The sequence below is a fragment of the Pseudomonas sp. QC2 genome (assembly GCF_002859085.1).
Lineage (GTDB): Bacteria > Pseudomonadota > Gammaproteobacteria > Pseudomonadales > Pseudomonadaceae > Aquipseudomonas > Aquipseudomonas petroselini.
The window spans coordinates 1-230,686 of the sequence record NZ_PKKS01000002.1 but is presented as its reverse complement, the minus strand read 5'-3'; the positions used below and the strand labels follow the sequence as shown (position 1 = coordinate 230,686).

The following is a 230,686-nucleotide window of genomic DNA, read 5'->3' as shown; positions in this document are numbered from 1 at the left end:
TGTCGGCGGTGACTTCATTGATTTTCACCGGTGTATCGAAGTGCATACCCTGGTGATAGAAGGACAGCTTGAACGGGGTGTTCTGATCGGCCCACTCGGCTTTTTCGTTGCGGAAACGAATCTTCTGGTAGTCCGCGAATTTCATTTCGCGGAATTCGTTCGGCAGATTGCTACGCGGAGCTTCGTATTTCTGCCCGGCCAGCTCTTTTGCCTTGGCCGACACATCATCCAGACTGAATGCCCACAGTTGACCCGCGCCGAACAGGCAAAACAGGGCAGAGCCCGTCACCAGTGCGTTTCGTAACCGTTTGGCTGACAATTTTGGTGCATTACAGGGACTAACAATCACGAGCAACCCTCGCCGAAAACAGATCAAAAAACCAACGGCCAGCTATCTATATGCCAGGTTGGCGAGCATTGTTCCGACTCCCCTTGGGCAAAATGATTCCCCATCGGTTGTCGGACAAGTCTCTACCTAAGTCAAAAATGGACCAAACAACGCTGATCCCCGTAGCGCGCGATTATCTAGTAGCCCGCGAAACAACGCATCAGGGATAACGAAGTATTTGTAGCGAAACCCTACGTTTTTAGGCATTAAAAGTCGTTTTTAATACATTCACGTCTGTAAGAGGAAGGTGACAGGCCCGTCATTGACCAAATGCACCTGCATATCGGCGCCAAAACGCCCCGACGCCACCTTGCCATGCAATTGTTGCGCTTGTAACAGCAAATGATCGAAAAGCGCCGCTCCCAGGGCCGGCGGGGCCGCTGTGGAGAAGCTCGGCCGCAGCCCGCTCTTGGTATCCGCCGCCAGGGTGAACTGCGACACCAGCAACAAACCGCCGTCGATATCCTTGAGCGATAGGTTCATCTTGCCTTCGTCGTCACTGAATACCCGGTAGTTCAGCAGCTTGTGCAGCAGTTTATCGGCACTCTCCGGCGTATCCGAAGGCTCGACAGCCACCAGCACCAGCAACCCCTGATCGACGGCGCCGACGATTTCGCCCGCCACCTCGACCCGGGCGCCTCGCACCCGTTGCAACAGGCCCTTCATGCTTCTTCAGGCGGCAGATCAAGCAGGCGCCGTGCCATTTCAGCGGTCGCGCGGACCAGCGCATCGGTAATACCAGGCTCCGACGCCGCATGGCCAGCCTCGCGAATCACCTGCAGCTCGCTGTTGGGCCACGCCTGATGCAGCTCCCAAGCGTTATCCAACGGGCAGATCATATCGTAGCGACCGTGGATGATTACGCCAGGCAGATGCGCAATCTTGTGCATATCGCGGATCAGCTGGTTGGGCTCCAGGAAGGAGTTGTTGGTGAAGTAGTGACATTCGATACGCGCGATGGACAGCGCGCGCTGCGGCTCGGAAAACCGCTCCACGTGCTGCGGGCTCGGGCACAGCCCCAGCATGCGGCCTTCCCAGCCGGACCAGGCCTTTGCCGCGTGCATCTGGGCGATCTGGTCGTTGCCGGTGAGACGCTTGTGATAGGCCGCGATCATGTCGTGGCGCTCTTCCGCCGGGATAGGCGCGATGTAATCCTGCCAGTAATCCGGGAACAGACGGCTGGCACCGGCCTGGTAGAACCATTCGATATCCTGCGGGCGGGCCAGGAAAATGCCACGCACGATCAGGCCATGCACACGCTCTGGATGGGTTTGCGCGTAGGCCAGGGCCAGGGTCGAGCCCCAGGAACCGCCGAACAGCACCCATTTGTCGATGCCCAGGTGCTCGCGGATGCGCTCCAGGTCGGCGACCAGGTCCCAGGTGGTGTTGTTTTCCAGGCTGGCGCGAGGGGTGGAGCGCCCGCAACCACGCTGGTCGAAGGTGACGATGCGGTACAGGTTCGGGTCGAAATAGCAGCGGCTCTGTGCGTCGCAACCTGCGCCAGGGCCACCATGGATGAATACGACGGGCAAGCCTTCGGGGGAGCCACTTTCATCGACGTACAGCGTGTGGGTGTCATCGACTGCCAGATCGTGCCGGGCGTAGGGTTTGATCTGCGGGTACCAAGTCTGCATTGCGCGCTCCGTAAGGGGTCGGGTTCATCCCTGGGGGGACGTCTTTTATTTTGCCGTCTGGCACTATAAACCCGAATTGTGCAATGAGCATGTCCTTGCGCGCTTAGACCTGTGTCAGCCCTTCTCTCCCCCGGCCATCGGGGTCCAACAGAGTGGATACGCCCGCGGCGTGTAGAGCCTGCCGGCAAAGGAGCGACAGTGAGACCGTCATCGGGGGCAAGCCCCCTCCCACACTTGCCCGCGTTTTGTCTGGATGACCGCGGTTCAATGTGGGAGGGGGCTTGCCCCCGATAGCTATTTCAGCAACACCACCACTCACCGATAGCGCGCTTGCCCCCAAGCCAACACCCCTTCCAGCAATTGCTTGAGCACCACCCGCGTCGGCTCGGCCAGGTCCGGGCGATAACGGAACGGCTCAACCTCTTCCATGTAAGTGCTCTGGCACAACTCCAGCTGCACAGCATGGATATCCTGCGCCGGGTCACCGTAATGCCGGGTGATATGGCCGCCCTTGAAACGTCCGTTGAGTACATGGGTGTACTGCGGATGGGTGGCGCAGATGGCCTCCAACTGGCTGGCCAGCCCTGGATCACAGGCAGCGCCGTTAAAGGTGCCAAGGTTGAAGTCCGGCAACTTGCCGTCGAACAGGTGCGGGATCACCGAGCGGATCGAATGCGCGTCAAACAGCAAGGCATAACCGAACTCGGCCTTGAGCCGCGCCAGTTCTTCTTGCAGCGTGCGGTGATAGGGGCCCCAGATCTTTTGCAGGTAACTGGCGCGCTCGGTCTCGCTCGGTTCCAGCCCTTCACGGAACAACGGCACACCCTCGAACAACGTGGCCGGGTACAGGCCGGTGGTGGCACCGGCATACAGTGGCTTGTCGTCGGAGGGCCGATTCAAGTCGATCACAAACCGCGAATATTCGGCCGACAGGGTGCTGGCACCCAGGGCTTCGGCGAAGTCATACAGCGTGGGGATGTGCCAGTCGGTGTCCGGCAGGCTTTGCGCCTCGGGGATCAACCCTGCCTCGACGGCGGGTGTGAGGCGCAGGCCGGCGTGGGGCATGCTGATCAGCAGCGGCACGCGGCCTTGTGTGAAGTTCAGAACCTTATCCACAAGCAATACTCCTCAAACAGTGACGTCGACGCCGTGGCGCACGACGCGTTTATCCAGCTCGCCACCCAGCCAATAGGCCAGGTCGGCAGGACGATCGATCTGCCAGGCCACAAAGTCCGCAACCTTGCCCACCTCCAACGAACCATGAGTGTCGCCCATGCCCAGCGCAGTGGCGGCATGGTGCGTAGCACCGGCGAGGGCTTCTTCCGGGGTCATGCGGAACAGCGTGCAGGCCATGTTGAGCATCAGGCGCACCGACAGCGCTGGGGACGTGCCGGGGTTGAGATCGCTGGCGATGGCGATTTTCACACCGTGTTTGCGCAAGGCCTCCATCGGCGGCAACTGGGTTTCGCGCAGGAAGTAGAACGCGCCGGGCAGCAAGACCGCGACGGTGCCGGAGGCGGCCATGGCGATGGCGTCTTCTTCGGTCATGAATTCCAGGTGGTCCGCCGACAACGCGTGGTAACGCGCCGCGAGGCTGGAGCCGTGCAGCGACGAAAGCTGTTCGGCGTGCAGCTTCACCGGCAGGCCCAGTTGCTGGGCGACTTTGAACACGCGCTCCACCTGCTCGGTGGAGAACGCCAAGTATTCGCAGAACGCATCCACCGCGTCCACCAAGCCTTCGGCCGCCAAAGCCGGCAGCATTTCGGTGCAGATGTGGTCGATGTAATCGTCGGCGCGGTCCTTGTACTCCGGCGGCAACGCGTGGGCCGCCAGGCACGTGGCGCGCACGCTGACCGGCAACGCCTCGCCGAGGCGACGAGCGACGCGCAGCATTTTGCGTTCGTTGACCAGGTCCAGCCCATAGCCGGACTTGATCTCCACGGTGGTGACGCCGTCGCGCAGCAGACTGCGCAAGCGCTTTTCAGCGCTGGCAAACAGCTCATCTTCCGTCGCAGCGCGGGTGGCACGCACGGTGCTGGCAATACCGCCGCCCTTGGCGGCGATCTCGGCGTAGCTGACACCTTCGAGGCGCTGCTCGAATTCGCCGCTGCGGTTGCCACCGAACACCGTGTGGGTGTGACAGTCGATAAGCCCGGGGGTGACCCACGCGCCGTGCAGGTCATGCACCTGGGCGTAATCCGCCGTCGGTACCTGGCTGCGGGGGCCGACCCACTCGATGACCGAACCGGCGGTCACCAGGGCGGCGTCCTCGATGATCGAGTATTTGCCCTGGGCCATGGTTGCGACGTGGCAGTGTTGCCAAAGCGTTTTCATCAACGCCTCCCTAAATTAACGATGAGACAAAGCCGGGTCGTAGTGCACCTTGGCCGCTTGCCCGGCTGCAGGCTTGACCCACAACAGGTAGGCAACCACCAGCAGCACGATCCACACGGCACCGACCAGCAAAGCGGCCTGGGTGTCCGGGAAGTAACCCAGCACGCCAAACACGAACAGCATGAAGACGATGGCGGCCGCTGGCGCATAAGGCCAGAACGGCACGGGGAATTTCAGCTCGGCGACTTGTTCCTGGGTCATCGAGCGGCGCATCGCGACCTGGGTGAACAGGATCATCAGCCAGACCCACACAGTGGCGAAGGTCGCAATCGAGGCGATCAGCAGGAACACGTTTTCCGGGATCAGGTAGTTGAGCACCACACCGCCCAGCAGCGCCGCGCCCATCACCACCACGGTCATCCACGGCACGCCGTGCTTGGACAACTGCGCAAAGCCCTTGGGCGCCTGCCCTTGTTGGGCCAGACCGTACATCATGCGGCCGGCGCCGAAGATGTCGCTGTTGATGGCCGAGACGGCTGCCGAGATCACCACGATGTTGAGGATGGTCGCCGCCGAGCCGATGCCCAGGTTGCTGAAGATCTGCACGAACGGGCTGCCCTGGCTGCCGATCTGCGGCCATGGGTAGATCGCCATCAACACAAACAAGGTCAGCACGTAGAACAACAGGATACGCAGCGGCACCGCGTTGATCGCCTTGGGGATCACGCGTTGCGGGTCCTTGGCTTCGCCGGCGGTAATACCGATGATTTCAATGCCGCCAAAAGCGAACATCACCACCGCGAACGAGGCAATCAGGCCGCCGATGCCATTGGGCATGAAGCCGCCGTGGGCCCACAGGTTGCTGAGACCGCTGGCCTGGGTGTCACCGGCCGAATGGATGCCGAACAGCATGATGCCGAAACCGCCGAGGATCATCGCGACGATGGCGCCGACCTTGAGCAGCGACAGCCAGAACTCCATTTCGCCAAACACTTTGACGTTGCACAGGTTCAGGCCGCCGATCAGAAACACAATGCCGAGGACCCAGACCCAGCGCGCGACATCGGGAAACCAGAAGCCCATATAGATGCCGAAGGCGGTGACGTCGGCCAGGCAGACGATGATCATTTCAAAGGCGTAGGTCCAACCGAGGATAAACCCCGCCATTGGGCCCAGGTAGGTGCTGGCGTACTGGCCGAAGGAGCCGGCGACCGGGTTGTGCACGGCCATTTCGCCGAGAGCGCGCATCACCATGAACACGGCGGCGCCGCCGATCAGGTAGGCCAACAGCACAGCGGGGCCCGCCATCTGGATCGCAGAGGCCGAGCCATAGAACAGCCCGGTGCCGATCGCGGAACCGAGTGCCATGAAGCGAATATGTCGGGCGCTGAGCCCGCGTTTCAAACCCTTTTCTTGCTGGTGCATTTCTCGTCCTTAATTATTTTTATCCTGAGAAAAATCCAAACCTGGCGCCTGACAACTGTAGTGAGCGGGCTTGCCCCGCGCTGGGCTGCGAAGCAGCCCTGAAATGGCCACCGCATGTCTTCAGACAGAACGCGACGGCGGGTTTTGGGGCCGCTGCGCAGCCCAGCGCGGGGCAAGCCCGCTCACTACAGGTTGTTGCGGTTACAGGCTCGGCAGGAGACTGGCCGGCACCAGCTCATTCAGGCAGCGAGTGGCGAGCAATTCGCTGGCGGCGTTGATGTCCGGGGCGAAGAAGCGGTCCTTGTCGTAGAACGCCACTTTGTCGCGCAAAATCCCACGCGCTTTTTCCAGCTTCGGTGAGGTTTTCAGACCTTCGCGCAGGTCCAGGCCCTGGCACGCGGCCAGCCATTCCACGGCGAGAATGCCACGGGTGTTCTCGGCCATTTCCCACAGGCGTTTGCCGGCAGCCGGGGCCATCGACACATGGTCTTCCTGGTTGGCGGAAGTCGGCAGGCTGTCGACGCTATGGGGATGAGCCAGTGCCTTATTCTCGCTGGCGAGTGCGGCGGCGGTCACTTGGGCGATCATGAAACCGGAGTTCACCCCGCCATTGCCGACCAGGAACGGCGGCAGTTGCGACATGTGCTTGTCCATCATCAGCGAGATACGACGCTCGCTCAGGGAACCGATTTCGGCGATGGCCAGCGCCATGTTGTCGGCAGCCATCGCCACGGGTTCGGCGTGGAAGTTGCCGCCGGAAATCACGTCGCCTTCAGCGGCGAACACCAGCGGGTTATCCGACACGGCGTTGGCTTCGACCACCAGCACGTCAGCAGCCTGGCGGAACTGGGTCAGGCACGCGCCCATGACTTGTGGCTGGCAGCGCAGGGAGTAAGGGTCCTGGACCTTGTCGCAGTTCTGGTGCGACTGGGACACCTGGCTGCTTTCACCCAGCAGGTCACGATAGGCCGCAGCGGAATCGATCTGGCCGCGTTGGCCGCGAGCCGCGTGGATGCGCGCATCGAAAGGCGAACGCGAACCCAGCACCGCCTCCACGGTGAGGCCGCCGCAGGCCAGGGCGCCGGCGAACAAGTCTTCGCCTTCGAACAGGCCACGCAGGGCATAGGCGGTGGACACCTGGGTGCCGTTGAGCAGTGCCAGGCCTTCCTTGGCGGCGAGGGTCAGCGGCGTCAGGCCCGCGACTTTCAAAGCTTCGGTCGCTTCCAGCCATTCGCCTTTGTAACGCGCCTTGCCTTCGCCGAGCAGCACCAGGGACATGTGCGCCAGCGGCGCCAGGTCGCCGGACGCGCCGACCGAACCTTTCAACGGGATGTGCGGGTACACCTCGGCGTTGATCAGCGCGATCAGCGCGTCGATCACCTGGCGGCGGATCCCGGAGAACCCACGGCTCAGGCTGTTGACCTTGAGCACCATGACCAGTCGCACCAGCGCATCGCTGATCGGCTCACCGACGCCGGCGGCGTGGGACAGCACCAGCGAACGCTGGAGGTTTTCCAGGTCTTCGCTGGCGATGCGGGTCGAGGCCAGCAGGCCAAAACCGGTGTTGATGCCGTAGGCGGTGCGGTTCTCGGCGAGAATCTGCTCCACGCAGGCCACACTGGCTTCGATCTGCGCCGTGGCGCTGTCATCCAGGCGGAGGGTTACCGGCTGCTGGTAGATGGCGCGCAGTTGGGCAAGGCTCAGCTGGCCTGGAATCAGGTTTAGCGCAGTCACATTCATACTCCTTGTGAATTGTTCTTTTTGAATAAGTCTTCAGTGCAAATTGGGTAATGCGGTGTCTTTGAGCACCTGGGCAGCCGCCGCAATGTCCGGCGCCAGCCAGCGGTCCTGTTCATAGGCCGGCACCACTTCACGCAACAGGCGCCAGGCGCGGTCGGTGCCCACGCCGAAGTGCTGGTCTTTCAAAAATTCGAACGCCTGGGCCGCCAGCAAATACTCGATGGCGAGGATCTGAGTGACGTTGGCCAATACCTGATGCAGCTTGAGCGCGGCATTGGTGCCCATGCTCAGGTGGTCTTCCTGCAGGCCCGAGGTGACGAAGTTGTCGAGCACCGCCGGTTGCGCCAGTTGGCGGTTTTGCCCACACAGTGAAGCGGCGACGTACTGCACGATCATCATCCCGGAGTTGACCCCGGGGTTGCTCACCAGGAACGCCGGCAGGCCGCTGACGTGCGGGTTGATCAGGCGATCCAGGCGGCGTTCGGCCACTGAGCCGATTTCAGCCATGGCAATCGCCAGCATGTCCGCCGCCAACGCCACGGATTGCCCATGCGGGTTGGCTTGGGACACCACGCGATAGTTGTCCGGTGTGCCGAGCACCAACGGGTTATCGGTGGCGCTGTTGAGTTCGGTCTCGATTTGACGGGTGGCGTGCTCCACCTGGTCGCGCGCCGCACCGTGGATCTGCGGGATCGAGCGGATGCTCAGGGCGTCCTGGGTGCGAATGCCTTTGCTGCTGGCGATCACTTCGCTGCCATCGAGCAAGGCGCGCAGGTTCATCCCCACATGCTGCATGCCAGGGTGCGGCTTGAGTGCGATGATTTCTTCATCGAACGCATCGATCTGCCCGCGCTGGGCTTCGAAACTCATGGCGCCGATCACGTCGGCCCATTGCAGCAAGTGATGCGCATCAGCCAGGGCCAGGCAGCTCAGGCCGGTCATGCACGGCGTGCCGTTGACCAGGCACAGGCCGTCCTTGGCGCCGAGCACCACCGGCTGCAAGCCTTCCGCACTTAATGCCTCTTGAGCGGGAACGATCTGACCGCGGTAACTCACATTGCCCACACCCAGCAAGGCCACGCCGACGTGGGCCATATGGGTCAGGTACCCCACTGAGCCCTGGGACGGCACTTGCGGCGTGATGCCGTGGTTGAGCAGCGCCAGCAGCGAGTGCACCACTTGCGGATGCAGGCCGGATTTGCCATGGCTGTAGTTGATGATGGCCGCGCAGATGATCGCGCGGGTCTGCTCGTCGCTCAATGCCGGGCCGACGCCGCAGGCATGGCTGAGCAAGGTGTTGCGCGACAGCTGGCTGAGTTGCTCGCCCTTGAGCGACACATTGCACAGCGCGCCCAGGCCGGTGTTCACGCCATAGGCGCGCTCACCGCGGGTGACGATGCGCTGCACGATGGCCTGGGCGTTATCGATGCGCGCCCAGGCCTGGCCCGAGAGCTCGAGCACCGCGCCGTGGCGGGCGACGGCGACTACGTCCTGCCAGCGCATTGGGGTGTCGGCGAGGGTGATTGTTGTTGCCTGGGGCATCTTCATACTCTCTTCAATTCTTGTGCAGCCTTACCGGCCCTATCGGGGGCAAGCCCCCTCCCACCTTTGATCGGGTTAACACAGGGCCAATGTGGGAGGGGCTTGCACCCGATGAGGCCATCAGCCTCACCAACAAATCCAGGTCAGACCACCGCCGCCCGCCGCTGAACAAACCGATCCACATACTCATCCGCCGGCGAATGCAGGATCTCCCGAGGCGTGCCGACCTGGATCAGCTTGCCGTCCTTGAGGATCGCAATGCGGTTGCCGATGCGCACGGCCTCGTCGAGGTCGTGGGTGATAAATACGATGGTTTTGTGCAGGGTCTTTTGCAGCTCCAGCAACTGGTCCTGCATCTCGGCGCGGATCAGCGGGTCGAGGGCGCTGAAGGCTTCGTCCATCAGGATGATGTCGGTGTCGGCCGCCAGTGCGCGAGCCAGGCCCACACGCTGGCGCATGCCGCCGGAAAGCTGGTGCGGGTATTTGTTTTCGTAACCCTTGAGGCCCACGGTTTCGATCCAGTGCAGGGCGCGTTCGGCGCACACCTGCTTGGTTTCACCACGCACCTTGAGGCCGTAGGCGACGTTGTCGAGCACGCTCTTGTGGGGCAGCAGGCCGAAGCTCTGGAACACCATGCTGATCTTGTGCCGACGGAATTGGCGCAGGGCTTCCATGTCCAGTTGCAGGATGTCTTCGCCGTCCACCAGGATCGCGCCGCTGGTCGGGTCGATCAGGCGATTGAAGTGGCGCACCAAGGTGGATTTGCCCGAGCCCGACAGGCCCATGATCACGAAGATCTCACCGGTGCCGATGCTCAGGGACAGGTCGTTCACGCCGACCACACAACCGGTCTCGGCCAGTACCTGATCCTTGGTCTTGCCCTGGCCAACCAGCGCCAGCGCTTCTTTGGAGCGGTTGCCGAAGATCTTGAAGACGTTTTTAACTTCGATTTTGCTGACAGTAGTCATTTGCTCGCCTCGTGCCGTGGACGACCATAGGCCTGGGTAATGCGGTCGATGACCACGGCGAGAATCACGATCGCCAGTCCGGCTTCGAGGCCTCGGCCAACGTTGAGGGTCTGGATGCCGACGAGCACGTCTTCACCCAAGCCACGGGCGCCGATCATCGAGGCGATCACCACCATCGACAGCGCCATCATGGTGGTCTGGTTGATGCCGGCCATGATGCTCGGCAACGCCAGCGGCAGCTGCACGCCGAACAGTTGCTGCCAGCGGTTGGCACCAAAGGCGTTGATCGCTTCCATGACTTCGCCGTCAACTTGGCGAATGCCCAGGTCAGTGAGGCGGATCAGCGGCGGCGCGGCGTAGATCACCGTGGCAAAAATCGCCGGGACCTTGCCCAGGCCGAACAGCATCAGCACCGGGATCAGGTACACGAAGCTGGGCATGGTCTGCATGATGTCGAGCAACGGCATCAGCACCGAACGCAGGCGATTGCTGCGCGCCGACAGAATGCCCAACGGAATGCCGATCAGCACCGAGATCACCGTGGCGACCATCATCAGCGCCAGGGTTTGCATCAGCTTGTCCCACAGGCCAACCGCGCCCACCAGGAACAGCAAACCGACGATCACCGCCGTGGTCACCACCTTGCGGGTGGCGTGCCAGGCAACCGCGCCGACGATGGCCAGCATCAGCCACCAGGGGGCTGCGCGCAGCAACCCTTCCAGGTTGACGATGGCCCATAGCAGGGTGTCGGAGATGTGCCGGAACACATCACCGTAGTTGGTGACCAGTGAGTCCACCCAACCGTTGACCCAGTCGGCGATGGAAAACGTAAAACTCTCAGGAAACATAGCGTGCTCTCGATCCAGTGGGTTGTGGCCAGGCGCCCGGCTGCCCCTCAGGGTAGCCGGGCACGCTTGACCTACAAGGCCGCGTCGATTTTCTTGGCTGCGTCTTCACTCACCCAGGCGTGCCAGACTTCAGGATGTTCCTTGAGGAAAATTTTCGCCAGTTTCGGCGACTCAATTCGCTCCTTGGCCATGCGACCCAGGTTCTGGTTCAGCAGGTCGATGGGCAGGTTGACCTTTTCCAGCACGGCCACCAATTCCGGGGCTTGCTCGTGGAAAGCCTTGGACAGGCCAACCTTGATGCTCACGCTTTTATCCACGCCGGGTTTTTCTTCCAGCTTGACCAGGTCGACCTGGCCCATCAGCGGCGTGGGCGACCAGTAGTAAAACAGGATCGGCTCGCCGCGCTTGTAGCTCGACAGCACCGCCGCATCCAGTGCCGGGCCGGTGCCTGGGCGGAAGTTGGTGTAGGTGCTTTCCAGGCCGTAGCTCTTCAGCATTTCGCTGTTGTCCAGCTCGCAGGTCCAGCCGGCCGGGCAGTTGTAGAAGCGGCCCTTGGACGGCTCTTCCTGGTCCTTGAACACCGAGGCGTATTTGGCCAGGTCGGCGATGTTCTTCAGGTCCGGGGCCTTGGGTTCCAACTTGCGCTTGGCGTCGCCTTCGATCACGTAGCGCGGCACGTACCAGCCCTCGATGGCGCCGACAATCGGGGCACCGACGCCGACGACTTTGCCGGCCTTCTCGGCCTTGTTCCAGACTTCACTGCGGCCGACCCATTCTTCGGCAAACACTTGGATATCGTTGCTGCTCAGGGCGTTTTCCATGGTGATGGAGTTGCCCGGCAGGCTGTCGGTTTTGCAGTCGTAGCCTTTTTCCAGCACGGTTTGCAGGATGTCGGTGAGCAACATGCCGCTTTCCCAGTTCAGGCCGGCAAATTTCACCGGTTTGCCGGATTCGCACCAGCCGGCCGCCTGGGCGCCAGCGCTGGCCAGCAAACCTGCAGAGAGCAAGGTGGCCAGCAGGGTCTTATGCATTTTCATTGTTGTGACGCTCCCAATCTTGAAATGGATTACGGCAGTCAGTAGGCATCCTGCCCTGTCCACGTCCCATCAGGCTTGTGCGGCCAGCCCGTTTGTTGTTGGTGTAGCGCCCTGCTCTACCGGCAGGATCAGGTGATCGGGCACTGTGCCGTGCCATTTTTTCGCACACAGGTAATACAGGGCTGCTGGCAGTACCAGACCGATGATCCAGGAAATGTCCACGTCACCCAGCGCGGCCACCAAGGGGCCGGTGTAGAACTTGGTGGAGATGAACGGCAATTGCACCAGCACGCCGAACACATAGACGCTGATACCGAGCAGGTTCCAGCGACCGTAGCGACCGTTCGGGTCGGCCAGCGCCGGCACGTCATAACGCTCGCGAGTGATGCAGTAGTAGTCCACCAGGTTGATCGCACTCCAGGGCGTAAAGAACGCCAGCAGGAACAGGATGAAAGACTTGAACGCACCGAGGAACGAGTGCTGGCCCAGCAACGCGATCAGGGTCGCGGTACCGACGATGACCAACACGAACACCAGACGCTGCAGGCGCGTGACCTCCAGGCGGCCACGGAAGCCGCTGATGATGGTCGCAATGCACATGAAGCTGCCGTAGGAGTTCAGCGTAGAGATGGTGACCTTGCCGAACGCGATGCTGAAGTACAGCAGCGCAGCGGTGGCACCGGTGCCGCTCAAACCCACGATGTAGGCCACTTCGTGACCGGCGAACTGCCCGTTGGACATGGCCGCGGCAAACACGCCAAGGACCATCGCCACCTGCGCGCCAATGACCGAACCGGCGCCGGCGGCGAGGAAGGTTTTCACCGAAGACGTCGCGCTCGGCAGGTAACGTGAATAGTCCGCCACGTAAGGGCCGAAAGCGATCTGCCAGGAGGCCGCGAGCGACACCGCCAGCAAGAAGCTGCTCCAGCTGAAGTGGCGGATTTGCAGGAGGGCGCCAACGTCGGTCTGGCTCACCAGGCGACTGAACAGGTAGACAAAGGCAATCACGCCAATGACGCTGGCGACGCGGCCGATGAAATGGATTACCCGGTAACCCAGCACGGTGACCAGCACAATGACACTGGCGAAGATCAGGATGCCGACGCTGTCACTGACCCCAAACAACTGGCCCAGCGCCTGGCCGGAAAGCACGGTGCCGGTGGCGGTGAAACCGAGGTACATCAGGCACACCAGCACGATCGGGATGGCCGCGCCGTAAACGCCGAACTGAACCCGGCTGGAGATCATCTGCGGCAGGCCAAGCTTGGGACCTTGCGCCGCATGCAGCGCCATGACACCGCCGCCGATGAGTTGACCGATCAACAGACCGATCAACGACCAGAACACATCACCGCCCAGCACCACGGCCAGGGCCCCGGTGACAATCGCGGTGATTTGCAGGTTGGCGCCCATCCATAGGGTGAACTGGCTCAACAGACGACCGTGTCTTTCCACTTCCGGGATGTAGTCGATCGAACGCCTTTCGATCAACGGGGTGGTGTCATTTGCAGCCATGTTGTTCAACCTCTGATGGATTGTTTTCTGGTTCACTGCAGATCAAATGTGGGAGGGGGCTTGCCCCCTCCCCCCTGGGTTACTTGATCATCGGCAGGTTCAGGCCCTGTTCCTTGGCGCAGTCGATCGCGATCTGGTAGCCGGCATCGGCGTGACGCATCACCCCGGTGGCCGGGTCGTTGTGCAGTACGCGGGCGATCCGCTCGGCCGCTTCGTCGGTACCGTCGCAGACGATCACCATGCCGGAGTGCTGGGAGAAGCCCATGCCCACGCCGCCGCCGTGGTGCAGCGAGACCCAGGTCGCGCCGCTGGCGGTGTTGAGCAAGGCGTTGAGCAGCGGCCAGTCGGACACAGCGTCGGAGCCGTCCTGCATGGCTTCGGTCTCGCGGTTCGGGCTGGCGACCGAGCCGGAGTCCAAGTGGTCACGGCCGATCACGACCGGAGCCGACAGCTCGCCGCTGCGCACCATTTCGTTGAACGCCAGGCCGAGCTTGGCGCGCTGGCCCAGGCCAACCCAGCAGATACGCGCCGGCAGGCCCTGGAAGCTGATGCGTTCGCGGGCCATGTCCAGCCAGTTGTGCAGGTGGGCGTCGTCCGGGATCAGCTCTTTGACTTTGGCGTCGGTCTTGTAGATGTCTTGCGGGTCGCCGGACAGTGCCGCCCAACGGAACGGGCCGACGCCACGGCAGAACAGTGGACGGATGTAGGCCGGTACGAAGCCTGGGAAGTCGAATGCGTTTTCCACGCCTTCTTCCTGGGCCATCTGGCGGATGTTGTTGCCGTAGTCGAAGGTCGGGATGCCTTGTTTCTGGAACGCGAGCATGGCTTTGACGTGCACGGCCATCGATTGCTTGGCGGCCTTGATCACGGCGGCGGGCTCGGTCTTGGCGCGGGCGCGGTATTCGTCCCAGGTCCAGCCGGCCGGCAGGTAGCCGTTGAGTGGGTCGTGGGCGCTGGTCTGGTCGGTGACCATGTCCGGGCGTACGCCACGTTTGACCAGTTCCGGCAGGATTTCCGCCGCGTTACCCAGCAGGGCGATGGAAATGGCCTTGCCTTCCTGAGTGTATTTGGCGATGCGCGCCAGGGCGTCGTCGAGGTCGGTGGCTTGTTCGTCGACGTAACGGCTGTTCAGGCGGAAATCGATGCTGACCTGCTGGCACTCGATGTTCAGCGAGCACGCACCGGCCAGGGTTGCAGCCAACGGCTGGGCACCGCCCATGCCGCCGAGACCGGCGGTGAGCACCCAACGGCCTTTGAGGTTTGAATCGTAGTGCTGGCGACCGGCTTCGACGAAGGTTTCATAGGTGCCCTGGACGATGCCTTGGCTGCCGATGTAGATCCAGCTGCCGGCGGTCATCTGGCCGTACATGGCCAGGCCCTTGGCATCCAGTTCGTTGAAGTGTTCCCAGCTCGCCCAGTGCGGCACCAGGTTGGAGTTGGCGATCAGTACACGCGGGGCATTGGTGTGGGTCTTGAACACACCGACCGGTTTACCGGATTGCACCAGCAGGGTTTCGTCGTCGTTCAGGTGGGTGAGGCTCTCGACGATCTGGTCGTAGCACTCCCAGTTACGTGCCGCACGGCCGATACCGCCGTACACCACCAATTCTTTTGGGTTCTCGGCCACTTGCGGGTCGAGGTTGTTCATCAGCATGCGCAGCGGCGCTTCAGTCAGCCAGCTTTTGGCGGTGAGCTTGTTACCGTGGGCGGCACGGATTTCGACGTCACGGTATTTTGTAGGCTTGGTCACAGCTAGGACTCCTCGGCGATCGATGCGCATGCTTGGCGGGTGCGAAGACGACTCTTACGCACACATCTTTACTTGTACATACAAGCATATGCAATCGAGCGGCCAACTTTCTGGGCGAGGTGTTTGGATTTTTTTGGAAAGTGCGTGCAAGCCTTGGAAATTAAGGCTTCAAGGCATGATGAAATTTCTTAAGAGGCAGGTTTACGGCGAGGGAGGTTTGTCACCAGAGCGAGGTTTTGCGCCACGCTGGGGCATTCGGTAACAAATTGGTGCGAGGACTGGAAACAGATTATGTAAACAGCGCAAAAACAAATGTGGGAGGGGGCTTGCCCCCGATAGCAGTGTTTCAGTCATAGATGTACCGACTGATCCACCGCCATCGGGGGCAAGCCCCCTCCCACATTTTTTAACCGCGCTGGGTCAGTTCGATCAGGCAGCAACGGCCCGTGACCGAGATATCCAGCAAGCCAGCGTTACCGTCCACTTGCAGGCAATCGTGATGGCCGAGTTTCTCGCCCAACACCTTCACTTCATCCGCCACGCTGAACACCAACACCGTCTGCGCCGTGCTGAAAAACCGCTGCACGCCATCCACCCACTGCAACCGCACGTGGTAACGCTCTGGCGAATAGATCAGGTTGAAATCGCGGATCGGCCCCGTGATCAATCGGCAGGACACCTGGCTGTCACCCTTGAACGCAAAGGGTTGCAGCGGTAACAACCCGCGCTGCTCTTCACCATCAACGGTCAACACCATGCCGGCACCTTGGATCACGGTGATCACGCGCTGGTAGCCGGCGAAGCTGGAAAACCCGCCCGACTCACCAATATCGGCAATCGACAGGCGCCAGCCAAAACCCTCCAGGCCGGTGCCTGCATCACGGGTGATTTCTCCGGTACTGCCACCGCCGTTTTTCCACGGCATGCGCACGTAATCGACGGCGCGCCAGACGCTTATTGCACTCATTTACTGAAACGTCCTTCCAAGCTATGACGGGAACCGGGGTGGATCAAACGCGCAGCAGTCACCGGCTGACGGCCAGACCAGGTGCGCCTGCGAATCAACAGGCATGGCTCGGTAGGCTCGATCTGCAGCAACTTGCATTCGGCGGCGTCGGCGAGGATGGCTTCAACCACGTGCTCACCTTCGGTCAGCGGCGCCACTTGGTTCAAATAGGCATAGGGCGTCTGCTGGGTGAAATCCTGCTGCAGGTATTCCGGCGCGACCAGGGCGTTGACGAAGCGGTCTTCGATTTGCACAGGGATATCGTTTTCGAAATGCACGATCAGCGAGTGGAACACCCGACCGCCTTCGCGCATTTCCAGGGCGACAGCGCGCTCGGAACCGGCGGCCTCTTCACCCAGGGTAATGACCTGGCACGTATGGCGATGACCGCGAGAGGCGATCTCATCGGCAATGTTGTGAACTTCAAACAGCGCGGATTGGCTCTTGGGCTCGGCGACGAAAGTGCCCACGCCTTGCATGCGCACCAGCAGACCTTCGGCGGTGAGCTCGCGCAGGGCGCGGTTGATGGTCATGCGGCTGAAACCCAGCTGGCTGACCAGTTCGCTCTCCGACGGCACGCGGTAATGGGGCGGCCAGTTGCCGTTGAGGATCTGCTGGCTGATCATCTGTTTGACACGGGCATACAAGGGCGCCGGACTTTCGTCCATGTGGGCAGCCAGTGGAGACTTGGCGGGCGGAGTCGGCACAGGGAATCCTTGCAGGGGGAAAAGATGCATAGATTGCCGGAGTTTACCGAGCAGGCAAACGTCTGTATATGTATATACAAATAAACACACGACCGGGGTGCCTTGATCATGTCCGCTTTCTTTGCCGAACGCGCGCTGCTGCCTAATGGATGGGCCAATGATGTACGTCTTGAAGTCAGCGCCGATGGGCTGCTGACACAGGTTGAGGCCAATGCCAGCGCAGAGGGTGCCGAACGGCTGAGAGGCCCGGTATTGGCGGGCATGCCGAACCTGCACTCCCATGCATTCCAACGTGCCATGGCCGGTTTGGCCGAAGTCGCCGGCAACCCGAATGACAGTTTCTGGACCTGGCGCGACCTGATGTACCGCATGGTGGGCAAGATCAACCCGGATCAATTGCAGGTGATCGCGCGCCAGCTGTACATCGAGATGCTCAAGGCCGGCTACACGTCCGTGGCCGAGTTTCACTATGTGCACCATGACGTCAGCGGCCAGCCGTATGCCGACCGCACGGAACTGTCGCGCCAGATCAGCCAGGCAGCGGCCAGCAGCGGGATCGGCCTGACGCTGGTGCCGGTGCTCTATACCCATTCCGGTTTTGGCGGCCAGGCGCCCAATGAGGGCCAGCGCCGGTTTATCAACAGCACTGAACACTACCTGGACCTGCAAGCACGCCTGCAGCCGGTCCTCGCGGCGCAACCGGCGCAGCAGTTGGGCCTGTGCTTCCACTCGTTGCGCGCGGTCACGCCACAGCAAATCAGTGACGTGCTAGCCGCCAGCGACAAGGCGTGCCCGGTGCATATCCACATCGCCGAACAACAGAAAGAAGTCGACGACTGCCTGGCCTGGAGCGGCAAGCGCCCGCTGCAATGGCTCTATGACAATGTCGACATCGATGAACGCTGGTGCCTGGTGCACGCCACGCATGCCGACGCAGACGAAGTGACACGGATGGCCAAGAGCCGTGCAGTTGCCGGCTTGTGCCTGACCACCGAGGCCAACCTGGGTGACGGGATTTTCCCGGCGGTGGACTACCTCGCCCAGGGCGGACGCATGGGCATCGGTTCCGACAGCCACGTATCACTGAGCGTGGTGGAAGAACTGCGTTGGCTGGAATATGGGCAGCGCTTGCGTGATCAACGGCGCAATCGCTTGTATCGCAGCGATCAACCGATGGTCGGCCGCACGCTGTTTGATGCCGCGCTGGACGGTGGTGCCCAGGCATTGGGACAACCGATTGGTCAGTTGGCAGTGGGTAAGCGTGCGGATTGGATTGTGCTGGACGGTAACGACCCTTACCTGGCGACAGCGGCAGAGGACGGGATTCTCAATCGCTGGCTGTTCGCAGGCGGTGATCGGCAAGTGCGTGATGTGCTGGTCAACGGCAAGTGGGTGGTGCGGGACGGACATCATGCCGGCGAGGAAGAAAGCAGCCGGGCGTTCACGCAGGTCTTGAGGGATTTGCTGGGCTAACCGGCAACCCATAACCCATGTGGGAGGGGGCTTGCTCCCGATGGCGGTGTATCAGTTTCAGACGTGCTGACTGACACATTGCAATCGGGAGCAAGCCCCCTCCCACATTGGATTGGCGCTGGTCCAGAGTTACTGCGAAGTCTTCGCCATCTGCTTGTCCGACGTGCGCCAGATCAGCCGTGTGGTGTCATACCCCTGCTGCCGCGCCCTGCTCAGCAGGTCTTCGCGGGTGTCCGCATTGACCGTCGGCGTGCGCGACAAGATCCACATGTAACGCCGGCTCGGGCTGCCGACAATCGCGGTCTTGTAGTCATCGCTGACGTACAGCACCCAGTAATCGCCCTTGGCAACGCCGGGCAACAGGGCGGTAAACCAGTTATTGAATTCCACCCAGAGCTTGTCGGTCTTGCCCGGCACTTGCGGCGTGGCCGTGCCCTTGGCTTCTTCCCACTTCCATTCGGTCGTCAGGCAGCGGTTGAACACCGACATATCGCCATCCGGCAGCAGCGTGTAGCGCGCCTCGGACTGTGCGCAGTTGCGTTGGAAGTACATCGGCAATCGCGCCAACTCATACCAGGTGCCCTGGTAACGCTTGAGGTTGACGTTGTTCGCGGTCTTGGGTTGCAGATCATCGCCAGAATGGCTGGCGCAGCCCGCCAAAAACAGGCTGGCGCAAAGGAACAAAACAAAACGGATCATTCTTCTTCTCCCGCAGGCTTTCGCCCCGGTTTACTTCAGGCCTTGCCCGGAAAACATCAGAACCTTGTCACCGGCATATTGAACGCTGATAAAGCTGTTTTTATCGCCCCAAGTGCAACTGGACATGCCCAGTGCGCCGGAACAATCAGTCGGCTTGCCCAGCAACGACTCGACCTCTGTCTTGGCCATGCCAGCCGACAATTTTTGATAATTTTCTTGGTTGACCTTGCTGCAAGCGGCCAACAGCACGCAAAAAGCCAGCAGGGAGAGACGGCGTAACGACATGGAAAAACTCCTGGAGGGACTGAGCAGCATGGGGGTCTGCCAGAAGCTTAGAAGGGAAAAGAGGTTTCTGGTTCCCGATGAGCAAAAACAAAAAAGCCCCGAAAACGCTGAAACGTTTCGGGGCTTCTTCAAGGGTGAACCGGCTCACAACAACGCCGATCACTTATCGCGAAGACTTACTTCTTGTGGTAGGCCGTCACGCGCTCAACTTCTTCCTTGGAACCCAAGAACACCGCCACACGCTGGTGCAGGCCTTCGGGCTGAATGTCGAGAATGCGCTGGTGGCCGTCGGTGGACGCGCCGCCCGCTTGCTCGACCAGGAAGGACATTGGGTTGGCTTCGTACATCAGGCGCAGTTTGCCTGGCTTGGACGGCTCGCGGCTGTCACGTGGGTACATGAACAAGCCACCCCGCGTCAGGATACGGTGCACGTCAGCCACCATCGCGGCGACCCAACGCATGTTGAAGTTCTTCTTCAACGGGCCTTCTTCGCCCGCCATCAACTCGCCCACGTAACGCGTGACCGGCTCTTCCCAGTGGCGCTGGTTGGACATGTTGATCGCAAATTCCTGGGTGGATGCAGGAATGGTGATGTCTTCGTGGGTCAGTACGAAGCTGCCCATTTCGCGGTCCAGGGTGAAGCCTTTGACGCCGTCGCCCAGGGTCAGCACCAGCATGGTCTGTGGGCCGTAGATGGCGTAACCGGCAGCGACCTGCTCGGTGCCTGGCTGCAGGAAGGCCTTTTCGTTCAGGGCTTCGTTCTGGCTCAGGTATTCGTTCGGGCAACGCAGTACCGAGAAGATGGTGCCAACCGGTGCGTTGATGTCGATGTTGGACGAGCCGTCCAGTGGGTCGAACACCAGCAGGTACGCGCCTTTCGGGTATTTGCCCGGGATCTGGTAGGCATTGTCCATTTCTTCGGACGCCATGCCGGCCAGGTGACCGCCCCATTCGTTGGCTTCGAGCAGGATCTCGTTGGAGATGACGTCGAGCTTCTTCTGCACTTCGCCTTGCACGTTTTCAGTGCCCATGCTGCCCAGGACACCACCCAGTGCGCCTTTGGACACGGCGTGGCTGATTTCCTTGCAGGCACGCGCCACCACTTCGATAAGGAAGCGCAGATCGGCAGGCGTGTTGTTGCTGCGGGTCTGCTCAATCAAATAGCGACTCAAGGTAACGCGGGACATGGAAGGCTCCGGAGAATGGGGGGGCTAAAAACCCGCGCAGTTTAGCGCGAGTCGGGGCGTATTTCCTCCTATCAGAGGATTTAAACCCAATAGAGTTCATGGACTTTATTTAACGTGCCACCGGCGGCTTGCGCAGCAAACTGTAGGCCATGGCGCCCAGTGCCGCCACGCCGAGCAGCAGCACGGCCCAGAGGCCGAGCTTTTTCCAGTCCGTCCCGGCCTCGACAGCAGCGGCGGTGGCAGGTGACGTGACCACCACTTCACCGACAACCTTGGCCTGCCCCACTGTCTTGAGACGCTCGGCGTTGTAGTCCGGGATCAGGGTGGAAAGCGGAAGGTTCGCCGCCTTGGCCGACGCGCTCCCCAGCGCCAGCGTAAACGGCGGCTCACCCCGAGCCAGGAACACCAACTGCGTGGCGCGCACCGCAAAACGCAGCGCCGGGGCTTCAACGCCCAGGCCACCGCCGCGTTCATCCACCTGCAATTTCAGCTCGGCAACCGGTTGGCCCGGCAGCTGCAGTTCATCCTGCACCACGTCTTTGCCATTCTGGGTCAGGCGATACAGCAAACCGTTGCTCAGCGGCTGCCACGCCTGTTTGCTGTCCCTGCGCCCCGCCAACGTCACGGGCGCCAACGTGTTGGGTTGCTTCAACTCGATGCGCAGCCGCTCGATACTCAGCCCCATGGGCAACTGCCAACTGTATTCACCGGCCTTGAGCCGCATGCCTGTCAACGGCTGCGACCAGACCCATGGCAGCGGCAAGCTGCTACTGGTCGCGCTCACCAGCTTGGCCGAGGTCAGCAACGGTGCCGCCTGGCCTTGCCAGACCAGCCGCAAGTAACGCGCCGGTTGCCCAGGCAGGCTCACGTCATGCTGCTCGACCCGTTCGTCGGCGAACGACAAGCGCGCCACCTGTCCATCGCCCCAGGCGTCCCAGTGCTGCAAGTCATCACTGGCTTCAATGCTGAAACGCTGGAAGCCCTCCTGCTCGCGGCTCCAGTCCAGGCTCAGTTGCTGCAGCGGCGCCTTGATTGCACTGGCGTCCAGCACCCAGCCACGCAACACTTGCTTGCCGGGTTTCGTCGCGGTGGACGGCTTGATTTCAACCAGGGTGCCTGCGGTGGTGGCCTTCATCACCACGTCGGGCAAGGCTTGCTGGGTGTCGGCGGCGTACAGCGGAAACCACTTAACGTCGGTGACGTTGCGGCTTTCGGTGCGCTGCGAGGACTGACGCGATAACGCATAGGCTTGCGGCTCGCCGGCAGCGTTAAATACCCGCACATCGCTGAGATCAGCCTGGCGCGCATTCAATTGCACGGCCAGCGGCAGTTCCAGGCGATACCAGGGCCCACTGCCGCTGATGCTCAGTGGCACCTGGGTGGTGAAGTCGGCAGGCGTTTCCTGCGCCCACACTGACAAGGCCGTACACAAGCCGACCACGACCACGCTCAACTTACCGATCAAGAGGATGCTCCTTCAGTTTCCAACGCAGGTTCGGCACGCTTGGGCGGCAGTGGTGCAAAGTAACCTACCACCAGCAACAACCCGCCCACACCGATAAACGACACGATCCGCGCCAGGCCGCCGCGGTTGCTCAGTTCGACAAAGAACAGCTTGGCCACCACCACCGCAATCAGCGCCGCGCCGATCAGCCACACGTCACGACGATGGCGCAGGTGGCCGCCGATCATCAGGCCGAGGGCGATCAAGGTCCAGACGATCGACAGGCCTGCCTGTACCAGCATGGACTCAAGCAACGCGTCCAAGTGAAACGGCACGCCGCCCCAATGATGGGCGGTGCGCATCACCAGCGCGGTAAAGAAAGCAAACAGCGAGACGCCCGCGACACCCTGGGCGATCAGCTCGGCGCGCGGCCCGCGCTGTGGCGCCACACTGCGGGACCACAGGTACACACCCAGCAGCGCGAACAACAGGCCCAGGTCCAGCGGGTTGATCAGCGGCACAAAGGGCAGCGGCTTGGCCGTGCCGTCGCTGAAGCTGTTCGCCAGCCAGAACCAGCCGAGCATCAGCACCGCCAATGGCAAGGCCGCCAACACTCGATACTCCTTTGGATACGCCGCCACCGGCCATGGCCAATTGCGCGGCGCAGCAGCCAGCACGAGATACAGGCTTGGCAGAATCGCCCACCCCAGCCAGCGCCAGGCGTTGTATTCGGCCGACAGCCTCAGCAGACCGTAGCGCAACTCCAGCGCCAACAGGCCGATCAGCATCCAGCAGCCCAGCACGTGGGCCACGCTCAGCGCCTTGGCGGGAGCGATCGCCGCCAAACGCCGCAGCGAGATGAAATGCACCGCAAACACCGCCGGCCATGCCAGCCAGCCGTACTGCGCCGCCGGGTGGTAATAGGTATGCGCGCACACCAGCAACACCACGCCCACCGCCGGCATCAGCAACGTGCACAATGTGCCCAGCGACGCCCAGTTCAAACGCGATGCCAGCAGCATCCAGATCGCCACGCTGATCGCCGCGCCGCCCAGCAGGAACGCGCCCTGCAATTCCTGTGGAATAAAGCGCAACACTTCGCTGACCAGCGCCAACGTCCACCACGCCGCGCCCCACACCAACAGCAGGTCGGACAGGCGTTGCAGTTTCAACACGGCAAACACCGGCGCATGCGGTTCACGCTGCAAGCGCCAGGCGCCGACCAGTGCGGCCAGGCCCAGCACCATCGGCGTCCAGAAACCGCTGTGGGCCAGCGGGCGCAAACCCTCGTGGGTCAATGGCCCGAGCAATTCGGGTACCGCCAGCAGGAAAGACCCGCCGCCGATCAGTTGCAGCAGCAAGCCGAACACAAAGCTGACGCGTTGTTGCAGGTAAAGGCTCAGCCAGATAATCAACAAACCGCTGGCCGCCCACACGCCGCTGGCGCTTTCCCATGGCAGCACGAACAACACGGCAAGATTGATCAGTACAAGACCCGCCAGCAGCACCACCGACAACCCGCGCAGCAGTCGGACATCGCCGCGCACCCTGTCATCGCGTGCCGCCAGCAGCATGCCGCCGATCAAGGCCAGGCCGATCAGTGAAGCGGTCAACAAACCACTCCAGCCCGCATTGAACACAGCGACCCCGTCACCACCTTGCAATCGCAGCAGGAACAACGCGCCGCCCAACAATTGCGCGGCAAACGCGGTGAACAGGAAGGTACGCGAGCCGATGCGCAGACCGATGACCAGCGTCACCAGCCCAGCGATGGCCCAACTGATGGCGGTGCCTTGGGTCTGCAACAGCAAGGGCGCGATCAGGTACAAAAAGCTCAAGCCAAGGCTCGCCAGCACGGGCAGACCTTTGCGCTCCCAATCCGCCGCCTGCTCGGGCGAAGCCTTACGCAGCTGATCAAAGCTGTACAACAGCGCCGCGCCCAACAGCAACGCCCCCAGCGGAGCGCCGTCGAGCAACGCCTGTTCACCGACGCGCAGTTCACTGAGGAACGCCAGCGCCGAGCCCACTTGCAGCAACACGCCAAAGGCCCGCGCCAATGGCCGCTGCTGGCGCAAGCCGAGCCAGAAGATGCCGGCACCTTCCACCGCCCAGGCCGCCGCCGTCCAACGTGCGTCGAGGCCCAGGGGGATCGCCAGGCTGGCAAAGATTACGCCCAAGGCCAGGCAAGTTTCCGCCAGCAGCAAGGCACGCCCGCCGCTCAGCAGTCGGGCCAGGCCCATGTAGAGGATGCCCAGGCCCAAGGCGCTGAACGCTGCGGCAAATTCCAGGTGCTGCACCAGGGCGAACTGCAGGCCGAAGCCCACGAGCGGCGGGCCGAACAGCATGCTGCCGTCGACATAATCACCTTTGGCCGCCGACCAGCGCAGCAGCGCGCCACGGCTGTCATCCTCAGGCGCGTCGCGCAGCTCGAGCAATTTGCGCCGGGCGAACAACAGGCCGATGGCCAGGTACATCAGGAAAAACAGGATCAGGAACGGCTCGGTACTCCACAGCAGTTCCGGTGTGTAGGAACGCATGCCCCAGGCGAAGCCAATACCAAAGGTGCCGACAAAACCGATGAGGTTGAGCAGCCGCCAAGCCTTGAACCAGGCGATGGCAAGAATGCCGGCGTTGAGCAGGGCGAAGTAACTGAACAATGCGACATGGTTACCGGCGCCGGTCGACGTGAGGATCGGTGCGGCAAAACCGCCGAGCGCCGCTGCGCACGCGAGCCCGAGTGCATCCTGGGTAATCGCCAGGATCGCCGAAAACACCGTTACCGCCACCAGCAGCCCAAGCGCCGCGCTCGGATCAATCAGCGGGTGCAAACGCATCGCGGCAAACACCGTGAGGTACAGCACGGCGATACCGGTGCCTTGCAGCATCAAGCCGTAATGGCTGTTACGCAGGCGCAGCCACCAGCCCAGGCCGAGCAGGCCCAATGCAGCGGCGGCGACGCCGGCGTAGCGCACCTCGATCGGCACTACCATGCCCTCGGTGGCATAGCGCAGCAGGAAGGCCAGGCCGAGGAACAACAGCACCACGCCGACCCGCAACACGGTATTGCCGCCAAACAGCCAGTTGCGCGCGCCACTGATGGCACGCTCGATCAGGTTGGGGCCACGGGGAATGGCGGGCTCTTGCAGGCGCGGGGTCGGGGCGGGCGTCCAGACATCGTCCGGCAGCGGTTGGCTCGGCTCGGCGACCACCGCGACGGGCGTCAGCTCGGCAGGCAGTTCCCACACCAGCTCGGGCGTCTTAGCGACAGGTGTTGGTTGCGCAATAGAGGGTTCAACAAACGCAGTGCTCGCAGGCGTGGGCGTGGGCACTTCCAGTTGGCGCAGGCGCTCACCCAGGGCTATCAGGGATTTCTGCGTGGTTTCCAACTGACGAGCCTGCTGGTCCGCCTGGGCCGACAGCTTCGCCAGGCGAATCGCCTGGCCAATGCCCAACCCCAGCAGCGCACCGATGCCCGCATCACTGAACGACTCATCGAGCGTCCAGCCGAGCACCAGGCCAATCAGCATGAAAATCCATTGCATGGTCGATATTCCCTAGGCAAACCGGCGCTCAGTATATCGACGCGGGCCCAATGTGGGAGGGGGCTTGCCCCCGATAGCGGTGCACCAGTCGACATATCTGCAAACTGACACTCTGCTATCGGGGGCAAGCCCCCTCCCACACCTTGGGATCAGCCGTGTTTAGTCGAGCGCTTTCCAGATCTCAGTAGCGTACTCGCGGATCGTCCGGTCCGAAGAGAACCAGCCCATACGCGCGGTATTGAGTACCGCCGAACGCCACCACGCCTTGGAGTCATGCCAATGCGCTTCGACCCGCGCCTGGGCATCCCAATAGGAATCGAAGTCGGCACACACCAGGAAGCGATCGTAGTCGATCAACCCGTCGATCAAGCCCACATAGCGGCCCGGGTCATCCGGCGAGAACACCCCGCCGCGGATCGCTTGCAGCACATCGTTGAGACGATGGGACGCGGCGATGTCCGGCCCGGCGTTGAATTCACCGGCATGCTTGCGGGCTTCCACCTGCTGCGCGCTGAGACCGAAGATAAACATGTGATCGGCGCCCACGCGCTCGTGCATCTCCACGTTGGCGCCGTCCATGGTGCCGATGGTCAGCGCGCCGTTGAGGCCGAACTTCATGTTACTGGTGCCCGAGGCTTCAAAGCCGGCCGTGGAAATCTGCTCCGACAAATCCGCCGCTGGGATGATGCTTTCCGCCAGGCTGACGTTGTAGTTAGGCAGGAACACCACCTTCAGCAACCCGCGCACCGTCGGGTCGTTATTGACGGTGCGGGCGATGTCGTTGGTCAGCTTGATGATCAACTTGGCTTGGTGATAACTCGCCGCTGCCTTGCCCGCGAAGATCTTCACGCGCGGCACCCAATCGGTGCCAGGTTCGGCACGAATGGCCTGGTACAGCGCCACGGTGTGCAACAGGTTCAGCAGTTGGCGTTTGTATTCATGGATACGCTTGACCTGCACATCGAACATCGCCGCCGGGTTGATCGCAATCCCCAGGCGCTCGTGAATGATGTCGGCCAGCGCGCGCTTGCTGTGCAAGCGTTGGTCGGCGAAGGCTTTGCGGAAAGTCTGCTTCTCGGCGAAGGTTTCCAATTCGCCCAGGCGGGTTTCCATGTTGTCGAGAATGTCCGGGCCCAATGCCTCCACCAGCATCTGGGTGAGCTTCGGGTTGGCCTGGTACAGCCAGCGGCGGAAGGTGATGCCGTTGGTTTTGTTGTTGATACGGTCCGGGTACAGCTTGTGCAACTCGGAAAACACCGTGCTGCGCATCAGCTGGGTGTGCAGGCCGGACACGCCATTGACGCTGTGGGAACCGAGGAATGCCAGGTTGCCCATGCGCACGCGACGGCCATTGTCTTCTTCGATCAGCGACACGGCGCGCAGCACATCAAAGTCGTGGATGCCTTTGGCGCGCAGCGAGTCGATATGCTGGGCGTTGATCAGGTAGATGATCTGCATGTGCCGGGGCAGCATGCGTTCCATCAGGCCGACCGGCCAGGTTTCCAGCGCTTCAGGCAGGAGGGTGTGGTTGGTGTACGACAAGGTTTCGACCGTCACATCCCAGGCGGCTTCCCATGGAATGTCGTGCAGGTCGACCAATTGGCGCATCAACTCAGCCACGGCGATCGACGGGTGGGTGTCGTTGAGTTGGATCGCGGCGTGCTCGCCCAGGCTCAGCACTGAGCCGTGCATGTTTTTGTGGCGGCGCAGCAGGTCCTGCAGGGACGCGGAGACGAAGAAATATTCCTGGCGCAGGCGCAGCTCCTGCCCCGCTTCGGTGCTGTCGGCCGGGTACAGCACTCGGGAGATGCTTTCAGCGCGGGCCACTTCGGCGACAGCGCCCAAGTGGTCACCGGCGTTGAAGCGCTCCAGGTGCAAGTCTTCCACCGCCCGAGCACGCCACAGGCGCAGGGTGTTGACGCTGGCGCCACGCCAGCCGACGACGGGCGTGTCGTAGGCAACGGCGCGTACGGTTTCGCTCGGCGACCACACTTGGATTTGCTTGCCGGCGGCATCCGGCAGCGTTTCGACGCTGCCGCCAAAGCCGATCGGGTAAATCACTTCGGCCCGTTCAAATTCCCACGGGTTGCCGAAATCCAGCCAACGTTCGGTCTGCTCCTGTTGCCAGCCATCGACAATCGCCTGGCGGAACAGGCCGTGTTCATAACGGATGCCATAACCGTGGCCGGCAATGCCCAAGGTCGACATGCTCTCCATAAAGCACGCCGCCAAGCGGCCCAGGCCACCGTTGCCGAGCGCCGCGTCGGGCTCCAGCAGGCGGATGCGCTCCAGGTCGACGCCCAGCTCGGACAGTGCTTCGCGCGCGATTTCGAGCACGCCAAGGTTGCTCAGGCTGTCGTAGAGCAAACGACCGATAAGGAATTCCAGCGAGAGGTAATACACCCGCTTCTGGCCTTTGCGGTAAATCCGCCGGGTATGGTCCATCCAGTGGTCGACCATCTGGTCGCGTGCGGCCAGGGCAATGGCTTCGAACCAGTCATGGTCGAAGGCGTGATCCGGGTCCTTGCCCACCGCGTAGGTGAGTTTGGTCAAGACGGCATCGCGAAATGCGGCTACCTCTGCTTCTCGTGCAAGTGGTTCCTGAGACATCAATTGCGACCTCGGGCGAGATAGAAGGAGTTGCTAGAGCCTAGACGGTCTGACAGACGGTAGACGCTCTGGTTCGGCAGTTTTTTAACTCATTCACCTTTACGCGAATTAGATGCAGGGGTCGTGCCCGTTCAGCCCGCCGGCAAACCTTTGAGCTGAAAACAGCAAAATATTGTTCAAAAAATCACCAATCCCGGTATGATCGCGCGCCCGGATACAGCCCCACCTTTGGAACCCTGATGAAGCCTCAATTGATCGCCGCCGCGGAACTCGACCGTCTTGAAACGTGGCAGAAATATTCCGCGCATATGTGCGGTGGTTGCGTGTCCAGCTGCTGCACGCTGCCGGTCGAAGTGAAGATCAAGGACCTGATCCGCATCGGCATCGTCGATGAATTCGAGCGCGGCGACCCGCCGAAGAACATCGCCAAGCGGTTGCAGAAGGAAGGCATCGTCGAGCGTTTCAATTCCAAATCCGAGATCTTTACCCTGCAGCGCATGAGCAACAACGACTGCCTGTACCTGGATCGTAAGACGCGCTTCTGCACTATTTATGACAAGCGCCCGGATACCTGCCGCAACCACCCGAAAATCGGGCCGCGCCCGGGGTACTGTGCGTATAAGCCGAAGGAAGTGGTGCGCGAGACCAAGTTCAAGACCCTCGACAAATTCTGATCCCCTGTAGTGAGCGGGCTTGCCCCGCGCTGGGGGGCGAAGCCGCCCCGACCCAGGCACAGCGTTTCTCCAGTTAGAACGAGGTATCAAGTTTTGGGGCGGCTTCGCCACCCAGCGCGGGGCAAGCCCGCTCACTACAAGAGCCCGCTCTGCACATAAACTGCAGGCACAAAAAAACGCCCCCGGCCTTTCGACCGGGGGCGTTTTTCATTCAGCCTGAGTTAACTCAGTTCTTGGCTTTCTTGGCAGCGCGGGTACGCTCGCCTTCGTCCAGGATTTTCTTACGCAGGCGGATCGACTTAGGCGTGACTTCGCACAGCTCGTCGTCCTGGATGAATTCCAGGGCCTGTTCCAGGGTGAAGCGAACAGGTGGAACCAGAGCGATGGTTTCGTCTTTACCCGAAGCACGCATGTTGTCGAGCTTCTTGCCTTTGGTTGGGTTGACGCCCATGTCGTTATCACGGCTGTTCAGACCAACGATCTGGCCGTTGTAGATCTCTTGACCGTGTTCAACGAACAGCTTGCCACGCGCCTGGAGGGTTTCCAGGGAGTAGGTCAGCGCCTTACCGGTTTCTACCGATACCAGAACACCGTTCTGACGGCCGGACATGTCGCCGGACTTCATGGTGTCGTAGCGATCGAAGATCGAGGTCAGGATGCCAGCACCGTTGGTCAGGGTCAGGAACTGGTTACGGAAACCGATCAGACCGCGAGCAGGGATGTTGTATTCCAGACGTACACGGCCTTTGCCATCCGGCACCATGTTGGTCAGGTCGCCCTTACGCAGGCCCATCTCTTCCATGACCTTGCCCTGGGATTCTTCAGGGGTGTCGATGGTGACGTTTTCGAACGGTTCCTGCTTCACGCCGTCAACTTGACGGATGATCACTTCTGGACGACCAACGCCCATTTCGAAGCCTTCGCGACGCATGGTTTCGATCAGTACCGAGAGGTGCAGCTCACCACGGCCGGACACCTTGAACTTGTCGGCCGAGTCGCCTTCTTCAACGCGCAGAGCAACGTTGTACAGCAGCTCTTTGTCCAGACGTTCCTTGATGTTACGGGACGTCACGAACTTGCCTTCTTTACCGCAGAAAGGCGAGTCGTTTACCTGGAAGGTCATGGAAACGGTTGGCTCGTCAACGGTCAGAGGCTTCATCGCCTCGACGTTGTCCGGCTGGCACAGGGTGTCGGAGATGAACAGCGAGTCCATACCGCTCACGCACACGATGTCGCCGGCGAACGCTTCTTCAACGTCGATACGGTGCAGACCGTGGTGACCCATCAGCTTCAGGATACGACCGTTGCGTTTCTTGCCGTCGGCGCCGATAGCAACAACCGGGGTGTTCGGCTTGACGCTACCACGCGCGATACGGCCAACGCCGATAACACCCAGGAAGCTGTTGTAGTCCAGTGCCGAGATTTGCATCTGGAACGGGCCTTCACGGTCAACTTTTGGAGCCGGTACGTTGTCGACGATCGACTGGTACAGCGGGGTCATGTCTTCAGCCATGTCGGTGTGTTCCAGACCGGCAATGCCGTTCAGGGCCGAGGCGTAGACGACTTTGAAGTCCAGCTGTTCTTCGGTAGCACCCAGGTTGTCGAACAGGTCGAAGATCTGGTCCAGAACCCAGTCCGGACGCGCGCCTGGACGGTCAACCTTGTTGATGCACACGATCGGACGCAGGCCGGCTTCGAAAGCCTTCTTGGTCACGAAACGGGTTTGCGGCATAGGGCCGTCTTGAGCGTCAACCAGCAGCAGAACGGAGTCAACCATCGACATTACGCGTTCTACTTCGCCGCCGAAGTCGGCGTGGCCCGGGGTATCCACGATGTTGATGTGGTAGCCGTTCCAGTTGATCGCGGTGTTTTTAGCCAGGATGGTAATACCGCGCTCTTTTTCCTGGTCGTTGGAGTCCATCACGCGCTCGTCGTTGAGCTCGTTGCGCTCCAGGGTGCCGGATTGACGCAGGAGTTTGTCTACCAGGGTGGTTTTACCATGGTCAACGTGAGCAATGATGGCGATGTTACGTAGATTTTCGATCACTTGTGTATCTCGATCAGAGGATTCGGTGTGCTGACAGGTCGTGGCAGCGATTAACAGTAGAGTCAGGCCTTGCCGTTACAGCTTGACGGCAGAGTCGGGGGGCCGGTGACGCAGGCCACAGGCAAACAGCCCCGGGCTCTTAGCTCGGTCGATAAACGCGCACATTGGCATACCCCTCACTGAGCAAATGGTGGGCATGCAGGCGACTCATCACGCCTTTGTCGCAATACAGCAGGTACTGACGGCTGTTATCCAGTTCCTTGAAACGCGCGTTCAATGCATAAAACGGCAGCGTTTGTACGTCGATGCCGGCGATTTCCAGCGGCTCATCTTCGGCGGCATCCGGGTGACGGATGTCGACGACGATCTGGCCGGCCAGGGCTTCGCTGACTTCTTCGATCTGCACATCCTGGCCCAGTTCGTCGATAACGCGATCGATCGGGACCAGCTTGGCGTTCTCGAGCGCACGCTCCAGAATCGCCATATCAAACTGTTGTTCTTCGTACTCCACGCGGTTGCGCTTGGCGTGGGTCTTGGGGTTCACCGAGATGACCCCGCAATATTCAGGCATATGCTTGGCAAAGTCAGCGGTGCCGATTTCTTCTGCCAGGTCGATGATGTCCTGCTTGTGGCTGGCGATCAGCGGGCGCAACACCAGCTTTTCGGTGACGCAGTCGATCAGCGACAGGTTCGGCAGCGTCTGGCTGGAGACCTGGGAGATCGCTTCACCAGTCACCAGCGCATCAATCTGCAACTGGTCGGCAATCCGGGACGCAGCGCGCAACATCATACGCTTCAAAACTACGCCCATATGACTGTTATCGACTTTGCCGAGAATTTCGCCCAGCACTTCCTCGAAGGGCACGGTTACAAATAGCACGCGTTGGGAGCTGCCGTACTTCTTCCAGATAAAGTGCGCGACTTCCATCACGCCCAATTCATGTGCACGCCCGCCCAGGTTAAAGAAGCAGAAGTGGCTCATCAGGCCGCGGCGCATGATCTGGTAGGCCGCCACCGTGGAATCGAAACCGCCGGACATCAGGACCAGGGTCTGTTCCAGGGCGCCCAGCGGGTAGCCGCCGATGCTGTCGTGCTGGCTGTGGATCACAAACAACCGTTGGTCGCGAATTTCCATGCGCACTTCAATTTGCGGCGCTTTCAGGGAAATTCCGGCGGCGCCGCACTCGCGACGCAGCTTGCTGCCGACGTATTTCTCGACGTCCATGGAGCTGAAGGTGTGCTTGCCGGCACGCTTGCAGCGCACCGAAAAAATCTTACCTTCAAGCGATTGACCATAGTGCTGCTTGCACTTCTCGGTGATGTCGTCGAAGTCGCCCAGCGGGTACTCATCCACCTGCAGGAAATGCGCGATGCCCGGCATGCAGCTCAGGCGCTCGGTCATGTCCTTCAAGGCTTTGGGCTCGGTGATACGGGTTTCCAGCTCGAGATTGTCCCACACGCCGTTCACCACCACAGCCGGGTCCAGATCGCGGAGCACGGCACGGATGTTCTTGGCCAACTGACGGATGAAACGCGTCCGTACCGGTCGGCTTTTGATGGTGATCTCGGGGAAGACTTTAACGATTAATTTCATGGAAACAGCGCGCGCCGGGCCTGCTGAAAAAGGGGGGCGCGGATTATAGCGGAAATCGCTCAAGGTTTAACCAGTTAATATGCACAGTAAGCGCTACGCACTAAATAGGTGCATTTTCGCGCTTTTGCGCCACATTGAGGTGCGCGTTTTTTGCGCTTTTGTCGCAATGCACCGTTATAGGGGCGTTTTTGGAGCAAAAAACCCATGTTGGCGCACTGGCATGCAATTTGCTCTCTTGTGAGGCAGGTTGCCATGGCGGACTATCCGCGCCGGCATCACCCACATTCTAAGGGCTAACTCCACTACCCCAGCCCGAAGCCACCCGGAGGACACTATGTCGAAGTCGGTTCAACTCATCAAAGATCATGACGTTAAATGGATTGATCTGCGCTTCACGGACACCAAAGGCACTCAGCACCACGTGACCATGCCGGCTCGCGATGCGCTGGATGATGCTTTCTTCGAAGAAGGCAAAATGTTCGACGGTTCCTCCATCGCCGGCTGGAAAGGCATCGAAGCCTCCGACATGATCCTGATGCCGGACGACAGCACTGCCGTACTTGACCCGTTCACCGAAGAGCCAACCCTGATCCTCGTCTGCGACGTGATCGAGCCTTCGACCATGCAAGGCTACGACCGCGACCCACGTGCGATCGCCAAGCGTGCCGAGGAATACCTGAAGTCCACCGGTATCGGTGACACCGTATTCGTGGGCCCAGAGCCAGAATTCTTCATCTTCGACCAGGTTAAGTTCAAGTCCGACATCTCCGGCTCCATGTTCAAGATCTACTCCGAACAAGGCTCCTGGATGTCCGACCAAGACGTGGAAGGCGGCAACCATGGCCACCGTCCAGGTATCAAAGGGGGCTACTTCCCAGTTCCGCCGTTCGACCACGACCACGAAATCCGTACCTCCATGTGCAACGCCATGGAAGACATGGGCCTGGTCATCGAAGTGCACCACCACGAAGTGGCCACTGCCGGTCAGAACGAAATCGGTGTGAAGTTCAACACCCTGGTTGCCAAGGCTGACGAAGTACAGACCCTGAAGTACTGCGTACACAACACCGCCGTTGCTTACGGCCGTACCGCTACCTTCATGCCTAAGCCTCTGTACGGCGATAACGGTTCGGGTATGCACGTTCACCTGTCCATCGCCAAAGATGGCAAGAACACCTTCGCTGGCGAAGGTTATGCCGGCCTGTCCGACACTGCCCTGTACTTCATCGGCGGTATCATCAAGCACGGTAAGGCCCTGAACGGCTTCACCAACCCGTCGACCAACTCCTACAAGCGTCTGGTCCCAGGTTTCGAAGCACCGGTAATGCTGGCCTACTCGGCACGTAACCGTTCCGCGTCGATCCGTATTCCTTACGTGTCCAGCCCTCGTGCTCGCCGTATCGAAGCCCGCTTCCCGGATCCAGCAGCCAACCCATACCTGGCCTTCGCTGCCCTGGTCATGGCCGGCCTGGACGGTATCCAGAACAAGATCCACCCTGGCGACGCCGCCGACAAAAACTTGTATGACCTGCCGCCTGAAGAGGCCAAAGAGATCCCACAAGTGTGTGGCAGCCTGAAAGAAGCCCTGGAAGAGCTGGACAAGGGCCGTGCGTTCCTGACCAAAGGCGGCGTGTTCAGCGACGACTTCATCGATGCCTACATCGAGCTGAAAAGCGCTGAAGAAATCAAGGTGCGTACCTTCGTACACCCACTGGAATATGAGCTGTACTACAGCTGCTGATCCGGTAGCGCCGCGTCTTAGAGCGGCGTGACAAAAAAGACCTCCCCCGGGAGGTCTTTTTTTTTGCCAGGGGATTATCAGATGGCCGCTTGGCGGTCGAGCATCCGGCTGACCATCAACGTGCCCAATGCACTCAACTGGTGGATGGCCAGCGCTGCATCGCGGTGCTTGCCATCCAGATCCTCAGAGAGATCCAGCAACAAGGTGCTGACCGATGAGAAGGTCTCGAAGCTGTTGATCATCAGGGCTTCGTCGTCGATATCGTCGGCGATTGTGAAGACTGATGGGGGTGGATTTGGGGTTGGCTTGAACATTTTCTACATTCCTCAAATGAGGCCGCCTTCGCTTCGCTACTAAACGAAAGGGTGGCGGCTGTGCGCAGGTTAGTAGACCGGTGAATGTAGAAGCCCGGCGCATCCGAAAATGCCCTGCGCACAGCCACCATCAAGCACAGATTCGGGAAATCTGATTGATGGAGAATGCACGACCTACAATTCGAATCCAGGCTACTAAACCTGATCGCTGATGAGCAGCGACCGAGCAACCTTAGAGACGACAAGCCAGCCGTACAAGCCGGCGGATTCTGGCGCACCTGTAGGCAACCACGCAAGTTAAGGTAGCCTCTGGCTGACGCCGCTCAAAACCTGCAAACCCAATCTAAATGTGGGAGGGGGCTTGCTCCCGATGGCGGTGGTTCAGTCAAATAGAGGCCAACTGATACACCCCCACCGGGAGCAAGCCCCTCCCACAGGAGATCACCCTTGAAGTTTCGATTTGTGTTCGCTCTGCTGTTCGTCAGTGCCACTGCGAGTGCCGCACCACCCACGCTCGAACCGCTGCTCAACAGCATCGCCGAACGCTTGGAGATTGCCGATCAGGTCGCACTGAGCAAATGGGACAGCAAAAAGCCTGTAGAAGATAAAAAGCGCGAACAAGAGGTGATCGCCAGCGTCGCCGCCCAGGCACCGAGCTACAAGCTGCCACCTGGCGCTGCCGAGCAGTTCTTCTCGGCGCAGATCGAAGCCAACAAACTGGTGCAGTACACCCACCTCTCCGACTGGCAATTCCAGGGCAAGGCACCTGACGATCCACGCCCCGACCTGGTGAAACAGATCCGCCCGCAATTGGACGAGCTGCAGAAACGCCTGCTGCAGCAATTGGCTGACTTCACCCCGCAGCGTACCGACCCGCAGTGCCCACAATGGTTGGCCGAGGCCGTGCATGAGCCGCTGAACGATCCGTTGCGTCAGCTGGCGATGATCCGCGCCACGGCCGAACTGTGCACTGGACCTACTTGATTTGAGGACCCGTCCTGCATCTTCACCGAGGCCGGTAGCCATAGCCTGACTGTTCATTTATCGAACAGGATGGAACCATGATCACCCTCAAGTGCTTGATTGCAGCAGCGGTGGGTTTGTCGTTGCTTGGCTGCGGCACCCACCCAAAGAACGCCGTACACATCGAAAAAGAGGTGTTGCTTGAACGCAGCGCGTCATGGGATGGCACACCTTACAAAGCCTACCCCTCAGGTCCGCCGCAACTGACGCTCATACGCCTCAAGATCCCTGCGCACACGCAATTGCCCTGGCACACTCACCCAATGCCGAATGCCGCCTACATCGTTTCGGGAGAGCTGACCGTTGAAACCCGTAAGGGCGGACTGACGCGCACCTTGAGGCAAGGGCAAACCCTGGCCGAGATGGTAGGCATTGAACATCGTGGTATTACCGGCAACACCCCGGTCGAGCTGCTGGTCTTTTACGCGGGCCGTCCGGGCATGCCACTTTCCGAACAACACTGATCCATCCCCCACTCCGGATCGTTTTCACCGCGCCCCGAAAACGATCCACTCGCCACTTCCTGAACAACCTTCATAAAACCGCACTATATTGGTGCGATAGGCTGCACCCTTCCCACCTGGTCAGCCCATTTTGGTTCGAAACTTCCCGAGCAAGCTGGCAGAACGCCACAGTTTCGCGCCTAAATCCCCCATTTCAGGGCTTGCACGCTTCTTTTCGGAGCCTTGGTTTGGTTTTTGCATTTTCCTTGTATCAGCGTGTGCCTCAAGCCCGCGCCTTGCTCCAAAAGAGGTCCCAATGACCATCAGCGATGCACTGCACCGTTTGCTACTCGACAACCTGACCACCGCGACCATCCTGCTCAATGACGACTTGCGCCTTGAGTACATGAACCCGGCGGCAGAGATGCTCCTGGCCATCAGCGGCCAGCGCAGCCATGGGCAGTTCATCAGTGAATTGTTCACCGAGTCGGCCGAAGCCCTGAGTTCATTGCGCCAGGCAGTGGAGCAAGCACACCCGTTCACCAAGCGCGAAGCCATGCTCACTGCGCTTACCGGCCAGACGCTGACGGTCGACTACGCCGTGACCCCTATCCTGAGCAACGGTGCGACCTTGCTGCTGCTGGAAGTGCACCCCCGCGACCGCCTGCTGCGCATCACCAAGGAAGAAGCGCAACTGTCCAAGCAGGAAACCAGCAAGATGCTGGTGCGCGGCCTGGCGCACGAAATCAAGAACCCCCTGGGCGGCATTCGTGGTGCGGCACAACTGCTGGCCCGCGAGCTGCCAGAGGAACACCTCAAGGACTACACCAACGTCATCATCGAAGAGGCCGACCGCCTGCGTAACCTGGTGGACCGCATGCTCGGCTCCAACAAGCTGCCATCGCTGGCGATGACCAACGTGCACGAAGTGCTCGAACGCGTCTGTCACCTCGTGGAAGCCGAAAGCCAGGGCTGCATCACCTTGGTGCGCGACTACGACCCGAGCATTCCCGACGTATTGATCGACCGCGAACAGATGATCCAGGCGGTGCTCAATATCGTGCGCAACGCCATGCAGGCCATCAGCAGCCAGAACGAGCTGCGCCTGGGCCGTATCAGCCTGCGCACCCGCGCCCTGCGCCAGTTCACCATCGGCCATGTGCGCCATCGCCTGGTGACCAAAGTCGAGATCATCGACAACGGCCCAGGTATTCCTGCGGAACTCCAGGAAACCATCTTCTTTCCCATGGTCAGCGGCCGCCCGGACGGTACCGGGCTGGGCCTGGCCATTACCCAGAACATCATCAGCCAGCACCAGGGTCTGATCGAATGTGAGAGCCATCCTGGCCACACCACCTTCTCGATCTTTTTGCCTCTGGAACAAGGAGCCCCATCGACATGAGCCGTAGTGAAACCGTCTGGATCGTCGATGACGACCGTTCTATCCGCTGGGTCCTCGAGAAAGCCTTGCAACAGGAAGGCATGACCACCCAGAGCTTCGACAGCGCGGACGGGGTGATGAGCCGCCTGGCTCGCCAGCAGCCCGACGTGATCATCTCCGACATCCGCATGCCCGGCGCCAGCGGCCTGGACCTGCTCGCGCGGATTCGCGAGCAGCACCCACGCTTGCCGGTGATCATCATGACCGCGCACTCGGACCTGGACAGCGCTGTCGCGTCCTATCAGGGCGGCGCCTTTGAATACCTGCCCAAGCCGTTCGACGTGGACGAGGCGGTGGCGCTGGTCAAGCGCGCCAACCAGCACGCCCAGGAGCAGCAGAACCAAGAAGCTCCGCCCGCCCTGACCCGCACCCCGGAGATCATCGGCGAAGCGCCGGCGATGCAGGAAGTGTTTCGCGCCATCGGGCGCTTGAGCCACTCCAACATCACCGTGCTGATCAACGGCGAATCGGGTACGGGTAAAGAGCTGGTGGCCCATGCCCTGCACCGTCACAGCCCACGGGCGGCCTCGCCGTTTATCGCGCTGAACATGGCGGCGATCCCGAAGGACTTGATGGAGTCCGAGCTGTTCGGCCATGAGAAAGGGGCGTTTACCGGCGCGGCCAATCTGCGTCGCGGCCGCTTTGAACAGGCCGACGGCGGCACCCTGTTCCTCGATGAAATCGGCGACATGCCGGCCGATACCCAGACCCGCCTGTTGCGCGTGCTGGCGGATGGCGAGTTCTATCGGGTGGGCGGGCACACGCCGGTCAAAGTTGATGTGCGCATCATCGCGGCAACTCACCAGAACCTGGAAACCCTGGTGCACGCGGGCAAATTCCGTGAGGACTTGTTCCACCGCCTCAACGTGATCCGCATCCATATTCCGCGCATGTCGGACCGTCGCGAAGACATCCCGACCCTCGCCCGCCACTTCCTCAGCCGCGCCGCCCAGGAGCTGGCCGTCGAGCCGAAGCTGCTGAAAAGCGAGACCGAGGAATACCTCAAGAACCTGCCGTGGCCGGGCAACGTGCGCCAGCTGGAGAACACCTGTCGCTGGATCACCGTGATGGCGTCCGGGCGCGAAGTGCACATCAGCGACCTGCCGCCGGAGCTGTTGAGCCTGCCGCAGGACTCTGCCCCCGTCACCAACTGGGAACAGGCGCTGCGCCAATGGGCCGATCAGGCCCTGGCACGCGGCCAGTCGAACCTGCTGGACAGCGCCGTGCCTGCGTTTGAGCGGATCATGATCGAAACCGCCCTGAAGCACACCGCCGGGCGCCGTCGCGACGCTGCCGTGCTGCTGGGTTGGGGCCGTAATACCCTGACGCGCAAGATCAAGGAGTTGGGGATGAAGGTGGATGGTGGGGATGATGACGAGGGCGATGAAGTCTGAATCGCCGATCCACTGAAGATCCAATGTGGGAGGGGGCTTGCCCCCGATGACGGTATATCAGCCACAGATGTTGTGACTGACCTACTGCCATCGGGGGCAAGCCCCCTCCCACATTTGGATCTTCACAAGGTTCAAGACTGTGCACCGCTTCAATGCACCATGAACCGGCATCGGGCATGGATCCGACACCTGAAACCTATGCCTCATTGGAAAAAAACTGAACACCAAAAACACCAAAGCCCCGTATTCCGGGGCTTTGCGCTTTCTGAAAAATTTTTTTGGCACAATCTGGCAACTCTGGCACGCGCCCTGCAATAACCCTCGTACTACCCAGTTTCGGGGACCTTGGTACAGGCAGGCCGAGAATCCCCTCTTTAACACCGAAGCCTTCAAGGCTTCACCCCGTTTTGGGAGCCCTGGTACAGGCAGGCCGGGAACTCCCTTCTTTACACCCGGGGCTTATGTGGCGCAGCGCCCATAGCCCCAGCCCGTTTTGGGGACCTTGGTACAGGCAGGCCGGGGATTCCCTCTTTTATTGCTCTTGGAGATGGATCTCCAGCCGCCAGCGGCCATCGGCTTTCTCGCCTTTCCACTCCCCTCGCAACGGCCGGGCCGCCACCAGGTTCAGCAGCAGGCCCGCATCGGTCTTGCGCACGCGCCAGTTCACGTCCTTTTCATTGAACTTGAGTTGCCCACTGGCCGCCTTGCCCTGTGCGTCGAATAGCAGCGCCACCGTGCCGTCGATCAGCTCGCCGTGCAGCTTGGGTTCGCTGTTGAACCACACCACCACGCCGTCCGCCACAGTCTCGACCTGCTGCAGCTCGACCGGGTCCGGCGTGGTCAGCCGGCCAATCATCAGGCCCACCATCAGGCCGACAATCGCCAACGAACCCATGACCCTCGGCATTAGCTTCGGCCTTGGGTCCTCTTCGGGGGTAGAATGCAGCGCATCTTTGCCTTCGGAGCCGTGCATGTTTCACGTCATCCTTTTTCAACCAGAAATTCCGCCGAATACCGGCAACGTTATCAGGCTGTGCGCCAACAGTGGCTGCCACCTGCATTTGATCGAGCCCCTGGGCTTTGACATGGACGACAAACGCCTGCGCCGCGCCGGGCTGGACTACCACGAGTACGCCACCCTCAAGCGCCACGCCGACCTCGCCAGCTGCCTGGAGAGCCTGGGGCATCCACGACTGTTCGCGTTCACCACCAAGGGTTCACGGCCGTTCCATGATGCCAGCTTTGCCGAAGGCGATGCTTTCCTGTTCGGTCCGGAAAGCCGGGGCCTGCCGGCCGAGGTACTCGATGCCCTGCCCGACGGCCATCGCCTGCGCTTGCCAATGCGCGAGGGTTGCCGCAGCTTAAACCTGTCCAACACCGTGGCCGTCGCCGTCTATGAAGGCTGGCGCCAACTCGGCTTCAAATAACACCGTAAAACAAGTGTGGGAGGGGGCTTGCCCCCGATGACGGAGTCCAGTCGACATCTATGCGACTGACACTCCGCTATCGGGGGCAAGCCCCCTCCCACATTTTTACCGCGTCGACTTATTGAACCGTCGACGAACCTTCCTGTTGCATGCGCTGCAGCTCTTGCGCGTACAGGGCATCGAAGTTCACCGGAGCCAGCATCAGCGCAGGGAACGAACCACGGGTGACCAGGCTGTCCAGGGTCTCGCGGGCATACGGGAACAGGATGTTCGGGCAGAACGCGCCCAAGGTGTGGCTCATGGATGCTTCGTCCAGGCCCTGGATCAGGAAGATACCGGCCTGTTGCACTTCAGCGATGAAGGCCACTTCTTCCCCGTTCTTCACGGTAACGGACAGGGTCAGCACGACTTCGTGGAAGTCGCCTTCCAGTGCTTTCTGGCGGGTGTTCAGGTCCAGCGCAACGCTTGGGGTCCATTCCTGACGGAAGATGGCCGGGCTTTTCGGCGCTTCGAACGACAGATCACGCACGTAGATGCGCTGCAACGAGAATTGTGGGCCTTGGGCTTCTGCTGCTTCGGTGTTCTGTTGGTCAGTCATCTCAGATCCTTGATCTTGGGGTCTTTTAGGGGTTGGGAGTCAGACGAGCAGCAGCGCATCGAGTTTACCCGCGCGCTCCAGGGCGAACAGGTCGTCGCAGCCACCGATGTGTTTGGCGCCGATCCAGATCTGCGGCACGGACGTGCGCCCCGCCTTCTGGGCCATTTCGGCACGCACCTGGGGTTTGCCATCGACCTTGATTTCTTCGAAGGCAACGCCCTTTTTCTCCAGCAAGGCCTTGGCCCGCATGCAGTAAGGGCACCAATCGCTGGAATACACGACAACCTGGCTCATATCACTTCACCAGTGGCAGGTTATCGCCGCGCCAGCTGCTGATGCCACCGGACAGCTTGGCGGCGGTGAAACCGGCCTTGAGCATTTCGCGCGCATGAGTGCCGGCGTGCTGGCCTTGGGCGTCGACCAGGATGATGGTCTTGGCCTTGTATTTTTCCAGCTCGGCCAGGCGTGCGATCAGCTTGTCCTGTGGAATATTCAGGGCGCCGACGATATGGCCGGTGGCGAAATCCTTGGCCGGGCGGATATCAACGACAACGGCCTCATCCTTGTTGACCAGCGCGGTCAGCTCCGACGTGCTCAGGCTGCGGCCACCACGGCTCATTTCATGAGCAATCAGCAGCGCCAGCAGGATGACGAAGGCACCCACGAGCAGATAGTGGGCAGTGGCAAATGCAATCAGGTGATCAACCATCAAGGAGGTTCCAGGGCGTTAAAATGGCGGTAAGTATACACAGCCGCCAGGGGGGGCCAACCCCCGTAAAGCGGTGACGTGGTCGGAACTTCGCTTTAAACTGCCACTCCCTTTTCAATTGTCTTCCTTTATTACCGCCGCGAGAGGATCTATGACTACTACGCCTAAACCTTTGGTCCTGATAATTCTCGATGGCTTCGGACACAGTGAAAGCCACCACGACAACGCGGTATACGCGGCCAAGAAGCCCGTACTCGACCGCTTGACCGCCACCGTACCCAACGGCCTGATCTCCGGCTCGGGCATGGACGTGGGCCTGCCGGACGGCCAGATGGGCAACTCGGAAGTCGGTCACATGAATCTCGGCGCCGGACGAGTGGTCTATCAAGACTTCACCCGCGTCACCAAAGCGATCCGCGACGGCGAGTTCTTCGAGAACCCAACCATCTGCGCCGCGGTCGATAAAGCCGTCGCCGCCGGCAAAGCGGTGCACTTCATGGGCCTGCTGTCCGATGGCGGCGTCCACAGCCACCAGGACCACCTGGTCGCCATGGCCGAACTGGCCTTCAAGCGCGGCGCCGACAAGATCTACCTGCACGCCTTCCTCGATGGCCGCGACACACCGCCGAAAAGCGCGCAATCCTCCATTGAGCTGCTGGACGCCACGTTCGCCGCCTTGGGCAAAGGCCGTATCGCCAGCCTGGTGGGCCGCTACTTCGCCATGGATCGCGACAACCGCTGGGACCGCGTCTCCCAGGCCTACAACCTGATCGTCGACGGCCAGGCCGACTTCCACGCCGCCACCGCCCAGGAAGGCCTTGAAGCCGCCTATGCCCGTGGCGAAAGCGACGAGTTCGTCAAAGCCACCACCATCGGTGAGCCGGTGAAGGTCGAAGACGGCGACGCCGTGGTGTTCATGAACTTCCGCGCAGACCGCGCACGCGAGCTGAGCCGCGTATTTGTCGAAGATGGTTTCAAGGAATTCGAGCGCGCCCGTCAGCCAAAAGTCCAATACGTGGGCCTGACCCAATACGCCGCCAGCATCCCGGCCCCCGCCGCCTTTGCCGCCGGCACTTTGGATAACGTGCTGGGCGACTACCTGGCGAAAAACGGCAAGACCCAACTGCGCATCGCCGAAACCGAGAAGTACGCCCACGTGACGTTCTTCTTCTCCGGTGGCCGCGAAGAACCGTTCCCAGGCGAAGAACGCATCCTGATCCCATCGCCAAAGGTCGCCACCTACGACCTGCAACCGGAAATGAGTGCGCCGGAAGTCACCGACAAGATCGTCGACGCCATCGACAACCAGCGTTACGACGTGATCGTGGTCAACTACGCCAATGGCGACATGGTCGGCCACAGCGGCAACCTGGAAGCCGCGACCAAGGCCGTGGAATGCCTGGACCTGTGCGTTGGCCGCATCGTCGATGCCCTGGAGAAAGTTGGCGGTGAAGCACTGATCACTGCCGACCACGGCAACTGCGAGCAGATGTCCGACGAATCCACTGGGCAAGCCCACACCGCCCATACCACCGAGCCGGTACCGTTCATCTACGTCGGTAAGCGCGACTTCAAAGTACGTGATGGCGGCGTGCTGGCGGATGTGGCACCGACAATGTTGATGCTGATGGGGTTGGAGAAGCCGGTGGAAATGACAGGCACTTCGATCCTGGTCTGATTCCCAGCATCACCGAAAAATAATGTGGGAGGGGGCTTGCTCCCTCCCACATTGGATCTTCTGTGTTTGGTAGATATCTTTTCGCCATTCCAGCGCCGCTCGGCACCTATCTTGCCTTCCAGCCCGAATTGGGCGTTTTTTTTGCCGCGCTTGGCGGGCATACTAGGCCGTCCCTTTCCCTGGTGTCGCCCGCCTCTATGCTTCGCGCCTTGATTACCCTCGCTCTTGTCTGCCTGCTCCAACCGGCGTTTGCCGATGAGCGCGCACAAACCCAACAACAGTTGGACGCTACGCGTCAGGACATTACCGAGCTGAAAAAACTGCTCGGCAAGCTCCAGGAAGAAAAGTCCGGGGTGCAGAAAGACCTGCGCGGTACGGAAACCGAGATGGGCAAGCTCGAGAAGCAGGTCCAGGAGCTACAAAAAGAATTAAAGAAGAGCGAGTCGGAACTGGAGCGACTCGACGCTGAGAAAAAAAAACTCCAGAGCGCCCGCGTTGAACAGCAACGCCTGATCGCTATCCAGGCCCGTGCCGCCTACCAGAACGGCCGCCAGGAATACCTCAAGCTGCTGCTCAACCAGCAGAACCCGGAAAAATTCGCGCGCACCCTGACCTACTACGACTACCTGAGCAAGGCCCGTATGGAGCAGTTGAAAAGCTTCAACGAGACCTTGCGCCAGTTGGTCAACGTCGAACAGGAAATCGCCAACCAGCAATCGCAGCTGGAAGACCAGAAAAACAGCCTCACTGCCCAGCGCGACGAGCTGGACAAGGTGCGCAAGGAGCGCCAGGTCGCCCTGGCCAAGCTCAATGACGACGTAAAAGCCCGTGACGCCAAGCTGCAGGCCCGCGAGCAGGACCAGGCCGACCTGGCCAAAGTGCTCAAGACCATCGAAGAAACCCTGGCTCGCCAGGCACGCGAGGCCGAAGAAGCGCGGCAAAAAGCGCTGATCGCCCAGCAGGAAGCCGAAAAAAAGCGCCAGCGTGAGGCCGAGATGGCTGCCACCTCGGACGCCCCGGCACCGCGTAAACCGACGCATGCAGCCCCTGGCCCGCTGGTTTCCAGCGCCGGCGAATCGTTCGGTGGCCCTTTTGCTTCAGCGCGCGGCAAACTTCCATGGCCGGTTGATGGTCGATTACTGGCACGCTTTGGGGAAACCCGTGGCGATGACACCCGCGCCAAGTGGGATGGTGTGATGATCAGCGCCTCCGCCGGCAGCCAGGTCCACGCTGTTCACGGTGGCCGTGTCGTGTTTGCCGATTGGCTGCGGGGCGCCGGTTTGTTGGTGATTCTTGACCACGGCAATGGCTATTTGAGCCTTTACGGCCACAATCAGACTTTACTCAAGTCGGCAGGTGATGTTGTAAAAGCCGGTGAATCCATCTCCACTGTCGGTAACAGTGGTGGCCAGGACACCCCGGCGCTGTACTTCGCTATTCGTCAGCAGGGTCGCCCGAGCGATCCTGCACAATGGTGCAGATCCCAAGGATAGGGTCGCATCTACATTAGGAGTTCGTTCGACATGCTGCATTTGTCCCGCCTCACTTCGCTGGCCTTGACGATCGCCCTGGTGATCGGCGCGCCTCTGGCATTCGCCGACCAGGCCGCTCCGGCTGCACCCGCCGCCACGGCCGCAACCACCAAGGCGCCGTTGCCGCTGGACGAGCTGCGCACCTTTGCCGAGGTCATGGACCGGATCAAGGCCGCTTATGTCGAACCCGTAGATGACAAGACCCTGTTGGAGAATGCCATCAAGGGCATGCTCAGCAACCTCGATCCGCACTCCGCTTACCTGGGCCCGGAAGATTTTGCCGAGTTGCAGGAGAGCACCAGCGGTGAATTCGGCGGCCTGGGCATTGAAGTCGGCGCCGAAGACGGTAACATCAAGGTCGTCTCGCCGATCGATGACACCCCGGCGTCCAAGGCTGGCATCCAGGCCGGCGACTTCATCGTGAAGATCAATGGCCAGCCGACCCGTGGCCAGACCATGACCGAAGCCGTCGACAAGATGCGCGGCAAGATCGGCCAGAAAATCACCCTGACCCTGGTACGCGACGGCGGCAACCCGTTCGACGTGACGCTGACCCGCGCGACCATTGTGGTCAAGAGCGTGAAGAGCCAGCTGCTGGAGTCGGGCTACGGCTACATCCGCATCACCCAATTCCAGGTCAAGACCGGCGACGAAGTGGCCAAGGCGCTGGCCAAGCTGCGCAAGGACAACGGCAAGAAACTCAGCGGCATCGTGCTCGACCTGCGTAACAACCCTGGCGGCGTGCTGCAGTCGGCGGTGGAAGTGGTCGACCACTTCATCACCAAGGGCCTGATCGTGTACACCAAAGGCCGTATCGCCAACTCCGAGCTGCGCTTCTCGGCGACCGGCAATGACCTCAGCGAAAACGTACCGCTGGCCGTGCTGATCAACGGCGGCAGCGCTTCGGCGTCGGAGATCGTCGCGGGCGCTCTGCAAGACCAGAAGCGCGGCGTGCTGATGGGCACCACCAGCTTCGGCAAAGGCTCGGTGCAAACCGTGTTGCCGCTGAACAACGAGCGTGCGCTGAAGATCACCACCGCGCTGTATTACACGCCGAACGGCCGCTCGATCCAGGCTCAGGGCATCGTGCCGGACATCGAGGTGCGCAAGGCCAAGATCACCAACGAGATCGACAGCGAGTACTACAAGGAAGCTGACCTGCAAGGTCACCTGGGCAATGGCAACGGCGGCGCCGACCAGCCGACCGGCAGCGGCAAGAAAGCCAAGCCGATGCCGCAGGACGATGACTACCAGCTGGCCCAGGCGCTTAGTCTGCTCAAGGGCTTGAGCATCACCCGCAGCCGTTGATATGCGTTTTGCCCTGATCATCGCTGTGCTGTGCAGCCTGGCAGGCGTCGCTCACGCGACGCCTGCCGGCGAGCCTCAAAAAGCCTACCTGACCCTCATCATCGACGACCTCGGGCAAAACCTGCCCCGGGATCGTCGCGTGCTGGCCCTGCCCGGGCCGGTGACCACGGCGATCATGCCCGACACGCCCCACGCCGCCGAATTCGCCCGCGAAGCCCACAAGGCCGGCAAGATCGTGATCCTCCACATGCCCATGGACCCGGCCACGGGGCCGTTCGCCTGGCACCCCGAATTGCCTATCGAAGAACTTGGCAAGCGACTGGACGCCGCGTTCCAGGCGGTGCCCTATACCGCCGGCATCAACAACCACATGGGCAGCCGCATGACGGCGCAACCGGCCGCCATGGCCTGGTTGATGGCCGAGTTGCAACGGCGCAACAAGTTCTTTGTCGACAGCCGCACCAGCGCCCAAACCGTCGCCGCCGCCGAAGCGCAGAAGATCGGCCTGGCGCATGTCTCGCGGGATGTGTTCCTCGATGACGAGCGCACCGAGGCGGCGATTACCACGCAGTTGCAAACCGCAATCAAGCTGGCACACAAACAAGGTTCCGCCGTGATGATCGGCCACCCTTATCCACAAACCCTGGCAGTGCTGGAGCGCGAGTTGCCCAAGCTCAAGGCCCAGGGCGTCGACTGGATTGATATCAAGTTGATGATCAGCGTACGCGGCAACCAGGCCATGGCCGGGCACGGCAAAAATGGCACCTACCGCCCATCGCCGACTAAATAACTACCCCCGCTCTGCCAGTTGCCCCCTCGATAGTTGACGCCTGCCCCGCATCAATTCGAGGATGACCATGAAAACCCTTTATCCCGCGCTGATCTGCGCGCTGCTGACTGCGTGCCCTGTGTATCTATGGGGCGCGTCCAAAGACTTTGGTGAAGGCCTGGCCAACGCCAGCGCTCCACGCCTGCTGACCAACGCCAACCAACAACATAATCACTGGAGCGGCATCGGCCGCATCCGCAACGATAAAGCACTCTGCACCGCGACCCTACTGGATACCCGCGATGAACAAGGCACTTCCGGCCCGGCTTACATCATCACCAGCAGCCATTGCATTCACCGTGTCAGTGGTGCCGTCATCAAGGACCAGGTACTCAAGGGCCATATCAGCTTCAACTACTTCGATGACACGTTGGAGCAGCTCAAGACCTACCCGCTCAAGACCCTGAAGTGGGGTAGCAGCCACGGCGTCGACCTGGCACTCATTGAGCTCGATATTCCGCTGTCCGCCTTGATCAGCAACGGCATCGAGCCGATGAAACTGGCCGAGGACCTACCTGACGAAGCACGCCCGATTCTTGCCCTGATCGTCCCTGAATGGAACACGCTGCACCTGTCAGCGTGCCTTCAACAGGCCTCACAAGAGGTGGTAGCGCAACCTTTTGTATGGCGCGTAACCATGAAAAACCAATGCAAGGGCGTGCAATCAGGCGCATTCGGTGCACCACTGGTGGATCGCGCCACCAATACGCTGTTCGGCATTCTCAGCAGTACAACCATCGGCCAGGCCGCAGCTAAAAAGTGTCAGCGCGACGCACCATGCGAGGTGAGGGATGGCAAGGCGAGTTGGCATGCCGACAGTAACTACGGCAGTCCTGTCGTGTTCCTCAAGCACTGTTTTGTGGAGGGCGTGCTGACTGACAACGAGCAGACCTGCAACCTCTACCCCGCGACGTCCATCACCTTCAGCAGCCCTGAGCCGCTGCAACAATATTTCGTCAAAAGGCCCGGAGACAAGGGCCGGAATATCACGCCAAGCTGGAACCTGGAATTTACTACTACCAGCCGGCTCTATCGCTACAAGGCCGTACGCCGTGCCAGCGAATGTGAAAACCCCGTGCATTACAGCCCGCCGATCAACAGCCACAACGCATCGATCAAGGACCCCATCGGCCCGCAAACCGGCATGCATCTGTTGTGCATCCTGGGGGTCGAATCAGACCAGGCGGTGAGCAACAGCGCGATGCGCAATGCCTTGACGCTGGCGGTCGAACTCGCTGAACCGGCGGCGACCCGCGCCCCAGACGTCAGCATCGTGCTCGACAGGCAGTTCTTGCAGCGCTACACCGTTATCTGGAACCTGGCGCCACCCTTTATAAGCCGCTACACCTACAAATTTGGCCCAGCTCAACGCACAGATTGCCTGGCACCCGAAGGCTATCGGACACTGCCGCCCAAGCACAGCGATACGGAAGAATCCGATGACGCAGAGGACCTCTTCGGCATGCCTCCCCTGGACCAGGCCCCCGATGCACCGCATCAGAAGTTCGCGCAGATTATTTCCACGCACAACCAGCCGATAAAAATCTGCACCTACGCATTCGACCAGGCAGGCCGGCCTTCAGATTTGCGCGTGGACCGGCTCAAACCACGTTGACCACTAGAGATAACGCGCCATGATCTCGTCAACACGCCCTTCTTTGCGCAGTTGGTTCAACGCTGCTTGAAGCTTCTCCACAAGCTCATCAGGCACGTCCTTGTTCAGGGCGAGGTAAAGCTGAGCACTATTAAAACGCAGCACCGTCTTGAGCCCGGTCACACCGACCTGGCGAGCCAGGTACCGGCCGGCCGGATCGCCGGTAGCCCACAGGTCGATCTGACCCTCCAGCAGCTTTTGCGCGTTGTCCTGGTCGCGCAACACCACCATCGGCTTAAGGCCCTGCTTCTCCAGGGTCTCGGCGATGGCGTCGCCTTTGTAAGCGCCGATCTTGTAGCGACGGGCGTGCTCGAGGTCGCTCAACTGGATCTTGCTATCTGCCTTGGCCAGCAGTACCCAATCGTCTGGGCCGATGGGACCGACCCATTTGAACAGCGCTTCACGGTCCGGCAGGCGGGCCATCACGAACACGCCGTAACCGGGTTTCTCCAGGGCGAGTTTGTAGATTCGCTCCCAAGGGAAACGCAGGGTGAGGCTGTAGGAAATGCCGGCGCGCTTGAAGGTCTCGCGCATGATGTCCACGGCGATGCCTTCGATGTTCTCGTCCTTGGCGAAATTCTTGCCGTTTTTCGCCATGTTATAGGGCGGGAAGTTTTCCGTCAGCAACACCAGGGAGGCGTCAGACGATTCATCGGCGTGGCCAGGGCCAGCCAACAGGAGCGACGTACTGGCGAGGGCGAGCAGCAGGTGTTTGAACATGAAGGTTACCGGAATCCATGGCAAGCGCAGAGATTGCCGCGCGCTTGCCATGGTGTCCAGCAGCGTTTAGCGAACGACGATACCGCGCGCCGCCATGTAGGCCTTGGCCTCGGGGACGGTGTATTCGCCAAAGTGGAAAATACTCGCCGCCAGCACTGCGCTGGCGTGGCCTTCGATCACGCCGTCAGCCAGGTGCTGCAGGTTGCCGACGCCGCCGGAAGCGATCACCGGGATACCCAACGCATCGCTGATGGCACGGGTCACGCCCAGGTCGAAGCCGTTTTTCATGCCGTCCTGGTCCATGCTGGTCAGCAGGATTTCACCGGCACCCAGGCCTTCCATCTTCATCGCCCATTCCACCGCATCCAGACCGGTAGGCTTGCGGCCGCCGTGGGTGAAGATCTCCCAGCGCGGGGTTTCGCCCGGGCCGGAGACTTTCTTGGCGTCGATGGCCACCACAATGCATTGCGAACCAAAGTGCTGCGCGGCCTCGCCGACAAACTCCGGGTTGAACACCGCAGCGGTGTTGATCGAGACCTTGTCCGCGCCGGCATTGAGCAGGTTGCGGATGTCTTGCACGGTGCGCACGCCACCGCCCACGGTCAGCGGGATAAACACCTGGCTGGCCATGCGCTCGACGGTATGCAGCGTGGTGTCGCGGCCATCGACGCTGGCGGTGATGTCGAGAAAGGTAATCTCGTCGGCACCCTGCTCATCGTAGCGACGGGCGATTTCCACCGGGTCTCCGGCGTCACGGATGTTCTCGAACTTGACGCCCTTGACCACGCGACCGTTGTCGACGTCCAGGCAAGGGATGATGCGTTTGGCCAGCGCCATGGTCAGTCCTCAGCCGTTGTAGGCGTCGCAGTAAGCCTGGGCTTCGGCGACGTCCAGGGTACCTTCGTAGATCGCGCGGCCGGTGATGGCGCCGATGATGCCGGGGGCCTTGGCGTCCAGCAGCGACTTGATGTCGCCCAAGTTGTGGATACCGCCGGAAGCGATCACCGGGATCTTGGTCGCAGCGGCCAGCGCAGCGGTGAACGGCACGTTGCAGCCCTGCATCATGCCGTCTTTGGCGATGTCGGTATAAACGATGGCGGACACGCCGTCAGCTTCGAACTGCTTGGCCAGGTCGATCACCTGCACGGTGCTGATCTCGGCCCAACCGTCGGTGGCGACGAAACCATCTTTAGCGTCCAGGCCCACGATGACCTTGCCAGGAAACGCGCGGCAGGCTTCGGCGACGAACGCCGGGTCTTTCACAGCCTTGGTGCCAATGATTACGTAGCTCACGCCGGCTTTTACGTAGTGCTCGATGGTTTCCAGCGAGCGGATACCGCCGCCGATCTGGATCGGCAGGTTCGGGTAGCGCTTGGCGATCGCGGTGACCACCTCGCCGTTGACCGGCTGGCCTTCGAAGGCGCCGTTCAAGTCCACCAGATGCAGACGACGGCAGCCCCCTTCCACCCATTTGGCAGCCATGCTCACCGGGTCGTCGGAGAACACGGTGGAGTCTTCCATGCGGCCTTGGCGCAGACGTACGCAGGCGCCGTCCTTGAGATCGATAGCGGGAATAATCAGCATCTGGCAAACCTTATTCGATATTCAGCAATGCTTGGGAAATCAGGGTTTCTCAAGCGACCACAGGTCGCTTTCGATGCTTTCGAACCTTTCTTTAAGGAGCGTCTGCGTGTCGAAAATCGCCCTGTTGTAATAGTGCGGAGCCACTTCGGTGGTGAACAGCTCAAGAATTTCGGCGACCTCGAACGAGCCCAGCTTGAGCTCGAAGCGGTCCTCCATGAAGCGCTTGATCTTGAGGGTAGCCTCACTCTCCTGTTCGGGCGTGAGGTTCAAGACCGGCTGCTTCGGCTTCCTGGCCATTTACCAGCGCCCGTCCCAGGCGGCGAAGTTCTGCAGCAATTGCAGGCCATGGGTATGGCTCTTCTCCGGGTGGAACTGCACGGCAAACCGCGAACCTTCGGCCAGCGCGGCGGCGAAGTCCACCCCGTAGTGCCCGCCACCCACCACCTGGCCCGGCTTGCCGGCGGCGATGTAGTAGCTGTGCACGAAGTAGAAGCGCGCCATGTCCGGCACTTCGTGCCAGAGCGGGTGATCGACGCTCTGGCGCACTTCGTTCCAGCCCATGTGCGGGACTTTCAAGTGTTCGCCGTCTTCATGCAGGTCTTTGCCGAAGAACTTCACCTGGCCTGGGAACAGGCCGATGCAGTCGACGCCATCGTTCTCTTCACTGCTGTCGAGCAAGGCTTGCATGCCTACGCAGATGCCGAGGAACGGACGATCCTGGCTGACCTCGCGCACCAGGCTGTCAAAGCCCAGGCGGCGGATCTCGGCCATGCAGTCGCGAATCGCGCCAACGCCGGGAAACACCACCCGGTCAGCTTCGCGAATCACGTTGGCATCGCTGGTGATCAGCACTTTGCCGGCGCCTACATGTTCGAGGGCCTTGGCCACCGAGTGCAGGTTACCCATGCCGTAATCGATAACCGCGACCGTCTGCATTACAGGACGCCCTTGGTCGAAGGCATTTGCCCGGCCATGCGGTCGTCCAGCTCTACGGCCATGCGCAGCGCGCGGCCGAAGGCCTTGAACACGGTTTCGATCTGGTGGTGAGTGTTGGTGCCGCGCAGGTTGTCGATGTGCAGGCTGACCAGTGCGTGGTTGACGAAACCCTGGAAAAATTCCTGGAACAGGTCGACATCGAAGCCGCCGACGGTGGCGCGGGTGTAGGGCACGTGCATCTGCAGGCCTGGGCGGCCAGAGAAGTCGATGACCACACGCGACAGCGCTTCGTCCAGCGGGACATAGGCGTGGCCGTAGCGACGGATGCCTTTTTTGTCGCCGATGGCCTTGGCAAATGCCTGGCCGAGGGTGATGCCGACGTCTTCCACCGTGTGGTGGTCGTCGATATGCAGGTCGCCCTTGCTGACGATATCCAGGTCGATCAGCCCGTGACGGGCGATCTGGTCCAGCATGTGCTCAAGAAAAGGTACACCGATATCAAATCGGGCCTTTCCGGTGCCATCCAGGTTAATCGAGGCTTTGATCTGGGTTTCCAGAGTGTCGCGCTCGACGGACGCCTTACGTTCGGCCATCACCAGCTCCGCAAAATCATTGGGCGAAAAAGGCAGCCATTATAGGGGCGCGGGCGCTAAACAGAAACATCGGAGGGGATAAGACTGATGGAGTGTCGGAGATAGACATGTGCATACAACTGTTGGGTTGGGCTGATGTGGCGAGGGAGCTTGCTCCCGCTGGGCTGCGCAGCAGCCCCAAAACCTGTCACCGCGAGCTTCCAGAACCAACGCGGTGAATTGATTGGGGTCGCTTCGCGACCCAGCGGGAGCAAGCTCCCTCGCCACAACAAGCCCGGCTCCCGCAGGAACCAGGCCCACCCGGTCATCGCAGTGTTAGTGGAACAGAACCGCGGTCTTCTGCAAGGTCACCCACACACCCCACGCCAACGGAATACCCACCACCAGCCAGGCCGCGATGGCCAATGGCACGGTGCCGGAAGCGGCTTTCCACTCCAGGGAAGTGGTGGCATCCGCCCCTTTGTCATGACCCAGCGCCTGTTCGGCGGCCAATTCGGCATCGGTCATGAAGTACTTGTCCGCCACCGGGCGAACCAGCAGATTGCAGATGAAACCCAGCACCAGCAGGCCGGCGAGGATGTACAAGGTGATGTCATAGGCAGCCGCGCGTTCAACGCCGATGCTCAACTGATATTCACGCAGGTAGTTCACCAGCACCGGACCCAAGACGCCCGCAGCGGCCCAGGCGGTCAGCAGGCGACCGTGGATCGCGCCGACCATTTGCGTACCGAACAGGTCGGCCAGGTAGGCAGGAACGGTCGCAAAACCACCCCCGTACATCGACAGGATGATACAGAACGCCGCCACGAACAGCGCCACGTTGCCCAGGTGCCCCAGGTTCGGGATCAGCGCGTACAGGGCAAAGCCCAGGGCGAAGAACACGAAATAGGTGTTTTTACGGCCCAGGTAGTCGGAGAACGATGCCCAGAAGAAGCGGCCGCCGATGTTGAACAGGCTCAACAGACCGGTGAAACCTGCCGCGATGGCCGCGATGGAGGCCAGCTGACCGGCATCCAGTTGACCGAACGGCACATCAACACCCAGCAACTTGCCGCCGAACACTTCCTGCAGCAGCGGCGAAGCCATGCCGAGGATGCCGATACCGGCGGATACGTTCAGGCACAACACCAACCAAACCAGGCGGAATTGCGGGGTTTTCCACGCCACGTTCACGTGCACGTGACGGTGGGTGATCATCGCGTTGCTGGCCTTTTTCGCCGGGGCGGTCCAGCCCTCAGGTTTCCAGCCGGTCGGCGGAACGCGATAAGACAGTGCGCCGCCGATCATGAACACAAAGTAGATCGCCGCCATCACCAGGAAGCTCTGCCACACGCCCACGCTGGTCGGCGTGGCAAAGTGGCCCATCAACGCTGCGGCCAGGGGTGCACCTACCATCGCGCCGCCGCCAAAGCCCATGATCGCCATACCGGTGGCCATGCCACGCTTGTCCGGGAACCACTTGATCAGGGTCGACACGGGAGAGATGTAGCCCAGGCCCAGGCCGATACCGCCGATGACCCCGGAGCCGATCCACATCAGCCAGATCTGGTGGGTATAGATACCCAAGGCCGAAATCAGCAGCCCGCCGCACCAGCACAACGCCGATACAACACCGGCCTTACGTGGCCCGGCATGTTCCAGCCAGCCGCCCCAGATCGCTGCCGAGCAGCCCAGGAAGATGAAGAACAGGGTGTAGATCCAGCCCAGCATGGAGATGGGCCAGTCGCATTGGGACGAGAAGACTTGGGCGATGAAGCTCATGTCCGGCGCGCAGGCGACCGGTTTGGTAACACCCAGTGCCTTGGACAGAGGCAGCCAGAACACCGAGAACCCGTAGGCCATGCCGATGCACAGGTGGATGGCCAGGGCGGCCGGTGGAACCAGCCAGCGGTTGAAGCCGGGCTTGGCGATGATGCGTTCCTTGGACAGGAACGCTGGCTTTGCAGCAGATGAACCTGCCGCAGTGCTAGTGCTCATTGGTGTTTCCCCCAGTTGTTAGTATGTGTCCGTCAGGCGCTCTCTCCCTCGGCCTTGCACGCAAAGCGTGGCCGTTTTGTTGAGTGAAGCTCCATTTTAGGCGCGACCTTAGGTCGCAGAAGGCGGACGAACGTGCAGAGATTAGCACCTGTCGATGACAGAAAAACCAAAGTGACATCACCTTTTTCAGGAAATCTGTTTTTTGACGCCAAAAACCCGCTTTCCCCGCCCCTGGATACAATGTAACGATCGGGGCACTGACGCAGGCCGTCGGGCGTTATACTCTGCGGCTAAATTTTGAAATCGACATACAAGGACTCGCCCATGAAAGCGTTCGGCAAAATCCTGGGTCTGGTACTTCTCGGGCTGTTGCTGATCATTGTGGCTCTGGGTTTTGCCCTGACCCATCTCTTCGATCCCAACGACTATAAAGACGAGATTCGCCAGATTGCCCGCGACAAGGCCCACATCGAGCTGACGCTCAATGGCGATATCGGCTGGAGCCTGTTCCCGTGGCTCGGCCTTGAACTGCACGAAGCCAGCGTGGCAACCCTGACCGCGCCGACCCAACCGTTCGCCGACCTGCAAATGCTCGGCCTCTCGGTGCGCGTACTGCCGTTGCTGCGCCGCGAAGTGCAGATGAGCGACGTGCGTGTCGAAGGCCTGAACCTGCGCCTCAACCGTGACAAGCAAGGTCATGGCAACTGGGAAGACATCGGCAAGAACGTGACTGAGGCGAGCGTCGGCAGCCCTGGCTCGGTTGAGCAGCCTGTCGAATCCGAACCGGAAAAGCCGGCAAAACCCATCCGCCTGGACATCGACAGCCTGACCATCAACAACGCCCGCGTTGAATACAACGATGAGCAGACCGGCAAACAGTTCAGCGCCGAAAGCATTCAACTGAGCGCCGGTGCGGTGCACGAAGGCGCCAGCATCCCGGTGAAACTCACCGCCTTCTTCGGCAGCAACCAGCCGGTGATGCGCGTCAAGACCGAGCTCAACGGCAACCTGCGGATCCAGCGGGCACTCAAGCGCTATCAGCTCGAAGACATGAAGATCACCGGCGAAGCCACGGGCGAGCCGCTGCAGGGCAAGACCGTGACGTTCTCCACCCAGGGCCAGCTGCTGGTGGACCAGGCGGCCAATATCGCCGAATGGACCAACATGAAGCTGTCGGCCAACCAACTGCGCGCGTTGGGCGAACTGAAGGTCAACGACCTGGACAAGACTCCGCAGCTCAGCGGCGCCCTGTCGATCGCCCAGTTTGACCTGGCCAAGTTCCTCGACAGCGTCGGCCACCCATTGCCGCCGATGGCCGACGGCAGCCTGAGCAAGGTCGAGCTGGTCAGCCGCCTCAAGGGCACGCCGACCAGCGTGGCCCTGGAAGACCTGAACCTGAAACTCGACGGCAGCACCTTCACCGGTCGCGTCGCCGTGGAGGATTTCGCCAAGCAATCCCTGCGCGTTCAGCTCAAGGGCGACACCTTCAACGCCGACAACTACCTGCCGGCCAAGTCTGAATCGGCCAAGGGTGCGGCGGCCGCACGCCAGGCCGAAGTACAGAACAGCGAAGCCGGGGCCATGGCCGCCGGCGGCACCACGCCGCTGCCCGACGCTCCGACCAAAGGCGCCTGGAGCACCGACAAACTATTGCCATTGACCCGCCTGCGCACGCTGGACGTGGACGCCGACCTTGCGTTCGGCCAACTGACCCTGAGCAAGTTGCCGATCCAGAATGCGGTGCTCAAAGCCTCCGGCCTTGATGGCCAGCTCAAGCTCGACACCTTGAGTGGCGGTCTCTACAACGGTAGCTTCCAGGCCAACGGCAACCTTGATGTGCGCCAGGACATTCCCGTGCTGGCGCTGCAGAGCCGGATCAAGCAAGTACCGGTCGAACGCATCCTGCAAGCCCAGGGGCAAACCCCGCCGGTAAAGGGTCAGATCACCCTCGACAGCAACCTCACGGGCCGTGGCAACAGCCAGAAAGCCTTGATCGACAGCCTCAACGGCACCGCCAGTTTTGTGATCAACAACGGTGTGCTGCTCAATGCCAACCTTGAGCAGCAACTGTGCACCGGCATCGCCTTGCTCAACCGCAAGACCTTGAGCAGCACGCCGCAAGGCAAGGACACGCCGTTCCAAGAGCTGAAGGGCAACCTGACCTTCCGCAACGGGGTCGCCAGCAACCCCGACCTGAAAGTGCGCATCCCAGGCCTGACCGTCAACGGTAATGGCGACGTCGACCTGCGTGTTTTGGGCATGGATTACCGCGTCGGCATCATCGTCGAAGGCGACCAGCGTGAAACGCCGGACCCCGCCTGCCAGGTCGGCGCCAACTTCCAGGGCATCGAAGTGCCGCTGCGCTGCCGTGGCCCGCTGGAACTGGGCGCCAAGGCGTGCCGCCTGGACAAGGACGGCTTGACCCAGGTCGCCATCAAGGCGGCCGGCAACAAGCTCAGCGACAAGCTGGAAGAGAAGCTCGACAAGGTGAACCCGCAACTTAAAGACGCTTTGAAGGGCCTGTTCAAGCGATGAGAAACGAGCAGTTTTCAGAGGCCGTACTCGATTGGTACGACCGCCACGGCCGCCATGACCTGCCCTGGCAACAGGGCATCACGCCTTATCGGGTGTGGGTCTCGGAGATCATGCTGCAGCAGACCCAGGTGAGCACCGTGCTCAATTACTTCGACCGATTCATGGCCTCGCTGCCGACGGTCGAAGCCCTGGCCGCCGCGCCGGAAGACGAAGTGCTGCACCTGTGGACCGGCCTGGGTTACTACACCCGGGCGCGCAACCTGCAAAAGACCGCGAAGATTGTCGTGGCCGAGTACGGTGGTGAGTTTCCCAGGGACGTCGAAAAGCTGACCGAACTGCCGGGCATCGGCCTGTCCACCGCCGGCGCGATCGCCAGCCTGAGCATGGGACTGCGTGCGCCGATCCTCGACGGCAACGTCAAACGCGTACTGGCACGTTTTACCGCACAAGAGGGCTACCCCGGCGAACCCAAGGTGGCCAAGCAGCTGTGGGCCACCGCAGAACGCTTCACGCCGCATGATCGCGTCAATGCCTACACCCAAGCAATGATGGACATGGGCGCCACCCTCTGCACCCGCAGCAAACCCAGCTGCCTGCTGTGCCCGCTGGAAAAAGGCTGCGAAGCCCACATGCTCGGCCTGGAGACGCGCTACCCAATCCCCAAGCCGCGCAAGACCATCCCGCAGAAGCGCACGCTGATGCCGCTGCTGGCCAATGCCGAGGGCGCGATCCTGCTTTACCGTCGCCCTTCCACGGGCCTGTGGGGCGGCCTGTGGAGTTTGCCCGAGCTGGACGACCTGCAAGACCTCGAACACCTGGCCAACCAGCATGCGCTGGAACTGGGCAAGCCACAGGAACTGCCGGGGCTGATCCACACCTTCAGCCACTTCCAGCTCGCCATCGAACCCTGGCTGGTCCAGGTCGAGGAATCCGCCCATCACGTGGCCGAGGCCGACTGGCTCTGGTATAACCTCGCCACCCCGCCGCGCCTGGGCCTTGCCGCCCCGGTGAAAAAACTGCTGAAGCGCGCGGCCGACGTATTGAACGCAGGAGTTTCGTCATGACCCGCACCATTATCTGCCGCAAGTACAAAGAAGAATTGCCAGGCCTGGAACGCCCTCCGTATCCGGGCGCCAAGGGCCAGGACATTTTCGATCACGTCTCCGCCAAAGCCTGGGGCGACTGGCTGAAACACCAGACCCTGCTCATCAACGAAAAACGCCTGAACATGATGAACGCCGAAGATCGTAAATACCTGGCGGGCGAGATGGACAAGTTCTTTTCCGGCGAGGAATACGCCAAGGCCGACGGCTACGTGCCGCCTGCTCAATAATTGATCAAAAACCAGGGTCGGCACGTAAGCGACGGTAATAATTAAATATTTTTTGAAAACTTGCTTGACGACCCCCTGAAAAACCCGTTTAATGCGCCCCGTTGCCCAGATAGCTCAGTCGGTAGAGCAGGGGATTGAAAATCCCCGTGTCGGCGGTTCGATTCCGTCTCTGGGCACCAAATACCGAAACCCCTGATTCCGCAAGGTCTCAGGGGTTTTTTCGTTTCTGGACCTTCAAGCTGCGCTCTGTGTCCGCTCAACGACATTACGGCCGATACAGCGGGAATGCCTCTATCAGCGGCACTATTTCCCGGCCCGTCTCTATTGCACTTTCCGAGGGATCGCTCGGTCTTGGGATATTCCTGGCAAAGTGAAAGATAATGGTCTGCCCGGTGGTACCGTCCTTGTAATACTTGAAATAACTGATTTCCGAGAATTGCCCGTCTTTACGCAATGACGTGGGATAAAACATCATCGAATAATCGATTCCGGTTTTATTGTCGGTCAGCAGGATCGCCGGCATGTTCGGATTTTCTTGCTGGTGAAGCTGGATGGCGCGCTTGGCGAGGTCAAGGGGTTTGAAGCGGTTCATCTCGCGAGGTACGACGGTAAAGTCCACCATTTCATTCCAGGCATCGATGCTTTCCTCTGCGGGGAAATACTCCCACAAGCCCGGTTTTTGGAATTTCAGGACGAACGTCTTGCCGCCGAACACCACCGTTTTGGTGTCGGCAATCGACGGACTAGACATGTCGGAGGTAAGCGGCGTAGCGCAGCCGTAGAGCAACACGAAGGCGGATAACACAAGCAATGTGGCTTTCATTTCAATCCTTGAAAATGTGCGTCAGTGTATTTTGCGCAGGTCACAGTAGCCCGTGATTTCAAGCGGTTCGGACATGAAGGGGTGTATCGGCGGTTCGATTCGGTCTCTGGCACTCGCCTGAGTGCGATTCAACCTCGCCCTAGCGGATCGCTCACCCCCGATCCCACATCAACGTAAACACCGCCACCCGCTCCTGATCGGAAATCTGAAACCCCCGCGCCTCGACCCGATCAATCCAACCCTGCGCCGACAGCCTCTCCCCAAAGCGCACCAATCGCCCGTAGCGCTTGAAGACAGCCCTCAACACGTTGATCATCGCCGGGTAGCTGCAGCCACCGTCGAAGCAAATGCTCAACCGGCCAAATCGGGAGCGGCCGATCACGTGGCCACCGTCAGGCCGCTTAACGTCCTTTTTCGTCATATCCATGATGCTTCCAGTACGACAACGCGAAAAAACAGCACAACTGAATGACCAGTCGGTCACTCAGCTGGCCGAACATACAGCAAGTGGCTGATTCATTTCAGCAAAAACACCATCAGCGGGTTGTCGTTCAACCGCCCTTCAAAGCTTGGAGCCAGATGCTCCAGAGGCGTTCCGTACAGCAGCTCAGTTTCCTTACGCGCCACTATCACCCAGGCCGGTCGGGGCAAGTCCCCCAGTTGCTCAAGCGCTTTACTGCCGATAAATACCGGTTGCTCGTCGTGATCCAGGTTCATCATGTAGCGCACCGCCCAAGTGTCCCGACCCAGGTTGATAAACACCAGCGGACCCGGCTGCTCGGCACGCAGCGCCTCTACCTGGCCAACAAACTGCCGGGTATCGAATTGCAGATCCTTGGCCGGCTCCACCACCGCCACCAACAGCAGCCATTGCGCCGCCAATGCAATCAGGCTGAGCCAAACCAAACGGCCAATCCGACGCCAGGCGACCAGCGCCGCCACTTGCAGCACCACCAGCACGCCGATCAGCAACGGCAACGAAACGTTTGGCCAATAGCCATGCTTCTGCCAGGCATGCCGACAGACAAAGACCACCACCACGCACAACGCCGGCAGCGCCGCGACAAGCCCTTCGTAGCATCGGCGCACGCCCGCGAGCCACCCTTGCGCCTGCAGCAGCCCATAGGCTGCGACAGCCGCAAACATCGGCACCATGGGCAGGATGTAATAGGCGCGCTTGAAGTGCGGCACCGACAGCCCGAGCAGGATCATCAAGCCGCAGGCGCCGAGCCGCGCCACCAAGTGCAGAGTGCCCTCGAACCGCTCGGGCCAGCGGTGACGCAGGGCAATCATTGTGGCCAGCGCCAACGGCACCACCGGGAAGTAGCGGTACAAGCTCAGCTGGAAATAGAAATAGAACGGCTCGCCGATTTCATCGAGACGCCCGCCCACCTGCATCTTGAACACCTCATCGGCAAATGCGTCACCCCCGCTGATGCGCGCCAACTTCATCAACAACCACCAACAGGCTGCCAACAGCACCAGGCCGACGCTGCCGTGGATCAGCACCTGCTTCACACGCTCTCCAGGCTTGCCCAGCGCCCAATACACGCACACCACACCGCAGACCTCGATCAAGCCCAACGGCCCACGTATCGCGAAGCCCAGAATGAACAGAGGGAATACCGCAAGCCGCCTCCAGCGACCACCGCTGTGCAGCAGGTAGAAACTGCCGACACAGAGCAACGCCACCATCTGGTCCAGGCACACCGAGCGGGATTTTTCGAGCAGTTGGGTGGTGAGCAAGGTCAACAACACCGTGAGCAGCGCCCACTGGCGATTAGCCGGAACCAGCAAGCGATAGATCACGGCCACCACCCCAGCGGACGCCAGGGCGGTGGGCAGCACATTCGCCAGATGGTTAGGCGCCCGAAACAGCCGGGCAAACACCCAGCTGAAGAAGGTCGCGGTGCCGGGGTAATCCGCGTAAGGCTGCCCGTAGGTGGTCGGAAAAAGACTCGCACCATGGCGAAACATTTCTTGCAGGAACAGCGCCCAGCGGCCGTCAAATCCTTGGGGCTGCTGATCCCAGATTCCCAAGGTGAACAGCAATAGGGCGAACACAAAAATGCCCAGTGATTCCAGGCGAAAACGGCTGCGGTGATCCATCGGTTGACCTGTCAGGTAAGGGACGCCGACTTATGGTGCAGACCGTCCTGCTGAATAGCGCCTGAACAGACCTGAACATTCCCGCGTTTACCGACCTGCGGGCCATATCCACTGCGGGATCAACCGAACGTAAATCAACTCCCCAATGAGCTCGACCAGGGTTTGCAGGACCACCGCCGTCGCCGCCAACCCGCGCACATCCTCGGGCAAAGCCAATGCCAAGGGTAGTACCACCAGCGAGTTACGTGTCGACGCGCTGAACGTCACCGCCCGCGCCGTTACCGCAGGAAGCGCAAACAGCCGCGACGCCAGCGCCCCCATCAGCGGCGCCAGCAACACGAAGCCGATGTACACCGGAATCACCGGCAGCAACAGGTTGATATCCCGCACCACGGAGGTGATTTGCGAGCCGACCACCACAAACAACACCAGCGCCATCGCCGGCACCGGCAGCCACGCCCAGGCGCTGTTCCAGACACTGGCAATCGATGATCGCCGCGCCAGCACAGTCGTGACCACGGCCAGCAGCATCGGCACCACGATCAACAAGAGGAACGCCTCGATAAACGGCCGCGCCTCGACCACCCCCTCGGATTGCGCGCCGAGCATCAGGCCCAGATAGATCGGCAACAGCGCCAACTGCAGCAGCAACAGCACCGGCGTAGCCGCCAGCATCAACCGCGAATCCCCCTTACCGATGTGGGTAAACACCACCACATAGTCGATGCAGGGCGTCAGCAACACCAGCAAAGCGCCCACGAGCAACGCCGGACGGCCCACGAGGCTTTGGGTCAATGCCCACACCAGTAACGGAACGAGAATAAAGTTGGCCAGCAGCAATGCCGACAGGAAGCGCTTGTTGCCCCAGCTTTGACGCAGGTCCAGAAACGGGATTTGCAGGAACATCGCATACATCAGCACCGCGATCGCGGGCGTGACCAGTGCGCTGAGACGGTGGGCAAATGAGGGGGCGAGCAGGCCGAGAACGGCCGCCAGCAGCACGGCTGCGAAGTAGACCGGGATCTGGTTGTGTTCGAGGCTGTCGCGGGACATGAAGGCTGGCTCAGATGGATCGAAAGGTGGTCAGCCTAAGCATACGAGGTGGCAAGGTCGAGCACCCTGACAATCTCCGCGATCACGATGCACGGAATTTGTTAAGTTCGACGTCTTATAAAAACGCGTGAGCCTGCATGCCCTCACCCGAGGCGTAAGGACCCAGTAGCGCCATGAACCTTCCAACCCGCCCCACCCCGCTAGCGTTCCACGAACCCGCCACCGACGGCTACTCCCTGGGCGGCTTCACCTGGCGCCACCTGCGCACCGACGTCGAACGCCCGGTCGTCATCATCAACGCCGCCACCTCCGTGCGCTGCCGCCACTACGCCCGCTTCGCCGACTACCTGTTCGCCAACGGCTTCGACGTCATCACCTACGACTACCGTGGCATCGGCGAATCTCGCAGCGGGTCGTTGCGGGGGTTCAACGCCTCGTGGTCGGATTGGGGCGTGCTGGATTTCGAGGCGATGCTGCAGCGAGCGCAGCGGGAGTTTCCAGGGCAGCCGATTGACGTCGTCGGCCACAGTTTTGGCGGCTGCGCGGCAGGGCTCGGCGCGTCGGGCGCGGTCATTCGGCGGATGGTGACAGTCGGTGCGCAGTTTGCGTACTGGCGCGACTACGCGGCGAGCGTGCGTTGGCGGATGTTTGCCAAGTGGCATGTGGTGATGCCGCTGGTGACGGCGCTGTGCGGGCACTTCCCCGGCAAGCGCCTGGGCTGGCTGGAAGACACGCCGGCGGGCGTGGTGCGGGACTGGAGCACGCTGACGCCCAGGTATGAAACGCGCCCCAGTGGACGAGCGTTGGGTGAGCTGCCTTTCAGTCGTGTAAACGCGCAGATACTGGCCATCAGCATGACCGATGATCCGTTCGGGACAGTCGCGGCCATCGAGCGGCTACTGGGTTACTTCGACAGCAGTGAGCGCACACATCTGCGCATCGCCCCTGAAGACATCGGCGAAAAGGAAGTCGGACATTTCGCCTTTTTTCGCAGCGAGTATCAGGATCGGTTGTGGCCGATTGCACTGGAATGGCTTCAAAACGGGCAATTAACGGCGGATACCCTTGGGATTTCTGCCAACCTGCGCTTCAATACCCCACCCAGATCCAGCATTCCAGGACGTTGAGCCATGGCCTCGCCGAACAAGCAGCAAAAACGCGCCCACCGGGCAAAGGCCAAGGCCAAGCAAAACCGTACCCAACGCGCTGTCGCGACCAAGCCGGACGCGTTTGCCGGCGATGACAGCCGCATCGACCTTGAGTCAGTGGATTTGACCGAGCTGTTCGTGGAGATGCGCACCGCAGGCGAGATCAGCCAGCAGGCATTGTGTGCCGTGTTCCTGGCTCATCCGTTGCTGGCGCTGGTGCTGGAACAGGAAGGCGAGGAGGAAGCCACCGACTTCATTCTTGCGGCACTGATCGAGTATCGGCAGTGGGCCACGGACACCGACGATGAAGCCGCCGCGCTGGCGTGGATCGAGTCGCCGCAGTTCCAGGCGGATTACGTGGCGGCATCACAGGCGCTGACCAGCTCCCAGGACTGATACAAAACCAAATGTGGGAGGGGGCTTGCCCCCGATTGGGGTAGATCAGCCAGCACATCTGACGCTGACACACCGCAATCGGGGGCAAGCCCCCTCCCACATTTTTTACAGCATTTCGTCAGTTCAATACCGCAGCGCCAACCCTCTGCGCCTTGCGACGGCTTGATACAAACAGTCCCGCCGCCACCACCAGCAAACTCAGCACGCCGGTCGCGATGATCTCGACCCGGTGCGCTTCCTGGAACAGCATGATGGTCAGCGTACCCACGATGAACACCATCACCGCGTAAGTCAGGCCTGGGAACAGCCACATCTTGAAGACGATCTTCTCGCCCGCCGCCGTGCGCTTCTGGCGCATGCGCAGTTGCGACACCGCAATCACCAAGTACACCAGCAACGCGATGGCGCCGGAACTGGCCAGCAGGAACTCGAACACGGCCGCCGGAGCCACGTAGTTGGCGAATACCGCCAGGAACGCGGCGCCGGTGGACAACAACACTGCCCAATAAGGCGTGCCGCTCTTGTTGGTGCGCTTGGCCACGGCCGGTGCATCACCGCGACGGCCCAGGGAGAACAGCATGCGCGAAGCGGTGTACAGCGCCGAGTTCAAGCAGCTGGTTACGGCAACCAGCACCACCAGGTCGACGATCAGCTTGGCGTTCGGAATACCCATGCGCTCCAGCACGGTCTGGTAGGAACCTACGGCCGCCAAGGTCGGATCGTTCCAAGGGACCAGGGACACCACGATGAAGATCGACAGCAGGTAGAACAAACCAATCCGCCAGATCACCGAGTTGGTGGCCTTGGTGATCTGCTGGCCTGGGTTCTTCGATTCAGCGGCGGCGATGGTGACGATCTCGGTGCCCATGAACGAGAACATGGTGGTGAGGATCGCAGCCAGAACGGCGCCCATGCCATTTGGCATAAAACCTTGGGTGTCGAACAGGTGCGAAACACCGCTGACCTGGCTGGTCGGCAGGAAGCCGAAAATCGCGGCCAGGCCAAGGATCACAAAGCCCACGATCGCCACGACCTTGATCAACGCAAACCAGAACTCGAACTCGCCGTAGTTCTTCACGCTGAATAGATTGGTGGCCGTCAGCAGTAAGGTGATGATCAGGGTAAAGGCCCAAATGGCCACATCCGGGAACCAGGCGTGCAGGATGGTCGCGGCAGCGTTGGCTTCCAACGGAATCACCAGCACCCAGAACCACCAGTACAACCAACCGATCGTAAACCCGGCCCAATGACCGATTGCGCGGTCGGCGTAAGTGGAGAACGAACCGGTGTCAGGCGACGCGACGGCCATTTCTGCCAGCATGCGCATCACCAATACCACCAGTGTGCCCGCAGCGGCATACGCCAGCAGTACCGCCGGGCCGGCGGCGGCAATCGCGTGGCCGGAGCCGACAAACAGACCGGCACCGATGACGCCGGCAATCGAGAGCATGGTGACGTGACGCGGTTTGAGCCCCTGTTCGAGGTCATTGGAGCTTTGCGTACTACTCATTGACACACCTTTACGAGGAATTGCGAAAACGGTCGGCCCGGCCCGGGATCTTTCTCGTGAAAAGAAACCAACGGGGCGTTCTTTATTTTTTACGCAATATTTGCGCCAAAATGTTACAGGGCCACGATTGACGCGGGCTGCAGGACGATTCAACAACCATCGCAAGTCATTGAGAACAATGGCATTCCGCTATAGCGTTACCGTGCGACTCACATTCAAGACGAATAAACGCACCATAAACACACACAAAAAGTACGTGACGCCCCACAAAAGGGCTGATACGCACCGTTTGCCCGGTTAACCCTTCCAACACCCGGCCAAAGCTGGCACCATCGCGCCCTTTTTACGCGAAGCCCGCGATTTTTCGGGTTCAAACGGTTGTTCGGTTGTTGATGGCGCGACACGCTGCTGTGCCGATGCGACACCCTGCCGCACACCACCTGTTTACCCCAAGCCACGCTGTTGGCTGCTATCAAGACGCTATGCTAGCTTGGCGCCTCGCCAGGAAGGCGGCCCAACAGCGAAGATCGCAATGAACACAATGAGGACCCCACATGGCCGAGGCCACGCCCGCGCTTGAAATCCGCAACTTGCATAAACGCTATGGTGAGCTGGAGGTACTCAAAGGTATCTCGCTCACCGCTCGCGACGGCGATGTGATCTCGATCCTGGGTTCCTCCGGTTCCGGCAAGTCCACCTTCCTGCGCTGCATCAACCTGCTGGAAAACCCGCACCAGGGCCAGATCCTGGTGGCCGGCGAAGAACTCAAGCTCAAGGCCGCGAAAAACGGCGAGCTGATGGCCGCCGACGGCAAGCAGATCAACCGCCTGCGCAGCGAAATCGGTTTTGTGTTTCAAAACTTTAACCTGTGGCCGCACATGAGCATCCTCGACAACATCATCGAGGCCCCTCGCCGCGTGCTCGGCCAAAGCAAGGCCGAGGCCATCGAAGTGGCCGAAGCCCTGCTGGACAAGGTCGGCATCGCCGACAAGCGCCATGCTTACCCGGCGCAATTGTCCGGCGGCCAGCAACAACGGGCGGCCATCGCGCGCACCCTGGCGATGCAGCCTAAAGTCATCCTGTTTGACGAGCCCACTTCGGCCCTTGACCCGGAAATGGTTCAGGAAGTACTTAATGTGATCCGCGCGCTGGCCGAAGAAGGCCGCACCATGCTGCTGGTCACCCATGAAATGGGCTTTGCCCGCCAGGTGTCCAGTGAAGTGGTGTTCCTGCACCAAGGCCTGGTCGAAGAGCAAGGATCGCCACAGCAGGTGTTTGAAAACCCGCTTTCGGCGCGCTGCAAACAATTCATGTCCAGCAACCGCTAACGGAGCAACATGCATGCAGAACTATAAAAAATTCCTTCTGGCCGCGGCCGTCTCGATGGCGTTCAGCGCCACGGCCATGGCAGAAACCTTGAAAATGGGGATCGAAGCGGCCTACCCGCCGTTCAACAACAAAGACGCCAGCGGCAACGTCGTGGGCTTCGACAAAGACATCGGCGACGCCCTGTGCGCCAAGATGAAAATCGAAAAGTGCGAAGTGTATGTGTCCGACTGGGACGGCATCATCCCGGCCCTGAACGCCAAGAAATTCGACTTCCTGGTGTCCTCGCTGTCGATCACCGATGAGCGCAAGCAAGCCGTCGACTTCACCGACCCGTACTACTCCAACAAGCTGCAGTTCATCGCGCCGAAAGCCACCGCCGATTTCAAGACTGACGCGGCTTACTTGAAAGGAAAGGTCATCGGTGCACAGCGTGCGACCTTGGCCGGCACCTATCTGGAAGACAAGCTGCCTGACACCGAAGCCAAGCTCTACGACACCCAGGAAAACGCCTACCTCGACCTGACCTCCGGTCGCCTCGACGGCATCCTCGCCGACAAGTACGTGCAGTACGAATGGCTCAAGAGCAAAGACGGTTCCGCCTACGAGTTCAAAGGCGATCCAGTGGTCGAAAGCGACAAGATCGGTATCGCCGTACGCAAGGGCGACCCACTGCGCGAGCGCCTGAACAAAGCCCTGGCAGAGATCAAGGCGGACGGCACCTACAAGAAGATCAACGACAAGTACTTCCCTTTCAGCATCGAATGATCTGAACGGTATGCCCGACGCGCTCAGTTGAGCGCGTCGGCTTTTTGCACTGCCTGCCGCGATATGAAAACACCATGAATTTCGATCTCTACGGATTCGGCCCGGCGCTTGCCGCTGGCGCGCTGATGACCGTCAAACTGGCGCTCACGGCCCTGTGCCTGGGGCTGATGCTCGGCCTGGCCGGTGCCTTGGCCAAGACTTCTGCGCACAAACCGCTGCAATGGGTGGGCGGAGCCTATTCGACCATCGTGCGTGGCGTGCCGGAACTGTTGTGGGTGCTGCTCATTTATTTCGGCACGATCAATGTAGTGCGCGAACTGGGTGAAGTTTTCGGCATCCCCGACCTTTCGCTCAGTGCCTTCGCCGCAGGGGTCATCGCCTTGGGGTTGTGCTACGGCGCCTATGCCACCGAGGTTCTGCGTGGCGCGATCATCGCCATCCCCAAGGGCCATCGGGAAGCCGGTTTGGCGCTGGGGCTGTCGAAAACCCGGATTTTCACCCGCCTGATCATGCCGCAGATGTGGCGCATCGCGCTGCCAGGCCTGGGTAACCTGTTCATGATCCTGATGAAGGACACTGCGCTGGTCACGGTCATCGGCCTCGAAGAAATCATGCGTCACGCGCAGATCGCGGTCACCGTTACCCGGCAACCCTTCACCTTCTATCTGGTCGCGGCCTTCATCTACCTGGGCCTGACCTCGCTGTCGATGGTCGGCATGCACTTCCTGGAACAACGCGCCGCCCGCGGCTTCGTGAGGACGACGTAATGGAATGGGAAGTCATCATCAAGTGGCTGCCAAAGTTTATCCAAGGCGCCATCCTGACCCTGGAACTGGTGGGCATCGCTGTCATTCTTGGCCTGATACTCGCGATTCCGCTGGGCGTCGCTCGTGCGTCCAAGCGTTGGTATGTGCGTTCGCTGCCCTACGCCTACATCTTTTTCTTCCGTGGCACACCGCTGCTGGTGCAACTGTTCCTGGTCTACTACGGCCTGGCCCAGTTCGATGCCGTGCGCACCAGCGCCATGTGGCCGTACCTGCGTGATCCGTTCTGGTGTGCCACGGCCACCATGACCCTCCACACCGCCGCGTACATCGCCGAGATCCTGCGCGGTGCGATCCAGGCTATTCCCCCGGGCGAAATCGAAGCCGCTCGCGCCCTGGGCATGTCCAAGCCGAAGACGTTGTTCTACATCATCCTGCCGCGCGCCGCGCGTATCGGCTTGCCTGCCTACAGCAACGAAGTGATCCTGATGCTCAAGGCCAGCTCGCTGGCGAGTACGGTAACGCTGCTTGAGCTGACCGGCATGGCCAGGACGATCATTGCGCGCAACTACCTGACAGTGGATATGTTCTTCACCGCTGGTGTGTTCTACCTGCTGATGTCGTACCTGCTGGTACGCGGCTTCAAACTGCTGGAACGCTGGCTGCGCGTTGATGCCTGTCAAGGACGTTGAGGCACGCTTCCAGGCGCTGGATGCATTCCTGACCGAACACCAAGGGCTGTGGAAACCACGGCCCTTTACGCACCTGTATTTACCTTGGGAAACCCAGCACCCCGAACTCGCCCAGTGGCTACGCCGACGCTCGTTAGCCGCTGCCGAAGCCAGTCACAATCAGCCCCACGACCTGGCGGCACCCGCGCCGTTTCCGCAGCTTGCCGCGCAAGCCCGGCAGCTCAGTGCTGTGGATAAGTTACCGATGCAGCCCTTGGCACCCGCTCGCCATCGCCTTAGCGTCGATGTACCTGGCCGTAAATGGGCACAAATCGAAGCGTTCGGCGCCGCGCTGCAGTTTGCGCAAAAGCCCGGGCACTGGCTGGACTGGTGTGCGGGAAAAGGCCATCTGGGTCGTCGCCTGTTGCAGGCAGATCAAGCATTGACCTGCCTGGAATACGACCCGGCGCTGATCGCCGCAGGCCAGGCCTTGAGCGAGCATCACGGCCTGCCCGTCACGCATTGCCTGCAAGACGTGATGGCCGCTGTGGCTATCGGCCCCGAACACACGCCCGTCGCCCTGCATGCCTGTGGCGACCTGCATGTACGCCTGCTGCACCTGGCCAGCGCCGCCGGCTGCAAACAGTTGGCGCTGGCGCCCTGCTGCTACAACCGCATCAACGCCCAGGCCTACCAGCCACTGTCCAGCGCCGGTCGTGCTTCACCCCTGCAACTGTCGATCGATGACCTCGGCCTGCCGCTGAGCGAAACCGTCACCGCGGGCAAACGGGTGCGTTTGCAGCGGGACACGTCCATGGCGCGACGCCTGGGTTTCGATCAACTGCAACGCCAGTTGCGTGGCTGTGACGAGTACCTGCCCACACCGTCGCTGCCCGCGAGCTGGCTGGACAGGCCCTTCGCGGACTACTGCCACGCGCTGGCAAAACTCAAAGGGTTATCCACAGACGAACAGGATTGGGCGGGTTTAGAGGCGTATGGCTGGCGACGCCTGGCAGAGGTCAGAAACCTGGAATTGGTGCGTGGTCTGTTTCGGCGGCCGCTGGAGTTATGGCTGGTGCTGGATCGTGCACTGTTTCTCAGCGAAAACGGCTACAGGGTGGAAGTCGGCACCTTCTGCGAACCGGCCTTGACGCCGCGCAACTTGATGGTGCTTGCCGAGCGCGATTAAGGGGCGAAATTGTCGCGGCACAGCCTGTGGATAACTCTGTTGATGAATTCTTTACAGAGCCCGTAGCTATCTGCGTTACAGGCCAAAAGCCAGGCTGGTCATTTTTTGTTCACAAAATAAAACGCACTCAAAACAGGCAGTTGCGGCGTGATGAGAACGCCTCCACACAACGGCTGTTTCGTGACATTGCCCTCCAACCGATTGTGCATAAGCATCTGGCGTTAAGCGAATAAAGCGCAATTTAAAGCCGTTTTTTACGTGCAATCAGCAGCCGGCAAAGCTCGGTGATATCGTCCCCCGCCAAGCTCAATGCCTGGCTATCCAATGGGTCGATACCAAACGCCAGGGCCTCGCTGATCGCCATATCGCGGTGCACCTCCAGAGGCTCTCTGGTGCCCAGGCGCTGCTTGAACGCCTCCACCATATCCAGGCTGAAGGCATTGTCCTCATCCAGTTGGTTGATCACAAAGTGCACGTGCGGTGGGCGTTCACGCTGAAGGTGCGGTGCCAACAGCCCGTCGAGTTGGTCCAGTGTGCCCAGGGAGGCGGCGTCGGCTTGGGCAATCACCAGCACCACGTCGGCCACGCTCAAGGCTTGATGGAAGTAGACGTTATTGCCGGCGGGGGTATCGATGATCACGGTATGACGGGCGCTCAGGCCCAATGCAGACAAGCGCTGCGCCAACCAGTCCGGTTCATGTTTGAGCCAACGTTGCAGGTCGTCCTGCTGGCGCATATCGGTGTCGCCAAAGGTGATCACACGACTGCCGACAAAGCCTGGCTGCTGGATATTGTCCCACTGCGCATTGCGCAGGCTTGTCGGGCCGATACCCGGCGAGGCAGGGCTGACACCGAAGTGCATCCGCAGGGCGTTCTGTGGGTCCAGGTCCACGGCGACCACCGACTCACCCAGGCGCTGCAAACCGCTGCTCAAGGCCGTCGCCAAGGTACTGCGCCCCACGCCGCCATTGACCGACACCAACGCCACCACGCACGGACGTCGTACCCCCTTATCCACGGACTGGGATTGCGCCTGCGCACTGGGGGCTTGAGGGGGAAACGGGGTGCCGTCATCCACGGGAATGCTGCCAAAAAAATGCAGCCGCGCATCCAGCCCTTGGGCGTCACGGCTGACGTCTTTCCCCAGCAGAACGAGAAGACCATCTGTAAAGCTCATAGCGGATTCCTCATCACGGCGAAGCTTAACGACGTGAAAAGGCCAGCTCATCCGGCTGCTTACCGCAGGTCTTTTTGTCGTCGCCCTTGTGCAGGCAGTCTGCTTCAAGCTCACAAAAGTGTCATTATTTTGATGCTTGCGCTGTTTATTTTTTAGACAAACGGACAATCGTCAAATTACTGGCCAATCGTGATGACATCGTATGGCGTTTGCAAATCGCGCTCTGGAATCTCCCAAATCAACAACTTAGGCGGGGTTTGCTTGAACGCCGGGCTGTCAAAGTACGCCTTGGCCGCACCGGAGAATTCACCGCCGTCCTTGCTGAAATTGCCCACAGGCGCATTCAGGGCCTTTTGCAGGAAGCCGACAAAGTTGGAGTTACGCGAGAACGACGTGCCGATCAGCGCCACATTGGGCAGGCCGGCATCGCCAAACAGGTCGTCGGCATTACTGGTCGCACCACCGGTTTCATGGGCCGTGCTGGCCGCGACCGATTCCCCTGGCGGCTGCAACGTGGGCGGCAACCAGTCGAGACCGGCCAGGCGCACCAAGTCGCCCGGACGCACGGCGAGCGGCGCCTGGGTGATGTCGAAGGTTTGCTCCGGCGTGGCCTTGATGCCGCGCTGCTGGGTACGCTGCGCCACGGCCTTGGCCCCCGCGTTGGAGCCGATTTCGCTCCAGTGGGTGTCGGTGCGCAGGTAGGCTTCGGCGCCCAGCGGTTTCAATGTTTCGGTGAGGTCCAACGCGGAAACGCCGGCGGCCTGCAACATGGCGGTCCAATCCCGCACCCGGTTATCGAGCACCGCCGGGCGGTACAGGCCACAGCGTTGGGCGGCGGCGATGCGGCTCTTGTCCGGCACCACCACCACTTGCAGGTCGATACCTTTTTGACCCAGTTGTTTTTGCAGGTCGATCACCGCCTGGGCCTTGGTCTGGGCATTGGCCTCGGCATGCCGGTTGATGCGCAGCTCATCGCTGATAAACAGCCAGCCGGGGCAACCCGGACGTACGCGCGGCCCGGTGTCGCCAAACGCCAGCCAGCTGCCGCCGCGCTCCAGGTTGGCGGCCTGGATCGCCATCGGCGCCTTGGCCAGTTCCTTGGCAAACCGGTGGGTCAGGTCACCGTGCAGCAACATGTCGCTGTCGACCTTGGCCGGCACATAACTGATCGGCCCCTTCACCATCAGCCAAACGCAGGACAGCAGCCCCGCCGCCAAAAAGGGCACCAGCACCCAGGCCGCCAGGGGGCTGGTGCGAACGGCCAAATCGCTCGGTGGAGTCGGCGCGGTAGGAGCAGGCATGGTCGGGCGTCCTTAGAACTGAAAGTACAGAAACGGTACGGCGTCGCGGCTGGCAATCAGCGCGAACGACAACACAAACCCGGCCACCGGCCACAGCGAGGCCGCCACCACAAACCACGGCTGGGTGCCGAAGCGCTGTTCGCAACGCACCTGCCAGATCGGCGCGATGATGCACACCAGCCCCAGCAACGCCGCCATGCCATGGGCCGGGCGCATGGCCACGGCCATCGCGTCACCCAAGGCCATGCCGTGCAGACCGAACTGGCCGGCGTACATGGTCAGTGCCGAATGGAAGTCCGGCGCGCGGAACAACGTCCAGGCCAGGCACACAAACAGCAGCGTGAGAACGTGCGACAGCACCGGCGGAATGCTCGGCAAGCTCGACCGCGACCATGCGCGGTCAACACACAGCGCCACGCCGTGGGCCGAACCCCACAGCAGGTAGTTCCAGCTGTCGCCGCCGTGCCACAACCCAGCAATCGCCATGGTCAGGAACAGGTTGCGGTAGGTGCGCCAGACGCCGTCACGGTTACCGCCCAGCGCGATGTACAGGTAGTCGCGCAGCCAGCTGGACAACGACAAGTGCCAACGCCGCCAGAAGTCCTGGATGCTGCTGGCCAGGTACGGCCGGTTGAAGTTTTCCGGGAAGTGGAAGCCCAGCATCAAGCCCAAGCCGATGGCCATGGCGCTGTAGCCGGCGAAGTCGAAAAACAGTTGCAGCGAATACGCCAAGCAACCGATCCAGGCGTCCACCAGGCTGGGGTTTTCCAGGTGGAAGGCAATGTCCACCAGCGGCGACAAGGTGTCGGCCACCAGCACTTTCATGCCCATGCCGATCATGAAGCGCCGTGCGCCCAGGGAGAAATTCGCCCAGTTGAAATACCGCTGGTTCAGCTCACGGCGGACCCAGTCGTAACGGATGATCGGGCCCGCAATCGAGTGCCCGAACATCGAAATATAGGTGGCGTAGTTGATGAAGCTGCGCTCCACCGGCACCGTATGACGGTGCACATCCACCAGGTAGGAAATCGCCTGCAACACGATGAACGACAAGCCCGCCGGCAAGGCCACGCGCTGCCAGTCCAGCGGCATCGCACCGTACCAGGTGATCACCTCGCTCACCGTGCCGGCGACGATGTTGGCGTACTTGTACCAACACAGCACGGCCGTGTTGAACACGATCAACGCGATCAACAGGCGCACCCGGCCTTTGCCGTACTCACGGGAGCGGTCCACCAGCAAGCCGCCGACCCATGCCACCACGGTCAACACCATGTGCAGGAACAGGAACAACGGGCTCAACCAGCCGTAGAACAACCAGCTGCCGATCAACAGGATCACGTTGCGCCAGCTCGGACGAGCCAGGGCATAGATCAACAGGAAGGCCGGCAGGAACAGCGTGAGGAATTCGAGTGAGGCAAAGACCATGGTGGTGTCGGGCCCGATCAGTTAGCGAGTGCGTCAGAGGCGAACAGCAACTTCGAGCCTGTGTCTGAAGGAACGGCCAATACGCTGTAGCGCTCGCCCGCCTTGAGAGTGAACGTCAACGGCTGGCCCACCGGCGAGCCGGCGCATTTGAGCTGCACCGACAATTCCACCGGGTTGATCATGCGCCGCTGCACGGCACCTTCAGCGACCTGCTTGAACAGCTCGGCCTTTTGCGCCACGGCTTCCAGGCTGGCGTCGGCGCAGGTGGCGTCGGCGTTGATGAACGCCAGTGAGGCTTTGAGCGCATTGAAGTCGTCCGGCACTTCACGCACCACCAATTGGCGCGTGGCGCCCTTGGCATCGACCAGTGCAACCACCGTGGCGAATTCGCCCGGCGCCACTTTCACCGAGAAATCAGCGTTTTTGCCGCCGCTGCTCAATACGCCTTTGATCGGCTTGTCGCCGCCGACAACCGGCAGGAACGCCGACACGGGTTTGTCGCCGCTCAACACCAGGCTGGCCTTGGAACCGTCCGCCACCAGCTTCAATTCGCCAGGGGTGCCGTTGGCAAACCGCAGGAACGCTGCGTCTTGCTCCGGGCCGGTCGGGTACAGCGGGATGTCGGCACTGTAGGCGCTGACACTGGCGAGCAAGGTCGCCAGGCCCAGGGTCATCCGTTTCATTATTTGCTTCCTTTACCGTAGGCCGATGGCGGCAGGTCACCCAAGGCTGTACCGATGGCCTTGGCCCACTTCTGGTAGCCGTCGATGGTGAAGTGCTGGCCGTCGGTGGTGATCCACTCGCCTGGCTTCGAGAACGTCAGCGAGTCGATGTAGGTGCACGGCGCCACGTTACTGGCGAGGAACGACGACATCAGCTTGGTGCGGGTGTCGTCTTTCTTGTACTGCGAACCGACCTTGCCCCATGGCGGGCCGACCCACACGCACTTGGTGCCGGTGTCGGTGATGGCTTTGGTCAGCGAGGTCACGCTTTTCCAGGCCCAGGCTTTAGGGAACACCGGGTTGGTGTAGGAGCCCATGGTGTCGCCGATGATCAACACGACCACGTCGGGTTTGTCTTTGGCGATCAGCTCCTGGATCGGCGTGGTGCTCATGGCGTTTTTGCCATAGATCACGGCCTTGCCGGTGGGCGTGCGTTCGCCGCCGCATTCGACTTTTTTCGGCACAACCCAATCCGCCGCACCGGCACCGCACGCACCGATGGAGTGAACCACCGCGCCTTGCTTGGTGAGGTTGTCTTGCAGCGGGTTGAGCAACGAATCGGGAAAGCTCATATGACTTTCGCCCAATACCAGCATGGTTAGGCCGGCAATCGCAGAAACAGGCATGAATGACTCCGATTAATCAGTTGGAATAAGGGGAACGGTACGGACTGACCGGCAAGGGCATAGGCCCGCTCAGGTCTTCGAACAAGTAGCGCAGATAAGCATTACCGGCGTACTGGCGGTAGTCCTGGGCGTTGTCGAGACCGATTTCGCCGCCCAGGTAGAAGCGCGAGCTCAAGCGGTATTCGGCGGCGGCGTTGAAGCTGTAGCCGACGCCAGTCTTGCTGGTGCTGTCGTACTTTGGATTATTTTTGGTGGCTTGAAGCGTGCTGTCGCCAGGGAAATAATCCGCGCCATCTTGCGCGATATGCTGCAGGCCCACCGAACTTTTTACCTGGTAACTGAAGCGATCAAAGCTTTGCGCCCAACGAATCGGTACGCCGAGGGAGAAAAAGCGCTGCGGGCTGAAGTAACCGCCGTTGCCGTAGGTGTAGAAGTCCTGGTTTTCCTTGAAGGTCATCGCCGAACCACTGATACCCAGCGTCAACGTGTCGCGCGGGTTGTTACGCAGGTACCAGTAGATACCGCTGCCCAACTCCAGGCGGGTGTTGTCTTCAACATTGTTGCCCAGCAACTCATGCAACGACGCGTAGCCGTAGACGCCCAGTTTCTGGTTGTCATAGCTCAGCTCGCCACGGCCGCCGTTGGCGGTGACGCCCCCCCACTTGTTGCCCGCGCCGTCTTCGGAGCCGGCAAAGGAAGTGACGCTGTCGGTGACCGGGCGCCGCGAGATGTTGGCGCCGTAGCGGAAGTTCGAATTGGCCTCGAACGGACGCGACACGCTCACGCCGCCCACGAGGGTGTTGTAGAGGAAGCCCAGAGGGCTCACGCCGACGTCAGCCTTGAGGCCTTGATCCGGGTTTTCAAACGCCACGGCCAAACCGACACCGCTATCGCTCTGAGAGCCCGCCGGCTCTGTGCCGCCTTTACCAAAGCGCGACAACGACTCAGCCTTGACGCTACCAGCACTCAAATGCACCGGCGTCACCCGCAGCGCCACAGTGTTATCCCCCACCGGCATCCGCGCTTCAAACGGCGCTTCCACATCGGTGATTTTGCTCAAGCCTTTCTCACCGTTGTTGCTGCGTACGCTCAAGCCCTGCACCACATAACCGGTACGGTCACGCAGGATAGTGTCCAGCGCACGACGCGCCGGGCTCAGCTCGGGGCTGTCGATCGACGCAATGCTCGATGGCGGCACAAACGGGTCGCTCAAGTCGTTGGACGTGGCACTCGCAAACGCGTTGGACGTCACGGACTTGGTCGGTGCATCGATCGGTGGCGGTACCGCGCCGGCAACGGTCAGGTCGGTGACCTGGCGACGCTGGCCCGGCAAGCCCACGAACGGGTTATACGACGTACCTGGAGCGCTGGCCTGGGCTACCTGAGTCTTGGCCTTCATGGCGTTTTCAATCGCCAGGGCCTTGCGCAGCAGTTCCGCGGCTTCGCTGTTCTTGCCCAGGCCCTGATAGATGCGCGCGGCCGAGGTGAGGATCTCCGGGTTACCCGGCTCCAGGGCCAACGCCTTGTCACTGGCGCTTTGCGCCAAGCCACGGTCATTACCTTTCAGGGCGATGTCCGCCAGGCCCAGTTGCAGGCGCGCATTATTGGGGTTCTGCTGGATCAACGGCGCGTACAGCTCCATCGCCTTCTTGCCATTGCCGCTGGCGGCGTACATCCGCGCCAGGGCGCCGACGCCCAAGGCGTCGTTCGGGCGCTGGGCCAGGGCCGGGGACAGCATGTCGTAAGCCGCCACCAGGTCGTTCTTCTCACGCAGGGCGTCGGCCTGCTTGACCCGATACAGGTAGATCAAATCGTCGTAGCGCTGGCGGCCGGTCTCGGTCAAAGGCTGGCCTTGCACTTCGCGCAGGATCTCGCCCGCCTCACTGTATTTGTTGGCCTTGAGCAGCACGTTGGCGTACAGCAGCTTCTGGTCGACCGTCGGGTTGGGGTTGTTCTCCACCACCTTCTGCATTATGTCCAGACCGTACTGCGCAGCCCCCACTTCCACATAGGCGGCGGCCAACACGGCCACACGCTCAGGTTTATTGCGGGTCAGCGGTTCGGAACGTCCGAGCAACGCCAAGGCTTCCGGGCGCTGGCCACGGCGAGCGGTTTCGATAGCGATGTCGGTCTGCTGGTGCAGCGCGATGTCGGTCGCCAGTTCGTTCATGTCCGCCGTGCGCTGTGCCGTGGGGATGCGCCCCAAGGTGGCCTCGGCTTGCTTCCACTCGCTCAATTGCGCCGACAACAAGGTGCTGGTGTACAGCGCATCGGGTTGGTTGGGCTGGGACTTGAGCAAGCCGTCGATCAAGGCTCGCGCGTTGCGGATCTGCCCGTCGCGCAGGTACATGCGCGCCAAGGCGAAGCGGGTCCAGGGGTTTTCCGGGTCGGCATCGAGGGCCTGGCGATAGGCGGCTTGCGCGGCCTTCAGATCCCCCCGCTGCTCGGCCAGCTTGCCCACCTGGGTCGCGCGCAACGCGTTGATTTTCACACTCGGTGCGAACTTGGCTCGCTGGGCCGGCGACACCGAGTCGATCAGCTTCAAGGCTTCATCCGGCTGGCCCGACTGGGACAGCACGTTGATCAAGCCGCTCAAGGCATCCGGGTCGCCAGGGTGGCGAGCCAGCACTTTGCGGTAGCCCGCTTCGGCGTCGTCGAACTGGTTGTCCTGGGCCTGGAAGCCCGCCAGCGCAATAGCCGCGCCAGGCTGGCCTGGGTTCAGGCGTTCGGCCTGGGCCACCAGGTCGCGGGCCTGGGCGCTACGACCGGCACGCTGGGCGTCACGGCTTTGGCTGATCAGGTTCCAGTAGCGCACATCATTCAAGGCCGACTGCCAAGCAGCGCCACCCGGCAAGCGCGTGGCTTGGACCAGGTAGTTTTCCGCCTCGCTGTAGCGCTCTTGCTGTTGACGCAACACGCCCATGCCGCCGAGGGCATCAACGTCATTGGACTTTTGCGCAAGGCGCGCCGCCAGCAGAGGCTCGGCGGTTTTCAGGTCGCCGTCATCCAACGCCTTGAAAGCCTTGGTCATCTGCGGATCACGCTGCCAGGTGCCACCGCCTTTACCTTGGGCGATGCCTTTGTTCATCAGCGCGCGGATCTCGCTGTCATCCGGGTGCACGGTGAGGAACTGCTGGAACAGCGAAACCTGGTCCGGTTTCGGCGGGCCGAGCCAGACCAGCGCGAAGCGCCAGGTTTCGTCAGCGTTGCCGCCCACGTCGTTGTTCGATGCCAGTTTAGCCAGGGCCCGTATACCGTCAGGCCGGGTGGCCGGGTTACGCGCCAGGTGCTTGGCCAGGAACAGCGCAACGATCGGGTCGTTCGGGCGTTCACGGGTCAGGCGCTGCAGGCCGGCGATGGCCTCGCTGCTGCCTTTGGCGGTAAAGCCCAGGGTGTTGTAGTACTCGCGGGCGATCAGGCCTTGAGGCTGACGGCCCTGGAAAATCTGGCGATACAACGCCACAGCCTGTTCACGCTCGGCCTCCGGCTCGCCCAGTTCACGCGCCTGTTCCAGCAACTTGGCGTTGTCCGGAACCGCAACGGTGATGTCCTGTTCCAGTTGCAAGGCCTGGCGCGGCACCGGGCTCAACGCTTGCAAACGGGCCAGGTACTTTTGCGCTTCGGCCGGGTGGTTCTGTTGCACCTGGATCAGGCCGATCCCGTACAGCGCATCCGGTTGATCCGGGCTCAGGCGCAGCAACTTCTGCCAGGTTTCCAGGGCGCGTTCGGGGTTCTTTTTCGACTGCCAGTAATAGCCCTGCTCAATCAGCAGGGACTGCGGGTCGCTGGTTTCAGCGACGCTGGCGGTGGAGGCCAGGGCGGCGAGAATCGCAATGGCTAGCGTGTGACGGCGCATGCGGCCTCCCAGGAAAGTTTGACCGTACCGTCTTGTTCAAAACGGTACTTCTGATCGGCAAAGCCCTGGCTGAACAGGCTGAGCATGTAGTCGTAGTAGATCGGCTGCGCGGTGTCCGGCGCCGAAGGGGCCAGGGCTTTGGCGAGCGCGTCGTCGACCTTGGCCTTCTGCAACTGCGCCAGTGCGGTTTCGCCGCGAGCCTGGAAGAAGGCAACGGTGGAGGCCGAGAAGCCCATCGGCGTATAGCCGTTGTTTTTCTCGACTTCGCCGGTCAGTACATGGATTTTTTCCGGTGGGTAGCCGGTGGCCGATGCTGCGGTGGCCCGCGTCATGCCGCCCAGGGATTTCAACATGGGCGCCGCCAGCGGATCGCCCTTGGCGGTCATGCCGGCCCACATGTAAGTGCGGATCGCGTCATAGCTGCCCAGGTCATCGGAAAACGGGTCGACCACGAACAGCCCGGTGTTGGCGCTGGTGGCGCGGTAACCGACCCAGTTGGCCGCGAGGCCGTGAGGGTTGCTGGCCGTATCAGCAAGCATCTTGGCGTTGCTGTCGGCCACCTCATTCCAGCCGGCATTCGGGCGTTCTTTGTGGAAGCGACGCAGTTGCGCCAGCACCTGATAGCTCGGGTTGAAGCGCCACAGGCCACCGGCGTGCACGTAGCCCACCGGGCCTGGCAACAGCATCTTGCCGAGGCCAGGCACACGCACGATCAGGTTGCGTTCAACGTTTGCCAGCAACAATTGCGCGTCGGCACGGTACTGCGGTGCATTCCACACGCGTGCCGCTTCGAGCAAGGCGTAGGCCATCCACAAGTCGGCGTCGCTGGCGGAGTTCGGGTCGATCACACCCCATGTGTTATCGGCTTTTTTGCCCCACAACCAGCCGGGCAGGTTCTGGCCGATGTCGGCGCCCGACATGTTGGCCTTGGTCCAGGTCCACAGCTTGTCGAAGCTCGCACGGTCGTTGCCGACCAGGGCAAAGAACATCGCATAGGATTGGCCTTCCGAGCTGCTCTCGGTGGGTTTCATGGACGAGTTCAGCACGCGCCCATCATCCTGCACGAAGCGCTTGGCGTAGTTCTGCCACAACGGCCAGTCGCAGGTTTGCGCTTGCGCGCTACCGACGAACATCACCGCGCCCAGCGCCGCCAGGGCCATGCTCTTAAGCGGGCTCATGCCAACCGCCGTTTTGCACGGGCACGCAGCGACAAGTAGATCAGGCTGGTGACCACGGCCAGGCCGAGGAAGGTGATCAACAGCATCCAACCCAGGTTCTGCGACAGTTGCCACTGCATGAATTTGAAGTAGTTGAGCTTGCCGACGTAGTACTGCTCATCGCCTACCAGCGAGCTGATTTGCGTGCCTTGCACCACCGCCAGGCTGCCTTGGATCGAGTCTTTATAGTCGTCACCGCCGATCAGCGCGTTGGTCGCTTCCAGCAGGCCCTGAGGCTGGTTGCTGGCGATCAGCACCACGCTGCGACCGCTCTTGAGCGGCGATTGGAAACCCGCCAGCCACGTGCTGTTGCTCAGGCCCTTGAAGGTAATGCCGGTGTTGGCCGGGTGTTGGTTGGCCGCCGGGTCCGGGCTGATCCAGCTGCGCACATAACGTGGCAGGTCAGACAGCAGGAACTGGTGTTGCTCGCCATCGCTGGTCGCCGGCAGGTATTGCTGCCACTGCTTGAGCAGCGGTTGGTTGGCAGCGGTAGCGAGCACCAACAGGTCTTTGTCGGCAACGCTTTGCACGTCTTTGGCCTGCACTACTTTTACCGCAGTGGCCGGGTAGCCGGTGGCTTCGCCAAAACGGCCAAGCACCGTCAGGTAGGCGGTCAGCTCGTCGGTACCGTAATTGTCGGGCATGACCACGGCCGACTCCGACAGGTCAGCCAAACGGGTGAACGGGAAACCCGAGTCGTTGAACACGCCCAGGTTCGGCATGGCGATATAGTGCTGGTAGCCCGTGACGTCGAGGGTCGAGTCCGGGTCGACCGAACCGCGCATGTTGTCGACGATGATGTCGCGGCATTCGCCTTCTTTGATGTAGTCGTACATGAAGCGCACTTGCAGCTTGGACTTGGGCGATGCCGAGCTGATCGGCAACAGGGTCGTCACTTCACGCGGCAGGCTTTCGTCTTTCTTCAACTGGTCGAGCAGGGATTGGCCGCCGCCCAGGTTGCTCACCGACGGCAATGCCACGGACTTCATGAACTGATCATTCAGACCGATCAGCAGCGACGAGTTGGTCGACACCTGCTGCGGCGTGTAGCGGTATTTGAGCTTGAGCGGCACACCCTCTTCACGCCAGTTGAACAGGTCTGGCGGCAGGCGCATATCGACGCTGATCGCGCCTGGGTTGTAGCCCGACACGCTGAGTTTTTGCTGTTCGATCAACTCGCCCAGGCGGACCGGGCGGTTGCTTGGCAGCCAGTTCGGGGCATCGTATGGACGACGCGGTGCGAGGGTATCCAGCTTGGTGATCACCACGCTGTTACCGGCCAATACCGGGTTGCCCAGCACCACCGCGTTGGCGGCGCGCTTGAGCTCTGCACCGTCACGGCCGGTGACGATCAGCAGCTTGCCGTTGGCGTCGTTCGGGTTGGCGATGAGGGTGAGGGTCGGGCCGGCCGGCTTGGCGACGGCAACACCGTGTATGTCCATCGCATCGGCAGTTTGCACAAGCACGATGGCGTTGCCTTTGGCCGGCAGCTCACCGAGGGTGGTCGGGAACGTCGCGCCGCGGTAGCTGGCGAGGCCGCCGATCCACGACGACAGAGCGCCGGCGGCTTCCAGCGCGGCGCTGTCGGGAGCGGTGGCGAACACGAACGGCAGGCTCACCTGGCGTGCGTCACGCTTGTCGAAGAACGGCAGCGGCAGCACGGCCAAGTCGTCTTTGAGCACGATCGGCTCGACCTGCACTTTCAGCTCACTGCTGTTGCTGATCTTGGCCCACAGGCTGCTGTGCAGTGGGTCTTCGCAAGACATGGTGTAGTGGCCGATGAACTGCAGGCTCAGGCGGTTGAACTCGGTGATCAAGTGCGCCGGGATCTGCACCAACTGCTCTTGCGGCGTGCCCGCGCCTTCTTTAGGCAGCGGCAGGCTGGCGGCGACTTCGCCGTTGACCAGCACGTTGATCTGCGACAGATCGGCCAGCAGCGCCGGCGAGTAGCTGTACTTGAGCAACAGTTGCGCGCCCTTCACCACTTCATCGGCACGGATATCAAAGTTGACGCTGTCGGACGACTCCACACCTTGCAGGTTCATGGTGTCGCGACGCCCCAATTGCTTGAGGGTCAGGCTGTAGCCGGTGTCGGTACTTTGTACCGGCACGGTGGCAACCGCTTGCTCGGCAGCTTGCGCGAGGGTGTTGAAGCCCATCAGCGAGGCGATCATCAGCGCCAGTGCACGGCGCGGATGAGGGCGAGCGAATATGTTCGAGGTCATGGCTTGTCCATCAGCGTATCTAGCGGTTTTGTGGGGGTGCGGCTCAAGGCCAGACGCAGTTCGTGTAGGGTGGCGCGGCCGAGGGTGAACAAGCCGCCGATGCCGATGGAGCCGACTTCGCGCAGGGCCGCCAGCGGCGTATCCGGCTGACCGGCGCCCCAACTCGCGGCCCAGGTATCGGCGCGTGAGAAGGTCAGGCGAACCAGTTCGCTTTGCTGGCGCAGGCTGAGGGCTTCGAACTGGGCGCCGATCTGCGCGCCCTTGCTGAACACCACGCGGGCGTCAAACAGGCTGTCCTGGCCGTTGCGCGACAGTACCAATTGCACGCGTTCACCCTGGGTGATCGAGTGACCATCGGAAAGCATCAAACCGAAGCCGTTTTGCGAGAAGTCCTGGGTGGTGCCATCAAGCACGCGGCCGTCGGCGCAAATGATGCTCACTGGCAGCTTGGCGCTGACACGCGGCTCGGAACGCACTTGGCGTGCTTCCGAGGCCACGGCCACGGCGGCACTGGTGATGATCAGGTTATAGAGGGTCCAGGTCAGGTTGATCGCCACCGTCACGGCAGTGGACGCATCGCCCCAGATCAACTGGTGGATACCGAAGCCGAGGCCGATCAGGTTGACCGCCAACAACACCAGGTAGGGCCGGGCGAGTTTCCAGTCGAAGAACTGCTTGTCGATGATGCCGCCCTTGTCGGTGACGTTGAAGCCACCCGCCTTGGGATTGACCAGCGCGACCAGCACCGGCGGCAGGATGTACCAGGCCAGTACGGTCTCGTACACCTCGTTCCAGAACGAGTGACGGAAGCGCCCCTGGATCCGCGAGTTGGTCAGGCTGGAGTGCACCAAGTGCGGCAACACATAGGCGACGATCATCAGCGCCGATGCGTGGAAGATTTCTGCGCCGAAAATCAGGTAGGCCAACGGCGCGGTCAAAAACACCAGGCGCGGCAAACCATAGAAAAAGTGCAGCATGGCGTTGGCATAACAGATGCGCTGGCCCCACTTCAGGCCTTTGCCCAGCAGCGGGTTGTCGGTGCGGAAAATCTGCGCCATGCCCCGTGCCCAGCGAATGCGCTGGTTGATGTGGCGCGACAGGCTTTCAGTGGCCAGGCCCGCGGCTTGTGGGATGGCCAGGTAAGCGGTGTTGTAGCCCAGGCGGTTGAGCTTGAGCGCGGTGTGGGCGTCTTCGGTCACGGTCTCAACGGCTACGCCGCCGATTTCCAGCAGCGGCTCACGGCGGATCACGGCACAGGAGCCACAGAAGAAGGTGGCGTTCCACAGGTCGTTGCCGTCCTGCACCAGGCCGTAGAACAGCTCACCTTCGTTGGGCACGGCGCGGAACGTGTCGAGGTTCTTTTCAAACGGGTCCGGCGAGAAGAAGAAGTGCGGCGTTTGCAGCATCGCCAGCTTCGGATCTTTCAGGAACCAGCCCAGGCTCACTTGCAGGAAGGAACGCGTCGGCACATGGTCGGCGTCGAACAGGGCGATGTATTCGCCGTCGGTGACCTTCAACGCTTCGTTGAGGTTACCGGCCTTGGCGTGGAAGTTATTGTCGCGCCGGATGTAGTTCACGCCGACCTTGCGGCAGAATTCGCGGAAGTCGTCGCGACGACCGTCGTCGAGCACGTGAACGCGCAGCTTGTCCTTGGGCCAGTCCATTGCCTGGGCGGCGAAAATGGTCAGCTTTACGATGCTCAGCGCTTCGTTATACGTCGGGATGAACACGTCGACCGTCGGCCACTCTTCCGGCTCGGTCTTGAGCCACACCGGCGTGCGGCGCAGCGGCCAGGCGGTTTGCACGTAGCCGAAGATCAGCACGATCAGGGCGTAGAACTCGGCCGCGACCAGGCCGTAGCCGAAGAACATGTCGACCCAGGTTTCAAAGCCGAGGGTGGAGGTGAGGCGCCAGAACATGTAGCGCAACGACGCCACCAGCGACAACACCACCAAGGCGAGGATCGCCAGGCGCCCCGGGATCTTGCGCAGTACCAGCACCGCCAGGAAGCACACGGCGGCAAACAGGCATTGGCTGTAGAGGTCGAGCGGCGCGCTGATAATGCCCAGCAGCAGCATGGCGCCGAGCACGCAACTGGCAACAACCAGTACCGTACGCAGCGCCGAAGGCCACCGATTGAAGCGCGCGATGGCGCCATTTAGGCGCTGTTCAGCGCGCCCTTCGACGAAGGGCGTGGAGGACGTAGTGTCGGTCATGGGAGGTCCGAGTCGATTCGTTCGAGCAATGCGCGGCACAGGGCATGGATGTCCTGGCTGCCGATACTGTTGACGGTGGGGTCAAGGGGATCACGCCCGTAGGCCTGGGCTTCGCTGAACGCGGGGTCGCGGTGGACCGTCCCCAACAGGGCAGCACCCAGGCGGGTCTTGAACACCTCGGCCATGTCCAGGCTGAAGCGGTGGGCACCGTCCAGTTGGTTGATCACATAGAAGCGTCGTGGCGTTTTTTTGCGATTGAGAGAGGGCTTGAGCACGCTGTCCATCTGATCGAGCGTGCTGAACGACGCCACGTCCGGCTGCACCACTACCAGCACTGCGTCGGCGACCGACATGGCTTGGCTGAAGTACACGGTATTGCCGGCCGGGACGTCGATGATCACGGTGTCCTGGCCGTTCAATTTGAGGCCGGCCAAGCGTTTACTCAGCCACTCGTCATCCTGGCCCAGCCAGCGATTCAGGCTCTGTTGCTGCTCGTGGTCGGTAGCACCGAATGCCACCAGGCGGCACCCGGCAAAACCGCGCTCGGGCAGCGCTTCCCAGCTTTCATTGAGCAAGCTGGTCGCGCCCACGCCGGGCATGTCGAGACCGAGGCACAAGTGGTGGCGCAGGGCGTTTTGCGGGTCCAGGTCCAGGGCCAGTGCCGGGCGCCCCTGACGCTGCAAACCACTGGCAATCGCGGCAGTCAGGGTGCTGCGGCCAACGCCGCCTTTTACCGAGACAACCACCACGACGTTAGGGCTGGAATGCTCCGAGTACACCTCACCGTTTCGCCCCTCCACCACTTCGGGCGGCTGCAGGTGGTCGGCTTCGCCTTGGCTCAGCTCTTCCAACAGACGCAGCAAAGGCGCTGACGGCGCTTCAATCACAGGCAGGGCTCGAACGACCGCAGGGGTTTCCAGGACCTCTACATCGTCCTCGATGAACTCGTGGACGAAGTCGATCTCGCGGTAGCCACTCGGGTTGGCACCCAGCTTGTTGAATAGTTTTGAAATGTCATCTGCTCGACTCACTCACTGCCCCTCCCCACCTGGTTTGCGCTTTAAAGGCGATAAAAAGGTCAGCAATAGGCTGACCTTGTATTTTTTTAGTTATGTGGTGTCGGGCTCATTCTGTGATATCACAATGATGGTGTCAGTATTTTGATGCTTTTCGCTCAATCTTATCCGACGAACGGCGTGGCGCCATTTTTATGACGGATTCTTTAGAGAGAATGCATTCGCTGTAAGAACATGAACTTGCACTGATTTATCGTATTTTTTGTTGGCTGAGTGGTCAGAAACGGCACTAATCTGACATACCCATAAACAAATATTCGATTGCCCTACACTGTCTCAAAAATTTGCCTACACACAACCGCGATTAAACGGACGGTTTATATCGCGCGACAGAATACGGAAACCTCGCCTGTATTCAAGGGCGAAACTGCCGAGCGGTCGATCCGCAACCGCCCGCAAAGCCACGGCCCGTATATCGCTGCGCAGGCAGCCAAGACGACGAAGCAAAACCCACGCCGAATGACACAGGGCAGACACCTCCAGAGCGCTAAACCTGCTGAGCCTGGAAGATACGCCCCATTAACTAGACCAAATTGATCGCAGTCAGGCTGTAGGCTTTTGCTGCTGATGCTCACGCCCGGCAAAAAAAGGTATTGGACTACGAAAAAGGTGCGGGCACGTGCGCGCAAGGGAGTTGAAACTTGTGACGGCCGGGCACCCGAGTGCCCGGTTTTGAAGCAAACCTGCCTTGTCAGCGAACACGGCGCTCGGTGAACTGGTAGTCGTCCTGGCAATCGCTGGTGGGGTCCGATGCCACACTCACATAATGAACGGTGTCTGCGTCCAGCAGCTTATAGGTGTACACATCCGGCGAACGCACGCCATCTGTGCGCAGCTCATTCTTACCATTGGCCGCCGCCCACGAACCTTGCTCGGTCTGGATCACCTGCGTCTGCTGCGCATCGCGGTAGAAGGTAATAACGAAACGACCGTCAGGCTTGAGGGTATTGGTCCACGACAGGAACTGGCATTTACCGGTCTCGGTGCGCAAGCCTTTCCAAGTGCCAACCAGCGCGGGGTCGTTGGCCGACTGATGGGTGGAGCACGCGCCGAGAGCGGCGGTGAGGAGGACGAGGGACAGGGAGAGAGTCCGTTTCATATGGGGCTTCCTTTGGTTTGGACAAGATTGCCGAGATAGACCCTTCGGCATTAAGAGAAGAATCCTACCCTTGCTGGTCGAAAAAAGGGGCGACTGTGAGAAAAGCTTGGGTTTTGCAAAAATAGTCAGAATTCAGGGGTTTACAGAACCTTTCCAATCGCTATAATCGTCGCCCTAACACGCCGGTATAGCTCAGTTGGTAGAGCAACTGACTTGTAATCAGTAGGTCCCGGGTTCGACTCCTGGTGCCGGCACCACATTAGGCTCCATTGCATTCTACTGAATGCTCTGGAAGCCCCGAAAACCCGCCCATTGGCGGGTTTTTTCGTTCCAGGACCCTCTGTCGGGATCCAACAAAATCCCCCTTCCCCGAGGGTATGTTAGGGGTACTGCGATTTTCCGGTCAGGAGCGCGTACCCCCATGCCACGTCTAGCGATCCCTCTCAGCGACCTGCAATGCCGCACGGCCAAAACCCGCGAGCGCGCCTACAAACTGTTCGACGGTGGCGGCATGTACCTTTTCGTCAAACCCAATGGCGTGAAGACCTGGCGCTTGAAGTACACCAAGCCCAGCGGCAAGGAAGGTACGCTCATCATCGGCAATTACCCCATAGTTACCCTTTCCGTCGCACGACGTAAGCGAGACGAAGCCAAGGCATTACTGCTCGACAACCTCGACCCAATGGAAGAAAAGAAGAAGGCCAAGATCGTAGCCCAGCGGGCGGCACTGCTTTTCGAAACCGTTGCCCTAGAGTGGCACGCTGATATGTCCCGCCGCTGGACCGAAGGCCACGCAAAAACCGTAATGAGCCGACTGCGCACCCACGTCTTCCCGCTGATCGGCCAACGGCCCATCGCCGAGCTCGATACCCACGACCTTCTAGAGATCACCCAGCGCATCAAGGAACGCGGCACCATGGATGTGGCGTTAAGGGTACAGAACTACTTATCCACCATCATGCGCGGGGCCAAAAGAGCCCGGCAGATCACCATGAATCCTGCACTGGATCTGGCAGGCTCGATTCACGCGCCGCGCACAATCCATCGCCCGGCCCTCTCCCTCAACCGCCTACCCGAACTGCTACACCGTATCGACAACTACAACGGCCGCGAGCTGACGCGCCTTGCCGTGCTGCTGACTCTGCATGTGTTCGTCCGCTCCAGCGAGTTGCGCTTCGCTCGATGGAGTGAGTTCGACTTCCAACGCGCCATGTGGGAAATCCCCGATACGCGCGCACCGATTGAAGGGGTACGCAACTCCACACGCGGGACCAAGATGAACGGCGACATTCAAATGGTTCCGCTATCGCCGCAGGTCATCGAAATACTGGAGCGCCTGCGCAGCCTCAGTCGCTTTTCAGAGTTGGTGCTACCGGGCGACCACAAGTACTGGAAGCCCATGTCCGAGAACACGGTGAACACCATGCTCCGCAACGTCGGCTATGACACCAGCAAGGATGTGTGCGGCCACGGCTTCAGGACCATGGCCTGTAGCGCCCTGCTTGAGTCCGGGTTATGGACCGACGCAGCCATCGAAAGACAAATGAGCCACAAGGAACGCAACCGTGTGCGCGCCGCGTATATCCACAAGGCTGAATTCCTCGAACAGCGCAGGCTGATCATGGCATGGTGGAGCAACTACATCGACGCCAACCGCCATGGGCATGTGACACCCCACGAATTCGCTCACCCAGTCGGCGACAACATCACGGCCCTACAAAATAGCCGTGGCGCATCCAAACGTGGGTAAGCCTGTGAGATCACCGTTGTCCGCCCTTCCACGCGGGTCCATCCAAGCGGGGCTGCAAAGCCGCCCTGCTTGGATGGACCTCATTTAAAAAATCTAAAGCCCACGCAAATTGTCTGTGGAAAACCATAGATTTCCACCGGTGGATAATTTCATCCACAGCCGCAGAATTCCCGAAAATTCGAGCCTTGACCCAAATTATCCACAGGCGTAGAAAAGATCGGGCAAAGCGCTGTCGTTGACAGCAACCCAGGTAGCCAGAACCTTTGAGGCTACGCCACACCGTGGTGGTTCTCCCAAAGTGCGATTAGCGTCCGGTGGCTCGCACGGTCACAGCGATGTGATGGATGCCTACTTTTACCAGTGTGCCCACTGCGGCAACTCATCCTTTTTCATAGCTGCCCTGCAGCAACCTATCCGCTTGGCCATTTCACTGCGCCAACCTGCGCCCGTCTCTTTCTTCCGGAAAGAGACGGGCGCTCCTACCGCTGCTGCAGCCCAACTCGTACAAGGCTTTGCGGCATTCCCCCTCGTGACAATCGGCGTGACAAACACCGAAGTCACCAGCAACAGCGATGCAGATGATGGTGCCGCAGCCCACGGAATGGACTGCACCTGACTGACAGTCAGGCATGCCCCGGTCATCGCTTCACTGCCGTCACCCGACTCAGGATCTCACGTCACCGGTCTCGTCAGCTGGTGCAGCCTCCACCCGCCCACTTCTTTGGAAGTGCTCAGGAGGCCAGATCATGAGATGCCCAAGCTCCCGGTTGTAAAGAGCCGCCAGTCCCGCGTTAGTGGACAACCCTCACAGGTCGCAGGGGCCTTGATCCCTGATAACACTCAACATCCGTGGCGGGATGTCGTGGGGAAGGTTTTAAGGGTTTGGCTTCGAGAGGAGTTTGATCATGGCATTGGTCGGTAGACGGGACGGGCGCAATTTCGGCTATGGCCGGCAGCTGAGCTATGCCGGGCCGCAAGCGCTGAAAGATCTGTTTGGCGGCGGACATTACGGCACGGTCAAAGCGCACAGTGATCGGTGGCAGGCGTTTGTTCGGTGGTGTCGGTCAGAGGATGGGCCAGGGTTTAACGATGCGCGGCAGATTGATCGGCAGACTTTGCTGGATTACTCCGGGCATTTGCGGCAACAAGTTGAACATGGTGAGATTGCAATCGCGACTGCGCAAAATCGGTTATCCAGCATCAACCGCACCTTGGCGGCACTTCGCGGTGATCAGTATGTGAAAGTGCCGAGTCCGAGCAAAGCGCTGGGCATTCAGCGCACGGCTGTTCGCACCTCCGCGCCGCAAGGCCAGGATCGTGAGCAGCTTGAAGGCATCATCAATGCCCTCGGCGAGCACCATCTGCCACGTGCCACCGCTATTGTGCAGCTGGCAAGAGCGACCGGCATGCGCTTGCGTGAAGCTATCCTGGCGGACCTCGTGCGATTGAAACGAGAAGCGGAACAACTCGGCAAGATCAACATCCAGGATGGCACCAAAGGCGGTCGCTCGGGAGCGTTCGCACCTCGCTGGATAGTTGCAGATGAATATGTTCGGGAGGCATTGAACTACGCCGAGCATGTATCGCCCGAAGGTAGTCGTAACCTGCTGGCACCTAATGAAAGCTACCGAGACCTCCAACTGGCAGTCCTCCGTCCCGCACGGGACATCCTGCATACCCATAACCTCAAAGGCTTTCACGAATTGCGGGCGGCCTATGCGTGTGAACGCTATGAGCAAATCACTCAGCATTCTGCGCCCGTTAATTGCGGTCATTGCTTTCAGCTAGACCCACGTTTGGATCGTGAGGCTCGGGTGCAAATCAGCTATGAACTGGGTCATCGACGTATTGATATAGCGTCGGCATACATCGGAGGCCGAGTATGAACAAAGTATTTGATATGGAGTTGTTTCTGGCGGGAGCTCTGAGTGGGTCGCATGCCACCTGCTTGCGCCACATTCGGCAGGCCACGGCCATTCAGACTGCAATTGCCGACCGCTGGCATCGAGACAATCCCTGGACGTGGCAGCAAAAGCATCTCGTGTGGTTTTTAAATCACTGCCTGAATAGGCATGCGGAATCGACACGCTATTACTTTGTGCTGACGATGCGGTTACTTACGAAACGGTTAGGGAAGTCTTGGCAATTCGGCCACTAGGCATCGGACTGCAGGAAGAGGCATTTCATTCTATCCAGAGCGTTTTTACGCGCCTTCACCACTTGGTGCGAGGGCGTTGCCGTGTGTGAAACACACCGAGGATTTGGAGGCGATCACCACGTACTCGATAGGGAATGAGATAGGACCAGTTCGGCACTGCCCATTCGCGCGTATTTTTGACTCGACCTTCACGGCCCATGGCTGGAAATTGGGCCAGCTTGTCCACGCTGGCAAAGATCGCATCGGAGAAGTCGTCAGCAGCCTTGGGGTTTTCAAGGGCTATGTAACTAGCTTCGTCTTCCAGGTTTTTGAGGGCTTTTTCCAGCCACTCAACGCGCATTCCTGCTCCAGCGCCGGGCTCGCATAGCTGCTACCTGCTCATCGGTGGCGAATTTACCTTGATCGGCTTCCTCTACCGCAAGTTCGATCTGTGCAGTCAGTGTCCTCTCGTGCTCGATGTAGTCGCGAAGAACGTCCATCGCCAAGTAGCTCACACTTTGGCCATTCGTCTTGGCCAGATCGGCGAGAGAGTTCGAAAGGTCTTCCGGCAGGTTCAGGGATATCCCGGTCATGGCAGCCTCGCTAGTGAACGTTTGTTGGGAATTTTACACCGTCAAGCGCCCACATAAATTAGCAGGTCGTCGCGAGGAACTTCACGATGTTTTTCGTTTTCAGGCTGATCTGCTTTGCTGCGTTTGCCTGAGAATTGCGGCATAAACAGGCATTGGCGTCACGAAAGCGAGGAAAGCCAAGGAAAAAATTGCCACCTATCCGATCTCATCGGGCTTCCTATTTTTCAACATCAAATGATGTTATAAAAGCGGAAATAATCTGATGGAGGCATCCCTGTGACGCCGAAGCAAATTTTTAATCTGCAAACCTCCTCCAATCAAGAGTTGCTCGAAGCCATTGGGGTGTCAGAGGCCGAGCTCAACTCTGTCGTTCTGCAGTGTTATCGAGCTTTTGCTTCGGTGAGTCCACTTCATCCAAAAGGCTACTCTGGGACGAGCGGCTGGGCTGATGGCACTCAGGCAATCAGAGCAATTCTTCTCCCGAAAAGCTGGAAGCCGACTAACCCCAAGGGCCAGCCAAGAGTTGTTTCTCCTGGCGGACGTTACGCAATCACGGTTAGTAGTGGTGATGTGAATACTGGGAACCCTAACCAGACACCACAGACGAAGAATGCTAAAGGTGCGCAAACCTCAAAAAGTGTAGCGTTCAATTCAAGGCAGGGAGATCTGTTTCGCTCTGAGGCGTCTTCGACAGTGGAGCTCCCGTCTCGTGATGATGAGCAGATGCTATGGATTCTTCTGTATTACGTAGACCTTGCTGGTGAAGAGATTCGGTATGAGCTTTCCTGCCCTATTGCAATCGGGGATAACGGAAAGGTTGACGGTTGGTCTGCTCGGATTATCATGCCGGCGATCCGTCTGGGGACACCTGATCCTTTTGGTGCGCCAGATCCTGAACAGAACCTCGATATTCCGGTTATTCCAAAATTATGAGAGATATAAGCGATTTCAACCCTAGCCGCTTGGTACTTGCACGCCAGCGGCGAGGATGGACAAAAAAATCGCTTGCTGATTTGGTGGAGCTAAGCACAAAGAGTATTTCAAACTTTGAAAATGGAGATTCTCCACCGACAGAGCAGAGTATTCTTGCTTTAGCTTCGAAGCTCGACTTCCCGGTCGAGTTTTTTTTCGGGCCTGACATTCAAGCTCCATCAGAGGAGAATGCCAGCTTTAGATCTTTCTCTCGCATGACGGCTGCGCAGAAGAATGCTGCCTTGGCGGCAGGTGGGATCGCCTACCTTTTAAGTGATTGGATCGATCAACGATTTGATTTACCTAAAGTGTCGGTGCCGGATCTGTCTGGCATGGATCCTGAAATGGCAGCTGAGTCTGTTCGCGCTGCATGGGGGTTGGGACATTCGCCCATAAAAAATATGGTTCATCTCTTGGAGTCCAGGGGAGTCCGAGTTTTTTGTCTTGCGGAAGAAACTAGCCAAGTAAACGCTTTTTCTTGTTGGCGCAGGGGTTCTACTCCTTTTGTTTTTTTAAATACCATGAAATCAGCAGAGGCCAGCCGCTTTGATGCTGCGCATGAGCTTGGCCATCTGGTTCTTCATCAGCATGGGGAAAACAAAGGAAAAGAAGTTGAGCATGAGGCTAATGCGTTTGCCTCCGCATTGCTAATGCCTAAAGATAGTGCTCTGGCGTATGGTTGGCAGTGTAGAACAACTGCTGATGTAATTCGCTTAAAGAAATTTTGGAACGTTTCAGCAATGGCTCTGGCTTTCAGGTTGCACCGAGTTGGAATATTGACTGAGTGGCTTTATCGGAGCATTTGTATAGAGCTTTCCAGTATGGGAGCAAGAACTAAAGAGATTAATCCTGGGCCTCATGAAACTTCACAAGTATTACAAAAAGTTCTAAGTTATGCGCGCGACAAAGGATTATCAGTTAAATCTATTGCGCACGAACTAAATGTCACGGCTAATGATTTGAACCAAATTCTCTTTGGATTGGCGCCAGTGGTTATAGAGGGGAACCTCAATACAACGGAGCATAGTGTCGTTGGAAAAAAACCAGTGCTCCGTCTAGTCACGTGATACTTTCGTGCCATAATCCTTATAGTGTTAAGCGTATGTACTGCTTTTGAGCATGGCCATACATGCCATATAGCCCAGTTGACTGTAATACCTGGTGTAGTGGCAAATCAGTTTCTGATATTTACCATTACTGCCCCAAGACCAAAACAGCTCCGCTGCCGCAGCATGTCGAGGTTCGACCTCGATCTTGAGAGGAGCCCGTCAAGCGGCGGTTAGGACGTGCTGAGGCGCAGGCACTATTTGCCGATACTCATATCAGTACATCCCCATACATTGTAACGCTAGGGGATATACGCTGATAATTTATGCCCAAGGCTATGTCAATCGGATAGCAGATTCGGCCTAAATTTTAATTGGAGTCAGCTTTTTTCGCGTTCTCGAGGAGGAGATGGCGAGCGTGGGCTTCCCTGCGCAGCCTTCAAAGACTCTTGCTTCCAGGTGGGCCACTGCTCTACGACCCGGCGAGACTCATTGAGGTAATTGATAAAATCTTGCTTGTTGCTGCTCATATTAGTTTTCCTCTATGTACCTTGATAGCAGAGCTGCAGCTATGGTTTCACGTTCCATGTACGAACAAGGCAACATCTGGGTGCGCAATTTAGCATCAGTCTCTTTCCAGTCAATCGTTTGGCCATGCTCAGTTTTGCGGGCGACTGGATACCCGCTACCGAGATTTGTGGAGAATAGGTTAAAAAAGCTTCTAGGTCCAACGCCAATAAATGGTTCGAAAACGACATTTTTACTGCGTTTGTCTAGCGAAATTGAGTCTGAATGAAACTCTAAGGCTTTGCTTTTTGGGTAAGGCTCGACATATACAACTCGTTTAATTCCAGCCGCAACTATATGTTTAGCGCAGTTGTGGCAGGGAAATGTTGTGCAGTACAAATCGCTTTCTGCAGTGCTGACACCAGATCTCGCACTGGAAAGTAGCGCCTCCATTTCAGCATGAACAACACGCCCATATTCAGTAATGTCTTTAATTTTACTGTTTTTGATAAGCGGTGCCAGCTCCTCTCGATATTTTTCAGGCACTGCTTCTATTATGCCTTCAATTATTAACCGCTTTTGGATCGCGTTCGAATCTTCTCCTTTCATGTAGTCTCGGCCATCGGCGACATCAGTGATTTCTTGAGTCGTTTCATCTTTGTCTGGCCAATACAGCCCGCCATGGGCTTTGGGGACGTCATTTGCCCCCGTCGAGATTATGCAGCGGTTTTTTGTAAGTACGGCACCAACTTGCCGGGAAAGATCTGCGGACCTTAAAGAAGCTGAGAAGGCCATAAACATAGCATACTCATCAAATGTTGGTGTTATATATGGCTTTCCAAAAAGCAGATCTAGAATTCTCCATATTTGTTTTTTTAGAGAGTCAGAATTGCCATTATAATCAATGAAAAAATCTGAAAGATGGTAGGTATCGCGAGTGTGTTGACCGTACTCTTCTCTTTCGTCTGCGTCTCTTTCTATTAGTCTAGAGGCTTGCTCTTTTGTCATTGATTTGTCTTTTGTTAAAAACTCATACCTTCGTGTGTGATCCGCATGTACGCCAATGAGAAAAAAGCCATCTGAATATATTTTTCTGAGCTTTTGGACTTCGGCTGGGCTTTTTAATGAATTTATAATAAAAGCGTTGCGCCGAAGTGGTTCTTGTTTCCCCCTGGACTTATTTATTTGTGCCGCTGCCCCTAAAGCCAATATCGAATTATCTCGACTTTCTTTGCGCAGCCTATTACCTTCTTCCATGTAAGAGCTTATTCGGTCGAACTCATGTGTACTTTGCGAAGGGTTCCCGATGTTTGCAATTATATCAGCAGATATTTTTATATTTCTAGTTTCGTATTTGAATATTTTCAGCCGATCAGTTATTAATTTTGATACTTCGGGAAGATCTGTTCCGATTGTCCCAACGAGCCCTATGATAAGTTCGGAATCAGAATATGTATCGTCTATAAAGTATGTATTTTCTGAGGTATCCTCTACAGATAGCTCCGCAACTATTTCTTCAGCACTTCCCGACACTTCTCTGGCATCAGCTTCATTATGAGCTTCAGTATTCAAGAGCGGCTCTACCGATGCTCTAAGTTTTTGAGCAAAATGAGCTTTACCTTGAAACAGAATCCCACCAGTTGATGGGTACCAATTTAATATTCCTTTGCTTTTTGTTTTAAATTGGTGTTGGTTATTATTTATTTCTCGCCACTCGCCGGCTGAGGCGATTGGTTCAAGTTTTTTCTTGAGCTCCTCTAAACTTCCATCGAATCGCATGCTCATTCCCTTCAACCGATTTTTTTGTAATTAAACATGTGAAACTGGCGCAGCGTTTGGCGCAATTCCATCAAGATAGCCCCGAAATCTTTCGTTGGCTAGGTATCGGGCTACGGGTGTGAGTGATTGAGCAAACTGTCTCTATCTTTGTCGGTTGAAGACCTAGGATTTCTGGCTTGCCTATTTTAAATTGACAGCAATAACTGACTGTTTACTCGATGACCCATCGCAGCTGAAATCTCATAGGAGCTCTCGCTCTCTAGTCAAAGGATAACCGGCCGCGCAGCTTCGCCGAGGGCTTAGACGGAAAACGTAAGGTGAGCACCAAGCTTTTAAGGATAGAAATAGAGGTAAATGAGAGCTGAATATGAGTGCAACATATTAATATTAATATTATTATTATTATTTTTAGTACGGCTCGACTCCTGGTGTCACCATACAAATAAATGATTGCAGCGATGCAGGCCTTTTTTGTTGCTTCCTCGGGCTAGCACCGGGCTAGCAGTAAACAGCCCCCCTCTTTTCCCCAAAAATCACACCACCTCAATGAGCAGGCTCGCACCACCAATACGGCCCTATTTTGGCTATTCAGAGAAAAGGGTGAACAGGAATGGGTAAATGCGGAGACTTGGCGGCTGAGTAACGACCGCCAAGTCTTAAAATGTGTCTGACTGGTGAGTAACACTACTCCGCTTGGATACGTTCCCATTCCCGCGCATATTGCTCAGTTTCATTGACGCAGTCTTCGCACAGAACTGCCTCGTAGTAAGCCTCGCTCTCCAAAGCTGCAACCAAAGCTGCGCCTTCTAATACGGCCTGGCAGTCATTGTGGTGGTCGCCCGGATTGGTCACCCCATCGCAGGCTCTAGTCAGCAAAGGAGCAAGCACATTCTTTTGAAGGGGACTCAGATTGTCGTAACCGTTATCAACGGCCCGTTGAGCAATCCCCCTAACCTTATCCTCTTCATTGTCCAGGCTCCCATTTTTGTGGAGTGCCTCTAAGACCTTCTGTTCATCGCTCATTCATTCCTCCTTGTAGGTTGTGCCATTGCGTCAGCAGTAACGGCGACACGATATCACCGCGTTGAAGCGGTGCGGACCCGACGTTACCAGACGCGCCGCAAACACTCCCACCACAAACATCACTGCAGGGCCGCGTATCTACCTATCCAACTTGTCGTGCCTCCCGCCAAACCTTCATGCCACTATCGCCAATGTCAGCCATCGCAGAAGGATTGAAAGCATGGAACGGTACGGAAACAGAGGTGGTGATTCAGGCGTCGCAGGGTACGAGATTGGACCAGGATCAATAGTCGTCGCATTCAGCGATGGATGGAAATATCTCTACGATGGCACGCAACCTGGCGCAGCCGTGGTTTCCGAGCTGCAGCGGCTCGCCCGATCTGGCCACGGGCTCAATAGCTACCTAACCAGGGTGGTAAAAGGAAGGTTTGCCAGGAAGTTCAGGTAGCGTTTACGGGGGGTAGTGAAACGCTACCCCCTCCACCAAAGGTAGGCGGAGACTTCCTCAATTTGAGGGGGTATAAATCTCCTCCACGAACAAAAAATGGGTATTCCCCTTTCTTAGAACTTAGCGAGCCACACAGCCAAAAAACGGTGTGGAAAAGTAGGGATTCAGGGATCATGAGGCCCATGGCCATCATTTTTGGCAGCCTATAAGGACATTACACGTGGAACCTTCAACAACCATCCAAAAAATGATGGCCAACAACCGCATCGTGGTTCCCGCATACCAGCGTGCCTATTCCTGGGAGACACCCACCGATACTAGTAGCCGCAGCACCCAGACTGACGTCTTCCTTTCGGACTTGGAAGAGTACCGAGCCAGCAATACCCGAAGCCCGTACTACTTCGGGCATTTTCTGTTTGAGGAAGCCGGACAAGTCTTTCGGGTGATCGACGGCCAGCAGCGTCTGACTACCCTGACCTTGTTTCTAGCAGCGCTGTTCACCCGACTCAAATCCCTTCGCGAATTGACCGACCCCGAGCATATTTGTTTCGAAGACATGATAAGGCGGCGCAGCGAAATCCGCTTCAACACAGTCGACTATGACAATCAATTGTTCGTCGACTACGTAATTGACCAATCCAAAACCGATCACCATGGCCTTGAAACCGCATCCGCCCAGCGAATCGTTCGGGCATTCGACTACTTCAAGGTGCAACTTCGAGATAAATCGGAAGATTATTTGACCGAAATGTTAGCAATCGTCTGCCAGGCGGTTTGCACCACACACCCGGTGCGAGATGAATCAGAAGCGATTCAGATGTTCATCTTTCAGAACAACCGCGGTAAACGCCCCTCAAACCTTGAAGTCGTCAAGGCGCAGTTTATGTATACCGTGCACTTGCATGGTCATGACGACGATCATAAGGCGCAGTTAATCGCCGAAATCAAAGGGCGGTTCGAGAACATCTACAAATCCATCTCCTCCATTGAATACCGAATCAACGAGGATGATGTATTGCTATACACCCTTCGTGTTGACTTCAATTCTCTATGGGAAAGCAATACTCTAGAAAAAATAGGGAAAATGCTCGCTGGCAAGGAACCCATCGAGTTCATTCAGTCTTTCACCCGATCGTTGTCTGCTAGTTTCCTCCACCTGTCCGATTTTTTTGGCAAGCACGAGAAGGAACATTTCCAGATCCATTCGTTGGTGACGCTCAGTGGGATTGCGATCACTCTGCCGTTTATCATCAAGGCCTATCGCTACGCTTTGCCGATCACTGACATTGGTGCACTGTGCAGCGCTTTTGAAGGTTTGATCGTGCGCCATCGACTGATTGGTACGCGTGCCGACATTACCGCTCGAATCAACGGAGTTTATGAAGCCTTCACCACTAAAGACAGTAGTATCACCCCGATACTTGAGCACATCGATTGGTTGAAAAACACGGATCAATCCTGGTGGGCCTATTGGAATACCGAGAAATTGGAAGAGGCGCTGCAGGGGGAAATCAACCATGCAACAGCCAAGCACCTGCTCTGGAAATATGAGATTCACCTAGAGTGTCGCGGCCAGCGGGGCTACATGCCAAAGCGTTTTGACACAATCCAGAGCCCAGAACTCGAGCACATTGCACCTAGGAGTGAACCCACAGGCATGCCCCACGGATACGATGAATACGATGAAACGTTCACCTCTGAATATCTGAACTGCCTCGGCAATTACCTACTGCTTTCCAAATCCCATAACTGTGCCGTGGGCAATATCGTATTTTCCAGAAAGCTGGCTACCTACACACACAACGCACAGCAGCGAGAAATAGCCACGTTCGTCACCAACATGCAGATTTGGGGGAAGGACGCGATTCAGTTAAGACACGACAAGATAATTGAAGCGTTGATGACTGAGCTATGAGGCGGTGCTCACCCTAGGATGCGCTAGCAGGCCCTAGGTCAGGCTGAATGTGAATACTTGGTACTCGCCAGTGAAGCCCCAGTTCGATTCCACTAAGCGCCATAACTAGCTGATTTATTTATAGTTACTAGTTGGGGTACGCCGAATTTTCCAGCGAACTCCAGACGCCCAAAAAACCTAGCCCCGCAGAAACATACCGTTCGTCTGGTGCCGCACCATATCTCGAAGCCCCGCAATGCGGGGCTTTGTGGTTTCTGGGGTTTGGAAAACACGAAAACCTTTGGGCGTCGTTTTGGCCAAAATGCCCAAAAAGTGTCCACACTTCATTTTTGCTCAACCGACGCCCTCACCTGGTTGATAGCTTCTCCGTCCTTGTCGCCTTCTGCCTATTTCCCGAAAGAGCTCAATTTCTTAAAGTGCCAAATGGCAGGTGAACCCCCTTCCCAGCCTGCGCACAACCTCACCAAAACAAGATAACGCCCGGCCCAATCAAGCCGGGACGTGTAGATCAATGCCCGGCACTCTGCCCGCCGTCGACATGAAGAATCTCCCCCGTCACGACCCCCGCATTCTCCAGATAAATAATCGCCTGGGCGATGTCACTCACCTCCCCTATGTGCCCAACCGGGTGCAATTGCCCCAGCGCAGCATGGCTTCCCTCGCCATGCATCGGCGTCTTGATGATCCCCGGGCTTACCGCATTCACTCGGATACCGCGCTTGGCGTATTCAATCGCCAATGATTTGGGCGCTGAGTTCAGGCCGCCTTTGGTGATGTTGACGATGTGGCCAGCGTTGTTCTTTTCCATCTCGGCAATGGCAAGTTGAGTGATATAGAAGAAGCCGTAGGCGTGCGTCGGGAGGGGATAAAGGTGGGGCCGGGTACATCATCAGTGCCGTGGTGTAACAAACATGTCTCGCACTGGCGGGCATAAAAAACCCCCGAACCAGTCGGGGGTTTTTAGCGCCTGGCATCAGGCGCGACGCCAGATCAATTAGAAAACGTTGATCGGGTAGTCGGCGAACAGACGGATTTCGTTACCGCCTACGTTGTACTGGTCAGCGTTATTGGAAACGCGCAGCCACGAGGCACGAGCACGCAGGCTCAGGTCTTTGGCCGGACCGCTCTGGACCACGTACTTGAACTGGTTCCAGATTTCACGCTCGGAGCCATCGCCGCGGTTGGTGCCGTCGTCGATGTTGGTACCGCGCACGTAGGCGACGTTGTAGGTCAGGCCCGGTACGCCGAAGGTGGCGAAATCGATGCCGTAGCCGACTTGCCACGAACGCTCGTCCTTACCGTTGAAGTCAGACCAGTAGGAGTTGGCCAGCAGGATGGTGTTACCACCGTCGCCGATGCCGCCAGCGTTGCGGTAGCCGCCATACAGGTAGCCGGTGTCGCCGGTGCTGCGCTGGTGAGCGACGGTGAAGCTGTGCGGACCAACGGCCCACGTGGCGCCCAGGCTCCAGATTTTGTTGTCGCGGGCGTCAGCATCTTTCTGGTTTTCCAGGGCGAAGCTGCGGTCCAGCTTGGTTTTGTAGCCGTTGAAGTCAAACGTCAGCGACTGCTTCTCTGGCAGGGCCAGGACGTAGTTGACGTTGACGTATTGCTTCTTCAGCACGTCCTGCATGTCAGAGGCATACAGCGCAGCCGACAGGCTCTCGGTGAATTTGTAGCTACCACCGATGTAGTCGATGCTTTTCAGGCGGCCGCTGTCGGTGCCTTCCGCGCTCTTGCGCGCTTCTTTGGTGAAGTGACCCGCGTCCAGTTGCAGACCGGCGATCTCTTTGGAAACGATGGACGTACCGGTGTAGGTTTCCGACAACAGACGGGAGTTGTCGTACTGCAGCACAGGTACGGCCGGGAACTGGTCACCGTACTTGAGCACGGTGTTGGAAACGCGGAACTTCACGGCAGCGCCGCCCTTGGCCAGGTCGTGTGGTGCCGAGCCAGGGTTGTCGGTGGTGCCATTGCCCGGTTTGAAGAAGTCGATACCGCCCGCGCCGGCGCGACCTTTACCACCGTCCAGACGGATAGCGTATTGGCCGATCACGTCCACACCCACACCGACGGTGCCTTGGGTGAAACCAGACTCGAGCTTGCCGATGAAGCCTTGGCCCCATTCGGCTTTGTCTTGCTTGCCGTTTTTGTAGTCACGGCTGATGTAGGCGTTACGTGCGGCGATGTTCAGGTGGCTGTCTTCGATAAAACCCTTGGACTGGTCCTGGTCGTTTGCCATTGCTGTCGATGCGCTCAAAATCCCCAGAGCGATCAGACTCATCCGTTGCTTCAACATTTTCTTGTATTCCTTATTCCTGGTTGAGTACGCGCTGTGACACCAGGCTCCGTGTCGCTTTTCTGGTGTCGACTGATTCCGGAAAAAAGAAGGCCCGCGGACGACTGAACATGCCGCGGGCCTTTTTTATTGGATGAGTCATGGCGGTTAGCCACAGGCGTTGGGCGCAATCCTAGTCGCGCCCGGAACTATGTGTCAATTTCGCGAATCGTCTGTATTTAGGCGAAATAATTCTAAGCGATGCGCTTTAGCAGTTCTGAAAGCGACAAAAAACCGCACCTGAAACGTCAAAAAACACATTTAGTAATACATTTCTAAGCCGGTACGTTTGGGAATGCATAACTTGCGCAAATGCAAAGCATTACCATTAGCGCGCAGTTTTCCTCCCTAACAATTCGGATACATTCCTTCATGCCAGCCCCTCGCCTGACGCCCCTTACCCTTGGGCTTTCTGTTCTGCTGTCTGCCGGTTTTGCCTGTGCGGCCACCACCTTGCCCGAAACCTCGATCAGCGCCGAAGCTGACGAAGACGACCCGCGCGTCAAGGAAACCAGCACCGCCACCCGCACCGCCACACCGGTGCGTTATGTGCCCCAGGCTATCGATTCAGTGAAGACCGAAAGCCTGCGTTCCTACGGCACCAATGACCTGGGCCAGGCGTTGAGCGGGATTCCCAACGTGAGCAGCGGCGCCGACACGCGTTTTGACAGTTTGCGCATCCGCGGTTTCGACGCGAGCAATGACTTCTATCTGGATGGCATCCGCGACGACAGCCAGTACGTTCGCGACCTGCATAACATCGAGCGCATCGAAGTGCTCAAAGGCCCAGCCGCGGTACTCTACGGGCGAGGCGGTCAGGGAGGGATCGTCAACCGCGTGAGCAAACTGCCCACCGCCGGGCACACGTCGAGCATCGAGGCCCAAGGCGGCAGCAACGATCTGCGCAGTGTGTATGCCGACCTCAGCACCGACCCCACCGACAACATCAGCCTGCGCCTGAACATGGGCAACCAGGACAACAACAGCTTTCGTGATGGCGTCAGCGGCAATCGCCAACTGTTTGCGCCGTCCATGAGCTGGCAGCTCACGCCGGACCTGAACTGGCTGGTGCAGTACGAATACAGCCGCTACAACCGCACGCCGGACCGTGGCATTCCCGGGGTCAACGGCCGGCCGGCAGATGTGAGCCGCAGCACGACCTACGGCGACAGCCGCGATTACATCGACGACAAGACCCAGTCGCTGCGCTCCAAGTTGGCCTATGAGCTCAACGACAACTGGCAACTGCGCCAGACCTTAGGCGTGTTCAAGCTCGACAGTGATTTCGACAACACCTACCTCACCGGCTACACCCCGGCGACCAACAGCGTCACGCGCCAGCGCTGGCAGCAGGACCTGACCACCCTCAACATCTTCAATAACGTCGAGCTCGAAGGTGGCTTCAGCACCTTCGGCCTGGAACACCGCCTGCTCACCGGCCTTGAACTGGGCAGCCAGCGCCGTGATCCGAAGCTGTACACCGCCACTACCGTCGCACAAGGCGGCCGCGCCGTACCGCCCCTGGACCTCAACCAGCCCAATCGTAACCTCAGCCATACCGGGCGGATGAGTGTGTCGAGTGACAACCACACCGAAGTCGAAAGCCGCGCCCTTTATGTACAGGACCAACTGCGCCTGAATGACCAGTGGCAGATACTCGCAGGCCTGCGCTACGACCGCTTCGAGGTCGACACCAAGAACAAGCTGCTCAACACCCAGCAGGACGTCAAAAGCCACAGCACCAGCCCGCGCTTCGGCCTGGTCTGGACGCCGCTGGAGCATCATTCGTTCTACGCCTCATGGAGCAAGACCTTCTCGCCTGCGGGTGGCGGCCTGATCGGCATCACGCCAAACGCCGCCGGCAGCGTCAACGACCTGAGTCCCGAGCTGACCAAACAGAAGGAAATCGGGGTCAAGAGCGACTGGCTCGACGACCGCCTGAGCACCACCCTGGCGGTGTACGAACTGGAACTCTACAACCGCCGCACCAGCGACCCACTGGACCGCACCATCACCCTGCTCAGCGGTTTGCAGCGCTCACGCGGCGTTGAGCTGACCGCCACCGGCAAGCTCGTCGGCAACTGGTACGTGCGCGGTGGTGTCGGCCTGCAAGATGCCAAGGTCGAGAAGGACAACAACGGCTTCGAAGGCAAGCGCGTCAGCGATGTGGCCAAGCGCAATGCCAGCCTGTTCATCACCTGGAAACCGGAGATGGGCTGGTATGCGGAAACCGGTTTGACGTTGGTGGGCGATCGCTATGCCGACAGCCTCAACACCGTGGTGCTGCCGGGCTATGGCCGTTGGGACGCATTGGCCGGCTTCCGCCAGAAGGAGTGGGATGTGCGGGCGGCGCTGAACAATATCGCGGATAAAACCTACTACGCGTCTGCGACCAGTGTGGCGCAGATTCAGCCAGGGGATCCGCGCAGTCTGGTGGTGACAGGCACGTACAGTTTCTAAAGCTACACACCCTTCAAATGTGAGAGCGGGCGTGCTCGCTCCCACATTTTGATCTCAGTGTTCTCTAGTTGTTTATCAACTCGCACAACGCGTGCACTTCTTCCTCACTGAACAAGCCCACCGGGTACCGTTCACTCATCACGCTGCGCCAATCAGGCTGCTGCCGGATCTGCCGCGAGCCGTTTTCCTTCAACCAGAGCGCCAGCGCATGAATCGCGTCGCCGTCGACCCGCAAAGGGTGGAACGTACGCGTGTACATCAGGTTGATATCGGCATTCATTTCAGCGCTCTCTCCTACTGCGTGAGCGGCTAACTTACTCAAGGTTTATGACAGAACTGCGCAGTCATCACCCTGGGCCACTGTGACAACAGCGATACAAGAGCTATGCCAATGTCTCGTGTTCATAGGCAGGTGGACACAAAAAAGCCCGCGACCTTGCTGGGGCGCGGGCTTGCTGGGGGCGTTGAAACCGGGTGGCCCCGGCTATCGCCAGGATGCTGTTACAACTGCACTCAATTTTTGTGCGGCGCGGGCTGCTGTTGGGTCAGACAGTGGATATTGCCGCCACCCAGTAACAGTTCGCGGCCGGGCACCATCACCACTTCGTGCTGCGGGAACAGGTCCTGCAGGATCGCCTTGGCCTGGCTGTCCAGCGGGTCATCGAAGCTCGGCGCGATGATGCCACCGTTGACGATCAGGAAGTTGACGTAGGAACCGGCCAACCGCACGGTCGGATTACGCTCCTGGGTGCCGTCAACCGGGTCTACACCGGCGCACTCTGCCTCGGTGGCATACAGCGGCCCGGGGATCGGCATTTTATGCACTGTGAACGAGCGACCCTGGGCGTCAGTGCTGCTTTGCAGCACGTTCATCGCGGCGTGGCAGCGTGCGTAGTTCGGGTCTTGCGGGTCATCGGTCCAGGCCAGCAGCACTTCACCTGGACGCACGTAGCAGCAGAAGTTATCCACGTGGCCGTCGGTTTCGTCATTGAACAGACCGTCCGGCAGCCAGATGATTTTATCCACCGCCAGATTGGCGCTCAGCACCGCTTCGATCTGGGCACGGTCGAGGTGCGGGTTGCGATTGGGGTTGAGCAGGCATTCTTCGGTGGTGATCAGGGTGCCTTCGCCGTCGACATGGATCGAACCGCCCTCCAGCACAAAGCCTTCGGTGCGATAGCGCGGGGCGCGTTCGATCTCGAGGATCTTGCCGCCGACCTGCGAGTCGCGGTTCCACGGCGAATACAGGCCGCCGTCAAAACCGCCCCAGGCGTTGAAGTCCCAGTTCACGCCGCGCACTTCGCCACTGTTATTGATCACAAAGGTAGGGCCGGTGTCGCGCACCCAGGCGTCGTCACTGGACATTTCCACCACACGGATATTTGGCACATCCAGGCGCGCACGGGCATTTTCGTACTGGCCGGCGGAAACCGCCACGGTGACCGGCTCAAAACGCGCAATGGCCTTGGCCACCGCCACGTGAGCGGCCTGCGCCGGCTTGCCGCCCAGGCGCCAGTTGTCCGGGCGCTCAGGCCAGATCATCCAGGTCTGGGTCTGTGGCGCCCACTCGGCAGGCATGTGGAAGCCATCGGCGCGAGGGGTGCTGTGCAGGGTGGTCATGGCGTTCAGGACTCCGAATGGGGTGAAGGTCGACTTTATAGCGGATAAAAATCGGCTTTAGAAGCTAAAAAAGATGATAGGCGATGAATATGACAGTAATTAACCGATAACAATCGATTATTTACAGCTGCTCATCCAGCACCTTCGACAGCATGTCGACGAAGAAGTCCACACTGCGTCGAGACGTGACCATCGGCGGCTTGATCTTGAGGATGTTTAAATAATCACCGGTGGGCTGCATGAAAATCCCCAACTCCCGCAGGCGGTCACACAACAACGTGGTTTCTTCGGTGGCGGGCTCCAGCGTTTGCCGGTCGCGCACCAACTCGAGGCCCAGATAAAAGCCGGAGCCGTGGACGGCGCCCACCAGAGGATGGCGATCGATCAGTTCTTCCAGTCGCGCCTTGAAATGCCCACCGACCACCTGGGCGTTTTCCCACAGCTTTTCTTCTTGCATCACATCCAACACGGCCATGCCGATCCGGCAACTCACCGGGCTACCTCCCGACGACGAGAAGAAATACCCCTCGGCCTCGAGCGCCTCAGCAATTTCACGCCGGGTAATCACCGCGCCGAGGGGCTGGCCGTTGCCCATGCCCTTGGCCATGGTGATGATATCGGGCACCACACCCTGCTCTTCAAAGCCCCAGAAAAAATGCCCCATGCGGCCGTAACCCACCTGCACCTCATCGGCGATGCACACGCCACCCTGGGCGCGTACCCGCGCATACACCTGCTGCAGATAGCCCGGTGGCAACGAAATACCACCGGCATTGCCGTACACCGGCTCACAGATAAAGCCCGCCAATGGGCGCTTGCTCGCGGCGATTTTCGCCAGGTTGTGCTCCACGCTTCTGACGTAATCGGGCGCGCTGTCCTGCCCACGGAACTCACCGCGATAGGTGTTGGGCGCCGTCACCGGGTGCACCCAATCCGGGCGGCTGCTCAAGGCCTTGGGGTTGTCGGCAATCGACGTGGACACTGCATCCGCCGCCACCGACCAACCGTGGTAAGCCTCCAGCACGCTGAGCATGTCGCGCCCGCCGCTGTAGGCCCAGGCCAGGCGGATCGCCAGGTCATTGGCTTCGGTACCACTGTTGACCAGGAACACCCGGTCCATGCCTTCCGGTGCCAGCGCCAGCAAACGTTCGGAAAACTCGGCAATCGCCGCGTAGTGAAAGCGCGAGTTGGTGTTGAGCAATGACCATTGCCGCGCCGCCACCGCCGCCATGCGCGGGTGACCGTGGCCCAGCACGGCCACGTTGTTGAGCATGTCCAGGTAGGAACGGCCCTGCATATCGATCAAGTGATTGCGCCAGCCGCGCTCGATGCGCGGCGGGTCGACGTAATAGTGCTTTTGCGAACGGGCGAAACTGGCGTCGCGGCGGGCCAGCAGGGCCTCGGGGTCCAACTCGGGTTCGGCGTCGCAGGCCAATCCCAGCACCGCTGCGGGTGAAGGGCACAGCGTTTGCCAGGCCTGCGCGCGGGAAGGCGTGCAAAACAGCGGTGCGGGCCCGTCAGTGCGACAGAGTTGCACGGTCAGCGGGCCTTCAACCGCACCGATCACCTGGCCCTTGAGCACCGCCCCACCCGGCTGAACCAGCGCTTTTACGCCCCACAGTCGTACGTTTACCGCGTTGCTGTGAACCTGGAGTTCGCCATTGACACCCGATCGCACAATGCCGGCGAACGGCGCTTCAACGGCAGTCCCCTGAGGCACCTGTAATTCGACGTGCAACGGGAAGGTCTCGGGCTCGTGGGCGCTGTCCGGCTGGGTACGCGACAAACGGTATTGCCCATAGCGACTCGCGGCCAGGCCGTGCACCACCGCCGCATCCTGCAACAAACGCTGATCGATACCGGGTTGCTCCCAATTCCCGGCGTCGAAATGCGGGCTGAGTACACCCAGGTCGATCAGCGCGAACTCGCGCCCGACCAGCCCCGGCAGCAAAGGCGCGAAGCCTTGCCCGTCGATCGGTGCCGGTGCCTGCCCGACGCTGCTTAGAATCGCCGCCTCCATCAGCTCAAACGGCACTGACGTCGCCACATGGAAAATTTCCCACTCATGCTCGGCGTTTTTCAACAGGTAAGTGTTATCCGGGTCCAGGCGCTGCTGTTGCTCGCTGCTCAAGACCAGCACCGCCGCACGGGCGACGATCAGCGCCCACAGCGCCTGCAATTCTGCCGGCTCTAACGGTGTCACCGCGTGACAGGCCTGGATCGCCGGCAAGATCGCAAAGGGATCGCCCTCAGCGTGATGCAACAGGGCGGCGCAGGTGACCGACAGGTCGGCAATACGCCAGGTGTGCACCAGGTCGCCGAAATCGATCACGCCCCGGACCTGCCAATGCCGCTGCGCATCACGCTGCCACACGACGTTGTCGTCGGTGATGTCCATGTGCACCGCTTGCCACGGCAGGCGGCCGGCCACGGCGTGCAGGCGCGTCGCTACCTGCTCGGCCGCTTGCTCCAGTGCGGCGCGCTGGGGCAGGTTTTCAAGCGTTGCCAGCAGGTGGGCAATCAATGCCTGGGCGTGACGCGGGTCCCACTGCAAGGTGCGATCCAGACCAGGGTGCTTGAAATCGGCCAGCGCCAGGTTCATGCGTCCGCACAGCTCACCAAAGCCTGCGATCACGTCACGGCCCAGGTGGGGCTGATGGGTCAACGGCTGGCCGTCGATGTACCCCAACAGCCGCAGATGCAGGGTCTGGCCGTCCACCACGACCGAGAGCAACTCTTCACCGGTGAGCGCCTGGATGACCTCGGGCACCTGCACGTGTGCATCGGCCTTCAGACTGTTCAGCGCCGCGTGCTGCGCCTGCAGCTCAACGGCCGCGTAGTCACCCCGGCAGATCTTCAGAACAAAGCGGCCACGGTCGCTGTCGACTCTATAATTGAGGTCTTGCTGGCTACCCAGTGACTGCAAGGTGCCGGTGAGGCCGTAATGCTGCTCGAGCAACTGTGCGGCCCGGTCGGAGCTGACGTGTGGGCAAGGCAGGCTGGCGCGATGAATCAACGTGGCGAGCAACATTGTGACGACCTCTGTTTTTTCAGGCGTCTATATCGCCACCTTAAAGGGGGTTAAGGCAACCCCCAATGCACACCGCGCTTGCGCAGCCCTGCGTCACAACTCAAGCTATGCTTCATTCGCTTAATGTCCGTCTAAGGAAAAGGCCCCCGACATGCGCATTCTCATCACCGGCGGCGCTGGTTTTATCGGCTCTGCCCTGATCCGCCATTTGATTGAAAACACCGAGCACCAAGTGCTCAACCTGGACAAACTCACCTACGCTGGCAACTTGGAGTCGCTGACCAGCATCGCGTCCGACAGCCGCTATGAGTTCGTCCAGGCCGATATCGTCGACCAGGCCACCGTCAGCGCCGTACTGACGCGCTTCGAGCCGCAGGCGATCATGCACCTGGCAGCCGAGTCCCATGTCGACCGCTCCATCGACGGCCCGTCGGATTTTATCCAGACCAACATCGTCGGCACCTACAGCTTGCTCGAAGCCACCCGCGCCTATTGGCAGAAGCTCGATGAGCCGGCCAAGCGTGCGTTCCGCTTCCATCACATTTCCACCGACGAGGTGTACGGCGACTTGCATGGTGTGGACGATCTGTTCACTGAAACAACACCCTATGCGCCCAGCTCACCGTACTCGGCCAGCAAGGCAGCGTCCGACCACCTGGTCCGCGCCTGGCAGCGCACCTACGGCCTTCCGGTTTTGCTGACCAACTGCTCGAACAACTACGGGCCGTTCCACTTCCCCGAGAAGCTGATCCCGCTGGTGATCCTCAACGCCCTCGCGGGCAAGCCACTGCCGGTCTACGGTGATGGCTTGCAGGTGCGTGACTGGCTGTTCGTCGAAGACCACGCCCGCGCACTGCTCACAGTAGTCACCGAAGGTGTGGTCGGCGAGACCTACAACATTGGCGGGCACAACGAGCAGAAGAATATCGACGTAGTGCGCGGCATCTGCGCCCTGCTCGAAGAACTCGCGCCACAGCGCCCGGCCGGGGTCGCGCAATTTGCCGACCTGATCACCTTCGTCAAGGACCGCCCAGGCCACGATCAGCGCTATGCGATCGATGCCAGCAAGATTGAACGCGAGCTGGGCTGGGCTCCTGAAGAAACCTTCGAATCCGGTTTGCGCAAGACCGTGCAGTGGTACCTCGATAACCTGGAATGGTGCCGCAGGGTCCAGGACGGCAGTTATCAGGGCGAACGTTTGGGCAACACCGACTTTAAGGATCTGATTGCATGATGAAGGGAATCGTATTGGCCGGCGGTTCCGGCACGCGTTTGCACCCCATTACCCTGGGCGTCTCCAAGCAATTGCTGCCGGTGTACGACAAGCCGATGATCTACTACCCGATCTCGGTGCTGATGCTGGCGGGGATCAAAGACATCCTGGTGATTTCCACACCGGTGGACCTGCCGCAATACCGCAACCTGCTGGGTGATGGCAGCCAGTTTGGCGTGCGTTTCAGTTATGCCGAACAGCCGTCGCCCGATGGCTTGGCCCAGGCGTTCCTGATTGGCGAGGCGTTTATCGGCGAAGACCCGGTGTGCCTGATCCTGGGCGACAACATCTTCCACGGCCAGCACTTCGGCGATCAATTGCGCACCGCGGCCGAACGCGCTAGCGGGGCCACGGTATTCGGCTACTGGGTCAAGGACCCGGAGCGTTTTGGCGTGATCGACTTCGACAAGGAAGGCCGTGCCCTGTCCATCGAAGAAAAACCCGCCAAGCCCAAGTCGCCCTATGCGGTCACCGGCCTGTATTTCTACGACAACGACGTGATCAAGATCGCCAAGGACGTTAAGCCTTCGCCCCGTGGGGAGCTTGAGATCACCGACGTCAACAACGCCTACCTCAAGCGTGGCGACCTGCACGTAGAGCGCTTCGGCCGCGGCTTTGCCTGGCTGGACACCGGTACCCATGACAGCCTGCTCGAAGCCTCCACCTATGTGCAGACCATCGAGCATCGCCAGGGCTTGAAAGTCGCCTGCCTGGAAGAAATCGCCTACGAAAATGGCTGGATCGACCGTGACTATCTGCTGGAGCGTGCCAAGTACTTTGGCAAGACCGGCTATGGTCAATATCTTTTCACGCTCGCAGGGGAAACTGCATGAATGTGACCGCCACTGAGTTGCCCGGTGTACTGATCATCGAGCCGAAGGTTTTTGGCGATGAACGCGGTTTTTTCTATGAGAGCTACAACGCCCGGAATTTCGCACAAGCCACTGGTCAGCACGTGGATTTTGTCCAGGACAACCACTCGCGTTCGCAAAAAGGCGTCTTGCGCGGTTTGCACTACCAGATCGAACACGCTCAGGGAAAACTGGTGCGTGTCACAGCGGGTGAAGTCCTGGACGTAGCGGTGGACATCCGCCGCAGCTCACCGCATTTTGGCAAATGGGCCAGCGTGCGCTTGTCTGCCGAAAACAGCCGTCAACTGTGGATTCCGCCGGGGTTTGCCCATGGTTTTGTCGTGCTCAGTGACTCTGCTGAATTCCTCTACAAAACCACCGATTACTACACGCCCTCTGCGGAACGCTGCATTCGCTGGGACGATGCTGATCTGGATATCGATTGGCAGTTTGCCGGTACCCCGACGCTGTCCGGCAAGGATCAAAACGGCAAAAGCCTGAAAGAGGCAGACCTTTTCCCATGAAGGTCTTGATCACCGGCCAACACGGCCAAGTCTCCCAAGAACTGCAACTGCAGCTCCAAGGCCTGGGCGAGCTCATCGTCCTGGGCCGCGACCAGCTTGACCTGGCCAACGCCGACCAGATCCGCCAGCAAATCCGGGTCCATCGCCCCGATCTGATCATCAACGCCGCAGCCCACACTGCCGTCGATCAAGCCGAAAGCGAGCCGGACGCGGCCTTCGCGATCAACGCCATTGCTCCTGGTGTTCTCGCAGAAGAAGCCAAGGCACTGGGCATCCCGTTGATCCACTACTCCACCGACTACGTGTTCGACGGCAGCAAGCCGGCCCCCTATACCGAAGCCGACACGCCGAACCCGCTGGGTGTCTACGGCCAGAGCAAACTGGCGGGCGAGGAGGCGATTGCGGCGGTGGGCGGCGAATACCTGGTCCTGCGCACCAGCTGGGTCTATTCCGGCCATGGCAAGAATTTCCTGCTGACCATGCAGCGCCTGCTGCAGGAGAAACCGCAGATGCGCATCGTCGCCGACCAGATCGGCGCGCCGACGTGGGCCGGCAGCATCGCGCGCAGCACGCGTGCGCTGATCGAGCGCTGGCAAGCGGGCGAACCGGGAGAATGGGGTGTCTACCACCTGACCAACCAAGGTGAGACCTCGTGGTTCGGTTTTGCCGAGGCCATCGGCGAGCATCTGCGCACGCAGGGCAAAGCGTGCGCCGAACTGGAAGCGATCCCTTCCAGTGCCTACCCGACGCCAGCCAAGCGCCCCTTGAACTCGCGCCTTGACTGCAGCCGCCTGCAGCAGCAATGGCACGTCAGCCAGCCGAGCTGGCAAGACGCATTGCGCGAGTGTCTTGCACAGCCGCACTAGGCATAATGCGCCTGTCCCCACAGGCGCATGACTCCCATGACCCCATCCCTCCCGCGTAGACCCCGCTGGCGCAGCCTCGCCCTGCTGGCGTTGTGCTTGGCACCGCTGCTGTGGCCGCTGGAGCACCTGGCTGAGCGTTATTACCGCAGCGAACTGGCGGGGCAGAACCGTCAGACCCTTGACCTGTACGTGGCCAACCTGCTCGGCACCCTGCACCGCTATGAAGTGTTGCCGCAGATCCTCGGCGACCTGCCGGCCCTGCGCACAGCGCTGGATGCGCCCCAAGTCAGCACCAACCTGGTCAACGCCAACCTGCTGCTCAAGGATGTCGCCGCCCAGGCCGGGGTGGAAGTGATGTACCTGATGGACACCCGCGGCAAGACCCTCGCCGCGTCCAATTGGGATAAACAGGACAGCTTTGTCGGGCGCAATTTCTCGTTCCGCCCCTACTTCAGCGAAGCCATGGACGGACGCTTGGGGCGCTTTTTCGGCCTGGGCACCACCTCGGCCAAACGCGGTTACTTCTTTGCTGCCGCCGTGCGTGATGGCGAGAAAATCATCGGTGTGCTGGTGGTCAAGGTGGACCTGGACCACACCGAAAGCCTGTGGGGCAACACCCCGGAACAGCTGTTGGTGACCGACCATAACGGCGTGGTCATCCTGACGTCGCGCCCGCAATGGCGATTTCGCGCCACCCGGCCGCTGACCGCCGCAGAGCGCCAGGCCATCATCGCCATCCAGCCCTACCCGACCCGCGATCCGCAGCCGCTGAGCCTGAGCAGCACCGCTTGGCTGCGTCAATCCACGGCCATCGCCGAGACGGGCTGGAACGTGGAGATCCTCGCGCCGCGCTCGCTGATCAACCGGCCGGTGCGTACAGTCGTTGCGGTGGGCGGCGCCACGCTCTTGGTCTTGATGTTGCTGCTGGGGTTGATGATGCAACGCCGCCGCCATTACCTGGAACGCATTGCCTTTGAAGCCAAGGCCCGTCGCGAGCTGGAAGCGCGCGTGGTCGAGCGGACCAGCGACCTGGAAGGCCTCAACCGTCGCCTGAAACAGGAAGTGCTGGAACGCGAACACGCCCAGCAGGAGTTGGTGCGCGCCCAGGATGACCTGGTGCAGGCGGGCAAACTGTCGGCATTGGGCACCATGTCGGCGAGCATCAGCCATGAACTCAACCAGCCCCTGGCGGCGATTCGCAGCTACGCGGAAAACGCCGAGATCCTGCTCGACCATGAGCGCACCACTGATGCGCGCGGCAATCTCAAGCTGATCAGCGAACTGACCGGGCGCATGGCCTCGATCATCGCCCACCTGCGCGCCTTTGCCCGCCGCGACCGCCATGCGCCAGAGAGCGTGGCCCTGCAACCGGCGCTGGACGATGCGCTGGCGTTGCTGGCCAAGCGGCGGCGGTCGATGGAGGTGGAGCTGATCCGTGACTTGCCGGAAGCGACCCTGTGGGTGCAAGCCGGCGAAACTCGCCTGCGCCAGGTGCTCGGCAACCTGCTGGCCAATGCCCTCGACGCCCTCACCGAAAAAGGCCCGCCGCGCAAACTGTGGCTGAGTGCCGAAACCACCGAACAGGGCGTCAACCTGTACATTCGCGACAACGGCCCGGGCTTTTGCATGGAGGCCCTGGGCCGCGCCAGCGAGCCGTTCTATACCACCAAGACACGCACCCAGGGCCTGGGCTTGGGCCTGGCGATCTGTGACACCCTGATGCGTGCCTTTGGCGGCGAACTGCTGTTCGCCAACCACAAGGAAGGCGGCGCGCTGTTAACCTTGAAATTGCGTGCCGGCTCGCCGGGCGTCAGTCTGCAACCGTCCGAGGACCGCAGTGTATGAGTATCGATAACCAGATTCAGGTGGTGTTGATCGACGACGATCCACACCTGCGTCAGGCCTTGTGCCAGACCCTGGACCTGGCCGGGCTGAAAGTCCTGACCCTGGGCGAAGCCACCGGCCTCACCGCGCGCTTGTCGCGGGACTGGCCAGGCGTAGTGGTCAGCGACATCCGCATGCCCGGCATGGACGGTCTGGAGTTGCTGGCAGAACTGCACGGCCAGGACCCGGACCTGCCGGTGCTGCTGATCACCGGCCACGGCGACGTGCCACTGGCGGTGCAGGCCATGCGCGCCGGCGCCTATGATTTCCTGGAAAAACCGTTCGCCAGCGACGCCTTGCTCGACAGCGTGCGTCGCGCCCTGGCCCTGCGCCGCCTGGTGCTGGACAACCGCAGCCTGCGCCTGGCCCTCAGCGACCGCCAGCAACTGAGCACGCGCCTGGTGGGGCACTCCCCGCAAATGCTGCGCCTGCGCGAACAGATCGGCGCGTTGGCCGCGACCAAGGCCGATGTGCTGATTCTCGGCGAAACCGGCGCCGGCAAAGAGGTGGTCGCCCGCGCACTGCACGACCTGTCCAGTCGTCGTAGCGGCCCCTTTGTGGCGATCAACGCCGGGGCGTTGGCCGAATCGGTCGTCGAAAGCGAGCTGTTCGGCCATGAGCCCGGCGCCTTTACCGGCGCGCAGAAGCGCCGTATCGGCAAGTTCGAATTCGCCAACGGCGGCACCTTGTTCCTCGATGAAATTGAAAGCATGAGCCTGGATGTACAGGTCAAACTCTTGCGCCTGTTGCAGGAGCGCGTGGTGGAGCGCCTGGGCGGCAATCAGTTGATCCCGCTGGATATCCGCATCATCGCCGCGACCAAGGAAGACCTGCGCCAGTCCGCCGACCAGGGCCGCTTCCGTGCCGACTTGTATTACCGCCTCAACGTCGCGCCGCTGCGCATTCCGCCACTGCGTGAGCGCGGTGAAGATGCACTGATGTTGTTCCAGCACTTCGCCGATGAAGCCAGCAGCCGCCACGGCCTGCCACTGCATGAGCTGCAACCGGGGCAGCGCGCGCTGCTGTTGCGCCATAGCTGGCCGGGCAACGTACGTGAATTGCAGAACGCCGCCGAACGCTTCGCCCTGGGCCTGGAACTGGCGCTGGACAGCTCGCCGGATAACCCAGCGGCTGGCGTCCTGACCTCCACACCCGGCGGCCTGAGCGAGCAAGTCGAGCAGTTCGAAAAGAGCCTGATCGCTGCCGAACTGACTCGCCCCCACGGTTCCATGCGCAGCCTCGCCGAAGCCCTGGGCGTACCGCGCAAGACACTGCACGACAAACTGCGCAAGCACGGCCTGAATTTCGCCAACCAAAGCGGCGACGACGAATGACCACTCCCACCCGCCAAGAGGCCGCCATGAGCCGCGACAGCCGTTACCTGGAATCCATCCTTCACCATGACATCCCCCTTACCCGGGAAATGGGCCTCAAGGTGCTCGACTGGCACGACCAACGGTTGGAACTGCATCTGCCCTTGCACGCCAACATCAACCACAAGAGCACTATGTTCGGCGGCAGCCTGTATTGCGGCGCGGTGCTGGCGGGCTGGGGCTGGCTGCACTTGCAGTTGCGCGAAGAAGGCATTGAAGACGGGCATATCGTGATTCAGGAGGGGCAGATCAGTTATCCGCTGCCGGTTACGCGGGATGCGACGGTGGTGTGCCAGGCGCCGGAGGAGAAGGTGTGGAAACGTTTCGTGGCGACGTACAAGCGCTATGGCCGCGCGCGATTGACGTTGGAGACGTGGATTGTGAATGAGGGCAGTGAGGAACGAGCGGTGACGTTTACTGGCCAGTACGTCCTGCACCGCTAACCGCCACGACACAAAACACCTGTGGGAGGGGGCTTGCTCCCTCCCACAGGTTGATCGGCTGTGGCCTTAAGACCTGGCCAGGGTGAGCAACCGCTCACGCCATGCTGCCTTCGCCGGCAACGCCAGGAAGAACGGGTTCAACAACGATGCCCGCGCCGGGTAACTGAACGGTTCACCGCTCAACTCCAACACCTCACCGCCCGCGCCTTCCAGCACGCCTTGGGCGGCTGCGGTGTCCCACTGCGACGTCGGCGCCAGGCGCGGGTAGCAATCCGCGCTGCCCTCGGCCAACAAGCAAAACTTCAACGAACTGCCGATATTCGCCAGCTTCAGTGCGCCCAGGCCTTCGCTCAAACCGTCCAACAAGCGTTCCTGCTCGGGGCTGGTGTGCCGACGACTGGCCACCACCGTAAACGACTCGCCCACCGCCGGCGCCTCGCGAACTTGAATCTGCTTGGGCGCTTCATTCACATCCGAGCGCCAGGCGCCCAGGCCCGCGCCACCAAAGTAGCAACGGCCACTGGTGGGCATCGACACCACGCCAAATATCACCCGGCCTTGTTCGATCAAGGCGATGTTGACGGTGAATTCTTCACTGCCGGCGATGAACTCCTTGGTGCCATCCAACGGGTCCACCAACCACCAGCGCTGCCAGCCGGCACGCACGCTTTGGTCGATATCGGCATCCTCCTCGGACAGCACGGGAATGCTTGGGTCCAACGCGGTGAGGCCGGCGAGAATCAGATGGTGAGCGGCCAAGTCCGCTGCCGTCACGGGCGAATCGTCAGCCTTGGAGGTGACGGCCACGTCGGCGCGCCAGTACGGCAATATCACTTCACCGGCCTGGCGGGCCAGTTCGATCACAGGGGCAATAAACGGGTGACCTAAAAACAGTTCGCTCATGCGCTAAACGCTCCTCGCTGGGTCAGCAGGTCTCGTACCAGGTACAGCGCGGCCAGGGCGCGGCCCTCACTGAATTGCTCGTTTTGCGCAAGCTGCGACAGCTCACGCAGGTTGACCCGCTCCACACGCATGGGCTCAGGCTCATCGCCTTCCAGGCGCTCTTCATACAGATCGGTGGCCAGCACCACTTGGATTTTTTGGCTCATATAACCAGGCGACAACGACAGCTCGGTGATGTGCTCCAACTGTCGCGCGCCGTAGCCCGCTTCTTCTTTCAACTCGCGGTCCGCCGCCGCCAGCACATCCTCGCCGGGCTCGATCAAGCCCTTTGGCAGGGACAATTCATATTCATCCGTGCCGCCGCAATACTCTTCCACCAGCAACGCATGATCTTCGTCGATCATCGCCACAATCATCACCGCCCCGTAGCCGGCACCGCGGCCCACCAGGCGCTCGTAGGTCCGTTCAACGCCATTGGAAAAGCGCAATTGCACTTCCTCCACGCGGAACAAACGACTACTGGCGACTATTTCGCGGGCGAGGACGGTGGGTTTCTGGCGCATAAGCGGCTCCTTGGCGTGATCGGGTTACTATACCGTGGCTTTTCCGATTGTCTGTGTCGGATATCTTTACTTACATGAGAACGTCCCATGCCCTCTTTGCCTTGGCACGCCATCGACACTGTCCTGCTGGACATGGACGGCACGCTGCTCGACCTGCATTTCGACAACCACTTCTGGATGGAGCACCTGCCGCAGCGTTACGCCGAGTTGCATGGGGTGAGCCGCGCCATGGCCGAGATGGAGTTGCAGCCACTGTTCGAGCGTAACGCGGGACAGTTGCAATGGTATTGCCTGGATTTCTGGAGTGCCGAGCTGAATATCCCGGTACGTGAACTCAAGCTGGAAACCGCCCACCTGATCGCGCTGCGCCCAGACGCCGATACCTTTCTGGCGGCGATCAAACAGGCCGGCAAGCGTGTGATCCTGATCACCAACGCTCATCGTGATTCGCTGTCATTGAAGTTGGAACGCATTGAACTGGCGCCGTATTTCGAGCGATTGATCAGTTCCCACGACTACGGTTTCGCCAAGGAAAACCCGCAGTTCTGGGATGCCCTGCAAGCCGACATTAACTTCGACCCGGCCCGCAGCTTGTTTATCGACGACACCCTGCCGATCCTGCGCAGTGCCCAGGCGTTTGGTGTGGAGCATTTGCTCGCGGTGAAGGAGCCGGACAGCAAAAAAGGGCCCAAGGACACGGCAGAATTTGCCGCCGTCGGCGACTACCGTGATCTCATTGTCGGACTTTGAACCAATGTGGGAGGGGCAAGCCCCCTCCCACCTTTCGTATTGGGCTTACTCAGGAATACGCAGCGTCTGCCCTGGATAAATCTTGTCTGGATGAGACAACAGCGGCTTGTTGGCCTCAAAGATCTTGTTGTACTGGTTGGCGTTGCCATACACCGCCAGGGAAATCGCGCTCAGGGTGTCACCCTTTTTCACCACGACGAAACGGGCGGCAGCTACGGCCGGGCCGGATACGGTGATCTGGTCATCCACACTGGCCACACCGGCAATATTGCCCAGCGCCAGCAAAATCTTTTCTTTCTCTTCCTGGGTGGCGACTTCACCGGTGACGGTTACCTTGTCGCCATCCACCGTGGTCTGCACATTCGGATTACCCAGACCCACTTTCGCCACGTGCTCCTTCAACTGCTCACTCGCGTTCGCATTACCCGGCGTCAACAGGTCGATCAACTTCTCGCCCGCTTCCTTAATAAAGCTAATAAGACTCATGGTGCGCTCTCCTTGATGTTTGGTTTCCAGATGCCAAAGACTAGACCAGTCCCACAGACTTGGGTTCCAGCCCGACCAAAGACCCAAACGCGCTAGAATCCCCCCGCCATTGGAATAAGCCCTGGAGCGAAGATGGACATCAAACAGCTGAAATTCCTCATCGCCCTCGACGAGACGCGTCACTTCGGCCAGGCGGCGGCACGATGCCATATCACCCAACCGACCCTGTCGATGCGCCTGCGCAGCCTTGAGGAAGAACTTGATCTTCCCCTGGTCAATCGCGGCCAGCGCTTTGAGGGGTTCACCGCGCCTGGCGAACGGGTACTGGCCTGGGCACGCACCGTGCTGGCGGCGTATGACGGCTTGCAGGCTGAAGCGGCCGCCTGTCGCGGCAACCTGGTGGGTACGTTGCGCCTGGGCGTGGTGCCACTGTCGAGCTTTGATCCACTGGCACTAATGCAGCAACTGCACAAAGAGCACCCAAGCCTGCGTTTCGAGCTGTCGGCACTCAGCTCCGAACAAATCCTTGAACAACTGGCGAGCAATCGCCTGGATTTAGGCGTGTCCTACCTGGAGCGGCTGGACAATGAACGCTTCGACTCGCTGGCCTTGGGCGAAACGCGTATGGGCCTGCTTTACGACCAGCGCTTTTTCAGCTTCGGCGACACGCCGCTGAGCTGGGAAGCACTGATCGAACTGCCCTTGGGCATGCTCACCAGCGGCATGCACTTTCGCCAGTCCATCGACCACAACTTTCACAGCCGGGGCTTGCACCCGCAGCCGCTGTTACAAACCGATGCCGTCCATCAGTTGTTACAAGCCGTTCACGGCGGACTCTGTTGCGCGGTGATGCCATTGGACGGGGGCCTGGACGCGCTCACCGAGCATTTGCGCCTGCAACCCATCGACGACGCCCACACCCTGGCGCGCCTGGGGCTGATCATGCGCCGCAGCGCACCCCGCTCTGCCTTGGCGGAAGCGTGTTTCGCGCTGTTTCAGAAATCGCAAAAAGAGTCTTGATCGACGTCATCTATCGGTAGATCAGTACTGGCAATTAGACGCGACGCTTTGTCGCGCCTAGTCTAAACACTGACCAATCCGCCGGTGGTACTGCCCCATGAACGCCAAGCGCCCAGTCTGCGCGGCGCCCGCTCTTGAAACGCCCGCGCCCGCCGCCAGCCAGAGCTATCAGTATTGCAACCTCGAACACACGGAATCCGCCAGCACAGCCTTGGCGGAGGAAGTGGCGTTGGCGATTGCTTTCAACGATATCAGCCAGGCGGTGATGCTGGTGACGCCGACGGACCTGGAAGACTTTATCGTCGGCTTCAGCATCGGCAGCGGCATTATTGCCGACGTTAGCGATATTTATGACCTGAAACTCAGCGGAACCGGCTCTACCCAGTATGCACAGGTGCAGATTTCCAGCCGCGCCTTCTGGAACCTCAAGCAGCAACGCCGCCAATTGGCCGGTACCAGCGGCTGTGGCCTGTGCGGTGTGGAAGCCGTGGAACAAGCGCTGCCAGACCTTCAGGTACTGCCCGGTGCGCCGCTGCCGCCCGCCGAATGGCTCGATGGCCTGCGTCAGCGCATCAGTGCGTTCCAGCCCCTGGGCCAGTACAGCGGCGCCGTGCACGCCGCGGTATTTATGAACAGCCAAGGCGAATTGCTCCTGGGTCGCGAAGACATCGGCCGGCATAACGCCCTCGATAAGCTGATCGGCGCGCTGATCCGCCAAAAGATTCCGACCGAAGGCGGCCTGGCGATTGTCACCAGCCGTTGCAGCCTTGAATTGATCCAGAAAGTCCTGCGCGCGGGCATCCAGACCCTGGTCAGCCTGTCGTCGCCCACCGGCCTGGCCCTTCAATGGGCACGCCGGCATAACCTCAATCTCATCCACCTGCCGCAGAAAAGTGCGCCGCGGGTCTACAGCCCTGCGATGGAGAACCAGCCGTGAGCAATCATCATCAAGCCGACCAAACCCCAACCCCGCGCTACAAGCCTTATAAAGGCCCGGCGGGCGGCTGGGGGGCACTGATCAGCGTGGCGCAAGCCTGGTTGACCAGCGACAACGCGCTGAAAAACCTGCGCATGATGCTCAAGACCAACCAGAACGGCGGCTTCGACTGCCCCGGCTGTGCCTGGGGCGACTCGCCCGAAAGCGGCATGGTCAAGTTCTGCGAAAACGGCGCCAAGGCGGTGAACTGGGAAGCCACCAAGCGCCGTGTGGATGCTGCGTTCTTTGCCAAACACAGCGTCAATGCCTTGCTGGAGCAGAGTGACTATTGGCTGGAATACCAAGGCCGCCTGACCGAGCCGATGCGCTACGACGCCGAAACCGACCGCTACACGCCCATCAGTTGGGAGGCGGCGTTCGACCTGGTCGGCAAGCATCTCAACGCCCTGCCCAGCCCGGACATGGCCGAGTTCTACACCTCGGGCCGCGCCAGCAATGAGGCGGCGTACCTGTATCAGCTGTTCGTGCGCGCCTACGGCACCAACAACTTTCCGGACTGTTCGAACATGTGCCACGAAGCCAGCGGCGTTGCCCTGGCACAAAGCGTGGGCGTGGGCAAAGGCACCGTGACCTTTGATGACTTCGAACATGCCGACGCGATTTTCGTCTGGGGCCAGAACCCCGGCACCAACCACCCACGCATGCTCGAACCGCTGCGTGAAGCGGTTAAGCGCGGTGCTCAGGTGGTGTGTATCAACCCATTGAAAGAGCGCGGCCTGGAACGCTTCCAGCATCCGCAACACCCGCTGGAAATGCTTACCAACGGCGACAAACCGACCAACACCGCGTATTTCCGCCCGGCGCTGGGTGGCGACATGGCCATCCTGCGCGGCATGGCCAAGTTCCTGTTGTTGTGGGAACGCGAGGCCCAGGCCGAAGGCAAAGAGGCCGTGTTCGACCACGACTTCCTCAACGAACACACCACCAACGTGCTGGATTACCTGGGCAAGATCGACGACACCTCGTGGGATGAAATCGTCGCGCAGTCCGGCCTGCCCTTGGTCGAGATCGAACAAGCCGCGCGCATGTACGCCAAAGGCAAGAACGTGATCATGTGCTGGGCGATGGGCATCACCCAGCACCGCCATTCGGTGCCGACCATCCAGGAAATCGCCAACCTGATGCTGCTGCGCGGCAATATCGGTCGCCCGGGCGCCGGCCTGTGCCCGGTGCGTGGCCACAGCAACGTGCAGGGCGACCGCACCATGGGTATCAACGAACGCCCACCGGTGGCGTTCCTCGACTCACTGGAACGTCGCTTCCAATTCAAGGTGCCGCGCGACAACGGCCACAATGTGGTGGAAGCGATTCACGCCATGCTTGAAGGCCGCTCCAAAGTGTTTATCGGCCTGGGCGGCAACTTCGCCCAAGCCACGCCGGACAGCCCGCGCACCTTCGAAGCGCTGCGCAATTGCGACCTGACCGTGCAGATCAGCACCAAGCTCAACCGCAGCCACTTGATGCACGGCAAAGACGCGCTGATCCTGCCGTGCCTGGGCCGTACCGACATCGACATCCAGGCCGAAGGCCCGCAAGCGGTGACGGTGGAAGACTCGTTCAGCATGGTCCACGGCTCCAACGGCCAATTGCAGCCGCTGTCGAAATTGATGAAATCGGAGCCGGCGATCCTGGCCGGTATCGCCGCCGCGACCCTGGGCAGCAAACCGGTGGATTGGAACTGGCTGGTGGCCGACTACAGCCGCATCCGCGACCTGATCGCCGACACCATCCCTGGCTTCAAGGACTTCAATGAGAAGATCAAAAACCCAGGCGGCTTCTACTTGGGCAACTCCGCCGGTGCGCGCCGCTGGAACACGCCATCGGGCCGTGCCAACTTCCGCCCCAACATCCTGCCCAAGGACTTGATCCACGAACGCACCCACGCCACCGGCCGCGTGCCGGACCTGATCATGCAGTCGATGCGCTCGCACGATCAGTACAACACCACGATCTATGGCCTGGACGACCGCTACCGTGGGGTCAAGGGCCAGCGTGATGTGTTGTTCGTCAACGAAGCCGACATTATTCGCCTGGGCTTCAAGCCGGGGCAGAAGGCCGACATCGTGTCATTGTGGGAAGACGGCCGTGAACGCCGCGTGAAGGGCTTTACCTTGCTGGCGTTTGATATCCCGGCAGGGCAGGCAGCGGCTTACTATCCGGAGGTTAACCCGCTGGTGCCGCTGGAAAGTACCGGGGATGGCAGCCATACGCCGACGTCGAAGTTCGTGGCGATCCGTTTGGAAGCGGCGAGTAACAATGGCTTGATCATGGCACGCTCGGCCTGACCACCGGACCTGTAGTGAGCGGGCTTGCCCCGCGCTGGGCTGCGAAGCGGCCCTAAAACCAGGCGCCGCAGAGTGTCTGAGACAACGCGGCGTTCTTATTCGGGCTGCTGCGCAGCCCAGCGCGGGGCAAGCCCGCTCACTACAACGATGGCGTGTTGATCATCCTGAATTGCGGGCACAAAAAAGGCCGCTTTTGCATAAAAGCGGCCGTTCCCAAGTAGCTAAAGACTGACGAATTCAACTTAAGTTCCCGTGTTAAAACAGTAACTTATAGAATTGTGTACAACTCGTGTTACTGGTCGGATTTCTATTGTCACAATCTCGACACAGCCTCAGGATCGCGCCGTCATCCTCTTGAGGTCTCTCTATGAAGTTCTCCTCGATTCTCTTGTTGTCCCTTGGCCTGGTCAGTGGCGCAGCCATGGCCGGTGGCACCACCGAAGCCGGTGTGGGCGGCGCATTGGGCGGGGTACTCGGTTCGGTTGTCGGCCAGCAGATCGGCGGTAACACCGGCTCGGCCATCGGCGCAGCCCTCGGCGGCGCAGGCGGCAGTGCGGTCGGTGCAGACAAGCGCAGCCGCGGCGAAGCAGCCATTGGCGGTGCCCTCGGCGCAGCCGGCGGCAACGTGGTAGGCCGTAGCATGGGCGGCAACACCGGCAGCCTGATCGGCGCAGCCGCGGGTGGTGGTGCAGGTGGCGCGCTGGGTAACTACATGGGCAACAAGAGCGATGACGATGATCGTCGTTATCGTGGGCGTGATAACCGTCGTTATGACCGGGATGATCATCGTGGACGCGGGCATGCCTATGGGCATCGCAAAAACAAGCATCACTACCGTCACCGGTAACACCTGAAATACACCCCACATCCAAGGTGTTTGTGTGGGTTTGTCGTAGTGAGCGGGCTTGCCCCGCGCTGGGGCGCGAAGCGCCCCTGACTCAGGCGCCGCGTTCTTTCAGGCAGAACTGATTGTCAGGTTTTGGGGCCGCTTCGCGGCCCGGCGCAGGGCAAGCCTGCTCACCACAACATCCCCCCTCCCACATTTAGCGCCATGATGTTCGGGGTATTAGGTCAGCTCACCAACCGCTGCAACGCCTCACGCAACGACCCCGGAATACTCACCGGCAGGTTCGACCCCCGATCCACAAACACATGCACAAAGCGCCCTGCCGCACAGGCCTCTTCCTCGCCTGCCTTGAATACCGCCAACTCGTACTGCACTGAGCTATTGCCCAACTTGCCCACCCGCAGGCCGATTTCAATGCGCTCGGGAAAGGCAATCGACGCAAAGTAATCGCACGCTGAGCTCACCACAAACCCCACCACTTCGCCGTCATGAATATCCAACCCACCGTGTTCGATCAGGTAGGTATTCACCGCCGTGTCGAAAAAGCTGTAGTAGGTCACGTTGTTCACATGGCCATACACATCGTTGTCGTGCCAGCGCGTGATGATCGGCTGGAAGTGAGGGTAATCGGCACGTTGCGGTACTGAATCAGGCATCGGGTCATCTCGTGAAAGTGAGTTACAGATCATCCAAATGGGTCTGGGCCCATTCGCGCACCTCGGCGTACGGGTAATCCTCCAGCGCAGCAAACCCCGGAATGCCCCGCGCCTTCAATTTGGTAAACAACGGCACACTGATGCCCCCAAGGAAACGCGTCAGGCGTTCCGCACCTGGCAGTTGGCCGGTGTGTTCATGATGCCTGTGGATAAAATCACCGCACAGTCCCATGAAGTTTTTATCCACAAGCGGCGGCAAGCTTGGCGGTGGCGGCAGGTGCGCAACGTGCCCGTGACACACCGAGCAATGACCGCAACGTTGCGGTGCGTTTTCATCACCAAAATACTTCGCCAGGCGCTGCCCCAGGCAGTGCTCGGTGGCGAACAGATCGAGCATGGCGTGAATCCGCGCCACTTCGCCCACCTCGTGCTGCTTGAAGCCTGTGTATAACGCTTCGCTCAGTGCCTGTGGGTCAAAATCTGTATTCAGAAAACTGTAGACCTCGGTCATCTGCTTGCTTTCCAGCTCGATCAAGCCCTGCTCCTGGAAATAGTCCAGCGCCTTCACCACCCGCCCACGTTCGGCATTGTGCTGTTGATAAAGCGCGTCAAAATCCACCGTCGCCCAGGTCTTTGCCCGTTTGCAGACCTGGATGATCGCCGCGACAAACTGTTGTCGCTCGCCGGAGAAACGCGCCAGCAAAGCCTCAGGTTCGATCAGGTATTTGAAACGGTATTCGGCGTAGAACGCGTAGCGCGGCGCTATCACGCCCTTGAGCTCCAGCTGCACCAGCAACGTCTTGAGCGGCAGCTCGCGGATATTACTGTGGTCCGACAGCGACCTCAGCAAGAACTCCCACTGCCCCTCACTGCGTGCTGCCTGCAACTCATCGAGTACCCGGCGAATACCATCCTGCTCGGGCGTATCGCCGTACACAAAGTTTTCCAGCACATTAAGGCTGTCGCGGTTGGCCAACACCAGGCAGTCGGACGGCTGCCCATCACGCCCCGCACGGCCGATTTCCTGGCTGTAGTTCTCGATGGATTTGGGCAGGTCGAAGTGCACCACGTTGCGGATATCACTCTTGTCGATGCCCATGCCAAACGCGATGGTAGCGACAATGCAATGGGAGCGCCCGCCCATAAAACGCTGCTGGATGCCCTCGCGCTTATCGTGAGGTAAACCCGCGTGATAAGCCTCGGCCTGGATGCCATTACGGTTCAGGTGCTCGGCAATCTGCTCGGCGGTTTTCTGCAAGGTGACGTAGACGATGCTGGGTTGATTGGCGCGCTCGTTCATCCACTCCACCAAGCGTCGGCGCTTGTCAGAGCCGCTGACCGGCTCCACCAACAGGTTGAGATTGGGCCGGTAGAAGCCCGTAGTCACCACATCGTCCGGCGCAATGGCGAACTTCGCCTGCATGTCGGCAATCACCTTAGGCGTCGCTGTAGCCGTCAGCAGCAGCGCTTGTGGGATATTGAACTGACGCTGGTAGTCCGGCAGCTTCAGATAGTCCGGGCGGAAGTTGTGGCCCCATTCGGAAATACAGTGCGCCTCGTCCACGACCAGCAGCGAAATCTGCACACTTTGCAGGAAGTTGCGAAATCGCTCGTTCTTCAAGCGTTCCACCGAAATCATCAAGATTTTCAGCTCACCGGAGCGCGCACGGGCCATCACTTCATTGGCCTCGTCACGGCTCTGGGCCGAATCGATACTGCCTGCCGAAATGCCATGCCGCTGCAGGAAACCCAACTGGTCCTGCATCAACGCCAACAACGGCGACACCACCACTGTCAGGTGCGGCAGCAACACCGCCGACAGCTGGTAACACAGGGACTTGCCCGACCCGGTGGGGAAAATTGCCGCCGCCGAACGACCGGCCAGTACTGCGCTGATCGTTTGCTCCTGGCCCAAACGAAACTGTGGATAACCGAAGACCTGCTGGAGGGTGTCGTGCATAGGCTGTCACTCCATTGACCGCTGAGTTGGCTCCAAAACATAGCCTGGGAATCTCAGCGAATCGAGAAAGGTCGCGAGGAAAAAAGAGACAGGATGATACACAGGCTACTGCGGTGGCCTTGGGCCAAATGCGACAAGGTCGAATGCAGTTGTAGGAATAACACCAACCAAATGTGAGAGGGGGCTTGCTCCCGATAGCAGAGTGTCAGCAGTACCTCTGTACTGATAACACCACCATCGGGAGCAAGCCCCCTCCTGCACCTTAGCGCTGCACGGCAGCTGAATCAGCGATTCTGCACCCGCTCAATCGCCGTGTCATACACCGGATTGGCCTTCTGTTCCTTGGCCAACTGGTAGTGACGCAACGCATCGGCAAACTGCCCTGCCGCTTCGTAGATTCGCGCAATGTTGTAATAAGCGCCAGCCCGCACCGTCGCAGCGTTCGCGCCATTCGCCAGGGCGATGGCCTTGCGGTTGGCCCAGATAGACTCGGCAGTATTGCCGGCTTTCTGATACGCCAGGCCCAGGTTGCCGTAGGCCTTGCCGAAACCATTGTCCAGTTCGATCGCCTGACGGAACAGGTCGATGGCTTGGTCCAGGTTACCCGCCTGGTAGGCCGCCTCACCTTGGAGGTTCAGACGTTTCGCATCGGTTTGTGCGGAAGAACTGACCGCGACAGCGGTAATCGCCACGCTGTCGTCCAGCAACGGTTTGACTTCGTTCAGTACACTCGCGGCATTCACGGTCACGCCGCTGAAGGTGTTGATGTCCTGGAAGTCACCGCTGCCGGTCATGCGGAACACCGTCCACAGGTTACCGCTGCGGTTTTTCGGCACGTAATAGGTGCGCACCAGCGATTGCCCCATGTACACGAACACCTTGGCTTCGCTGTTGGACAGCTGACGCGAGCCCGGATTGCCGCCATTGCTGAAGTCGTGCACGGCGTACACGTAGCTTTCGCCGTAGTGCTTCTTCTGCAAGGTGATGGTTTCCGGGCCGTAGCTGTCGGTGTCATCCACATCCAGCTCGGCATCGGTGCCGTTCTTGTTCTCGAAATAGATGTTATTGCCGGGGAAAATCATGTGGGAGTCGAGGTCACGCGGGGTCTTGCCCCACGTCAGCACCACGCGCAGGCCGTCGAGGTTTTCCATTACCGGGCTGATGGCATACGTCATGCCTGCGCACGGGCACTTCACCACCAGATTGGAGTAACCGGGCTTCTTGATGATCAGCAGGTTGGTGCCATCGTCTGCACCTTCGCTGGTGAGCGTCACCTGACCCTGGGCGTTGGTGCGGCCCACTATGTTCTGCGCGCCATTGCGTTGCAGCAACACTTCGGCGTCAGCGATCTTCTGATCCTTGACCACTGCACTGAGCACTTCAATCGGCAATTGCTCGGCCTGAACCGAAAAAGCCACCGCACACAAAGACACCGCCGAGGCGATACGCAGCAAACCCATGCTTAACTTCCCTTTAAGTAGTGGGCGGAATCGCCCTACAAGATTTTGCGGTGAAACATACCCTGAAATCAGGCTACTGGCGGATTTTTTGCACAAAATGTGACGTGGTTTTTATCCCGCCTGCCCATTGAAGCATTGCGCTACAATCAAGCCTTGCCACCCAGGAGTACGCTGCGATGAGCGAACTGACGTTTGAGCAAAAACAGGATCACTACCACAAGATCCGCCGTTCCAATTACCTGGCCAGCCTGCGCCTGGAAGGGTTCGACACCCAACCGGCGGACGTCGACAAACCCTTGCCGACCCGCGAAGCCGTCCTCGCCAAGTACCGCAACACCCCACGCTGATGCTCGACAAATACGGGGTGGGCCAGGATCCGTACTGCTATCCCGGTAGCAGCGTCCTGCGCAACCGCCTCGATTTGCTCGACGAAACGCGCCTGCACCAGGCCGAGCGGGAGCTTTCCGAAATTGCCGTAGGCAGCCTTCCCCTCTTCGCACCGCCCTACGATCTTGAGCGCCTGCAACATATCCACCGCACCCTGTTCGGCGATATCTACGACTGGGCCGGAGAACTGCGCAGCGTCAACATCCAGAAAGGCGACACCCTGTTCTGCACCCCGGAACGCATCCCGCCGGAAGCGGCGAAAATCATCCGGCGCATGGCAGAGGCGAACTGGTATGTCGACGCGAGTCAGGCCGAGTTGATCACACAGATTGCTGAAGCCTACGGCGACCTCAACGTCATCCACCCCTTCCGAGAAGGCAACGGTCGGGCGCAGCGGATCCTATTCGAACAGATCATCGTGAACGCGGGTTTTTCGGTGAACTGGTGGCTGGTCAAACACGCGGCGTGGGTACCGGCGAATATTGATGCGGTGGCGTGTGATTACCGGGGGTTGGAGGCGATTTTTGAGCGGTGTGTGAGTCGGCCTGCCAGCGCCTGATCATTGTCATCACGGGCAAGCTCGGCGCCCACATTTGGCCGTTTTTACCTGTTGCCTCGCTGCCAAGCCATAAATGCCGGAAACTGCTGTAAGAAATCTCCAAACGCTGCGACATCCTCTTCCCAAACTGCTTCAAACACCCACTCTCCCCTCTACAGAAATTACCCGCTGCTGAATGAAAATAGCGCGGTCTCCACTTTCTCGGCAGAAACCCGTGAACATCGAAAGGACTCAACACATCGGCCACTATGGCGCCACCTTCACAGTGATGCGCTTCACAGGGGTACCCGGTAAGCACCCTATTGGGGTCAGCCCTCAGCAATCACCCCCATCCTTCGTCCGACCTTACCAAGGTGGATGAAACGATGACCGAATATGCTTCTTGGATCATTCTCATCACCCTCGTCACACTCGCCGTATTGCTCGACAGAAAGATCAAGCGTCCTGCCCTCAGAACATGGGTTGGGTTCACCCTGATAGTTGCAGGTCCACTACTTCTGTTTGGCGCCACACGCTGGATAACCGAGCTACAATTCGACAGCATTCCGGTGCTTGCTTTTAGCTACGGCATTCGCTTGCTGATCACCCGAAACAAATATCGCCCCCAACGCAACCATCCCCCTCACCCACTCCTGCGTGCCCCCACCATGAACCTCGCCCCCAACTTCCCCGAAGACCCCGTCATGCAGCAACTCCTGCAACTGCTGCACGAGGAAATCGGCCTGCCGAAACACAAGACGATCCGCCTGCAAACCTCACTCAATTTCGACCTCGGTTGCGATGGCGGCGAGGCCAAGCAACTGATGGAAGCGCTGGAGCAGGAATTTGCCCTCGACCTGGGTGACTACGACACTTATCGTTACTTCAACCCGCCGGTGTTTGATGTGTTCCTCAAACGCAGGGCCAAGGGGCGCGGCGAAAAAGTGCCGCTGACCATCGGCATGCTCTACCTGGCCATCAAGACCCATAGCTGGGATACGCAGACGCTGGAGAACCTGAGCTGAGGAAACACGAATTCCAGGCACACCGGAACTCAAATGTGGGAGGGGGCTTGCCCCCGATAGCAGAGTGTCAGTCAGCAGATGTGCGGCTGATACACCGCCATCGGGAGCAAGCCCCCTCCCACATTGGATCTACGCTAAGTTGGCGAGCTGTGTTGCAAACATATGGACGTAACAATGGGCCTGCTGGGGGCCTGCTGGTCGGCGCTGTGGTTTTGCACATCGCCGGCTAACATCGCACCCACAAAAAAGCCGCCCACAAGAGGCGGCTTTTTCACAACGATCGACTCTTACAACTTAGGACCCGCAGCCTTGATCGCATCGCTCACTTCAAACTTCTTGAAGTTCTCGATGAACAGACCGGCCAGCGCCTTCGCCGCTTCGTCGTAGGCGGCCTTGTCAGCCCAGGTGTTACGTGGGTTCAACAGGCCAGTCTCAACGCCCGGCACCGCCAGTGGCACGTCGAGGTTGATGGTGTCGAGGTGCTCGGTTTCAGCACCGATCAACGCGCCGCTCTGGATCGCTGCGATCACGCCGCGAGTGGTCGGAATGTTGAAGCGTTTACCGACGCCGTAGCCACCGCCGGTCCAGCCGGTGTTGACCAGGTAGACCTTGGAGCCGAAACCGCGGATGCGCTTGATCAGCAGCTCAGCGTATTCGCCAGCCGGACGCGGGAAGAACGGTGCACCGAAGCAGGTGGAGAAGGTCGACTTGATGCCGCCGCCGGAACCCATTTCGGTCGAGCCCACCAGTGCGGTGTAGCCGGACAAGAAGTGGTAGGCCGCTTGTTCTTCGCTGAGGATCGACACGGGCGGCAGTACGCCGGTCAGGTCGCAGGTCAGGAAGATCACCGCGTTTGGCTCGCCGCCCAGGTTCTTCTCGGAACGCTTGGCGACGTGCTCCAGCGGGTACGCCGCGCGGCTGTTCTGGGTGAGGCTGACGTTGGTGTAGTCGGCGTGCTTGGCGTCGTCGATGACAACGTTTTCCAACACAGCGCCGTGTTTGATGGCTTTCCAGATGACCGGCTCGTTCTTCTCGGACAAGTCGATGCACTTGGCATAGCAACCGCCTTCGATGTTGAACACTACGCCCTCGCCCCAGCCGTGTTCGTCGTCACCGATCAGGTAACGGCTTTCGTCGGCGGACAGGGTGGTTTTGCCGGTGCCGGACAGACCGAAGAACAGGGTCACGTCGCCTGCTTCGCCGATGTTGGCGGCGCAGTGCATCGGCAGTACGTCGGAAGCCGGCAGCAGGAAGTTCTGCACCGAGAACATGGCTTTTTTCATTTCACCGGCGTAACGCATGCCGGCGATCAGGACTTTTTTCTGCGCGAAGTTGAGGATCACGCAACCATCGGAGTTGGTGCCGTCACGCTCTGGCACGCATTCGAAGTTGGCGACGTTGAGCACTTGCCACTCATCACGACCGGCCGGGTTGTATTTCGCCGGGTTGATGAACAGGCAACGACCGAACAGGTTCTGCCAGGCAGTCTGGGTGGTCATCTTCACAGCCAGGTAGTGGTCTTCGGCGGACCCTACATGCACGTGGGAAACGAAGTGCTCTTGCGCGTTGTTGAACGCTTCGACACGAGCCCACAGGGCATCGAACTTGTCGGCCGGGAACTTGCGGTTGATCGGGCCCCAGGCGATAGCGTCCTGGGTGGAAGGCTCTTCAACGATGAAACGATCGACTGGCGAACGGCCGGTACGGTGACCGGTTTCGACAACCAGCGCGCCAGTATCGGCAAGCACGCCTTCACCGCGCTGCAGGGCTTCTTTGACCAGATCGTCAACACTCAGATCGGTGTATACGGCGTTATTGGCTTGCGTCATGAGGTTCCCCGTCGGCCTATGGCCGAGTGCTCCAAACGTTTTGTAGTAGAAAGTTGCGCACTACTACCGCGAAAAAAGTGGGCCGGATTATGCCAGAAAAGCCCAAAAAGAGTAGGGCCCTCCCGTCAGAACAGCGCTAATCCGGCATTTGTCAGGTGATTTACCTGTGCTTAAACGTTTTAGTGGCGGGTATCGGAAGGGCTGTCGATGCCTGCGCCCGCGAATAATTGGGCAACATCGGCGGCATCGAACAGGTAACGCTCGTTGCAGAACTGGCAGTCAATCTCGATATTTCCACCGTGCTCAACCACCAGATTTTGCGCATCTTCAAGGCCCAGGCTGACCAACGCATTGGCCGAACGCTCGCGCGAGCAACTGCAGTTGAAGCGCAGGGACTGCTCTTCGAACAGGCGCACGGCCTCTTCGTGGTACAGGCGGTGCAGGATGGTTTCGTTGTCCAGGCCCAACAGCTCTTCAGCCGTCAGGGTGCCGGCCAGGGCGGTCAGCTTGCGCCAGCTGTCGGTGCGCTCATCGTCGTCCTTGATGCGGTCAGCCGGCAATTGCTGCAACAACAGGCCACGGGCCCGCTTGCCATCGGCATTGAGCCAGAACTTGGTGCCGACTTGCTGGGACATCACGAAATAGTTGGTGAAGCAGTCCGACAGGGTTTCGCCGTCCAGATCGACAATGCCCTGGTAGCGCTGGCCTTCGGTCGGGTCCACGGTGATCGCCAGCACGCCGTTGGCCATCAAGTCGGACAAGGTCGCATCCGGGGAAATCTGGTCCGCTTCGTAACGGGCCAGGCCGCGGATCTCCCGCTCGCTGGAACATTCGATCATCAGCATCGGAACCGGGCCTTCGGAGCGTGCCTGCAGAATCAGCAGACCGTCGAATTTCATGGTGCCTACCAGCAGCGAAGCGGCCGCCATCAGCTCGCCGAGCAGTTGCGCGACCGGCTCCGGATAGGGGTGCTTGGCGAGGACTTCGGCATAGCTGCGCTCCAGCGAGACCAGTTCGCCGCGGGCGTCGTTCTCGTCGAAGATGAAGCGTTGGGTGAAGTCGGTATCCGGTAGATCAGTCATAGGTCTGGGTATCTGAATTGATGACAAAATGATTACAAGGTTTATAAAATTAAACGCTTTAGCACCATATTGGTGCGGCTTTCTCCTGGAAACAGAGAGCTTCATAGAGCGAAGAGGGACAGTTTATGAACAATCCGGGTTTGTTCCAAGCCAAGTGGAACCTCCGGCGATGGGCTCTTTGCAATCTACTCGCTATCGGACTGCTGTGTTTTTGGCTGTGGCCCACGGGGCAGATGCTGTGTGTGATTTTCGACGAGTGGCTGTTTCATCTGCTTAATGACCCGCTGGCAACCCACTCCACGTGGCTGCACATATGGGCTGTGGCCAGTTTGCGGCCGTTTGATGCGGTGGTTGGGGTGATTCTGCTGGCACTGCTGATTCGCGGTGACTGGGTGTTCAAGGCCGTGCAGGTGCGCCAGGCAGTGTTAGGTTTTGTCGGTGTTCTGCTGCTGTTGTTGTTTATCCGCATGCTGTTTTCCAAACTCGCCGCGCAAATGGGCTGGCAACACAGCAGCCCGTCGATGGTGATCAGCGGGGCGGTGCAGATGAGTGACTATTTCCCTGGGCTGGAGAAGACCTGGGAATTGAAGGACCGTTCGAGCCAGAGCTTCCCGGGAGATCATGCTTCGGTGCTGTTGATCTGGGCGATGTTCATGACGGTATTCGCCAGGCGCTTCGGGCAACTTCTGGTGATCTGGGGGCTGGCACTGCTATTCATGATGCCTCGGCTGGTAGCAGGGGCGCATTGGGGGCAGGACGATTACATCGGCGGGGTGTTGCTGGCGCTGTTGGCGTTAGGCTGGGGGTATTACACGCCGTTTGCGGCAAAGGTATCGAGTGGGTTGTCGCGGGTATCGGCGCCGCTGTTTGGGCTGGCTGCTCGTCTACCAGTAGTGAGGCGAATGAGCGTCGTTAGAACTGCGCAATAATTTGTGGTGAGCGAGCTTGCTCGCGCTGGGCTGCGGAGCGGCCCCAAAAAAGGGAGCGCTGCGCACTCCAGCGCGGGGCAAGCCCGCTCATTACAAAAGCCCGTTCGATTGAGGCTAGTCATCGTTGCCACTGCCGCGAAACTTGAAGAGATCGCGACGTTGTTTCTTGCTCGGCTTGCCATCGGTGGTCATGCCTGTGGCGCCCGCCTTGCGCATGGCCGCCGCGTTTTCGCGCTTGGCGATACTGGCTTCGGTCTCGGTGTAGAGCGCCTGCGCTTCGGGCGCACCACGGCGCACGATGGAAAGCGCCTGGACGACGACCGTCTTTTCATCAAATCCAGTACGAATCTGGAACTCATCTCCGACGCGCGGCTCCTTGCCCGGCTTGCAGCGCTCACCCCGATGATGCACCTTGCCACTCTCGATAGCGGCCTTCGCCAAGGCACGGGTTTTATAGAACCGCGCTGCCCACAGCCACTTGTCCAGACGGACCTTTTCTTCCTCTTCCTGCTTTTGAGCCACTTGAATTCCTCGCTCTGAAAAATGTCGCAACCTTACCGTTGAAACCCTTCGACGCATAAACCCCAAGGCTCACCTAAGATACGCCAGGTAGCACCCTGTTTTCGCGAGGATACGCTGTGACCGACTTCCCCCTTTCACTCACCTCGCCCAACCAGCGCTGTGTGGGTTGCCAGCAAAGCGAGCCCTTGGGTTTCGATTTTGCGTTCGCCTACCAGCCTATCGTAGACCTTCGGGACCATTCGATCTTCGCCCACGAAGCCTTGGTGCGCGGCACCCACGGCGAAGGGGCGCTGTCGGTGCTGGACCAGGTCAACGAAAGCAACCGCTACCGCTTCGACCAACGTTGCCGAACCCAGGCGATAGCCGGGGCGGCGGGCCTGGGGATGCAAACCCACCTTTCGATCAACTTCATGCCCAATGCCGTGTACCGTCCGGAATTGTGTATCCGTAGCACCCTGGAAGCGGCTCGCGCACACAATTTTCCACTGAACCAACTGATTTTCGAGACACTGGAAAGCGAGCATGTAGATAACTATCGCCATTTGACCAATATTCTGCGTGAATACCGCGAATTCGGCTTCAAGACCGCCATCGACGATTTCGGCGCGGGCTATTCGGGGCTGAACCTGCTGGCCGATTTCCAACCTGACCTGATCAAACTCGACATGGCGCTTATCCGCGATGTTGACCAGGATCGTGTCCGTCAGGTCATCGTCCAGGGGATTGTCACAATCTGTGAGCAGTTGGGGGTTACTGTCATCGCCGAAGGCATCGAAAGTGCCGGCGAGCGCGACTTCCTGTCCGACTGCGGAATTTTTCTGATGCAGGGTTATTGGTTCGCCAAGCCTGCATTCAACGCCCTGGCCGAGGTTTCACCCCAGGCCTGGGCGAATTGACCGGTTACCCATATTGAAGACATTTGACCATTTGACCGTTGTGGGTCTGCGTGAGTGGGTGGCACTTCCCGACCTGGGAGTGGCAGGCCTGCGTGCGAAGATCGACACCGGTGCCAGCACCTCCAGCCTGCACGCCACCGATATCGAGCCGTTTGAGCGCGACGGTGAAAACTGGGTGCGCTTTACCGCACACCTGGGCAGCGTGGTGCAACTGCGTCACCGTCGCTGCGAAGCGCCCCTGGTGACGATGAAAACCATCAAGAGCTCCAACGGTCATGCGCAGGTGCGCTATGTCATCAGCACTACGCTGGCGCTGGGTGATCGGGTCTGGCGGGTGGAGTTCACCCTGGCCTGCCGCAAAGCCATGCGCTACCGCCTGTTGCTGGGCTCCAAGGCCTTGATTGACGGCCAGTTGGTGGTCAATCCCGGCATCAAGTACGTTCAAGACAAGCCGGTGTTCCCGGTCTCCACTATTTCTGCCCCAGGTGCTGCATGAAGATTGCTGTGCTGTCGCGAAACCCGCGTCTGTATTCCACCCGCCGCCTGGTTGAGGCCGGCATCGAACGTGGCCACGAAATGGTGGTGATCGACACGTTGCGTGCCTACATGAACATTGCCAGCCACAAGCCGCAGATCCACTACCGGGGCAAGCCGCTGGAAGGGTTTGATGCCGTCATCCCCCGGATCGGTGCATCGGTGACGTTTTATGGCTGCGCGGTGTTGCGCCAGTTTGAAATGATGGGGGTGTTTCCCCTCAATGAATCCGTAGCCATTGCCCGATCACGGGACAAGTTGCGTTCGCTGCAGTTGCTGTCGCGCCGGGGAATCGGCCTGCCGGTGACCGGCTTTGCCCACTCTCCCGACGACATCCCCGACCTGATCGACATGGTCAATGGCGCGCCACTGGTGATCAAGGTGCTGGAAGGCACCCAGGGCATCGGTGTGGTGCTGTGTGAAACCGCGACAGCGGCGGAGTCCGTGATCGAGGCATTCATGGGCCTCAAGCAGAACATCATGGTGCAGGAATACATCAAGGAAGCCGGCGGGGCCGATATCCGCTGCTTCGTGGTGGGCGACAAGGTGATTGCGGCAATGAAGCGCCAGGCCAAGCCGGGGGAGTTCCGCTCCAACCTGCACCGTGGCGGCAGCGCCAGCCTGATCAAGATAACCCCTGAAGAGCGCATGACCGCACTGCGAGCGGCCAAGGTGATGGGGTTGAGCGTGGCGGGTGTGGATATCCTGCGCTCCAACCACGGCCCCCTGGTGATGGAGGTGAATTCATCGCCGGGGCTGGAAGGGATCGAGACCACCACTGGGAAAAATGTGGCAGGGATCATCATTGAGCATCTGGAGAAGAATGGCGGGCCGAATATGACTCGGACCAAGGGCAAGGGCTGATTAAACCCTGCTTTTGAAACGCCACAAACCTATGTGGGAGCCAGCTCCCACATAGGGCCTGCGTTGTTGCTTAGACTGCGTCTCTAGGCAGCATCAAACCAAGCGGCAAGCGCACACGCGCTTCCAGGCCACCTTCTTCGCGGTTGCGTAACTCAACATTGCCGCCATGCATCGAGGCAATCCGCCGCACAATCGCCAACCCCAGGCCAGTCCCTTTGCCCCCACGAGCACGGTCGCCACGGGTGAACGGGTTGAAAATGCCCTCCAATTCGTCCGGGTCGATACCTGCCCCCCGGTCCATCACGCTCAACACCACATAGGGCGCGGCACTGTCGCCAGACACATAGGCCGCCACTTCCACATCGGAGCCTGCGTGGTGCAAGGCGTTGCCAATCAAGTTGTTCAACAGGCGCTTCATCGATACCCGACGCAACGCAAACGGTTGGATCGGCTCCAGGCGCATGCGCACCTGCTCACCGTTCTGGTTGTAGGGCGCGACGACCTCACGCACCAAGTCCGTCAGGTCGACCTCTTCTACCACCTCATCACGGCCATCGCGGATAAACGCCAGGAACTGGTCGAGAATAGCGTCCATGTCCTCAATGTCGCGGACCATGTCGTCGGTAAGGTCGGTATGGTTGCCCATCAACTCCAGCGACAAGCGCAGTCGCGTCAACGGTGTGCGCAAGTCATGGGAAACCCCCGCCAGCATCAGCTCGCGTTCGCGACCCGCCTGCTCGACGTCCTCCGCCATCTGGTTGAACGCGCCGTACACCTCGGTCATCTCACTGGGGGTATCGCTGACCGGCAGGCGCACACTGCGCCCCTGCCCCAGCTGACGGGCGGCAAACACCAGGCGTTTAAGCGGCTGGTTGAGCTGGCGGACGAAAATCCACGCGGACGCCGTTGAAAGCAATCCGATGGCGAGGAACCATCCCAATACATTCCAGATTTTTTGTCCGCGCAACGGGTGCGGGTAAAGCGGCACCTTGATCCAGGCATCGCCAAGGCTCGGCGCTCTTACCCACAGTGCGGGAGAAACATGCATGCGAAGGCGTACTTCAGTGTCCTCTCCCAGTTCGTCGCGCATCTGGCGCTGGTAGATCTCGCTGTACGGCCAGTGCTGCTCGCCTTCGGGCACACCGGCCCCTTCGACCCGAATCAGCGTCGACGCCTTTGCCACCTTTTCGCGGTTCTCAGGATCTACGGCCCAGTAGGCACGCAAGGTCAAGGCAACACCGTGGGCGTACTGCCGGTCCACCAGCACGTCTTCGTTCATCAACAGATAAACCAGCGTGAGTGCCTTGGAAAACAGAACGACGATCAGCACCAGCCAAAGGGTGCGAGAGAAGAAACTTTGCGGGAACCACAGCGGGGTTTTCATAGAAGACAGCTAGATACCTTGCAGGAACGAGCGGCGCTCGCAGAATTACAGACGCCGGGCATCCCGTCGACTCTGGTGGAGTCAAACACCGAGAGGCCCGCCCCGCAAATCATCGGTCAACTGGTTTTATTGCCATCCGGCACAAACACATAACCCACGCCCCACACCGTCTGGATGTACCGTGGCTTGGACGGGTCCGGCTCGATCATCCTGCGTAGACGGGAGATCTGCACGTCGATAGAGCGCTCCAGGGCGTCCCATTCCCGGCCACGGGCCAGGTTCATCAGCTTATCGCGTGTCAGGGGCTGGCGAGCGTTCATCACCAGGGCCTTGAGCACGGCGAATTCGCCGGTGGTCAGCATATGCACTTCATCGCCACGCTTGAGCTCACGCGTGGCCAGCGACAGTTCGTAGTCGCCAAAGGTCACGCTTTCGTCTTCGCTGCCCGGTGCGCCCGGCACAGGCAGGGCTTGGCGACGCAGTACGGCTTTGACCCGGGCCATCAGCTCATCAGGGTTGAACGGCTTGGCCAGGTAATCATCGGCGCCCAGTTCGAGGCCCTTGATGCGGCTCAGCTCATCACCCTTGGCGGTGAGCATGATGATTGGAATCTGGTTGTTCGCACCGCGCAGGCGTTTGCAGGCGGTCAGGCCGTCTTCGCCGGGCAGCATGAGGTCGAGTACGACCAGGTTGAATACCTCGCGCCCCAGCAGACGGTCCATCTGCTCGGTGTTCGGCACCGCGCGGGCGCGGTAGCCCTTGGAGTTGAAGAAACGCTCCAGCAGGCTGCTCAGCCCTGGATCGTCGTCAACGATGAGAATTTTTTCGCCTTCAGCAGTTTGTGCAGTGCTGCTCATTGGATGCTCCTCTTATCTCGGCGCGCATTATGGCCTAGCTGCCGTTATACGCACCGTGTGCATTGTTAGCAGATTTTTCCTCTACTGCCAGCGAACCCGCGCCCTACAACCGTTGGCGCAATCCCCCCCAAGGGCAGAACGCTGGTTATAATGCGGCGCCGTCGTGCAGGGCAACGTCAGATCGTTACCGTTTGATGCCGAGGCTTTTTTCACCCGCTTGTCGTGATTTTTTCGATTTCGAGGGTCAATAGGCTGCCTCTTGACCCAGGCAGCGGCGCCAGTCGGGCCGCTCAACCAGCCTCCCAAGGCCTTGTTCTCCGGGCCTGCGAGCTGCTTTTAAGAATTTCAGGTGGTTTTATGGACAGCATCAACAGCCGCATCGCCGAGGAACTCGGTGTACGCCCACAACAGGTCGAAGCGGCCGTCGCTCTACTGGATGAAGGCTCCACGGTGCCTTTCATCGCCCGTTACCGTAAAGAAGTGACCGGCAGCCTCGACGACATCCAATTGCGGCACCTGGAAGAGCGCCTGCGCTACCTGCGAGAACTCGACGAACGGCGTATCAGCATTCTCGCCAGCATCGAGGAACAGGGCAAGTTGACCCCGCAGCTTGAGCGCGACATCAAGCTCGCCGACACCAAGACCCGTCTCGAAGACCTCTACCTGCCGTACAAACAGAAGCGTCGCACCAAGGGCCAGATCGCCCTGGAAGCCGGCCTGGGCGAGCTGGCTGACGGCCTGTTCAACGACCCGTCGCTGACCCCGGACACCGAAGCGGCCCGTTTCATCGACGCCGAAAAAGGCGTCGCCGACGTCAAGGCCGCCCTGGAAGGCGCCAAGTACATCCTCATGGAGCGCTTCGCCGAAGACGCCAGCCTGCTGGAGAAACTGCGTACTTACCTCAAGCAGGAAGCCATTCTCAGCGCCCGCGTCATCGCCGGCAAAGAGGAAGAAGGCGCCAAGTTCCGCGATTACTTCGAGCACGACGAACCGCTCAAGAGCATGCCGTCCCACCGTGCGCTCGCCATTTTCCGTGGCCGCAACGAAGGCATTCTCAGCTCCGCGCTGAAGGTCGGCGACGAGCTGCCGGGCACCATGCACCCGTGCGAAGGCATGATCGGTCAACAATTCGGCATCCAGAATCAGAACCGTCCTGCGGACAAGTGGCTCGGTGAAGTGGTGCGCTGGACCTGGAAGGTCAAGCTCTACACCCACCTGGAAACCGACCTGCTCGGCGAGCTGCGCGACGGTGCCGAAACCGAGGCGATCAACGTCTTCGCCCACAACCTGCATGACCTGCTGCTGTCGGCCCCAGCCGGCCCGCGCGCCACCCTGGGCCTCGACCCAGGCCTGCGTACCGGCTGCAAGGTCGCCGTGGTCGACGCCACCGGCAAGCTGCTGGACCACGCCACTGTGTATCCGCATGTGCCGCACAATAAATGGGACCAGACCCTGGCGATACTTGCCGCCCTGTGCGCCAAGCACGCGGTGGACCTGATCGCCATCGGCAACGGCACCGCCAGCCGTGAAACCGACAAGCTGGCCGCCGAACTGATCAAAAAATACCCAGCCATGAAGATGACCAAGGTCATGGTCTCCGAAGCCGGTGCTTCGGTTTACTCGGCGTCGGAACTGGCGTCCAAGGAGTTCCCGGACCTTGACGTGTCGATCCGTGGCGCGGTGTCCATCGCCCGTCGCCTGCAGGATCCCCTGGCCGAACTGGTGAAGATCGACCCTAAATCCATCGGCGTCGGCCAGTACCAGCACGACGTGTCGCAGCTGAAACTGGCGCGCGGCCTGGATGCGGTCGTGGAAGACTGCGTAAACGCCGTGGGCGTGGATGTGAACACGGCCTCCGTGGCACTGCTGGCGCGTATTTCCGGCCTTAACGCCACGCTGGCGCAGAACATCGTCACTCACCGTGACGAAAACGGCGCCTTCAAAACCCGTGCGGCACTGAAAAAAGTCGCACGTCTGGGTGAAAAAACCTTCGAACAATCCGCCGGTTTCCTACGCGTAATGAACGGTGACAACCCGCTGGACGCTTCGGCGGTTCACCCGGAAGCCTACCCGCTGGTGCAACGCATCGCCGCCGAGACTGACCGTGACATCCGTTCGCTGATCGGTGACGCCGCGTTCCTCAAGCGCCTGGACCCAAAGAAGTACACCGACGAAACCTTCGGCGTACCGACCATCACCGACATCCTGCAAGAGCTGGAAAAACCTGGCCGCGACCCACGTCCCGAGTTCAAGACTGCCGAGTTCCAGGACGGCGTCGAAGACCTCAAGGACCTGCAGCTGGGCATGATCCTGGAAGGTGTCGTCACCAACGTGACCAACTTCGGCGCCTTTGTGGACATCGGCGTGCATCAGGACGGATTGGTGCACATCTCCGCGCTTTCGGAGAAATTCATCAAGGATCCACGCGAAGCGGTAAAAGCCGGTGATGTGGTCAAGGTCAAGGTCATGGAAGTCGACATCCCACGCAAACGCGTCGGCCTGTCGATGCGCATGAGTGACACCCCCGGCGAGAAAATTGACGGTGCCCGTGGCGCACGCCCAGGCTCGGCGCCGCGCCAGTCGCAAAACAATGCACCGCGCAAGGAAGCCGCCACGGCGGCCCCAAGCAACAACGCCATGGCCTCGCTGTTCGCCAACGCCAAACAGTTGAAGAAACGCTGATGGAGATCCCGGCCGGGTTGACCCAGAGCGCATTCAGCGAGCTGATCGGCTGCCGCCTGCAGCGCCTTGAAGAAGGCGTTGCCGAGGTGGCCCTGACCCTGGAGCCGCACTTGCGCAACCGCGCGGGCAAGCTCCATGGTGGGGCGATTTTCAGCCTGGTGGACATTACGATGGGGCTGGCCTGTTCCAGCTCACATGGTTTCGACCAGCAGAGCGCGACCATCGAGTGCAAGATCAATTACATCCGCGCCGTGGAAGACGGCGACGTGCTGTGCACCAGCCGGGTGATTCATGCCGGCCGCCGCACGCTGGTGGTCGAGGCGGATGTGTACCAGGACGAAAGACTTGTCGCAAAAGCGCAGGGCACCTTCGCTGTCCTATAGCTCCTCACCCTCGATTTGAGTTAATTTCGGCGCTGCGACAACAGCGTCGGAATTTTCTTGCCGCGCTGTAGCCAAATTCATGGAGTGAAGTAGGCATTTTCACAGCGGGTCAAATCGACTCTAAACCAGGCGATAACGCCAGTTTTAACTTCACCCTTGTAGACCGTCCTGCCCACCCCCATATTGGGGCGACTGACGCGTGAAGGAATCCAACTTGAGCGAACTTCTCAACCGCCGCCTGGCTTTGCTCGGCAAGCGCGAACACCTCTCCCTGCTAGAGCAGTGCTTGCACGGCATCGAGCGCGAATGCCTGCGCGTCACGGGTGAGGGCCGCCTGGCACAAACGCCGCACCCTGAAGCCCTGGGCGCCGCGTTGACCAACGAACTGATCACCACCGACTACTCGGAATCGCTGCTGGAGTTCATCACTCCCGCGCTGCCCAACCCGGCCGATACCCTCAGCAGCCTGGACAAGATCCACCGCTTTGCCTACACCAAGCTCGGCAGCGAATACCTGTGGAGCCCCTCGATGCCGTGCCCGTTGCCGGCCGAGGAAGATATTCCGATTGCCTACTACGGCACCTCCAATATCGGCCAGCTCAAGTACGTGTACCGCAAGGGCCTGGCCCTGCGTTACGGCAAGACCATGCAATGCATCGCCGGCATCCACTACAACTTTTCCCTGCCGGAAGCGTTGTGGCCGTTGCTCAAAGAGACAGAAGGGTTCGTCGGCACCGACCGCGACTACCAGTCCACCGCCTACATCGCGCTGATCCGTAATTTCCGTCGCTACAGCTGGCTGCTGATGTACCTGTTCGGTGCCTCGCCAGCCCTGGACGCTGGTTTCCTGCGCGGTCGTTCGCACCAGTTGGAAGTCTTGGACGCCGACACCCTGTACCTGCCGTACGCCACCAGCCTGCGCATGAGCGACCTGGGTTACCAGAGCAACGCCCAGGCCGGCCTCACGCCGTGCTACAACGACCTGGCCAGCTATACCGACAGCCTGCGCGAAGCGGTGGCAACGCCCTATGCGCCGTACGTCGAGGTCGGCACCCACAAGGATGGTGAGTGGGTGCAGCTCAACACCAACATCCTGCAGATCGAAAACGAGTACTACTCCAACATCCGTCCCAAGCGCGTGACCTACACCGGCGAGCGGCCGATCCAGGCGCTGGTGGCGCGTGGCATCCAGTACATCGAAGTGCGCTGCCTGGACATCAACCCGTTCCTGCCAATGGGCATCGACCTGCCGGAATCGCGTTTCCTCGACGCCTTCCTGCTGTACTGCGCGCTGAACGACAGCCCACTGTTCGCCGACAACGAGTGCGGCAACGCCACCTCCAACTTCCTCAGCGTGGTCAAGGAAGGTCGCCGTCCGGGCCTGCAACTGCAGCGACAGGGCCAGGCGGTGGACATGAAGGAATGGGCCGCCGAGCTGTTGGAACAGATCGCACCGCTGGCCGCCTTGCTGGATGAGAGCCACGGCATTACCGAGCACAGCCAGGCGCTGGACGCTCAGTTGGCCAAGGTCAAGGACCCGTCCCTGACGCCATCGGCCCAGGTGCTGGCGGCGATGGCCGAGCGTAAGGAAAGTTTTGCGCAGTTTTCCCTGCACCAGAGCCAGCTGCACGCCGAGCACTTCCGCAAGGAGCCGCTGCCGGCCGAAGAGCAGGCACGCTTTGAACAGCTGGCACGCACGTCGCTGGCACAGCAGGCGGAGCTGGAGCAGAACGAAGTGGGCGATTTCGATGTGTTTGTCGGCTCCTACCAAGCCAGCATCCTCGCCATCAGCAACTAAAAAATGTTGGGGTAATTTAGTGTAGTGAGCGGGCTTGCCCCGCGCTGGGTGGCGAAGCCGCCCCAATAAGGCAACCGCATTGCTTCAGTTAACACGCGGCGCCAGATTTTAGGGCGGCTTCGCCACCCAGCGCGGGGCAAGCCCGCTCACTACAGGGCAACATTTTTCTCCTCATAAGCTAATTCGAAAATGTTATTTATTTTCGAATTCTTAGATCATTTAGTCTCCTCACACGCCGACCCTCGGCCGCCTGATTGAGGAGCTTCCCCTTGAAACTGCTAACCCCTCTGCGCCTCTTGGCCGCGTTGTCCCTGGCCGGTGCCAGCCTGTTTGCCCAGGCGGCGGATGTGACCATCGCTTACCAGACCACCGTGGACCCGGCCAAAGTCGCCCAGGCCGACGGTGCCTATGAAAAAGCCACCCACGCCAAGATCGACTGGCGCAAATTCGACAATGGCGCCGACATCATCGCCGCCATCGCTTCCGGCGACGTACAAATCGGCTACCTCGGTTCCAGCCCGCTGACGGCTGCGATCACCCGCAAAGTGCCGGTGGAAACCTTCCTCGTCGCCACCCAGATCGGCGGCGCCGAAGCCCTGGTGGCGCGCAACGGCTCAGGGATCAACAGCCCGCAGGACCTGATCGGCAAGAAAGTCGCCGTGCCCTTCGTGTCCACCGGGCACTACAGCCTGCTCGCCGCGCTGAAGCACTGGAACATCGACCCGTCCAAAGTGACCATCCTCAACCTCGCGCCACCGGCAATCATCGCGGCCTGGAAGCGTGGTGATATCGACGCGACCTACGTGTGGGACCCCGCCCTGGGCGTCGCCAAAGAGAACGGCAAGGTGCTGATCACCTCCGGCGAACTGGCCAAGTTCGGCGCGCCGACCTTCGATGCGTGGATCGTGCGCAAGGACTTCGCCGAGAAGCACCCGGAAATCGTCACCGCGTTCGCCAAAGTTACCTTGGACGCCTACGCCGCTTACCGCAAAGACCCACAAGCCTGGCTCGCCGACAAAGGCAACGTCGACAAACTGGTCAAGCTCTCCGGCGCCAAGGCCAGTGACATCCCCTTGCTGCTGCAAGGCAACGTCTACCCGCTGGCCGCTGACCAAGTGACCCTGCTGGGCGCACCGACCACCAAAGCCGTCACCGATACCGCTGCGTTCCTGAAGGAACAAGGCAAGGTCGACGCGGTACTGCCGGACTACGCCCCATACGTCAGTGCCAAATTCATCACTCACTGATTGAGGAGTTCATTGCGATGGCCTTGCTACAACTGGAGCGCATCAGCGCACAGTACCCAGGCGCCACAGAACCGGTACTGTCAGACATTTCACTCGACCTGGGGCCCCAGCAATTGCTGGTGGCCCTCGGCCCGTCCGGCAGTGGCAAGACTTCGCTGTTGAACCTGATTGCCGGCTTTGTCGAACCGTCTGCCGGGCGCATCACCCTCGATGGTGTGCCGGTCAACGGCCCCAGCGCCGAGCGCGGCGTGGTGTTCCAGGACGACGCCCTGCTGCCCTGGCAGGACGTACTGGCCAATGTCGGCTTCGGCCTGGAGCTGGCCGGTGTGCCCAAGGCGCAACGCGAAGTCCGCGCCCGGGAAATGCTTGCGCTGGTTGACCTCGCTGGTTTCGACAGCCGCCGTATCTGGCAGCTTTCCGGCGGCCAGAAGCAACGTGTCGGCCTGGCCCGCGCGTTGGCTGCCGACCCGCGCGTACTGCTGATGGACGAACCCTTCGGCGCCCTCGATGCCTTCACCCGCGAGCAGATGCAGGAGCTGTTGCTGCAAGTCTGGCGGCGCACGGCCAAGCCGGTGTTCCTGATCACCCACGACATCGAAGAGGCGGTATTTCTCGCCACCGACCTGATCCTGCTGGCACCCAACCCCGGCCAGATCGTCGAACGCCTGAGCCTGGACTTCGGCCAGCGCTACGCCGCCGGTGAATCGGCGCGGGCGATCAAGTCCGACCCGCGCTTTATCGAAACCCGCGAACACGTGCTGGGCAAAGTGTTCTCCCAACGGCAGGTGTCCGCATGAGCAGCTACGAACTCCCCGCCACCACCACCCAGCCAGTGGCGCACGCGGTTATCCCGGTGCGTCGCAGCTTGAGTACGCGCTGGATCAGCCTGCTGACCCTGTTCACCTTGTTGGCCCTCTGGTGGGCCGTGACCGCCACCGGTTTGATCGAACCCTTATTCCTGCCACCGCCGTCCGCCGTGCTGCAAAAAGGCTGGCTGTTGGCGACCAGCGGCTACATGGATTCCACCTTGTGGCAGCACTTGGGCGCGAGCCTCAGCCGTATCGGCCTGGGCCTGGGTTTTGCCGTACTGACCGCCGTGCCCGTGGGCATTGCCATCGGTTCCAATCGTATCGCCCGGGGTGTGCTCGACCCACTGATCGAGTTCTACCGGCCGATCCCACCTCTGGCCTATCTGCCGTTGATCGTGATCTGGTGCGGCATCGGCGAGCTGTCCAAGGTGCTGCTGATTTACTTGGCGATCTTTGCGCCCATTGCCATCGCCACGGCCACCGGCGTGCGCACGGTCGACCCGGCCAAGCTGCGCGCCGCGCAGTCGCTGGGCGCCAGCCGTGCGCAGTTGATTCGTCATGTGATCCTGCCGAGCGCCCTGCCCGATATCCTCACCGGCGTACGCATCGGGCTGGGTGTGGGTTGGTCGACATTGGTCGCCGCAGAATTGATCGCCGCCACCAGCGGCCTGGGCTTCATGGTGCAGTCAGCGGCGCAGTTCTTGGTCACCGACGTGGTGGTGCTGGGGATCCTGGTCATCGCCTTGATCGCCTTCGCCATGGAAATGGGCTTGCGTGCACTGCAACGCAAACTGGTGCCTTGGCATGGCCAGGCACATTGAGTGAGAACCGCATGAGCAGCCTGACCGTTACCCCCTTAAGTACCGCACTGGGCGCCCAGATCAGTGGCGTCGACATCACCCAGCCGCTGGACTTCGAGCAGCGCCACGCCATTGAACAGGCGTTGCTCACGCACTCGGTGCTGTTCTTCCGAGGCCAAGCCATCAACCCGCAGCAGCAAGCGCGGTTTGCGGCGAATTTCGGCGACCTGCATATCCACCCGATCTACCCCAACGTACCGGAACAGCCCGAAGTGCTGATCCTCGACACCGCCGTCACCGACGTGCGCGACAACGCCGTGTGGCACACCGACGTGACCTTCCTGCCCACCCCGGCGCTCGGTGCGGTGCTCAGCGCCCAGCTGCTGCCGGCGCTTGGTGGCGACACGTTGTGGGCCAGCGGGATCGCGGCGTATGAGGCATTGTCCGAACCGTTCAAACGGTTGCTCGACGGGCTGACCGCGACGCATGACTTCACCAAATCCTTCCCGCTGGAGCGCTTTGGCAACACCGCCGAAGACCTGGTGCGCTGGGAAGAAACCCGCAAGAAGAACCCGCCGCTGTCACACCCGGTGGTGCGTACGCATCCCGTCAGTGGCCGCAAATCACTGTTTGTCAGCGACGGCTTCACCACCAAAATCAACGAACTGGAACCGGCCGAAAGTGAAGCGATTCTGAAACTTCTGTTCGCCCACGCGACACGCCCGGAGTTCACCATCCGCTGGCGTTGGCAGGAAAACGATGTGGCGTTCTGGGATAACCGCGTGACGCAGCATTACGCGGTGGATGACTACCGGCCGCAACGGCGGGTGATGCATCGGGCCACGATTTTGGGGGACATCCCCTTCTAAAGCCTGGCATAAATCAAATGTGGGAGGGGGCTTGCCCCCGATGGCAGTTTGTCAGTCAACCAATCACTGACTGATCTACCGCTATCGGGAGCAAGCCCCCTCCCACATTGACCGGTTATTCAGCAGTGGAGGGTTTTTCCCACAGGTTGATCCCGCCTTCCTGCGCGAACCGATCAATCTCCGCCAGTTCTTCGGCGCTGAAGCTCAAATTCTTCAACGCCCCGACGTTTTCAATAATCTGCTCCGGCCGGCTCGCACCAATCAACGCACTGGTCACCCGTGGATCACGCAACGTCCAGGCCAATGCCAATTGCGCCAGGCTCTGGCCACGCCGCTGGGCAATTTCATTCAGCGCCCGCACGTGGGCGATGTTGGCTTCGGACAGGTGCTTGGCCTGCAACGAACCGCCACCCGGCCGATTCACTCGCGCATCCGCCGGCACGCCGTTGAGGTATTTGTCGGTCAGCAGCCCTTGGGCCAGCGGCGTGAAGGCAATCACCCCGGCACCGAGTTCTTCGGTGGTGTCCAGCAGGTCTTTTTCCACCCAGCGGTTGAGCAGGTTGTACGCCGGTTGGTGGATCAGCAGCGGCACTTTCCACTCGTTGAGCAGGGCGGCGATTTCTCGGGTTTTTACCCCCGAATAGGACGAGATACCGATGTACAACGCCTTGCCTTGCTGCACGGCGGTGGCGAGGGCGCTGGCGGTTTCTTCCAGCGGGGTGTCGGCGTCAAAACGGTGGGAGTAAAAAATATCCACGTAGTCGACGCCCAGGCGCTGCAGGCTCTGGTCCAAGCTCGCCAGCACGTATTTGCGCGAACCGCCGCCCTGGCCGTAAGGACCGGGCCACATGTCCCAACCGGCCTTGCTGGAGATGATCAGTTCATCGCGGTAGTGCTTGAAGTCTTCGCGCAGCAAACGGCCGAAGTTGATCTCGGCGCTGCCATAGGGCGGGCCGTAGTTGTTGGCCAGGTCGAAGTGGTTGATCCCCAGGTCGAACGCGGTGCGCAGCAGGGCGCGCTGGGTGTCGATCGGGGTGCTGTCGCCAAAGTTGTGCCACAGGCCCAGGGACAGTGCCGGCAGCACCAATCCACTGCGGCCTACGCGGCGATACGGGATAGATTCATAGCGGTTTTCGGCAGCAATGTAAGTCATCGAATCCTCTCTTGGACGTAGGCAAATAAGGCCTGGGAATAACGATATTCCCAGGCCTTTTAACCAGCTGAATCGCTTAAGTCTGCCTGTCCGTTTTACAGCAATTTCCTACCAGAGTGGAACGACATAGCTGACATAGAGGCGGTTTTCATCCTGCACGGTGGCGCCGGTGATATCCGGGCTGGCATGGGCGTTTTTCCAGGTCACACCGAGGCCTTTGAGGGTGCCGGTGGGTACTTGATAAGCCACGGCAACGTCACGCTCCCATTCGCTGGTAGTGCCCTGCGCCGTGCGGATGTCATCGCCGTGGGCGTAGCCGGCGGAGAACGTCAGGCCGGTGAGGCCGAGTGTGCCGAAATCATATTTGTACTGCGCCAGCCAGGTGCGCTCACCGGCATGCTGGAATTTATTCAACTGCAGGTTGGTCAGCGCCGGGGTGTCAGCACCTGAACCCGGGCCCTGGCGGTTGTCGCCGCTGTTCAGGCCGGAATCCAGGTACGGGAAGTCGCTGTCGCCGCTGTTCTTCTGGATTCCCAGGCCGACGGTGTGACCGTCCAGGCTGTAGCTCTCGAGCAAGCTGGCGGTGGTCTGGTTGATGCGGCCTTTGCCGGTGCCGTCACCGTAGAGGCCGGCCGCCGCAAAGTCTTTGTCGCCATCGGCGTTGCCGCCCACGCCCAGGCTGCGGAACACGCGCACGTCGGTGTCGATGGCGCCCACGGACAAAGCGTCATGGCGCTTGGCGCCGAGGAAGAACTGCTGGTAGTAATCCTCAAGGTTGGAGTACCACAGGCTGACCGTGGTGTTCTGTATACCGGTGTAATCCGCGCCTCCGAACAGGAAGCGATCACTCTCTTTGGTCCCCCCGGCAGTGATCATGCCCTGGTCGCCGGTTTCGTTGCGGATCTTGGTCTTGAAGATATCGCCGCCGGTGAAGGTGAAGTCGCTGAGGTCTTTGGACACCAGCTGCACACCCGTGTTGGTCTGCTGGTAAAGGCGCCCGTCGGTGTTGGCCAGTACTGGGTTGTTGCCGTAGAGCGTACCGACGCGCAGTTCATCCTTGGCAAAACGCATCTTGAACGTCGGGCTCAGCACGCCGAACTGGTCGGCGGACTTGCCGTTGTCCAGCGGGAACATGCTGCCGGGGTAACGGCCCTGGTGATCCTTGTCGTTGAGGTCGCCACCCGAGTCCAGTTTCAACCCGTAGAACGCCTGCAGATCCAGGCCAAACCCCACCGGCCCCTCGGTGTAGCCGGACTTGAAGTTGAACTCGAAGCCCTGGCCCCAATCGCGAATGCTGTGGGCCTTGGCGTTGCTGTTCACCACATCACGCCCCTGCTGGTTGAGATAGCGATTGAGCAGGGTCACATCAGCGTGGCTGTCATCGATAAAATCGGCATGGGCGGACAGCATAAAGCTCGCCATGGCGGCACCCACCATGGGGCTTAATAACGTCTTCATCGGTACCGGTCTCCGTCACTGTTTTGAAATGAAAGCGTCAAACGCTTCACACAATTACGCAGTGGCCAGATGACAGTTGCGCGTCAAACCGAGGGTTTGACGGATGAAATTAAATTTAAGAAAGCCCTCTAGAACGGGGCTTTGCGGGGTTTTAAGGAGCGGGCAAGCCCGCTCCCACAGGCGACTAACGTACCAAGTGCAGGAACTGCAGATGCCGTTCGTACTGGTCGAGGATGTCGTTGATGATCTGCTCCTTCGTGTAGCCCACCAAGTCGTAGTCCTGGCTGCCCTCACTCAAGTGCACTTCCGCCCGGTAGTAGCGACGGTTGTTGAGCTCTTTGGAGCCCATACCACCACGGGCGAAGGACGGTGTGAAGTAACCGCGCATCTGCACCTGGTAGACGAAGGGATGCTCCTCGCCATGGCCGATTTCCAGGCTCACGCTGTCGTTGGCCGGGTCGGGCTGAGTCACCACATTCAGGCCCTTCTCGACAAACACCGCCGTCACTTCTTCGATGGCCGGACGCACCGTTGCCTCAAGGAAGCGGTACACCTCGTCACGCGACGGGAAGTGCACAGCCTGGCTCAGGCGCTGGCGCCAGCCGCCACGCCCCTTGCGCGCCGCCGAGATCGGCGCCAGCGAATGCAGCTGGGCGATCTGCTTCTGCGATTCCAGATGGAAGGCTTTGTGCAGTCCCCACATCATCAGCAGCAGGATCATCGAGAACGGCAACGAGGTCAGCACCACCGCTGACTTGAGCGAATCGATACTGCCGGCGAACAACAAGGCACTGGTGACCAGCGCGGTCATCGCCCCCCAGAACACCCGCAGCCACTTCGGCCCGTCTTCATCGGCGTTGCCGCCCTTGGACGACAGCGTCGACAGCACGACGGTGCCCGAGTCCGCCGAGGTGACGAAGAACACGAAGCTGATAAACACCGTGACCGCGATGACGGTCTTGCTCCACGGGTAGGTTTCCAGCAGCAGGTAGAGGCTCATCGACGGGTCATCGATGGCCGACTGGCCGAGTGCGGCCATGCCGTGGTTGAGCACTTGGTCGATGGCGCTGTTGCCGAAAATCGACATCCACGCCAGGGTAAAGCCCAGCGGGATCAGCAGTACGCCGAAGACGAATTCACGGATGGTACGACCACGGGAAATACGCGCGATAAACAGGCCCACGAACGGCGACCATGCGATCCACCAGGCCCAGTAGAACACGGTCCAACCGCCCAGCCAGTCGCTCGGTTTATCGTAGGCGTACACGTCGAAGCTCTTGGTCGGCAAGGCGCCCAAGTAGTCACCGATGTTCTGGATCAAGGTGTTGAGCAAGTGCTGGGTGGGCCCGGCGAACAACACGAACAGCAGCAGCGCACAGGCCAGCAGCATGTTGATGTCGGACATCACCCGCACGCCTTTATCGACGCCGGCCACGGCGACCAGGATCGCGGCGCCCATCATCAGGGTGATCAAGCCGACCTGGATCCACTGGGTGTGGGCGATGCCAAACAGGTAATCGAGCCCGGAGTTGAGGTGCAGCACACCAAAGCCCATATCGGCGCCGAGGCCGAACACCGTGGCGATGATGCCGAAGCCATCCACCGCATAACCGATAGGGCCGTTGATGCGCTTGCCGATCAGTGGGTACAGCGCCGATCGCAATGCCAGCGGCAGGTTATGCCGGTAAGCGAAGTACGCCAAAGCCATGCCGACAAAGGCGAACACGCCCCAGCCATGCAAGCCCCAATGCAGAAACAGCACCTGCATGGCCTGACGCGCGGCGTCGGCGTTGAGCGGCGCGCCCTGTGGCGGTTGCACCAGGTGCGTCAGCGGCTCGGACACGCAGAAAAAGAACAGCGTGATGCTGATGCCGGCGGCGAACAGCATGCCGGCCCAGGACAGGTAACTGAATTCGGGCTCGTCGTGGTCGGCACCGAGTTTTATCTTGCCGTAGCCCGATAGCGCGGTGACCACCACGAAGACCAGATACAGGGTCATCGCCAACATGTAGTACCAGCCGACCGTATTGGCCGCCCAGTTTTGCGCCGCCAGCAACCAGGCACCGGCCTGTTGCGGGATAGCGATGACCGTGATGCCGAACAGCAGGATGAAGGTCGCGGCAAAGTAGAAGACGGGCGCATTCATGCGCACCATGCCGCTGGCTGGGGTGGACGATGCACTCATGAACGATGCACCCCTGGTGTGTGAGATGTGGCTGTCAATAACGGACTCAGCAAAGGTAAGCCTCCTGTTGTGAGCGGGCAGCGAACCACCGGGTTTAACTTGAACGAGCATTCAAGTTAAACATGGATAGGCGGTCTGGGACTAATCGCAAGGCTGAGTGGTAGATCATTCCTACACTAGCTCAAGGATTGGTATGACGGGCGAGAAGGGGAAATCGTTCAGCGGTCTGGAGGTGAAATGCACACAAAATGTGGGAGGGGGCTTGCCCCCGATGGCGGTGGTTCAGCCAATTCATTATTGACTGACACTCCGCTATCGGGAGCAAGCCCCCTCCCACAGCGTATTTGTGCAGGTGCTTTACTTCTGCGCGCCGTCCTCATGCTGCAAATTCGCCTGGGTAATATTCGCTCCCGCCGGCACGCTGCGCGTCAGCCACACATTACCGCCGATGGTCGAGCCCTTGCCGATGGTGATGCGCCCCAGGATCGTCGCGCCGGCGTAGATCACCACGTCATCCTCAACGATCGGATGGCGCGGGTGCCCTTTCTGCAACTGCCCATCTTCATCCGCCGGGAAGCGCTTGGCGCCCAGCGTCACCGCTTGGTAGATGCGCACTCGCTCGCCGATGATCGCGGTTTCGCCAATCACCACGCCCGTCCCGTGGTCGATGAAGAAGCTCGGGCCAATCTGGGCGCCGGGGTGGATGTCGATACCGGTGGCCGAGTGGGCAATCTCCGAACTGATGCGCGCCAACAGCGGCAAACCGGCGCGATACAGGTGGTGCGCCAAGCGATGGTGAATCACTGCCAGGATCCCCGGATAGCACAGCAGCACTTCATCCACACTGCGCGCGGCCGGGTCGCCGTGATAGGCGGCCAACACGTCTGTGTCCAACAGGCTGCGCAGGGACGGCAAGGCCAGGGCGAAATCCTGGATCAGGCGGATGGCAAGGGCGTCGACCGCGCTGTCATCCTGGCCTCCTTGGCGCGCGGCGTAACGCAGTTCCAGGCGCGCCTGGGCCAGCAATGCGTTGAGGGCAACATCGAGGGTATGGCCGACGTAAAAGTCTTCACTTTCTTCACGCAGGTCCACCGGCCCCAGGCGCATTGGGAACAACGCACCGCACAAGGCTTCAAGGATCTGCGCCACGGCTTCGCGCGATGGCAGCTCACGGCCGCCATGTTCACCACTCAAGCGACCGTTGCGCGTTCGCCACTGGTCCCGGGCGCCGCGCAGTTGGCTGACGATGGTCTGTAATTGCCAATGACTGGAACGCTCACTCACGGTATTCACTCCTGACGAAATGGCCCTCACTTTACGGTATGCACCCTGGCCGCCCTTAAGAACCAATGGTGCGATGCTAAGAACCATCCGACATAAGCGATTGTCGGTTGCCCGATGAAAAGTGCCTGCCTATAGTCGCCCCACCACTCAGCAACCGTGCGTAACCATGATCAAACAACAGCTCGACCGTTTTAATCGCCTGGACCTGCTGGGCGGCGCCACTGCCCTGGAAAAACTCGAGCGGCTGTCGACTTGGCTGGGCCGGGACATCTACGTCAAACGCGACGACACCACGCCGCTGGCCATGGGCGGTAACAAGCTGCGCAAACTCGAATACCTCGCCGCCGATGCCATCGCCCAGGGCGCCGACACCCTGGTGACCGCCGGCGCCATCCAGTCCAACCATGTGCGCCAGACGGCTGCGCTGGCTGCCAAGCTTGGCCTGGGCTGTGTCGCCCTGCTGGAAAACCCCACCGGCACCGAAGACCCTAGCTACCTGGGCAACGGCAACCGCCTGCTGCTGGACCTGTTCGACGCCAAGGTAGAATTGGTGGAGAACCTCGACAACGTCGACGACCAGCTCAACGCCCTCGCCGACCGTCTGCGCAGCAACGGCAAGAAGCCGTACCTGGTGCCCATCGGCGGCTCCAATGCCCTCGGCGCCCTGGGTTATGTGCGCGCCGGCCTGGAGCTGGCCGGACAGATCCAAGACAGCGGCATCGACTTTGCCGCCGTGGTGCTGGCGTCCGGCAGTGCCGGGACTCACAGTGGCCTGGCCCTGGCCTTGAGCGAAGTGCTGCCGAACCTGCCGGTGATGGGCGTCACCGTGTCGCGTACCGACGAAGCCCAGCGCCCGAAAGTGCAGGGCCTGGCCGAACGCACCGCCGAGTTGCTGGGCGTGGCGATCCCCGACGCCTTCAAGGTGATCCTGTGGGACGAATATTTCGGCCCGCGTTATGGCGAACCGAACGCCGGCACCCTTTCGGCGGTCAAGCTATTGGCAAGCCAGGAAGGCCTGCTGCTGGACCCGGTCTACACTGGCAAGGCCATGGCCGGCTTGCTGGACGGTATCGGGCGTCAGCGGTTCGAGGATGGCCCGATTATTTTCCTGCACACCGGTGGGGCCCCGGCATTGTTTGCCTATGACTCGGTTTTCAACTGAATAAACGCAGGCTAAATGTGGGAGGGGGCTTGCCCCCGATAGGGCAGTGTCAGTTTATGCATGTATCACTGACCCACCGCTATCGGGGGCAAGCCCCCTCCCACATTAGACTCAACATATATTCAAAAATAGAATATGAATTTGGATTTATATTATTTTCAAGTCTTAAAAACCGGCTTTATCATCGCGCCGTAGGCGAAGACGCGCTACGCGCTTTAAGGCAGGATACGACTACTGCGTCACCTGCTTCGCTCAACATAAAAAACACAGGGGCTCTTCATGACTATTTCTGTATTCCGTCGCACGTTGTTGGTTGGCACTTTGGGCCTGGCTCTCGGGGCGGGCCTGCTGGGGCAGGCGGTTGCCGGTGAACAACTGGGCAACATCAAGAAAGCCGGCGAGATCAAGATCGGCCTGGAAGGCACCTATCCACCGTTCAGCTTTGTCGATGAAAGCGGCAAGCTCAGCGGGTTCGAGGTTGAGCTTTCCGAAGCCTTGGCCAAAGAGCTGGGCGTCAAGGTCAAGCTGCAAGCCACCCCGTGGGACGGCATCCTCGCAGCCCTTGAATCCAAGCGCCTGGACGCCGTGGTCAACCAAGTGACCATCTCCGAAGAGCGCAAGAAGAAGTACGACTTCTCCAAGCCTTACACTGTCTCGGGTATCCAGGCGCTGGTCCTGAAGAAAAACGTCGACACCATCAAGACCGCCGACGACCTGGCCGGCAAGAAAGTTGGCGTGGGCCTGGGCACCAACTACGAACAATGGCTCAAGGACAACCAACCCAAAGCCATCATCAAGACCTATAACGACGACCCGACCAAGTTCCAGGACCTGCGCATCGGCCGCATCGACGCCATCCTGATCGACCGCCTCGCGGCTTTGGAATACGCCAAGAAAGCCCCGGACACCGCTGCCGCCGGCGATGCCTTCTCCCGTCAGGAAGCCGGTATTGCCCTGCGCAAAGGCGAGCCTGAGCTGCTGGCCGCTGTGAACCAGGCTCTGGACAAGCTGCGCGCCGACGGCACCTTGAAAAAGCTGTCCGAGAAATACTTCAACGCTGACGTCACTCAATAATGGAAGCAGGTTTCCAACTCGCGCTGGACTCCGCGCCCTTTCTGCTCAAGGGCGCGTATTACACGGTGATTCTTAGCCTGGGCGGGATGTTTTTCGGTTTGGTGCTGGGCTTCGGCCTGGCCTTGATGCGTTTGTCGCGCTTCAAGTTGGTCAGTTGGATCGCCCGTGTCTACGTGTCGTTCTTTCGCGGCACGCCCTTGCTGGTACAGCTGTTTTTGATCTACTACGGCTTGCCGCAAGTGGGCATCGAGCTGGATCCGATCCCGGCCGCCATGATCGGCTTTTCGCTGAACATGGCCGCCTACGCCTGTGAAATCCTGCGCGCCGCCATCGCCTCCATCGAGCGTGGCCAGTGGGAAGCTGCCGCCAGTATCGGCATGACCCGTGCGCAGACCCTGCGCCGGGCCATCCTGCCGCAGGCGATGCGCACGGCGTTGCCGCCGCTGGGCAACAGTTTTATTTCGCTGGTCAAGGACACGGCGCTGGCCGCCACCATCCAGGTGCCCGAGCTGTTCCGCCAGGCGCAACTGGTGTCTGCGCGAACCTTCGAAATTTTTACCATGTACCTCTCCGCAGCCCTGATCTACTGGATCCTGGCGAGCATCCTGGCGCATTTGCAAAATCGTCTGGAAGACCGGGTCAACCGGCATGACCTGGAGTCCTGAAGCATGATCGTGGTTGAAAAACTGACCAAACAATTCAACGGTCAGGTGGTACTCAACGGCATCGACCTTGAGGTCAAGGAAGGCGAAGTCATCGCCATCATCGGCCCCAGCGGTTCCGGCAAGACCACCTTCCTGCGCTGCCTGAACTTCCTCGAGCAACCCACCAGCGGCCGCATCAAGGTGGGTGACATCGAGATCGACACCAGCAAGCCGATCAACCAGCAACAGAGCCTGGTGCGGCGCTTGCGCCAGCACGTGGGCTTTGTGTTCCAGAGCTTCAACCTGTTCCCCCACCGCACCGCGCTGGAAAACGTCATCGAAGGCCCCACCGTGGTCAAGAAGATGCCGCACGACGCCGCTGTCGCGTTGGGCCGCCAGTTGTTGGCCAGGGTCGGCCTGGCGGGCAAGGAAGACGCCTACCCACGGCGCCTGTCCGGTGGCCAGCAGCAGCGCGTGGCGATTGCCCGTGCGCTGGCCATGGAGCCGGAGGTGATCCTGTTCGACGAGCCCACCTCGGCCCTCGACCCGGAACTGGTGGGTGAAGTGCTGGCGACCATCCGCAGCCTCGCCGAAGAAAACCGCACCATGGTCATCGTCACCCACGAAATGAGCTTCGCCCGTGATGTGGCCAACCGGGTGATCTTCTTCGACAAGGGTGTGATCGTGGAGCAAGGTGAAGCCAAGGCGCTGTTTGCCAACCCCAAGGAAGAGCGCACCAAACAGTTCCTGAGTAAATTCCTCGCCCACTGATACACCCTTGAATGTGGCGAGGCCGCTTGCTCCCGCTGGAGTGCCAAAAAGCTTGGCGCCGCTGCGCAACCCAGCGGGAGCAAGCGTCCTCGCCACAACAAGCGGCTCCTACAGGAATTCCGCGTACCCCCCCGGTAAAAGCCCTCTTCGCAGCCGCCATAAAAGCCCCCTCCCAGTCAGACCCTTCTGAATATCTCCAAACCCGCCGTTTAGCCTTTTGCCGCCATTGACGCTCCTTGGCCAACCCTCTTATCTAGCGCCCAGAGGATTGGATCCTATCCCGGCTACTCACTGAATCGTTCTTTTCGGCCCCCCCGCGCACCCGCGCCAAAAGGTCCGGAACGATTGCTGCTGGCTGCATCAAGGAGATTACTTATGACGCACACCCTGCTCACCGCCCCGACGCTGCCCCAGGCCATCGCTCATGGCATCAATGCCCTGGCCGCCACCCACCTGCAAGTCGACATTGCGCCGTATCCCGGCATGGATGAAGGCGACCTGATCGAGCTGTTCTGGAACAACTGTTTTGCCGCTTCACGCCGGGTAACGGCCTGCAGGATCGGCGCGATCACCCATCTTCGGGTGCCGGAAAGTTTCGTGCTGGATGGCCCGGCCCGGGTGCATTACCAGGTCATGCAAGTCGGCCGTTGCGCTGCACGTTCGGCGGTGGCGCAAGTGCGCGTAAAGACCCTCTACCCAGGCGGCCAGCCCTCGCCCCTGTACCGCGACGAAAACCATAACCTTGCCCCCGTAGGCCTGCCCGACACCATCCGCCGCTATGGCGTCAACGCCAGGCAGGTGCGACGCGGCATTCCCCTGACCATCGAGCCCTACCTGAACATGACCCGCGGCGATGCCATCACGCTGCGCTGGGGCGATGCGCGCCTGGATCTGCCCCAGGTCCAGGCCAAGGACATCGGCCTGGCGTTACAGGTATGGGTGCCGTCAACGGTGATTATCGAAGCCGGCGACGACTGCCGACTGGAAGTGACCTACTGCATTCTGGATCGCGTCGGCAACAATTCACGCTGGGCGCCCGCCCGTACTGTGCGCATTGCCGCCGAGGCCCCCACCCCCACGGCCGGGGCTGAGCTGATCTACCAGCCGCGACCAATGGGGTCACCTTGCGAACCGGGGTGAGAGACCTTCTATGCATATTCCCAAAAGTTAGTTTATTTAAATATTTAACACGCTTAGGGTATATGCACCGGACCACCGGACATTCCTGATTTTTCTGTTTTTATTTCATTGAATGCGAGGTCGGTATGGTCAGAATTACCCCGGTGCATAACGCCAGGGCATTACGTGCAGCCAAGGAGCGGCGCTGATGTCTAACTTGGCTCTAACACCCCCCCAGAGCGATCTGGACGTAGCCCCCTTGCTGTTGCCGGCCGCCGTGCTGCGTAACGACGCAGAGGCGCTGACGGCCGCTCATGAGCTGGCCCAGGCTGCGCGCCTGCAAGCCGCCAAGCGCGACCAGCAGCGCAAGCTGCCATGGGCGCAGATCGAGCAGTTCACCCGCAGTGGGCTGGGCAGTATTTCCATTCCCCGTGAATACGGCGGCCCGCAGGTGTCGTTCGTAACCCTGGCCGACGTGTTCGCGATCATCAGCGCGGCAGACCCAGCCCTCGGGCAGATCCCGCAGAACCATTTCGGCATCCTGCACCTGTTGCAGGGCGCCGCTACCGAACGCCAGAAAAAGCAGCTGTTCCAGAGTGTGCTCGACGGCTGGCGCATCGGCAACGGCGGCCCGGAGCGCGGCACCAAAAACACCCTGGAACTCAAGGCGCGCATCACCACCGTAGGTGACGGTTACGTGATCAGCGGCCAGAAGTTCTACTCCACCGGCGCATTGTTTGCCCATTGGGTCGCGGTAAAAGCCCTGAACGATGACGGTAAGCAGGTCATGGCGTTCGTGCGCCGTGGCACTGAAGGGCTGCGCATCGTTGACGATTGGTCCGGCTTCGGCCAACGCACCACCGCCAGCGGCACGGTGCTGTTGGACCACGTGCCGGTGGACGCCGAGTTGGTCGTTGAAAACTGGCGTATCGGCGAAACCCCGAATATCCAAGGCGCCGTCTCGCAACTGATCCAGGCCGCCATCGACGCCGGCATCGCCCGTGGTGCACTGGATGACACCGTGGCGTTCGTGCGTGAGCGCTCGCGCCCGTGGATCGACGCCAAGGTCGAACGCGCAAGCGATGACCTGTATGTGATCGCCGACATCGGCAAGCTGAAGATCGAACTGCACGCCGCCGAAGCCCTGCTGCGCAAGGCCGGCCAAGTGCTGGACCAGGTCAGCGCCGCGCCGATCACCGCGCAATCCGCGGCACGTGCATCCATCGCGGTGGCCGAGGCCAAGGTGCTGACCACCGAAGTGTCGCTGCTGGTCAGCGAAAAGCTCTTCGAACTGGCCGGCAGCCGCGCCACCCTTGCCGAATTCAACCTCGACCGCCACTGGCGCAACGCCCGCGTGCACACCCTGCACGACCCGGTGCGCTGGAAGTATCACGCCATCGGCGCCTATCGATTGAACGGTACCTTGCCGGCTCGCCATTCCTGGATCTGACCGACCAGACATCTGGAGAACATCATGACTTTCTCTCACCCCGTCGCGGTCATTACCAGCGACGAACAAGCCCTTATAGTCGCCAGCGACCTGGCCGAAGACTTCCGTCGCGACAGCGCCCAGCGTGACCGCGAGCGCCGCCTGCCCTTGCCCGAACTGGACGTGTTTTCGCGCTCCGGCCTGTGGGGCATCAGCGTGCCCAAGGAGTACGGCGGCGCGGGCGTGTCCAACGTCACCCTGGCCAAGGTCATCGCCTTGATCGCCCAGGCGGATGCGTCCCTGGGCCAGATCCCGCAAAATCATTTCTATGCCTTGGAAGTGCTGCGTGTGAACGGCAGCCCCGCACAACAACAGCGCTTGTACGCCGAAGTGTTGGCCGGTCAACGCTTCGGTAACGCCCTGGCGGAACTGGGCACCAAGACCGCCCATGACCGCGTCACTTCAATCACCCGCGACGGCGACGGTTGGCGCATCAGCGGCCGCAAGTTCTACTCCACCGGTGCGATCTACGCTCAACGCATTCCCACCTCGGTGGTGGATGAACAGGGCGTGCAGCAACTCGCCTTTGTGCCGCGCGACAGCGACGGCTTGACCGTAATCGACGACTGGAGCGGCTTCGGCCAGCGCACCACCGGCAGCGGTTCGGTGGTGTTCGACAACGTGTGGGTCGCCGCCCAGGACGTGATTCCGTTCCAGAGCGCCTTCGAGCGCCCGACCACGGTCGGCCCCCTGGCGCAGATCCTCCACGCCGCCATCGACACTGGCATCGCCCGTGCGGCCTTTGAAGACGCGCTGCACTTCGTACGCACCAAGACCCGCCCATGGATCGACTCCGGCAGCGACAAAGCCACCGAAGACCCATTGACCCTGAAAAGCTTCGGCCACCTGAGTATCCGCCTGCACGCCGCCGAAGCGCTGCTGGAGCGCTCGGGCGAATTCCTCGACCGTGCCCAGGCCGACAGCAATGCCGAGACGGTTGCGGCCGCCTCGATTGCCGTCGCTGAAGTGCGCGCCTTGAGCACCGAAATCTCCCTGGCCGCCGGCAGCACCTTGTTCGAACTCGCCGGCAGCCAGGCGACCCTGGCCGAGCACGGCCTCGACCGCCACTGGCGCAACGCCCGCGTGCACACCCTGCACGACCCGGTGCGCTGGAAGTACCACGCGGTGGGCAATTACTACCTCAACGATGAAAACCCGCCGCTGCGGGGGACCCTCTGATGAGCAAAAAGAAGATCCTGCTCAATGCCTTCAACATGAACTGCATCGGGCACATCAACCACGGCCTGTGGACCCATCCACGGGACACGTCCACCCAGTACAAGACGATTGAATACTGGACCGACCTGGCGCAAACCCTGGAGCGCGGGCTGTTCGATGGCCTGTTCATCGCCGATATCGTCGGCGTCTACGACGTGTACCAGAACTCGATCGATGTGCCGCTCAAGGAGTCCATCCAGCTGCCGGTGAATGACCCGTTGCTGCTGGTCTCGGCGATGGCGGCGGTCACGAAGAACCTCGGCTTCGGCCTTACCGCCAACCTCACCTACGAGCCGCCGTATCTGTTCGCCCGGCGCATGTCCACGCTCGACCACCTGAGCCGTGGCCGCGTGGGCTGGAACATCGTCACCGGCTACCTGGACAGCGCCGCCAAGGCCATGGGCCTTACCGAGCAGGTCGAGCATGACCGCCGTTACGACCAGGCCGATGAATACCTGGAAGTGCTCTACAAACTCTGGGAAGGCAGCTGGGAAGACGGCGCGGTGCTCAATGATCCGCAGGCGCGGGTGTATGCGCAGCCGGGCAAGGTGCACAAGGTCGAGCACCACGGCGAGTTTTATCAAGTGGAGGGTTATCACCTGTGCGAGCCGTCGCCACAACGCACGCCGGTGCTGTTCCAGGCCGGCAGCTCGGATCGCGGCTTGCTGTTCGCCGGGCGGCATGCCGAATGTGTATTCATCAGCGGGCAGAACAAGGCGGCGACCAAGGTCCAAGTCGATAAGGTGCGCGCCAGTGCGGTCGAGGCCGGACGTAATCCCGATGACATCAAGGTGTTCATGGGCCTCAACGTGATCGTGGGCGCCACCGAGGAGCTGGCCTGGGCCAAGCACGCTGAATATTTGAGCTACGCCAGCCCGGAAGCCGGCGTGGCACATTTCTCGGCGTCCACCGCCATCGATTTTGCCCAATACGCACTGGACGAACCGATCCAGTACGTGAAGAGCAACGCGATCCAGTCGGCCACCAAGAACCTGCAGAACAACGACTGGACCCGGCGCAAGTTGCTGGAGCAACACGCCCTGGGCGGCCGCTACATCACCCTGGTCGGCTCACCCGAGCAGGTTGCCGACGAGTTGGAATCCTGGATCAGCGAAACCGGCCTGGATGGCTTCAACCTCACGCGCATCGTCACGCCGGAAAGCTACGTGGACTTTATCGACCTGGTGGTGCCGGAGTTGCAACGCCGTGGGTCGTACAAGACCGCTTATGAGACCGGCACCCTTCGGGAAAAAGTCTTCCACGGCACGGCTCGCCTGCCCGAACAACACACCGGATCCACCTACCGCCACTGATCAAAAATGTGGGAGGGAGCTTGCCCCTCCCACATTGGATCTCCATTGCTTTCACCAACACCTTATGACTGGAAATCGACCATGAAAAAAACACTGCTCTCCCACCCAGTCAAAGCACTGGCCTTGGCTTTCGGACTGTTCAGCTCGGCGGTGTTCGCCGCCGATGCACCGTTGAAAATCGGCACCACCGCTGCCTTCGCCATTCCATTGGAAGCCGCCGTGGCCGAAGCCGGTAAACAAGGCCTGAAGGTCGAGCTGGTGGAGTTCACCGACTGGATCGCGCCCAACGTCAGCCTGGCCGCCGGCGATATCGACGTGAACTACTTCCAGCACATCCCGTTCCTGGAAAACGCCAAGGCCGCCGCCGGTTTTGACCTGGTGCCGTACGCGCCGGGCATCATCAACAACGTCGGCCTGTATTCGAAGAAGTACAAGCGCATCAGCGACCTGCCCGAGGGCGCCAGCGTGGCGATTGCCAACGACCCGATCAACAGCGGGCGTGGCCTGCAATTGCTGGCCAAGGCGGGCTTGATCACGCTCAAACCGGGCGTAGGCTACAAGGCCACCGAAGAAGACATCGTCACCAACCCGAAGAAGATCAAGATCCTGCAAGTCGAGGCCGTGCAATTGGTGCGCGCCTATGACGATGCCGACCTGGTGCAGGGTTACCCGGCGTATATCCGCCTGTCCAAGACCTTCGATGCCGAGTCGGCGCTGTTGTTCGACGGCCTCGACCATCCGGAGTACGTGATCCAGTTCGTGATCCAGCCCAAGAGCAAGACCGACCCGCGGGTGATCAAGTTCGTCGACATCTACCAGCATTCGCCCGTGGTGCGTGCTGCGTTGGACAAGTCCCTCGGTAAGCTCTATCAGGTCGGCTGGGAAGATAAAAAATGACCGCCGCCCACTCTCAACTGCGCGACCTGGGCTTGCCGCCCAGGGACGCCGAGCAGACCGAACTGCATCCGGACCTGAACCGCGCCCACGTGCGTTTTATCAACCTGGGCAAGACCTACGACGGCACCGTGCATGCTTTGCAAGGCATCGACCTGGCGATCCAGCGCGGTGAAGTGTTCGGCATCATTGGCCGCAGCGGTGCCGGCAAGTCGTCGCTGATTCGCACCATCAACCGCCTCGAACAACCTAGCAGCGGACGGGTGCTGATCGATCAGGTGGACATCGGTGACTTCGACGAAGACCGCCTGGTGGCGCTGCGTCGGCGCATCGGCATGATCTTCCAGCACTTCAACCTGATGTCGGCCAAGACGGTGTGGCAGAACGTCGAGCTACCGCTGAAAGTGGCGGGCGTGCCGAAGCCGCAGCGTGAGAAAAAGGTGCGCGAGCTGCTGGAGCTGGTGGGTCTGCAGGACAAGCACACGTCCTACCCGGCGCAGCTGTCCGGCGGGCAGAAACAGCGCGTGGGCATCGCCCGCTCGCTGGTGCACGACCCGCAGATCCTACTGTGCGACGAGGCCACGTCGGCGCTCGACCCGGAGACCACCCAGTCGATCCTCGGCCTGCTGCGCGAGATCAACCAGCGCCTGGGCCTGACCATCGTGTTGATCACCCACGAGATGGCGGTGATCCGCGAGATCTGCGACCGCGTGGTGGTGCTCGAACACGGGCGCATCGTCGAGCAAGGCCCGGTGTGGGAAGTGTTCGGCAACCCGCAACATGAGGTCAGCAAGACCCTGCTGGCACCGCTGCAACATGGGCTGCCGGACGAGTTGCAAAGCCGTTTACAGGCCAAACCAGCGACCGCCGATGCCTCGGTGGTGCTACGCCTGCGATTCACCGGCAGTGATACCGACGAGCCGGACCTGGCCGCGCTGTTCAGCGCCCTCGGCGGGCGCGTGCGCTTGCTGCAAGGTGGCGTGGAACGCATCCAGGGGCATGCCCTGGGGCAACTGCTGCTGGCGGTGAAGGGCTCGCCCCACAGCGCAGAAGAACTGCGTAACCGCGCCGGCAATTGGGCACAACAGGTGGAGGTGCTGGGCTATGTGGTTTGATCGTTTAGTGCAGGGCGCCATCGACACGTTGTTGATGGTCGGCGTGTCGTCATTGATTGCGCTGCTGGTGGGGATTCCACTGGCGGTGTTCCTGGTGACCAGCGACAAGGGCGGCATCTACCAGGCACCGGCGTTGAACCGCGTGCTGGGGGCGTTCGTCAATCTGTTCCGCTCGATTCCGTTCCTCATCCTGATGGTGGCGTTGATCCCGTTCACGCGGCTGATCGTCGGCACTACCTACGGCGTATGGGCCGCCGTGGTGCCGCTGACCATCGCCGCCACGCCGTTTTTTGCGCGCATTGCCGAAGTGAGCCTGCGCGAAGTCGATCACGGCCTGATCGAAGCCGCGCAAGCCATGGGCTGCCGCCGCTGGCACATCATCTGGCACGTGCTGCTGCCGGAAGCGCTGCCGGGGATTGTCGGCGGGTTCACCATCACCCTGGTGACCATGATCAACTCGTCAGCCATGGCCGGCGCGATTGGCGCGGGCGGCCTGGGCGATATCGCCTACCGCTACGGCTACCAGCGTTTTGATACGCAGATCATGCTCACCGTGATTGTGCTGCTGGTGATCCTCGTGGCGGTGATTCAGTTGGGCGGTGATCGGTTGGCGCGAGTGCTCAACAAGAGGTGAGGTATAGTCGGGCCATCGAAGACGCCCGGTATTACCCGTCATGACTCTTAAGCCCGACGACCTCAACACCATCACCGCCACCACCCTCGGCCACTACAACACAGTGGCCGAAGACTTCCGCGAAGGCACCCGCGACCACGACGTGAGCCAGAACATCGACGCGCTGCTGCGGCATATCCAGGGCACGGCGCCCTTTACCGTGCTGGATTTCGGCTGCGGGCCGGGGCGCGATTTGCAGACGTTCACGCGCATGGGGCATATCGCCGTAGGACTGGACGGCTCCGAGCGGTTTGCGCAGATGGCGCGGGAAGACAGTGGTTGTGAGGTGATGCAGCAGGACTTCCTGAAGCTGGACCTGCCCGCCGAACGCTTCGACGGGATTTTCGCCAATGCCGTGCTATTTCATATTCCCAAGCAGGAACTGCCGCGTGTGCTCAAGCAGTTGCAAGGGGCGTTGAAGCCGGGTGGCGTGCTGTTCAGTTCCAACCCTCGGGGTGAAAACCAGGAAGGCTGGAATGGACCGCGGTACGGGTCGTATCACGACCTGGCGGCGTGGCAAGCGTTGCTGACGCAGGCAGGGTTTGTGGAGCTGGAGCATTACTATCGACCAGCGGGATTGCCGAGGGAGCAGCAGCCGTGGTTGGCCAGTGTGTGGCGCAAGCTGTAGATTTTCGTTGCCTCGTCTGACGCCATCGGGGGCAAGCCCCCTCCCACAGTTTGATTTGTGAATACAGTCAATATGTGGGAGGGGGCTTGCCCCCGATGACGCCTGCTGAGGCAACCTTACTCCACCTGATACACCAGCGTTTTTTCACCCATCCCATGTGCAGTCACGCTGCGCCCGGCATAGCCCTCTCTTTCCTCGCCAGAAAAATTAGCCACCAACCGCGTCCCATCGGCAAAGGTGGTTTCCTGCACCTGCCTATCCGCCGTCAACCAACGAAAACCCGTCATCGCCTGGGTCGCCAACCGCTGGTGCAACGGCCGGAAAAACCGGTCCTGGCGCTGTATCACCGGCAGCCGCCGCTTAACCGTCGAAGCACTCAAGTGATACAGCGGCGGCACGTTATAGAGCAGCTGCGTCAGCTCGTTTTCAGCCCGCACATTGCTCAGCTTCAAGCTGTCGAACAGCCAGTGATGGGTAGTGATCACCGAGCCGTGGAACACCGCCTGGTACAGCGGCAGGCGCATGGTCGGCTCGAAATACACCGTGCGATAAGGCTCTTTCAACGGCGCCGACTTGAAGAACACGGCCGGCTGCTCCGGCGGATACCAATTACCCACGTAATAGGCCGATTGCTTGTCTTGGGTCATCTCCCGATCCCCCCAGCCAATCACCGGCGTCTGCATACCATGGGCGAACAGGATGCCTTGGGCGGTGATAGCGTTGCCGTCTTCGGAGCCGGCGGGCAACTTGAGTACGGTATTGAGCCAGTGCGAAGCGTCGATGTTGCCTTCGGCGTTCTGCGCCTGGGTCATTGTGGCCCCGTCACGGTAGCTGTCGAAGACCATGCTGGTGGCGTAAGCATCGAGAAACCAGGCGTTGAAACCGGCCGTTGCCTGGACAGCCTGTACACGTGCCTCCAGCAGAGGCCGCACGCAGCGCGGATCGGTGTAGTGGCCGGACTGCTGGAAACCGGTTTTCAGCTTGCCGTCCTTCAGCACAATCGCGCACTCGCGGTACGCCCTGCCGCCCAGGTGCGCGGTGGTCCAATCCGGATTTTCCGTGGCCGACAACGCGGTTTCATAGGAGTCATAGGGAGCCATCAGGAAGCCTGCGTCGACACCGGCCCGGATCGCCTCGGGGTGCCAGAGACCGCCTTCCCAGCCTTCGCCCAAGGTCAGCAGCAAACGCGGCAGGCCTGAGCTGCGCAATGCCTGGATCACCTGGCTGCCCCAATGTGCGGGCGTATCACTCAGCGCCCCGGCAAAATCCACGGCCAGCTCGCTACGCAGCTCGCCATAGCGCGCGGCGAGCGGGGTCATGTCGGGCTCCTCTACCTGCCAACGCTGCCGAGCCTTTTTGTTGATCGCCGCGTTCAGGCCCCGGAGCACTACCGTCTGCTCATAGCGATTCAAAGGGGAATCCTGCGCGAGGACCTTGGCGGATTCCTTGTCCAATAAGCCTTTGAGCGCATGCCCGCGCAAGCGCTGGAGCAACAGCGGCCAATCGCGCACATCCTCGGGGGCCAGCAAGTCATTGCCCCACAGGTAGACATGACTGGCGCCCAGCAGCTTCTCGGCCTCGGGCGTCTGCCGCAGTTTGTCAGCCAGTGGCTCATACCGGCCCTGCTCCACCAACCATTGGCGGTAGCGCTTGGCGCCAGCCAACGGATCGGCCTCACCCAGGTGCAACAGCAGGGTCATGGGGGTGCTGGGGTTGAGCGTGGTGAATTCATGGGCCACTGACAGGGCCTGGTTTTCCTGCCAGCGCAGGCGGTTGTTGTAGGGATTGGTCAGTAACCAGCTGAGGGTGAACCCGCCGTGATCGACGCCCCACAGCGGCAGGCTGAGATCCTGGGTCGTGTTGAAGTCACCTTGCTCCAGCAGGAAAGCCTTCCACACGGCATTCCCGGTGGGCACGTAATGCCCCTCGGCCAACGGCCACATCAGCCCCCTGCCCAGGGCATTCGCCGGTTGCACGAGGATCGGCAGCTCACCCGCTTCCCGCGCCGTGATGGATAGCGCCAGGTCACGCTGCTGGAGGCTGGCGCTCACCCGAAAGGCGCCGTCATCCCATTGCCAGCTCGCTTGCTGATCGCGCTGCTCAAGTTGGCTGACGGCACGTGCCGCGACCCCGCTGGAGGCCTGTATCGTCGGCTGGCCGTTAGGCGTAACGCGGATAGCAAGGGTGGCCGGGTCGAGTTCGACCCGCCACAAGGTGTTTTCCAGAACGGTGGCGAACGTCAGCGGCGAGAGGAAGAGACCGCAGAGCAACAAAACAGAACGCAGGTAGCGCATGGGATTGGACCCGAACGGAATGAAAGTCGGGAGGGTAGACCACTCAATGACTGGCGGGGGCAACGCGTATCACCTCCAGACGTTTCCCACGGAGCAAAAGGTCAATGAGGATCAAAATGTGGGAACGGCCTTGATGTGGCGAGGGAGCTTGCTCCCGTTGACTGCGTAGCAGTCTCCGGCTTTTTAGGGGCGCTTCGCACCCCAGCGCAAGCAAGCTTGCTCACCACAGCAAGCCTCCACATTTTTAAACGCGTTTTTCCTGAGGGTCCTGCTTGGGTTCGCGGATTTTGTACCAGGCCACATACAGCGCGGGCAGGAACAACAGCGTCAACAAGGTCGCAATGATAATCCCGCCGATCATCGCGTACGCCATCGGCCCCCAGAACACTTCGCGGGCGATAGGGATCATGCCCAGGCTTGCCGCAGCCGCCGTCAGCAGGATCGGCCGGCGCCGGTGCTCGGTGGCTTCCACCACCGCGTCCCACGGCGTATAGCCGGCCACTTCGTATTCATGAATCTGCGTCACCAGGATCACCGAGTTACGGATGATGATGCCGATCAGCGCCAAAATCCCGAGGATCGCCACGAAGCCCATGGGCGTACCGGTGGGTATCAACGCCAGCACCACGCCGATCAGCCCCAGCGGCGCGACACTCGCCACCAGGAACATCTTCTGCACGCTGTGCAGCTGGATCATCAGGAAGGTCGCCATCAGGAACAGCATCAGCGGCACCACGCTGGCAATCGGGCCCTGGGCCTTGCCGCTTTCTTCCACGGTGCCGCCGGTGGCAACCTTGTAGCCCACCGGCAGGCCGGCGCTGAATTTGTCGATCTCAGGCTTAAGTTGCTTGACCAGGTCCGTCGGCTGCATCTCGTCGCGCACCGAGGCCTTGATGGTAATGGTCGGCTTGCGGTCGCGACGCCACACCAGCGGCTGCTCCAGTTCATAGCGCACGGTGGCGAAGGCCAGCAGCGGGATCGAGGTGCCGTTGGGCGTGACGATCTGCAGGTTCTGCAAGGTTTCCGGCGTGCCGCGTTCGGCGTCTTCGGCGCGGCCGACGACGTTGATCAGGTAGATATCATCGTGTACCTGGGTCACCGAGGCACCGCTGACCACGCTGTTCATCAACTGCGCCACGTCTTCCGACGACAGCCCCAGTTGCCGCGCCTTGTCCTGGGCGATGTCGATGCGCAGCACTTTGCCGGGCTCGTTCCAGTCGTAGATGATCTCGCCCAGGTGGGTGTTCTGGTCCAGTAAGGTCGCCAGTTCGATGGCGTGTTTGCGCACCTGGTCGGTGTCTTTGCCCGACACGCGATACTGAATCGGCCTACCCACCGGCGGCCCCATTTCCAGCGGCTGCACGTAGCTACCAATCCCCACGAAGTCATCGCGCAGGCGCTTTTGCAGGCGCGCGATCAACTCACCACGCTCTTCCAGGCCCTTGCTCACGATCACCAACTGCGCGTAGTAGGGGTTTTCCAGTTGCTGGTCGAGGGGCAGGTAGAAACGGATCGCCCCCTGACCGATGTAGGTGCTCCAGCGCGCAATGTCCGGGTCGTCCTTGATGATTGCTTCAAGGCGGTCGACGGCCTTGCGCGTCTCGTTGATCGAGGCGTTTTGCGGCAGGTTCAGGTCGACGAGGATTTCCGGACGGTCCGACGACGGAAAAAACTGGTTCTGCACGAACTGCATGGAGAACACCGAGGCCACAAACAGCGCCACGGTGATGCCGATCGCCCACCAACGGTTACGCATGGCCCAGAGCATGCCGCCATTGAAGGCACGGCCAATACGCCCGGGCTCAGCGCTGTGGGGTTTGACGTTGGCGCTGAGGATATGCACCCCGATCACCGGCGCAAACAGCACCGCCACCACCCACGACACCAGCATGGCCACGGCAATCACTGCGAACAGGGTGAAGGTGTACTCGCCCGCCGAGCTGGCGTTGAGGCCAATCGGCACAAAGCCTGCCACGGTCACCAGCGTACCGGTGAGCATCGGGAACGCCGTGGACGTGTAGGCGTAGGTCGCCGCCTGCTCCTTGGTTTCGCCTTTTTCCAGGCGCGTGATCATCATCTCGACGGTGATCATCGCGTCGTCCACCAACAGGCCGAGGGCGATAATCAACGCGCCCAACGACACGCGCTGCATGGTGATGCCGCTGTATTCCATGAACACAAACACCAGCGCCAGCACCAATGGAATCGAGCACGCCACCACCAGCCCGGCGCGCATGCCGAGGCTGATAAAACTCACCACCAGCACGATGATCACCGCTTCAAACAGCGCGCTGGTAAAGCCGCCGACGGCCTCTTCCACCACCTCCGCCTGGTCGGACACTTTGTGCACGCCGACGCCCACGGGCAGGTCGGCGGTCAATTCGTCCATGCGTTCATGCAGGGCCTTGCCGAACGACTGGATATTGCCGCCCTTCTGCATGGCTATCGCCAAGCCAATCGCCGGCTTGCCGTTGAAACGGAACATCGGCCGCGCCGGGTCCACATAGCCACGGCTGATCTCGGCAATGTCCGCCAGCCGATAGAAACGGTCATTGAGCCGCAGGTTGACGTTGGCCAGGTCTTTCTCCGAGGCGAACTGCCCCGACGTGCGCACCGAAATCCGTTCCGGCCCGGCCTCGATCACCCCGGCCGGGGTCACCGCATTCTGCGATTGCAGGCTCTGCACCACTTGGCGTTGATCAATGCCCAGGGCGGCCAGTTTGCGCGTGGAGAAATTCAGGTAAATCACTTCGTCCTGCTGGCCGATCATCTCGACCTTGCCCAGGCCCGGCACCGAACGGATCTCGGCGCGCACCTGCTCCACGTAGTCGCGCAGCTGGCGCATCGACAGGCCGTCGCCGGTAAAGGCGTACACCGAGCCAAACACATCACCGAACTCGTCGTTGAACGACGGCCCTTGCAGACCTTGGGGGAAGGTGCCGCGAATATCGTCGATCTTCTTGCGCACCTGGTACCAGACCTCAGGGATGGCCTTGGCGCTGGTGGTGTCCTTGAGGAACACGAAGACCGTGGACTCACCCGGCCGCGTGTAGCTTTTCACGTAGTCGAGGGAGTCCAGCTCTTCGAGTTTTTTCTCGATGCGGTCGGTGACCTGCTTGAGGGTCTCCTCCTGGGTCGCGCCCGGCCAACGGGTCTGGATCACCATGGTCTTGATGGTGAACGAAGGGTCTTCCTCGCGGCCCAGGTTCATGTAGGAGAACACGCCCATCAGCAGCGCGACGAACATCAGGTACCAGACGAAGGACTGATGCTTGAGGGCCCAGTCGGATAAGTTGAAGCTCCCTTTCATCGCGGGCTGTCCTCGTCGATTTTGACTTTTTGCCCGGGTTTCAGGCTGTTCACGCCCGCGGTGACGATACGCTCGCCGGGTTTGACGCCACCACTGAGCACCGCGCTGTCGGCGTCACGGCTGATCACGGTGATGTCGCGCGGTTGCACGGTCTGGTTCTGGGTATCGAGCAGCCAGATACGAGTCTTGCCATCGACTTCCTGCAAGGCGCTCAGGGGCAGTTCGATGCGCGGGGCGATGGCGGTACTCAAGGTCACGCTGATCGCTGTGCCCAGGCGGAATGCAGGCGGTGTTTCGGCCAGGGTCAGGCGTGCTCGGCGGGTGCGTGTGGCGCTTTGGGCCTGGGGTTCGATCTCGCGCACGATGGCAGTGGTCTGCACGCTGGGGTCGAGTTGCCCGGCGACCAGGAACACCACGTCTGGCGGCAGACGCTCGGCGAGGCCGGCCGGCAGGTCGATCACCGCTTCCTTGATGTCCGGTCGGGCCAGGGTCACCACTTGCTGGCCGGCGCTGACCACCTGGCCGGCCTCGGCATTCCAAGCGGTGACGATGCCGGCGTGGTCGGTGCGCAGTTCGGCGTAGTTGAGTTGGTCCTTGGCTTGATTGACCGCAGCCTGGGCCTGGTCGAGGGAAGCCTGGGTGGTCTTCAGGTCGGTCTGGGCGATATCCAATTGAGCCTGGGCGCCGACGCCACGGTTGAACAGTTCCTGCTGACGGCGGGCGTTAGCCTGGGCGTTGATGTATTGCGCCTGCACGCGGGCCAGGTCGCCCTGGGCCGAACGCAATTGGTTCTGTTGGTCGGTGGGGTCGAGGACGGCAAGCAAGGCGCCCTTCTCCACCTCGGCACCCACGTCCACGGCACGCCGGGCAATCCGGCCGGGCACGCGAAAGCCCAGGTTACTTTCGTAGCGGGCCTGGATGGTGCCGGCGAAGCGGCCAAGGTTTTCCTGGTCCTCAGACGTCACTTCCATGGATAACACCGGACGCACCGGCTCGGGCGGCGGTTCTTCTTTGGAGCAGGCCACCAGTAACAGGCTGGCAGCGAGTATGAGCGTCAGGCGCTTCATGGTTGGGCTCCTTGCTGGGCGATCTCGACCAGCATGCCGGGGTGCAGCAATTGCCCGCCGGCCACCACGACTTTTTCGCCGCCCTTGAGGCCGTCGCCAATGATCACCTTGCCGGTGAGATAACGCGCCACGGTGACCTTGTGCAGTTGCGCCTTGCCGTCGCCGTCGATCAGCCAAACGGCGGGCTCGCTGAGGTCTTTCGTCAGCGCGGCCCACGGCAATTCGATACTCGCCTTGGCCGGGCCATTGGCGGTCGCGCTCACCACCGAGCCCAATTCCATGCCTTTGGGTAATGCTTGCAGGGCGATTTTCACCTGCACAGTGCCGGTGTTGGCGGCCACGGCAGGCGTGACTTCGCGTACTTTGCCCTGGACCTTGATGCTTGGGTTATCCAGCAGGCTCACGGTGATCGGTGCATCCGGCGGTGGCTCCACCAGCAGGGATTCATACACGTTGAATACAGCATCGCGCTCGCCATCGCGCGCCAGGCTGAAAATCGGCACGGTGGCCTGCACCACTTGGCCGACTTCGGCCTGGCGCGCGGTAATCACGCCCGGCGCTTCGGCCACCAGCGAGGTATAACCGAGTTGCTCCCGTGCGTTAGCCAATTGGGCCTGGGCGGCGGCCAGTGCGCTTTGGCTGCTGCGCAACGCGGCCTGGGCGGAATCGTATTCGCTGCGGCTGGTGTAGCCCTTGGGCAAGAGTTTTTCCTGGCGCACGAAGGCGGCGGCGGTCTGCTTGACCCGTGCCTGCTCGGCCACGACCTGGGCCTGGGCAGAATCGACGTTGGTCTGCAGGTCCTTGGGGTCGAGCTTGGCCAGCACCTGCTTGGCGGTCACACGGTCGCCCACATCCACCGTGCGCTGGATGATCTTGCCGCCCACGCGAAAGGACAGATCGGTTTGCACCCGGGCCTGGATATCCCCCGTCAAGGTGACGGCCGCGGCAAAATCCGCCGGCTGCACAGTCTGCACAAACACCCGTGAGTGCGCCTTGGGTTCAGCCTTTTCCTCGCCACAGCCGCTCAACAGCGTCAGTAGGCCAAGACCAACAATACAGGTGGAAATACGACCGCCCATGCAGGCTCCTTTTGCGTGATGCCGACTTGCCAGTGTTTATGCGACTGTGAGCTTAGTTCAGGGTTCCACCGATGCATGCTTTCTGCTTGTCGTGAGCGGGCTTGCCCCACTGCCATCCGGTTAAGGGCAAGACGCACCCTGTGGCGAGGGAGCTTGCTCCCGTTGGACTGCGAAGCAGTCCCAAAAGGTTATGATCCTTGTGTAGGCCGTTAGGGCCTCGCGCGGGGCAAGCCCGCTCACTACAGGTAGGTGACCGATGCTAAAGACCCTCGCGGTGGCCAATTACCGCTCGATCAACAAATTGGTGGTGCCCCTGGACCGGCTGAACCTGGTCACCGGCCCCAACGGCAGCGGCAAGTCCAACTTGTACCGCGCCCTGCGCCTGCTGGCGGAAACCGCCCAAGGCGGGGTGATCAATGCACTGGCCCGTGAGGGCGGGCTGGACTCCACCTTCTGGGCCGGCCCGGAAACCATCAGCCGGCGTATGCGCAACGGTGAGGTGCCGGTCGAGGCCGTGGTGCACCAGGGCGTGAAGCGCTTGCGCCTGGGGTTTGCCGGGGAGGATTTCAGCTACGCCATCTCACTGGGGCTGCCCGAACCGAGCCGGTCGTTTTTCTCCCTGGACCCTGAGGTGAAGAAGGAATGCATCTGGGCGGGCCAGATCTACCGCCCGGCCAGCCTGCTGGTGCAGCGCTCAGGGCCGATGGTGCGTGCCCGTGACGGTCGCAACTGGGATGTACTGGCCCAGCACACGCCCAACTACCACAGCCTGTTCGACCAGGTCGGCAGCCTGCGCGGTTCGCCGGAAGTGCTGCTGCTGCGCGAAAGCATTCGTGGCTGGCGCTTTTACGATCACTTTCGCAGCGATGTCGATGCGCCGGTACGCCAGCCACAACTGGGCACCCGCACGCCGGTGCTGCACCACGACGGCCGCGACCTGGCGGCAGCGTTGCAGACCATTCGCGAGATCGGCGACCCCGAGGCGCTGCAACGGGCAGTCAGCGACGCATTCCCCGGCGCACGCCTGAACATCGAACCGTTACAGGGCGGGCGCTTCGCGATTGAGTTCTATCAGGAGGGCTTGCTGCGGCCACTGTCAGCGGCGGAATTGTCCGACGGCACCTTGCGTTACCTGCTGCTGATCGCAGCGCTGCTCACGCCTCGGCCACCCACCATGATGGTGCTGAACGAACCGGAGACCAGCCTGCATCCGGACCTGCTACCCGCGTTGGCGCGCTTGATCATCCAAGCCTCTCAGCAGTGCCAGGTGTGGGTGGTGTCGCATGCCAGCCGGTTGATTGCAGCGTTGCAGCAGGACCAGGCGTGTAATTCGATTGTGTTGGAGAAGGTGATGGGAGAAACCCGGATCGTGGGCCAGGGGATTTTGGATGCGCCGGCTTGGCATTGGCCGGAATAGGGGGTGACTGGAAGGCCTCATCGGGGGCAAGCCCCCCACACTTGAATGTATTCACAGATCAATAATGTGGGAGGGGCTTGCCCCCGATAGCGGTATCAACCCTGCCACTTCCCGCCTTCAACAATCACACTCTCAGGCTGGGTGTCATCGCTCAGCTCTTTACGCACATATTGGTCGTACAGCTTGAGCAAAAACTTTTCCTCACCCAACTTCGCCAACTCGGCATTCACCCAGTCACGCAGTTCGACGTTGCCCTTTTTCACCGCTGGCGCAATCGGCGCTTCATCACCGAGTTTTTCTTCCAGCACGCGGTAGCCCGGGTTCTGCTTGGCCCAGCTGAACAGCACCAGATTGTCCTGAGCGTAGGCATCACCCCGTCCAGCCGACAGCGCCTGCAACGACTCGGAGTTCTTCTCGAACTTGAGCAGTTTCCAGTCCGGGTGGTGCTTGGTCAGCCAGATATCAGCCGTGGTGCCGGTGGTCACGATGGTGGTGCGGGTGGCCAGGTCATCCAGGCTTTTCACCGAGCTGTCCTGAGGCACCAGGGCCTGTACCGCAACTTTCAAGTTGGGGTTGGTAAAGTCCACCGCTTCCTTGCGCTCCGGGGTCACCGTCATGTTGGCGAGGATCAAGTCGACCTTGTCGCTTTGCAGGAACGGAATACGGCTGGCCGGCTCGACGGCGACAAACTCAACCTTGTTTTCATCGCCGAGCAGGTCCTTGGCGAGTCGGCGCCCGATGTCGGTATCGAAGCCGACATAGCGGCCTGCTTCGTTGACGAAGCCGAACGGTGGCTTATCGGTGAAGACGCCGACAATCAGCTTGTCCCGCGCCTTGATCTTGTCGATGTAGCTCACGGCGGCAGCCGTAGGTTTGGTGGGCTCTTCAGCCTTCTTATCGCAGCCGGCCAGCAGGGCGACGGCCAACAGTGGCAGCAGTAACTTTTTCATATCAGCTCCAGTTCCTGGGTCTTTTTGGGCAGTGTTGAAACAAAGGAGAACTTCTCCAGGAACTGCTGCGCGCGTGCGGTTTGCGGGTTCTTAAAGAATGCTTCGGGGGTGTTGTGTTCAAGGATGCGACCGGCCTCCATGAACACCACACGGTCGGCGACGGCGCGGGCGAAGGCCATTTCGTGGGTGACGATCAACAGGGTCATGCCATCGCGGGCCAGGCCCTGGATCACTTCCAGCACTTCCTTGACCATCTCCGGGTCGAGAGCGGCGGTGACTTCGTCAAACAGCATGACCTGGGGGTTCATGCACAGCGAGCGGACGATGGCGATGCGTTGCTGCTGGCCGCCGGACAGCTGACGCGGGAAGGCGTCGCGCTTATCGGCCAGGCCTACGCGATCGAGCAGTTTTTCTGCCTGTTCACGGGCTTCGCGGGGGTCACGTTTTTGTACTTTCAAGGGGCCAAGCAAGATGTTATCGAGCACGCTCATGTGCGGGAACAAGTGGTAGCTCTGGAACACCATGCCCACGTCCTGGCGCACCTGGCGCCAATCGGTGCTGTTGTCCAACAGCTCTTTGCCGGCGAAACGCAGGCTGCCGCTGTGTGCGACTTCCAGGCCATTGAGGCAACGCAGCAAAGTGCTTTTGCCGCAGCCGCTGGGGCCGAGGATCACCACCACTTCGCCGCTTTGCACGCTCAGGTCGATGCCCTTGAGCACCTGCTGGTCGCCGAAAAATTTGTTGAAACCCTGGAACTCGATCAACGCACTCATGTTTGGGCCCAGCGCCGTTCCAGCACCTTGGAGGCGGCCGACAACGGGTAGCAGATAAAGAAGAAAAACAGGAACAGCACGCCGTAGATCAACACGGACTCATAGGTGCGCTCGATGATTTGCTGGCCGACCTTAATCACGTCCACCACGCCGATCAGCACCGCCAGGGAGCTGGTCTTGATGATGCGCGTGTAGACGTTGATGGTCGGTGGCGTCATGCGTTTGAGAGCCTGGGGCAGCAGCACGTAGCCGTACAGTTGCGGGTCGGACAGCCCAATCGACAACCCCGCTTCACGCTGGCCACGGGGCAGCGAATGCAAAGCGCCGCGCACCACTTCGCCAACCTCGCTGGCGCCCCACAACGACAACACCAGCACGGCGCACCAGAAACTCGGGATGCTCAGGCCAAAGAAAATCGGCAGGCCGAAAAACAGCAGGTACAGCCACACCAGCACCGGAATCGCGCGGAACAACTCCAGGTACACCCGTAGCACAGCGTTGATCAGCCGGTTGTTCAAGGTGCGCAGCACGCCATACAGCACGCCGCCGACAGTACTGAAGGCGATGCTCAAAAACGAAATCGACAGGGTCTGCGCAGCGCCCTTGCCCAGTTGCGGCAACGACACCCACAACAACTCAAGACCCGAACTGGCCATGCTGGAGCCTCCTTTCCAGGCGGCTGAGCAGCAGCGACAGTGGCAGGAACAGCAGCACGCAAATCAGCGTCAGCACGGCAAGCATTTCGTAAGTCTTGTAGTAAAGGGCGATGTAGCTTTTGGTGGTGTAGAGAATCTCCGGCACCGCCACAGCAGAGACCACGGTGGTCTCCTTGAGCAGGAAGATGAAATTGGCGAACAGCGCCGGCAAGCTGAGAATGCCGGCCTGGGGCAGGATCACGTGGCGCAGCAGCTGCCAGTCGGACAGGCCGATGGACTTGCCCGACTCGATCTGCGCCAGCGGCACCGCTTCCACACCGGCGCGCAGCACTTCGGTGAGGTAGGCGCCGCCAAGGAACGTCATGGTGATGATTGCCGCCCAGAACCCGGAAATATTGAAGCCCAGGGCCGGTAGCGCGAAGTACACGAAAAACAGTTGGATCAGCAGCGGCGTGTTGCGCGCCAGCTCCACATACAGCGCCACCAGCCGCGACAGGTACGGCGTGCGAAACACCAGCAGCGCCGCGTTGATCAGTGCCACCAGCAAGGAGGTGGCAATGGCGATCAAGCCCACTTGCAGCGTCACCCCCACGGCCTTTAGAAACGCCGGCAAGGTGCTGAGGATAAAAGCGAAATCGAAGGTCATTTCTAGTCCATGACGCCGCAGGGGTAATGCGGCGAGCGCCGTCCGATCCAGCGTGGGTAACGCCGGGTAGCGCGAACTTTAAAGGTATAAAAAGTAAAATTTAAATACCTAAATAGCATATTCATATCACCCAAAAAGATAACCGTCGGATTCGCGGGTTTGGCAGGTGACAGCTATGGTTGGGGGGTCTGTATTTCGAGGGATTGAATAATGAACACAACAACACCAATCGATCCAAAGGAACTGGTGAAGTGGCTGGTGGCATTGCGCCGGGCGATCAATAGCAGAGCCCTGTAAAACACCGAAGTATCCACTGTGAGATGAAGATCAAATGTGGGAGGGGGCTTGCCCCCGATGGCGGTGTATCAGTTACAGATTGATTGGCTGACACACTGCAATCGGGGGCAAGCCCCCTCCCACATTTGGATTGCATTCCAAATTTCAGGCATAAAAAACGCCGACGCTATATAAGCCATCGGCGTTGAAACCTTGAAGGGGGTTTTCAGTTACATCAGAACGCAGGCACTACCGCACCGTTGTACTTCTTCTCGATGAAAGCTTTGACTTCCGGGCTGGTCAGGGCCTTGGACAGTTTCTGGATAGCGTCGCTGTCCTTGTTGTCCGGGCGAGCCACCAGGAAGTTCACGTACGGCGAGTCAGCGCTTTCGATGATCAGCGCGTCCTTGGCTGGGTTGAGGCCAGCTTCCAGGGCGTAGTTGGTGTTGATCAAGTCCAGATCAACCTGATCCAGCACGCGTGGCAGCAGGGCCGATTCCAGCTCTTTGAACTTCAGGTTCTTGGGGTTGCTGGCGATGTCTTTTGGCGTGGCCAGGGCGTTGGTCGGATCTTTCAGGGTGATCACACCGGCTTTCTGCAGCAGCAACAGGGCGCGGCCGCTGTTGGAGCCTTCGTTAGGAATGGCCACGGTGGCGCCATCTTTCAGCTCGGAGATGTTCTTGATCTTTTTCGAGTAACCGCCGAAGGGTTCAACGTGCACGCCAACCACGGTGACCAGGTTGGTGCCCTTGCCCTTGTTGAAGTTTTCCAGGTACGGCAGGGTCTGGAAGTAGTTGGCATCCAGGCGCTTCTCAGCCACCTGCACGTTAGGTTGTACGTAGTCGGTGAAGACTTTGATTTCCAAGTCCACGCCTTCTTTGGCGAGGGTTGGCTTGACCAGTTCGAGGATCTCGGCGTGCGGCACTGGGGTCGCGGCCACCACCAGTTTCTCGTTAGCCTGGGCGAAGCCAGCAGTCAGGGCAGCCGCCAGTGCGGTAAACAACAGAACCTTTTTCATGCAGTGTCCTTATCGAAATTCCGGGTCGTCTCTGACGGCCGTTTTTTTATGTGGTGTGCCAGCGAAGTGCTATCGCGGCGTGGGAGGGACAATACCTAGATTTTTTATTCCCGAACAATATCTTTTATTCACGTTGATATTCCATTTTGCTCATGTAGTGGCTTGTTCACGTAGAAAGCTGCGCAAGGTTTCCTGCTCGGCGGGGCTGGCCGTGTTGAAAATTCGCTGTACCTGCTCCAACGGCGTGCCCCCCACAGGCAAATTCAGATGCTCGGGCAAAATCTCGTCGCCGCTGCTGACCAGCAATGCAAAGTGAATAACGTTTTCCAGCTCACGCGTATTGCCCGGCCAGGTGTGGTGCTCCAGCACGCGCTGGGCGGCGTCGCTGATCAGCGGCACCGGCAGGTCCAGGCGCTGGCTGTAGATGCCCAGGAAATACTCGGCCAGGGACAGGATGTCACCGACACGCTCGCGCAAGGCGGGCAAGTCCAGCTGGCCTTCGCTCAGGTAATGAAACAAGCGCTCATGGAACTTGCCGGCGGCCACGGCCTGGGCCAAGTCGATGCTGGTGGCCGCCACCAGGCGCACATCCACCGGGCTGGGCTGATGGGCGCCGACGCGGGTGACTTCATGGTTTTCCAGCGCGGCCAGTAGTTTTACCTGGATCGGTAGCGGCAAGTCGCCGATCTCATCCAAGTACAAGGTGCCGCCATTCGCCGAACCGAACCACCCCGCCCGGCTGCTGGCCGCGCCACTGTGGGCACCGGCCGCATAACCGAACAACTCGGCATCGGCATAGGTCGGGCTGATGGCGCCGCAATTGACAGAGACAAACAGCCCGGTGCGGTCGCTGCCACGGTGGATGTGCCGCGCCAGCAGCTCTTTACCGCTGCCGGTTTCGCCGCGAATCAGCACCGGCAAGGCGCGCGGCGCGAGGCTTTCCAGGTCTTCGCGCAGTTGCCGCGAGCGTGGATCAACAAAGACCAACGCTTTGGCGCGAATGCTCAGCGGGCTTTTTTCCGCGTCGGGGAAGGTCAGCAGTGGCTGGCCGTAGGTTTCATGCAGGCTCATGGCAGGCTCCCGCCCCAAATCCACTCAGGGACGGGGCGTTTAAAGATAGTCAGGCAGTGCGCCGGGCGTGATGCTCAAGGCGGCTTTGCAGGCGATAAAGGTAGGCGAAACCCTGCTCCCAACGCTGGTGGCCGGACTTCACATTGATATGGCCGGCACCGGACAGAATGCCGGCTTCAGCGCCCCAGTTACGCGCCAGTTCCACGGCTCGGGGAGCGCTGACGGCGCTGTCGTTATCGGAGCTGACCACCTGGGTGGGAAACGGCAGCAAGTCGGTCGGAATTGGCGCAAAGTTGCGCAGGGCAGGCGAGCACGCCGGGCGTTCGACATCGGCCGGAGCCACCAGCAAGGCGCCACGCACCTGGCGCAGGAACTGCACTGGCGCGGTAGCCGCCCAATGCGCCACGGTGATGCAGCCCAGGCTATGGGCGATCAGGATCACTGGCGTGCTGTCGGCCGCAATGGCCTCGGCCAGCGCGGCGACCCAGTCTTCGCGCCGTGGCGTCAGCCAGTCGGCCTGTTCCACACGGGCGCTGTTGGGCAGGCTGTTCTGCCAATGACTTTGCCAATGATCTTCTGGCGATCCTTGCCAGCCCGGCACGATCAGGTAACGAATCGACTCGCTGTGCATGGGTGTGCCCTCCTGCAGCGTTTAACGTTGCTGAACAGTATAGGGACGAGGGTTATATTCGTTAAGGAATAAGAAGCTATTTATTAATAACCAAAATATCAAAGCCGATGAAGATCAAACTGTGGGAGGGGGCTTGCTCCCGATGGCGGTGTATCAGCCGCCACCTGTATCAACTGACCCACTGCCATCGGGAGCAAGCCCCCTCCCACATTGACCAGGTTCCACATAGGGACTCGGGGGTGTTGAGTAAATCCCAGGCAAAAAAAAGGCCGCACCCTGCCAAGGAAACGGCCAAAAAGTTGTCGAGGCTATTGGTGGAAGCGTTGCAACTAACGTGCGGTAATCACCGACAGCTTGGTAATCCCCGCGCGCTCGATAGACGCCATGGCTCGCGCCACTTCGCCGTAGTTCACACCATCGTCAGCCTGCAGTTGCACCCGCACATCGGGGTCCTTGGCCTTCGCCGCCTGCAGGTTGAATTCCAGCAGGTCCGGCTGGATTTCGTCCTTGTTGATAAACAGTTTGCCGGCGCCGTCGATGCTCACCACCAGCGGGTCTTTCTGCTCCACCGGGGCCACGGCCTCGGTCTTGGGCAGGTTGATCGGGATCGCGTTGGTCAACAGCGGCGCGGTGACGATAAACACCACCAGCAGTACCAGCATCACGTCCACCAGCGGCGTGACGTTGATCTCGCTCAGCACCTCATCACTGTCTTGCGTGGAAAAGGCCATCTCAGGACGCCTCCTTCACTTTCTGCGGGTTGCCGGGCGCATGCTTGGTCAGGGCCGGGTGCAGCAGCACGCGGAACGAATTCTTTTGCGCCAGGCTGTAGAAGTCGTGGGCAAAGTCATCCAGGTCGGCAGCCGTCAGTTTCAGGCGACGCAGGAAATAGTTGTAGACCAGCACCGCCGGCACCGCGACAGCGATACCCACGCCCGTCGCAACCAGTGCTGCACCGATCGGACCGGCCACGGTTTCGAGGCTGGCGGAACCGGCGGCGCTGATGCCCTTGAGCGCTTCCATGATCCCCCACACGGTGCCGAACAGGCCGATAAACGGCGAGGTGCTACCGATACTGGCGACCACGGCCAGACCGGTCTCCAGGGAACGGCGCTCGCGCACGATCTGCTGGCGCAGGGCACGTTCGAGACGGTCCTGATGGTTGATCGCCTGGCTGAGGTCAGCGGCGTGCGGGGTTTCACCCACCTGGATCGCGGCATAACCGGCCTGGGCGACACGGGCAGCAGCGCCTGGCTGGGTTTCGGCCAGTTCGGCGGCCGAGTCGAGACTCGACGCCGCCCAGAACTGTTTATGGAACCTGCGATCCTGGGCCTTGAGGCGACCGAACTGCACGCCCTTGAGCAGGGCCAGGCCCCAAGTGGCGACCGAAAAAACCACCAGCAGCCAGATCACCGCGCTTTCGATGGATTCAAGTGGAGATGCTAATGCCATGATGTTTCCCCTCTGTACAGGTCGCGGTGTGTGCAACACACCGCAGCGCAATAGTTAGTGAATCTTGAAATCGATCGGTACGCTGACCCAGCCGTCCTGAGCCACATCGCCCTGCTTGGCCGGCACGAAGCTCCAACGCTTCACGGCGGTCAGTGCGGCGTCATCGAGTTGCTGGCGACCGCTGCTTTTCTGGATCTGGATCTCGCCCGGCTTGCCGCTGGCCAATACATGCACCCGTAACAACACCGTGCCTTCCCAACCGCGACGCTGGGCCAGTGATGGGTACTCCGGCGCCGGGTTCTTCAAGTACGCGGCGTTGGCCGAAGCGGGTGTCACCGGAGCCGGCGCGGGCGGAGCAACAGGTGCAGGCGCGGGTGGCGCCGGTGTTGGCGGCGCGAGCGGCGGGTCGACCGGTTTCGGTGCGGGCTTGGGCTCAGGCTTGGGAACCGGCTTGGGCTTGGGTTTCGGAATCGGTTTGGGCGGCGCCGGCTTGGCGGCCAACTCATCCACCACCGGCGGCGGTGGCTCGACCACGGGGGGCGGAGGGGGCGGCGGCACAGGCGGCGGCGGTTCCACCACGGGCGGCGCCGGTTGGGAAAATTCGATGGTCATTGGCGGAATTTCCGGCGGCACAACTGGCAGCACCGGGGTCGGCTTCTGGCTCACCCAATAGATCACCGCACCGTGCAGAGCCAGCACCAGCAGACCGAGCAGGACCGCTTCGCGACGGCTGGAGAAACGTTTTGGCGTTTTCTGCGTCCGCAACTGCCCCAACGGCGCACGGTGTGGCCGGCCAAGGTCGACCAACTCGCCACTCGGTGCCTGGCGCCATTGCGCCTCGTGTGCACTGGCGGCGGTCTGGACATTGCCCATTAATTCACTCCCTCGGTTTTGAAACAAAAAACCGACTGGCCTGCGTGGAAGGCCGTCGAGGGCTGAATCATCGGTGCCAGACGCTTATCTCTTAAAGTAATCTTTAAAGTTATAGATATATCTTAATTGAATAAGGAAAACCTTCGAATACGTCAAAGCCACGGCCCGCTTAGCCTGGCGCCAAAGCGCTTAGAGTTGATGCTCTTTAGGCATAAAAAATATTCAAAAAAAGTATGGGCTTGCCACGTCAAACCAAGCCCGGCTTGTTTGGCGAAAGGCATTTCCTGGCACCTTCTTGTTGGAACCCAGCCCTGTCACGAACCACCAACAGTTCAATGCGGCGAGCCTAACAACACGTCAGCAACTGTCCGGTTTCGATAACGCGCCTGAGTGCCTCTGGCACTGGCAGATCACACAGGATTGGAGAGCTCATGAATATCTACGCCCAACTCAGAGCCACAGTAGAAAGTTATCTGCCCCAAGCACCTCGGGCCGACACGCAGCGCTCCGCGCCACGCGCACCACAGGCCCAAAGAGGGGGGCACGCAATTAGCTTCGCCGGCGGTGACGCCCCTACAAACCGTCCGGATGGCGGCGACCAGAAGTGGGCGACACGCGCCACGCCCTCCTCCAATGCATTCCAACGGGGCACCCAGCCCATCACCGCGAGAGCCTACACCCCAAATGAACTGGTCAGCGGGTTCTCACAAAAATGGGGCACCATGAATTGCGTAACGGTCGCGGGAATAAAGGCGGCGATGCAACGGTTTGGTGGACCCAATCAGGTTTACTCGTCGGTAGAACAAACCAGAGATGGGTTTAATATCAGAATGAGGGACAACCCTAACCTCACCTATCATGTGAACTATGCCGAGCTTAAATACGCCGCTGAACGCTCAGGGTTTAAAGGAACGAACCAAAAGATGCTGAATGAAGCCAACTTCATGTATGCCGTCAGTGCCAAGCGGGCGCAGGTAGAAAACAACAATGGCTACGCGCGCCAAAGTTTCGCCGCAGCCCTGAATAGCCTGGACAGTTGGGAACACACCCACGAAGGACTGTACCGTCTGGGCTTGAGCAACTATGTCCAACAGACCAATGCACAAGATTTAATAAATGGCGCACCTGGGGTCATGGCCCAAGATAACCACGTAGTCACCGTGCTCAATGGTCGAAAGGACAACTACGGCACCCCAGGCTATCGGCCAGACCCATGGATGCAAGCCCTGAAATTGCGTTAAGCGCACTGAGCCACGGGTTGGAATCTTTATATTTAATTTCAAAATACCTCGTGGGCTCTCCATACTTCACGCCTCTTTTGTCTCCCCGACAGGTCTTGCATGACGTTTAACGCTTCACTCATGGGCAGATTCGTCGGCTGGGGCCTGCTGGTGGTCCTGGGCCTGAACCTGCGCCCGATCCTCAGCTCCATCAGCCCGTTGCTCGGCGAGATTCGCCAGGCCACCGGCCTGAGTTTCCAGAGCAGCGCCCTGCTCACCAGCCTGCCGGTAGTGTGCATGGGCTTGGTGGCGCTGGTAGGCGTACGCGTCGAAGCGCGATTGGGTGAACGCCGCGGCATCGCCCTGGGCCTGGTGATGATCCTGCTGGCGTGCCTGGCCCGTTGGCTGATGGGCCAGGGTTCGACGTTGCTGGTGACCGCATTGCTTGGCGGTGCCGGTGTGGCGCTGATCCAGGCGTTGGTGCCGGCGATGATCAAGCGTGAATTCCATCAGCGCGTGCCGGTGGCGATGGGCGTGTATTCGGCATCGTTGATGGCCGGCGGCGGCCTCGCGGCGCTGCTCAGTCCGGTGGTGGCCAGTCATTTCCAGCACTGGCAGGCCGGGCTTGGGGTTTGGCTGTTGCCGGCATTGGCCGCGCTACTGCTGTGGGCCTGGTTGCCGCTGGGCGCAGCGAAAAACCCACAGGTAGCACCTGCCTTTCAGGGCCTGCGCAATCGTCGCGCGTGGCTGCTGGCGCTGTATTTCGGCTTGGTGAATTGCGGCTACATGAGCCTGGTGGCGTGGCTGCCGGCCTACTATCAGCAACTGGGTTGGGGTGTGTTGCCCAGTGGTTCGTTGCTGGCGTTCATGACAATCTTCCAGGTGATCGCCGCGTTGCTGATGCCGGTGTTGGCGCAACGCGGGGTCGACCGTCGCCCGCTGCTGTGGATCAGCCTGCTGGCCCAGACCATCGGCTATCTCGGCCTGTTGATCGCGCCGTTGCAGTTCCCCCATCTGTGGGTCGCGCTGTGCGGCTTCGGTCTGGGCGCGTGTTTTGCACTGAGCCTGCTGCTGACCCTCGATCACCACCGTGACCCGCGCCAGGCCGGGCAACTGGCGGCGTTCGTGCAGGGCGTGGGCTTTTTGATCAATGCGATTTCGCCGTGGCTGACCGGCTGGCTGCGTGAACTCACCGGTAGTTTTGTCAGCGCCTGGGGGGTGCTGACGGTGACGGCGGTCGCGATGCTGGTGGTGACGCGGGTGTTCAGCCCGGCCACCTATCGAACCCGGTCAGAAGTCGTAGTACCCCGTCCTACCTAGGAGACGATCATTCTGCAGCCCCTGGCCAATGGATCGCGCATCGATCACGGTGCTGTCCGCCACCACACGGGTTGGCGAGAAATGCCAACCCGGCTGGCTGGCGTCTTTTGCTTCTAATCGGATACTTGAAGATTTAAACCTGATGGTACTCAGATCAACAGGGTCCTCGTGCCAATAGGGCAAGACGTTTTTTGCCTCACCCTACGCAAACTCAGCACTGTGGGAACGCTCGCCCTCGGCGAGCGCCCCACAGTTTGTCGACGAACCACACGCCGACGCCTTAAGCATCTAAATCAACCGCGCCCAATATTGAATTGCCCCCAAGGCAGCCATGTGAAGTTATTGGTGTTTCCGTTAATGAATTTATCCCGGTCGGACTCAAATACCTCTGCATTCGCCAGCACGCCAGTGACGCAACAAATGACCGTATTCGCATCACCGACATCAAAGAGCTGAAGAGCTCCTCCCGCCCTTATCAAGGACTTGCCATCAAAGGGGAAGTTTTTGATCGGATGGAGTGCATCGTCGACCAGATTTCTGACAGTTTTATCCAGTCCATTTATACCGCTTTTAATGAGCTGAGCAGGCTGCGCCTATAATTTGGCGTAGCCATTGAACAACCTTAACTGCCTCAGGGTCGGCACCATGCGGGCCGCAGCTTTATAGAAGACGTCCCTGGCCACAGCCATGCCAGAGCGGGCCAGCTGAACAGCAAGTTGCCCGATTTTCTTGAGCAATGTCCCTACCCCACCAACAACCGTCAACCCTAGTGACACCCAACCCAGAACGGCTGCCAACTTAGGATGGGAGTCAGCAATGACCACTGCAGTTATGGCGGTGGCAGCCGCGGCAATAGCCAATGAAATCAGAGCGGCCGCCAACAATAATGAGGTCCCTCCCGTCATCACGGCGGTCAATACACCAATGCCCGAAAAAAGTATCGCAATCATCAGCGGCCCGTACTTGCCCAACCCAAGTGGTCTGGGCGTGCGGCCGCCCCAAATTTGACGTAATCCGCTGTTGGCTGCGCCAGAACCGACATGGCCGCTGGGATCCTGCACATTGGCAGGGTCGCCGTCGCAGTACCCATAGACATTCCGGCCGCCCACATCGAAGGGGCTGAGGCTATCCTGACTATTGAAGCGTCGACTGTCCGGATCATACCAGCGATACCCCTGACCCAATGGGTATTGATCGTTGTCAGCATCGCGGTACTCGCCGTTGAAGCCCAGTAGCGAGTCTTTTTCGTCCGAAGCATGTTCGCCATAGGCGGTATAGGCGTGATGCTTTATCGCCTCTGCCTGCACGTCGTAGCTCACCAATACTGTGCCCTCGGCGTCGCGCAGTTCAAACAGGGTCCTGTTCACCCCTGAACGCTTGACGCGTTGCACGGTACACGCCGCACTACCGGGGCACAGATGTCGGCTGGCGTCCGTTCCATCCGGGTGATACTCGCCGCGCACCTGAAGCCCGTCATAGATGATCTGACGTTGCTCCTCCCCTTGGCCGCAGGTCATGACGCGGTCCATGGGGTCGTAGGTATAATGCCTCGACCCCGCCTGCGTCATCCGTCCCAGCCAGTCATAGCTATAGGTTTTGCCTTTGTGGTCTCGGGTCACGCGCCCCGCACCGTCATAGATTGGATTCAAAGCACGGGGATAGTCCGAATGGTCATGCGCAACTGCTTCAAGGCGACAGCCACTTTCGCCATCGTAGGTGTAGGTGCTGGTGCAGCTTTCTGTCCCGAATTGGGTGACACACTGACTGATATTACCCAGCGCGTCATAGGTGAACGTCTGACTGTCGATGCTTTTGTTCTTCGGATTTTCCGGCCGCCACACCCCGGTGGAGACGCAAGAGGCGAGCCGCCCGCCTTCCGTGTAGGTCAGATCACGCGAGCCCAGGACTTCGTCACCTTTTTTCAACTGGATCGATTTTAAGCTGTTGTTGAAGTTGTAGGTGCGATGCAGTGCCAGGTCGACCTTGTCACCAAGCTTGAAGTTGCGACTGGTTTCACGTTGCTGAGGGTCGTAGTTGTACTTCACCGTTAGACTTTCCTCGCCCTGCGTAATGACTTCCTCCTGCAAAAGGCCAAAAGAATTGTAGGCATGCGTGGTCTTCAGGTCGCCGCTTTCTGTGGTGTGCCGTTGCCCGAGACTGTTATAGGCATACTTGATCTCACTTCCCTGTACATCCACCTCACTGAGCAAGCGCCCGCCGAATGAATAGGTGCTTTGGGCTTCTTTACCCTGCGATGCTGCGCCCTGCGTTTGCGCTCGTTGCTTGCTTAGGCGACTGTTGAGATCGTGATGGTAGGTCAACAGCCTTTCACCCTCACCTGCCGTTGAGGTGAGTTGCGCTCCATAGGCGTAGGTAAATTGCTTCTCGACACCGGCCGCAGAAACTTTACTCAAACGATTGCCCAGTTCTTTGATGTATTCATAGTTCAGCGTTGTGCCCTCGGCGGTTGTTTTCGAGCTAGCAACCTTACTTGCGCCAACGTAAGTGAAGGTTTCGGTAGAGCGGCCTCGGGAAAGCGAACTCACCCGCCCCCAACTGTCGAAGGTGCGTTTGCCCAATGTCCTTTTTACCCCATCAAACTCAATGTCGATCTGTTGAGCCTCACTGATCAGCCAGTGCCGGGGGTACTGGTAGCTGTAGGTATAAGTGAGTGCCACAGCATCTTCCGCCTTACCTTTTTCCGTGTGTTGCTCACTTAACAAACGTCCGAAGCCGTCGTAGACATACGTGATAGTGATAATCCCGAACTCTGTGGTGGTCTGCAGTTGCTCGACCTGCCTGGCAGGGGTATAGCTGGCCGTCTGGGTTTGGTAAACCGTGCCGCCCGCATCTGTCCACTCTACCTTGGCAACGGTTTCATCCTCGTTGTAGCTCGTGACCTTGCCATGCTTGTCAGCCGCACCTCCGGTCCGTTCGGTCCGCGTCATGGCCACAGGGTCGTAAGCGTTGACTGTTTCTAGACCATCGCTGTACAGACGGCCGCATTCCTCATTCCAGGCGTCGTACTTCAACTCGTACCACTCGCTGACTTGGGTGCCGTCGCTCAGGTAATCATAACGAGTAGTGCGCAACTCACGGCCCAGCTTGTCATAGCTGACGTCCAGAACCAGACGCCATTCAGGTGTTTCAGGTGTTTGCAGATACTCCTTGACCAGATTGCCCTGACCATCATATTCGCGGGCACGTTTCAAACCATTGGGCTCTGTTATTTCCAATCGCCCGGCGGACGGATAGGAATAGGTGGTCACCTGTTTGTAGGTCGGGCTTTGTGCGCAGGTGGTGTGGGTAGACAATCGACCGTAGGCGTCGTAGCCACAGTCGGCTTGATTGCCGTCTTCATCGACCTGACGAATCAGACGACCACTCAGGATGCTGTGAGTCTCTGAAGAGACCCGCTTATAACCCAATGCGTCGGTTTGCGTGGTTGTGGTGGTGAGTTCGGTTTCCTCAAGAGTATAGTCAAAGGTCCGTGCGGGCTCGCCGATCCCTAACAATTTACCCTTACCTTCCGCGGAATCCAGGGTGACTTTCTGCTGGCGCCCTTTGCGAAAGTCATCAGCTTGGTGGTACTCGATCTGCTGTCCGACAAAAGCGGCCTTCGTAATGTCTTGGGCAGCATTAATCATTTGTAAAACATTCGAGATCTTTTTATCAGTTAGACCCGGGATCGGGTGGTAAGTATAATACTTGAAAGCTGTACAATCCTTTACTGTCTTAGTCTGTCGTATAAACCAATTTAGCTCATGCTCTGGAGCGGATGTATCGGCCCAAAAACTACTTTTATTAACACCCTTTCGAACCGCTTCAGCTTCAATATATTTTGAGAGAAAACCCGAGCCATCAGACACAGACTTATCATAAACGCGGTCAAACTCGTCTGGATTCATCGCGAACCATGCAATCTGGTGATCAGTGAGCCCTCCATCGCCTGAACCCAAATTTCCGGCATTTGCTCCCAGCAAAAGCCCATAAAAGGTGCGCGCTTTACTCATACCTTCGTAAAGCGGACCTGAGTGACACCATTCTGTAGTTTCACCGCACTGAGCATTCGAATAAATTTCCATATCCTTGCCAAATCTACTCGACACTTCCTTTTCACTGACCCCCTTATTATCATGATGCGAAATTATCGTTGAACGCTCTAATCCGTCCCTCTTATAATACTTCATGATCTTAGCCCCGCTTTGCGACGCGGACTCTAAAAACAACTCATGGCCCCTATCGTAAAAATAAACAGTCCTCCGAATTGAGTTATCAGTCTTCGCAGAGGCTTTCGAGCCCCCCAACCAAACCGAGGTTACGTAATCCTTTTTATCAACAAGTTCAAAAGAGTAATAGGTGTTAACATCCGTTATACTTCCGCGCGGTGTCAGCGTATGACAGAGAACACTGGGAAGTGCTGACAATTTGGGGTCACCATAAAAATCCAGCCCGTTGTCGGCATAGGTGACTTTTTCTTTAAGACCTTCAAAGCTGATGATCTCGTCCAACAGCCAACCGCAGGTGTCATGATCCTTATAGCCGAAGGTACATGTTGTGCCATCCGCAGCTGTTACTGACTTGAGCGCATAATTATCAAGAGCGAGATTAAAGCTCAGTTTTTCAGCGGCATCGTAAGGCCAGAAGACTATGCTGACTGATGCCTGCGCATATTCCATTTTGAGCAGGACACGTAACGTATCCTTGATTTGTGTCAATTTAATTTGATGATGAGTGATGCCATTTATTTCATGAGCTGTCGCAGTCCACTCTAGGTTAAGAAAGTTGTAGCCATCGGTGGTCAGCGTTTCTGGCATATAGATTTGACTATCGTCCAGCTGTTTCAGAACTTCGATCCTGCCATCCCGGCGTAGCACCGTCAGATTTCCCTGATTCCACTTCACAATGACGGCTGGCTGTTCTAGGTCCTTGTTCTTCTCCACACGCAGTACTTCGCCCGAGTGCAACGTCAACTGCTGGTTTTTTTCATGATAATGGGTAAAGGCGAAGGACCAGCCGTCTCCCAGGCCCGCCGCATTGTTGACTACCGGGGTGTAAAAAAGGCCCATGTCCACCACCGGCCCGGCACCCGCGTTACCGGCCACCGAAAGTAACGGCACATAACATTCAAACAAACCTGTTCGCAGGTCAACCGTGTTGCGCTTTTGAGTGGTGGCATTAAAAATTGTATGGTTCTGCCAATCGCGAGGGTCGAGACCCATGATGTTATGTTCCATGACTCACCTCTGGTTATTCGTGTCGGCTGTTAGCTATGATTGCAACAAAGCCGCATCCGAAATAATTTAGATCGTCGTTATATTAATAACGTGCATAACGTATGCATCGGCAGAACCACACGATGGCTAAAGCACACCCACTCACCCATGGGGCAAGGAGAGCATCTATTACACGAAAAGGAGTATCCGGTTTATCGGTTGGCCACTGTCAATAAAGCCATTTCAAATAGCTAAAGATCTTTCCAGAAAAATGCCGCCTTCCAAAAAACAGATGTGCTGCTGTACCTTGGCCGCCATATAAGTCAATCAATCGTCAAACTACTTCACTCATTGTTCGCTTGCAGGAGCAACATCCTGCTGCCCACTTGGACGAGCGCCATTAGGTAGAGGAGCGTCAAATGAGCCGCTGCTGCCTTTCACCCAAGTCGTTTTCTTTTTATCCCACACAAATAACACACTGGACTTTCCAAGAAGTTGGAATGGCGCACCCAAGTTGGTATTAGTCGTATTTACGGTCGCAGGCGCATCCCCCTTATTTGAAATATACACTAACGTGCCTTCAGTGAACGACGAGTTGCCAGCACTAATAGTTAGCGGGCTGATATAACCAAATTCTCCCCCCAAATAATATACATTAGCCCCCGTCCCGGACTCCGTTTGGATAACACCAGGAGGATTATTCTGGCTAGGAGACCCTTCAAATGCCAATGCACCTGCCGACACCATCATCGCGCAGACTAATACAGATATACCTTTCATGTTCGAAGTCCTTTTTTGGCTTTAAATCAAATGGAGGCACTGGCCCACGAGATAGAAAATAGCACTATCAAAACAAACATCTACTGTCAGAAATAACAGGTGAAGAGCACGATTGGAAATAGCCAACAACTTTATTATTCTATATATGTAAAAATAAATTTAGCACTCAGCACCTGCAACCGCCTTGTGCGTTTTGCGCATGTAAACCATTTTGCGAATGCACTTTCCCACCACCCACCCAAACGGCGAAAACATAAGCCTGCCCTTTGTTCGATGAGCCTTGATGCCCCAATCCAAACACGGGGGCGTTCGCGGGCGACGCCCCTGATATGCACTTTGGTTCTAGCAAACAATTAAATACATAGTTGACGGAATAAGAACCTGCATTTAAAACCTCAGCGCCCTAGGTCGAAAATGCCTTTGACCTATTTCCAAATGCCGGGAAAGCACATGGACCTTCGCCAACTGCGCTACTTCATCGCCCTCAACGAGCACCGCAGTTTCGTGCGCGCTGCGGACGCCATGGGCATCACCCAACCGGCATTCAGCCGCAGCATCCAGGGCCTCGAACAGGAATTCGGCTGTGTGCTGGTCGACCGCGCGAATAAAGACTTGCGCCCCACCCCCGAAGGCCAGGTGGTGCTGCAACACGCCTTGAGCCTGGTGCAAGGCGCGGCCTTGCTGAGCCATGAAGTTACGCGCATGACCAAACTCGACGCCGGTGAGGTGCGCTTCGGCAGCGATGCCGTGGCAGGGGTGAACCTGGTGCCCCAGGCCATGGCGCGCTTTATCTCCACCTACCCCAAGGTGCGCAGCGTTTTGCAGGTGGATAACTGGGAAAAACTCGGGCGTAGCCTAAGCCGTGAAGAGATCGAGTTCTTTATCGCCGATGTGCGTCACTTCGAGGCCGACCCGAGCTTCCAGACCCAGGCCTTGAGCCCAAGACGCACGGTGTTTTTCTGCCGCGACGGGCACCCGCTGCTGGCCAAGGACAGCCTGTCCACCAACGACCTGTTCAGCTACCCGCTAGCCACGCCGCTGATCGCGCCGGGCATTCGCAAGCTGCTGGCCAACCTCAGCGGGCGCGTCGACTTTGCCCCCGCGATCGAGCTGGAGCAGTTTGCCGCGCTGGCCAGCATCGTGCGGCACTCCGACGCCATCGGCCTGGGCGCTGAAGAGGCGTTTGTCGACGCATTCGCCAGCGGCGAGTTGCACATGCTGCACTGGCGCAACCTGCCGCACAATCTGGACAGCCTGCACAACCGCAGTGGGATAATCAGCCGCGCTGGGGTGCGTTTGTCGCCTGCGGCGAAGGCGCTGATCGAAACCCTGCAGGCGGTGGAAAACCAAGCCGATTCGCCCGCGCGAACGTCCCGAAATCATTGAAGCGCACGCCCATCTCGGCCATCACTGTGTGCGCCACCTTGGCCGTCATCTGGCGGATGTAAAATGGATCCTTCACCACAAAATGGTGGATGCCATGGGTGCTGCCAAAGTTGAAGCAGAACGCCTGCAACGGCCACATCCACCAGGGGTTCAACACTTGGGTCTGCTGGATCACGTTGCCCAGTTCCACATCGCCGTAGTAGTGCATGTTGGAGCTGACGAAGTGCAGGCAAAAGGTGCGCAGCACGTTGGGCCCGATGATCACCACGGCGGCGATATCGATCACGTGCATCATCTGCACGGTAGCGGCCGACCATTCAATCGGCGTGTCCATCAGACCCGCAATACCATTGGCGGCATGGAAGCCGAGGAAGATGTACCACGCGCCCCAATGAAGCAGCGCCAGCGGCGCGTACACCAGCAGCGAGCGCTTGATGATCGCTCGTTTGTGCTTCCAGGTTTTGGCCCTCAGGATGCGGATAAACGCCGACATGACGTTATCGCCGACCATCAGCAAGCGCGCAAAACCCCACGGCTCGCCGTTGGTGATGGCGCGCTCTTCCATATCGGTTTCGGTACCGGAGACTTTGTGATGGTTGAGGTGCAGGTGCCGGCGCACCCACGGGTTGATGGTGCTCGGCCGCGCCAGCCACACCAGGCCCATCATCAGGTTATGGGGCAGGCGCTGCTTGCGAAAGTACATGCTGTGGATCAGGTCGTGTTCCAGCTCGTGGGTCAGTGACGCCAGGAACGCATTGAGCAGCAGGCACGCCCACCAAGCCATGTGCCCCGTGATGTAGAGCGCCGCCGAACCCACCATGCCGACCAGCGCAAACGCCAGGATGCCCGCGCCCAGCGCGTCCTGATGCAGCAACCAGGGGTGCCGGCGGCGCAGTCGCACGCCCTCGGCCAGCACCACTTCACGGATATGCGCCGAACGCTGTTGCGCGTTCATCTGCTGGGGACTTGCAGAAGTACCGTCCATGCTCCCATCCTCTTATTTATTGATGGTTACATCCTGCACCAGAGCTTCTTGCAGGACGCTAGCCCCACACGCCAACCTGTTGACCGCAAGCGCCAATCGCCATGACTGAACCCACTTCCCTCGCCAGCTGGACCCGCGCCCTGCGCAAGCAGCTCGACGCCCTGGGCCTCGACAGCGCCGCGTTGTGCGTGCAAGCCGGGCTCGACCCACAACAGATGGACGATCCCAATGCACGCTACCCGCTGTCGGCCACCACGCGCTTGTGGGAACTGGCGGTGCAGGCCAGCGGGGATCCGGCGATTGGTTTGCGGGTGTCGCGGTTTGTCAGCCCCACGACCTTTCATGCCTTGGGCTATGCGTTGGTGGCCAGCGGCAGCCTGCGCGAGGTGTTCGAGCGCATCGTGCGGTATCACCAGGTGGTCAGCGATGCGCTGACGCTGGAGCTCAGTCGCGAAGGCGAGCGTTATCGCTTTCGCCTGCTGCAGCCCCCAGGCAGTCCGGCACCGGCGCTGGAAGCCATCGATGCCTTCGCGGCGATCTATGTGCGCACCTGCCGTAACCGCCTGGGCCGCGACTACGCCCCCTTGGCCGTTCACTTGCGGCGCCCTGAACCTGCCGACCCCAGCCCCTGGCACACGGTATTTCGCGCACCGGTGTTTTTTGGTGCCGAGGAAGACGCGTTGGAATTCGCCGCCCATGACTTCGACAGCCACCTGGACGATGCCAACCCGGAACTGGCCGAACATAATGAGACCGTGCTCAAGCGCACCCTCGCCCAACTGCAACCGTTGACCTGGGAACGCAAGGTACGCGCGGCCATCGAGGCGCAATTGCCGGATGGCGAGCCGAGTGCCGAACGCATCGCCCAAGCCTTGCACCTGAGCCTGCGCAGCTTGCAGCGGCACTTGGCGGATGAGGGCTGCCGGTTTGATACGTTGCTCAATGAATGCCGGGAGAACCTGGCATTGCTGCACCTGCGCGACCCGAACTGCTCATTGGCCGAGATCAGTCATTTACTCGGGTTTGCCGATACCAGCAGCTTCAACCGCGCGTTCAAGCGTTGGACGGGGATGACGCCGGGGCAGTTTCGGGATGGATTGCGGTAGGTAGGTTTGGGGTGATGGTGATGGCCTCATCGGGAGCAAGCCCCCTCCCACATTTGAAATGCATTCCCCTGTGGGAGGGGGTTTGTCCGCGATGGCGATGGCTCAGGCAGCAAAAATACCTGATCAATCAGCGCCCGCGATCACGCCGCAACACTTTCTTCACCCGCGCCACCAGCGCCTTGGCCTCAAACGGCTTGAGCAAATAGTCATCCTCATGCAATTCCAGCCCGCGCAGGCGATCTTCAATCCCGCCCGGCGTGGTCAGGAACAGCAGCGGCGTCTGCCCCTTCTGCCGAATGGCCTGTTGCAGCTTCCAGGCATTCAGACCCGGCAACATAACGTCCAGGATCACCAGGTCGTATTCGGTACTTTCAACAAAGCGCAATGCCGCCATGCCATTCGCCGCGACTTCTACCGTGAAGCCAGCCTCGCTCAGACCTTGAGCCATGCGCTGCGCCAGTTGGGGCTGATCTTCCACTAACAACACCTGCATGCGTTACCTCGTAGTTTGATTACAAAATTGTCATCAAATTGTGCGGCTTCTGACCCTGCCCGCTGGCTAACGTGATGGCCTGTTTTAAGGAGCCTTCACCATGTATCGCACTGCCTTGTTCCTGAGCCTCGCCGCCTGCACGGCCGCTCAGGCTGCGCCCCTCTTGCCGCGTCATGCCGACCTTGATTTGCGCACTGCGCGCCAACTGGCCGATGCCAGCCTGACGCACTGCACCGCCGCACTGACCGTGCTGGACCGCGGCGGCAACCTGCTGGTGGCCCAGCGAGCCGATAGCGTCGGCCCGCACAACAGCCTCGCCAGCCAACGCAAGGCATACACCGCGCTATCGACAAAGACCCCGACCCGCGTGTTCGCCGAGCGCGCTCGCAACAATCCCGAAGCGGCCAACCTTAACAGCTTGCCCGAGTTGCTGTTGCTCGGCGGCGGCGTGCCGCTGTTTGCCGAGGCTGAACTGGTTGGCGCGCTGGGCATCGCAGGTGCCGGCGGCGCGGCACAGGACGAAGCCTGTGCCCTGCAAGCCGCCGAGCAACTGGGCTTAAAAACCACCCCTTGAATCTCCCCTGTCAAAAGGACTTCTCGATGAAAACCCTAAGCATGACCCTTGCCGCTCTAAGCCTGAGCGGCCTGTGCAACCTGGCACTGGCCGACGGCAATCCGCTGAGCGTGCATGTGCTCAACCTTGAAAATGGCCTGCCGAGTGCCGGGGTCAGCGTCACCCTGGAAGAGCACGTGGGCGACCAATGGCAGTCGCTGTCCCAAGGCGTCACCAACCAGCAGGGACGCATTAGCGAACTGTTTCCCGCCAATCGCAGCATAAAGCCGGGTGAGTACCGTGTGGTGTTCAAGACGGGCGACTACTACAAAAAGGCCAACCGCGAGACCTTTTTCCCAGAAGTGCCGGTCATTTTCCGAGTCAAACAGGCCGACCAGCATTACCACATCCCGCTGCTACTCAGCCCGTACGGGTTCTCTACGTATCGCGGCTCATAGGCCCGCAGACAGCCGCAGGCCATTGAAATCGAGTATCTCAATCGCGCCGTAACTGAGCTCAATGACGCCCTGTTGCTCCAGCGTCTTGAGCAGACTGTTAATGGTCTGGCGCGACAGACCCAGCATTGCCGCAAGATCCTCCTGAGGCAAGTGCAACACGCGGCGGGCCTGTTCTATCTCCCCGTAGCCTTCAGCGATCATCAGCAGCCGATGGGCCAGCCGCGCCGACGCGGGCATCAGGCTCATCTGCTCGATATTGATCAATGACAGGCGCAGTTTGTGGCTCATCAGCAGGGCTACATCGCGCCAATACGGCGGATGCCGCTCCAGGATGCCGAGCATTGCCGCCTGCGGCACCTGCAGTAATGTGCATGGCCCCATGGCAAGGGCATCATGGGTACGCGGCAGGCCATCGAACAGGCAGATTTCGCCGAACCAGTAAGGCGTCTCAACCAGGCTCAATACCGCCTCCTTGCCCTGGGCATTCACTGCACTGATACGCACCCCACCTTCCAGCACTGCATACACACCGCACGGGGGATCACCGCGCTTGAACAGCAACTGTCCTGCCGTCAGCGAGCGTGGCCGGGCCGCTGCCAGCAAGCTACGCTGCAAGTCTGAAGGCAGATGACGGAACCAGTGGCCACAGCCCAACCGGGCGTGCCATTTGTCTGCGTCCATGTGAACTCCGAAGATTGTCGCCCAACTGACAGTTCGCCACAGGCTGACAGGGCATGATCAAACATCCTACAGGAGGAATAACAATGAAAAGCCTCGTCGACCATCTCAGTCAATACGCCGCCTACCATCGCGACCCGCGCAATATCGCCAGCCACTTTATCGGCATCCCGTTGATTGTGGTGGCGGTTGCCGTGCTGCTGTCGCGCCCCGAATGGGCCGTGGGCAGCCTGTGGATGTCCCCCGCCGTGATTGTCGCGCTGTTGTCGGCGTGGTTTTACCTGCGCCTGGAGCTGGCTCTGGGTGTGCTTATGACGGTGCTGATGGGCCTGTCAGTGTGGGCCGGGCATGTGCTGGCGGCGCAAAGCACGCTGGTGTGGCTCAGCAGCGGCGTGGGGATGTTTGTGGTGGGCTGGGTGATCCAGTTTGTCGGCCACTATTACGAAGGCCGCAAGCCCGCGTTTGTGGATGACGTGTCGGGACTGATTGTAGGGCCGTTGTTTGTGGTGGCGGAGTTGGCGTTTCTGCTGGGGTTGCGCCAGGGGCTCAAGCAGCAGATTGAAGAGCGGTCGGGGCCGGTAACTCGTCGTGATCTAAAGCCTAGCGAGGTCTGATGTGGGAGGGGGCTGCCCCCTCTCACATTCAGATCCCATTCCCCTATGGGATATTGGGTGGGCTTTTAAGCTTTTTGCCAGACCTTGGGCTTGAAGAACAGGGTTTCGCCACGGGCCAAACCGGTCAGGCTATCGTGGTCCTTCACCACTTCAGCTTCGATCAGCTCGCTCTGGCCTTCCACCTTCAACGTCACACGGGTTGTCGCGCCGAGCGGGCGAATATCACGCACTTCAGCGGCGTGGTGATCCTCCAGCTCATGACGCGACAGCGACACTTCGTGTGGACGGAACAGCACGTGCTGGTCTTCACCCAGGTGCAGGCGGTTCGAATCACCCAAGAAGTGATAGACGAAATCGCTGGCCGGGTTTTCGTAGACGTCGCCCGGTGAACCGATCTGCTCGATCACGCCCTTGTTCATCACCACGATGCGGTCGGCGACTTCCATAGCCTCTTCCTGGTCGTGGGTCACGAACACCGAGGTCAGGTTGATGTCTTCGTGCAGGCGCGCCAGCCAGCGGCGCAGTTCTTTACGCACCTTGGCATCGAGGGCACCGAAGGGCTCGTCCAGCAGCAACACTTTCGGTTCCACCGCCAGGGCACGGGCCAGGGCGATACGCTGGCGCTGGCCACCGGAGAGTTGCTCCGGGTAGCGATCGGACAGCCAGTCCAGTTGCACCATGTTCAGCAGCTCATGCACTTTGACCGCGATCTGGCTTTCATTCGGGCGCTGGTTTTTCGGTTTCATGCGCAGGCCGAACGCCACGTTGTCGAACACCGTCATGTGGCGGAACAACGCATAGTGCTGGAACACGAAGCCGACGTTGCGATCACGCACGTCGTGGCCGGACACGTCTTCACCGTGGAACACGATGCTGCCGTCATCCGGGGTTTCCAAACCGGCGATGATGCGCAGCAAGGTGGTCTTGCCGCAGCCGGACGGGCCGAGCAAGGCCACCAGCTCGCCACTCTGGATGTCCAGATTGATGCTGTTCAGGGCCTTGAAGGCGTTGAAGTTCTTGCTGACATTACGGACTTCGATCGACATGACTTATTCCTCAGCCGCACCGGCGCGCAGGCGGTTAATACGGTTCTCGCTCCACTGCTTGAGCAGCAGGATGAAGAGCGCCAGGATCAGCAGCAGACTCGCCACCGCAAACGCAGCAACGTGGTTGTATTCGTTGTAGAGAATCTCGACGTGCAGCGGCAGGGTGTTGGTCACGCCGCGAATGTGGCCGGACACCACCGACACCGCGCCGAACTCACCCATCGCCCGTGCGGTACACAGCACCACGCCGTAGATGAGGCCCCATTTGATGTTCGGCACGGTGACATGCCAGAACATCTGCCAGCCATTGGCACCGAGCAGGCGCGCGGCCTCTTCTTCCTGGGTGCCCTGCTCCTGCATCAGCGGGATCAGTTCACGGGCCACGAAGGGCACGGTGACGAAGATGGTCGCCAGCACGATGCCAGGCAAGGCGAACACGATCTGGATGTCGTGCTCCTGCAGCCAAGGGCCAAAGAAACCCTGGGCGCCGAACATCAGCACGTAGACCAAACCGGCGATGACCGGCGACACCGAGAACGGCAGGTCGATCAGCGTCACCAGGATGCTCTTGCCACGGAACGAGTACTTGCTCACGCACCACGCGGCGCTGACGCCGAACACCAAGTTGAGCGGCACCGAAATCACCACGGCGATCACCGTGAGTTTCAGCGCCGACAGCGCGTCCGGCTCGAGGATCGCGGTGAAGAACGCACCGAGGCCGTTTTTCAGGCCTTGGGTCACCACGATCAACAGCGGCAACAGCAGGAACAGTGCGAACACCAGCCAGCCAAGGCCGATCAGGATGCGTCGGGACGCAGCACTGCCACGGCGGGCGGCGTTGGCCGAGGACGCGGCGGAAATAGACGATTGGGACATGTTCCGCGCCTCCTTATGGACGTTCGATGCGCCGCTGCAACAAGTTGATCAGCAGCAGCAGGACAAAGGAAACCACCAGCATCAGCACGCCGATGGAGGTGGCGCCGCGGTAGTCGTATTGGTCGAGCTTGACCATGATCAGCAACGGCAGGATCTCGGTTTTCATCGGCATGTTGCCGGCGATGAAGATCACCGAACCGTACTCACCGACGCCACGGGCAAACGCCAGGGCGAAACCGGTCAACCAGGCTGGCAGCAACGCAGGCACCAGGATGTAGCGGAACACCTGCAACGGCTTGGCACCCAGGCAGGCGGCGGCTTCTTCGACTTCCCGGGGAATATCGGCCAACACCGGCTGCACCGTGCGTACCACGAACGGCAGGGTGACGAAGGTCAGCGCCAGGGTGATGCCCAGCGGCGTATAGGCGATCTTGAAGCCCAGGTCCGCGGCGAACTGGCCGACCAGGCCGTTAGGCGTGTACAGCGCCGTCAGGGCGATACCGGCGACGGCGGTGGGCAGGGCGAAGGGCAGGTCGATCATCGCATCGATGATCTTGCGACCGGGGAAGGTGTAGCGCACCAGCACCCAGGCCAGCAGTGTGCCGATCACGCCGTTGATCAACGCGGCGTACAGCGCCGTGCTGAAGCTCAGTTGCAACGCCGCCAGCACGCGCGGTGCGGAGATGATGTTCCAGAACTGATCCCAGGTAAGTTGAGCGGCGTGTACAAACATCGCCGCGAGGGGGATGAGTACGATCAGGCTGAGGTACACCACGGTGTAGCCCAGCGTCAGCCCGAAGCCGGGTATGACGGGGGAGATACGACGCGACATAAGAGTCCTTGGTTAAAGGGTAGAAACCACTGCAGGAGCGCGCCGTAAATGTAGAGGTAACTTACTGTGGCGAGGGAGCTTGCTCCCGCTGGCGCGCGAAGCGCTCCCAAACCGGTATCCGCGTTGCACCTAGTGCAACTCGGTTGTCTGATTTTGGGGCTGCTTCGCAGTCCAGCGGGAGCAAGCTCCCTCGCCACAGTAAGGGCCTCTCCACAGAAAGTGGGCTCCTACAGGTACTTTGGTTTACTGCGCGGTGTAGATCTGGTCGAACACGCCACCGTCGTTAAAGAATTTCGGTTGGGCAGTTTTCCAGCCGCCGAAGTCTTTGTCGATAGTCACCAGGTCCAGTTTCGGGAACTGCTGGGCGTATTTGGCGGCCACTTTTGCATCGCGTGGGCGGTAGAAGTTCTTCGCCGCAATCTCCTGGCCAGCCGGGCTGTACAGGTGTTTCAGGTATTCGGTGGCGATCTCGGTGTTGCCTTTTTTCTCGGCGTTCTTGTCGACCACGGCCACCGGAGGCTCGGCGAGGATCGACAGGGAAGGCACGACGATATCGAACTTGTCAGCGCCGCCGTCTTCTTTCAGGGCCAGGAACGCTTCGTTCTCCCAAGCCAGCAACACGTCACCCTGACCGTTGTTGACGAAGGTGATGGTCGAACCGCGAGCACCGGTGTCCAGCACAGGAACATGCTTGAACAGCTCTTTCACGTATTCCTGGGCCTTGGCTTCGCTGCCACCGGTTTTCAGGCCATAAGCCCAGGCGGCGAGGAAGTTCCAGCGGGCGCCGCCGGAGGTTTTCGGGTTCGGGGTGATCACCGACACGTCTTTCTTGATCAGGTCGCCCCAATCCTTGATGCCTTTAGGGTTGCCCTTGCGCACCAGGAACACGATGGTCGAGGTGTACGGGGTGCTCGCATCCGGCAGGCGGGTCTGCCAGTTTTCCGGCAGGGTCTTGCCCAGCTTGGCGATTTCGTCGATGTCACCGGCTAGGGCCAGGGTGACCACGTCGGCGCGCAGGCCGTCGATCACGGCACGGCCTTGTTTGCCCGAACCGCCATGGGATTGCTGGATCTTGACGTTGTCGCCCGGGTGAGACTGTTTCCAGAAGGTGGTGAACTCAGCGTTGTAGTCCTGGTACAGCTCACGGGTAGGGTCGTACGAGACGTTGAGCAACTCGTAGTCCTTGGCAACCGCGGAACCTGCAAACACGGCGCTGGCCAGGGCGGCTAGGGCATAACGGCGAATCGACGACATAGAAGCTCCTGAAATTCTGGGGTGTTGGCTTTTTCTTATAGATGCGGGTCTAGCATGCGAATCGCCGTTCTTGCTTAGCTCGGTTTGTTACCCGGATTCTGCAAACGGAATTTTTCTTTGCGTTCAATCTGAACCACTTGGGCGTTGTGCACCGTGATTTCCACCGCGCCAAACCGCAGATCGCGCAGGGCGCTCTGGATCTCACGCAAAATGGCTGCTTCGTCCTGGCCGTCGACGCTACGTAGAGATGCGCTCATGGTCTCGCTCCTGAAATGAATAGTGCCTCGCAGTGGCGGCACTGCTTGCGGCGTGAGGGCGATAGTAGATAAGCGCGGATATTCTTAAAAATACTATTTAAGAATGTTTATATAACCAGAAAGAATTTTCTGATGGGACGCGGGGTTGCGCGCGGGTTCTGTGCCAGAACGCAAAAATAAAGTCTTGAGCAGATTCAAATATGGGAGGGGGCTTGCCCCCGATGGCGGTAGGTCAGTCAAGAATTTCTAACCTGATACACCGCTATCGGGGGCAAGCCCCCTCCCACATTTTGACTGCATTTCAAGGCCTGATTACGGGGGCCCGTGACCAATCGATTTCCTGCGCCGGCATCGGTTTCCCAAACCAATACCCCTGCCCCATGTCGCACTGCTGGTCGAGCAGGAAGCGCGCCTGTTCCTCCTGCTCGATCCCCTCGGCATGCACCTGCATGCCCATGCTTTTCGCCAGGGCGATCACCACGCGCACGATCGCCGCGTCATCCTCATCCCACGGCAAGCCGGCGACGAAGCCCTGGTCGATCTTGAGCTTCTGCACCGGCAGGCGCTTGAGGCGCAACAGCGACGAATAACCGGTACCAAAATCATCGATGGCCAGGCGCAAGCCCAGCTCGCGCAAGCGGTGCAGTTGCTCCAAGGCCACTTCAGGGTCGTCCATCACGGCGCTTTCGGTGACTTCCAGCTCGAGGAAAGCCGGGTCCAGGCCGGTGTCATGCAGCACTTGGGCAACCTGTTCATACAGCTCGCGCCGGGCAAACAGGCGGCTGGACACGTTGATCGCGATAAAACTCAACGGCGCCCCCTGCGCCAACCAATCGCACATCTGCCGGCAAGCCTGGTCCATCACCCAGGCATCGATATCGGCAATCAGCCCGGTGCGCTCGGCAATCGGGATAAATTCCCCAGGCGGCACCAGGCCACGCGCCGGGTGCTGCCAGCGCACCAGCGCTTCGACGCCAATCAGGCGGCTACCATTGAGGTCGTGTACCGGCTGGTAGTAGACGCGCAACTCTTTCTGCTCAAGGGCACGGCGCAGCTCGCTGGCGATTTCCACGCGGTTTTGCGCGTGGGCGGTGAGTTCTTCGGTGTACAGCGCATAGCCCTCACGGCCGGTGCTCTTGGCCTTGAACAGCGCGGAATCGGCGTTGCGCAGCAGTTGTTCAGCGCTCAACGCGTCATTGGGGAACAGGCTGATGCCAATACTGGCGCTGATAAACAGCTGATGGCCGTCGAAGAGGAACGGTTGTTTCATCGCCTCCAGCATGCGTTGCGCCAAGCTGGCCGCTTGCGCCACCTGTGGACAACTTTCCGCCAGCACGGCGAACTCATCCCCACCCAGGCGCGCCAGGGTCACGCCGGGGCCGAACAGTGCCTTGAGCCGTTCACCCACCAGCTTGAGCAACTGGTCGCCGACGTTATGGCCCAGGCTGTCGTTGATGATCTTGAAGTGGTCCAGATCGAGCAACAGCAGGGCGCAGCCGCGCTTGTGGACTTGCGCCGACGCCAGCGCCTGCTGGGCGCGGTCGGTAAACAGCAGGCGATTGGGCAGGTCGGTCAGCGGATCATGGTGAGCGAGGTGGGCCAACTCGTGTTCGGAATCCTTGATCGCGCTGATATCGGAAAACACCGCCACGTAGTGGCTGACCTGGCCCAGGTCATCGTGGATGACACGGATGGTTTGCCACTGTGGATAAATCTCGCCGCTTTTGCGTCGGTTCCAGATTTCACCGCTCCATTCGCCGCAGCGCTCCAGGCTCTGGAACATCTGCTGGTAGAAATTCGACGAATGGCGACCGGACTTGAACAGGCTGGGCTGGCGACCCATGACGTCTTCACGGCTGTAACCGGTGATTTCCATGAAGGCCCGATTGACGTGCACGATCAGCCCCTGAGCGTCAGTGACCAACACGCCTTCGCGGGTGCAATCGAACACGGCCGCGGCCTGGCGCAGGCGTTCACGGTTTTCCTTCAGGGGTTGCTGCTGCTGGTTGGCACGGGCAAACCGGGCGCAGATCAAGTAAATCACCAAGGCACTGAGTGCCACCCACACATAGCCGCGCACCTGCAGCCAGTGGTTCAACGCACTCGGTTTATCGAGAAACTCGATCAATAACCGCTCAGTCAGGCTTATCCACGTCATCGAAACCAGCAGATATACCAGCCCCGCCCACCGGGCACCTCGGTATGAAAACAGCATATGGTCAGTAATCCTTACCAAAAAAACATAATCGCCCCACAAAGGCTGCGGATTATAGAATAAGAAACATCCAGTCACTCCTATCTGAAAGGGCGGCTGGTTTTCTCTGTAGGCTTAGTGATAATGCGTGAGCTGTTTTTTTCTTTATCTGAGGGCCATACAGCCTATGTGGTACAACGGTTTTCTTGACTTGTCAGCCTGGCAATTGGTGGCAGTCACTCTGTTGATGACCCACGTGACCATCATTGCGGTCACGGTCTATCTGCACCGCTATTCAGCCCATCGCTCCCTGGAGCTCAATGCAGGCCTGAAACACTTCTTCCGCTTCTGGCTGTGGCTGACCACGGCGCAGAACACCCGCGAGTGGACGGCCATCCACCGCAAGCACCACGCCAAGTGCGAAACCGTCGACGACCCGCACAGCCCGGTCATCAAGGGCCTGTCCACCGTGCTGCGCACAGGTGCCGAGCTCTACCGCGCCGAGGCCGAAAACCCGGAGACCCTGCGTATCTACGGCAAGAACTGCCCGGATGACTGGATCGAACGCAAGCTCTACACCCCCTACCCGCTACTCGGCGTGGCGATCATGGGCGTGATCGACCTGCTGTTGTTCGGCACCATCGGCATCACGATCTGGGCGATCCAGATGATGTGGATCCCGTTCTGGGCCGCCGGTGTGATCAATGGCCTGGGCCATGCCGTGGGCTATCGCAACTTCGAATGCCGTGATGCGGCGACCAACCTGGTGCCGTGGGGCATCATCGTCGGGGGCGAAGAGCTGCATAACAACCACCACACCTACCCCAACTCCGCCAAGCTGTCGGTGAAGAAATGGGAGTTCGACCTGGGTTGGGCGTGGATCAAAGTGTTCAGCTTCCTGCGCCTGGCCAAGGTGCAGCGCGTTGCGCCCATCGCCCACCGTGTAGAAGGCAAGGGCCACCTGGACATGGACACCGCCATGGCGATTCTCAACAACCGCTTCCAGATCATGGCCCAGTACCGCAAGTTGGTAATCGGACCGTTGGTCAAGCAGGAACTGGAAAAGGTCGATCACTCCGTTCGTCACCAATTCCACCGCGCCAAGCGTCTATTGTCGCGGGAAACCAGCTTGCTGGACGACCGCCACCACCTGCGTATCCAGAGCATGCTGGAGCATAGCCAGGCCCTTAAAGTGATCTATGAAAAGCGCCTGGCGCTGCAACAGATCTGGCTCAAGACCAGCTCCAATGGCCACGATATGCTCGCCGCCATCAAGGAATGGGTACACGAGGCCGAGGCCAGCGGCATCCAGTCCCTGCGGGATTTTGCCCACCAATTGAAGACCTATTCGCTGCGCCCTGCATCCATATGACAACAAGGCGGGAGGGCCTTCCCTCCCGCCCATCAGCTTTTTGGCGCCATTTCTCGGACACCGTCAATCGATCCTATTGACGGAACTTCACTGCAATTCGCCTCTCTCAATGAACACTTCGCCATCATGGTGGCCCCTTGTAGTGACCGCTGCTCCAGTTTGCGGCGCGCCCAGAGAGAGTTGTGCCGATGGTTCACGAAAAGTCCTCCTTAGTCGACGCGCCCACAGCTGAGCATTCCCGCCCAGCTGCGGCGGCGACCCTGCTGGCGCTGGTGCATGCCCAGGGTGAAGTCGAGCGATTGAGCGAGCGTGAGCAGCTGCTGAGCTCGATGCTGGTCAGCGTGAATGCCGTGCTGTGGGCCATCGATTGGGAAACCCGTCGCGTGCTGTACGTGAGCCCGGCTTACGAGCGGGTGTTCGGTCGCTCCGCCAGCCTGCTGCTGGCCGACCATCGGGAGTGGCGCAACAGCATTCACCCCGAGGACCTCGACTACGCCGAACACAGCCTGGCCCGCGTGCTGGAGCAGGGCGCGGTTGAAGACCGGGAGTACCGCATCATCACGGCCAACGGGCAGATCCGCTGGCTGAGCGACAAGTGTTATATCAATCAACAGGTTGAGCCCGGCGAACCGGTGATCGTGGTCGGCATGGCCGAAGACATCACCGAAAAGAAACAACTTGAGCTGGAACTGCACCGTCTCGCCACCACCGACGTGCTGACCCAGAGCAGCAACCGCCGACACTTCTTCGAATGCGCCAACCAGGCCTTCGACACTGCCTGTGCCCAAGGTGCACCACTGGCCTTCCTTCTACTGGACATCGATGACTTCAAGGACGTCAACGACACCTACGGTCACCTGGAAGGCGATCAGGTGTTGCGGCGTATCGCCGAGAGCGGTCGCGGGGTACTGCGCCGTGGCGACCTGTTCGGGCGCATTGGTGGCGAAGAGTTCGCCGCTGTCCTCCCCGGCTGCGCACCGGAGATGGCGCTGCAGGTCGCTGAACGACTGGGCAAAGAGATTCAGGCGCTGAGTTTCAGCTATGAAGGCCAGGCCTTCAGCGTGACCATCAGCCAGGGCCTGGCCAACCTCAGCGAGTCAGACTCGACCCTGGACAGCCTGTTCGCCCGCGCCGATGCGGCCATGTACGAGGCCAAGCGCCTCGGCAAAAACCGCGTCATCGCCGGCTAGTGGTCGACTGATCAAATGTGGGAGGGGGCTTGCCCCCTCCCACATTTCGACCGCAGCGCCTTTTAGGATTTGCGTACTCGGGTCAGCTCCGGCAAGCCCACCTTGAGCAGTCGCGCTGTCTTGCCCGCAGCCAGTGCTTCCAGCCCTTCGTACTCGGTCAAACGCGCCATCTGCGCCGCCAGGTTCATCACCAGCGCATCCCGGGCATAGACCCCGCCCTCCAACGAATAAATCGCCGCGATCAACTGACGCAGCTCAAGCGGCAAACGCCAACGTGCGCGCAGTGCCGAGCCGTAGGCAGCGCCAAACGTGTGGAGCGACTCGCCAATCGCTTCGTCATCCAATGCACCACCGCCCTGGCGCCAGTCTTCCAGGCAGCGCAACAGCGCTAAGTCACCCAGCCGATGGAGGATACCGGCGCTGTAGCAGTGCTCATGGTCCAACTCCAACAGGTGTGCCAGACGCCGGGCATAGTCGGCGGTGTCCTGGGACAACTGCCAGTGACGCTCGGCATAGGCGACCAGGGCCGGATCGCCCAACACCACGTTGTGCTTGAGCGCCAGGCCGAGGATAAGATTCATGCTGTGCCCGGGCGCCAGCGTGTGCAGGGCTGCGGGCAGGGTTTGCACGGGCGTGCCGTGATGGCCGGCGCTGTTGGCGGCGGCGATCAGCACGGCGGTAATTTGTGGGTCCATACGCACCCGGTCTTCGAGCTGCTTAAGGTCCAGGCCATCAGGCCCGAGGCTGCGTTGCACCGCGGCTCTCACGTCGACCCGCAACGGCGCACCATCGGACGCCTCGCGGCGACGCTCGAGGAATACCGGCAAGGTCATGCCGGGCGCCAGCGGCGGAATCTCGCAGTACACCGTTTCGCCTTCATTGAGCAGCAGGTCTTGCAGACGCTGCGTCAGGCCTTCCATGTTCAGGGGTTTGGTCAAATACGCCGTGGGCGCCAAAGGCAAGGCTTCGCGTACGCTGGCGCTGTCGTTGCGACTGCTCAGCAGAATGAACGGCAGCGCGGGTGAGCGGCGTTTCTGGCGCACGTTGCGCAACAGGCTCAGCCCATCGATGCCCGGCAGCTCCCAATCCGCCAGGATCAGGTCGTAGGGCTTTTCGCGCAACAGCGTGGCCGCTTGTTGCCCGTCGGCACACACATCCAGCCGCGCATCGCAGCGCACATTCAACAGCACTTGCTTGAGCAGGTCCCGCGACCAGGGGTCTGCTTCGGCAATCAGTACGCGCGGTACAGCGGGTAAATCAACAGCAATCATCCTGCACGCTCCCTCGGCAATGCTGGAACCTTAGACAATGCAGGCGCCTACGTACAATGAACAAGGCCTGAATGCGCAGTGATCGGCATAAAAAAACCCGCCGAAGCGGGTTTTTTGTGTCAATCAGCTCAGCCTCCGCTTACAGCTCGGAGAAGCATTCTTCGATGATCGCCAGGCCCTTGTCCAACTGCTCGTCCGGCGAGGTCAGCGGGACCAGTACGCGCAACACGTTGCCGTAGGTGCCGCAGGACAGCAGGATCAGACCCTTGTCACGCGCCTTGGCCACCACGGAGGCAACGGCAGCGGCGTTCGGCTTGTGGCTGTCGCCATCTTCAAACAGTTCGACCGCGATCATCGCGCCCAATGCACGTACTTCGCCGATCACCGGGTATTTAGCCTGGATAGCTTTAAGGCCAGTCACCAGGCGCTCACCGACAGCTTTGCAGCGGTCCAGCAGGTGCTCTTCTTCGAATACTTCCATCACCGCCAGCGCAGCGGCGCAAGCAATCGGGCTACCGGCATAGGTTCCGCCGAGGCCGCCGGGTGCAATGGCGTCCATGTATTCGGCTTTGCCGCACACACCGGCCAGCGGGAAGCCACCAGCGATGGATTTGGCGAAGGTGGTCAGGTCGGCGGCAACGCCCATCTGTTCCATGGCGAAGAACGTACCGGTACGGCCGGCACCGGTTTGCACTTCATCAGCGATCAGCAGTATGCCGTGCTTGTCGCACAGCTCGCGCAGGCGCTTCATGAAGGATTTTGGCGCAACGTAGAAGCCGCCTTCGCCCTGTACCGGCTCGATGATGATGGCAGCGATATCACGCGGCTCGGCATCGTTTTTGAAGATGCGTTCGATGCTTGCGATGGCGTCATCGTCGCTGACACCGTGCAATTCGTTCGGGAACAGCGCGCGGAATACGCCACCCGGCATCAGACCCATGCCAGCCGAGTACGGCACGACTTTGCCGGTAAGGCCCAGTGTCATCATGGTGCGGCCGTGGTAGGCACCGGTGAAGGCGATCACGCCGGCACGGCCAGTGGCGGCACGGGCGATTTTCACGGCGTTTTCGACGGCTTCGGAACCGGTGGTGACCAGCAGGGTTTTCTTGGCGAAATCACCTGGGACCTTGGCGTTGATTTTTTCGCACAATTCCACATAAGGCTCATAGGCCAGTACCTGGAAGCAGGTGTGGGTCAGCTTGTTCAGTTGCTCGGTCACGGCGGCAATGATTTTCGGGTGCACGTGGCCGGTGTTCAGCACGGCGATACCGCCGGCGAAGTCGATGAACTCGCGACCTTCAACGTCGGTCACGGTGGCGTTCTTCGCGGATTCAGCGAAGATCGGGTGAATCTGGCCAACACCGCGGGGTACAGCGGCTTCGCGGCGTTTCATCAGGGATGCGTTGGTCTTGCTCATAAAGTCCTCATTCGCCACTCATCGGGTGGCGTGGTCCAAGGAATACGTGGCGGGGAGGCAACTACGGCAGCATGCGATGATCGACTGCCACAGCTTTCCCGGCCACTACGAATAACGGTGTGAAACACGCAAAGGGTCAGCGCTCTCGTGCCCTCTGCGTTTACGGCAATGCCTTGCCGGGCGGGTTAGATGCCCAGGCAGAGGTATTTGATTTCCAGGTAATCCTCGATCCCGTACTTGGAACCTTCACGGCCCAGGCCCGAGGCCTTGATGCCGCCGAACGGCGCGACTTCGTTGGAGATCAACCCGGTGTTGACGCCGACCATGCCGTATTCCAAGGCTTCAGCCACGCGGAACACACGGCCCAGGTCGCGGGCATAGAAGTAGGAAGCCAGGCCGAACTCGGTGTCGTTGGACATCGCGATCACTTCAGCTTCATCTTTGAAACGGAACAGCGGCGCCAGTGGGCCGAAGGTTTCTTCCTTCGCGACGGCGGCGTTTTTCGGCACGTCGACCAGGATAGTCGGCTCGAAGAAGTTGCCTTCCATCACCTTGCCACCGGCCAACAGCTTGGCGCCTTTGCTCAGGGCATCGGCGATGTGTTCCTGGACCTTGGCCACAGCTTTTTCGTCGATCAACGGGCCCGTGGTGGTGCCTTCTTCCAGACCGTTGCCGATCTTCAACTTGGCCACCGCCACTTTGAGTTTTTCCGCGAACGCGTCGTACACCGAATCCTGGATGTACAGGCGGTTGGCACAGACGCAGGTCTGGCCGTTATTGCGGTACTTGGAGATGATCGCGCCTTCGACGGCCTTATCCAGGTCGGCGTCGTCGAACACGATGAACGGCGCGTTGCCGCCCAGTTCCAAGGAGACTTTCTTGATGTCCTTGGCGCATTCGGCCATGAGCTGGCGACCGATTTCGGTCGAGCCGGTGAAGGACAATTTGCGCACAATCGGGTTGCTGGTCAGCTCGCCACCGATGTCGCCGGCGCTGCCGGTCACCACACTCAGCACGCCTTTCGGGATGCCAGCACGGTGTGCCAGCTCAACCAGGGCCAAGGCTGAGAACGGGGTTTGAGAAGCAGGCTTGATCACCATGGTGCACCCGGCGGCCAGCGCCGGGCCGGCTTTACGGGTGATCATCGCGGCCGGGAAGTTCCACGGGGTGATCGCAGCGGTCACACCGATCGGCTGCTTGATCACGATCAGGCGCTTGTCCGGCTGGTGGCCAGGAATCACGTCACCGTAGATGCGCTTGGCTTCTTCGGCGAACCACTCGATGAAGGACGCGGCATAGACGATCTCGCCCTTGGCTTCGGCCAGCGGTTTGCCTTGCTCGAGAGTCATCAGGCGACCGAGGTCTTCCTGGTTTTCGATCAGCAGCTCAAACCAACGGCGCAGCTTATTGGCGCGCTCCTTGGCGGTCAGTGCCCGCCAGGCCGGCAGGGCCTTATCGGCAGCTTCGATGGCACGGCGGGTTTCGGCGGCCCCCATCTTCGGCACGGTGCCGAGAATCTCACCGGTGGCAGGGTTGTTGACCTTGATGGTCTGACCATTGTCCGCATCGACCCAAGCGCCATCGATAAAGGCTTGTTGGCGGAACAACTGGGAATCTTTGAGCTGCATGTCGGCTTTCCTTAACAGCACCGCGCGCACGCGGAGCGAATTAGAGTTGTTGAAAGGCGCCTTGTGGGCTGCCGTCAGGGAAATCAGCCTCTGCGCGCGGAAGAAGTGAAAGAGCGCACGGGAGACAGAGCGTTTGAAATCTCAAACGAATCCTAGGATCAATGGGGGTACAGGGCAATAGTCTGTTCGAAAAAAAGAACGAAAACGGCGCATTTATCCGATTTTTCTGATCAGCGTATTTCTGCCAGGTTTCACTGCAATGATCGGCGCCTCCCGACTTAGGGCCTTATGCGGCAGATTCCTACGCTTGAAGGCTCAAAGACCAGCATGGACGCCCAAGGTCGACATGGGTATGATGTCGCCCGCACAAGCATCCGTAGCTCAGCTGGATAGAGTACTGCCCTCCGAAGGCAGGGGTCGTGGGTTCGAATCCCGCCGGGTGCACCAGATATGACGAAAAAGCCCCAGGTCAAAAGGCCTGGGGCTTTTTTGTGGGCGACATTCAATGTTTCTGCAATGCCTCCAACCGCGCCGGCAAGTCTTCCTCAGGAAAGCGCTCGTGCAACGCCAACAGCTTCTCATCCGCCGCTCTGGTTTCCCCAGCCTCACGCAGCCTCACAATCTCCTGCAACCCCTCCTCCAACCCCGGCACCGCCACCGGCGCGCGTTTGCTGAGTTTGGCGGGCGACTCATCCGCCATCGAGCCCATGACTTGCGCGCTCTCGGCCTTGGGGGCGACGGCCAGTCGTGCCACGGGCGCAGGGGCGGACATCGGGGGCGGAGCAGGACGCGCGGCTTCCTCATGAAGGGCGGAGAAGGTCGCCGTGGAGATGTCGGGGTGCGGCACGGGCTCGCGTAGGACCACGCCGATCATCAGCGCTAAGCCTGCGACGGTGGCGAACGCCATCTGCCAGCGTGGCCGTTGGCAGGCTTGCAGCCAGCGTTGCCACAGGCTCGGCTGCGGCGCCGGGGCTTCGCGGCGGGCGGTGGCGAGGATGAAGGCGTCGAGGGACGCGGGCGGCTCGCCGGTGCTGTGTTGACGCATGTGCTGGAGCAGCACGTCGTCGGGGTCCGGGGTGTGTCGGGGGTCGGTCATGCGGGTATCTCCTCGGCCAGCAGGCGACGCAGTTTCTGCTGGGCGTAACGCAGGCGGCTTTTGACGGTTTCCAGCGGGGCGCCGGTGAGGGCGGCGATTTGCGGCACTTCGAGGTCACCGTGCAGGCGCAGCAGGAAAACTTCGCGCTGGTCTTCGGGCAGGTCTTGCAGCGCGGCGTCGAGGCGGGCCTGGTCGCGGCTCAGGCTCAGTTGCTGCTCGGGGCCGGCGCTGTCGTCGGCCTGGGCGTGCAGTTGCTCGTCGTAGCTGTCGTGCAGGGGGTTGTGGATGCCGTGCTTGCGCCAGTGGTCGATCAGGCGGTTGCGGGCGATCTGGAACAGCCATGTGCGAAAGCTCGCCCGGCCTTGTGGCTGGGTGGCGCTGCGGATCAGGCTGAGCCAGGTTTCCTGGTAGATTTCCTCGGCCAGTTCGGCCTTGTTGCTCAGGGACACAAGGAATCGGTACAGACCCTGGCGATGGCGCGCGTACAAGGCTTCGAACGCGGCGCTGTCGCCGGTTCGGTAGCGGGCCAGCAGCGCTTCGTCGCTGGGTGGATCGTCTGGAACGGCCATGTAATGGGCGAACTCCTTTTGTAAATGTGGGAGGGGGCTTGCCCCCTCCCACATTTCGACCAGTGTTGCATTCAAGATCAGGGTTTGAGGCTTTGGGCCAATTCCACCAGTTGCACGAACTCATTACGCAGGCCGAACGGGTCATTGCCTCGGGCCGAGCGAGCCAGTGCGGCAGTGTCCTGCAGGCTCATGCTGCCAGTGTAGCGGCCATCGCCCTTGAGCTGTTGTGCAAAGGCTGCCACTGCCGCCGCGAAGCGCAGGTCGTCGCTCGCTTGGGTGGATTTATTGCGGATGGGGCGCTCGATTAACTGACTGTCACCCCCCGCCGCCGACTTGTAGCGCACGCGCAGCATCGCCAGCTCACCCGATTTATCCTCAGCTGCAGGCGCAGCAGCGTAGCGCAAAGGCTCCGACCAGCCCTTCTCGCCCTTGGGCACAATTTCATACAACGCAGTGACCGTATGCCCTGCGCCAATTTCACCGGCGTCGACTTTGTCGTTATTGAAATCCTCGCGTTTCAAGGCGCGGTTTTCATAGCCCAGCAGGCGATATTCACTGACCTGCGCCGGGTTGAATTCCACCTGCAGCTTCACATCGCGCGCCACCACCGCCAGGGTCGAGCTGAGTTGGTCCACCAGCACTTTGCGCGCTTCGCGCAGGTTGTCGATGTAGGCGTAATTGCCGTCGCCGGCGTCGGCCAGTTGTTCCATCAGGTGTTCGTTGTAGTTATCCACACCGAAACCCAGGGTGGTGAGGGACACACCGCTTTTGCGCTGCTCTACCGCCATCTGTTTGAGGCTGTCGAAATCACTGATGCCCACGTTGAAATCACCGTCGGTCGCCAGCAGGATGCGGTTGATGCCGTTGTCGATAAAGCCTTCGCGGGCCATCTGGTAGGCCAGTTCGATGCCGGAGGCGCCCGCCGTGGAGCCGCCTGCGGTAAGTTGGTCAATGGCGTTACGGATCTTCACCTTGTCTCGACCGGAAGTCGGTTTGAGCACTATCCGGGACTCACCGGCATAGACCACCAGCGAAACACGGTCCTGCTCGCGCAACTGATCCACCAGCAATTTCAGCGTGCTTTTCACCAGCGGCAAGCCTTCGCGACGGTCCATGGAGCCGGACACGTCCACCAGGAACACCAGGTTGGCCGGCGCCAACTCCGCCACGGGGCGGTCGGACGCCTTGATGCCGATGCGCAGCAGTTGGGTGCGCGGGTTCCACGGTGTGGCGGCCACTTCGGTGGTCACGCCAAAGGGCGAGCCGTCGGTGGGCAACGCGTAGTGGTAGGGGAAATAGTTGACCATTTCCTCGAGTCGCACAGCGCCTTCGGGCGGCAGGCGGCCTTGGTTGAGGAAGCGTCTGACGTTGGCGTAGCTGCCCGTGTCGACATCAACACTGAAGGTTGAAACCGGCGTTTCGGCCACGCGATGCACCGGGTTGTCCGGCAGGTTGGCGTATTGCTCGCGGGGTTCGCTGCGGTAGTCCATCGCGGCGGACTCCTGCATACGCATCGGTGCAGGCATTGCCATGCGTTTCACCAAAGCGCCCTGGGCCGGCGCGCTTTGCAATTCGGCGACGGGCTCGGCCGGTTTGGCCAACTCAGGGGATGAGGACAGCCCACAACCGGCCAACGCCACCACCATGGTGACGGCAAAGCCTTGGGCGGCAGGACGCAGGAAAAACAGAGGGTGGGACATGGGCTGAACCTCGTGAATGAATGATCCGTTCACAAGGTCAGACGCAAGGTGCGGGATGTTCGGGTTAACCCTGATTCAAATAACACCACAGTCCAACTGTGGTGCTCTCAGAATCCGGATATCAGTCCGTGCCGTACTTGGGATTACGCGGGCCGTACAGGATCCCCGCACGCTGCCCCGGCGACAGCAGGCGCGCGCTGGTGATACCGGCGATCGGATGCGCCGCATCGGTGGAGCTGTTGATCACTTGCTTGACCGCCGCAGTGATCAGCATGCCGACGAGGCCACCGCCGTTGTTGTTGCCTTCCTCGCTGGACGCATGCGCCGAGCCGGTCCACAGGGTGGTGCCGGTGCGCAGGTCGACCAGTTTGGCCGAGGCCGTCACGGAGGTGTCGCTGGAGATCAGCATGTACTTGGTGCCGTAATTGGTAACGGTGATGTACAACGCCGAATCCGCGCCAAAGATGTCATGCAGCTTGGCCGGTGGCACCGCCTGGATATCGTTGGCAGTGGTCAGGCCGTTCTGGCGGAAGGTTTCGTCCACCAGGGCAATCGGCAACACGTAGTAGCCGGCTTCCGCCAACGGGTAGGTCACTTGCGAGACCATGCTGTAGGAGGCCTGCACTTCCGGCGACTCATTGATCGGCGGCAGTACCAGGATCGACTTCGGTCGCGCCTGTTTGTATGCCGTGTAGTCAATGGTCTTGGGGGCTGCGCAACCGCCGAGCAGGGCCAGGGCCAGCAAGGCGCCAGTGAGTTTCAACAGGCTCATTTAGTGGCGACTCCGGTCTTGGCGTTTTTCAGCAGAAAATCCATGTAGGCGGCGGACTCAGGGAACAGTGCCTTCTCGGTGCGGAACTCCTGCACCATCTGGTCATCCTTGCCCATGCTCAGGTAGAGCATGCCCAGGTGCGCGTGGTAGCCCGGTGGGGCCTTGCGGCCGCTGGCGTTGATCTTCTGCAGATCCCGCTCCAGCGCCTCGACCTGCGCTTCCTTGGGCTCGCCCTTGAAGTACTCGTAAACCTGCGGCTGGTAGCTTTCCCATTGATACAGGGGTTGGGGCGCCGTCTGGCACCCGGCGACCGTTGCGACTGCTGTCAACATCAGCGCCAACTTAACTGCCTTGCTCATCCGTGTACTGCTCCTTGAGGTGTTGCTGATCAGTTGCGCGGGTTCCAGGCGCCGGCGTTGATGCCGTCGACGAGGCGGTTGATGGCTTCGCGCATGGCCAGGTCGAGGACCTTGCCATTGAGGGTGGAGTCATAGCTGGCGGTGCCGCCGAAGCCGACCACTTCACGGTTGGACAGCGCGTACTCACCGGCGCCCTGGGTGGAATACACCACTTCGGAGGTGCTGATGTTGACGATATTCAGTGCGACTTTGGCGTAGGCGACTTGGGTCTTGCCACGGCCAAGGATGCCGAACAGCTGGCGGTCACCGGTCTCTTTGCGGCCGAACTCGGTCACATCGCCGGTCACCACATAGTCAGCGCCTTTGAGCTTCTGCACGGTGCCTTTGATCGCGGCTTCCTGGGAGATTTCGCCCATGTTGTCGCGGTCCAGCACGCTGAAGCGGTTGGTCTGCTGCAAGTGGGTGATCAAGATGGTCTTGGCCTGGCCGCCGAGGCGGTCAACGCCGTCGGAGAAGATGCCGCGCATGTAGCTGGAGCGGTTATCGAACTTGCCCACGGCGATTGGCACACGTACGCCGGAATAGGCGACGTGGGCGCTGGCGACTTGTTCCACCGGCATGGCGCGGTTGCTCTCCGTGGCGCAACCGGCCACGGTCAGCAGCGCTGCGGCGGTGAGGCCGGACAGCAGGATTTTGGACAGTGTGTTCACAGGGTGCTCCTGGGTGATAAATCGGCAGTTGGAGTGAGTAGGGTTAACGAGAAGGAATGGCGCGCAGGTCATCGACAATGTCGCGACTCAAAACGCCGGTATAAAAACGCTCGACGCTGGAGTTACCGGAGTTGGTGATGATCCCGCCCATGGTTTTCCATTTTTGCGCTTCACCCATCACGCCGGAAGGCACAAGGTTGTTTCGCGTCTTGGCAAAATGCAGGACCTCGCCAGCCCCCTTTTTGACCTTGACCCGATAGCTGAAATCGACAGCGGCCAGAATGGTGTTGTCATCCACGATCAACGTCGAGAGGCCGCCTTTGGAGTCGGGGATATGGCGCGTATAGACGATGCTGACATCCAGCAGGTAATCGGCCTTTTCCTTGCTGGTCGCATAACGCTTGGCGCTGAGCAGGCGGTCGACCAGATCGACGCCCAGTTGCTGGCGAACCTTGTCATCCGGCAAGAAACGCTCGTTCTTGCCCACCACCTCAACATCAAACGTGTCGAGCCAGTAAGTGGCGTTCTTGGGAATCGTGACCGGCGCCGGCGAGATGTAGTACTCCGGCTTGGAGGCGCAGCCCGCCAGTAGGCAGACGCAGAGGAAGACGGCAAACGCGCGCATGTCTGAATTCATCCCTGAAAAGTATCGTGCTTTAAACAATCGCGGCATTTTACGGGGTTGAGAGCGCTTCTCAAGATGTTTCGTCGGATGCCGTGCGGTGGCGCACATTCCCTCAAGTTATGCGAATACGGGTCGAAACAGTAACTTCGCTTGCTCACTTATAGGGATATTGCGTGCTTAACACTCTGCTCCGGGCTACAGCCCTGGCCGCCGCGCTGTCAATGACCGGCTGCGTTTCCTACACCGTCACCGGCCCCATCGCCGCCCCGCTCCACCCGGTCGCTGTCAGCAGCCCGCGTAGCGCGCAAATCGCCGATGTGACGGTGAGCGCCGCCGACGTCAATGAAGCCAACAAGGCCGCCATCAGCAGCTCCCTGACTGCACAGATCACCCAATACGTGCGCACCGGGGGTTACTTCAAGCAGGTCACCGAGTATCCGGTACGCCTGGGCGAGCAGGACGTGACGCTCAAATTCAACATGACCGCCCTCAAGGGCCATCGCGCGCCGCATCCGGCGTACGTGCCTGGCGCGCTGCTGACGCTGACTCTCTGGATTTGGGTCAACGGCCCGATCTACGTAGACAGCTTCGAGGTGGCCGGCGACCTGGTGATCGTCGACCGCAACGGCAAGGAGCTGGCCCAGGCCAAGGATTCGATCAAATTCGAACACAACGTCGGGCTTTACAGCGGCCAATATTGGGCTCCGTCGATGGGCGGCCAACAGCTGACCAAACTGGTCGGGCAACTGCTCGACACCGCCACCGCCAACCTGGCCAAACTGTAATTTCAAGGAGTGATGCATGAAAGGATTGATCAAACACAGCCTGGTACTCGCCGCTGTCCTGCTGACCGGCTGCGTGTCTTACTCGCAGCACGAATTGCCCGCCGTACAGACCTGGCCACCGACCGCCAACGCCCCGGCGCAAAAGCCTACGGCGTACGTGCGCACCACGGCGCAGAACCACGTCAACGGCGGCCCGGGCAACGCAGCAGTCGGCGCGCCGGTGGTGCTGTGGGAAAAGGCTGTAGCCGATTCTTATCGCGACTCCCAGCGTTTTTCGCGGGTGAGCACCGATAAGGTCGACTCGGACATCTACGTCGACGCGACGCTGCACAACAACGAAGAGTACAGCCCGGTCTCGGCATTCCTCACCGGCTTCACGTTCTTCGTCATCCCGACCACGGCAAAGAACATCTTTACCCTGGAGACGGTGTTCAAGGACAAGGATGGCAAGGAACTGGGCCGCGTCAGAAAGAGCGAATCGGTGCGCACGTGGGTGCACCTGGTGCTGATCGTGGGCATCCCGTTCCAGAGCGATACGCGGGAAGTGGTCGAGGCGCTGACGCGCAGTACGCTGGATGAGGCGGTGCAGCGCAAGTTGCTGTAACCCCGCCCCCTGTAGGAGCGAGCTTGCTCGCGAAAAACCAGAGAACACCGCAGGCATTCAGCATGCCCGCGGTATCGTTGCCGGCCTCAGCTCACTTGATCAGGTCAGGTCGAGTGGTCTTGAGCATCGCTGCGCTCACCGCCCCCTGAACCGAGCAGGTGATCATGCCTTTGCTGGGCTTGGCCAGGTCACTCGGTGCGGGCTCGACCATCAAGATGCGTTCGGCCGTATCGGTGACCAGCTTGCCTGCGTTGTCATCGCCGCCCTCCGGTACCCAGGCTGATTGCTTGTGCGACCAGATCTGCGCACGCGCGAAGATACCGTTGGCTTTCTCCAACGCCGTACCCGGTACTTTACTCAGCTGTGCGTAAAGCGCGTCGGGCGCCTGCTCGGTGTAGAAACCCCAGTTGATGATGCGCGAGCCCATCAGGTCTTGGTCTTCGGCGAAAAAGCCGGTCAAGGTCACACCGTCAAGCGTCAGAGGCGTGTTGAACATCCAGCGCTGGCCCATATCGGATTTTGTGCCGCCGCTGAGCGTGATCTTGCCGTTCTCCACCTTATGGGTGACACGGTCCTTGAGCCCTGGCTGGCTTACCACCGCCAGGGAGTTCTGGTCGCAGGCGAGAAAACTTTGCAGGGCTGGCGCTGCGGCGAAGCTGCTGGTGCAGGTCGCCAGTGCAGTGAGTGAGATAAACAGACGATACAGTTTCATTGACAGCTTCCTTGGGTCCAAATAATGGGTGGATGGGAGCGAGTTTGCTTCTGCAGTAACGGGATAAATCGGTTAACACGCATACAGGGCTTTGAGCATCATGCCGTTGGCATCAACTCACGGTGTTTGAACGGGCGCAGATTTGCTCCCACCCTTTCTCAATCGTGCCCGTGTACTTACCGCACGACGCGCCCCTTTCGCCGGCGAAGGCCGATTCAGATTTTTGATGCGTCTGGGCATCGCCAGTGTGTCGGCAGTGGATGGCATTGAATGAGGCACTGTGCCACCACCCTGATGCCTTGCGCGGTTTTGGGTGAGGGGCTTATAGTCCGGCCGTCGTCCAACAGGGCGATCGGATTTGGCGATCCGTTGACCGTATGCGAAAGCTTTCTGCTTGCTTGCAGGTGCTTTCGTACCCGCATCGCTGCTTTATGGCAGCTGTGCGCGGGAGACCTTCGGGTCTGCCGGAACTCGGTCCCGGTTCGCCAACCTGCGTACAGCTGTCACCCATTCGTTTGGCGACGATAGGTGACAGTCTCACTCTACTGACCGAGGTTTTACCTATGAACCGCTACATGCCCCTAACCGGCCACGACTGCACCGTCCCCGCCCTGCTCATCGACACCCAAGCCCCCCTCGACGTCCTCCACGACGCCGCCGTGCACCGCATCCAAGCCGTCACCCAACTCCTGGAAAACCTGGCCTTCCGCGATCAGCTCAGCAGCGACGCAGTAGTGCTGCAGGACTTCGCCCATCTGCTGGCGATTCCGCTGCGCGACGGCTGTGATTTGTTGGATGCGATCAGTCGCAGGCTGAACGCCAGCCCGTCCTGACTCAGACCGGGCGGCCGTTCAGGCCGCCCTGCTCAGGTATTGATGACAATCGTCTTGGCCAACATATCGCCCAAGCGACGACGCAGGCCGAACAATACAAAAGACCGTCCAGCACACTGAACAGCAGCTTCGGGGAAATAGTGGTCAGACCAACCATTAATGTAACCGTGTTCTGCCCGGCAGGCTGTTGTGCCTATGCCGGCGCGCTGTAAGAAACATCTCCCGAGTCGCGCCAAACTCCATTCGCAAAGCTCACTGGTCGCTGTGGGTAACAAACCAACAGCCCTTCGACGAACTGACAAAAGGACAAGTCAAGTCGCGTTATCCAACGCATATTGTCGATTTCCAACAATCGCCAGTTGTCTCCGCTGTCGAAACCGAAAGCAGTCCCGACGCTATCCCAGCCGAACAGCCACACCTCGCCCTTCGCGCACGCTTCATAGGGCCCGTCTTTATAAATTCCATCATCACCGAAGTAGTCAGCCTTAGCAGAAAGCAGCATCGGTTGAATCGTCAAAAGCGGCAGCGCGCAGTCGTCCTCCTTGATTTCACCGTGCCCCCGCTCCTGCATAAAAGCAAAGTACTCGTCGGGCGCCGCCGGCCACTGCTGCCGTATCACACTTATTTCACCTGAAGAAACAGGCGTCAGCCGCTCTAATAGCGCACATCCCAGCGCATTAAAGACTTCTAATTTTTCGTACATGTTCACCATAACCTCGGGGTTACTGCGGAAACGCTTTCAGCTACCCGCTTGAGTGCTCGTTATTGCTCCGCACGCCAATCGACGTAACCTTTCACCTCAATCAATTGATTAAGGATGAAGCTTGAGAAGTGATCGGCCAGTACCCTCACCTAAGAAATAGGGGTCAAAAAAGAAATAGGGGTCAGACCACCATTAATTTAACCGTGGTCTGACCCCTATTTTTTCCATTTTTTCATGTCTGAATTCGTCCCTGAAAAGTATCGTGCTTTAAACAATCGCGGCATTTTACGGAGTTGAAAGGCGTTCTCAGGCTGTTTTGACGCCCCGGCGGCTCCGTTTTACTGGCGCTTGCGTGCAAGCCTCTGGCGAAATCTCCTAAGGCTTTGTCAGGAAAACAAAAACGACAGTGGCCATTAGCCTTTACGTAATAAATAAAAAGCGAGGTCCCAGGTTTGGGCAACCGATACTGAATCGTTCATAACGTGCTTATCCCCGGCCATTGTCATAAATATCCGCCAGGCCGCGCACGCTCGTCAGGTTGCCGGTCTGGATCACGATGGTCTTGGCGAACATGTCGCCCAAGCGCGTCCTGGATTCCATAAAGATCCACACCCAATCGATGACCACCAGCGCGCCGGAATTACGCGTGAACGACTGGGAAACGCTGCAGCCTTTACGGGTCTTGCGGTCGACGGTGGCAATGCTCAGCAGGCGCTTGCCCAGGCTCTGGCCGTTGGGGAGCGCATCAGCCAGCAGGAAGTAGGCGAAGGCCGCAAAAAACGCGGAAAGAAAACCCGCCTTGGGCGTCACCGCAGGAACGTAGGCAGACAGCGCCCCGGCGGCGAATTTGAGGATGAAAAAAATCAGCACGGCGATGACGCAGTCGATGAGGCGCGCGGCCAGGCGGCGACCGATGCTGGCCAAAATGGTCGGGCGTTTAGCAGTGTTGCTTGCGTCCATGCGGTGTTGCTCCAGCTTTAAGAAGGAAAATTGGTATCGACAAAGTTTCTGGCAAAGTCTTCGGCGTTAATTGACACACCGGCCTGCGTGAATTTTGCCGAATTTGTGCGCCACACGGCTCGGATTTTTTCCTCCAAGGAGGTCGGAAACTCCATCTGAGAGGCGACGACATCAGACCAACAGCCCTGCGTCCCATACAGCTCGTGCAACTTGGGTTCGAGTGCCGTCAAATCGGCGCGTTGCTGGTCGGACAGCGCACCAATGGCCGACAGGACGTAGCATTCAAGAAGACGGAGAAAGGGCTTTCCTGCATATCGATTCATCATCAAAAACGCTCAACGAACATTGAACAATCAAAAGGACCAAACTGACTGCCTATCCAAGCCCAGCCAGCTTCAAGGCGTTTGCGGCTGCTTTGAATCAGCGCAAATTTGCTCCCACCCTTTTTCAATCACACCCGTGTACTTGCCACACGATGCCCCTTTTAACTGAGCCTCCATGAAATCGCGTTCCGGCTCGACCCACAGCAGGCCAACCAGATAGGCCGCAACCGCCGCAAGCATCAGCAGCGCCACTGTCCGAGTCAACATAAACCGGAGCGTGGCTGCGGCAGTGCGAGACCGTTCAAACACAAACGCAAACAACAGGCCAATGCCGCACCACACAAAAGCGCCTGCCGCTACGCCCAGCACTGACGAGCTGCGATCGAGGTAAAGCCAGGCCAATATGAATACGCTGGCGCTGCAGCACATCACCAGCAGGCACAGCCACTGCACAATCCGACACGCCCCACTCGAAAGGCTCATGGGAACGTCGTCCCGATACGCGCGCGCTCATTTGAGAACCAGATGCCCGTCACCTTGCCCACCACGTCCTCAACCGCGACCTGGCCCATGAAGCGGCTGTCGTTGCTGCTCCAGCGGTTGTCGCCCAGCAAAAATAGGTGCCCTGGCTCGACCATGACCGGTGCCATTGCAAGGGATTCAGGCCCTTTTACGCGGTCGGCTGGCGCGTGAAACAACCCGAGGTTTTCGCCGTTGTGGATCAGTTCACCGTTCACCAGGGCTAACGTGTCTCCAGCAACACCCGCCACTCGCTTGACCGCTTCAGTGCCATTCCAGCGGTACACCACGATATCCCCCACCTTGGGCGGACCGGCCCGCAGGTCCGTCAGGATGTAGTCGCCAATGGAAAGCGTCGGCACCATCGATCCGGAAGGGATGTAGTAGTTTTTGAACCCCAGTACGGGTACTCGCAATACATCGAGCATCAGTACCGCAATCACCATCACCCCGACGTAAAGGACGTGGAAACGCTTGCGTGGCACATTGGGCGGTCCATCGTAGCGACGCGCGAGTACGGCGGAAAGGATGGCTGAGCCCAGCTTGACGATGATCAAGAAGGCGAATAGCCCATACAGCCCAATGGGGGTAGCGACCAACCCCAGCGCTCCCAGCAACGCGAAACCGCCGTACAGCAATACGGCGACACAGATACCCCACTTGATACGGTCGACATACACCAGGCCCCAGCCTGCCACCAGGCAGGACATGAGGAACGCCAGGAGCGAGAATTTTGCGGATTTCATTGATCATCCTTGAAGAGGTAAAAAGCATCTATAAAACAAGAAAATCCGAAGTTCAACGAACATTAGACAACCACAAGACAAATCCTAGAATAAAGCCAGCTCCAGCCATCTTGAGATAAAGCGGCACATTCTCCTTTATAAGCACGGCAACGTCCTCGCCACCACTCAACCAATACCCGGCAACCTGAAAGAACACACACATGAACAATAGACCTAACGCACAAGCGCAAGGAAGATAGACTGCGAGCCACCAAGGTTCATTTTTTCTCATTACCGTCTCTATTCTTTCAGAATAAGGAACAGATTTATTGAAATAAATCAATCCTCTCCCTTACAGACCCCGTTTTTCTCCACAATCATTAATCAACTGTAAGCCATTATTCTTTTTTCTAAGAAATCGATAAAATTTTTCGCATATAAACTAGAAGCTTGATTATAAAGATCAAGCCTATAAACAGGATACTCCCCATCATTAAGACCATCGCCCGCTGCAAAATAAAATGACTCCCCTGCACCCGGCGATTCACAGATAAATAGCTTCTCCTTCCCACACAACCCATTTCGACCGTTAACGATTGACATATAAACGATATCACCACCATTGACACTGTCAAAATCCATTTCGTAAATACTATAAATCTCCTCCCCAGCTATTTCCCCGCCAGAATAACACTTCAACCACCATTTATAGCTATCCGAAAATTTTAAGCCAAGACGAGTTTCAGCTTTATAAATCCACTCATCAGCAATCCCGTCACCATAATCAGCAAACTCAACGAAATCCGACTTTTTAATAAGATCAATTATTCTCGAATAATTCACGTCTAAACTCCCCGCTCCGAGCCCGTAACTTCCGACTAAAAAAGGGGACGGATTTATTGAGGCCTGGCGCTGGCCGGCAAGCTATTAAATAAATCTGTCCCCTTTTCTCTGGGTTTCATTGATCGTCCTTGAACAGGTAAAGGTACCCGGCAGTGCACCTGTCGGGGTTTATCGCAGGGGGTCACTACATTCCCCCATTACCGGATATGTAACACTTCACATACGTCCATCGAGTGAGGATCCAATACGCCGCGAATACAAACGTAAGAGGAAAGCCGATCCAGTTGTATACCCAAGGCGAGTCAGTGCGCAGGGCAAGTGAAATCACCGCAGCGATGATCATTGCGAGTAGCAGGCTAACCGCCAGAATCATGGAAAACAGTGAGATCGATAAGAAAAACCCACCGATCCATTTATTTCTTCTCACCGGAAGCCTCCTCGTAAAACGTATACCCTTTATAGAGAAATAGGGGTCAGACCACCATTAATTTAACCGCGATCTGAACCCGATTTCCTTTTTAATAACCCCCAGCATCCAAATCCGCAATGGACAACCAGTAGGCGACAACCGCGTCAAACGCCTTATCGTCGGCGCGCTCCTGCAACGCAACCAGTGCCTGCCGCGCATCGGCAATTGACCAGCCAGTGGAGTTCAAGGTCAGCCATGCGCAGTCAAGGCGTCCCGCCTGCATAAAATCCTCGAACAACGGCTTTTTCTCGCGCTCAGGATCAAACCAAGCGGGCAGTTCCACGCCTTTCGGCACCGGCATGTGCTTATCGACAACCTCAAAATAGCAGCTACTTTTCCACCAATCAGTGGTTGGGTCTGACGGATTCGGGAAGCTTCCGGTGTAAGGGGTTGCGCCGTCAGAAATACTCTCCAGTGGCGTCAACGTCTTGAACGTTTCGACGTTGGCGAGGCCTTTGGGGTCATCACCACTTTTCAACGACTGCGCATCCAATGCGTCCAGGCAATCAAGGCCCACAGCCCTGGCGAACCGCTCAAGTTCGGGCGTTACCCCCTCCTCAAGACTCATCGACATCATCGCGAGCACGCCCATCAGTTGCGCAGGCGTGCGGGCGATCTCTACGGTCATTAGGTCGCTGCCAACGTACATTTTTACGAAGGTGGGTTCACGATCAACAAACCAGTGCTTCCAGTACCCGATATAAGTAGGCCAAGACCCGTCACTCCATATCGGGATCAATGCAGGTGGAAACACATACCACTCGGCAGGAGCTTGCAGTGTGCAAATGGGCGTGTCGATGCTTCCATCGGCGCATGCCACCACCGCGTCGGGTAACCCCAGCGCTTCTAACGCTGTTTTAACGTTCATGCCTTCACCGTTTTGGCGCCAGAGGCGTCGACCACTCGGGGACCTTCATTCTGTGTAATGACGAAATAGGACCAAAGAAGAAATTGGAGGTCGAATTCGCAGCTCATGGATCAGTTGATAAGCCTCGCGCGAAGGTACGGGTACCTGATGGCGAGGGTCAACGATCTGCGTGGGGAATAGGGGTCAACCACCATTAATGTATCCGAGATTTGCCCCCCTATTTCCATAAAATAAATTTGCCTATTGGGCACTAAATAAACCCACTCTTTTTATTTTGTTTCCCTTTTTCAGTCCAGCTCCGTTTCGATCTCTTGTCTTAAAAAGCGCGGAGCCGGTGTAGTTGCATAGCGTTGTGCTATCTCAAACGGGTCGACGATTTTAGTTTTAACACCTGGCTTTGAAAAGCCGCCGACCACGTATCTGGCAAAAGAGGGTGACGACAGATCCTCATCAAGTAGCCAATAGCCACCAAACAGGGAGATCAAGTATTCGCCGATGTAGTAGCCGATACGGGTAACAAACCAAACCCTATCTTCCTCATTGATGTCAGCGCGTTGAAAACCACTGTCCAGCTGGAATAAAAACTTTTTGGGTTCAATCAATACTTCATGCGGCTGATCAAATCCGAGACTTTCACAAAACTTATGCAGCACCGGCAGACGCTCAGATCTGAATGCAGGGAATTCAGCAGCGCGTCGGGCCAGCAGCCTATCGTACGTTTCGCCGGTATTCGCCATTGTCAACCTCAAAAACTATTTATGAATAATTACGTCAATATTGTTCATTCTCAGCAATTTCGAAAGATTTTTTGCCGAAGAAATAGAGGTCAGACCACCATTAATGCAACCGTGGTCTGACCCTTATTTTCCCCTTATTTTCCCTCACGTTTTTCTCCGCTTCAATTTGCGGACGGTACTTATCGTACAAGCACCGTGAAAGTGGGAGCGGATTTATTTAGGCCTGGCGCTGATCGGCAAGTAATTACTAAATAAATCTGTATTCTTTCTCTCCGCTTAAGACAGCAGTTAAAAGACATAACATCCTTTTACGTTAGACGTTTCGTATCTCCATGACTTTATTAGCCGATCCGCGGAGACAAAAACCGAATATCGGCAATCTCTAATCCAAGTTATGTAATACCGACTGCCTCCGCTCTCATCAACAACCTTATCAAACGTCTTGTTCTTATTTACAGGCGACCAATATGAGTCGCCACATCCTCGCGTACAGTCCTTGTAAAGATGGGAGTCAAAATGAGTACCTACCCGGAGATTCATTCCATTTTCCCAATTGGAATGGGAGGGTGCGCACCCCGCCAAGGCAGACAATAATACTGTTAGAAGCCATTTATTAATTTTCACGCTTTTTCTCCTATTCAATTGCTGGGAAATAGGGGTCAGACCCCGATTTTTTCCAATTCCTTATAACAATCATGAGGCGTTATAAGTGCTGAAGGTTCCAGCTGTGCATTTGCTCGGGGGAAATAGGGGAAATAGGGGTCAGACCAGCAATATACATAAGTGCACTAATCGTGGTCTGCCCCCTATTTTCCTCCCCTATTTTCCTACCCCTATTTTCCTTTCTATTTCCCTGACCCCTATTCCCCTCAACTCAGTAAACCATATAAAAAACAAGAAAATTCATCAGACAACTTTCTAATATTCATATCCGATGAGTCCACTTCGACTACAGACCAGTTGTCGTTTGTATCGAAGCCGAAGCATCGGCCCTGCATATCATCTCCGAAAAATCGAATATCCCGAAAAGCGTTAGCAGTACCTGCATCAAAAATCTCTTCAGCCTCTAAAAAGCCGCTGTAAAGCATGATACCTGCATAGTCAATTTCTCCAGCACCAAAGTCTTTTAAGAATGCCAGATAATCTTCGGGAACATTTTGAAAACTGTCTCTTATCGCACGTAAAACTGCATCATCCACAGCGTCTAACCCATCCAATAAATGCTCATCTTTCTTCTCTCGCATCAAAACTTCAAAGTTCTCCATCAGAGCCTCTCTATTTTTTATCTGAGATAATTTCTCGGGAAATAGGGGTCAGACCACTATTCTTCTATTCTTTTAGCTCACACTTCTTGGGCGTCCTGACACCCCCTGCGAAACTCGTTTACCTAATGCCTGCTCAATCTCGGCCGCAAACTTCTGATCGCCCAAAACGTAATTACCGTTTGTAGAAAATCGAATTTGCTCTATCAACTCAGGTGAAAGCCGATCCTTGAATAAAGACCGGTAGGATTCGGCTCGTTGCACGGTGCTGCTACCTAACTCTCTATAGACCGCATGTGGGCTTAAAAAGCTTGATGGCTCGCCCTGTGCATTTGCCCTGTAGCTGGTCCAGCGATAGTCGCCCGGATGAGCAACCATGCCCGCTCTAACCGGATTCATTTCGATATATCGATAGCAAGCTAAAACATAGTTGTCTTTTTGAACCAGACAGGAGCGGAAACGTCCTTCCCACAACGTGCCCGTTCGTTGATAGGTTCGATTGATGTATTGAACGTAGCGCTGCCCAGCCCTTTCATAAGTAGACCAGCCCCTGCGAAGCAGGTGCGGGTCAACAACAAGTGAACGTGATTTGTCATCAAGCACATTGCGTGAATTTTACAGCCATACAATTCAGCAAGCAGGTCTAACTTATCAACGTAAAGAGAAAATAGGGGTCAGACCACCAAGATACATTTTAGCAGTAATCGTGGTCTGACCCCTATTTTCTCCAATTAATTCACACTATAGTAACTGTAAAGATCCGCATCAGGCCAAAGTTCGTCATATACAGTTAATGTGCTTCGCAGGGCCTCGCTACGAGGGTCCTCAGAAGGATTCATCTTTGAAATTACAAATTTTTTAATTTCGGGCCACTGAAGCTCACGCATACAAAATGCCACCACTTCAAAGGGCGAGTCTCCAGACATTAAAATCAATTTAAATCTATCTATAAAATTTTCTTTATAGCCAGGATGTTTTTTTACAAACTCCAAAATCTTTAATAAGGACATCTCGTAGGAAATGTCTAGCTCTTCACCAAAAGCGGCTATAGCCATATCGCAAAGTTTATCAAACTCTTTAATGACGTCATTCATTTCGGCACCCAGGCGCCTTTTCTGGAATTGCTAGAATCTGGCACCCAGACTTTTCTATATACTTCCCTCCCACATCAAGCCCTTTTCGAGAAAAAGCATCTTCTGCTGCGGTTTGAGCAGCCCGACCAGAGGGCTCATAGTGCCCCGATGTATTATCAATATATTTAACTTCGCCGTTCACAATTTTCACTTCTCCCGCAGGGAAATAGGGGTCAGACCACCAATATACATTGGCGCACTAATCGTGGTCTGACCCCTATTTCCCTTTTGCACCTGTTCAACCCTTCAATGCTGGCAAAGACAGCACTTCATCGTACTGTGGCCAATCTTCCCTTGCACGCTTGAGCACACCTTGCATCAACTCGTCCAGCTCAGGCACTGGCTGCTCGGGCGGTAATTGATCAAAGGGCACGGCCAGCAGCGGATGATCAATCTTCTGCGGATTGGCTAAACCTTCCCACTGGCGCAGGCGCAGGATATAGAGAATTTCCACCGGCACGCGCTCCAAGTGCCAGTCCTGATTGAAGTCGTAAGAATTCTTCTGGCTCTCTTTGCCGGTTTGCCAAGTGTGGCGGTCACACGCGGCCAACAGGCAGGGCATCAGGTCGTCGGGGCTGGGAGTGCGCCACTTGGCCAACAAGGCTTCGTAGATGGGTTCGTCGTAAGCATAAGCAGGCCATTGATGCGAGACATCGCCCACCCAATCGGCAAACACACGCAGCATAAAGGCTTGGGCGCGGCGGTGTTGCTCTTCGTACTCAATCACTAATTGATGCCCACGGTTGAGAGCCGCATGGGTGAGATAGCCCTGATGGATGACGGCATCCTTCCATCCTAGGATCGCCATGGCGGCCATCATATTGGTGGCGGTTTGGATGCTGTAGTTTTGGCGGCGTCGATCATTGCCTGCCGCTTTGGCAATAATGTCGAACTGACCCGCCCAGAAGAACAACTGCCAAATTCCTACTTGGTAATAGCGCAGCCAATGGGCCAATTCCAGAAGCCATTGCGGGTTATCTGGTGCGGTTGCCAATACCTTGTGGGCTCGTGTGACGGCCATCCATTCGGAGCTACTACGCGTAACGTTGTCACTATTCGGTACAGGCATTGATGGCTTCGCAAATGCATCGCCGCGCTCAACATATTCACGGATGCCATTCAACTCGTATTCATCTGAGACGTGTGGCCCCTTGGCTATGCGCCCCAGCACACTTTTGAAGGAGGGCCATTTCGGGTTTACGCCCGAGCGCTCGCACTGAATTACTTCTTGGTCCATGGTTCCACCTTAAATTCTGCTACACCTGTTTTACTGGGGGCGGGAACACCGACTTTGACTGTTACACCTTGGAAAAATAGGGGTCAGACCACCAATATACATTAGGGCACTAATCGTGGTCTGCCTCCTATATTCCCCTATTTCACAGGAGGACAATATCGGACTAACCCTATTGCCTACCTCCCTTCTAAAAGTGCTGAAACAACCCTTATACAGAACAGTTTCATTTCAAACTCATCTATAAGATGCTCTCCGCCACCAGGCCGATAAAGCGAAAGCTTTTCCTGCAGCTCATCAAACAGATTTTCAAATTTACCAAAGCCTTCATTTTCTTCAATTTCATCCAGAAGGGTTTCCGCGTCTTTTGCCCATTGAACCGAAATATTAGAACCGCTCACAAATCTATCAAGATGCTCAATCAAATTATTTATCGTCATTTTTTCTTTACCGGATTAACAACCGTAATAATACGATCCCCATCCACAGCAATTTGAGCTTTAGGATATTTAGAGTTCATGAGCGTAACTGAGGTACCACGATCATCTATTTTTATTTTTCTAATTTTATCTGCGGCATCAATAAAATCCTCCACTTCCAGAATGGTCATCGGTTCTCTGCCTTTAGGCGGATTTACCATACGATCCGCAGCATGATAGTTGATTTGCTTACCACCGGGTGTCTTAGCGGTACCAAGCTGGAAATAGAGCTGGAAATAGGGGTCAGACCACTATTCTTCTATTCTTTTAGCTCACACTCCTTGGGCGTCCTGACACCCCCTGCGAAACTCGTTTACCTAATGCCTGCTCAATCTCGGCCGCAAACTTCTGATCGCCCAAAACGTAATTACCGTTTGTAGAAAATCGAATTTGCTCTATCAACTCAGGTGAAAGCCGATCCTTGAATAAAGACCGGTAGGATTCGGCTCGTTGCACGGTGCTGCTACCTAACTCTCTATAGACCGCATGTGGGCTTAAAAAGCTTGATGGCTCGCCCTGTGCATTTGCCCTGTAGCTGGTCCAGCGATAGTCGCCCGGATGAGCAACCATGCCCGCTCTAACCGGATTCATTTCGATATATCGATAGCAAGCTAAAACATAGTTGTCTTTTTGAACCAGACAGGAGCGGAAACGTCCTTCCCACAACGTGCCCGTTCGTTGATAGGTTCGATTGATGTATTGAACGTAGCGCTGCCC

General features: G+C 59.6%; 206 protein-coding genes, 3 tRNA genes and 1 pseudogene (1 of these 210 cut by a window edge). 84 read left to right on the top strand and 126 right to left on the bottom strand.

Annotation, left to right across the window (positions count from 1 at the left end; all coding sequences use genetic code 11):
* The 15 genes from QCBJ_RS01280 to hutC all read right to left on the bottom strand — a co-directional run.
* Positions 1-349, bottom strand: the beginning of a protein-coding gene (locus QCBJ_RS01280; RefSeq protein ID WP_102059986.1) for a glucan biosynthesis protein G. The gene continues 1,388 nt to the left of window position 1, outside the view; only the first 349 of its 1,737 coding nucleotides appear in the window; it begins with the start codon at positions 347-349; the stop codon falls past the left edge of the window.
* A gap of 267 nt (positions 350-616) precedes the next feature.
* A complete protein-coding gene (dtd, locus tag QCBJ_RS01275) occupies positions 617-1,054 on the bottom strand; it encodes a D-aminoacyl-tRNA deacylase (protein WP_012721783.1) in 438 nt (145 codons plus the stop codon).
* The gene (gene pip / locus QCBJ_RS01270) at positions 1,051-2,022 is read right to left on the bottom strand and encodes a prolyl aminopeptidase (RefSeq protein WP_012721782.1); all 972 of its coding nucleotides are present in this window, start codon (positions 2,020-2,022) and stop codon (positions 1,051-1,053) included. Before pip ends, dtd begins: the two co-directional genes overlap by 4 nt.
* Positions 2,023-2,337: 315 nt before the next feature.
* Positions 2,338-3,138, bottom strand: coding sequence for an N-formylglutamate deformylase (gene hutG, locus QCBJ_RS01265; RefSeq protein ID WP_102059969.1), 801 nt, complete (start codon positions 3,136-3,138; stop codon positions 2,338-2,340).
* 12 nt (positions 3,139-3,150) lie between these two features.
* Positions 3,151-4,356: an imidazolonepropionase gene (gene hutI, locus QCBJ_RS01260; RefSeq protein WP_102059968.1), complete on the bottom strand. Its 1,206-nt coding sequence runs from the start codon at positions 4,354-4,356 to the stop codon at positions 3,151-3,153.
* A 15-nt stretch (positions 4,357-4,371) separates the two neighbouring features.
* Positions 4,372-5,781: an amino acid permease gene (locus QCBJ_RS01255; RefSeq protein WP_046034002.1), complete on the bottom strand. Its 1,410-nt coding sequence runs from the start codon at positions 5,779-5,781 to the stop codon at positions 4,372-4,374.
* A gap of 201 nt (positions 5,782-5,982) precedes the next feature.
* A complete protein-coding gene (gene hutH / locus QCBJ_RS01250) occupies positions 5,983-7,521 on the bottom strand; it encodes a histidine ammonia-lyase (RefSeq protein ID WP_102059967.1) in 1,539 nt (512 codons plus the stop codon).
* A gap of 33 nt (positions 7,522-7,554) precedes the next feature.
* Positions 7,555-9,063, bottom strand: coding sequence for a histidine ammonia-lyase (gene hutH, locus QCBJ_RS01245; RefSeq protein WP_102059985.1), 1,509 nt, complete (start codon positions 9,061-9,063; stop codon positions 7,555-7,557).
* Between the two features lie 143 nt (positions 9,064-9,206).
* Positions 9,207-10,031 (bottom strand): glycine betaine/L-proline ABC transporter ATP-binding protein, encoded by an 825-nt coding sequence (locus tag QCBJ_RS01240; RefSeq protein ID WP_046034013.1) that lies wholly within the window; start codon positions 10,029-10,031, stop codon positions 9,207-9,209.
* On the bottom strand, positions 10,028-10,879 hold the full coding sequence (locus QCBJ_RS01235) for a proline/glycine betaine ABC transporter permease (RefSeq protein WP_012721776.1): 852 nt from the start codon (positions 10,877-10,879) through the stop codon (positions 10,028-10,030). Before QCBJ_RS01235 ends, QCBJ_RS01240 begins: the two co-directional genes overlap by 4 nt.
* A 71-nt stretch (positions 10,880-10,950) precedes the next feature.
* Entirely contained in the window at positions 10,951-11,916 is a 966-nt protein-coding gene (locus QCBJ_RS01230; RefSeq protein ID WP_012721775.1) for an ABC transporter substrate-binding protein, read from the bottom strand.
* A gap of 69 nt (positions 11,917-11,985) precedes the next feature.
* Positions 11,986-13,431: a cytosine permease gene (locus QCBJ_RS01225; protein WP_012721774.1), complete on the bottom strand. Its 1,446-nt coding sequence runs from the start codon at positions 13,429-13,431 to the stop codon at positions 11,986-11,988.
* A 79-nt stretch (positions 13,432-13,510) separates the two neighbouring features.
* Positions 13,511-15,181 carry a urocanate hydratase gene (gene hutU, locus QCBJ_RS01220; RefSeq protein ID WP_177410637.1) on the bottom strand — a complete coding sequence of 557 codons (1,671 nt, stop codon included), beginning with the start codon at positions 15,179-15,181 and terminating at the stop codon, positions 13,511-13,513.
* Between the two features lie 406 nt (positions 15,182-15,587).
* Complete coding sequence (locus QCBJ_RS01215; protein WP_102059965.1) at positions 15,588-16,148, bottom strand: HutD family protein; 561 nt, start codon at positions 16,146-16,148, stop codon at positions 15,588-15,590.
* Positions 16,145-16,924 carry a histidine utilization repressor gene (hutC, locus tag QCBJ_RS01210; protein WP_173390376.1) on the bottom strand — a complete coding sequence of 260 codons (780 nt, stop codon included), beginning with the start codon at positions 16,922-16,924 and terminating at the stop codon, positions 16,145-16,147. The genes QCBJ_RS01215 and hutC overlap by 4 nt, the downstream gene beginning before the upstream one ends.
* 78 nt (positions 16,925-17,002) lie before the next feature.
* On the opposite strand from hutC, the gene QCBJ_RS01205 reads away from it, so the two are divergent.
* Positions 17,003-18,367: a formimidoylglutamate deiminase gene (locus QCBJ_RS01205; protein ID WP_102059964.1), complete on the top strand. Its 1,365-nt coding sequence runs from the start codon at positions 17,003-17,005 to the stop codon at positions 18,365-18,367.
* Positions 18,368-18,496: 129 nt separating this feature from the next.
* On the opposite strand, the gene QCBJ_RS01200 is transcribed toward QCBJ_RS01205, so the two are convergent.
* The 6 genes from QCBJ_RS01200 to QCBJ_RS01175 all read right to left on the bottom strand — a co-directional run bounded on the left by QCBJ_RS01200 (position 18,497) and on the right by QCBJ_RS01175 (position 28,134).
* Positions 18,497-19,066, bottom strand: a complete 570-nt coding sequence (locus QCBJ_RS01200) for a lipocalin family protein (RefSeq protein ID WP_012721769.1) — start codon at positions 19,064-19,066, stop codon at positions 18,497-18,499.
* Between the two features lie 30 nt (positions 19,067-19,096).
* Positions 19,097-19,351, bottom strand: a complete 255-nt coding sequence (locus QCBJ_RS01195; protein WP_012721768.1) for a hypothetical protein — start codon at positions 19,349-19,351, stop codon at positions 19,097-19,099.
* Positions 19,352-19,527: 176 nt separating this feature from the next.
* Positions 19,528-20,538 carry a class 1 fructose-bisphosphatase gene (locus QCBJ_RS01190; RefSeq protein ID WP_003237460.1) on the bottom strand — a complete coding sequence of 337 codons (1,011 nt, stop codon included), beginning with the start codon at positions 20,536-20,538 and terminating at the stop codon, positions 19,528-19,530.
* 109 nt (positions 20,539-20,647) lie between these two features.
* Positions 20,648-22,003 (bottom strand): DUF3999 domain-containing protein, encoded by a 1,356-nt coding sequence (locus tag QCBJ_RS01185; protein WP_080943348.1) that lies wholly within the window; start codon positions 22,001-22,003, stop codon positions 20,648-20,650.
* The gene (locus QCBJ_RS01180; RefSeq protein ID WP_102059963.1) at positions 22,000-25,524 is read right to left on the bottom strand and encodes a DUF2339 domain-containing protein; all 3,525 of its coding nucleotides are present in this window, start codon (positions 25,522-25,524) and stop codon (positions 22,000-22,002) included. Before QCBJ_RS01180 ends, QCBJ_RS01185 begins: the two co-directional genes overlap by 4 nt.
* 159 nt (positions 25,525-25,683) lie before the next feature.
* Entirely contained in the window at positions 25,684-28,134 is a 2,451-nt protein-coding gene (locus QCBJ_RS01175; RefSeq protein WP_046033996.1) for a glycogen/starch/alpha-glucan phosphorylase, read from the bottom strand.
* 239 nt (positions 28,135-28,373) lie between these two features.
* Between QCBJ_RS01175 and QCBJ_RS01170 the strand changes: the two genes are divergently transcribed.
* Positions 28,374-28,808, top strand: a complete 435-nt coding sequence (locus QCBJ_RS01170) for a YkgJ family cysteine cluster protein (protein ID WP_017529542.1) — start codon at positions 28,374-28,376, stop codon at positions 28,806-28,808.
* A gap of 226 nt (positions 28,809-29,034) precedes the next feature.
* On the opposite strand, the gene typA is transcribed toward QCBJ_RS01170, so the two are convergent.
* Together typA and thiI are read right to left on the bottom strand one after the other, a co-directional pair.
* Entirely contained in the window at positions 29,035-30,855 is a 1,821-nt protein-coding gene (gene typA / locus QCBJ_RS01165) for a translational GTPase TypA (protein ID WP_003217997.1), read from the bottom strand.
* A 139-nt stretch (positions 30,856-30,994) separates the two neighbouring features.
* The gene (gene thiI / locus QCBJ_RS01160) at positions 30,995-32,449 is read right to left on the bottom strand and encodes a tRNA uracil 4-sulfurtransferase ThiI (RefSeq protein WP_102059962.1); all 1,455 of its coding nucleotides are present in this window, start codon (positions 32,447-32,449) and stop codon (positions 30,995-30,997) included.
* A gap of 334 nt (positions 32,450-32,783) precedes the next feature.
* On the opposite strand from thiI, the gene glnA reads away from it, so the two are divergent.
* On the top strand, positions 32,784-34,190 hold the full coding sequence (gene glnA / locus QCBJ_RS01150; RefSeq protein ID WP_012721762.1) for a type I glutamate--ammonia ligase: 1,407 nt from the start codon (positions 32,784-32,786) through the stop codon (positions 34,188-34,190).
* A 77-nt stretch (positions 34,191-34,267) separates the two neighbouring features.
* Here glnA and QCBJ_RS01145 read toward each other — a convergent pair whose 3' ends face one another.
* Entirely contained in the window at positions 34,268-34,504 is a 237-nt protein-coding gene (locus tag QCBJ_RS01145; protein WP_046034640.1) for a DUF6124 family protein, read from the bottom strand.
* Positions 34,505-34,951: 447 nt separating this feature from the next.
* Here QCBJ_RS01145 and QCBJ_RS01140 point away from each other — a divergent pair, with 447 nt between their 5' ends.
* The 4 genes from QCBJ_RS01140 (at position 34,952) to ntrC (ending at position 38,805) form a co-directional block, all read left to right on the top strand.
* Positions 34,952-35,488, top strand: coding sequence for a chorismate mutase (locus QCBJ_RS01140; protein WP_046034639.1), 537 nt, complete (start codon positions 34,952-34,954; stop codon positions 35,486-35,488).
* A 77-nt stretch (positions 35,489-35,565) separates the two neighbouring features.
* Positions 35,566-35,991: a cupin domain-containing protein gene (locus QCBJ_RS01135; RefSeq protein WP_012721759.1), complete on the top strand. Its 426-nt coding sequence runs from the start codon at positions 35,566-35,568 to the stop codon at positions 35,989-35,991.
* A gap of 295 nt (positions 35,992-36,286) precedes the next feature.
* Positions 36,287-37,372, top strand: a complete 1,086-nt coding sequence (gene glnL / locus QCBJ_RS01130; protein WP_046034638.1) for a nitrogen regulation protein NR(II) — start codon at positions 36,287-36,289, stop codon at positions 37,370-37,372.
* Positions 37,369-38,805: a nitrogen regulation protein NR(I) gene (gene ntrC / locus QCBJ_RS01125; RefSeq protein WP_046034637.1), complete on the top strand. Its 1,437-nt coding sequence runs from the start codon at positions 37,369-37,371 to the stop codon at positions 38,803-38,805. Before glnL ends, ntrC begins: the two co-directional genes overlap by 4 nt.
* Positions 38,806-39,337: 532 nt before the next feature.
* Here ntrC and QCBJ_RS01115 read toward each other — a convergent pair.
* On the bottom strand, positions 39,338-39,778 hold the full coding sequence (locus QCBJ_RS01115) for a hypothetical protein (protein WP_012721757.1): 441 nt from the start codon (positions 39,776-39,778) through the stop codon (positions 39,338-39,340).
* Between QCBJ_RS01115 and QCBJ_RS01110 the strand changes: the two genes are divergently transcribed.
* A complete protein-coding gene (locus tag QCBJ_RS01110) occupies positions 39,777-40,232 on the top strand; it encodes a tRNA (cytidine(34)-2'-O)-methyltransferase (protein WP_003171120.1) in 456 nt (151 codons plus the stop codon). The two genes, QCBJ_RS01115 and QCBJ_RS01110, sit on opposite strands and share 2 nt — an antisense overlap.
* 118 nt (positions 40,233-40,350) lie before the next feature.
* Here the strand turns inward: QCBJ_RS01110 and secB are convergent, their stop codons facing one another.
* The 3 genes from secB to QCBJ_RS01095 are packed head-to-tail and all read right to left on the bottom strand — an operon-like array spanning position 40,351 to position 41,539.
* Positions 40,351-40,830, bottom strand: coding sequence for a protein-export chaperone SecB (gene secB, locus QCBJ_RS01105; protein WP_012721755.1), 480 nt, complete (start codon positions 40,828-40,830; stop codon positions 40,351-40,353).
* Between the two features lie 39 nt (positions 40,831-40,869).
* Positions 40,870-41,124, bottom strand: a complete 255-nt coding sequence (gene grxC, locus QCBJ_RS01100; RefSeq protein WP_010213876.1) for a glutaredoxin 3 — start codon at positions 41,122-41,124, stop codon at positions 40,870-40,872.
* Between the two features lies 1 nt (position 41,125).
* On the bottom strand, positions 41,126-41,539 hold the full coding sequence (locus QCBJ_RS01095) for a rhodanese-like domain-containing protein (protein WP_043204648.1): 414 nt from the start codon (positions 41,537-41,539) through the stop codon (positions 41,126-41,128).
* A gap of 151 nt (positions 41,540-41,690) precedes the next feature.
* Here QCBJ_RS01095 and gpmI point away from each other — a divergent pair, with 151 nt between their 5' ends.
* From gpmI to QCBJ_RS01070, 5 genes are all read left to right on the top strand, one after another.
* Entirely contained in the window at positions 41,691-43,217 is a 1,527-nt protein-coding gene (gene gpmI, locus QCBJ_RS01090) for a 2,3-bisphosphoglycerate-independent phosphoglycerate mutase (RefSeq protein ID WP_046034636.1), read from the top strand.
* 197 nt (positions 43,218-43,414) lie between these two features.
* Positions 43,415-44,710 carry a murein hydrolase activator EnvC gene (locus QCBJ_RS01085; protein ID WP_102059959.1) on the top strand — a complete coding sequence of 432 codons (1,296 nt, stop codon included), beginning with the start codon at positions 43,415-43,417 and terminating at the stop codon, positions 44,708-44,710.
* Positions 44,711-44,740: 30 nt separating this feature from the next.
* Entirely contained in the window at positions 44,741-46,057 is a 1,317-nt protein-coding gene (locus tag QCBJ_RS01080; RefSeq protein WP_012721751.1) for a S41 family peptidase, read from the top strand.
* A gap of 1 nt (position 46,058) precedes the next feature.
* Positions 46,059-46,847 (top strand): divergent polysaccharide deacetylase family protein, encoded by a 789-nt coding sequence (locus tag QCBJ_RS01075; protein WP_012721750.1) that lies wholly within the window; start codon positions 46,059-46,061, stop codon positions 46,845-46,847.
* A gap of 67 nt (positions 46,848-46,914) precedes the next feature.
* Positions 46,915-48,501: a serine protease gene (locus QCBJ_RS01070; RefSeq protein WP_256581440.1), complete on the top strand. Its 1,587-nt coding sequence runs from the start codon at positions 46,915-46,917 to the stop codon at positions 48,499-48,501.
* 3 nt (positions 48,502-48,504) lie between these two features.
* Here the strand turns inward: QCBJ_RS01070 and QCBJ_RS01065 are convergent, their stop codons facing one another.
* The 7 genes from QCBJ_RS01065 to QCBJ_RS01030 all read right to left on the bottom strand — a co-directional run bounded on the left by QCBJ_RS01065 (position 48,505) and on the right by QCBJ_RS01030 (position 54,350).
* Positions 48,505-49,260, bottom strand: a complete 756-nt coding sequence (locus QCBJ_RS01065) for an ABC transporter substrate-binding protein (protein WP_102059957.1) — start codon at positions 49,258-49,260, stop codon at positions 48,505-48,507.
* Between the two features lie 66 nt (positions 49,261-49,326).
* Positions 49,327-50,097, bottom strand: coding sequence for an imidazole glycerol phosphate synthase subunit HisF (gene hisF, locus QCBJ_RS01060; RefSeq protein ID WP_003171107.1), 771 nt, complete (start codon positions 50,095-50,097; stop codon positions 49,327-49,329).
* A 9-nt stretch (positions 50,098-50,106) separates the two neighbouring features.
* Positions 50,107-50,844, bottom strand: a complete 738-nt coding sequence (hisA, locus tag QCBJ_RS01055; RefSeq protein WP_003187784.1) for a 1-(5-phosphoribosyl)-5-[(5-phosphoribosylamino)methylideneamino]imidazole-4-carboxamide isomerase — start codon at positions 50,842-50,844, stop codon at positions 50,107-50,109.
* A gap of 39 nt (positions 50,845-50,883) precedes the next feature.
* Positions 50,884-51,141 (bottom strand): DUF2164 domain-containing protein, encoded by a 258-nt coding sequence (locus QCBJ_RS01050; protein ID WP_012721747.1) that lies wholly within the window; start codon positions 51,139-51,141, stop codon positions 50,884-50,886.
* Complete coding sequence (gene hisH, locus QCBJ_RS01045) at positions 51,142-51,780, bottom strand: imidazole glycerol phosphate synthase subunit HisH (RefSeq protein WP_012721746.1); 639 nt, start codon at positions 51,778-51,780, stop codon at positions 51,142-51,144.
* On the bottom strand, positions 51,780-52,373 hold the full coding sequence (gene hisB / locus QCBJ_RS01040; protein WP_003218037.1) for an imidazoleglycerol-phosphate dehydratase HisB: 594 nt from the start codon (positions 52,371-52,373) through the stop codon (positions 51,780-51,782). Before hisB ends, hisH begins: the two co-directional genes overlap by 1 nt.
* Positions 52,374-52,688: 315 nt before the next feature.
* Entirely contained in the window at positions 52,689-54,350 is a 1,662-nt protein-coding gene (locus QCBJ_RS01030) for an OFA family MFS transporter (protein WP_012721745.1), read from the bottom strand.
* A gap of 324 nt (positions 54,351-54,674) precedes the next feature.
* On the opposite strand from QCBJ_RS01030, the gene QCBJ_RS01025 reads away from it, so the two are divergent.
* The 4 genes from QCBJ_RS01025 (at position 54,675) to QCBJ_RS01010 (ending at position 58,397) form a co-directional block, all read left to right on the top strand.
* A complete protein-coding gene (locus tag QCBJ_RS01025; protein ID WP_046034632.1) occupies positions 54,675-56,885 on the top strand; it encodes an AsmA family protein in 2,211 nt (736 codons plus the stop codon).
* Positions 56,882-57,949: an A/G-specific adenine glycosylase gene (mutY, locus tag QCBJ_RS01020; protein WP_012721743.1), complete on the top strand. Its 1,068-nt coding sequence runs from the start codon at positions 56,882-56,884 to the stop codon at positions 57,947-57,949. Before QCBJ_RS01025 ends, mutY begins: the two co-directional genes overlap by 4 nt.
* A complete protein-coding gene (locus QCBJ_RS01015) occupies positions 57,946-58,218 on the top strand; it encodes an oxidative damage protection protein (protein WP_012721742.1) in 273 nt (90 codons plus the stop codon). Before mutY ends, QCBJ_RS01015 begins: the two co-directional genes overlap by 4 nt.
* A gap of 103 nt (positions 58,219-58,321) precedes the next feature.
* Positions 58,322-58,397: transfer RNA gene (locus QCBJ_RS01010), tRNA-Phe, on the top strand.
* Positions 58,398-58,483: 86 nt separating this feature from the next.
* Here QCBJ_RS01010 and QCBJ_RS01005 read toward each other — a convergent pair.
* From QCBJ_RS01005 to QCBJ_RS00990, 4 genes are all read right to left on the bottom strand, one after another.
* Positions 58,484-59,041: a hypothetical protein gene (locus QCBJ_RS01005; RefSeq protein ID WP_102059956.1), complete on the bottom strand. Its 558-nt coding sequence runs from the start codon at positions 59,039-59,041 to the stop codon at positions 58,484-58,486.
* Positions 59,042-59,192: 151 nt separating this feature from the next.
* Entirely contained in the window at positions 59,193-59,468 is a 276-nt protein-coding gene (locus tag QCBJ_RS01000; RefSeq protein WP_012721740.1) for a hypothetical protein, read from the bottom strand.
* 89 nt (positions 59,469-59,557) lie between these two features.
* Positions 59,558-61,150, bottom strand: coding sequence for a glycosyltransferase family 39 protein (locus QCBJ_RS00995; protein WP_102059955.1), 1,593 nt, complete (start codon positions 61,148-61,150; stop codon positions 59,558-59,560).
* Positions 61,151-61,237: 87 nt separating this feature from the next.
* Positions 61,238-62,203: an arsenic resistance protein gene (locus tag QCBJ_RS00990; RefSeq protein ID WP_102059954.1), complete on the bottom strand. Its 966-nt coding sequence runs from the start codon at positions 62,201-62,203 to the stop codon at positions 61,238-61,240.
* A 173-nt stretch (positions 62,204-62,376) separates the two neighbouring features.
* On the opposite strand from QCBJ_RS00990, the gene QCBJ_RS00985 reads away from it, so the two are divergent.
* Both QCBJ_RS00985 and QCBJ_RS00980 read left to right on the top strand, forming a co-directional pair.
* Positions 62,377-63,330, top strand: a complete 954-nt coding sequence (locus QCBJ_RS00985; RefSeq protein ID WP_012721737.1) for an alpha/beta fold hydrolase — start codon at positions 62,377-62,379, stop codon at positions 63,328-63,330.
* 3 nt (positions 63,331-63,333) lie between these two features.
* Positions 63,334-63,747, top strand: a complete 414-nt coding sequence (locus tag QCBJ_RS00980; RefSeq protein WP_012721736.1) for a hypothetical protein — start codon at positions 63,334-63,336, stop codon at positions 63,745-63,747.
* Between the two features lie 118 nt (positions 63,748-63,865).
* On the opposite strand, the gene gabP is transcribed toward QCBJ_RS00980, so the two are convergent.
* A complete protein-coding gene (gene gabP / locus QCBJ_RS00975; RefSeq protein ID WP_046034626.1) occupies positions 63,866-65,257 on the bottom strand; it encodes a GABA permease in 1,392 nt (463 codons plus the stop codon).
* A gap of 554 nt (positions 65,258-65,811) precedes the next feature.
* Between gabP and QCBJ_RS00970 the strand changes: the two genes are divergently transcribed.
* From QCBJ_RS00970 to QCBJ_RS00950, 5 genes are all read left to right on the top strand, one after another.
* Positions 65,812-66,585, top strand: coding sequence for an ABC transporter ATP-binding protein (locus tag QCBJ_RS00970; RefSeq protein WP_012721734.1), 774 nt, complete (start codon positions 65,812-65,814; stop codon positions 66,583-66,585).
* Between the two features lie 13 nt (positions 66,586-66,598).
* Complete coding sequence (locus QCBJ_RS00965; protein ID WP_064054119.1) at positions 66,599-67,351, top strand: ABC transporter substrate-binding protein; 753 nt, start codon at positions 66,599-66,601, stop codon at positions 67,349-67,351.
* 74 nt (positions 67,352-67,425) lie between these two features.
* Entirely contained in the window at positions 67,426-68,118 is a 693-nt protein-coding gene (locus tag QCBJ_RS00960) for an ABC transporter permease (RefSeq protein ID WP_046034625.1), read from the top strand.
* Positions 68,118-68,807 (top strand): ABC transporter permease, encoded by a 690-nt coding sequence (locus QCBJ_RS00955; protein WP_012721732.1) that lies wholly within the window; start codon positions 68,118-68,120, stop codon positions 68,805-68,807. Before QCBJ_RS00960 ends, QCBJ_RS00955 begins: the two co-directional genes overlap by 1 nt.
* Positions 68,788-69,975, top strand: a complete 1,188-nt coding sequence (locus QCBJ_RS00950) for a methyltransferase (protein WP_102059953.1) — start codon at positions 68,788-68,790, stop codon at positions 69,973-69,975. The genes QCBJ_RS00955 and QCBJ_RS00950 overlap by 20 nt, the downstream gene beginning before the upstream one ends.
* A gap of 241 nt (positions 69,976-70,216) precedes the next feature.
* Here QCBJ_RS00950 and bcsQ (QCBJ_RS00945) read toward each other — a convergent pair whose 3' ends face one another.
* From bcsQ (QCBJ_RS00945) to QCBJ_RS00895, 11 genes are all read right to left on the bottom strand, one after another.
* On the bottom strand, positions 70,217-71,152 hold the full coding sequence (bcsQ, locus tag QCBJ_RS00945; RefSeq protein ID WP_043204645.1) for a cellulose biosynthesis protein BcsQ: 936 nt from the start codon (positions 71,150-71,152) through the stop codon (positions 70,217-70,219).
* Between the two features lie 176 nt (positions 71,153-71,328).
* Positions 71,329-72,453 carry a cell division protein FtsQ gene (locus tag QCBJ_RS00940; protein ID WP_102059952.1) on the bottom strand — a complete coding sequence of 375 codons (1,125 nt, stop codon included), beginning with the start codon at positions 72,451-72,453 and terminating at the stop codon, positions 71,329-71,331.
* Positions 72,454-72,465: 12 nt separating this feature from the next.
* Positions 72,466-73,881 carry an MBOAT family protein gene (locus QCBJ_RS00935; protein WP_102059951.1) on the bottom strand — a complete coding sequence of 472 codons (1,416 nt, stop codon included), beginning with the start codon at positions 73,879-73,881 and terminating at the stop codon, positions 72,466-72,468.
* A gap of 17 nt (positions 73,882-73,898) precedes the next feature.
* Positions 73,899-74,564: a cell division protein FtsQ gene (locus QCBJ_RS00930; protein WP_102059950.1), complete on the bottom strand. Its 666-nt coding sequence runs from the start codon at positions 74,562-74,564 to the stop codon at positions 73,899-73,901.
* Positions 74,564-75,229, bottom strand: a complete 666-nt coding sequence (locus QCBJ_RS00925; protein WP_028615346.1) for an SGNH/GDSL hydrolase family protein — start codon at positions 75,227-75,229, stop codon at positions 74,564-74,566. The genes QCBJ_RS00930 and QCBJ_RS00925 overlap by 1 nt, the downstream gene beginning before the upstream one ends.
* A 16-nt stretch (positions 75,230-75,245) precedes the next feature.
* The gene (locus tag QCBJ_RS00920; RefSeq protein ID WP_102059949.1) at positions 75,246-79,085 is read right to left on the bottom strand and encodes a cellulose biosynthesis protein BcsC; all 3,840 of its coding nucleotides are present in this window, start codon (positions 79,083-79,085) and stop codon (positions 75,246-75,248) included.
* Entirely contained in the window at positions 79,067-80,263 is a 1,197-nt protein-coding gene (gene bcsZ, locus QCBJ_RS00915) for a cellulose synthase complex periplasmic endoglucanase BcsZ (RefSeq protein ID WP_093542959.1), read from the bottom strand. The genes QCBJ_RS00920 and bcsZ overlap by 19 nt, the downstream gene beginning before the upstream one ends.
* Positions 80,260-82,527, bottom strand: coding sequence for a cellulose biosynthesis cyclic di-GMP-binding regulatory protein BcsB (bcsB, locus tag QCBJ_RS00910; RefSeq protein ID WP_046034619.1), 2,268 nt, complete (start codon positions 82,525-82,527; stop codon positions 80,260-80,262). The genes bcsZ and bcsB overlap by 4 nt, the downstream gene beginning before the upstream one ends.
* Entirely contained in the window at positions 82,524-84,743 is a 2,220-nt protein-coding gene (gene bcsA / locus QCBJ_RS00905; RefSeq protein WP_046034618.1) for a UDP-forming cellulose synthase catalytic subunit, read from the bottom strand. The genes bcsB and bcsA overlap by 4 nt, the downstream gene beginning before the upstream one ends.
* Positions 84,740-85,774, bottom strand: a complete 1,035-nt coding sequence (gene bcsQ / locus QCBJ_RS00900; RefSeq protein ID WP_102059948.1) for a cellulose biosynthesis protein BcsQ — start codon at positions 85,772-85,774, stop codon at positions 84,740-84,742. Before bcsQ (QCBJ_RS00900) ends, bcsA begins: the two co-directional genes overlap by 4 nt.
* A 736-nt stretch (positions 85,775-86,510) precedes the next feature.
* The gene (locus QCBJ_RS00895) at positions 86,511-86,918 is read right to left on the bottom strand and encodes a hypothetical protein (RefSeq protein ID WP_012721720.1); all 408 of its coding nucleotides are present in this window, start codon (positions 86,916-86,918) and stop codon (positions 86,511-86,513) included.
* A 181-nt stretch (positions 86,919-87,099) separates the two neighbouring features.
* On the opposite strand from QCBJ_RS00895, the gene QCBJ_RS00890 reads away from it, so the two are divergent.
* The 4 genes from QCBJ_RS00890 to QCBJ_RS00870 all read left to right on the top strand — a co-directional run bounded on the left by QCBJ_RS00890 (position 87,100) and on the right by QCBJ_RS00870 (position 90,826).
* Positions 87,100-87,175 (top strand) — tRNA-Thr (locus QCBJ_RS00890).
* 164 nt (positions 87,176-87,339) lie between these two features.
* Positions 87,340-88,668: an integrase arm-type DNA-binding domain-containing protein gene (locus QCBJ_RS00885; RefSeq protein WP_102059947.1), complete on the top strand. Its 1,329-nt coding sequence runs from the start codon at positions 87,340-87,342 to the stop codon at positions 88,666-88,668.
* Positions 88,669-89,573: 905 nt separating this feature from the next.
* Positions 89,574-90,554 (top strand): integrase domain-containing protein, encoded by a 981-nt coding sequence (locus QCBJ_RS00875; RefSeq protein ID WP_102059945.1) that lies wholly within the window; start codon positions 89,574-89,576, stop codon positions 90,552-90,554.
* Entirely contained in the window at positions 90,551-90,826 is a 276-nt protein-coding gene (locus QCBJ_RS00870) for a hypothetical protein (RefSeq protein WP_102059944.1), read from the top strand. Before QCBJ_RS00875 ends, QCBJ_RS00870 begins: the two co-directional genes overlap by 4 nt.
* A gap of 55 nt (positions 90,827-90,881) precedes the next feature.
* Here QCBJ_RS00870 and QCBJ_RS00865 read toward each other — a convergent pair whose 3' ends face one another.
* Both QCBJ_RS00865 and QCBJ_RS00860 read right to left on the bottom strand, forming a co-directional pair.
* Positions 90,882-91,166 carry a type II toxin-antitoxin system RelE/ParE family toxin gene (locus QCBJ_RS00865; protein ID WP_102059943.1) on the bottom strand — a complete coding sequence of 95 codons (285 nt, stop codon included), beginning with the start codon at positions 91,164-91,166 and terminating at the stop codon, positions 90,882-90,884.
* On the bottom strand, positions 91,156-91,398 hold the full coding sequence (locus QCBJ_RS00860) for a CopG family ribbon-helix-helix protein (protein WP_010453436.1): 243 nt from the start codon (positions 91,396-91,398) through the stop codon (positions 91,156-91,158). Before QCBJ_RS00860 ends, QCBJ_RS00865 begins: the two co-directional genes overlap by 11 nt.
* Positions 91,399-91,674: 276 nt before the next feature.
* Here QCBJ_RS00860 and QCBJ_RS29980 point away from each other — a divergent pair, with 276 nt between their 5' ends.
* Both QCBJ_RS29980 and QCBJ_RS00855 read left to right on the top strand, forming a co-directional pair.
* The gene (locus QCBJ_RS29980; RefSeq protein ID WP_123361095.1) at positions 91,675-92,331 is read left to right on the top strand and encodes a hypothetical protein; all 657 of its coding nucleotides are present in this window, start codon (positions 91,675-91,677) and stop codon (positions 92,329-92,331) included.
* Entirely contained in the window at positions 92,328-93,437 is a 1,110-nt protein-coding gene (locus tag QCBJ_RS00855; protein WP_102059942.1) for an ImmA/IrrE family metallo-endopeptidase, read from the top strand. The genes QCBJ_RS29980 and QCBJ_RS00855 overlap by 4 nt, the downstream gene beginning before the upstream one ends.
* Before the next feature lie 510 nt (positions 93,438-93,947).
* Here the strand turns inward: QCBJ_RS00855 and QCBJ_RS00850 are convergent.
* Positions 93,948-95,708: an anti-phage dCTP deaminase gene (locus QCBJ_RS00850; RefSeq protein ID WP_256581439.1), complete on the bottom strand. Its 1,761-nt coding sequence runs from the start codon at positions 95,706-95,708 to the stop codon at positions 93,948-93,950.
* A gap of 678 nt (positions 95,709-96,386) precedes the next feature.
* Entirely contained in the window at positions 96,387-96,725 is a 339-nt protein-coding gene (locus QCBJ_RS00845) for a hypothetical protein (RefSeq protein WP_102059940.1), read from the bottom strand.
* A gap of 668 nt (positions 96,726-97,393) precedes the next feature.
* Between QCBJ_RS00845 and QCBJ_RS00835 the strand changes: the two genes are divergently transcribed.
* Positions 97,394-99,088 carry a DUF262 domain-containing protein gene (locus tag QCBJ_RS00835; RefSeq protein ID WP_256581438.1) on the top strand — a complete coding sequence of 565 codons (1,695 nt, stop codon included), beginning with the start codon at positions 97,394-97,396 and terminating at the stop codon, positions 99,086-99,088.
* Positions 99,089-99,596: 508 nt separating this feature from the next.
* Here the strand turns inward: QCBJ_RS00835 and QCBJ_RS00830 are convergent.
* Positions 99,597-99,950 (bottom strand): annotated as a pseudogene (locus tag QCBJ_RS00830) (SDR family NAD(P)-dependent oxidoreductase); the annotation flags it as partial.
* A 132-nt stretch (positions 99,951-100,082) separates the two neighbouring features.
* Entirely contained in the window at positions 100,083-101,384 is a 1,302-nt protein-coding gene (locus tag QCBJ_RS00825; RefSeq protein ID WP_064054129.1) for an OprD family porin, read from the bottom strand.
* A gap of 411 nt (positions 101,385-101,795) precedes the next feature.
* Here QCBJ_RS00825 and QCBJ_RS00820 point away from each other — a divergent pair, with 411 nt between their 5' ends.
* Positions 101,796-103,883, top strand: a complete 2,088-nt coding sequence (locus tag QCBJ_RS00820) for a TonB-dependent siderophore receptor (RefSeq protein ID WP_102059937.1) — start codon at positions 101,796-101,798, stop codon at positions 103,881-103,883.
* A gap of 64 nt (positions 103,884-103,947) precedes the next feature.
* Here the strand turns inward: QCBJ_RS00820 and QCBJ_RS00815 are convergent, their stop codons facing one another.
* The 3 genes from QCBJ_RS00815 to QCBJ_RS00805 form a co-directional block, all read right to left on the bottom strand.
* Positions 103,948-104,163: a hypothetical protein gene (locus tag QCBJ_RS00815; RefSeq protein WP_102059936.1), complete on the bottom strand. Its 216-nt coding sequence runs from the start codon at positions 104,161-104,163 to the stop codon at positions 103,948-103,950.
* Between the two features lie 233 nt (positions 104,164-104,396).
* The gene (aguA, locus tag QCBJ_RS00810; protein WP_102059935.1) at positions 104,397-105,503 is read right to left on the bottom strand and encodes an agmatine deiminase; all 1,107 of its coding nucleotides are present in this window, start codon (positions 105,501-105,503) and stop codon (positions 104,397-104,399) included.
* A gap of 121 nt (positions 105,504-105,624) precedes the next feature.
* Entirely contained in the window at positions 105,625-108,534 is a 2,910-nt protein-coding gene (locus tag QCBJ_RS00805) for an aminotransferase (protein ID WP_102059934.1), read from the bottom strand.
* A 151-nt stretch (positions 108,535-108,685) separates the two neighbouring features.
* Here QCBJ_RS00805 and rfbB point away from each other — a divergent pair, with 151 nt between their 5' ends.
* From rfbB to QCBJ_RS00770, 7 genes are read left to right on the top strand one after another with little or no spacing between them, the layout of a single operon-like run.
* Positions 108,686-109,768, top strand: a complete 1,083-nt coding sequence (gene rfbB / locus QCBJ_RS00800) for a dTDP-glucose 4,6-dehydratase (RefSeq protein ID WP_102059933.1) — start codon at positions 108,686-108,688, stop codon at positions 109,766-109,768.
* Positions 109,765-110,640 carry a glucose-1-phosphate thymidylyltransferase RfbA gene (gene rfbA / locus QCBJ_RS00795; RefSeq protein ID WP_046034607.1) on the top strand — a complete coding sequence of 292 codons (876 nt, stop codon included), beginning with the start codon at positions 109,765-109,767 and terminating at the stop codon, positions 110,638-110,640. The genes rfbB and rfbA overlap by 4 nt, the downstream gene beginning before the upstream one ends.
* Positions 110,637-111,182: a dTDP-4-dehydrorhamnose 3,5-epimerase gene (gene rfbC, locus QCBJ_RS00790; protein ID WP_012721712.1), complete on the top strand. Its 546-nt coding sequence runs from the start codon at positions 110,637-110,639 to the stop codon at positions 111,180-111,182. Before rfbA ends, rfbC begins: the two co-directional genes overlap by 4 nt.
* Positions 111,179-112,048 (top strand): dTDP-4-dehydrorhamnose reductase, encoded by an 870-nt coding sequence (rfbD, locus tag QCBJ_RS00785; protein ID WP_102059932.1) that lies wholly within the window; start codon positions 111,179-111,181, stop codon positions 112,046-112,048. Before rfbC ends, rfbD begins: the two co-directional genes overlap by 4 nt.
* 36 nt (positions 112,049-112,084) lie before the next feature.
* Positions 112,085-113,893 carry an ATP-binding protein gene (locus QCBJ_RS00780; RefSeq protein WP_012721710.1) on the top strand — a complete coding sequence of 603 codons (1,809 nt, stop codon included), beginning with the start codon at positions 112,085-112,087 and terminating at the stop codon, positions 113,891-113,893.
* Positions 113,890-115,266, top strand: coding sequence for a sigma-54 dependent transcriptional regulator (locus tag QCBJ_RS00775; protein WP_012721709.1), 1,377 nt, complete (start codon positions 113,890-113,892; stop codon positions 115,264-115,266). The genes QCBJ_RS00780 and QCBJ_RS00775 overlap by 4 nt, the downstream gene beginning before the upstream one ends.
* A 26-nt stretch (positions 115,267-115,292) precedes the next feature.
* Positions 115,293-115,748 carry a YiiD C-terminal domain-containing protein gene (locus QCBJ_RS00770; protein WP_012721708.1) on the top strand — a complete coding sequence of 152 codons (456 nt, stop codon included), beginning with the start codon at positions 115,293-115,295 and terminating at the stop codon, positions 115,746-115,748.
* A gap of 66 nt (positions 115,749-115,814) precedes the next feature.
* On the opposite strand, the gene cysQ is transcribed toward QCBJ_RS00770, so the two are convergent.
* Positions 115,815-116,651 (bottom strand): 3'(2'),5'-bisphosphate nucleotidase CysQ, encoded by an 837-nt coding sequence (cysQ, locus tag QCBJ_RS00765; protein ID WP_046034604.1) that lies wholly within the window; start codon positions 116,649-116,651, stop codon positions 115,815-115,817.
* A complete protein-coding gene (gene nudE / locus QCBJ_RS00760; protein WP_012721706.1) occupies positions 116,648-117,214 on the bottom strand; it encodes an ADP compounds hydrolase NudE in 567 nt (188 codons plus the stop codon). The genes cysQ and nudE overlap by 4 nt, the downstream gene beginning before the upstream one ends.
* A gap of 87 nt (positions 117,215-117,301) precedes the next feature.
* Between nudE and yrfG the strand changes: the two genes are divergently transcribed.
* Positions 117,302-117,964: a GMP/IMP nucleotidase gene (yrfG, locus tag QCBJ_RS00755; protein ID WP_046034603.1), complete on the top strand. Its 663-nt coding sequence runs from the start codon at positions 117,302-117,304 to the stop codon at positions 117,962-117,964.
* A 45-nt stretch (positions 117,965-118,009) separates the two neighbouring features.
* Here yrfG and lysM read toward each other — a convergent pair whose 3' ends face one another.
* The gene (gene lysM / locus QCBJ_RS00750) at positions 118,010-118,450 is read right to left on the bottom strand and encodes a peptidoglycan-binding protein LysM (RefSeq protein WP_012721704.1); all 441 of its coding nucleotides are present in this window, start codon (positions 118,448-118,450) and stop codon (positions 118,010-118,012) included.
* Positions 118,451-118,582: 132 nt separating this feature from the next.
* On the opposite strand from lysM, the gene QCBJ_RS00745 reads away from it, so the two are divergent.
* From QCBJ_RS00745 to QCBJ_RS00730, 4 genes are all read left to right on the top strand, one after another.
* Positions 118,583-119,470: a LysR family transcriptional regulator gene (locus QCBJ_RS00745; protein WP_012721703.1), complete on the top strand. Its 888-nt coding sequence runs from the start codon at positions 118,583-118,585 to the stop codon at positions 119,468-119,470.
* A 97-nt stretch (positions 119,471-119,567) separates the two neighbouring features.
* On the top strand, positions 119,568-120,407 hold the full coding sequence (fdhD, locus tag QCBJ_RS00740) for a formate dehydrogenase accessory sulfurtransferase FdhD (protein WP_064054138.1): 840 nt from the start codon (positions 119,568-119,570) through the stop codon (positions 120,405-120,407).
* Positions 120,404-122,752 carry an FdhF/YdeP family oxidoreductase gene (locus tag QCBJ_RS00735; protein WP_102059931.1) on the top strand — a complete coding sequence of 783 codons (2,349 nt, stop codon included), beginning with the start codon at positions 120,404-120,406 and terminating at the stop codon, positions 122,750-122,752. Before fdhD ends, QCBJ_RS00735 begins: the two co-directional genes overlap by 4 nt.
* 367 nt (positions 122,753-123,119) lie before the next feature.
* Positions 123,120-123,599: a glycine zipper domain-containing protein gene (locus tag QCBJ_RS00730; protein WP_012721700.1), complete on the top strand. Its 480-nt coding sequence runs from the start codon at positions 123,120-123,122 to the stop codon at positions 123,597-123,599.
* A gap of 224 nt (positions 123,600-123,823) precedes the next feature.
* Here QCBJ_RS00730 and QCBJ_RS00725 read toward each other — a convergent pair whose 3' ends face one another.
* The 3 genes from QCBJ_RS00725 to QCBJ_RS00715 form a co-directional block, all read right to left on the bottom strand.
* The gene (locus QCBJ_RS00725; protein WP_102059930.1) at positions 123,824-124,255 is read right to left on the bottom strand and encodes a thioesterase family protein; all 432 of its coding nucleotides are present in this window, start codon (positions 124,253-124,255) and stop codon (positions 123,824-123,826) included.
* Between the two features lie 22 nt (positions 124,256-124,277).
* Complete coding sequence (locus QCBJ_RS00720; RefSeq protein ID WP_102059929.1) at positions 124,278-126,215, bottom strand: ATP-dependent DNA helicase RecQ; 1,938 nt, start codon at positions 126,213-126,215, stop codon at positions 124,278-124,280.
* A gap of 284 nt (positions 126,216-126,499) precedes the next feature.
* The gene (locus QCBJ_RS00715) at positions 126,500-127,675 is read right to left on the bottom strand and encodes a tetratricopeptide repeat protein (RefSeq protein ID WP_046034597.1); all 1,176 of its coding nucleotides are present in this window, start codon (positions 127,673-127,675) and stop codon (positions 126,500-126,502) included.
* A 176-nt stretch (positions 127,676-127,851) separates the two neighbouring features.
* Between QCBJ_RS00715 and QCBJ_RS00710 the strand changes: the two genes are divergently transcribed.
* From QCBJ_RS00710 to QCBJ_RS00700, 3 genes are all read left to right on the top strand, one after another.
* Complete coding sequence (locus tag QCBJ_RS00710; protein WP_003236014.1) at positions 127,852-128,022, top strand: YhfG family protein; 171 nt, start codon at positions 127,852-127,854, stop codon at positions 128,020-128,022.
* Positions 128,022-128,621 carry a putative adenosine monophosphate-protein transferase Fic gene (locus QCBJ_RS00705; RefSeq protein ID WP_102059928.1) on the top strand — a complete coding sequence of 200 codons (600 nt, stop codon included), beginning with the start codon at positions 128,022-128,024 and terminating at the stop codon, positions 128,619-128,621. The genes QCBJ_RS00710 and QCBJ_RS00705 overlap by 1 nt, the downstream gene beginning before the upstream one ends.
* A 647-nt stretch (positions 128,622-129,268) precedes the next feature.
* Positions 129,269-129,625: a DUF1493 family protein gene (locus QCBJ_RS00700; protein WP_043206099.1), complete on the top strand. Its 357-nt coding sequence runs from the start codon at positions 129,269-129,271 to the stop codon at positions 129,623-129,625.
* A 287-nt stretch (positions 129,626-129,912) separates the two neighbouring features.
* On the opposite strand, the gene QCBJ_RS00695 is transcribed toward QCBJ_RS00700, so the two are convergent.
* Positions 129,913-131,454 carry a phosphoenolpyruvate carboxykinase gene (locus tag QCBJ_RS00695; RefSeq protein ID WP_012721692.1) on the bottom strand — a complete coding sequence of 514 codons (1,542 nt, stop codon included), beginning with the start codon at positions 131,452-131,454 and terminating at the stop codon, positions 129,913-129,915.
* Positions 131,455-131,633: 179 nt separating this feature from the next.
* The gene (hslO, locus tag QCBJ_RS00690; protein WP_102059927.1) at positions 131,634-132,536 is read right to left on the bottom strand and encodes an Hsp33 family molecular chaperone HslO; all 903 of its coding nucleotides are present in this window, start codon (positions 132,534-132,536) and stop codon (positions 131,634-131,636) included.
* Positions 132,537-132,661: 125 nt separating this feature from the next.
* Here hslO and QCBJ_RS00685 point away from each other — a divergent pair, with 125 nt between their 5' ends.
* Positions 132,662-133,465 carry a phosphatase PAP2 family protein gene (locus tag QCBJ_RS00685; protein ID WP_012721690.1) on the top strand — a complete coding sequence of 268 codons (804 nt, stop codon included), beginning with the start codon at positions 132,662-132,664 and terminating at the stop codon, positions 133,463-133,465.
* Positions 133,466-133,579: 114 nt separating this feature from the next.
* Here the strand turns inward: QCBJ_RS00685 and QCBJ_RS00680 are convergent, their stop codons facing one another.
* Entirely contained in the window at positions 133,580-133,987 is a 408-nt protein-coding gene (locus tag QCBJ_RS00680) for an RNA-binding S4 domain-containing protein (protein ID WP_012721689.1), read from the bottom strand.
* 116 nt (positions 133,988-134,103) lie between these two features.
* On the opposite strand from QCBJ_RS00680, the gene QCBJ_RS00675 reads away from it, so the two are divergent.
* The 3 genes from QCBJ_RS00675 to rimK are packed head-to-tail and all read left to right on the top strand — an operon-like array spanning position 134,104 to position 136,281.
* Positions 134,104-134,883, top strand: a complete 780-nt coding sequence (locus tag QCBJ_RS00675; protein WP_102059926.1) for an EAL domain-containing protein — start codon at positions 134,104-134,106, stop codon at positions 134,881-134,883.
* A 46-nt stretch (positions 134,884-134,929) separates the two neighbouring features.
* Positions 134,930-135,379 carry an ATP-dependent zinc protease gene (locus tag QCBJ_RS00670; protein WP_173390392.1) on the top strand — a complete coding sequence of 150 codons (450 nt, stop codon included), beginning with the start codon at positions 134,930-134,932 and terminating at the stop codon, positions 135,377-135,379.
* Positions 135,376-136,281, top strand: coding sequence for a 30S ribosomal protein S6--L-glutamate ligase (gene rimK / locus QCBJ_RS00665; protein WP_046034594.1), 906 nt, complete (start codon positions 135,376-135,378; stop codon positions 136,279-136,281). Before QCBJ_RS00670 ends, rimK begins: the two co-directional genes overlap by 4 nt.
* A 70-nt stretch (positions 136,282-136,351) precedes the next feature.
* Here rimK and QCBJ_RS00660 read toward each other — a convergent pair whose 3' ends face one another.
* Both QCBJ_RS00660 and ompR read right to left on the bottom strand, forming a co-directional pair.
* Positions 136,352-137,665 carry an ATP-binding protein gene (locus QCBJ_RS00660; protein ID WP_012721685.1) on the bottom strand — a complete coding sequence of 438 codons (1,314 nt, stop codon included), beginning with the start codon at positions 137,663-137,665 and terminating at the stop codon, positions 136,352-136,354.
* 116 nt (positions 137,666-137,781) lie between these two features.
* Positions 137,782-138,522: a two-component system response regulator OmpR gene (gene ompR, locus QCBJ_RS00655; RefSeq protein ID WP_012721684.1), complete on the bottom strand. Its 741-nt coding sequence runs from the start codon at positions 138,520-138,522 to the stop codon at positions 137,782-137,784.
* 357 nt (positions 138,523-138,879) lie between these two features.
* Between ompR and QCBJ_RS00650 the strand changes: the two genes are divergently transcribed.
* The 7 genes from QCBJ_RS00650 (at position 138,880) to tauD (ending at position 147,110) form a co-directional block, all read left to right on the top strand.
* Positions 138,880-141,204, top strand: a complete 2,325-nt coding sequence (locus QCBJ_RS00650) for a Tex family protein (protein ID WP_012721683.1) — start codon at positions 138,880-138,882, stop codon at positions 141,202-141,204.
* Positions 141,204-141,587, top strand: coding sequence for a PaaI family thioesterase (locus QCBJ_RS00645; RefSeq protein ID WP_012721682.1), 384 nt, complete (start codon positions 141,204-141,206; stop codon positions 141,585-141,587). Before QCBJ_RS00650 ends, QCBJ_RS00645 begins: the two co-directional genes overlap by 1 nt.
* A gap of 214 nt (positions 141,588-141,801) precedes the next feature.
* Positions 141,802-143,385: a glutamate--cysteine ligase gene (gshA, locus tag QCBJ_RS00640; protein ID WP_046034592.1), complete on the top strand. Its 1,584-nt coding sequence runs from the start codon at positions 141,802-141,804 to the stop codon at positions 143,383-143,385.
* A gap of 269 nt (positions 143,386-143,654) precedes the next feature.
* On the top strand, positions 143,655-144,632 hold the full coding sequence (gene tauA / locus QCBJ_RS00635; protein WP_046034591.1) for a taurine ABC transporter substrate-binding protein: 978 nt from the start codon (positions 143,655-143,657) through the stop codon (positions 144,630-144,632).
* Positions 144,633-144,649: 17 nt separating this feature from the next.
* A complete protein-coding gene (tauB, locus tag QCBJ_RS00630; protein ID WP_046034590.1) occupies positions 144,650-145,429 on the top strand; it encodes a taurine ABC transporter ATP-binding subunit in 780 nt (259 codons plus the stop codon).
* Complete coding sequence (gene tauC / locus QCBJ_RS00625; protein ID WP_012721678.1) at positions 145,426-146,262, top strand: taurine ABC transporter permease TauC; 837 nt, start codon at positions 145,426-145,428, stop codon at positions 146,260-146,262. The genes tauB and tauC overlap by 4 nt, the downstream gene beginning before the upstream one ends.
* Before the next feature lie 11 nt (positions 146,263-146,273).
* Positions 146,274-147,110 (top strand): taurine dioxygenase, encoded by an 837-nt coding sequence (gene tauD, locus QCBJ_RS00620; RefSeq protein WP_102059925.1) that lies wholly within the window; start codon positions 146,274-146,276, stop codon positions 147,108-147,110.
* A 115-nt stretch (positions 147,111-147,225) separates the two neighbouring features.
* Here the strand turns inward: tauD and mgrA are convergent, their stop codons facing one another.
* The 4 genes from mgrA to epsC all read right to left on the bottom strand — a co-directional run bounded on the left by mgrA (position 147,226) and on the right by epsC (position 153,190).
* The gene (mgrA, locus tag QCBJ_RS00615; protein WP_012721676.1) at positions 147,226-148,263 is read right to left on the bottom strand and encodes an L-glyceraldehyde 3-phosphate reductase; all 1,038 of its coding nucleotides are present in this window, start codon (positions 148,261-148,263) and stop codon (positions 147,226-147,228) included.
* Between the two features lie 108 nt (positions 148,264-148,371).
* On the bottom strand, positions 148,372-149,700 hold the full coding sequence (locus tag QCBJ_RS00610) for an OprD family outer membrane porin (protein ID WP_102059924.1): 1,329 nt from the start codon (positions 149,698-149,700) through the stop codon (positions 148,372-148,374).
* 205 nt (positions 149,701-149,905) lie between these two features.
* Positions 149,906-151,867, bottom strand: a complete 1,962-nt coding sequence (gene betT / locus QCBJ_RS00605; protein WP_163825780.1) for a choline transporter BetT — start codon at positions 151,865-151,867, stop codon at positions 149,906-149,908.
* A 396-nt stretch (positions 151,868-152,263) separates the two neighbouring features.
* Complete coding sequence (gene epsC / locus QCBJ_RS00600) at positions 152,264-153,190, bottom strand: serine O-acetyltransferase EpsC (protein WP_043204635.1); 927 nt, start codon at positions 153,188-153,190, stop codon at positions 152,264-152,266.
* Between the two features lie 166 nt (positions 153,191-153,356).
* Here epsC and QCBJ_RS00595 point away from each other — a divergent pair, with 166 nt between their 5' ends.
* From QCBJ_RS00595 to QCBJ_RS00540, 12 genes are all read left to right on the top strand, one after another.
* The gene (locus QCBJ_RS00595; RefSeq protein ID WP_012721672.1) at positions 153,357-154,352 is read left to right on the top strand and encodes a D-cysteine desulfhydrase; all 996 of its coding nucleotides are present in this window, start codon (positions 153,357-153,359) and stop codon (positions 154,350-154,352) included.
* Positions 154,353-154,631: 279 nt separating this feature from the next.
* Positions 154,632-155,426 carry a cystine ABC transporter substrate-binding protein gene (gene tcyJ / locus QCBJ_RS00590; RefSeq protein ID WP_012721671.1) on the top strand — a complete coding sequence of 265 codons (795 nt, stop codon included), beginning with the start codon at positions 154,632-154,634 and terminating at the stop codon, positions 155,424-155,426.
* Complete coding sequence (gene tcyL / locus QCBJ_RS00585; RefSeq protein ID WP_012721670.1) at positions 155,426-156,091, top strand: cystine ABC transporter permease; 666 nt, start codon at positions 155,426-155,428, stop codon at positions 156,089-156,091. Before tcyJ ends, tcyL begins: the two co-directional genes overlap by 1 nt.
* Before the next feature lie 3 nt (positions 156,092-156,094).
* Positions 156,095-156,841: an L-cystine ABC transporter ATP-binding protein TcyN gene (gene tcyN / locus QCBJ_RS00580; protein ID WP_012721669.1), complete on the top strand. Its 747-nt coding sequence runs from the start codon at positions 156,095-156,097 to the stop codon at positions 156,839-156,841.
* 375 nt (positions 156,842-157,216) lie between these two features.
* A complete protein-coding gene (locus tag QCBJ_RS00575; protein WP_102059923.1) occupies positions 157,217-157,981 on the top strand; it encodes a hypothetical protein in 765 nt (254 codons plus the stop codon).
* Positions 157,982-158,168: 187 nt separating this feature from the next.
* Positions 158,169-159,410 (top strand): SfnB family sulfur acquisition oxidoreductase, encoded by a 1,242-nt coding sequence (locus QCBJ_RS00570; protein ID WP_102059922.1) that lies wholly within the window; start codon positions 158,169-158,171, stop codon positions 159,408-159,410.
* A 24-nt stretch (positions 159,411-159,434) separates the two neighbouring features.
* Complete coding sequence (locus tag QCBJ_RS00565; protein ID WP_102059921.1) at positions 159,435-160,628, top strand: SfnB family sulfur acquisition oxidoreductase; 1,194 nt, start codon at positions 159,435-159,437, stop codon at positions 160,626-160,628.
* Positions 160,628-161,980: an LLM class flavin-dependent oxidoreductase gene (locus QCBJ_RS00560; RefSeq protein WP_102059920.1), complete on the top strand. Its 1,353-nt coding sequence runs from the start codon at positions 160,628-160,630 to the stop codon at positions 161,978-161,980. The genes QCBJ_RS00565 and QCBJ_RS00560 overlap by 1 nt, the downstream gene beginning before the upstream one ends.
* An 81-nt stretch (positions 161,981-162,061) precedes the next feature.
* Positions 162,062-162,877, top strand: coding sequence for a MetQ/NlpA family ABC transporter substrate-binding protein (locus QCBJ_RS00555; RefSeq protein ID WP_012721664.1), 816 nt, complete (start codon positions 162,062-162,064; stop codon positions 162,875-162,877).
* Positions 162,874-163,989, top strand: coding sequence for a methionine ABC transporter ATP-binding protein (locus tag QCBJ_RS00550; protein ID WP_102059919.1), 1,116 nt, complete (start codon positions 162,874-162,876; stop codon positions 163,987-163,989). The genes QCBJ_RS00555 and QCBJ_RS00550 overlap by 4 nt, the downstream gene beginning before the upstream one ends.
* Positions 163,979-164,623 carry a methionine ABC transporter permease gene (locus QCBJ_RS00545; RefSeq protein ID WP_016974994.1) on the top strand — a complete coding sequence of 215 codons (645 nt, stop codon included), beginning with the start codon at positions 163,979-163,981 and terminating at the stop codon, positions 164,621-164,623. Before QCBJ_RS00550 ends, QCBJ_RS00545 begins: the two co-directional genes overlap by 11 nt.
* A gap of 40 nt (positions 164,624-164,663) precedes the next feature.
* Entirely contained in the window at positions 164,664-165,290 is a 627-nt protein-coding gene (locus QCBJ_RS00540; RefSeq protein WP_012721661.1) for a bifunctional 2-polyprenyl-6-hydroxyphenol methylase/3-demethylubiquinol 3-O-methyltransferase UbiG, read from the top strand.
* 116 nt (positions 165,291-165,406) lie between these two features.
* Here the strand turns inward: QCBJ_RS00540 and QCBJ_RS00535 are convergent, their stop codons facing one another.
* The 4 genes from QCBJ_RS00535 to QCBJ_RS00520 form a co-directional block, all read right to left on the bottom strand.
* Positions 165,407-167,584, bottom strand: a complete 2,178-nt coding sequence (locus QCBJ_RS00535) for a glycoside hydrolase (RefSeq protein WP_102059918.1) — start codon at positions 167,582-167,584, stop codon at positions 165,407-165,409.
* 244 nt (positions 167,585-167,828) lie between these two features.
* Entirely contained in the window at positions 167,829-170,894 is a 3,066-nt protein-coding gene (locus QCBJ_RS00530) for an efflux RND transporter permease subunit (RefSeq protein ID WP_012721659.1), read from the bottom strand.
* Positions 170,891-171,961, bottom strand: a complete 1,071-nt coding sequence (locus tag QCBJ_RS00525; RefSeq protein WP_064054164.1) for an efflux RND transporter periplasmic adaptor subunit — start codon at positions 171,959-171,961, stop codon at positions 170,891-170,893. The genes QCBJ_RS00530 and QCBJ_RS00525 overlap by 4 nt, the downstream gene beginning before the upstream one ends.
* A complete protein-coding gene (locus QCBJ_RS00520; RefSeq protein ID WP_102059917.1) occupies positions 171,958-173,040 on the bottom strand; it encodes an efflux RND transporter periplasmic adaptor subunit in 1,083 nt (360 codons plus the stop codon). The genes QCBJ_RS00525 and QCBJ_RS00520 overlap by 4 nt, the downstream gene beginning before the upstream one ends.
* A 256-nt stretch (positions 173,041-173,296) precedes the next feature.
* Here QCBJ_RS00520 and QCBJ_RS00515 point away from each other — a divergent pair, with 256 nt between their 5' ends.
* Positions 173,297-174,457: an AAA family ATPase gene (locus QCBJ_RS00515; RefSeq protein ID WP_046034576.1), complete on the top strand. Its 1,161-nt coding sequence runs from the start codon at positions 173,297-173,299 to the stop codon at positions 174,455-174,457.
* 95 nt (positions 174,458-174,552) lie between these two features.
* On the opposite strand, the gene QCBJ_RS00510 is transcribed toward QCBJ_RS00515, so the two are convergent.
* The 10 genes from QCBJ_RS00510 to QCBJ_RS00465 all read right to left on the bottom strand — a co-directional run bounded on the left by QCBJ_RS00510 (position 174,553) and on the right by QCBJ_RS00465 (position 182,803).
* Positions 174,553-175,407 (bottom strand): transporter substrate-binding domain-containing protein, encoded by an 855-nt coding sequence (locus QCBJ_RS00510; RefSeq protein ID WP_102059916.1) that lies wholly within the window; start codon positions 175,405-175,407, stop codon positions 174,553-174,555.
* The gene (locus tag QCBJ_RS00505; protein WP_046034574.1) at positions 175,404-176,180 is read right to left on the bottom strand and encodes an amino acid ABC transporter ATP-binding protein; all 777 of its coding nucleotides are present in this window, start codon (positions 176,178-176,180) and stop codon (positions 175,404-175,406) included. The genes QCBJ_RS00510 and QCBJ_RS00505 overlap by 4 nt, the downstream gene beginning before the upstream one ends.
* Positions 176,177-176,836, bottom strand: a complete 660-nt coding sequence (locus QCBJ_RS00500; RefSeq protein ID WP_012721653.1) for an amino acid ABC transporter permease — start codon at positions 176,834-176,836, stop codon at positions 176,177-176,179. Before QCBJ_RS00500 ends, QCBJ_RS00505 begins: the two co-directional genes overlap by 4 nt.
* A complete protein-coding gene (locus tag QCBJ_RS00495) occupies positions 176,817-177,482 on the bottom strand; it encodes an amino acid ABC transporter permease (protein WP_003187615.1) in 666 nt (221 codons plus the stop codon). Before QCBJ_RS00495 ends, QCBJ_RS00500 begins: the two co-directional genes overlap by 20 nt.
* 511 nt (positions 177,483-177,993) lie before the next feature.
* Complete coding sequence (locus QCBJ_RS00490; RefSeq protein ID WP_012721649.1) at positions 177,994-178,776, bottom strand: MetQ/NlpA family ABC transporter substrate-binding protein; 783 nt, start codon at positions 178,774-178,776, stop codon at positions 177,994-177,996.
* A 150-nt stretch (positions 178,777-178,926) separates the two neighbouring features.
* The gene (locus tag QCBJ_RS00485; protein WP_102059915.1) at positions 178,927-179,847 is read right to left on the bottom strand and encodes a sigma 54-interacting transcriptional regulator; all 921 of its coding nucleotides are present in this window, start codon (positions 179,845-179,847) and stop codon (positions 178,927-178,929) included.
* Positions 179,848-179,896: 49 nt separating this feature from the next.
* Positions 179,897-180,478: an alpha/beta hydrolase gene (locus QCBJ_RS00480; RefSeq protein ID WP_012721647.1), complete on the bottom strand. Its 582-nt coding sequence runs from the start codon at positions 180,476-180,478 to the stop codon at positions 179,897-179,899.
* A gap of 329 nt (positions 180,479-180,807) precedes the next feature.
* Complete coding sequence (locus QCBJ_RS00475; protein WP_010565408.1) at positions 180,808-181,209, bottom strand: biopolymer transporter ExbD; 402 nt, start codon at positions 181,207-181,209, stop codon at positions 180,808-180,810.
* Between the two features lies 1 nt (position 181,210).
* Positions 181,211-181,930 (bottom strand): MotA/TolQ/ExbB proton channel family protein, encoded by a 720-nt coding sequence (locus tag QCBJ_RS00470; protein WP_012721646.1) that lies wholly within the window; start codon positions 181,928-181,930, stop codon positions 181,211-181,213.
* A gap of 54 nt (positions 181,931-181,984) precedes the next feature.
* Positions 181,985-182,803 (bottom strand): energy transducer TonB, encoded by an 819-nt coding sequence (locus QCBJ_RS00465; RefSeq protein WP_102059914.1) that lies wholly within the window; start codon positions 182,801-182,803, stop codon positions 181,985-181,987.
* A 431-nt stretch (positions 182,804-183,234) separates the two neighbouring features.
* Between QCBJ_RS00465 and QCBJ_RS29975 the strand changes: the two genes are divergently transcribed.
* Both QCBJ_RS29975 and QCBJ_RS00455 read left to right on the top strand, forming a co-directional pair.
* Positions 183,235-184,044: a hypothetical protein gene (locus QCBJ_RS29975; protein ID WP_145994212.1), complete on the top strand. Its 810-nt coding sequence runs from the start codon at positions 183,235-183,237 to the stop codon at positions 184,042-184,044.
* A 99-nt stretch (positions 184,045-184,143) separates the two neighbouring features.
* On the top strand, positions 184,144-185,343 hold the full coding sequence (locus QCBJ_RS00455; RefSeq protein WP_102059912.1) for a CynX/NimT family MFS transporter: 1,200 nt from the start codon (positions 184,144-184,146) through the stop codon (positions 185,341-185,343).
* A 593-nt stretch (positions 185,344-185,936) separates the two neighbouring features.
* Here the strand turns inward: QCBJ_RS00455 and QCBJ_RS00445 are convergent.
* Both QCBJ_RS00445 and QCBJ_RS29970 read right to left on the bottom strand, forming a co-directional pair.
* The gene (locus tag QCBJ_RS00445; protein WP_102059910.1) at positions 185,937-190,580 is read right to left on the bottom strand and encodes an RHS repeat domain-containing protein; all 4,644 of its coding nucleotides are present in this window, start codon (positions 190,578-190,580) and stop codon (positions 185,937-185,939) included.
* Positions 190,581-190,907: 327 nt separating this feature from the next.
* Complete coding sequence (locus QCBJ_RS29970) at positions 190,908-191,339, bottom strand: hypothetical protein (protein ID WP_145994211.1); 432 nt, start codon at positions 191,337-191,339, stop codon at positions 190,908-190,910.
* A gap of 450 nt (positions 191,340-191,789) precedes the next feature.
* On the opposite strand from QCBJ_RS29970, the gene QCBJ_RS00440 reads away from it, so the two are divergent.
* Positions 191,790-192,725, top strand: coding sequence for a LysR family transcriptional regulator (locus QCBJ_RS00440; RefSeq protein ID WP_102059909.1), 936 nt, complete (start codon positions 191,790-191,792; stop codon positions 192,723-192,725).
* Here QCBJ_RS00440 and QCBJ_RS00435 read toward each other — a convergent pair.
* Positions 192,616-193,710, bottom strand: a complete 1,095-nt coding sequence (locus QCBJ_RS00435; protein ID WP_102059908.1) for a fatty acid desaturase — start codon at positions 193,708-193,710, stop codon at positions 192,616-192,618. The genes QCBJ_RS00440 and QCBJ_RS00435 overlap by 110 nt on opposite strands.
* Before the next feature lie 101 nt (positions 193,711-193,811).
* Here QCBJ_RS00435 and QCBJ_RS00430 point away from each other — a divergent pair, with 101 nt between their 5' ends.
* Entirely contained in the window at positions 193,812-194,816 is a 1,005-nt protein-coding gene (locus QCBJ_RS00430) for an AraC family transcriptional regulator (RefSeq protein ID WP_012721632.1), read from the top strand.
* Positions 194,817-194,943: 127 nt separating this feature from the next.
* Here QCBJ_RS00430 and QCBJ_RS00425 read toward each other — a convergent pair whose 3' ends face one another.
* Positions 194,944-195,309, bottom strand: a complete 366-nt coding sequence (locus QCBJ_RS00425; protein WP_043204631.1) for a response regulator — start codon at positions 195,307-195,309, stop codon at positions 194,944-194,946.
* A gap of 100 nt (positions 195,310-195,409) precedes the next feature.
* Between QCBJ_RS00425 and QCBJ_RS00420 the strand changes: the two genes are divergently transcribed.
* Together QCBJ_RS00420 and uraH are read left to right on the top strand one after the other, a co-directional pair.
* Entirely contained in the window at positions 195,410-195,883 is a 474-nt protein-coding gene (locus QCBJ_RS00420) for a heme-binding protein (protein ID WP_102059907.1), read from the top strand.
* Between the two features lie 26 nt (positions 195,884-195,909).
* Complete coding sequence (gene uraH, locus QCBJ_RS00415) at positions 195,910-196,320, top strand: hydroxyisourate hydrolase (RefSeq protein ID WP_064054178.1); 411 nt, start codon at positions 195,910-195,912, stop codon at positions 196,318-196,320.
* Here the strand turns inward: uraH and QCBJ_RS00410 are convergent.
* A complete protein-coding gene (locus tag QCBJ_RS00410; protein ID WP_102059906.1) occupies positions 196,315-197,001 on the bottom strand; it encodes a Crp/Fnr family transcriptional regulator in 687 nt (228 codons plus the stop codon). The two genes, uraH and QCBJ_RS00410, sit on opposite strands and share 6 nt — an antisense overlap.
* Before the next feature lie 83 nt (positions 197,002-197,084).
* Here QCBJ_RS00410 and QCBJ_RS00405 point away from each other — a divergent pair, with 83 nt between their 5' ends.
* Positions 197,085-197,612, top strand: coding sequence for a DUF962 domain-containing protein (locus QCBJ_RS00405; RefSeq protein WP_102059905.1), 528 nt, complete (start codon positions 197,085-197,087; stop codon positions 197,610-197,612).
* A gap of 65 nt (positions 197,613-197,677) precedes the next feature.
* Here the strand turns inward: QCBJ_RS00405 and QCBJ_RS00400 are convergent, their stop codons facing one another.
* The 6 genes from QCBJ_RS00400 to dibA all read right to left on the bottom strand — a co-directional run bounded on the left by QCBJ_RS00400 (position 197,678) and on the right by dibA (position 204,092).
* Positions 197,678-198,658, bottom strand: coding sequence for a sulfate/molybdate ABC transporter ATP-binding protein (locus tag QCBJ_RS00400; protein ID WP_046034569.1), 981 nt, complete (start codon positions 198,656-198,658; stop codon positions 197,678-197,680).
* 3 nt (positions 198,659-198,661) lie between these two features.
* Entirely contained in the window at positions 198,662-199,534 is an 873-nt protein-coding gene (cysW, locus tag QCBJ_RS00395; protein WP_012721626.1) for a sulfate ABC transporter permease subunit CysW, read from the bottom strand.
* Between the two features lie 13 nt (positions 199,535-199,547).
* A complete protein-coding gene (gene cysT, locus QCBJ_RS00390; protein WP_012721625.1) occupies positions 199,548-200,366 on the bottom strand; it encodes a sulfate ABC transporter permease subunit CysT in 819 nt (272 codons plus the stop codon).
* Between the two features lie 243 nt (positions 200,367-200,609).
* Positions 200,610-201,620 (bottom strand): sulfate ABC transporter substrate-binding protein, encoded by a 1,011-nt coding sequence (locus tag QCBJ_RS00380; RefSeq protein ID WP_093546230.1) that lies wholly within the window; start codon positions 201,618-201,620, stop codon positions 200,610-200,612.
* Positions 201,621-201,694: 74 nt separating this feature from the next.
* The gene (gene oscA, locus QCBJ_RS00375) at positions 201,695-201,877 is read right to left on the bottom strand and encodes a sulfur starvation response protein OscA (RefSeq protein ID WP_003170956.1); all 183 of its coding nucleotides are present in this window, start codon (positions 201,875-201,877) and stop codon (positions 201,695-201,697) included.
* Positions 201,878-202,178: 301 nt separating this feature from the next.
* Entirely contained in the window at positions 202,179-204,092 is a 1,914-nt protein-coding gene (gene dibA / locus QCBJ_RS00370) for a phosphodiesterase DibA (RefSeq protein WP_102059904.1), read from the bottom strand.
* Between the two features lie 166 nt (positions 204,093-204,258).
* Between dibA and desA the strand changes: the two genes are divergently transcribed.
* Positions 204,259-205,443 carry a delta-9 fatty acid desaturase DesA gene (gene desA / locus QCBJ_RS00365; protein WP_012721622.1) on the top strand — a complete coding sequence of 395 codons (1,185 nt, stop codon included), beginning with the start codon at positions 204,259-204,261 and terminating at the stop codon, positions 205,441-205,443.
* 188 nt (positions 205,444-205,631) lie between these two features.
* Positions 205,632-206,633, top strand: coding sequence for a sensor domain-containing diguanylate cyclase (locus QCBJ_RS00360; RefSeq protein WP_102059903.1), 1,002 nt, complete (start codon positions 205,632-205,634; stop codon positions 206,631-206,633).
* Positions 206,634-206,695: 62 nt separating this feature from the next.
* Here the strand turns inward: QCBJ_RS00360 and QCBJ_RS00355 are convergent, their stop codons facing one another.
* From QCBJ_RS00355 to gabD, 3 genes are all read right to left on the bottom strand, one after another.
* Positions 206,696-207,904 carry an HDOD domain-containing protein gene (locus QCBJ_RS00355; RefSeq protein WP_102059902.1) on the bottom strand — a complete coding sequence of 403 codons (1,209 nt, stop codon included), beginning with the start codon at positions 207,902-207,904 and terminating at the stop codon, positions 206,696-206,698.
* A 139-nt stretch (positions 207,905-208,043) separates the two neighbouring features.
* On the bottom strand, positions 208,044-209,321 hold the full coding sequence (gene gabT / locus QCBJ_RS00350) for a 4-aminobutyrate--2-oxoglutarate transaminase (protein WP_012721619.1): 1,278 nt from the start codon (positions 209,319-209,321) through the stop codon (positions 208,044-208,046).
* A gap of 185 nt (positions 209,322-209,506) precedes the next feature.
* Positions 209,507-210,949: an NADP-dependent succinate-semialdehyde dehydrogenase gene (gabD, locus tag QCBJ_RS00345; protein WP_012721618.1), complete on the bottom strand. Its 1,443-nt coding sequence runs from the start codon at positions 210,947-210,949 to the stop codon at positions 209,507-209,509.
* A gap of 370 nt (positions 210,950-211,319) precedes the next feature.
* Here gabD and QCBJ_RS00340 point away from each other — a divergent pair.
* Positions 211,320-211,396 (top strand) — tRNA-Arg (locus QCBJ_RS00340).
* A gap of 55 nt (positions 211,397-211,451) precedes the next feature.
* Here the strand turns inward: QCBJ_RS00340 and QCBJ_RS00335 are convergent.
* The 7 genes from QCBJ_RS00335 to QCBJ_RS00305 all read right to left on the bottom strand — a co-directional run bounded on the left by QCBJ_RS00335 (position 211,452) and on the right by QCBJ_RS00305 (position 216,780).
* Complete coding sequence (locus tag QCBJ_RS00335) at positions 211,452-212,045, bottom strand: hypothetical protein (protein ID WP_102059901.1); 594 nt, start codon at positions 212,043-212,045, stop codon at positions 211,452-211,454.
* Entirely contained in the window at positions 212,042-212,614 is a 573-nt protein-coding gene (locus QCBJ_RS00330) for an RNA polymerase sigma factor (protein WP_012721606.1), read from the bottom strand. The genes QCBJ_RS00335 and QCBJ_RS00330 overlap by 4 nt, the downstream gene beginning before the upstream one ends.
* Positions 212,615-212,691: 77 nt before the next feature.
* On the bottom strand, positions 212,692-214,314 hold the full coding sequence (locus QCBJ_RS00325) for a VWA domain-containing protein (protein ID WP_102059900.1): 1,623 nt from the start codon (positions 214,312-214,314) through the stop codon (positions 212,692-212,694).
* Positions 214,315-214,435: 121 nt separating this feature from the next.
* The gene (locus tag QCBJ_RS00320) at positions 214,436-215,086 is read right to left on the bottom strand and encodes a DUF799 domain-containing protein (protein ID WP_012721604.1); all 651 of its coding nucleotides are present in this window, start codon (positions 215,084-215,086) and stop codon (positions 214,436-214,438) included.
* Positions 215,083-215,445: a DUF4810 domain-containing protein gene (locus QCBJ_RS00315; RefSeq protein WP_012721603.1), complete on the bottom strand. Its 363-nt coding sequence runs from the start codon at positions 215,443-215,445 to the stop codon at positions 215,083-215,085. Before QCBJ_RS00315 ends, QCBJ_RS00320 begins: the two co-directional genes overlap by 4 nt.
* A 29-nt stretch (positions 215,446-215,474) precedes the next feature.
* Positions 215,475-216,155 carry a CsgG/HfaB family protein gene (locus tag QCBJ_RS00310; protein ID WP_012721602.1) on the bottom strand — a complete coding sequence of 227 codons (681 nt, stop codon included), beginning with the start codon at positions 216,153-216,155 and terminating at the stop codon, positions 215,475-215,477.
* A gap of 43 nt (positions 216,156-216,198) precedes the next feature.
* Complete coding sequence (locus QCBJ_RS00305) at positions 216,199-216,780, bottom strand: hypothetical protein (RefSeq protein ID WP_102059899.1); 582 nt, start codon at positions 216,778-216,780, stop codon at positions 216,199-216,201.
* A 173-nt stretch (positions 216,781-216,953) separates the two neighbouring features.
* On the opposite strand from QCBJ_RS00305, the gene QCBJ_RS00300 reads away from it, so the two are divergent.
* Together QCBJ_RS00300 and QCBJ_RS00295 are read left to right on the top strand one after the other, a co-directional pair.
* Complete coding sequence (locus tag QCBJ_RS00300; RefSeq protein ID WP_102059898.1) at positions 216,954-217,565, top strand: hypothetical protein; 612 nt, start codon at positions 216,954-216,956, stop codon at positions 217,563-217,565.
* A gap of 16 nt (positions 217,566-217,581) precedes the next feature.
* Positions 217,582-218,169, top strand: coding sequence for a hypothetical protein (locus QCBJ_RS00295; protein ID WP_102059897.1), 588 nt, complete (start codon positions 217,582-217,584; stop codon positions 218,167-218,169).
* A gap of 91 nt (positions 218,170-218,260) precedes the next feature.
* On the opposite strand, the gene QCBJ_RS00290 is transcribed toward QCBJ_RS00295, so the two are convergent.
* Positions 218,261-218,881 carry a hypothetical protein gene (locus tag QCBJ_RS00290; protein ID WP_102059896.1) on the bottom strand — a complete coding sequence of 207 codons (621 nt, stop codon included), beginning with the start codon at positions 218,879-218,881 and terminating at the stop codon, positions 218,261-218,263.
* 575 nt (positions 218,882-219,456) lie between these two features.
* On the opposite strand from QCBJ_RS00290, the gene QCBJ_RS00285 reads away from it, so the two are divergent.
* A complete protein-coding gene (locus QCBJ_RS00285; RefSeq protein ID WP_058426360.1) occupies positions 219,457-219,714 on the top strand; it encodes a hypothetical protein in 258 nt (85 codons plus the stop codon).
* Between the two features lie 193 nt (positions 219,715-219,907).
* On the opposite strand, the gene QCBJ_RS00275 is transcribed toward QCBJ_RS00285, so the two are convergent.
* The 15 genes from QCBJ_RS00275 to QCBJ_RS00190 all read right to left on the bottom strand — a co-directional run.
* Positions 219,908-220,417, bottom strand: coding sequence for a hypothetical protein (locus QCBJ_RS00275; RefSeq protein WP_145994210.1), 510 nt, complete (start codon positions 220,415-220,417; stop codon positions 219,908-219,910).
* A gap of 486 nt (positions 220,418-220,903) precedes the next feature.
* Entirely contained in the window at positions 220,904-221,377 is a 474-nt protein-coding gene (locus QCBJ_RS00265) for an RDD family protein (RefSeq protein ID WP_102059894.1), read from the bottom strand.
* Positions 221,378-221,394: 17 nt separating this feature from the next.
* On the bottom strand, positions 221,395-221,703 hold the full coding sequence (locus tag QCBJ_RS00260) for a hypothetical protein (RefSeq protein WP_102059893.1): 309 nt from the start codon (positions 221,701-221,703) through the stop codon (positions 221,395-221,397).
* A 69-nt stretch (positions 221,704-221,772) separates the two neighbouring features.
* Complete coding sequence (locus QCBJ_RS00255; RefSeq protein ID WP_256581433.1) at positions 221,773-222,183, bottom strand: hypothetical protein; 411 nt, start codon at positions 222,181-222,183, stop codon at positions 221,773-221,775.
* Positions 222,180-222,965, bottom strand: coding sequence for a signal peptidase I (gene lepB, locus QCBJ_RS00250; RefSeq protein ID WP_102059892.1), 786 nt, complete (start codon positions 222,963-222,965; stop codon positions 222,180-222,182). Before lepB ends, QCBJ_RS00255 begins: the two co-directional genes overlap by 4 nt.
* Before the next feature lie 363 nt (positions 222,966-223,328).
* The gene (locus tag QCBJ_RS00240; RefSeq protein ID WP_102059890.1) at positions 223,329-223,787 is read right to left on the bottom strand and encodes an SMI1/KNR4 family protein; all 459 of its coding nucleotides are present in this window, start codon (positions 223,785-223,787) and stop codon (positions 223,329-223,331) included.
* A gap of 518 nt (positions 223,788-224,305) precedes the next feature.
* A complete protein-coding gene (locus QCBJ_RS00230; RefSeq protein WP_064052491.1) occupies positions 224,306-225,124 on the bottom strand; it encodes a hypothetical protein in 819 nt (272 codons plus the stop codon).
* A gap of 287 nt (positions 225,125-225,411) precedes the next feature.
* Positions 225,412-225,861, bottom strand: a complete 450-nt coding sequence (locus tag QCBJ_RS00225) for a hypothetical protein (RefSeq protein WP_102059888.1) — start codon at positions 225,859-225,861, stop codon at positions 225,412-225,414.
* Between the two features lie 869 nt (positions 225,862-226,730).
* The gene (locus QCBJ_RS00215; RefSeq protein ID WP_078046318.1) at positions 226,731-227,126 is read right to left on the bottom strand and encodes an SMI1/KNR4 family protein; all 396 of its coding nucleotides are present in this window, start codon (positions 227,124-227,126) and stop codon (positions 226,731-226,733) included.
* 72 nt (positions 227,127-227,198) lie between these two features.
* Positions 227,199-227,726, bottom strand: a complete 528-nt coding sequence (locus QCBJ_RS30605; protein ID WP_318185834.1) for a transposase — start codon at positions 227,724-227,726, stop codon at positions 227,199-227,201.
* 128 nt (positions 227,727-227,854) lie between these two features.
* Positions 227,855-228,217 carry a hypothetical protein gene (locus tag QCBJ_RS00205; RefSeq protein ID WP_102059886.1) on the bottom strand — a complete coding sequence of 121 codons (363 nt, stop codon included), beginning with the start codon at positions 228,215-228,217 and terminating at the stop codon, positions 227,855-227,857.
* Positions 228,218-228,494: 277 nt separating this feature from the next.
* Entirely contained in the window at positions 228,495-229,169 is a 675-nt protein-coding gene (locus QCBJ_RS00200; RefSeq protein ID WP_102059885.1) for a hypothetical protein, read from the bottom strand.
* A 500-nt stretch (positions 229,170-229,669) separates the two neighbouring features.
* Complete coding sequence (locus QCBJ_RS00195) at positions 229,670-229,930, bottom strand: hypothetical protein (protein ID WP_064054623.1); 261 nt, start codon at positions 229,928-229,930, stop codon at positions 229,670-229,672.
* Positions 229,927-230,100: a hypothetical protein gene (locus tag QCBJ_RS30120; RefSeq protein WP_158242091.1), complete on the bottom strand. Its 174-nt coding sequence runs from the start codon at positions 230,098-230,100 to the stop codon at positions 229,927-229,929. The genes QCBJ_RS00195 and QCBJ_RS30120 overlap by 4 nt, the downstream gene beginning before the upstream one ends.
* A 136-nt stretch (positions 230,101-230,236) precedes the next feature.
* A partial coding sequence (locus QCBJ_RS00190) for a transposase (RefSeq protein ID WP_102059884.1) occupies positions 230,237-230,686 on the bottom strand: 450 nt, incomplete at its 5' end.

Bases quoted from the DNA above. Each gene is read 5' to 3' on its own strand.
- dtd (WP_012721783.1), bottom strand. From the start codon at position 1,054: ATGAAGGGCCTGTTGCAACGGGTGCGAGGCGCCCGGGTCGAGGTGGCG.
- pip (WP_012721782.1), bottom strand. From the start codon at position 2,022: ATGCAGACTTGGTACCCGCAGATCAAACCCTACGCCCGGCACGATCTG.
- hutI (WP_102059968.1), bottom strand. From the start codon at position 4,356: ATGAAAACGCTTTGGCAACACTGCCACGTCGCAACCATGGCCCAGGGC.
- QCBJ_RS01255 (WP_046034002.1), bottom strand. From the start codon at position 5,781: ATGCACCAGCAAGAAAAGGGTTTGAAACGCGGGCTCAGCGCCCGACAT.
- hutH (WP_102059967.1), bottom strand. From the start codon at position 7,521: ATGAATGTGACTGCGCTAAACCTGATTCCAGGCCAGCTGAGCCTTGCC.
- hutH (WP_102059985.1), bottom strand. From the start codon at position 9,063: ATGCCCCAGGCAACAACAATCACCCTCGCCGACACCCCAATGCGCTGG.
- QCBJ_RS01240 (WP_046034013.1), bottom strand. From the start codon at position 10,031: ATGACTACTGTCAGCAAAATCGAAGTTAAAAACGTCTTCAAGATCTTC.
- QCBJ_RS01235 (WP_012721776.1), bottom strand. From the start codon at position 10,879: ATGTTTCCTGAGAGTTTTACGTTTTCCATCGCCGACTGGGTCAACGGT.
- QCBJ_RS01230 (WP_012721775.1), bottom strand. From the start codon at position 11,916: ATGAAAATGCATAAGACCCTGCTGGCCACCTTGCTCTCTGCAGGTTTG.
- QCBJ_RS01225 (WP_012721774.1), bottom strand. From the start codon at position 13,431: ATGGCTGCAAATGACACCACCCCGTTGATCGAAAGGCGTTCGATCGAC.
- QCBJ_RS01215 (WP_102059965.1), bottom strand. From the start codon at position 16,148: ATGAGTGCAATAAGCGTCTGGCGCGCCGTCGATTACGTGCGCATGCCG.
- hutC (WP_173390376.1), bottom strand. From the start codon at position 16,924: ATGCATCTTTTCCCCCTGCAAGGATTCCCTGTGCCGACTCCGCCCGCC.
- QCBJ_RS01205 (WP_102059964.1), top strand. From the start codon at position 17,003: ATGTCCGCTTTCTTTGCCGAACGCGCGCTGCTGCCTAATGGATGGGCC.
- QCBJ_RS01200 (WP_012721769.1), bottom strand. From the start codon at position 19,066: ATGATCCGTTTTGTTTTGTTCCTTTGCGCCAGCCTGTTTTTGGCGGGC.
- QCBJ_RS01195 (WP_012721768.1), bottom strand. From the start codon at position 19,351: ATGTCGTTACGCCGTCTCTCCCTGCTGGCTTTTTGCGTGCTGTTGGCC.
- QCBJ_RS01190 (WP_003237460.1), bottom strand. From the start codon at position 20,538: ATGTCCCGCGTTACCTTGAGTCGCTATTTGATTGAGCAGACCCGCAGC.
- QCBJ_RS01180 (WP_102059963.1), bottom strand. From the start codon at position 25,524: ATGCAATGGATTTTCATGCTGATTGGCCTGGTGCTCGGCTGGACGCTC.
- QCBJ_RS01175 (WP_046033996.1), bottom strand. From the start codon at position 28,134: ATGTCTCAGGAACCACTTGCACGAGAAGCAGAGGTAGCCGCATTTCGC.
- QCBJ_RS01170 (WP_017529542.1), top strand. From the start codon at position 28,374: ATGAAGCCTCAATTGATCGCCGCCGCGGAACTCGACCGTCTTGAAACG.
- thiI (WP_102059962.1), bottom strand. From the start codon at position 32,449: ATGAAATTAATCGTTAAAGTCTTCCCCGAGATCACCATCAAAAGCCGA.
- glnA (WP_012721762.1), top strand. From the start codon at position 32,784: ATGTCGAAGTCGGTTCAACTCATCAAAGATCATGACGTTAAATGGATT.
- QCBJ_RS01145 (WP_046034640.1), bottom strand. From the start codon at position 34,504: ATGTTCAAGCCAACCCCAAATCCACCCCCATCAGTCTTCACAATCGCC.
- QCBJ_RS01135 (WP_012721759.1), top strand. From the start codon at position 35,566: ATGATCACCCTCAAGTGCTTGATTGCAGCAGCGGTGGGTTTGTCGTTG.
- glnL (WP_046034638.1), top strand. From the start codon at position 36,287: ATGACCATCAGCGATGCACTGCACCGTTTGCTACTCGACAACCTGACC.
- ntrC (WP_046034637.1), top strand. From the start codon at position 37,369: ATGAGCCGTAGTGAAACCGTCTGGATCGTCGATGACGACCGTTCTATC.
- QCBJ_RS01110 (WP_003171120.1), top strand. From the start codon at position 39,777: ATGTTTCACGTCATCCTTTTTCAACCAGAAATTCCGCCGAATACCGGC.
- QCBJ_RS01115 (WP_012721757.1), bottom strand. From the start codon at position 39,778: ATGCACGGCTCCGAAGGCAAAGATGCGCTGCATTCTACCCCCGAAGAG.
- secB (WP_012721755.1), bottom strand. From the start codon at position 40,830: ATGACTGACCAACAGAACACCGAAGCAGCAGAAGCCCAAGGCCCACAA.
- grxC (WP_010213876.1), bottom strand. From the start codon at position 41,124: ATGAGCCAGGTTGTCGTGTATTCCAGCGATTGGTGCCCTTACTGCATG.
- QCBJ_RS01095 (WP_043204648.1), bottom strand. From the start codon at position 41,539: ATGGTTGATCACCTGATTGCATTTGCCACTGCCCACTATCTGCTCGTG.
- gpmI (WP_046034636.1), top strand. From the start codon at position 41,691: ATGACTACTACGCCTAAACCTTTGGTCCTGATAATTCTCGATGGCTTC.
- QCBJ_RS01085 (WP_102059959.1), top strand. From the start codon at position 43,415: ATGCTTCGCGCCTTGATTACCCTCGCTCTTGTCTGCCTGCTCCAACCG.
- QCBJ_RS01080 (WP_012721751.1), top strand. From the start codon at position 44,741: ATGCTGCATTTGTCCCGCCTCACTTCGCTGGCCTTGACGATCGCCCTG.
- QCBJ_RS01075 (WP_012721750.1), top strand. From the start codon at position 46,059: ATGCGTTTTGCCCTGATCATCGCTGTGCTGTGCAGCCTGGCAGGCGTC.
- QCBJ_RS01070 (WP_256581440.1), top strand. From the start codon at position 46,915: ATGAAAACCCTTTATCCCGCGCTGATCTGCGCGCTGCTGACTGCGTGC.
- QCBJ_RS01065 (WP_102059957.1), bottom strand. From the start codon at position 49,260: ATGTTCAAACACCTGCTGCTCGCCCTCGCCAGTACGTCGCTCCTGTTG.
- hisF (WP_003171107.1), bottom strand. From the start codon at position 50,097: ATGGCGCTGGCCAAACGCATCATCCCTTGCCTGGACGTCGACAACGGT.
- hisA (WP_003187784.1), bottom strand. From the start codon at position 50,844: ATGCTGATTATTCCCGCTATCGATCTCAAGGACGGCGCCTGCGTACGT.
- QCBJ_RS01050 (WP_012721747.1), bottom strand. From the start codon at position 51,141: ATGGCCAGGAAGCCGAAGCAGCCGGTCTTGAACCTCACGCCCGAACAG.
- hisH (WP_012721746.1), bottom strand. From the start codon at position 51,780: ATGCAGACGGTCGCGGTTATCGATTACGGCATGGGTAACCTGCACTCG.
- hisB (WP_003218037.1), bottom strand. From the start codon at position 52,373: ATGGCCGAACGTAAGGCGTCCGTCGAGCGCGACACTCTGGAAACCCAG.
- QCBJ_RS01030 (WP_012721745.1), bottom strand. From the start codon at position 54,350: ATGAGCACTAGCACTGCGGCAGGTTCATCTGCTGCAAAGCCAGCGTTC.
- QCBJ_RS01025 (WP_046034632.1), top strand. From the start codon at position 54,675: ATGAAAGCGTTCGGCAAAATCCTGGGTCTGGTACTTCTCGGGCTGTTG.
- mutY (WP_012721743.1), top strand. From the start codon at position 56,882: ATGAGAAACGAGCAGTTTTCAGAGGCCGTACTCGATTGGTACGACCGC.
- QCBJ_RS01015 (WP_012721742.1), top strand. From the start codon at position 57,946: ATGACCCGCACCATTATCTGCCGCAAGTACAAAGAAGAATTGCCAGGC.
- QCBJ_RS01005 (WP_102059956.1), bottom strand. From the start codon at position 59,041: ATGAAAGCCACATTGCTTGTGTTATCCGCCTTCGTGTTGCTCTACGGC.
- QCBJ_RS01000 (WP_012721740.1), bottom strand. From the start codon at position 59,468: ATGGATATGACGAAAAAGGACGTTAAGCGGCCTGACGGTGGCCACGTG.
- QCBJ_RS00995 (WP_102059955.1), bottom strand. From the start codon at position 61,150: ATGGATCACCGCAGCCGTTTTCGCCTGGAATCACTGGGCATTTTTGTG.
- QCBJ_RS00990 (WP_102059954.1), bottom strand. From the start codon at position 62,203: ATGTCCCGCGACAGCCTCGAACACAACCAGATCCCGGTCTACTTCGCA.
- QCBJ_RS00985 (WP_012721737.1), top strand. From the start codon at position 62,377: ATGAACCTTCCAACCCGCCCCACCCCGCTAGCGTTCCACGAACCCGCC.
- QCBJ_RS00980 (WP_012721736.1), top strand. From the start codon at position 63,334: ATGGCCTCGCCGAACAAGCAGCAAAAACGCGCCCACCGGGCAAAGGCC.
- gabP (WP_046034626.1), bottom strand. From the start codon at position 65,257: ATGAGTAGTACGCAAAGCTCCAATGACCTCGAACAGGGGCTCAAACCG.
- QCBJ_RS00970 (WP_012721734.1), top strand. From the start codon at position 65,812: ATGGCCGAGGCCACGCCCGCGCTTGAAATCCGCAACTTGCATAAACGC.
- QCBJ_RS00965 (WP_064054119.1), top strand. From the start codon at position 66,599: ATGCAGAACTATAAAAAATTCCTTCTGGCCGCGGCCGTCTCGATGGCG.
- QCBJ_RS00960 (WP_046034625.1), top strand. From the start codon at position 67,426: ATGAATTTCGATCTCTACGGATTCGGCCCGGCGCTTGCCGCTGGCGCG.
- QCBJ_RS00955 (WP_012721732.1), top strand. From the start codon at position 68,118: ATGGAATGGGAAGTCATCATCAAGTGGCTGCCAAAGTTTATCCAAGGC.
- QCBJ_RS00950 (WP_102059953.1), top strand. From the start codon at position 68,788: ATGCCTGTCAAGGACGTTGAGGCACGCTTCCAGGCGCTGGATGCATTC.
- bcsQ (WP_043204645.1), bottom strand. From the start codon at position 71,152: ATGAGCTTTACAGATGGTCTTCTCGTTCTGCTGGGGAAAGACGTCAGC.
- QCBJ_RS00940 (WP_102059952.1), bottom strand. From the start codon at position 72,453: ATGCCTGCTCCTACCGCGCCGACTCCACCGAGCGATTTGGCCGTTCGC.
- QCBJ_RS00935 (WP_102059951.1), bottom strand. From the start codon at position 73,881: ATGGTCTTTGCCTCACTCGAATTCCTCACGCTGTTCCTGCCGGCCTTC.
- QCBJ_RS00930 (WP_102059950.1), bottom strand. From the start codon at position 74,564: ATGAAACGGATGACCCTGGGCCTGGCGACCTTGCTCGCCAGTGTCAGC.
- QCBJ_RS00925 (WP_028615346.1), bottom strand. From the start codon at position 75,229: ATGCCTGTTTCTGCGATTGCCGGCCTAACCATGCTGGTATTGGGCGAA.
- QCBJ_RS00920 (WP_102059949.1), bottom strand. From the start codon at position 79,085: ATGCGCCGTCACACGCTAGCCATTGCGATTCTCGCCGCCCTGGCCTCC.
- bcsZ (WP_093542959.1), bottom strand. From the start codon at position 80,263: ATGAGCCCGCTTAAGAGCATGGCCCTGGCGGCGCTGGGCGCGGTGATG.
- bcsB (WP_046034619.1), bottom strand. From the start codon at position 82,527: ATGACCTCGAACATATTCGCTCGCCCTCATCCGCGCCGTGCACTGGCG.
- bcsA (WP_046034618.1), bottom strand. From the start codon at position 84,743: ATGACCGACACTACGTCCTCCACGCCCTTCGTCGAAGGGCGCGCTGAA.
- QCBJ_RS00895 (WP_012721720.1), bottom strand. From the start codon at position 86,918: ATGAAACGGACTCTCTCCCTGTCCCTCGTCCTCCTCACCGCCGCTCTC.
- QCBJ_RS00885 (WP_102059947.1), top strand. From the start codon at position 87,340: ATGCCACGTCTAGCGATCCCTCTCAGCGACCTGCAATGCCGCACGGCC.
- QCBJ_RS00875 (WP_102059945.1), top strand. From the start codon at position 89,574: ATGGCATTGGTCGGTAGACGGGACGGGCGCAATTTCGGCTATGGCCGG.
- QCBJ_RS00870 (WP_102059944.1), top strand. From the start codon at position 90,551: ATGAACAAAGTATTTGATATGGAGTTGTTTCTGGCGGGAGCTCTGAGT.
- QCBJ_RS00865 (WP_102059943.1), bottom strand. From the start codon at position 91,166: ATGCGCGTTGAGTGGCTGGAAAAAGCCCTCAAAAACCTGGAAGACGAA.
- QCBJ_RS00860 (WP_010453436.1), bottom strand. From the start codon at position 91,398: ATGACCGGGATATCCCTGAACCTGCCGGAAGACCTTTCGAACTCTCTC.
- QCBJ_RS00855 (WP_102059942.1), top strand. From the start codon at position 92,328: ATGAGAGATATAAGCGATTTCAACCCTAGCCGCTTGGTACTTGCACGC.
- QCBJ_RS00850 (WP_256581439.1), bottom strand. From the start codon at position 95,708: ATGAGCATGCGATTCGATGGAAGTTTAGAGGAGCTCAAGAAAAAACTT.
- QCBJ_RS00845 (WP_102059940.1), bottom strand. From the start codon at position 96,725: ATGAGCGATGAACAGAAGGTCTTAGAGGCACTCCACAAAAATGGGAGC.
- QCBJ_RS00825 (WP_064054129.1), bottom strand. From the start codon at position 101,384: ATGTTGAAGCAACGGATGAGTCTGATCGCTCTGGGGATTTTGAGCGCA.
- QCBJ_RS00820 (WP_102059937.1), top strand. From the start codon at position 101,796: ATGCCAGCCCCTCGCCTGACGCCCCTTACCCTTGGGCTTTCTGTTCTG.
- QCBJ_RS00815 (WP_102059936.1), bottom strand. From the start codon at position 104,163: ATGAATGCCGATATCAACCTGATGTACACGCGTACGTTCCACCCTTTG.
- aguA (WP_102059935.1), bottom strand. From the start codon at position 105,503: ATGACCACCCTGCACAGCACCCCTCGCGCCGATGGCTTCCACATGCCT.
- QCBJ_RS00805 (WP_102059934.1), bottom strand. From the start codon at position 108,534: ATGTTGCTCGCCACGTTGATTCATCGCGCCAGCCTGCCTTGCCCACAC.
- rfbB (WP_102059933.1), top strand. From the start codon at position 108,686: ATGCGCATTCTCATCACCGGCGGCGCTGGTTTTATCGGCTCTGCCCTG.
- rfbA (WP_046034607.1), top strand. From the start codon at position 109,765: ATGATGAAGGGAATCGTATTGGCCGGCGGTTCCGGCACGCGTTTGCAC.
- rfbC (WP_012721712.1), top strand. From the start codon at position 110,637: ATGAATGTGACCGCCACTGAGTTGCCCGGTGTACTGATCATCGAGCCG.
- rfbD (WP_102059932.1), top strand. From the start codon at position 111,179: ATGAAGGTCTTGATCACCGGCCAACACGGCCAAGTCTCCCAAGAACTG.
- QCBJ_RS00780 (WP_012721710.1), top strand. From the start codon at position 112,085: ATGACCCCATCCCTCCCGCGTAGACCCCGCTGGCGCAGCCTCGCCCTG.
- QCBJ_RS00775 (WP_012721709.1), top strand. From the start codon at position 113,890: ATGAGTATCGATAACCAGATTCAGGTGGTGTTGATCGACGACGATCCA.
- QCBJ_RS00770 (WP_012721708.1), top strand. From the start codon at position 115,293: ATGAGCCGCGACAGCCGTTACCTGGAATCCATCCTTCACCATGACATC.
- cysQ (WP_046034604.1), bottom strand. From the start codon at position 116,651: ATGAGCGAACTGTTTTTAGGTCACCCGTTTATTGCCCCTGTGATCGAA.
- nudE (WP_012721706.1), bottom strand. From the start codon at position 117,214: ATGCGCCAGAAACCCACCGTCCTCGCCCGCGAAATAGTCGCCAGTAGT.
- yrfG (WP_046034603.1), top strand. From the start codon at position 117,302: ATGCCCTCTTTGCCTTGGCACGCCATCGACACTGTCCTGCTGGACATG.
- lysM (WP_012721704.1), bottom strand. From the start codon at position 118,450: ATGAGTCTTATTAGCTTTATTAAGGAAGCGGGCGAGAAGTTGATCGAC.
- QCBJ_RS00745 (WP_012721703.1), top strand. From the start codon at position 118,583: ATGGACATCAAACAGCTGAAATTCCTCATCGCCCTCGACGAGACGCGT.
- fdhD (WP_064054138.1), top strand. From the start codon at position 119,568: ATGAACGCCAAGCGCCCAGTCTGCGCGGCGCCCGCTCTTGAAACGCCC.
- QCBJ_RS00730 (WP_012721700.1), top strand. From the start codon at position 123,120: ATGAAGTTCTCCTCGATTCTCTTGTTGTCCCTTGGCCTGGTCAGTGGC.
- QCBJ_RS00725 (WP_102059930.1), bottom strand. From the start codon at position 124,255: ATGCCTGATTCAGTACCGCAACGTGCCGATTACCCTCACTTCCAGCCG.
- QCBJ_RS00720 (WP_102059929.1), bottom strand. From the start codon at position 126,215: ATGCACGACACCCTCCAGCAGGTCTTCGGTTATCCACAGTTTCGTTTG.
- QCBJ_RS00715 (WP_046034597.1), bottom strand. From the start codon at position 127,675: ATGGGTTTGCTGCGTATCGCCTCGGCGGTGTCTTTGTGTGCGGTGGCT.
- QCBJ_RS00710 (WP_003236014.1), top strand. From the start codon at position 127,852: ATGAGCGAACTGACGTTTGAGCAAAAACAGGATCACTACCACAAGATC.
- QCBJ_RS00705 (WP_102059928.1), top strand. From the start codon at position 128,022: ATGCTCGACAAATACGGGGTGGGCCAGGATCCGTACTGCTATCCCGGT.
- QCBJ_RS00700 (WP_043206099.1), top strand. From the start codon at position 129,269: ATGAACCTCGCCCCCAACTTCCCCGAAGACCCCGTCATGCAGCAACTC.
- QCBJ_RS00695 (WP_012721692.1), bottom strand. From the start codon at position 131,454: ATGACGCAAGCCAATAACGCCGTATACACCGATCTGAGTGTTGACGAT.
- hslO (WP_102059927.1), bottom strand. From the start codon at position 132,536: ATGACTGATCTACCGGATACCGACTTCACCCAACGCTTCATCTTCGAC.
- QCBJ_RS00685 (WP_012721690.1), top strand. From the start codon at position 132,662: ATGAACAATCCGGGTTTGTTCCAAGCCAAGTGGAACCTCCGGCGATGG.
- rimK (WP_046034594.1), top strand. From the start codon at position 135,376: ATGAAGATTGCTGTGCTGTCGCGAAACCCGCGTCTGTATTCCACCCGC.
- QCBJ_RS00660 (WP_012721685.1), bottom strand. From the start codon at position 137,665: ATGAAAACCCCGCTGTGGTTCCCGCAAAGTTTCTTCTCTCGCACCCTT.
- ompR (WP_012721684.1), bottom strand. From the start codon at position 138,522: ATGAGCAGCACTGCACAAACTGCTGAAGGCGAAAAAATTCTCATCGTT.
- QCBJ_RS00650 (WP_012721683.1), top strand. From the start codon at position 138,880: ATGGACAGCATCAACAGCCGCATCGCCGAGGAACTCGGTGTACGCCCA.
- QCBJ_RS00645 (WP_012721682.1), top strand. From the start codon at position 141,204: ATGGAGATCCCGGCCGGGTTGACCCAGAGCGCATTCAGCGAGCTGATC.
- tauB (WP_046034590.1), top strand. From the start codon at position 144,650: ATGGCCTTGCTACAACTGGAGCGCATCAGCGCACAGTACCCAGGCGCC.
- tauC (WP_012721678.1), top strand. From the start codon at position 145,426: ATGAGCAGCTACGAACTCCCCGCCACCACCACCCAGCCAGTGGCGCAC.
- tauD (WP_102059925.1), top strand. From the start codon at position 146,274: ATGAGCAGCCTGACCGTTACCCCCTTAAGTACCGCACTGGGCGCCCAG.
- mgrA (WP_012721676.1), bottom strand. From the start codon at position 148,263: ATGACTTACATTGCTGCCGAAAACCGCTATGAATCTATCCCGTATCGC.
- QCBJ_RS00610 (WP_102059924.1), bottom strand. From the start codon at position 149,700: ATGGTGGGTGCCGCCATGGCGAGCTTTATGCTGTCCGCCCATGCCGAT.
- betT (WP_163825780.1), bottom strand. From the start codon at position 151,867: ATGAATGCGCCCGTCTTCTACTTTGCCGCGACCTTCATCCTGCTGTTC.
- QCBJ_RS00595 (WP_012721672.1), top strand. From the start codon at position 153,357: ATGATCAAACAACAGCTCGACCGTTTTAATCGCCTGGACCTGCTGGGC.
- tcyJ (WP_012721671.1), top strand. From the start codon at position 154,632: ATGACTATTTCTGTATTCCGTCGCACGTTGTTGGTTGGCACTTTGGGC.
- tcyL (WP_012721670.1), top strand. From the start codon at position 155,426: ATGGAAGCAGGTTTCCAACTCGCGCTGGACTCCGCGCCCTTTCTGCTC.
- tcyN (WP_012721669.1), top strand. From the start codon at position 156,095: ATGATCGTGGTTGAAAAACTGACCAAACAATTCAACGGTCAGGTGGTA.
- QCBJ_RS00575 (WP_102059923.1), top strand. From the start codon at position 157,217: ATGACGCACACCCTGCTCACCGCCCCGACGCTGCCCCAGGCCATCGCT.
- QCBJ_RS00570 (WP_102059922.1), top strand. From the start codon at position 158,169: ATGTCTAACTTGGCTCTAACACCCCCCCAGAGCGATCTGGACGTAGCC.
- QCBJ_RS00565 (WP_102059921.1), top strand. From the start codon at position 159,435: ATGACTTTCTCTCACCCCGTCGCGGTCATTACCAGCGACGAACAAGCC.
- QCBJ_RS00560 (WP_102059920.1), top strand. From the start codon at position 160,628: ATGAGCAAAAAGAAGATCCTGCTCAATGCCTTCAACATGAACTGCATC.
- QCBJ_RS00555 (WP_012721664.1), top strand. From the start codon at position 162,062: ATGAAAAAAACACTGCTCTCCCACCCAGTCAAAGCACTGGCCTTGGCT.
- QCBJ_RS00550 (WP_102059919.1), top strand. From the start codon at position 162,874: ATGACCGCCGCCCACTCTCAACTGCGCGACCTGGGCTTGCCGCCCAGG.
- QCBJ_RS00545 (WP_016974994.1), top strand. From the start codon at position 163,979: ATGTGGTTTGATCGTTTAGTGCAGGGCGCCATCGACACGTTGTTGATG.
- QCBJ_RS00540 (WP_012721661.1), top strand. From the start codon at position 164,664: ATGACTCTTAAGCCCGACGACCTCAACACCATCACCGCCACCACCCTC.
- QCBJ_RS00535 (WP_102059918.1), bottom strand. From the start codon at position 167,584: ATGCGCTACCTGCGTTCTGTTTTGTTGCTCTGCGGTCTCTTCCTCTCG.
- QCBJ_RS00530 (WP_012721659.1), bottom strand. From the start codon at position 170,894: ATGAAAGGGAGCTTCAACTTATCCGACTGGGCCCTCAAGCATCAGTCC.
- QCBJ_RS00525 (WP_064054164.1), bottom strand. From the start codon at position 171,961: ATGAAGCGCCTGACGCTCATACTCGCTGCCAGCCTGTTACTGGTGGCC.
- QCBJ_RS00520 (WP_102059917.1), bottom strand. From the start codon at position 173,040: ATGGGCGGTCGTATTTCCACCTGTATTGTTGGTCTTGGCCTACTGACG.
- QCBJ_RS00515 (WP_046034576.1), top strand. From the start codon at position 173,297: ATGCTAAAGACCCTCGCGGTGGCCAATTACCGCTCGATCAACAAATTG.
- QCBJ_RS00510 (WP_102059916.1), bottom strand. From the start codon at position 175,407: ATGAAAAAGTTACTGCTGCCACTGTTGGCCGTCGCCCTGCTGGCCGGC.
- QCBJ_RS00505 (WP_046034574.1), bottom strand. From the start codon at position 176,180: ATGAGTGCGTTGATCGAGTTCCAGGGTTTCAACAAATTTTTCGGCGAC.
- QCBJ_RS00500 (WP_012721653.1), bottom strand. From the start codon at position 176,836: ATGGCCAGTTCGGGTCTTGAGTTGTTGTGGGTGTCGTTGCCGCAACTG.
- QCBJ_RS00495 (WP_003187615.1), bottom strand. From the start codon at position 177,482: ATGACCTTCGATTTCGCTTTTATCCTCAGCACCTTGCCGGCGTTTCTA.
- QCBJ_RS00490 (WP_012721649.1), bottom strand. From the start codon at position 178,776: ATGAAAAAGGTTCTGTTGTTTACCGCACTGGCGGCTGCCCTGACTGCT.
- QCBJ_RS00485 (WP_102059915.1), bottom strand. From the start codon at position 179,847: ATGAGCCTGCATGAAACCTACGGCCAGCCACTGCTGACCTTCCCCGAC.
- QCBJ_RS00480 (WP_012721647.1), bottom strand. From the start codon at position 180,478: ATGCACAGCGAGTCGATTCGTTACCTGATCGTGCCGGGCTGGCAAGGA.
- QCBJ_RS00475 (WP_010565408.1), bottom strand. From the start codon at position 181,209: ATGGCCTTTTCCACGCAAGACAGTGATGAGGTGCTGAGCGAGATCAAC.
- QCBJ_RS00470 (WP_012721646.1), bottom strand. From the start codon at position 181,930: ATGGCATTAGCATCTCCACTTGAATCCATCGAAAGCGCGGTGATCTGG.
- QCBJ_RS00465 (WP_102059914.1), bottom strand. From the start codon at position 182,803: ATGGGCAATGTCCAGACCGCCGCCAGTGCACACGAGGCGCAATGGCGC.
- QCBJ_RS29975 (WP_145994212.1), top strand. From the start codon at position 183,235: ATGAATATCTACGCCCAACTCAGAGCCACAGTAGAAAGTTATCTGCCC.
- QCBJ_RS00455 (WP_102059912.1), top strand. From the start codon at position 184,144: ATGACGTTTAACGCTTCACTCATGGGCAGATTCGTCGGCTGGGGCCTG.
- QCBJ_RS00445 (WP_102059910.1), bottom strand. From the start codon at position 190,580: ATGGAACATAACATCATGGGTCTCGACCCTCGCGATTGGCAGAACCAT.
- QCBJ_RS29970 (WP_145994211.1), bottom strand. From the start codon at position 191,339: ATGAAAGGTATATCTGTATTAGTCTGCGCGATGATGGTGTCGGCAGGT.
- QCBJ_RS00440 (WP_102059909.1), top strand. From the start codon at position 191,790: ATGGACCTTCGCCAACTGCGCTACTTCATCGCCCTCAACGAGCACCGC.
- QCBJ_RS00435 (WP_102059908.1), bottom strand. From the start codon at position 193,710: ATGGACGGTACTTCTGCAAGTCCCCAGCAGATGAACGCGCAACAGCGT.
- QCBJ_RS00430 (WP_012721632.1), top strand. From the start codon at position 193,812: ATGACTGAACCCACTTCCCTCGCCAGCTGGACCCGCGCCCTGCGCAAG.
- QCBJ_RS00425 (WP_043204631.1), bottom strand. From the start codon at position 195,309: ATGCAGGTGTTGTTAGTGGAAGATCAGCCCCAACTGGCGCAGCGCATG.
- QCBJ_RS00420 (WP_102059907.1), top strand. From the start codon at position 195,410: ATGTATCGCACTGCCTTGTTCCTGAGCCTCGCCGCCTGCACGGCCGCT.
- uraH (WP_064054178.1), top strand. From the start codon at position 195,910: ATGAAAACCCTAAGCATGACCCTTGCCGCTCTAAGCCTGAGCGGCCTG.
- QCBJ_RS00410 (WP_102059906.1), bottom strand. From the start codon at position 197,001: ATGGACGCAGACAAATGGCACGCCCGGTTGGGCTGTGGCCACTGGTTC.
- QCBJ_RS00405 (WP_102059905.1), top strand. From the start codon at position 197,085: ATGAAAAGCCTCGTCGACCATCTCAGTCAATACGCCGCCTACCATCGC.
- QCBJ_RS00400 (WP_046034569.1), bottom strand. From the start codon at position 198,658: ATGTCGATCGAAGTCCGTAATGTCAGCAAGAACTTCAACGCCTTCAAG.
- cysW (WP_012721626.1), bottom strand. From the start codon at position 199,534: ATGTCCCAATCGTCTATTTCCGCCGCGTCCTCGGCCAACGCCGCCCGC.
- cysT (WP_012721625.1), bottom strand. From the start codon at position 200,366: ATGTCGCGTCGTATCTCCCCCGTCATACCCGGCTTCGGGCTGACGCTG.
- QCBJ_RS00380 (WP_093546230.1), bottom strand. From the start codon at position 201,620: ATGTCGTCGATTCGCCGTTATGCCCTAGCCGCCCTGGCCAGCGCCGTG.
- oscA (WP_003170956.1), bottom strand. From the start codon at position 201,877: ATGAGCGCATCTCTACGTAGCGTCGACGGCCAGGACGAAGCAGCCATT.
- dibA (WP_102059904.1), bottom strand. From the start codon at position 204,092: ATGCTGTTTTCATACCGAGGTGCCCGGTGGGCGGGGCTGGTATATCTG.
- desA (WP_012721622.1), top strand. From the start codon at position 204,259: ATGTGGTACAACGGTTTTCTTGACTTGTCAGCCTGGCAATTGGTGGCA.
- QCBJ_RS00360 (WP_102059903.1), top strand. From the start codon at position 205,632: ATGGTTCACGAAAAGTCCTCCTTAGTCGACGCGCCCACAGCTGAGCAT.
- QCBJ_RS00355 (WP_102059902.1), bottom strand. From the start codon at position 207,904: ATGATTGCTGTTGATTTACCCGCTGTACCGCGCGTACTGATTGCCGAA.
- gabT (WP_012721619.1), bottom strand. From the start codon at position 209,321: ATGAGCAAGACCAACGCATCCCTGATGAAACGCCGCGAAGCCGCTGTA.
- gabD (WP_012721618.1), bottom strand. From the start codon at position 210,949: ATGCAGCTCAAAGATTCCCAGTTGTTCCGCCAACAAGCCTTTATCGAT.
- QCBJ_RS00335 (WP_102059901.1), bottom strand. From the start codon at position 212,045: ATGACCGACCCCCGACACACCCCGGACCCCGACGACGTGCTGCTCCAG.
- QCBJ_RS00330 (WP_012721606.1), bottom strand. From the start codon at position 212,614: ATGGCCGTTCCAGACGATCCACCCAGCGACGAAGCGCTGCTGGCCCGC.
- QCBJ_RS00325 (WP_102059900.1), bottom strand. From the start codon at position 214,314: ATGTCCCACCCTCTGTTTTTCCTGCGTCCTGCCGCCCAAGGCTTTGCC.
- QCBJ_RS00320 (WP_012721604.1), bottom strand. From the start codon at position 215,086: ATGAGCCTGTTGAAACTCACTGGCGCCTTGCTGGCCCTGGCCCTGCTC.
- QCBJ_RS00315 (WP_012721603.1), bottom strand. From the start codon at position 215,445: ATGAGCAAGGCAGTTAAGTTGGCGCTGATGTTGACAGCAGTCGCAACG.
- QCBJ_RS00305 (WP_102059899.1), bottom strand. From the start codon at position 216,780: ATGCGCGCGTTTGCCGTCTTCCTCTGCGTCTGCCTACTGGCGGGCTGC.
- QCBJ_RS00295 (WP_102059897.1), top strand. From the start codon at position 217,582: ATGAAAGGATTGATCAAACACAGCCTGGTACTCGCCGCTGTCCTGCTG.
- QCBJ_RS00290 (WP_102059896.1), bottom strand. From the start codon at position 218,881: ATGAAACTGTATCGTCTGTTTATCTCACTCACTGCACTGGCGACCTGC.
- QCBJ_RS00285 (WP_058426360.1), top strand. From the start codon at position 219,457: ATGCCCCTAACCGGCCACGACTGCACCGTCCCCGCCCTGCTCATCGAC.
- QCBJ_RS00275 (WP_145994210.1), bottom strand. From the start codon at position 220,417: ATGTACGAAAAATTAGAAGTCTTTAATGCGCTGGGATGTGCGCTATTA.
- QCBJ_RS00265 (WP_102059894.1), bottom strand. From the start codon at position 221,377: ATGGACGCAAGCAACACTGCTAAACGCCCGACCATTTTGGCCAGCATC.
- QCBJ_RS00260 (WP_102059893.1), bottom strand. From the start codon at position 221,703: ATGATGAATCGATATGCAGGAAAGCCCTTTCTCCGTCTTCTTGAATGC.
- QCBJ_RS00255 (WP_256581433.1), bottom strand. From the start codon at position 222,183: ATGAGCCTTTCGAGTGGGGCGTGTCGGATTGTGCAGTGGCTGTGCCTG.
- lepB (WP_102059892.1), bottom strand. From the start codon at position 222,965: ATGAAATCCGCAAAATTCTCGCTCCTGGCGTTCCTCATGTCCTGCCTG.
- QCBJ_RS00230 (WP_064052491.1), bottom strand. From the start codon at position 225,124: ATGAACGTTAAAACAGCGTTAGAAGCGCTGGGGTTACCCGACGCGGTG.
- QCBJ_RS00225 (WP_102059888.1), bottom strand. From the start codon at position 225,861: ATGGCGAATACCGGCGAAACGTACGATAGGCTGCTGGCCCGACGCGCT.
- QCBJ_RS00215 (WP_078046318.1), bottom strand. From the start codon at position 227,126: ATGGAGAACTTTGAAGTTTTGATGCGAGAGAAGAAAGATGAGCATTTA.
- QCBJ_RS00205 (WP_102059886.1), bottom strand. From the start codon at position 228,217: ATGAATGACGTCATTAAAGAGTTTGATAAACTTTGCGATATGGCTATA.
- QCBJ_RS00195 (WP_064054623.1), bottom strand. From the start codon at position 229,930: ATGACGATAAATAATTTGATTGAGCATCTTGATAGATTTGTGAGCGGT.
- QCBJ_RS30120 (WP_158242091.1), bottom strand. From the start codon at position 230,100: ATGACCATTCTGGAAGTGGAGGATTTTATTGATGCCGCAGATAAAATT.